191 protein-coding genes, 15 tRNA genes, 9 rRNA genes and 2 riboswitches (2 of these 217 cut by a window edge) are annotated in these 230,686 nt (G+C 54.2%); of the genes, 60 read left to right on the top strand and 155 right to left on the bottom strand.

What is annotated here, in order from left to right:
* The 6 genes from IP581_RS01595 to IP581_RS01575 form a co-directional block, all read right to left on the bottom strand.
* A protein-coding gene (locus tag IP581_RS01595; RefSeq protein WP_193821596.1) for a neuraminidase-like domain-containing protein crosses the window boundary here: on the bottom strand, positions 1 to 1,003 show its start. Its footprint begins 4,400 nt before the window's first position; 1,003 of the gene's 5,403 nt are visible here — the first part of the coding sequence; the start codon lies at positions 1,001 to 1,003; its stop codon lies off the left edge, out of view.
* Positions 1,004 to 2,163: 1,160 nt separating this feature from the next.
* Entirely contained in the window at positions 2,164 to 2,589 is a 426-nt protein-coding gene (locus IP581_RS01590) for an immunity 26/phosphotriesterase HocA family protein (protein WP_097401651.1), read from the bottom strand.
* Positions 2,586 to 6,728, bottom strand: a complete 4,143-nt coding sequence (locus IP581_RS01585; RefSeq protein ID WP_193821595.1) for an RHS repeat-associated core domain-containing protein — start codon at positions 6,726 to 6,728, stop codon at positions 2,586 to 2,588. Before IP581_RS01585 ends, IP581_RS01590 begins: the two co-directional genes overlap by 4 nt.
* Positions 6,729 to 6,738: 10 nt before the next feature.
* Entirely contained in the window at positions 6,739 to 6,867 is a 129-nt protein-coding gene (locus IP581_RS23970; protein WP_020456137.1) for a hypothetical protein, read from the bottom strand.
* Positions 6,864 to 8,417 (bottom strand): hypothetical protein, encoded by a 1,554-nt coding sequence (locus IP581_RS01580; protein WP_193821594.1) that lies wholly within the window; start codon positions 8,415 to 8,417, stop codon positions 6,864 to 6,866. The genes IP581_RS23970 and IP581_RS01580 overlap by 4 nt, the downstream gene beginning before the upstream one ends.
* Before the next feature lie 12 nt (positions 8,418 to 8,429).
* A complete protein-coding gene (locus IP581_RS01575; RefSeq protein ID WP_097401654.1) occupies positions 8,430 to 10,649 on the bottom strand; it encodes a type VI secretion system Vgr family protein in 2,220 nt (739 codons plus the stop codon).
* Positions 10,650 to 11,270: 621 nt separating this feature from the next.
* On the opposite strand from IP581_RS01575, the gene IP581_RS01570 reads away from it, so the two are divergent.
* From IP581_RS01570 to IP581_RS01560, 3 genes are read left to right on the top strand one after another with little or no spacing between them, the layout of a single operon-like run.
* Positions 11,271 to 11,966 carry an amino acid ABC transporter permease gene (locus IP581_RS01570; protein WP_193821593.1) on the top strand — a complete coding sequence of 232 codons (696 nt, stop codon included), beginning with the start codon at positions 11,271 to 11,273 and terminating at the stop codon, positions 11,964 to 11,966.
* On the top strand, positions 11,944 to 12,714 hold the full coding sequence (locus IP581_RS01565; RefSeq protein ID WP_193821592.1) for an amino acid ABC transporter ATP-binding protein: 771 nt from the start codon (positions 11,944 to 11,946) through the stop codon (positions 12,712 to 12,714). Before IP581_RS01570 ends, IP581_RS01565 begins: the two co-directional genes overlap by 23 nt.
* 22 nt (positions 12,715 to 12,736) lie before the next feature.
* Positions 12,737 to 13,510: an amino acid ABC transporter substrate-binding protein gene (locus tag IP581_RS01560; protein WP_086873927.1), complete on the top strand. Its 774-nt coding sequence runs from the start codon at positions 12,737 to 12,739 to the stop codon at positions 13,508 to 13,510.
* A gap of 331 nt (positions 13,511 to 13,841) precedes the next feature.
* Here IP581_RS01560 and ssb1 read toward each other — a convergent pair whose 3' ends face one another.
* On the bottom strand, positions 13,842 to 14,366 hold the full coding sequence (ssb1, locus tag IP581_RS01555) for a single-stranded DNA-binding protein SSB1 (protein WP_061498794.1): 525 nt from the start codon (positions 14,364 to 14,366) through the stop codon (positions 13,842 to 13,844).
* 261 nt (positions 14,367 to 14,627) lie between these two features.
* Between ssb1 and uvrA the strand changes: the two genes are divergently transcribed.
* A complete protein-coding gene (gene uvrA, locus IP581_RS01550; protein ID WP_086873926.1) occupies positions 14,628 to 17,453 on the top strand; it encodes an excinuclease ABC subunit UvrA in 2,826 nt (941 codons plus the stop codon).
* Here the strand turns inward: uvrA and IP581_RS01545 are convergent, their stop codons facing one another.
* The gene (locus IP581_RS01545; protein ID WP_086873925.1) at positions 17,454 to 17,807 is read right to left on the bottom strand and encodes an MmcQ/YjbR family DNA-binding protein; all 354 of its coding nucleotides are present in this window, start codon (positions 17,805 to 17,807) and stop codon (positions 17,454 to 17,456) included.
* Between the two features lie 234 nt (positions 17,808 to 18,041).
* On the opposite strand from IP581_RS01545, the gene IP581_RS01540 reads away from it, so the two are divergent.
* Positions 18,042 to 18,797 carry a response regulator gene (locus tag IP581_RS01540; RefSeq protein ID WP_228007801.1) on the top strand — a complete coding sequence of 252 codons (756 nt, stop codon included), beginning with the start codon at positions 18,042 to 18,044 and terminating at the stop codon, positions 18,795 to 18,797.
* Positions 18,798 to 18,847: 50 nt separating this feature from the next.
* Here IP581_RS01540 and IP581_RS01535 read toward each other — a convergent pair whose 3' ends face one another.
* The 8 genes from IP581_RS01535 to dnaB form a co-directional block, all read right to left on the bottom strand.
* Positions 18,848 to 19,738 (bottom strand): GNAT family protein, encoded by an 891-nt coding sequence (locus IP581_RS01535; protein WP_193821591.1) that lies wholly within the window; start codon positions 19,736 to 19,738, stop codon positions 18,848 to 18,850.
* A gap of 80 nt (positions 19,739 to 19,818) precedes the next feature.
* The gene (locus tag IP581_RS01530) at positions 19,819 to 20,235 is read right to left on the bottom strand and encodes a secondary thiamine-phosphate synthase enzyme YjbQ (protein WP_086873922.1); all 417 of its coding nucleotides are present in this window, start codon (positions 20,233 to 20,235) and stop codon (positions 19,819 to 19,821) included.
* 69 nt (positions 20,236 to 20,304) lie between these two features.
* The gene (gene aphA / locus IP581_RS01525) at positions 20,305 to 21,012 is read right to left on the bottom strand and encodes an acid phosphatase AphA (protein ID WP_193821590.1); all 708 of its coding nucleotides are present in this window, start codon (positions 21,010 to 21,012) and stop codon (positions 20,305 to 20,307) included.
* 188 nt (positions 21,013 to 21,200) lie between these two features.
* Complete coding sequence (gene tyrB / locus IP581_RS01520; RefSeq protein WP_086873920.1) at positions 21,201 to 22,394, bottom strand: aromatic amino acid transaminase; 1,194 nt, start codon at positions 22,392 to 22,394, stop codon at positions 21,201 to 21,203.
* 99 nt (positions 22,395 to 22,493) lie between these two features.
* On the bottom strand, positions 22,494 to 23,498 hold the full coding sequence (locus IP581_RS01515) for an AAA family ATPase (RefSeq protein WP_193822623.1): 1,005 nt from the start codon (positions 23,496 to 23,498) through the stop codon (positions 22,494 to 22,496).
* A complete protein-coding gene (pnuC, locus tag IP581_RS01510; RefSeq protein WP_193821589.1) occupies positions 23,495 to 24,052 on the bottom strand; it encodes a nicotinamide riboside transporter PnuC in 558 nt (185 codons plus the stop codon). Before pnuC ends, IP581_RS01515 begins: the two co-directional genes overlap by 4 nt.
* A 12-nt stretch (positions 24,053 to 24,064) precedes the next feature.
* Positions 24,065 to 25,144 (bottom strand): alanine racemase, encoded by a 1,080-nt coding sequence (gene alr / locus IP581_RS01505; protein WP_086873918.1) that lies wholly within the window; start codon positions 25,142 to 25,144, stop codon positions 24,065 to 24,067.
* Positions 25,145 to 25,286: 142 nt separating this feature from the next.
* Positions 25,287 to 26,693, bottom strand: a complete 1,407-nt coding sequence (gene dnaB, locus IP581_RS01500; protein ID WP_086873917.1) for a replicative DNA helicase — start codon at positions 26,691 to 26,693, stop codon at positions 25,287 to 25,289.
* 59 nt (positions 26,694 to 26,752) lie between these two features.
* Here dnaB and IP581_RS01495 point away from each other — a divergent pair, with 59 nt between their 5' ends.
* Complete coding sequence (locus IP581_RS01495) at positions 26,753 to 27,736, top strand: quinone oxidoreductase (RefSeq protein ID WP_193821588.1); 984 nt, start codon at positions 26,753 to 26,755, stop codon at positions 27,734 to 27,736.
* Between the two features lie 188 nt (positions 27,737 to 27,924).
* Here the strand turns inward: IP581_RS01495 and pspG are convergent, their stop codons facing one another.
* Together pspG and dusA are read right to left on the bottom strand one after the other, a co-directional pair.
* A complete protein-coding gene (pspG, locus tag IP581_RS01490) occupies positions 27,925 to 28,167 on the bottom strand; it encodes an envelope stress response protein PspG (protein WP_086873915.1) in 243 nt (80 codons plus the stop codon).
* Positions 28,168 to 28,302: 135 nt separating this feature from the next.
* The gene (gene dusA / locus IP581_RS01485; protein ID WP_086873914.1) at positions 28,303 to 29,340 is read right to left on the bottom strand and encodes a tRNA dihydrouridine(20/20a) synthase DusA; all 1,038 of its coding nucleotides are present in this window, start codon (positions 29,338 to 29,340) and stop codon (positions 28,303 to 28,305) included.
* Positions 29,341 to 29,609: 269 nt separating this feature from the next.
* On the opposite strand from dusA, the gene ycaC reads away from it, so the two are divergent.
* Entirely contained in the window at positions 29,610 to 30,233 is a 624-nt protein-coding gene (ycaC, locus tag IP581_RS01480; RefSeq protein ID WP_086873913.1) for an isochorismate family cysteine hydrolase YcaC, read from the top strand.
* A gap of 74 nt (positions 30,234 to 30,307) precedes the next feature.
* Here the strand turns inward: ycaC and traF are convergent, their stop codons facing one another.
* A complete protein-coding gene (gene traF / locus IP581_RS01475) occupies positions 30,308 to 31,624 on the bottom strand; it encodes a conjugal transfer protein TraF (RefSeq protein ID WP_086873912.1) in 1,317 nt (438 codons plus the stop codon).
* 280 nt (positions 31,625 to 31,904) lie between these two features.
* Between traF and zur the strand changes: the two genes are divergently transcribed.
* Positions 31,905 to 32,420, top strand: coding sequence for a zinc uptake transcriptional repressor Zur (gene zur, locus IP581_RS01470; protein ID WP_020456115.1), 516 nt, complete (start codon positions 31,905 to 31,907; stop codon positions 32,418 to 32,420).
* 310 nt (positions 32,421 to 32,730) lie between these two features.
* Here zur and IP581_RS01465 read toward each other — a convergent pair whose 3' ends face one another.
* The 4 genes from IP581_RS01465 to IP581_RS01450 all read right to left on the bottom strand — a co-directional run bounded on the left by IP581_RS01465 (position 32,731) and on the right by IP581_RS01450 (position 35,629).
* Positions 32,731 to 32,940, bottom strand: a complete 210-nt coding sequence (locus IP581_RS01465; protein WP_007372427.1) for a CsbD family protein — start codon at positions 32,938 to 32,940, stop codon at positions 32,731 to 32,733.
* A 178-nt stretch (positions 32,941 to 33,118) separates the two neighbouring features.
* Complete coding sequence (gene dinF, locus IP581_RS01460; protein WP_193821587.1) at positions 33,119 to 34,453, bottom strand: MATE family efflux transporter DinF; 1,335 nt, start codon at positions 34,451 to 34,453, stop codon at positions 33,119 to 33,121.
* An 81-nt stretch (positions 34,454 to 34,534) separates the two neighbouring features.
* Positions 34,535 to 35,152, bottom strand: a complete 618-nt coding sequence (lexA, locus tag IP581_RS01455) for a transcriptional repressor LexA (protein WP_017459437.1) — start codon at positions 35,150 to 35,152, stop codon at positions 34,535 to 34,537.
* 108 nt (positions 35,153 to 35,260) lie between these two features.
* Positions 35,261 to 35,629, bottom strand: coding sequence for a diacylglycerol kinase (locus IP581_RS01450; protein ID WP_097401665.1), 369 nt, complete (start codon positions 35,627 to 35,629; stop codon positions 35,261 to 35,263).
* 130 nt (positions 35,630 to 35,759) lie between these two features.
* On the opposite strand from IP581_RS01450, the gene plsB reads away from it, so the two are divergent.
* On the top strand, positions 35,760 to 38,183 hold the full coding sequence (gene plsB / locus IP581_RS01445) for a glycerol-3-phosphate 1-O-acyltransferase PlsB (RefSeq protein WP_193821586.1): 2,424 nt from the start codon (positions 35,760 to 35,762) through the stop codon (positions 38,181 to 38,183).
* Positions 38,184 to 38,223: 40 nt separating this feature from the next.
* Here the strand turns inward: plsB and ubiA are convergent, their stop codons facing one another.
* The 5 genes from ubiA to malK all read right to left on the bottom strand — a co-directional run bounded on the left by ubiA (position 38,224) and on the right by malK (position 43,453).
* Positions 38,224 to 39,099, bottom strand: a complete 876-nt coding sequence (ubiA, locus tag IP581_RS01440) for a 4-hydroxybenzoate octaprenyltransferase (protein WP_193821585.1) — start codon at positions 39,097 to 39,099, stop codon at positions 38,224 to 38,226.
* A 12-nt stretch (positions 39,100 to 39,111) separates the two neighbouring features.
* A complete protein-coding gene (gene ubiC / locus IP581_RS01435; RefSeq protein WP_086873908.1) occupies positions 39,112 to 39,609 on the bottom strand; it encodes a chorismate lyase in 498 nt (165 codons plus the stop codon).
* Positions 39,610 to 39,789: 180 nt separating this feature from the next.
* The gene (gene malM / locus IP581_RS01430; RefSeq protein WP_193821584.1) at positions 39,790 to 40,734 is read right to left on the bottom strand and encodes a maltose operon protein MalM; all 945 of its coding nucleotides are present in this window, start codon (positions 40,732 to 40,734) and stop codon (positions 39,790 to 39,792) included.
* Positions 40,735 to 40,842: 108 nt separating this feature from the next.
* The gene (locus tag IP581_RS01425; protein WP_193821583.1) at positions 40,843 to 42,168 is read right to left on the bottom strand and encodes a maltoporin; all 1,326 of its coding nucleotides are present in this window, start codon (positions 42,166 to 42,168) and stop codon (positions 40,843 to 40,845) included.
* A 175-nt stretch (positions 42,169 to 42,343) separates the two neighbouring features.
* Positions 42,344 to 43,453 carry a maltose/maltodextrin ABC transporter ATP-binding protein MalK gene (gene malK, locus IP581_RS01420; RefSeq protein ID WP_097401670.1) on the bottom strand — a complete coding sequence of 370 codons (1,110 nt, stop codon included), beginning with the start codon at positions 43,451 to 43,453 and terminating at the stop codon, positions 42,344 to 42,346.
* 370 nt (positions 43,454 to 43,823) lie between these two features.
* On the opposite strand from malK, the gene malE reads away from it, so the two are divergent.
* From malE to malG, 3 genes are all read left to right on the top strand, one after another.
* On the top strand, positions 43,824 to 45,014 hold the full coding sequence (malE, locus tag IP581_RS01415; protein ID WP_086873904.1) for a maltose/maltodextrin ABC transporter substrate-binding protein MalE: 1,191 nt from the start codon (positions 43,824 to 43,826) through the stop codon (positions 45,012 to 45,014).
* Positions 45,015 to 45,203: 189 nt separating this feature from the next.
* On the top strand, positions 45,204 to 46,748 hold the full coding sequence (malF, locus tag IP581_RS01410; protein ID WP_097401671.1) for a maltose ABC transporter permease MalF: 1,545 nt from the start codon (positions 45,204 to 45,206) through the stop codon (positions 46,746 to 46,748).
* Positions 46,749 to 46,762: 14 nt separating this feature from the next.
* Positions 46,763 to 47,653, top strand: a complete 891-nt coding sequence (gene malG, locus IP581_RS01405; protein ID WP_086873902.1) for a maltose ABC transporter permease MalG — start codon at positions 46,763 to 46,765, stop codon at positions 47,651 to 47,653.
* A 338-nt stretch (positions 47,654 to 47,991) separates the two neighbouring features.
* Here the strand turns inward: malG and psiE are convergent, their stop codons facing one another.
* Positions 47,992 to 48,402: a phosphate-starvation-inducible protein PsiE gene (psiE, locus tag IP581_RS01400; RefSeq protein WP_017459426.1), complete on the bottom strand. Its 411-nt coding sequence runs from the start codon at positions 48,400 to 48,402 to the stop codon at positions 47,992 to 47,994.
* 136 nt (positions 48,403 to 48,538) lie between these two features.
* Here psiE and IP581_RS01395 point away from each other — a divergent pair, with 136 nt between their 5' ends.
* Together IP581_RS01395 and IP581_RS01390 are read left to right on the top strand one after the other, a co-directional pair.
* Entirely contained in the window at positions 48,539 to 49,054 is a 516-nt protein-coding gene (locus tag IP581_RS01395) for a GNAT family N-acetyltransferase (protein ID WP_193821582.1), read from the top strand.
* A gap of 9 nt (positions 49,055 to 49,063) precedes the next feature.
* A complete protein-coding gene (locus IP581_RS01390) occupies positions 49,064 to 49,525 on the top strand; it encodes an acyltransferase (protein ID WP_193821581.1) in 462 nt (153 codons plus the stop codon).
* A gap of 221 nt (positions 49,526 to 49,746) precedes the next feature.
* Here IP581_RS01390 and IP581_RS01385 read toward each other — a convergent pair whose 3' ends face one another.
* The 5 genes from IP581_RS01385 to pgi all read right to left on the bottom strand — a co-directional run bounded on the left by IP581_RS01385 (position 49,747) and on the right by pgi (position 55,615).
* On the bottom strand, positions 49,747 to 51,843 hold the full coding sequence (locus IP581_RS01385) for a YjbH domain-containing protein (protein ID WP_097401674.1): 2,097 nt from the start codon (positions 51,841 to 51,843) through the stop codon (positions 49,747 to 49,749).
* Positions 51,844 to 51,845: 2 nt separating this feature from the next.
* Positions 51,846 to 52,583, bottom strand: coding sequence for a capsule biosynthesis GfcC family protein (locus IP581_RS01380; RefSeq protein WP_193821580.1), 738 nt, complete (start codon positions 52,581 to 52,583; stop codon positions 51,846 to 51,848).
* Positions 52,583 to 53,218, bottom strand: a complete 636-nt coding sequence (locus IP581_RS01375; RefSeq protein WP_228007800.1) for a YjbF family lipoprotein — start codon at positions 53,216 to 53,218, stop codon at positions 52,583 to 52,585. The genes IP581_RS01380 and IP581_RS01375 overlap by 1 nt, the downstream gene beginning before the upstream one ends.
* A 64-nt stretch (positions 53,219 to 53,282) precedes the next feature.
* On the bottom strand, positions 53,283 to 53,525 hold the full coding sequence (gene yjbE / locus IP581_RS01370) for an exopolysaccharide production protein YjbE (RefSeq protein WP_007372406.1): 243 nt from the start codon (positions 53,523 to 53,525) through the stop codon (positions 53,283 to 53,285).
* A 440-nt stretch (positions 53,526 to 53,965) separates the two neighbouring features.
* The gene (gene pgi / locus IP581_RS01365; RefSeq protein WP_086873896.1) at positions 53,966 to 55,615 is read right to left on the bottom strand and encodes a glucose-6-phosphate isomerase; all 1,650 of its coding nucleotides are present in this window, start codon (positions 55,613 to 55,615) and stop codon (positions 53,966 to 53,968) included.
* A 363-nt stretch (positions 55,616 to 55,978) separates the two neighbouring features.
* A riboswitch (Lysine riboswitch) is annotated at positions 55,979 to 56,204 on the top strand.
* 91 nt (positions 56,205 to 56,295) lie between these two features.
* Here pgi and lysC point away from each other — a divergent pair.
* On the top strand, positions 56,296 to 57,645 hold the full coding sequence (gene lysC / locus IP581_RS01360; RefSeq protein ID WP_017459419.1) for a lysine-sensitive aspartokinase 3: 1,350 nt from the start codon (positions 56,296 to 56,298) through the stop codon (positions 57,643 to 57,645).
* 53 nt (positions 57,646 to 57,698) lie between these two features.
* On the opposite strand, the gene IP581_RS01355 is transcribed toward lysC, so the two are convergent.
* The 3 genes from IP581_RS01355 to IP581_RS01345 are packed head-to-tail and all read right to left on the bottom strand — an operon-like array spanning position 57,699 to position 60,857.
* Positions 57,699 to 58,484: a nucleotidyltransferase domain-containing protein gene (locus tag IP581_RS01355; RefSeq protein ID WP_193821578.1), complete on the bottom strand. Its 786-nt coding sequence runs from the start codon at positions 58,482 to 58,484 to the stop codon at positions 57,699 to 57,701.
* Positions 58,485 to 58,498: 14 nt separating this feature from the next.
* Positions 58,499 to 59,725, bottom strand: a complete 1,227-nt coding sequence (locus IP581_RS01350; RefSeq protein ID WP_193822622.1) for an RtcB family protein — start codon at positions 59,723 to 59,725, stop codon at positions 58,499 to 58,501.
* The gene (locus IP581_RS01345) at positions 59,715 to 60,857 is read right to left on the bottom strand and encodes a slipin family protein (RefSeq protein ID WP_193821577.1); all 1,143 of its coding nucleotides are present in this window, start codon (positions 60,855 to 60,857) and stop codon (positions 59,715 to 59,717) included. Before IP581_RS01345 ends, IP581_RS01350 begins: the two co-directional genes overlap by 11 nt.
* A gap of 471 nt (positions 60,858 to 61,328) precedes the next feature.
* Here IP581_RS01345 and rtcR point away from each other — a divergent pair, with 471 nt between their 5' ends.
* Together rtcR and panS are read left to right on the top strand one after the other, a co-directional pair.
* A complete protein-coding gene (gene rtcR / locus IP581_RS01340) occupies positions 61,329 to 62,915 on the top strand; it encodes an RNA repair transcriptional activator RtcR (protein ID WP_193821576.1) in 1,587 nt (528 codons plus the stop codon).
* Between the two features lie 256 nt (positions 62,916 to 63,171).
* The gene (gene panS, locus IP581_RS01335) at positions 63,172 to 64,113 is read left to right on the top strand and encodes a ketopantoate/pantoate/pantothenate transporter PanS (protein WP_193821575.1); all 942 of its coding nucleotides are present in this window, start codon (positions 63,172 to 63,174) and stop codon (positions 64,111 to 64,113) included.
* 48 nt (positions 64,114 to 64,161) lie between these two features.
* Here the strand turns inward: panS and IP581_RS01330 are convergent, their stop codons facing one another.
* Together IP581_RS01330 and IP581_RS01325 are read right to left on the bottom strand one after the other, a co-directional pair.
* Positions 64,162 to 64,500, bottom strand: a complete 339-nt coding sequence (locus IP581_RS01330; protein WP_097401682.1) for a helix-turn-helix domain-containing protein — start codon at positions 64,498 to 64,500, stop codon at positions 64,162 to 64,164.
* Positions 64,497 to 64,853: a type II toxin-antitoxin system RelE/ParE family toxin gene (locus tag IP581_RS01325; RefSeq protein WP_086873888.1), complete on the bottom strand. Its 357-nt coding sequence runs from the start codon at positions 64,851 to 64,853 to the stop codon at positions 64,497 to 64,499. The genes IP581_RS01330 and IP581_RS01325 overlap by 4 nt, the downstream gene beginning before the upstream one ends.
* 177 nt (positions 64,854 to 65,030) lie before the next feature.
* Here IP581_RS01325 and IP581_RS01320 point away from each other — a divergent pair, with 177 nt between their 5' ends.
* Entirely contained in the window at positions 65,031 to 65,303 is a 273-nt protein-coding gene (locus IP581_RS01320; protein WP_086873887.1) for a DUF3811 domain-containing protein, read from the top strand.
* Here IP581_RS01320 and rluF read toward each other — a convergent pair whose 3' ends face one another.
* The 5 genes from rluF to metH form a co-directional block, all read right to left on the bottom strand.
* Entirely contained in the window at positions 65,304 to 66,167 is an 864-nt protein-coding gene (gene rluF, locus IP581_RS01315; RefSeq protein ID WP_097401684.1) for a 23S rRNA pseudouridine(2604) synthase RluF, read from the bottom strand.
* Positions 66,168 to 66,304: 137 nt separating this feature from the next.
* A complete protein-coding gene (locus tag IP581_RS01310) occupies positions 66,305 to 67,936 on the bottom strand; it encodes a Na/Pi cotransporter family protein (protein ID WP_086873885.1) in 1,632 nt (543 codons plus the stop codon).
* A 171-nt stretch (positions 67,937 to 68,107) separates the two neighbouring features.
* Positions 68,108 to 68,575: a hypothetical protein gene (locus tag IP581_RS01305; RefSeq protein ID WP_193821574.1), complete on the bottom strand. Its 468-nt coding sequence runs from the start codon at positions 68,573 to 68,575 to the stop codon at positions 68,108 to 68,110.
* The gene (locus tag IP581_RS01300) at positions 68,559 to 69,335 is read right to left on the bottom strand and encodes a hypothetical protein (RefSeq protein WP_097401687.1); all 777 of its coding nucleotides are present in this window, start codon (positions 69,333 to 69,335) and stop codon (positions 68,559 to 68,561) included. The genes IP581_RS01305 and IP581_RS01300 overlap by 17 nt, the downstream gene beginning before the upstream one ends.
* 262 nt (positions 69,336 to 69,597) lie before the next feature.
* The gene (gene metH, locus IP581_RS01295; RefSeq protein ID WP_193821573.1) at positions 69,598 to 73,284 is read right to left on the bottom strand and encodes a methionine synthase; all 3,687 of its coding nucleotides are present in this window, start codon (positions 73,282 to 73,284) and stop codon (positions 69,598 to 69,600) included.
* A gap of 243 nt (positions 73,285 to 73,527) precedes the next feature.
* Here metH and IP581_RS01290 point away from each other — a divergent pair, with 243 nt between their 5' ends.
* The 3 genes from IP581_RS01290 (at position 73,528) to IP581_RS01280 (ending at position 75,367) form a co-directional block, all read left to right on the top strand.
* The gene (locus IP581_RS01290) at positions 73,528 to 74,190 is read left to right on the top strand and encodes a hypothetical protein (RefSeq protein WP_193821572.1); all 663 of its coding nucleotides are present in this window, start codon (positions 73,528 to 73,530) and stop codon (positions 74,188 to 74,190) included.
* A 123-nt stretch (positions 74,191 to 74,313) separates the two neighbouring features.
* Entirely contained in the window at positions 74,314 to 75,138 is an 825-nt protein-coding gene (iclR, locus tag IP581_RS01285) for a glyoxylate bypass operon transcriptional repressor IclR (protein ID WP_086873880.1), read from the top strand.
* Between the two features lie 34 nt (positions 75,139 to 75,172).
* Positions 75,173 to 75,367, top strand: coding sequence for a phosphatidate cytidylyltransferase (locus IP581_RS01280; RefSeq protein ID WP_265580043.1), 195 nt, complete (start codon positions 75,173 to 75,175; stop codon positions 75,365 to 75,367).
* Between the two features lies 1 nt (position 75,368).
* On the opposite strand, the gene aceK is transcribed toward IP581_RS01280, so the two are convergent.
* The 9 genes from aceK to IP581_RS01235 form a co-directional block, all read right to left on the bottom strand.
* Entirely contained in the window at positions 75,369 to 77,117 is a 1,749-nt protein-coding gene (gene aceK / locus IP581_RS01275) for a bifunctional isocitrate dehydrogenase kinase/phosphatase (protein ID WP_097401693.1), read from the bottom strand.
* 51 nt (positions 77,118 to 77,168) lie between these two features.
* Positions 77,169 to 78,473, bottom strand: a complete 1,305-nt coding sequence (aceA, locus tag IP581_RS01270) for an isocitrate lyase (protein ID WP_193822621.1) — start codon at positions 78,471 to 78,473, stop codon at positions 77,169 to 77,171.
* A gap of 154 nt (positions 78,474 to 78,627) precedes the next feature.
* The gene (gene aceB, locus IP581_RS01265; RefSeq protein ID WP_193821571.1) at positions 78,628 to 80,229 is read right to left on the bottom strand and encodes a malate synthase A; all 1,602 of its coding nucleotides are present in this window, start codon (positions 80,227 to 80,229) and stop codon (positions 78,628 to 78,630) included.
* Between the two features lie 246 nt (positions 80,230 to 80,475).
* On the bottom strand, positions 80,476 to 81,405 hold the full coding sequence (metA, locus tag IP581_RS01260) for a homoserine O-acetyltransferase MetA (RefSeq protein ID WP_086873878.1): 930 nt from the start codon (positions 81,403 to 81,405) through the stop codon (positions 80,476 to 80,478).
* Between the two features lie 134 nt (positions 81,406 to 81,539).
* The gene (locus tag IP581_RS01255; RefSeq protein WP_086873877.1) at positions 81,540 to 81,968 is read right to left on the bottom strand and encodes a YjaA family stress response protein; all 429 of its coding nucleotides are present in this window, start codon (positions 81,966 to 81,968) and stop codon (positions 81,540 to 81,542) included.
* A gap of 337 nt (positions 81,969 to 82,305) precedes the next feature.
* A 5S ribosomal RNA gene (gene rrf / locus IP581_RS01250) occupies positions 82,306 to 82,421 on the bottom strand.
* A 97-nt stretch (positions 82,422 to 82,518) separates the two neighbouring features.
* Positions 82,519 to 85,426 (bottom strand): 23S ribosomal RNA (locus IP581_RS01245).
* A 205-nt stretch (positions 85,427 to 85,631) separates the two neighbouring features.
* Positions 85,632 to 85,707: transfer RNA gene (locus IP581_RS01240), tRNA-Glu, on the bottom strand.
* Between the two features lie 83 nt (positions 85,708 to 85,790).
* Positions 85,791 to 87,330 (bottom strand): 16S ribosomal RNA (locus tag IP581_RS01235).
* The 16S, 23S and 5S rRNA genes sit together here with 1 tRNA gene alongside, the layout of an rRNA operon.
* 592 nt (positions 87,331 to 87,922) lie before the next feature.
* Here IP581_RS01235 and purH point away from each other — a divergent pair.
* On the top strand, positions 87,923 to 89,512 hold the full coding sequence (purH, locus tag IP581_RS01230; RefSeq protein WP_193821570.1) for a bifunctional phosphoribosylaminoimidazolecarboxamide formyltransferase/IMP cyclohydrolase: 1,590 nt from the start codon (positions 87,923 to 87,925) through the stop codon (positions 89,510 to 89,512).
* A 15-nt stretch (positions 89,513 to 89,527) separates the two neighbouring features.
* The gene (gene purD / locus IP581_RS01225; RefSeq protein ID WP_193821569.1) at positions 89,528 to 90,820 is read left to right on the top strand and encodes a phosphoribosylamine--glycine ligase; all 1,293 of its coding nucleotides are present in this window, start codon (positions 89,528 to 89,530) and stop codon (positions 90,818 to 90,820) included.
* Between the two features lie 39 nt (positions 90,821 to 90,859).
* On the opposite strand, the gene IP581_RS01220 is transcribed toward purD, so the two are convergent.
* The 6 genes from IP581_RS01220 to nudC all read right to left on the bottom strand — a co-directional run bounded on the left by IP581_RS01220 (position 90,860) and on the right by nudC (position 95,218).
* A complete protein-coding gene (locus tag IP581_RS01220) occupies positions 90,860 to 91,555 on the bottom strand; it encodes a DUF1481 domain-containing protein (RefSeq protein WP_193822620.1) in 696 nt (231 codons plus the stop codon).
* A 12-nt stretch (positions 91,556 to 91,567) separates the two neighbouring features.
* A complete protein-coding gene (hupA, locus tag IP581_RS01215) occupies positions 91,568 to 91,840 on the bottom strand; it encodes a nucleoid-associated protein HU-alpha (RefSeq protein ID WP_017460010.1) in 273 nt (90 codons plus the stop codon).
* A 186-nt stretch (positions 91,841 to 92,026) separates the two neighbouring features.
* The gene (locus IP581_RS01210; protein WP_097402113.1) at positions 92,027 to 92,617 is read right to left on the bottom strand and encodes a YjaG family protein; all 591 of its coding nucleotides are present in this window, start codon (positions 92,615 to 92,617) and stop codon (positions 92,027 to 92,029) included.
* A 33-nt stretch (positions 92,618 to 92,650) separates the two neighbouring features.
* Positions 92,651 to 93,331 (bottom strand): deoxyribonuclease V, encoded by a 681-nt coding sequence (gene nfi / locus IP581_RS01205; RefSeq protein ID WP_193821568.1) that lies wholly within the window; start codon positions 93,329 to 93,331, stop codon positions 92,651 to 92,653.
* Positions 93,332 to 93,340: 9 nt separating this feature from the next.
* Positions 93,341 to 94,405: a uroporphyrinogen decarboxylase gene (hemE, locus tag IP581_RS01200; protein ID WP_193821567.1), complete on the bottom strand. Its 1,065-nt coding sequence runs from the start codon at positions 94,403 to 94,405 to the stop codon at positions 93,341 to 93,343.
* Between the two features lie 39 nt (positions 94,406 to 94,444).
* On the bottom strand, positions 94,445 to 95,218 hold the full coding sequence (nudC, locus tag IP581_RS01195) for an NAD(+) diphosphatase (RefSeq protein ID WP_193821566.1): 774 nt from the start codon (positions 95,216 to 95,218) through the stop codon (positions 94,445 to 94,447).
* 83 nt (positions 95,219 to 95,301) lie between these two features.
* On the opposite strand from nudC, the gene rsd reads away from it, so the two are divergent.
* The 10 genes from rsd (at position 95,302) to IP581_RS01145 (ending at position 104,065) form a co-directional block, all read left to right on the top strand.
* Positions 95,302 to 95,805, top strand: a complete 504-nt coding sequence (gene rsd, locus IP581_RS01190; RefSeq protein WP_086868581.1) for a sigma D regulator — start codon at positions 95,302 to 95,304, stop codon at positions 95,803 to 95,805.
* Positions 95,806 to 96,171: 366 nt separating this feature from the next.
* The gene (gene thiC, locus IP581_RS01185) at positions 96,172 to 98,064 is read left to right on the top strand and encodes a phosphomethylpyrimidine synthase ThiC (RefSeq protein WP_193821565.1); all 1,893 of its coding nucleotides are present in this window, start codon (positions 96,172 to 96,174) and stop codon (positions 98,062 to 98,064) included.
* Positions 98,064 to 98,699: a thiamine phosphate synthase gene (gene thiE / locus IP581_RS01180; protein ID WP_193821564.1), complete on the top strand. Its 636-nt coding sequence runs from the start codon at positions 98,064 to 98,066 to the stop codon at positions 98,697 to 98,699. The genes thiC and thiE overlap by 1 nt, the downstream gene beginning before the upstream one ends.
* The gene (locus IP581_RS01175; protein WP_193821563.1) at positions 98,692 to 99,450 is read left to right on the top strand and encodes a HesA/MoeB/ThiF family protein; all 759 of its coding nucleotides are present in this window, start codon (positions 98,692 to 98,694) and stop codon (positions 99,448 to 99,450) included. Before thiE ends, IP581_RS01175 begins: the two co-directional genes overlap by 8 nt.
* A complete protein-coding gene (gene thiS / locus IP581_RS01170) occupies positions 99,431 to 99,631 on the top strand; it encodes a sulfur carrier protein ThiS (RefSeq protein WP_065369819.1) in 201 nt (66 codons plus the stop codon). The genes IP581_RS01175 and thiS overlap by 20 nt, the downstream gene beginning before the upstream one ends.
* Position 99,632: 1 nt before the next feature.
* A complete protein-coding gene (thiG, locus tag IP581_RS01165) occupies positions 99,633 to 100,403 on the top strand; it encodes a thiazole synthase (protein WP_193821562.1) in 771 nt (256 codons plus the stop codon).
* The gene (thiH, locus tag IP581_RS01160) at positions 100,400 to 101,554 is read left to right on the top strand and encodes a 2-iminoacetate synthase ThiH (RefSeq protein WP_193821561.1); all 1,155 of its coding nucleotides are present in this window, start codon (positions 100,400 to 100,402) and stop codon (positions 101,552 to 101,554) included. The genes thiG and thiH overlap by 4 nt, the downstream gene beginning before the upstream one ends.
* Before the next feature lie 208 nt (positions 101,555 to 101,762).
* The gene (locus IP581_RS01155; RefSeq protein ID WP_097402123.1) at positions 101,763 to 103,292 is read left to right on the top strand and encodes a sensor domain-containing diguanylate cyclase; all 1,530 of its coding nucleotides are present in this window, start codon (positions 101,763 to 101,765) and stop codon (positions 103,290 to 103,292) included.
* Positions 103,293 to 103,437: 145 nt separating this feature from the next.
* On the top strand, positions 103,438 to 103,743 hold the full coding sequence (locus tag IP581_RS01150; protein ID WP_017460023.1) for a PTS sugar transporter subunit IIB: 306 nt from the start codon (positions 103,438 to 103,440) through the stop codon (positions 103,741 to 103,743).
* A gap of 4 nt (positions 103,744 to 103,747) precedes the next feature.
* Entirely contained in the window at positions 103,748 to 104,065 is a 318-nt protein-coding gene (locus tag IP581_RS01145) for a PTS lactose/cellobiose transporter subunit IIA (RefSeq protein WP_017460024.1), read from the top strand.
* A 233-nt stretch (positions 104,066 to 104,298) separates the two neighbouring features.
* Here IP581_RS01145 and rpoC read toward each other — a convergent pair whose 3' ends face one another.
* From rpoC to IP581_RS01080, 13 genes are all read right to left on the bottom strand, one after another.
* Positions 104,299 to 108,522 carry a DNA-directed RNA polymerase subunit beta' gene (gene rpoC / locus IP581_RS01140; protein WP_086868568.1) on the bottom strand — a complete coding sequence of 1,408 codons (4,224 nt, stop codon included), beginning with the start codon at positions 108,520 to 108,522 and terminating at the stop codon, positions 104,299 to 104,301.
* A 76-nt stretch (positions 108,523 to 108,598) separates the two neighbouring features.
* Entirely contained in the window at positions 108,599 to 112,627 is a 4,029-nt protein-coding gene (gene rpoB, locus IP581_RS01135; RefSeq protein ID WP_086868566.1) for a DNA-directed RNA polymerase subunit beta, read from the bottom strand.
* Positions 112,628 to 112,951: 324 nt separating this feature from the next.
* Positions 112,952 to 113,320, bottom strand: coding sequence for a 50S ribosomal protein L7/L12 (gene rplL / locus IP581_RS01130; RefSeq protein ID WP_014882064.1), 369 nt, complete (start codon positions 113,318 to 113,320; stop codon positions 112,952 to 112,954).
* A 66-nt stretch (positions 113,321 to 113,386) separates the two neighbouring features.
* Positions 113,387 to 113,884 carry a 50S ribosomal protein L10 gene (rplJ, locus tag IP581_RS01125; protein ID WP_038865708.1) on the bottom strand — a complete coding sequence of 166 codons (498 nt, stop codon included), beginning with the start codon at positions 113,882 to 113,884 and terminating at the stop codon, positions 113,387 to 113,389.
* A 300-nt stretch (positions 113,885 to 114,184) separates the two neighbouring features.
* Positions 114,185 to 114,889 (bottom strand): 50S ribosomal protein L1, encoded by a 705-nt coding sequence (gene rplA, locus IP581_RS01120; RefSeq protein WP_086868564.1) that lies wholly within the window; start codon positions 114,887 to 114,889, stop codon positions 114,185 to 114,187.
* Positions 114,890 to 114,892: 3 nt separating this feature from the next.
* Entirely contained in the window at positions 114,893 to 115,321 is a 429-nt protein-coding gene (gene rplK / locus IP581_RS01115) for a 50S ribosomal protein L11 (protein WP_002438627.1), read from the bottom strand.
* 141 nt (positions 115,322 to 115,462) lie between these two features.
* A complete protein-coding gene (gene nusG, locus IP581_RS01110) occupies positions 115,463 to 116,008 on the bottom strand; it encodes a transcription termination/antitermination protein NusG (protein WP_006816549.1) in 546 nt (181 codons plus the stop codon).
* 1 nt (position 116,009) lies between these two features.
* Positions 116,010 to 116,393: a preprotein translocase subunit SecE gene (gene secE, locus IP581_RS01105; protein WP_003033128.1), complete on the bottom strand. Its 384-nt coding sequence runs from the start codon at positions 116,391 to 116,393 to the stop codon at positions 116,010 to 116,012.
* 228 nt (positions 116,394 to 116,621) lie between these two features.
* Positions 116,622 to 117,806: an elongation factor Tu gene (gene tuf / locus IP581_RS01100; RefSeq protein ID WP_017460031.1), complete on the bottom strand. Its 1,185-nt coding sequence runs from the start codon at positions 117,804 to 117,806 to the stop codon at positions 116,622 to 116,624.
* Between the two features lie 113 nt (positions 117,807 to 117,919).
* Positions 117,920 to 117,995, bottom strand: a tRNA-Thr gene (locus IP581_RS01095).
* A 6-nt stretch (positions 117,996 to 118,001) separates the two neighbouring features.
* Positions 118,002 to 118,076: transfer RNA gene (locus IP581_RS01090), tRNA-Gly, on the bottom strand.
* Between the two features lie 112 nt (positions 118,077 to 118,188).
* Positions 118,189 to 118,273, bottom strand: a tRNA-Tyr gene (locus IP581_RS01085).
* Positions 118,274 to 118,281: 8 nt separating this feature from the next.
* Positions 118,282 to 118,357 (bottom strand) — tRNA-Thr (locus tag IP581_RS01080).
* Positions 118,358 to 118,691: 334 nt separating this feature from the next.
* Here IP581_RS01080 and IP581_RS01075 point away from each other — a divergent pair.
* The gene (locus tag IP581_RS01075) at positions 118,692 to 119,240 is read left to right on the top strand and encodes a GNAT family N-acetyltransferase (RefSeq protein WP_193821560.1); all 549 of its coding nucleotides are present in this window, start codon (positions 118,692 to 118,694) and stop codon (positions 119,238 to 119,240) included.
* 203 nt (positions 119,241 to 119,443) lie between these two features.
* Positions 119,444 to 120,394: a type I pantothenate kinase gene (coaA, locus tag IP581_RS01070; protein WP_017460033.1), complete on the top strand. Its 951-nt coding sequence runs from the start codon at positions 119,444 to 119,446 to the stop codon at positions 120,392 to 120,394.
* Positions 120,395 to 120,425: 31 nt separating this feature from the next.
* On the opposite strand, the gene birA is transcribed toward coaA, so the two are convergent.
* The 11 genes from birA to pepQ all read right to left on the bottom strand — a co-directional run bounded on the left by birA (position 120,426) and on the right by pepQ (position 132,080).
* Positions 120,426 to 121,388 carry a bifunctional biotin--[acetyl-CoA-carboxylase] ligase/biotin operon repressor BirA gene (gene birA, locus IP581_RS01065; RefSeq protein ID WP_086868029.1) on the bottom strand — a complete coding sequence of 321 codons (963 nt, stop codon included), beginning with the start codon at positions 121,386 to 121,388 and terminating at the stop codon, positions 120,426 to 120,428.
* A complete protein-coding gene (murB, locus tag IP581_RS01060; RefSeq protein WP_193821559.1) occupies positions 121,385 to 122,413 on the bottom strand; it encodes a UDP-N-acetylmuramate dehydrogenase in 1,029 nt (342 codons plus the stop codon). Before murB ends, birA begins: the two co-directional genes overlap by 4 nt.
* 124 nt (positions 122,414 to 122,537) lie before the next feature.
* Positions 122,538 to 122,653: ribosomal RNA gene (rrf, locus tag IP581_RS01055) — 5S ribosomal RNA — on the bottom strand.
* A gap of 97 nt (positions 122,654 to 122,750) precedes the next feature.
* Positions 122,751 to 125,658 (bottom strand): 23S ribosomal RNA (locus IP581_RS01050).
* Positions 125,659 to 125,837: 179 nt separating this feature from the next.
* Positions 125,838 to 125,913, bottom strand: a tRNA-Ala gene (locus tag IP581_RS01045).
* A 108-nt stretch (positions 125,914 to 126,021) separates the two neighbouring features.
* A tRNA-Ile gene (locus IP581_RS01040) sits at positions 126,022 to 126,098 on the bottom strand.
* Between the two features lie 71 nt (positions 126,099 to 126,169).
* A 16S ribosomal RNA gene (locus IP581_RS01035) occupies positions 126,170 to 127,709 on the bottom strand.
* Between the two features lie 378 nt (positions 127,710 to 128,087).
* A complete protein-coding gene (gene hemG / locus IP581_RS01030; protein WP_193821558.1) occupies positions 128,088 to 128,630 on the bottom strand; it encodes a menaquinone-dependent protoporphyrinogen IX dehydrogenase in 543 nt (180 codons plus the stop codon).
* Between the two features lie 11 nt (positions 128,631 to 128,641).
* Entirely contained in the window at positions 128,642 to 130,093 is a 1,452-nt protein-coding gene (trkH, locus tag IP581_RS01025) for a Trk system potassium transporter TrkH (RefSeq protein WP_020456050.1), read from the bottom strand.
* A gap of 41 nt (positions 130,094 to 130,134) precedes the next feature.
* Positions 130,135 to 130,749, bottom strand: coding sequence for an IMPACT family protein (locus tag IP581_RS01020; protein WP_193821557.1), 615 nt, complete (start codon positions 130,747 to 130,749; stop codon positions 130,135 to 130,137).
* Positions 130,749 to 132,080: a Xaa-Pro dipeptidase gene (gene pepQ, locus IP581_RS01015; protein WP_097401943.1), complete on the bottom strand. Its 1,332-nt coding sequence runs from the start codon at positions 132,078 to 132,080 to the stop codon at positions 130,749 to 130,751. The genes IP581_RS01020 and pepQ overlap by 1 nt, the downstream gene beginning before the upstream one ends.
* A 189-nt stretch (positions 132,081 to 132,269) precedes the next feature.
* Between pepQ and fadB the strand changes: the two genes are divergently transcribed.
* Together fadB and fadA are read left to right on the top strand one after the other, a co-directional pair.
* Positions 132,270 to 134,459 carry a fatty acid oxidation complex subunit alpha FadB gene (gene fadB, locus IP581_RS01010; protein ID WP_193821556.1) on the top strand — a complete coding sequence of 730 codons (2,190 nt, stop codon included), beginning with the start codon at positions 132,270 to 132,272 and terminating at the stop codon, positions 134,457 to 134,459.
* 9 nt (positions 134,460 to 134,468) lie between these two features.
* The gene (gene fadA, locus IP581_RS01005) at positions 134,469 to 135,632 is read left to right on the top strand and encodes an acetyl-CoA C-acyltransferase FadA (RefSeq protein ID WP_193821555.1); all 1,164 of its coding nucleotides are present in this window, start codon (positions 134,469 to 134,471) and stop codon (positions 135,630 to 135,632) included.
* A 352-nt stretch (positions 135,633 to 135,984) separates the two neighbouring features.
* Here the strand turns inward: fadA and fre are convergent, their stop codons facing one another.
* Together fre and ubiD are read right to left on the bottom strand one after the other, a co-directional pair.
* A complete protein-coding gene (gene fre / locus IP581_RS01000; protein WP_193821554.1) occupies positions 135,985 to 136,686 on the bottom strand; it encodes an NAD(P)H-flavin reductase in 702 nt (233 codons plus the stop codon).
* On the bottom strand, positions 136,683 to 138,191 hold the full coding sequence (gene ubiD / locus IP581_RS00995) for a 4-hydroxy-3-polyprenylbenzoate decarboxylase (RefSeq protein ID WP_193822619.1): 1,509 nt from the start codon (positions 138,189 to 138,191) through the stop codon (positions 136,683 to 136,685). Before ubiD ends, fre begins: the two co-directional genes overlap by 4 nt.
* A gap of 170 nt (positions 138,192 to 138,361) precedes the next feature.
* On the opposite strand from ubiD, the gene rfaH reads away from it, so the two are divergent.
* Complete coding sequence (rfaH, locus tag IP581_RS00990; protein WP_017459761.1) at positions 138,362 to 138,850, top strand: transcription/translation regulatory transformer protein RfaH; 489 nt, start codon at positions 138,362 to 138,364, stop codon at positions 138,848 to 138,850.
* Between the two features lie 8 nt (positions 138,851 to 138,858).
* On the opposite strand, the gene tatD is transcribed toward rfaH, so the two are convergent.
* From tatD to udp, 9 genes are all read right to left on the bottom strand, one after another.
* Positions 138,859 to 139,641 (bottom strand): 3'-5' ssDNA/RNA exonuclease TatD, encoded by a 783-nt coding sequence (gene tatD / locus IP581_RS00985; RefSeq protein ID WP_193821553.1) that lies wholly within the window; start codon positions 139,639 to 139,641, stop codon positions 138,859 to 138,861.
* Positions 139,642 to 139,683: 42 nt separating this feature from the next.
* The gene (tatC, locus tag IP581_RS00980) at positions 139,684 to 140,448 is read right to left on the bottom strand and encodes a Sec-independent protein translocase subunit TatC (RefSeq protein ID WP_065369802.1); all 765 of its coding nucleotides are present in this window, start codon (positions 140,446 to 140,448) and stop codon (positions 139,684 to 139,686) included.
* 2 nt (positions 140,449 to 140,450) lie between these two features.
* Positions 140,451 to 140,975, bottom strand: coding sequence for a Sec-independent protein translocase protein TatB (tatB, locus tag IP581_RS00975; protein ID WP_193821552.1), 525 nt, complete (start codon positions 140,973 to 140,975; stop codon positions 140,451 to 140,453).
* Between the two features lie 3 nt (positions 140,976 to 140,978).
* Positions 140,979 to 141,242: a Sec-independent protein translocase subunit TatA gene (tatA, locus tag IP581_RS00970; RefSeq protein ID WP_097401947.1), complete on the bottom strand. Its 264-nt coding sequence runs from the start codon at positions 141,240 to 141,242 to the stop codon at positions 140,979 to 140,981.
* Positions 141,243 to 141,358: 116 nt separating this feature from the next.
* A complete protein-coding gene (gene ubiB / locus IP581_RS00965; protein WP_086868501.1) occupies positions 141,359 to 142,999 on the bottom strand; it encodes a ubiquinone biosynthesis regulatory protein kinase UbiB in 1,641 nt (546 codons plus the stop codon).
* Positions 142,996 to 143,601: a ubiquinone biosynthesis protein UbiJ gene (gene ubiJ, locus IP581_RS00960; RefSeq protein ID WP_020456039.1), complete on the bottom strand. Its 606-nt coding sequence runs from the start codon at positions 143,599 to 143,601 to the stop codon at positions 142,996 to 142,998. Before ubiJ ends, ubiB begins: the two co-directional genes overlap by 4 nt.
* A gap of 11 nt (positions 143,602 to 143,612) precedes the next feature.
* Complete coding sequence (gene ubiE, locus IP581_RS00955) at positions 143,613 to 144,368, bottom strand: bifunctional demethylmenaquinone methyltransferase/2-methoxy-6-polyprenyl-1,4-benzoquinol methylase UbiE (RefSeq protein ID WP_017459754.1); 756 nt, start codon at positions 144,366 to 144,368, stop codon at positions 143,613 to 143,615.
* Positions 144,369 to 144,434: 66 nt separating this feature from the next.
* Positions 144,435 to 145,892: a DNA recombination protein RmuC gene (rmuC, locus tag IP581_RS00950; protein ID WP_193821551.1), complete on the bottom strand. Its 1,458-nt coding sequence runs from the start codon at positions 145,890 to 145,892 to the stop codon at positions 144,435 to 144,437.
* Positions 145,893 to 146,027: 135 nt separating this feature from the next.
* Positions 146,028 to 146,789 carry a uridine phosphorylase gene (gene udp, locus IP581_RS00945; protein ID WP_193821550.1) on the bottom strand — a complete coding sequence of 254 codons (762 nt, stop codon included), beginning with the start codon at positions 146,787 to 146,789 and terminating at the stop codon, positions 146,028 to 146,030.
* 259 nt (positions 146,790 to 147,048) lie between these two features.
* Here udp and IP581_RS00940 point away from each other — a divergent pair, with 259 nt between their 5' ends.
* Positions 147,049 to 147,855, top strand: a complete 807-nt coding sequence (locus tag IP581_RS00940) for a dienelactone hydrolase family protein (protein WP_086868495.1) — start codon at positions 147,049 to 147,051, stop codon at positions 147,853 to 147,855.
* 44 nt (positions 147,856 to 147,899) lie between these two features.
* Here the strand turns inward: IP581_RS00940 and metE are convergent, their stop codons facing one another.
* The gene (gene metE, locus IP581_RS00935; protein WP_193821549.1) at positions 147,900 to 150,161 is read right to left on the bottom strand and encodes a 5-methyltetrahydropteroyltriglutamate--homocysteine S-methyltransferase; all 2,262 of its coding nucleotides are present in this window, start codon (positions 150,159 to 150,161) and stop codon (positions 147,900 to 147,902) included.
* A gap of 235 nt (positions 150,162 to 150,396) precedes the next feature.
* Here metE and metR point away from each other — a divergent pair, with 235 nt between their 5' ends.
* A complete protein-coding gene (gene metR / locus IP581_RS00930; RefSeq protein ID WP_017459749.1) occupies positions 150,397 to 151,350 on the top strand; it encodes an HTH-type transcriptional regulator MetR in 954 nt (317 codons plus the stop codon).
* On the opposite strand, the gene IP581_RS00925 is transcribed toward metR, so the two are convergent.
* The 3 genes from IP581_RS00925 to pldB form a co-directional block, all read right to left on the bottom strand.
* Positions 151,238 to 152,137 (bottom strand): carboxylate/amino acid/amine transporter, encoded by a 900-nt coding sequence (locus IP581_RS00925; protein ID WP_193821548.1) that lies wholly within the window; start codon positions 152,135 to 152,137, stop codon positions 151,238 to 151,240. The genes metR and IP581_RS00925 overlap by 113 nt on opposite strands.
* A gap of 104 nt (positions 152,138 to 152,241) precedes the next feature.
* Positions 152,242 to 153,042 (bottom strand): sugar/pyridoxal phosphate phosphatase YigL, encoded by an 801-nt coding sequence (gene yigL / locus IP581_RS00920; protein WP_086868487.1) that lies wholly within the window; start codon positions 153,040 to 153,042, stop codon positions 152,242 to 152,244.
* Between the two features lie 25 nt (positions 153,043 to 153,067).
* Positions 153,068 to 154,060 carry a lysophospholipase L2 gene (gene pldB, locus IP581_RS00915; RefSeq protein ID WP_086868485.1) on the bottom strand — a complete coding sequence of 331 codons (993 nt, stop codon included), beginning with the start codon at positions 154,058 to 154,060 and terminating at the stop codon, positions 153,068 to 153,070.
* A gap of 109 nt (positions 154,061 to 154,169) precedes the next feature.
* Between pldB and rhtB the strand changes: the two genes are divergently transcribed.
* Positions 154,170 to 154,790: a homoserine/homoserine lactone efflux protein gene (gene rhtB, locus IP581_RS00910; protein WP_086868483.1), complete on the top strand. Its 621-nt coding sequence runs from the start codon at positions 154,170 to 154,172 to the stop codon at positions 154,788 to 154,790.
* A gap of 35 nt (positions 154,791 to 154,825) precedes the next feature.
* Here the strand turns inward: rhtB and rhtC are convergent, their stop codons facing one another.
* From rhtC to pldA, 3 genes are all read right to left on the bottom strand, one after another.
* Complete coding sequence (rhtC, locus tag IP581_RS00905; protein ID WP_193821547.1) at positions 154,826 to 155,446, bottom strand: threonine export protein RhtC; 621 nt, start codon at positions 155,444 to 155,446, stop codon at positions 154,826 to 154,828.
* A 61-nt stretch (positions 155,447 to 155,507) separates the two neighbouring features.
* The gene (recQ, locus tag IP581_RS00900; RefSeq protein WP_086868479.1) at positions 155,508 to 157,334 is read right to left on the bottom strand and encodes an ATP-dependent DNA helicase RecQ; all 1,827 of its coding nucleotides are present in this window, start codon (positions 157,332 to 157,334) and stop codon (positions 155,508 to 155,510) included.
* 67 nt (positions 157,335 to 157,401) lie between these two features.
* Positions 157,402 to 158,271 (bottom strand): phospholipase A, encoded by an 870-nt coding sequence (gene pldA / locus IP581_RS00895; protein WP_086868477.1) that lies wholly within the window; start codon positions 158,269 to 158,271, stop codon positions 157,402 to 157,404.
* 159 nt (positions 158,272 to 158,430) lie between these two features.
* On the opposite strand from pldA, the gene yigI reads away from it, so the two are divergent.
* From yigI to IP581_RS00875, 4 genes are read left to right on the top strand one after another with little or no spacing between them, the layout of a single operon-like run.
* A complete protein-coding gene (yigI, locus tag IP581_RS00890) occupies positions 158,431 to 158,898 on the top strand; it encodes an acyl-CoA thioesterase YigI (protein ID WP_017459741.1) in 468 nt (155 codons plus the stop codon).
* Between the two features lie 55 nt (positions 158,899 to 158,953).
* Positions 158,954 to 159,853: an EamA family transporter RarD gene (gene rarD, locus IP581_RS00885; RefSeq protein WP_086868475.1), complete on the top strand. Its 900-nt coding sequence runs from the start codon at positions 158,954 to 158,956 to the stop codon at positions 159,851 to 159,853.
* Positions 159,828 to 160,409: a hypothetical protein gene (locus IP581_RS00880; protein WP_228007799.1), complete on the top strand. Its 582-nt coding sequence runs from the start codon at positions 159,828 to 159,830 to the stop codon at positions 160,407 to 160,409. Before rarD ends, IP581_RS00880 begins: the two co-directional genes overlap by 26 nt.
* Positions 160,402 to 160,794, top strand: coding sequence for a DUF2628 domain-containing protein (locus tag IP581_RS00875; RefSeq protein ID WP_097401958.1), 393 nt, complete (start codon positions 160,402 to 160,404; stop codon positions 160,792 to 160,794). The genes IP581_RS00880 and IP581_RS00875 overlap by 8 nt, the downstream gene beginning before the upstream one ends.
* 36 nt (positions 160,795 to 160,830) lie before the next feature.
* Here the strand turns inward: IP581_RS00875 and corA are convergent, their stop codons facing one another.
* From corA to lptM, 8 genes are all read right to left on the bottom strand, one after another.
* Positions 160,831 to 161,781, bottom strand: a complete 951-nt coding sequence (gene corA / locus IP581_RS00870; protein WP_017459737.1) for a magnesium/cobalt transporter CorA — start codon at positions 161,779 to 161,781, stop codon at positions 160,831 to 160,833.
* Between the two features lie 153 nt (positions 161,782 to 161,934).
* A complete protein-coding gene (gene ysgD / locus IP581_RS24065; RefSeq protein WP_353609977.1) occupies positions 161,935 to 161,991 on the bottom strand; it encodes a YsgD/CorL family protein in 57 nt (18 codons plus the stop codon).
* Between the two features lie 148 nt (positions 161,992 to 162,139).
* Positions 162,140 to 164,302, bottom strand: a complete 2,163-nt coding sequence (uvrD, locus tag IP581_RS00865) for a DNA helicase II (RefSeq protein WP_097401959.1) — start codon at positions 164,300 to 164,302, stop codon at positions 162,140 to 162,142.
* A 49-nt stretch (positions 164,303 to 164,351) separates the two neighbouring features.
* Positions 164,352 to 165,068 (bottom strand): 5-amino-6-(5-phospho-D-ribitylamino)uracil phosphatase YigB, encoded by a 717-nt coding sequence (yigB, locus tag IP581_RS00860; RefSeq protein ID WP_086868471.1) that lies wholly within the window; start codon positions 165,066 to 165,068, stop codon positions 164,352 to 164,354.
* Positions 165,068 to 165,970, bottom strand: coding sequence for a tyrosine recombinase XerC (xerC, locus tag IP581_RS00855; RefSeq protein WP_086868469.1), 903 nt, complete (start codon positions 165,968 to 165,970; stop codon positions 165,068 to 165,070). Before xerC ends, yigB begins: the two co-directional genes overlap by 1 nt.
* A complete protein-coding gene (locus IP581_RS00850) occupies positions 165,967 to 166,674 on the bottom strand; it encodes a DUF484 domain-containing protein (RefSeq protein ID WP_097401961.1) in 708 nt (235 codons plus the stop codon). Before IP581_RS00850 ends, xerC begins: the two co-directional genes overlap by 4 nt.
* Positions 166,671 to 167,495 (bottom strand): diaminopimelate epimerase, encoded by an 825-nt coding sequence (gene dapF / locus IP581_RS00845; RefSeq protein WP_086868465.1) that lies wholly within the window; start codon positions 167,493 to 167,495, stop codon positions 166,671 to 166,673. Before dapF ends, IP581_RS00850 begins: the two co-directional genes overlap by 4 nt.
* Positions 167,496 to 167,531: 36 nt before the next feature.
* On the bottom strand, positions 167,532 to 167,735 hold the full coding sequence (gene lptM / locus IP581_RS00840; protein WP_020456014.1) for an LPS translocon maturation chaperone LptM: 204 nt from the start codon (positions 167,733 to 167,735) through the stop codon (positions 167,532 to 167,534).
* A gap of 137 nt (positions 167,736 to 167,872) precedes the next feature.
* On the opposite strand from lptM, the gene cyaY reads away from it, so the two are divergent.
* Positions 167,873 to 168,193: an iron donor protein CyaY gene (gene cyaY, locus IP581_RS00835; protein ID WP_017459730.1), complete on the top strand. Its 321-nt coding sequence runs from the start codon at positions 167,873 to 167,875 to the stop codon at positions 168,191 to 168,193.
* A 34-nt stretch (positions 168,194 to 168,227) separates the two neighbouring features.
* Here cyaY and cyaA read toward each other — a convergent pair whose 3' ends face one another.
* Positions 168,228 to 170,771, bottom strand: a complete 2,544-nt coding sequence (gene cyaA / locus IP581_RS00830) for a class I adenylate cyclase (RefSeq protein ID WP_193821546.1) — start codon at positions 170,769 to 170,771, stop codon at positions 168,228 to 168,230.
* A gap of 311 nt (positions 170,772 to 171,082) precedes the next feature.
* On the opposite strand from cyaA, the gene hemC reads away from it, so the two are divergent.
* Genes hemC through hemY form a run of 4 tightly spaced genes read left to right on the top strand, consistent with a single transcriptional unit; the run spans position 171,083 to position 175,148 of the window.
* Complete coding sequence (gene hemC / locus IP581_RS00825) at positions 171,083 to 172,024, top strand: hydroxymethylbilane synthase (RefSeq protein ID WP_193821545.1); 942 nt, start codon at positions 171,083 to 171,085, stop codon at positions 172,022 to 172,024.
* Positions 172,021 to 172,761 (top strand): uroporphyrinogen-III synthase, encoded by a 741-nt coding sequence (hemD, locus tag IP581_RS00820; protein ID WP_193821544.1) that lies wholly within the window; start codon positions 172,021 to 172,023, stop codon positions 172,759 to 172,761. Before hemC ends, hemD begins: the two co-directional genes overlap by 4 nt.
* Before the next feature lie 21 nt (positions 172,762 to 172,782).
* Positions 172,783 to 173,949 carry a uroporphyrinogen-III C-methyltransferase gene (gene hemX, locus IP581_RS00815; protein ID WP_193821543.1) on the top strand — a complete coding sequence of 389 codons (1,167 nt, stop codon included), beginning with the start codon at positions 172,783 to 172,785 and terminating at the stop codon, positions 173,947 to 173,949.
* Positions 173,950 to 173,951: 2 nt separating this feature from the next.
* The gene (gene hemY, locus IP581_RS00810) at positions 173,952 to 175,148 is read left to right on the top strand and encodes a protoheme IX biogenesis protein HemY (protein WP_065369785.1); all 1,197 of its coding nucleotides are present in this window, start codon (positions 173,952 to 173,954) and stop codon (positions 175,146 to 175,148) included.
* A gap of 608 nt (positions 175,149 to 175,756) precedes the next feature.
* On the opposite strand, the gene IP581_RS00805 is transcribed toward hemY, so the two are convergent.
* The 17 genes from IP581_RS00805 to trxA form a co-directional block, all read right to left on the bottom strand.
* Positions 175,757 to 175,833 (bottom strand) — tRNA-Pro (locus IP581_RS00805).
* Positions 175,834 to 175,871: 38 nt separating this feature from the next.
* A tRNA-Leu gene (locus IP581_RS00800) sits at positions 175,872 to 175,957 on the bottom strand.
* Positions 175,958 to 175,985: 28 nt separating this feature from the next.
* Positions 175,986 to 176,061, bottom strand: a tRNA-His gene (locus IP581_RS00795).
* Between the two features lie 69 nt (positions 176,062 to 176,130).
* Positions 176,131 to 176,207 (bottom strand) — tRNA-Arg (locus tag IP581_RS00790).
* Between the two features lie 102 nt (positions 176,208 to 176,309).
* Positions 176,310 to 177,695 carry a bifunctional threonine/serine APC transporter ThrP gene (gene thrP / locus IP581_RS00785; RefSeq protein WP_086868452.1) on the bottom strand — a complete coding sequence of 462 codons (1,386 nt, stop codon included), beginning with the start codon at positions 177,693 to 177,695 and terminating at the stop codon, positions 176,310 to 176,312.
* 258 nt (positions 177,696 to 177,953) lie between these two features.
* Positions 177,954 to 178,694, bottom strand: a complete 741-nt coding sequence (gene wecG / locus IP581_RS00780; protein WP_193821542.1) for a lipopolysaccharide N-acetylmannosaminouronosyltransferase — start codon at positions 178,692 to 178,694, stop codon at positions 177,954 to 177,956.
* Between the two features lie 12 nt (positions 178,695 to 178,706).
* A complete protein-coding gene (wzyE, locus tag IP581_RS00775) occupies positions 178,707 to 180,059 on the bottom strand; it encodes an ECA oligosaccharide polymerase (protein WP_097401967.1) in 1,353 nt (450 codons plus the stop codon).
* Positions 180,056 to 181,135, bottom strand: coding sequence for a TDP-N-acetylfucosamine:lipid II N-acetylfucosaminyltransferase (locus IP581_RS00770; RefSeq protein WP_097401968.1), 1,080 nt, complete (start codon positions 181,133 to 181,135; stop codon positions 180,056 to 180,058). The genes wzyE and IP581_RS00770 overlap by 4 nt, the downstream gene beginning before the upstream one ends.
* The gene (gene wzxE, locus IP581_RS00765; RefSeq protein WP_193821541.1) at positions 181,132 to 182,382 is read right to left on the bottom strand and encodes a lipid III flippase WzxE; all 1,251 of its coding nucleotides are present in this window, start codon (positions 182,380 to 182,382) and stop codon (positions 181,132 to 181,134) included. Before wzxE ends, IP581_RS00770 begins: the two co-directional genes overlap by 4 nt.
* 1 nt (position 182,383) lies before the next feature.
* Positions 182,384 to 183,514, bottom strand: coding sequence for a dTDP-4-amino-4,6-dideoxygalactose transaminase (rffA, locus tag IP581_RS00760; RefSeq protein ID WP_086868443.1), 1,131 nt, complete (start codon positions 183,512 to 183,514; stop codon positions 182,384 to 182,386).
* A gap of 4 nt (positions 183,515 to 183,518) precedes the next feature.
* Positions 183,519 to 184,196 (bottom strand): dTDP-4-amino-4,6-dideoxy-D-galactose acyltransferase, encoded by a 678-nt coding sequence (gene rffC / locus IP581_RS00755; protein WP_193821540.1) that lies wholly within the window; start codon positions 184,194 to 184,196, stop codon positions 183,519 to 183,521.
* Positions 184,197 to 184,216: 20 nt separating this feature from the next.
* Positions 184,217 to 185,479 (bottom strand): UDP-N-acetyl-D-mannosamine dehydrogenase, encoded by a 1,263-nt coding sequence (gene wecC / locus IP581_RS00750; RefSeq protein ID WP_193821539.1) that lies wholly within the window; start codon positions 185,477 to 185,479, stop codon positions 184,217 to 184,219.
* Positions 185,476 to 186,606, bottom strand: a complete 1,131-nt coding sequence (gene wecB, locus IP581_RS00745; protein WP_097401972.1) for a non-hydrolyzing UDP-N-acetylglucosamine 2-epimerase — start codon at positions 186,604 to 186,606, stop codon at positions 185,476 to 185,478. The genes wecC and wecB overlap by 4 nt, the downstream gene beginning before the upstream one ends.
* Before the next feature lie 55 nt (positions 186,607 to 186,661).
* Complete coding sequence (wzzE, locus tag IP581_RS00740) at positions 186,662 to 187,708, bottom strand: ECA polysaccharide chain length modulation protein (RefSeq protein ID WP_193821538.1); 1,047 nt, start codon at positions 187,706 to 187,708, stop codon at positions 186,662 to 186,664.
* A gap of 13 nt (positions 187,709 to 187,721) precedes the next feature.
* Positions 187,722 to 188,825, bottom strand: coding sequence for a UDP-N-acetylglucosamine--undecaprenyl-phosphate N-acetylglucosaminephosphotransferase (gene wecA / locus IP581_RS00735; RefSeq protein ID WP_193821537.1), 1,104 nt, complete (start codon positions 188,823 to 188,825; stop codon positions 187,722 to 187,724).
* A 244-nt stretch (positions 188,826 to 189,069) separates the two neighbouring features.
* Positions 189,070 to 190,329 carry a transcription termination factor Rho gene (gene rho, locus IP581_RS00730; RefSeq protein ID WP_004386383.1) on the bottom strand — a complete coding sequence of 420 codons (1,260 nt, stop codon included), beginning with the start codon at positions 190,327 to 190,329 and terminating at the stop codon, positions 189,070 to 189,072.
* A 344-nt stretch (positions 190,330 to 190,673) separates the two neighbouring features.
* Positions 190,674 to 191,003 (bottom strand): thioredoxin TrxA, encoded by a 330-nt coding sequence (trxA, locus tag IP581_RS00725; RefSeq protein WP_193821536.1) that lies wholly within the window; start codon positions 191,001 to 191,003, stop codon positions 190,674 to 190,676.
* Positions 191,004 to 191,147: 144 nt separating this feature from the next.
* Between trxA and rhlB the strand changes: the two genes are divergently transcribed.
* Together rhlB and gppA are read left to right on the top strand one after the other, a co-directional pair.
* Positions 191,148 to 192,416 (top strand): ATP-dependent RNA helicase RhlB, encoded by a 1,269-nt coding sequence (rhlB, locus tag IP581_RS00720; RefSeq protein ID WP_097401976.1) that lies wholly within the window; start codon positions 191,148 to 191,150, stop codon positions 192,414 to 192,416.
* A 4-nt stretch (positions 192,417 to 192,420) separates the two neighbouring features.
* Complete coding sequence (gene gppA, locus IP581_RS00715; RefSeq protein ID WP_193821535.1) at positions 192,421 to 193,905, top strand: guanosine-5'-triphosphate,3'-diphosphate diphosphatase; 1,485 nt, start codon at positions 192,421 to 192,423, stop codon at positions 193,903 to 193,905.
* 174 nt (positions 193,906 to 194,079) lie between these two features.
* On the opposite strand, the gene rep is transcribed toward gppA, so the two are convergent.
* On the bottom strand, positions 194,080 to 196,101 hold the full coding sequence (gene rep, locus IP581_RS00710; RefSeq protein WP_017459710.1) for a DNA helicase Rep: 2,022 nt from the start codon (positions 196,099 to 196,101) through the stop codon (positions 194,080 to 194,082).
* An 84-nt stretch (positions 196,102 to 196,185) separates the two neighbouring features.
* On the opposite strand from rep, the gene ppiC reads away from it, so the two are divergent.
* Complete coding sequence (gene ppiC, locus IP581_RS00705; protein ID WP_001140255.1) at positions 196,186 to 196,467, top strand: peptidylprolyl isomerase PpiC; 282 nt, start codon at positions 196,186 to 196,188, stop codon at positions 196,465 to 196,467.
* 31 nt (positions 196,468 to 196,498) lie between these two features.
* On the opposite strand, the gene IP581_RS00700 is transcribed toward ppiC, so the two are convergent.
* The 3 genes from IP581_RS00700 to ilvC form a co-directional block, all read right to left on the bottom strand.
* On the bottom strand, positions 196,499 to 196,864 hold the full coding sequence (locus IP581_RS00700; RefSeq protein WP_097401978.1) for a DUF1360 domain-containing protein: 366 nt from the start codon (positions 196,862 to 196,864) through the stop codon (positions 196,499 to 196,501).
* Complete coding sequence (locus tag IP581_RS00695; RefSeq protein WP_193821534.1) at positions 196,864 to 197,301, bottom strand: RrF2 family transcriptional regulator; 438 nt, start codon at positions 197,299 to 197,301, stop codon at positions 196,864 to 196,866. Before IP581_RS00695 ends, IP581_RS00700 begins: the two co-directional genes overlap by 1 nt.
* 157 nt (positions 197,302 to 197,458) lie before the next feature.
* Positions 197,459 to 198,934, bottom strand: a complete 1,476-nt coding sequence (gene ilvC / locus IP581_RS00690) for a ketol-acid reductoisomerase (RefSeq protein ID WP_097401979.1) — start codon at positions 198,932 to 198,934, stop codon at positions 197,459 to 197,461.
* A 216-nt stretch (positions 198,935 to 199,150) separates the two neighbouring features.
* Here ilvC and ilvY point away from each other — a divergent pair, with 216 nt between their 5' ends.
* Positions 199,151 to 200,041: an HTH-type transcriptional activator IlvY gene (ilvY, locus tag IP581_RS00685; protein WP_020455991.1), complete on the top strand. Its 891-nt coding sequence runs from the start codon at positions 199,151 to 199,153 to the stop codon at positions 200,039 to 200,041.
* On the opposite strand, the gene ilvA is transcribed toward ilvY, so the two are convergent.
* The 7 genes from ilvA to ilvL all read right to left on the bottom strand — a co-directional run bounded on the left by ilvA (position 200,038) and on the right by ilvL (position 206,719).
* Positions 200,038 to 201,582 (bottom strand): threonine ammonia-lyase, biosynthetic, encoded by a 1,545-nt coding sequence (gene ilvA, locus IP581_RS00680; RefSeq protein ID WP_086868527.1) that lies wholly within the window; start codon positions 201,580 to 201,582, stop codon positions 200,038 to 200,040. The two genes, ilvY and ilvA, sit on opposite strands and share 4 nt — an antisense overlap.
* Before the next feature lie 2 nt (positions 201,583 to 201,584).
* Positions 201,585 to 203,435 carry a dihydroxy-acid dehydratase gene (gene ilvD, locus IP581_RS00675; RefSeq protein ID WP_086868421.1) on the bottom strand — a complete coding sequence of 617 codons (1,851 nt, stop codon included), beginning with the start codon at positions 203,433 to 203,435 and terminating at the stop codon, positions 201,585 to 201,587.
* 186 nt (positions 203,436 to 203,621) lie between these two features.
* Positions 203,622 to 204,551 (bottom strand): branched-chain amino acid transaminase, encoded by a 930-nt coding sequence (locus IP581_RS00670; RefSeq protein WP_020455988.1) that lies wholly within the window; start codon positions 204,549 to 204,551, stop codon positions 203,622 to 203,624.
* Positions 204,552 to 204,568: 17 nt separating this feature from the next.
* Positions 204,569 to 204,838: an acetolactate synthase 2 small subunit gene (gene ilvM, locus IP581_RS00665; protein ID WP_017459702.1), complete on the bottom strand. Its 270-nt coding sequence runs from the start codon at positions 204,836 to 204,838 to the stop codon at positions 204,569 to 204,571.
* The gene (ilvG, locus tag IP581_RS00660; protein WP_193821533.1) at positions 204,835 to 206,481 is read right to left on the bottom strand and encodes an acetolactate synthase 2 catalytic subunit; all 1,647 of its coding nucleotides are present in this window, start codon (positions 206,479 to 206,481) and stop codon (positions 204,835 to 204,837) included. Before ilvG ends, ilvM begins: the two co-directional genes overlap by 4 nt.
* A gap of 2 nt (positions 206,482 to 206,483) precedes the next feature.
* Complete coding sequence (gene ilvX / locus IP581_RS24060) at positions 206,484 to 206,534, bottom strand: peptide IlvX (RefSeq protein WP_202819293.1); 51 nt, start codon at positions 206,532 to 206,534, stop codon at positions 206,484 to 206,486.
* Between the two features lie 86 nt (positions 206,535 to 206,620).
* Entirely contained in the window at positions 206,621 to 206,719 is a 99-nt protein-coding gene (ilvL, locus tag IP581_RS00655) for an ilv operon leader peptide (RefSeq protein WP_015966468.1), read from the bottom strand.
* A 318-nt stretch (positions 206,720 to 207,037) separates the two neighbouring features.
* Between ilvL and IP581_RS00650 the strand changes: the two genes are divergently transcribed.
* The gene (locus tag IP581_RS00650; protein WP_193821532.1) at positions 207,038 to 208,558 is read left to right on the top strand and encodes a YifB family Mg chelatase-like AAA ATPase; all 1,521 of its coding nucleotides are present in this window, start codon (positions 207,038 to 207,040) and stop codon (positions 208,556 to 208,558) included.
* A gap of 26 nt (positions 208,559 to 208,584) precedes the next feature.
* On the opposite strand, the gene IP581_RS00645 is transcribed toward IP581_RS00650, so the two are convergent.
* Positions 208,585 to 208,923, bottom strand: a complete 339-nt coding sequence (locus IP581_RS00645; protein ID WP_086871083.1) for a DUF413 domain-containing protein — start codon at positions 208,921 to 208,923, stop codon at positions 208,585 to 208,587.
* A gap of 106 nt (positions 208,924 to 209,029) precedes the next feature.
* On the opposite strand from IP581_RS00645, the gene hdfR reads away from it, so the two are divergent.
* On the top strand, positions 209,030 to 209,863 hold the full coding sequence (hdfR, locus tag IP581_RS00640) for an HTH-type transcriptional regulator HdfR (RefSeq protein WP_086871081.1): 834 nt from the start codon (positions 209,030 to 209,032) through the stop codon (positions 209,861 to 209,863).
* Positions 209,864 to 209,959: 96 nt separating this feature from the next.
* On the opposite strand, the gene IP581_RS00635 is transcribed toward hdfR, so the two are convergent.
* The 9 genes from IP581_RS00635 to btuB form a co-directional block, all read right to left on the bottom strand.
* Positions 209,960 to 210,035 (bottom strand) — tRNA-Trp (locus tag IP581_RS00635).
* An 8-nt stretch (positions 210,036 to 210,043) separates the two neighbouring features.
* A tRNA-Asp gene (locus IP581_RS00630) sits at positions 210,044 to 210,120 on the bottom strand.
* A gap of 55 nt (positions 210,121 to 210,175) precedes the next feature.
* A 5S ribosomal RNA gene (gene rrf / locus IP581_RS00625) occupies positions 210,176 to 210,291 on the bottom strand.
* A gap of 97 nt (positions 210,292 to 210,388) precedes the next feature.
* Positions 210,389 to 213,295, bottom strand: a 23S ribosomal RNA gene (locus tag IP581_RS00620).
* A gap of 179 nt (positions 213,296 to 213,474) precedes the next feature.
* Positions 213,475 to 213,550 (bottom strand) — tRNA-Ala (locus tag IP581_RS00615).
* A 108-nt stretch (positions 213,551 to 213,658) separates the two neighbouring features.
* Positions 213,659 to 213,735: transfer RNA gene (locus IP581_RS00610), tRNA-Ile, on the bottom strand.
* A 71-nt stretch (positions 213,736 to 213,806) separates the two neighbouring features.
* Positions 213,807 to 215,346 (bottom strand): 16S ribosomal RNA (locus tag IP581_RS00605).
* Between the two features lie 377 nt (positions 215,347 to 215,723).
* Entirely contained in the window at positions 215,724 to 216,575 is an 852-nt protein-coding gene (gene murI, locus IP581_RS00600; RefSeq protein WP_086873277.1) for a glutamate racemase, read from the bottom strand.
* Positions 216,520 to 218,370 (bottom strand): TonB-dependent vitamin B12 receptor BtuB, encoded by a 1,851-nt coding sequence (btuB, locus tag IP581_RS00595; RefSeq protein ID WP_097401939.1) that lies wholly within the window; start codon positions 218,368 to 218,370, stop codon positions 216,520 to 216,522. Before btuB ends, murI begins: the two co-directional genes overlap by 56 nt.
* A 66-nt stretch (positions 218,371 to 218,436) precedes the next feature.
* Positions 218,437 to 218,608, bottom strand: a riboswitch (cobalamin riboswitch).
* Between the two features lie 116 nt (positions 218,609 to 218,724).
* Between btuB and trmA the strand changes: the two genes are divergently transcribed.
* The gene (gene trmA, locus IP581_RS00590; protein ID WP_193822617.1) at positions 218,725 to 219,831 is read left to right on the top strand and encodes a tRNA (uridine(54)-C5)-methyltransferase TrmA; all 1,107 of its coding nucleotides are present in this window, start codon (positions 218,725 to 218,727) and stop codon (positions 219,829 to 219,831) included.
* Positions 219,832 to 220,106: 275 nt separating this feature from the next.
* Here the strand turns inward: trmA and IP581_RS00585 are convergent, their stop codons facing one another.
* The 3 genes from IP581_RS00585 to fabR form a co-directional block, all read right to left on the bottom strand.
* The gene (locus IP581_RS00585; protein WP_193821531.1) at positions 220,107 to 220,556 is read right to left on the bottom strand and encodes a cupin domain-containing protein; all 450 of its coding nucleotides are present in this window, start codon (positions 220,554 to 220,556) and stop codon (positions 220,107 to 220,109) included.
* Positions 220,557 to 220,789: 233 nt separating this feature from the next.
* Complete coding sequence (locus tag IP581_RS00580) at positions 220,790 to 221,149, bottom strand: YijD family membrane protein (protein WP_086873281.1); 360 nt, start codon at positions 221,147 to 221,149, stop codon at positions 220,790 to 220,792.
* Between the two features lie 3 nt (positions 221,150 to 221,152).
* Positions 221,153 to 221,797: an HTH-type transcriptional repressor FabR gene (fabR, locus tag IP581_RS00575; protein ID WP_017459617.1), complete on the bottom strand. Its 645-nt coding sequence runs from the start codon at positions 221,795 to 221,797 to the stop codon at positions 221,153 to 221,155.
* A 196-nt stretch (positions 221,798 to 221,993) separates the two neighbouring features.
* Between fabR and sthA the strand changes: the two genes are divergently transcribed.
* Positions 221,994 to 223,394, top strand: a complete 1,401-nt coding sequence (gene sthA / locus IP581_RS00570) for a Si-specific NAD(P)(+) transhydrogenase (protein WP_086873282.1) — start codon at positions 221,994 to 221,996, stop codon at positions 223,392 to 223,394.
* Here the strand turns inward: sthA and oxyR are convergent.
* The 4 genes from oxyR to argC all read right to left on the bottom strand — a co-directional run bounded on the left by oxyR (position 223,377) and on the right by argC (position 227,797).
* Complete coding sequence (oxyR, locus tag IP581_RS00565) at positions 223,377 to 224,294, bottom strand: DNA-binding transcriptional regulator OxyR (RefSeq protein WP_017459619.1); 918 nt, start codon at positions 224,292 to 224,294, stop codon at positions 223,377 to 223,379. The genes sthA and oxyR overlap by 18 nt on opposite strands.
* A gap of 260 nt (positions 224,295 to 224,554) precedes the next feature.
* Positions 224,555 to 225,928 (bottom strand): argininosuccinate lyase, encoded by a 1,374-nt coding sequence (gene argH / locus IP581_RS00560; RefSeq protein WP_045512284.1) that lies wholly within the window; start codon positions 225,926 to 225,928, stop codon positions 224,555 to 224,557.
* A 74-nt stretch (positions 225,929 to 226,002) separates the two neighbouring features.
* Entirely contained in the window at positions 226,003 to 226,779 is a 777-nt protein-coding gene (argB, locus tag IP581_RS00555; RefSeq protein WP_020455972.1) for an acetylglutamate kinase, read from the bottom strand.
* A 13-nt stretch (positions 226,780 to 226,792) separates the two neighbouring features.
* Entirely contained in the window at positions 226,793 to 227,797 is a 1,005-nt protein-coding gene (gene argC / locus IP581_RS00550) for an N-acetyl-gamma-glutamyl-phosphate reductase (protein ID WP_097401934.1), read from the bottom strand.
* Between the two features lie 169 nt (positions 227,798 to 227,966).
* Between argC and argE the strand changes: the two genes are divergently transcribed.
* On the top strand, positions 227,967 to 229,118 hold the full coding sequence (argE, locus tag IP581_RS00545; protein WP_086873285.1) for an acetylornithine deacetylase: 1,152 nt from the start codon (positions 227,967 to 227,969) through the stop codon (positions 229,116 to 229,118).
* Between the two features lie 261 nt (positions 229,119 to 229,379).
* A protein-coding gene (ppc, locus tag IP581_RS00540; protein ID WP_086873286.1) for a phosphoenolpyruvate carboxylase crosses the window boundary here: on the top strand, positions 229,380 to 230,686 show its 5' portion. The gene runs 1,345 nt beyond the window's last position; 1,307 of the gene's 2,652 nt are visible here — the first part of the coding sequence; the start codon lies at positions 229,380 to 229,382; its stop codon lies beyond the right edge, outside the window.

Here is a 230,686-nt window from a genome sequence, read left to right as displayed (position 1 = left end):
TTCCTTCATCACCCGCCACCAGTGTGGTCAGCATATTGTTGGCGTAGTACTGCACCGGCTCCGAAAAATCATGGTGCGTCAGCAGGCCGGTCAGCGATGTCAGTGCCTCCATGCTGGCATCGTAATAACCGGCCAGCATGTAGGTACCCATTAATGTATCGGGGGTGACGGTGCCAAAGTTTTTCGTGTACAGCTCGGCCGCATTGTCAGCCGTGACCGCTTCCGTCAGGATGCTGTACAGCTCCGGTGAGACATCCGCCACAATCGCCAGCAGCGATAACAGATCCACCTGCTGCGCAATCGCCGGGTTATTCACCAGGGCGTCCAGCATTGGATCCTGCAGCAGCACCGCCAGCCGCGCGCTTTCATACGGCAGGTGGTATGGCATGTTGCCGGAGAGGCGCCAGGTGGCAAGTTTTTCCATCACCGCGTCGCTGTCCGTCCCTTCACGGCTGGCAATCGTGCCCAGCACAATGTCGTTGGCAATCGACAGCGTGCTGACCTCCGCGTCCATATTGTCCTGGCTCAGCGCCAGACGGGTCAGATCCGGGCGGCGGTTGTCCAGATGGCGCGCATGATAGGAGCCATGCAGATCGCGGGCTTCACGGTACAGCTCCGCCAGATAACCGGCGGGCGAGAACATCGAGGCCACCGAGCCCGGCGAAACATACTGAGCCGCCCGGTTGCCGAAGATGTCTGTGTAATTCCGCAGGCTGCGGCTCTGATCAATCGCCAGCCTGACCGCGCGGGTCAGCTGCGGGTTGGCCCGGCTGAAAATACGCGCTTCGGTTTCAAGGTTTTTTTTCTGCGCGTCGCGGACTGACCGGCTGAGGTAGTTCGCCTCGCCCCAGGTTAACACGTCCTGATAGCCGGCCCAGATCTCGGCAAAGGAGTTGGGCATCAGTGAGGCGAGCAGGGAATTGGCGTCCAGCACCGTCGAGCGGGTACCGGAGGAATTAATTTTGCTTAAGATCGTCTCGATATCGTAATAGGAGTCGTACATAAAGGTATCCCCTCAACTTTTTAAATAGAGAAGTTGGTTTGAGACAGACGAAATTCTTTAAACAGCAGATAGCCGCACCATCATTAAAAAATGCTGGCGAAGTAAACCTCAGGAAAAACATGCTTTTTCACAACATGCCGGGAAAGACAGACGCGTTGTTTAACCGCTTTAACACTGGATTAGTTTCATTACCTCATAAATAAGGCGGGCAGCGAAACAGCCCGAAAGAGGAAGTTGAAATAGAGCGTAGAAGATCCTTTTACATCACTCCAGCCAGAAATTCTGCGGTGCGAAATAGGGAAAAAATGTAATAACAAAGGCGATTTCAAAAGGATACAGGAAGGAATAGCCAGAAATAAAAAGTTCCTTCAGAACTTTATTCTGGATTTATCAAATAAAAAAAGCGTTACAAACCGGATGTGAAATTTAAATTCCCATAATTATCTAGGATTCTTCATATATAGACAAAAAAGATAAATAAGATTAATCATGAAAAAATAAATTCCCAGGATTATTCATGATCTTTTTGTGCGTAGATATATCCTCGGAAGTTAAAAAAATTAAAACAATAAAAAGATGCGTGTGAAGCATATATCTTCTTCATGGGTTGAGGGCTATTTAGCGAAGCGCTGATGGATCTTTTCTTTACGGTAGATGGGATTGTCTTGATGGGGTAAAAGACCACTGGTGGCAGTGTGCCAGATGTCTACTATAGTTCCCTATCCTCGCCGGTTAAGTAGCAGAATTTAATATTTTTAGTGTCCTATGACCGGTTAAAACGCAACGGAATTGCCTCCAGAAATGCACAGTTCTTCAATGCTGCGATTTTTCTCATGGAAAGCGAAATCCCGTAGCGATTTACGCTTTTCACTACCAATCTTCTAATAACGCAATAATAAGAACCTCTTATTTACCACCCGCTTTTGTGATCTATAAAAGTTGCGATTTTTTGGTCACATTAAATTCAAGAATCATTTTTAAACAGAGTATGGTTATTTTTTAACTTCGCCATGGTGTAACGCGGTGAAAGATCGCCACCTTTCAGCGCCACATAAAAAAATATCCAAAGCGGCAATATAAATAAAAAGGGGTAAGACACGCCTGATGAGATACCGGAATAAAAAAAGAAGTGAAGCGCAACGTCTTCACTTCTTCAGGGATTAATGTTGCGCCAGATATTGCTGCACCAGTTCGTTACCGGCCACGCCCATCACATTGAATTGCTTGTATTCACTTTTATCAAGCACGCGAACGTATTCATCGCCATTGTATAAATGTCCGGCACTGTGGAATATTTGCAGCTCTTTTTTCCAGTCCGTCAGCGGGATATTACCGATAATTTCCCACTCACCACTTTTGAGGCTATCCACCGCCGCAAAGATCACCTTAGTGATGCCTCGTGAGTTTTTAAATTGCAGAAACTCATCGTGTTGCGGAATGCTTTTATCGGCCTGAATGCTTAGCACGCCAAATGCGAAAGCCTTTTTAAAACGCCCTTTTAACGCACAGACGATCTGACACACGGCAAACCGGCCATCGGCGGTTGGGATCAGAAAGATATCACCTTCCTGGTATTTTTGACTCATATGCTACCCCTTATGATAGACAGCGCGTCTTGTAAGATTTCTTTACCCCATGCTGAGCTATCGCCAGCGATTTTATAGGTGGGTGCATTTTTATTTCCGGGGCGGTAAGACCGGATATCGTTCAATAAATTCGTTAATGGATTCATCGATTTAGCACCACCATGCATACCTATAAGTTTTTCTTCCAGAAATTTAGCTTCAGCTTTGGTTAAGTTATTGTCAAAAATGATCAGCTGTTCCAGATGCGATTTACCCGGCGTTTTGGCATGGGCGTTTAAACGGGTTGGTGCATCACCGCGCCCAACGTAACGGATTTTGCCATTCTCATGCAGAATATATAACCCTTGCCCTTTGGCGCGGTTATATTTCTTCCTTGAGCCACCGGGCGGGCGCGTAGACGGCAGCCCAAGGCAGCGCTGCAAGCCGAGCGGATCGCTCCATGCCAGCGGATTTGGCGCGTACTGATACACGCTAACTCCCGCCACCATCCCCACGGGATCCTGGCTGATATAAGCCGCTATGTTCGGGTCGTAATAGCGGTAGCGGTTGTAGTGCAACCCGGTTTCCGCATCGTAATACTGCCCCTGAAAACGCAGCGGGTTATCAATGCGGCTGGCGTAAACCTGCCCTTTCTCGCCCCAGATGCCGCTTTTCTCCGACCAGACAATCTCCCCTTCTGGCGAGGTCAATCTTACCGGCGCGCCGTTGGGATCGCAGTGGTAGTGCCAGCTCTGTTTTACGCCTTCCTCTTGCGTCAGTAGCGCCAGCGGCCAGAAACTGTCCGGGTAGTAGATATATTCCCGCATCTCACTGAAAAGTTTGGCCTGCGCTTTCTGCCGTTTTAACCTGCCGCCGGTATCGAAAATACTGAGCGCGGCCAGGGGCTCCTGTCGCGCGGTGACTGTTTCACCCGCCAGCACCTCATCCTGCCAGTAGAACCAGCGTGTTTCGCTCGCCGTCTGCTTGAATACCCGTCGCCCCAGGCCGTCATAACCATAGCGCACCAGACTGTCGCCTTTACGCACAGCGATCAGTTGCCGGTTGTCATCCCAGACAAAATCCTCTTTTTCGCCTTCGCACTGGCTATCCCGCCGCTGGCGTAGCTCACCGGCGCGGTCAAACACATAGCGCACGCCGTGGTGAATGCCTTCGCGAAACCATCCCCCCGCGCTGTCATTCACCTCACGCGTTTGCGTCTGCAACTGATTACCGGCGGCATCCTGCACAAATTGACGGAGCGCGCCATCGGGTGCCGTATGCGCCATCAATCGTCCCACCGGATCGTAGCTGTAGCGATCGCTGCCCCACTGGCTATCTTCCCGTAACGTCAGATTCCCGGCGCGATCGTAAGCAAACCCGCAGGCGAAGAGCGGTAAATCCTGTTGCAGCACCTGCTGGGAACTTAGCCGCCCAAGCCTGTCGAAACTAAAGATACGCAGGACATCATTGGAGAGCTGTTCGCTCACGCATCGCCCGGCCTCGTCGTAGGTGAACAGAATGGGCGCATCGTCGTTAAGTTGTATCTGGCTCAGCCGTTCATGCGCATCGAGGTGATAACGCACCTGGTGACCACTGTCGCTTTCGCGTGTGATCAACACACCGCGTTCGTTGTAACCGTAACGCAGTTGAAAGCCATCCTGCTCTTCCAGCAGCACACGCCCGGCATCGTCATAGCGCCAGCTCAGCCGCCGCCACGGGTTTTCACACAGCACCATCCGCCCGCAGGGATCGTAATGGTATTTCACCTGTAACGTGTCGCCGCTGCGCCGCTCAGTCAGCCGTCCCCTCTTGTCATAGCCATAGCGCACTTCGCGACCCAGCGGATCCTCGCGACGTATCAACCGGCTGGCCTTATCCCAACCGTAACGCGTCACTTGCCCCCAATAATCATGCTCTTCCGTCACCCGCCCGAGCGCATCGCGCGTCAGTTGCCAGCGTTGACCATTTTGATTTTCCACCGTCACCAGCCGATCTTCCGCATCATAAAGGAAGCTCAGCGTCGCGCCGTCCGGGGTTTCGCACGACGTCAACATGCCGCTGCCGTTATAGCGAAGCTGCGTCGTTCGCCCCAGCTCATCGGTGTAACTAAGCGGGTCATCTTCGCGATCGTAGACAACACGTATTTCACCGCCGGCCGGATCGGTGGTCGCCACCAGACGGTCTTTCATATCCCAGTGAAAACGGGTCGTCCCCCCGCTTTCGTCAATACGCTCCAGCAGCGTTCCCCGTACCGAGTGGCGAAGCTGGATCGCGCCTGCGCCCGCCTGTTCAATGCGTTGCGGAAAGCCATACCGATCATAGAAATAGCGCGTGGGCGAAATGCCGGGCACATTCGCCGCGCAAAGCTGGCCAAAGGCGTCGTACTGATACGCCGTGGCGACACCGGTGGGATCGATTTCGCGGGTAAGATTGCCAGCCTCACTGTATTCCGATCGCCAGACCGCGCCTTTCTCATCGGTCAGCGCCAGTAATTGCCCGTCATCGTCATAAACCGCCTGAATCACGCCACCATCGGGCAGCTGTTCGGCGGTCATGCGCCCCTGTTCGTCATACTCCCAGCGATGGGTACTGCCATCCGGTTCGGTCACTTCCACCGTGCGGCCAAAATCGTCATAGCGGAACACGGTATTGCCGCCTAACGGATCGATTTCTGAGACGGGCAGGCCATTTTCGTCAAAGGTGATACGCGAAACAGCGCCCTGCGAGTCGGTGACTTCCACTTCGTTGAGCAGCGCGTGGTATACAAAATGATAATCCCAGACTCCGCCGTCACCCCAGGCGTGGATCACCTGCCAGGCCTCGTTGTACTGGTAGTGAAACCCCTGTCCGTTGCGATCAACATGGCTGACCATACGGCGCTGCTGATAAACAAAACGGCGCGGATGCGACAGCGCATCGATCTCGGCGCTCAACTGGCGGTGGGTGTCATACTCGTAGCGGGTAAGCGGTGTAATTTCGCCGTCCAGCGCATTATGCAGACGCAGCGTCTGCAGACGGTTTCGCTCCTGCGTGACGAGGATGTCGCGCCCGGTCATCCCCGCATGGGTGAACTCGCGAATTTGCCGTAGTTCGCCCGCTTCCCGCTCAAATCGCCAGCCGTTACCGCTACGATCGACAATCTCGCCAATCGGCAGGGCACCCTGTTTACCGTTAAAGTGCAGCAGTGGGCCACTTTCCTGGTCTACTCGCCACAGCACCTCGCCATCACGGGTTTCCCGCCACAAACGGCTGCCCTCAGGCAAACCGCTAATGGCATGTTCGCGCCCGTCGCTCTGCGGCAGTGCGGCAAACAGCGTCATCCCTTCCGGCTGCGTCAGCATCGCGACGCCCTCTTCCGCCAGCACATCCAGGCGGATATCGGCCGGCGTCGACCAGCCAAAGCCGCACAGCCCTTCAACCTCAATATCTGCCGAAGAATAGGTTCGCACCCACGCCAGCGGCAGACGGCCCGCTAACAGGAAATCCTGCTGTTCCAGGCTGACGCTGCCGTCGCGAATATCCACTGGTTCAGCGCGTAGCACGCGGCACTTGAGGAAGCCGGAGTCCATATTACGAAACAGCTTCTGGCGCAGCTTGCGAAAGCGGCGCATAAACAGCCGCCACTTCGGCGTTTTCTTCAGTTTCTTAAAGCCCTTGCCCAGCCCGCTTAATCCGGCGCGCATCAACAGCGCCATCAGGTTGATGGTCGGCGGGCCGCCAACGACGACGTTATTGGGAATGGCGAGGTTAAAGGTCAGCGGCAGGGTGAGAGAGAGCGGTTTTGGCTTGGCGGCGCGCTTGAGACGAAACGGCGGCACCAGACCAATAATGTTGCAGCTCAGCACCGGCATGCCGATGCGCGAGAACGGTTCGCCGTCCACCGAGACGGTTTTGCTGCCCATAAACAGCTCGTCTTCAATTTGTGGGCCGCCCGGCGCGCGCAGCGGCGGCACCCAGACGCCGCCGACCGGAATATGTACCGCGATGCCGCCCGTTCCTGCACTTGCACGCTTAATGCTGTTGACGTGCACCGTGGTGCCAATCAGCGGCAGATAATCGAACACGTCAAAAACAATGCCGATATGCGGCGTTGGCAGCGGCCACGGGTAGGTGTGAATATCCAGCCCGAGCTGCGGATCGAAGTGCGCGCCGGAGTGCATAAGTCTGGCCTCAGAACATGGCGCGCAACAGCGCGCGCAAGAACGTTCGAACCTCTGTCGCCAGTTCGCTATCAGACAGGCTTAAAAACAGCAGCGCGAGCAGCGTGACGACAACAATAATGATGATGCGATTTTTCATAGCGGGTTGCTTCCTGCAGTGTCAGATAACGATGCGTCATGGTTTCCCCACTCGGGCAGGGTTTGCCACTCGCCGGGGGGCGCATCAAAGGGGTGAGCGATCTCCGGCAGGCCATTCCAGTGCGGGTGTAATTTTTCCCGCGCCAGCCGGATAACGCGGCGAAAACTCTCATCGCCGCGACGAATCAGATTTTCCCGCTCCTCACGGATCACGGTAAACATTGCCTCAAGTTGTAACTGCAAGCGGCTTTCGGTCTGCTTAACTTGCGTAACGGTCGGCTCGGCGGGCAGCGCCGCTTCGGCCTGCTGGATCAGCCGCTGTTTTTCACGTTGCCAGCGCGCGGCGCAGGCTTCGAGCGCCTCGGTACGCCGCTTATCGTGCATACGCAATAAATCCTGAAACACCAGCGACAGCGTGGTCTGGCTGCGTTCTGGCAGCGGTACGCTTTCCGCCGCCTGAACGGCACGCGCGTACTCTTTCATCGCCGTCGGTCGATGCCCGGCGAGCCACAAACAAAAACCGGACATGCGCCAGCCTTCCATTTCAAATACCGGATGGGGAATGACCTGCGCTTCCAGCGCCGCCTGGCGATAGCCTTTCGCCGCTTGCAGGTGATCTTTTTTCGCGAACCACGCGCCCGCTTCACCGAAGGTGCTTTGCGTGCGCAACTGCCCTTTCAGCGCCGGATCCGGGATCTCGCCAGAGAGATGTTGTGCCTGCCGGTAGTGGGTAACGGCCTGCGCGTGATCGCCTCCTTTTAACCAGCCACCGGCTATCAGGTTGTGCATCATCGCTTGTTGATCCGCCCAGCCGCGCCGCTGCGCAATGCCCAGCGCCAGCTCGCCGCGCGCGGCGACTTGTGCGCTACTGCCTTTTTCCAACAGCAACATCGCGTCCGCCAGATAACGGCGAAACAGCAACCGGTCGGCATCGGGGTCCGTCTGCTGCTGCGCGGTCTGGTGCATCACCCGCATGCCATCCACCTCGTCGACAATGAGCTGCACCACGCGCGGATGCGCCTCATATAACGGCTGCCAGATCGGTTGTTCCAGCGTATCAATGAGCAGCACACGCGCAGCGTCCGCGCCCTGTTCCAGCCAGCCTTGCAACCAGCGCGTCAGCGCGCTTTCATCACTGACGCCGGAGGGTTTAAGCACCAGCACCAGGTAACGGAGATCCTCGGCAAACGCCTGCGCGAAGCTCTGCAACAACGTGTGCAGTTGCGCCGGGGAGTAACAGGGCAGCCAGGGTTCCGCGTCCCAGGCGGCGGCATTTTCGGTGGCTTCGTACTGTTCGACAAACTCGCGCCCCAGCGCCTCGCTGTAGCCATAACCGGTTTCGAAAGGGGTATTCAGCCCAAGAAACAGATCCGGCAGTGTGCGGCCTTCAGGATGTTGTTGCAGGGCAATAAAGGCATCCAGCAGTGATTCGCCGCCCGCCGGAACGCGCCAGATAAACAAGCGGGTACGCGCGGCGTTCTCGCTGGCGTCCAGCCAGCTTAGCTCCAGCTCGCTCATCACCTTCTCTGTGGGGTTCTTTGCCGCGCTCATTGCATGTCCTTATCAGGCGTTAAGCTCGATTTTCTTGCCGTTGACCATCACGCCTGCGGCGTTAATGGTGATGGTCGAGCCGCCCGCTGAAATCTCCACGCTGCCGTTGCTAATCAGAATGCCGCTTTCACCGACGTTGATCTGGAAGGTATCCGTTGCGCTGTCCGCCACGCTGCCCTGGGTAAAACGGGTGTCGCCGCCGGTAATGCTCAGCGTGCGCCCGGCACCGATATTCACCTCTTGCTTTTGCACCACCGTGCGCACTTCACTGCTGCTGACGGTGACATTGCGGTTGCCGGTCACTTCCAGCGTCTGGTCGCCGGTCACTTGTACGGTGCGGTTTTGCTGCACGCTCACCTTTTCGTTGCCCTGTACAGTGCGGGTTCGGTCCTGCACCACGGTCAGCGTCTGGTTGCCTTGCACGGTGCCTGTGTTGTTGCTCTTCACCGTGGTGGTGTGGTTGCCGGTAATGGTCTCGTCGCGGTTTTGCTCGACAGTGAGGGTTTCATTGCCTTTCACGCTTTCCGTGCGGTTCTGCTGCACGGTGGTGGTTTCGTTACCGTTGATGGTTTTGCTGCGATCCTGGCCAATGGTGACAGTCTCATTGCCGTCCACCGTGCGGGTGCGGTTCTGTTTGATATGGCTGGTTTCGTCTTTGCCAACGGTTTTGGTGCGGTTGCTGCCGACATCATGGGTTTCGTCGTTTTCGACTTCCGTATCCATGTTGCGCTCAGCATGCAGCCAGAGCTGCTCTTCTCCAGGTTTATCTTCAAAGCGCAGGGCGTTGGCGTTATCCGGCGAGCCATCTTTCGAACGGCTCATAAAGCCCATCTGCGTCGCCGCCGCCGGCAGCGCCCACGGCGGCATGCTGGCTTCGTTATAGACGCGGCCAATAATTATCGGTCTGTCCGGCTCACCGTTAATAAAATCGACCACCACCTCGTCGCCCACGCGCGGGATCTGCACACCGCCGTAGCCCTGGCCCGCCCACGCGCTGGAGACGCGCACCCAGCAAGAGCTGTTTTCATCGCCCTGGCTTTGCCGATCCCAGTGGAACTTCACCTTCACGCGGCCATATTTGTCCGTCCAGATCGACTCGCCTTGCGGCCCGACCACGCGCGCGGTTTGCGGGCCATAGGTTCGCGGCCAGTCGGTGACCATCGCCGGGCGGAAAGGCGTCGCCGCCGGGATAACCGTAAAGGCGATATTGTGCTGCGACGTGAATGAACCGCCGGAGGCGTACTGATTCTCTTCAAACGCATACTGTGCGCCAATCACCAGCCACTGGGCGTTATCGGCGAAGTTGGGCGCACTGGTAAGCCGAAAAAGATGGCCGGGCGCGATACCGGTCGCGGTGCCGGAACCTTGCATTTGCTGCTGCTCCGCCTGCCAGGCCTGCTGGCGAATACGCGCGTACGATTCACCGTCGCCATGCTCAACAAAACGGCCTGGCCAGTCATAGACATCAATTTTCCCCGGGCTTGGCGAAACGGGGTTTTGCAGGGTTTGCAACATCCAGGCGTGCGGTTTACGGAAATCGTAATCGTCGGTGCTGTAAAGACCCGGCGTAACAACATGACGCGCCAGTAACTGGCTGACGCCCTCTTCGTTGACCGCGCCGCCGCCGGTTTGCGCATGCCAGGGAATGGTGTCGTAACCGGGAAACGCCTCGGCCTGCGAGTAGTCGTCCATCAGCACCAGCGTGTGGCCCTCTTTGCTGTGGCGAAACAGGTAGCTGATGCCTTCCAGTTCCAGCAAACGGCTGATGAAGTGGAAGCTGCTTTCGCCATACTGCACGCTGTAATCCCACTGGCGGTAGCTGCGCGTCAGTTTGTCTTCAATTTTGACGTTGTATTCGGAAAACAGCGTTTTGGCGATATCCGGCACGCGCTGCTGCTGGAAAATGCGGAAGTTACGATCGCGCATCATCGGCCAGAAATCGGGTTCCAGCGTTGCCTGGTATGCCGCGTACTGCGTGCCGTCCAGCTCTTCGGTACGTACCGAAACAGCGGTCACTTTCCCGGAAAGATAGCGTTCGCTGCCCGGCATCTGGCACGGGATCACCACTGTCATCTCTTGGCCGAGCAGTTTTTGTCGGTCAAGGGTGAAGTCTTTACTCAGCAGGTCGACCTGAAAACGAAAAGGCGCGGAAAGATGCTCTTCGCCTGTCAATTTCCAGAACAGAAGTGAATCACTGCCAACGGATGACAGGACGGTTATCCGGTTAACCATACGTATTCCTTGGTAGCGGCGGCGGATATTTCGGGAGAAAACGATTTATACGAAATCATTCAAATGCAACTTATACGCGCGCGTATTATTTATTAACAGCCAATGCTTACGATTAATATTATCGTCAGTTCATAAAAACGACAGGCAAATACATCTCAGAATCGTCTTATTTTATAATTAAAATAATAACTTATTTAAAATCAAACCAATGCAAATTACCATAATAAAATAATGGACTTCAGGTTATTCGATTCAGCTAACAATAAATAACAACGCAGCATATATCCTCTTATTTTTGATAATATCTCCTTAAGTAAAATTAGCGTATTTCAAATTAAAAACAGCGTCAGTTAGCCTGCATTTTTATCCCCGGCGCGCACCATGGCATCCCCATTGGTGATTTCGCTTTCACAACACTGCACCTCGCCTCGCGCGGCCCGCTGTCCGGCAGCACAAGGCCTTTAGCACATTTGCGTATATTCTTATCCGGATATATTGGTTTTCGCCGCAGGCGCAACGCCTATAATCCGCTTGCATACGGTAGCAGAATGAAAAACTGAAATAGTAAGATAGCATTCTGCCAGCTTTTTCTGGCAATCAGCAATGTGCGGAAGGTGTGTAGTGCCGACATGGTTACCCTTAGCGATAGACTCATTTTTGCCAATGCTTTCCGCCGGGCTGAAATTTACCATTCCCTTAACGTTAAGCGCATTTATTCTTGGTTTGACGCTCGGTTTTATTGTGGCGTTATTGCGTTTATATGGCCCTGCATTTTTAAAACCGATAGTCAGATTTTACGTCTGGTTAATTCGCGGCACGCCGTTATTAGTACAGCTTTTTTTAATTTTTTACGCGTTACCCAGCGCAGGAATCACTATCGATGCATTTCCGGCGGCGGTGATTGGTTTTACGGTAAATATTGGTGCTTATACCTCGGAAGTCATCCGTGCCACGCTGCTCGCCGTGCCTAAAAGCCAGTGGGAAGCCGCGCATGCCATCAGCATGACCTGGGCACAGTCGCTACGGCGCATTATTCTGCCGCAGGCCGCGCGCATCGCCGTGCCACCGTTATCCAATACCTTTATCTCGCTGGTAAAAGACACCTCGCTGGCCTCGGTGATCACCGTACCGGAGATGTTTCTCGCCGCACAGCAAATTGCGGCGGTGACTTACGAGCCGTTAATTTTATATAGCGAGGCTGCGGTGATTTATCTCTTATTCAGTTCTGTCTTATCGCATTTACAAGAGAGGCTGGAGCGGAAATTAGCCGGCACCACCGTTAAGGAGCGATCCAATGATAACGCTCTCCAGCATTGAAAAAAGTTTCGATGGTCATCAGGTGTTGCGGGATATTCATTTAACGGTGGCAGAAGGCACCGTTACCGCCTTAATTGGCCCCTCCGGCAGCGGAAAAAGTACGTTATTACGCTGCATTAATTTGCTGGAAATTCCGCAGGCCGGGGAATTAATAATTGGCAAAGAGAAAATGTTATTTACACCGGGCGCACGCATTAACGGTGAGGATATTCGCCGGATGAGCCGCCAGACCGGAATGGTATTTCAAAACTTCGCGCTGTTTCCGCATATGACTGCCCTTGAGAACATTACTGAAGGGCTAATTACGGTGCATAAATGGAACCGCGATCGCGCCCGGCAACGCGGCGAAGCGCTGCTGGAGAAGGTTGGCATGCTGCATAAGCGTAACGCACTACCGAATACGCTTTCCGGCGGCCAGCAACAGCGTGTGGCGATTGCCCGCGCGCTGGCGCCTTCGCCTGCGGTGTTGCTGTGCGATGAGCCAACATCGGCGCTCGACCCGGAGCTTTCCGGCGAAGTGGTTTCCGTTCTTCGCCAGTTGGCGCATGAGGGCACCACCATGATTATGGCTACCCACGATCTGCGCTTAGCAGCCCATATCGCAAGCCAGGTGGTATTTCTCGAAGGCGGAGAGATTGTCGAAACAGGCAGCGCCAGCACCCTTTTTTCACAGGCGAAGAAACCGCGAACCACGGAATTCATCGCCTCTTTAAGCACAGCGTTTTCGGCTATCGAAGCGCACCAATAACAATATTTAAGGGGTAACGCAGATGAAAGCATTCGCAACACTGGTGATAGCTGGCGTGATGCAGCTGGGCTTTGCTCACGCGGCGCTGGCGCAGGATGATCTGGCAAAAATTCAATCCGCCGGAGTGTTAAAGATTGGCACCGAAGGGACTTATCCGCCGTTCACTTTTCATAATGCCTCCGGCAAGCTGGAAGGGTTTGATGTCGAAATCGGCCAGGAGATTGCCAAGCGCCTGAAAGTGAATGCCCAGTTTGTTGAAGGCAAATGGGATGGCCTGATCGCCGGTATTGATGCCAACCGCTACGATGCGGTAATAAATCAGGTGGGCATTACGCCGGAACGCCAGAAAAAATATGACTTCTCCGAGCCGTATATCGCCTCCAAAGCGGTGCTGATCGTTAACAGCAAAAACACGGCAATTACCCGTTTTGAAGATTTAAAAGGCAAAAAATCCGCCCATACGCTGACCAGCAACTATGCGCAGATCGCCCGTAAATATGGCGCGGAGATCGTTGCCACCGACGGCTTTAACCAGTCTGTCGATTTGGTGGTGCAGGGCCGCGCGGATGCGACCATCAATGACAACCTGTCATTCCTGGATTTCAAAAAACATAAACCAGACGCGCCGGTGAAAATCGTTGCCACGCAGTCGGACGCGGAGAAATCCGGCGTGTTGTTCCGCAAAGGCAACCCGCAATTGAAAGCCGCCATTGATAAAGCACTGGAAGAGATCAAAGCCGACGGCACTTATCAACGCATTTCGCAGAAATACTTCGGCGCGGATGTGTCGAAGTAATGCGTAACCGCTGAATGATAAGCCCCCGCAACGCGCGATTTTTTATGCCGCTGGTTGCTTGCGCACGGGCACCCGTTTTATTTGCGCGCGTGTTCGACAATATGTAAGTTCGACACTATGCAAATCCTGGGCGCTGCGTTTGTGCTGCTTGCCGCAGGCGGCGTTGCGCCCACTGTTGCGGTGTGACTACTGCATCAGTTCAGCGGACGCGGCGCATAATAATAGCTGGCTTAAAGTTGAAAGCTTTCCGGAACCCCGAACCTGGTTGCGGTTTTCTATAGACAAAAAAACCCCGCAAAGCGGGGTTTTTAAATTCGCGGCGTAACGCCAATCAGAACGGAATGTCGTCGTCGAAATCCATCGGCGGTTCGTTAGACGGTGCCGGTGCGGACTGCTGCTGCGGGCGAGACTGCGCGCCGCCGCTGAACTGATTGCCACCCTGCGGCTGCTGAGGCTGACCCCAACCGCCCTGCTGCTGACCGCCACCCGCCGGTGCGCCGCCACCCTGACGGCCACCCAGCATCTGCATGGTGCCGCCAACGTTAACAACGACTTCAGTGGTATATTTTTCCTGACCGGATTGATCGGTCCATTTGCGGGTACGCAGCTGGCCTTCGATGTAAACCTGAGAGCCTTTACGCAGGTATTCACCAGCGACTTCCGCCAGCTTGCCAAACAGCACCACGCGGTGCCATTCGGTCTGCTCTTTCATTTCGCCGGTCTGCTTGTCACGCCAGGATTCGGAAGTAGCCAGCGTAATGTTGGCAACTGCGCCACCACTCGGCATATAGCGTACTTCCGGGTCCTGGCCCAGATTACCGACGAGAATCACCTTGTTTACGCCTCTGCTGGCCATATTGTGTCTCCTGAAAACGTTGCTTGATTCTTAGTAGTGTAAACGCGCGATTGTAGCATTACAAAGCCACACTTAGATAGCTGCGAGGAGGATTCCAGATAATCGCCGCGCGCCATAGTTTGACATACCCGAAGCGAAGATGCATGCGAATACTGTATATTCATTCAGGTTAAATTGTGTCATAATTAGCCGTTTCTGACCGCTGGTTGTCCTTCAAACACACCAGGCAAAAAGTGTTCCTCCGGGTAAAAGGTGAATGGATTGGATAAGATAGAAGTACGGGGCGCCCGCACCCATAATCTCAAAAACATCAACCTCGTCATCCCCCGCGACAAACTGATTGTCGTTACCGGGCTGTCGGGTTCTGGTAAGTCCTCACTGGCTTTCGACACACTCTATGCCGAAGGGCAGCGTCGTTACGTTGAATCACTCTCCGCGTATGCGCGTCAGTTTCTGTCGCTGATGGAAAAACCGGACGTTGACCACATTGAAGGTTTATCGCCCGCCATTTCTATTGAACAAAAATCGACATCCCACAACCCGCGTTCCACCGTTGGTACGATCACGGAAATTCACGATTACCTGCGTCTGCTGTTCGCCCGCGTTGGCGAGCCGCGTTGCCCGGATCACGACGTTCCGCTGGCGGCGCAAACCGTGAGCCAGATGGTGGATAACGTGTTGTCGCAGCCAGAAGGCAAACGCCTGATGCTGCTGGCGCCGGTGATCAAAGAGCGCAAAGGCGAGCACACCAAAACGCTGGAAAACCTTGCAAGCCAGGGTTATATCCGTGCGCGTATTGATGGCGAAGTGTGCGATCTTTCCGATCCGCCGAAGCTCGAGCTACAAAAGAAACACACCATTGAAGTGGTGATTGATCGCTTTAAAGTCCGCGACGATCTCGCCCAGCGCCTGGCGGAATCCTTTGAAACCGCGCTGGAGCTTTCCGGCGGCACGGCCGTGGTTGCCGATATGGACGAGCCGACCGCCGAAGAGCTGCTGTTCTCCGCCAACTTCGCCTGTCCGATTTGTGGCTACAGCATGCGCGAGCTGGAACCGCGTCTGTTCTCATTCAACAACCCGGCTGGCGCCTGCCCGACCTGCGACGGTCTGGGCGTGCAGCAATATTTCGATCCGGATCGCGTGATCCAGAACCCGGAGCTGTCGCTGGCCGGTGGTGCGATCCGCGGTTGGGATCGCCGCAACTTCTACTATTTTCAGATGCTGAAATCGCTGGCGGAACACTACAAATTCGATGTGGAAGCGCCGTGGGAAAGCCTGAGCGCCAACGTGCAGAAAGTGGTGCTGTCTGGTTCCGGTAAAGAGTCGATTGAGTTCAAATACATGAACGATCGCGGCGATACTTCCGTGCGTCGTCACCCGTTTGAAGGCGTGCTGCATAATATGGAGCGCCGTTACAAAGAGACGGAATCCAGCGCGGTACGTGAAGAGCTGGCGAAATTTATCAGCAATCGCCCGTGCGCCTCCTGTGAAGGGACGCGTCTGCGTCGCGAAGCGCGCCACGTTTTTGTTGAAAACACCCCGCTGCCGACCATTTCCGATATGAGCATCGGCCATGCGATGGACTTCTTCAACAATCTGAAACTTTCCGGCCAGCGGGCAAAAATCGCCGAAAAAGTGCTTAAAGAGATTGGCGATCGCCTGAAGTTCCTGGTGAACGTCGGCCTGAACTACCTGACGCTCTCGCGCTCGGCGGAAACGCTCTCCGGCGGCGAAGCGCAGCGTATTCGTCTGGCAAGCCAGATTGGCGCGGGTCTGGTAGGTGTTATGTACGTGCTGGATGAGCCGTCAATCGGCCTGCATCAGCGCGATAACGAACGTCTGCTCGGCACGCTTATCCATCTGCGTAATCTCGGTAACACGGTGATTGTCGTTGAACACGACGAAGACGCCATTCGCGCCGCCGACCATGTAATCGACATCGGCCCTGGTGCGGGCGTACACGGCGGTCAGGTGGTGGCCGAAGGGACGCTGGATGCCATCATGGCGGTACCGGAATCCCTTACCGGGCAGTACATGAGCGGCAAACGTAAAATTGAGCTGCCGAAACAGCGCGTGAAAGCCGATCCAGAAAAAGTGCTGAAGCTGACCGGCGCGCGCGGTAACAACCTGAAAGATGTGACGTTGACGCTACCGGTGGGCCTGTTCACCTGTATCACCGGCGTTTCCGGTTCCGGTAAATCGACGCTGATCAACGATACGCTGTTCCCGATCGCCCAGCGTCAGTTGAACGGCGCGACCATCGCCGAACCGGCTCCGTATCGCGATGTGCAGGGGCTGGAGCATTTCGACAAAGTCATTGATATCGACCAGAGCCCGATTGGGCGCACGCCGCGCTCCAACCCGGCCACTTATACCGGCGTCTTTACGCCGGTACGCGAGCTGTTTGCCGGCGTGCCGGAGTCCCGCTCGCGCGGTTACACGCCGGGGCGCTTCAGCTTTAACGTACGCGGCGGTCGCTGTGAAGCGTGTCAGGGTGACGGCGTAATCAAGGTTGAGATGCACTTTCTGCCGGATATTTACGTGCCGTGCGACCAGTGCAAAGGCAAGCGCTACAACCGCGAAACGCTGGAGATCAAATACAAAGGCAAGACCATCCATGAAGTGCTGGATATGACTATCGAAGAAGCACGCGAGTTCTTCGATGCTGTTCCGGCGCTGGCGCGTAAGCTGCAAACGCTGATGGATGTTGGCCTGACCTATATTCGTCTTGGACAGTCGGCTACGACGCTTTCCGGCGGTGAGGCCCAGCGCGTGAAACTGGCGCGCGAGCTGTCGAAACGCGGCACCGGGCAGACGCTCTATATCCTCGACGAACCGACCACCGGCCTGCACTTTGCGGATATCCAGCAGTTGCTGGATGTGTTGCATCAGTTACGGGATCAGGGCAACACCATTGTGGTGATTGAGCACAACCTGGACGTGATTAAAACGGCGGACTGGATTGTCGACCTCGGCCCGGAAGGCGGTAGCGGCGGCGGCGAGATTCTGGTCTCCGGCACACCGGAAACGGTCGCCGAATGCGAAGCCTCTCACACGGCGCGCTTCCTCAAACCGATGCTGAAGTAATTACACGGAGAGTTGCTGCCGGACCTGTTCCGGCACCAACTCAATCGCCTGTTGATACGACGCATCCACCAGATAGTAAATCTGCGAATCCGGTAGCGAACCATCAAGATAAACGGTACTCCAGTGTGCTTTATTCAAATGGCGGCTGGGGCGCACATCTTCATGCTGCTGGCGCAGTAAATCCGTCAGTTCGGGGCTTGCTTTCAGCGACGCGGCCGGCCGCCCTTCTACCTCTTTCACCATCGCAAACAGCACATCCGCAACTTTGATTTGTGTTGCTTTCCAGTCGCTGTGCACGCTCTGTTCAGCGCCGGGCTTCGCCATGCAATATTGCAATAACTCGGAAATTGTCACTTTTGCTTCTCCTTGTCATGTCGTGGTGGGGATCGCGATCGGCATAAATACGTCATTAAAGCGTAGTGTATGGATAAAAAAATCGTGGGTCGTTACAAAACCTGACGATTAACACAACCTAAACAGAACAGAGAACGCTGGAACCTTTTGTGTTTTAGAGTGACAAATAGTTACAAGTAGAAAGTAACCGTTATTTTTTCATTTTTTTCAATAAGATAAAAACAGCACATTGATGTGCAATTGATTGCGGATAAAAGAGAAAACTCCCGGAGATGCCTGATGAGCATATTACATGGCGAGAAGAAAACCGTTCTTGTCGCTGAAGATGATAGTGATATTGCCGGTGTGATTATTGCTTACCTTGAACGCGACAAGTTCGCGGTGATTCATGCCGCTGATGGCGAAAAAGCAATCAGGATGGCAGAACAATATCAGCCTGATTTTATTATTCTGGATATCAAAATGCCGAAAAAGGATGGCTGGCAAGTGCTGATGGAGCTACGCCAGACCACCGATGTCCCGATTATGATGCTGACGGCGATGGACACCGACGCGGATAAGATCCAGGCCTTGAAAACGGGCGCTGATGATTTTCTGGTGAAACCGTTCAACCCGGAGGAATTAGTCGCCAGGGTGCATGTTATTTTAAAAAGAAGCCAGCAATATCATGCCCGGGAAAACCTGAAACTGTATAAAACCAGAAATATTGAAATTAATAAAATCACGCACCAGGTTTACGTTGGTTCGATGAAAATGGATTTATCTACAGACTTAACCTCAACAGAGTTTAAGATATTGATGCATTTAATTCGCTACCCGCAACGTGTCTTTACGCGCGAAGAGATTATGAATTCTTGCATGCCAGAGGGTAATGCCTGCGATCGTACTGTGGATAGCCATGTCAGCAAATTAAGAAAGAAGATCCAGCAGGCGGGTATTGTCAATGTGCCGGAGTGCGTTCGCGGCTTCGGCTATCGGCTGGGAGATTAATCTAACAAAACAGGCTTCTGGCGGGGGATAACCACCGCCGGAAGCCTCCATTAAAACAGCGTCCTGCCCAACGGCAGAATGTCGCACCACTGTTTTTTATAGTGCCAGTAATCTTTATAGACCCCGAGAGAAAATTTGAATTCTTTACCTTTAGCGGTACATAGTTCTTTCGCCTTGCAAATATTCACCCACAATAAAATACTGCCTAAATTAAATTCAGGGTAGTCTTGCGAATATCCACCATTAATATCATCGAAATAAAAATAGCCATCACATTCGGCCATAAAAATAATATCAAAGGCGCAGGGTCGACCATGGATAAATAATACTGCACCAAAGAGTAAATGCCGTAATGCGGCAAATGTTTTGATTAAGTCATCACGCGCAAAACAGTAAATTTTACCCTGCCAGCGCTGTTTGAACACGTCGATATAAATGTCAGCCAGCTCACTATCTGAAAAGTCATCAACCCAGCGAACCTCACCGCCACAGGCAAGAAACTTTTTCATTTCGCCGTTGCGCTTTTTCTGTGACGCTTTCGAGAGGCTCTCTTTGACGTAGCAGATCTTATTTTTTAAATAACAGCTGAATAAAACATTGAGAAAATTTGTTCGATGGTGCGGCGACAACCGTTTGGTAATAGCGGGTAAATACCCCACTTTTGTCGTTTGCAGCGGCAGTATGATGTCATCGAAAACAAAGGGGTAACGCCGATCCTGTAGCGATAACGCCCCATTTACTGCGTAACACGCGCCCACATAAACCTGCTTGCGACGAATAGCGTAAAAAGCCAGCGTCGCCCCCGTTTCAGCACTTAAAAATTGCAACACATCCGGATGTGTACAGACCGAACCGCCACGTTGTTGCCAGACCATTTTGTAGGTGGCGAAATCGCACGGTTCCCAACCGCACAGCCACGCGAAAACATTCCGTAAAACCATAACTACCCCGTGTTATCAGACGCACCCACATGTCTTTATGCAGGCTTATAACCGGGGTATATGGAGGTTTGATGGAGCGGTTACTCTCCTTGCAGCGTGGCGATGATTTTGCGCGACCCGCCGTGAATACGGTGTTCACCAAGCCAAATTCCCTGCCATGTGCCAAGCACCACGCGCCCTTTTTGCACGGGCAGCAGCAGCGAAACGCCAAGCGTAGAGGATTTAATGTGCGACGGCATATCATCCGGCCCTTCGTAATCATGCTCATACGGCGCGTTGTCCGGCACGGCCTGCAGAAAATGCTGCTCCATATCGTGGCGCACGGTGGGATCGCAATTCTCGTTCAGGGTGAGCGAAGCAGAGGTGTGCTGCAGCAATAAATGCAGCAAACCAACGTTAATGCGGGAAATATCGCGAAGTTGCCCAAGCACCTCGTCCGTCACCAGATGAAACCCGCGCGGCTTCGCGCCAAGCGTAAGCGTTTGTTGATACCACATGCACATCTCCTGTCAGCAAAATGAACTCTTGTCAGTGTGGCAGCAGGCGGCGAAACAGGAAAGCTCAGGCTAATACTCGGAGTTCACAATCACTTCCTCACCCAGTGCGCCCGCCTGCGGTAAAGGGCGATAGGTTGAATTTGAAGCGCGTAACACGCGAATTGGCCGGGCTTCGCTTTCACGCGCGGCGGAGATATCGCTGTCAGAATCGCCATAGAAAATGCGGATTTTATTCGCTTTCAGCCACTGGGTTTTGCTGTTCTGACCGGGCTTATCGCCGGCGAAAATCACCGGGTTCATATTGGCCGCAGGAATTAGAAAATCGTCCTGTAGCGTTTTACTCACCGTTTCAGTTTTTGTCGGGCTGCGTCCGGTGATGAAAAAGATGCTGTCACCGCGCTTTACATGCATCGCAATCAGACGGCGGGCCACTTCTTTCGGAATACTGAAGTCGTCCCAGCCGTTGTTCATCTTTTCCCAAAACGCCGGGTTTTGTAGATAGGCTTCGCTCTCCGGCGACCAGGTTCTTTTACCGCGCCAGAAACCGGGGCTGGAAAACAGCACCGTGTCGTCAATATCAAATCCGACCGCCATTGGTGGGCGTTCGATCAGAGAATTTTCAATTTGCGCCACAGAAACCCAGTGAACAGGCGCTTGTTCGGCCAGTTTGGCAACATTGGTGCCTTCAGATACCGGCGTGGGCGCCGAAGCGTAAACCGCGCTGCCAAACGTCATCCACAGGCAGACCGCGCCGAGCGCGCGTATGAACTTTCGCATATTTATCCCTAAATGATCAGTTCGTTATATTTTATTAATGGTGCGAATGGTCAAAATGTTACCAGACCATACCTTGTGAGGCCGATGAAAAAAAGGATTTTTTGCAGAATATTCAGAGAATAAGCGAATACTGAGGCATAAATAATCCCCTGCCAGAACGCAGGGGACAGGAAAAAGTAAGTGGATGCTTACATTACTGCGGCGAATGCTTTCGCCACGCGGTGCACATTGCGGCTATTCAGACCGGCGACGCACATCCGTCCGCTGGCGATGAGATAAACGCCAAACTCTTCACGCAGACGATCAACCTGCGCCGCGCTCAGGCCGGTATAACTGAACATTCCGCGCTGTTTAAGCAGATAATCGAAATTACCGCCCGGTACTGCCTCTTTCAGCACGGTGACCAGTTCCTGGCGCATCGCCAGAATGCGCGTACGCATGGCTTCCACTTCCGCCAGCCAGGAGGCTTTCAGGCCTGCGTCGCCAAGCACTGTCGCCACCAGCTGTGCGCCAAAATTCGGCGGGCTGGAGTAGTTACGGCGCACGGTGGCTTTGAGCTGCCCCAGCACACGGCTGGCAGCATCCGCATCGTCACACACCACGGAAAGCCCGCCCACGCGCTCGCCATACAGCGAGAAAATTTTCGAAAATGAGTTGCTGACCAGCGCAGGCAGCCCGGCATGGGCAACCGCGCGGATGGCATAAGCATCGTCTTCCATACCGGCACCAAAACCCTGGTAGGCGATGTCGAGGAATGGGATCAGGTTGCGCGCTTTCAACACCTCAACCACCTGGTCCCACTGCGCATGGGTAAGATCCGCGCCGGTCGGGTTATGGCAGCACGGATGCAGCAGCACAATGCTTTGCGCCGGAAGCGTATTCAGTTTTTCCAGAAAGGCAGCAAAACGCACGCCGTTAGTGGTGCTGTCGTACCAGGGGTAAGTACTCACTACAAACCCGGCGCCTTCAAATATCGCAATATGGTTTTCCCAAGTCGGGTCACTGACCCACACGCCGGAATCTGGAAAGTACCGTTTCAGAAAATCTGCGCCAACTTTCAGCGCACCGGAACCGCCTAATGTCTGGATGGTGGCAACGCGTTTTTGCGCCAGTACCGGGTGCTCTGCACCGAACAGCAGCGGAGCGATGGCGTTGCGATAGCTGTTTAGCCCTTCCATCGGCAGATAGATCGACGCACCGTGCGGCTGCGCGTTCAGGCGCGCTTCGGCCTCGGCTACCGCCTGCAAACGTGGGATGATCCCGTCTTCGTTGTAATACAGCCCGATACTGAGATTGACCTTGTCGCTGCGGGGATCCTCTTTAAAGCGCTCCATCAACGACAGGATAGGGTCGCCGGCGTAGGCGTCAACTTTCTGAAACACGCGTGTACTCTCCAGGTTTACAGTAGGCAAGAACACCACAATAAACCGGAAGCCGAGGAAGATCGAGAGCAGCAACAACGGTGATAAAAAATAAGCGAGTCAGTTACGCAGCGCGGCAAGGATTTGCGCCACACGCTCGCTTACCGAACCACGTACACGCAGAAAGGGAATGCCGCGTTGCGTCAGTTGTTCGCTGTACCAGGCCTGCTGGCGCTGACGGAAGGTTTCATTCTGGCGGGTGCCGTCCTGCACAAACGGGAAATCGTCCTCGCACAGCACCACGAGATGATAATGCCGCTGCGCCAGGGCATAGAGTTCGTCCGGCGCGCGGCCAAACATCGCCAGCGTATAGAACAGCGTTGTTAGCGGCGACGTGTCGCACACCAGCCACTGCCGGGCGTCGGCGGCATCTTCGCGCTGCACCTGTGTTTGCGCGATCGGCAGCATGTCGTCATAAACCAGTTCACCGCCCTTTTCATCCCAACGCTCACGGCCATATTCCGCCACATACGCCGTCTTCAGCGCCTGGGCCAGCGCGATGCTCAGCGTGCTTTTGCCGGTCGATTCTCCACCCAGCAGGCAGATGCGCTGCACGAAATCCCGGTAAACCACGGGCGCTAACATGTGCCGCCAGCGATGAACATCACGACGAATCAGCGTGCCGGAAGGCGCTTGATCACCTTGCTCACGCTGCAAACGCACATGTACGACGGGGCTGGCGAAGCGTTCACTGAGTACGCGGGCAAAGCCGTCGCCGTACTCTTCGGCGGTAAAAACCGCCTGCGGTTGGCAGTGCAGCACTTGCAAACAGATATCTGCCATGTAGTGCCGGTGCAGATCACCATCGGCGTCGTTATGCGGCGGTGTGCGCAACCCGGCGTCAGCAAGGCGCTTTGGTGTTAACACCAGAATGTCACACTGCGGGAAACGCGCACGCAGCCAGCGCTCGCGTTTTTCAGGCTCGCAGCCGGGCAACTCCGGACGGGAATAACTGACTATCCAGACACGCTCACACTGTTCCAGCGCGGCGTTGATCAATCGTTCGTGGCCGCAGTGCAGCGGCGCAAACTTTCCGACAACCAGCCCGCTGGCAAAACGCTTCATCGCGCGGCCATCGCTTTGCGCCACTGATACAGACCATGCCAGGCGTTACACCAGAAGACAAGGTACAACCCGGCGGTAAGCCAGAGGTCGCGCGCGGCATACAGCGGCACGGCGATGGTGTTGACCAGCAACCAGAAATACCAGCTTTCGAGCCTGCGCCCCATCAGCATAAATTGCGCGAGCACACTGAAAACCATAATGGCGGAGTCCAGCCACGGCGACCACGCGTTGGTAAAACGGTGCAACAGCCAGGCGTAACACCCGGCGACAATCAGCGCGCCCGCTAACATCAGCAACAAATGGTTAAGCGGCGTTTTGCGCACCGCCAGTTCGCTGCCGTGGTTGCCTTTCAGCCAGTTGATCCACCCGGCAATACTGCTGGCAATAAAGAACAGTTGCAGTGTGACATCGGCATAGAGCTGTACAGAATAGAACACCCAGCCATACAGCACACAGCCGATAATCCCCGTCCACCAGGTGTGCATATTATTGCGCGCGGCGAGCCACACAGAGAGGGCATAAGCCAGGCAAGCGGCGATTTCCATTGGCGACAAGGCGTAATCCTTTTAGTCGATGTATTTTAACGTCGCCCGCGAAGTCAGGCGTGTGATAAGTTCGTAAGCACTTACTTTTGTTGCTTCAGCAATGCGTTCAACAGGCAAACCTTCACCCCACAGCACCACTTCATCACCGGCTTTGTCTTGTGCATCCGGGCCGAGATCGACGCAAATCATATCCATCGCCACACGCCCGACTATCGGTACTTCGCGGCCATTAACCAGCACCGGTGTGCCGGAAGGTGCAGCGCGTGGATAGCCATCGCCGTAACCCATTGCCACTACGCCTAAACGCGTGTCGCGCGTGCTTTGCCACGTACCACCGTAACCGACCGCATCACCCGCTTTATGCTCGCGCACGGCGATCAGTTGCGAAGTGAGCGTCATGACGGGCTGAAAACCGAAATCCGCGCCCCACGGTTTATGATCGAGCGGCGAAACACCGTACAGAATAATGCCAGGGCGAACCCAGTCGAAGTGCGATTGTGGCCACAGCAGCGTACCACCGGAAGCGGCAATGGAACGCAGGCCGGGTTTGCCATCGGTAAACGTGGTGAAGAGATCAAGCTGGCGCTCTGTTGCGCCGCATTCGGGCTCGTCGGCGCGGGCAAAATGGCTGGCAACGTTGACCGGCTGGCGCACATTTTTGCACTGTGACAAACGCGCATAAAAAGCCTCCGCTTCATGCGGATGTACGCCAAGGCGGTGCATACCGGTATCGAGCTTCATCCACACGGTTACCGGCGATGTCAGCGTTGCCGTTTCCAGCGCTTCCAGTTGTTCAACGCTGTGAATAACCGTATGCAGCTGGTGTTCAGCGACCAGTGGCAGGTCACTGGCGGCGAAGAAACCTTCCAGTAGCAAAATCGGTTGTGTGATGCCGCCCGCGCGTAATTGCAGGGCTTCTTCAAGACGGGAGACACCGAAAGCATCGGCATCGGGGAGCGTTCGCGCGGTCTCGAGAAGACCGTGTCCATAGGCGTTCGCTTTCACGACCGCAACCACACGGCTGGCGGGAGCCAGTTCGCGCAGGCGTTGCAGATTGTGTCGCAGAGCGCGGCGGTTTACTACTACGGTTGCCGCTTGCATTTACATTACCCTTAAAGCAATCGTCAACATCATTCGACTACAGGTAGACGACAAGCCCGTGGCTCCCGGCGGTGCAGTAAACCAGACGGCCGGGATCAGCGAACGCCGTTAACGCTCCTGTAATGCGAAGGATGAAGAGGATTTATTCGTCGTCGTATTGTGGCCCGGCATAATTATCAAAGCGCGACCACTGCCCGTTAAATGTCAGACGCACGGTACCAATCGGCCCGTTACGCTGTTTACCAATAATGATTTCTGCAATGCCTTTTAAGTCACTGTTTTCGTGATAAACCTCGTCACGATAAATAAACATGATCAGGTCGGCGTCCTGCTCGATGGAACCAGATTCACGGAGATCCGAGTTCACCGGGCGCTTATCGGCGCGCTGCTCAAGGGAGCGGTTAAGCTGTGACAGCGCCACCACCGGCACCTGTAACTCTTTCGCCAGCGCTTTGAGCGAGCGGGAGATTTCAGCGATTTCCAGCGTACGGTTATCCGACAACGACGGTACACGCATCAGTTGCAGATAGTCGATCATGATAAGCCCAATGCCGCCATGTTCGCGGGCGATGCGCCGCGCACGGGAGCGAACTTCCGTCGGCGTCAGGCCGGAAGAGTCATCAATATAGATATTGCGTTTTTCCAGCAGGATGCCCATGGTGCCGGAGATGCGCGCCCAGTCTTCATCGTCCAGTTGGCCGGTACGAATGCGCGTCTGATCGACACGCGAAAGGGAGGCCAGCGAACGCATCATAATCTGTTCGGAGGGCATCTCAAGGCTGAAAATTAATACCGGTTTATCCTGTAACATCGCCGCATTTTCGACGAGGTTCATTGCAAATGTTGTTTTACCCATCGACGGACGCGCGGCGACGATAATCAAATCCGACGGCTGCAAACCGGCGGTTTTCTTGTTCAGATCGTCATAACCGGTGTTAACGCCGGTCACGCCATCATGCGGCTGCTGGAAAAGCTGTTCGATGCGCGAAACGGTCGCTTCAAGCACATCGGCGATGTTTTTCGGGCCTTCGTCTTTATTCGCGCGGCTTTCGGCAATTTTAAAAACGCGAGATTCGGCAAGGTCGAGCAGATCTTCGCTGGTGCGCCCCTGCGGATCAAAACCGGCGTTGGCGATTTCATTCGCGACAGAAATCATTTCGCGCACTACCGCGCGTTCGCGCACGATATCGGCATAAGCGCTGATATTTGCCGCACTTGGCGTATTTTTGGAGAGCTCCGCCAGATAAGCAAAACCGCCAACAATGTCCAGTTGCCCCTGGCGCTCCAGCGATTCCGCGAGCGTTATCAGGTCGATGGGTTTGCCCATCTCCTGCAAGCGGTGCATCTCGGTAAAAATGTGGCGGTGCGGACGGGTATAAAAATCATCCGCCACGACCCGTTCAGCGACATCATCCCAGCGCTCGTTATCCAGCATTAAACCGCCCAACACCGACTGCTCCGCTTCAATAGAATGCGGAGGCACTTTCATCCCCTCGAGCTGTACGTCGCGGGTTTCAGTCTGTTTGTTGAAGGGTTTATTTCCTGCCATAGTGAATGGAGCTATCCGGGTTATGAATGGGTTGAGAGATTATCACATCAGGAGGAAGCATGGCGACGAGAATAGAATTTCAAAAGCATGGTGGGCCTGAGGTGCTTAAAGCGGTTGAGTTCACCCCCGCTGCGCCAGCGGAAAACGAAGTGCAGGTAGAAAATAAAGCCATTGGCATCAACTATATCGATACCTATATCCGTAGCGGGTTATATCCACCGCCGGCATTACCAAGCGGGCTGGGCACCGAAGCGGCAGGCGTGGTAAGCAAGGTGGGCAGCGGCGTCACGCAGGTGAAAGTGGGCGATCGCGTGGTATATGCACAATCGGGTCTGGGCGCGTACAGCTCGGTACACAACATTCTGGCGGATAAAGTTGCGGTGTTGCCAAACGCTATCTCCTTTGAACAAGCGGCGGCGTCATTCCTGAAAGGGCTGACGGTGTTTTATCTGCTGCGTAAAACCTACGAAATCAAGCCAGATGAAATGTTCCTGTTCCATGCTGCCGCCGGTGGTGTCGGGCTGATTGCCTGCCAGTGGGCAAAAGCGCTCGGCGCGAAGCTGATTGGCACCGTGGGTTCCGCGCAAAAAGCGCAGCGCGCATTACAGGCGGGCGCCTGGCAGGTGATCAACTACAGCGAAGAGAATGTGGTTGAACGTGTCAAAGAACTCACCGGTGGGAAAAAGGTGGCGGTGGTGTACGACTCGGTAGGAAAAGACACCTGGGAAACGTCGCTTGATTGTCTGCGCCGTCGCGGATTAATGGTGAGTTTTGGCAACTCTTCCGGCCCGGTTACTGGTGTGAATCTGGGCATTCTTAACCAGAAAGGCTCGCTCTACGCCACACGTCCTTCCCTCAATGGCTATGTCACTAACCGGGAAGAGTTGCAGGAAGCCAGTAATGAGCTGTTTTCGCTGATTGCCAGTGGGGTTATCAAAGTGGATGTGGCCGACAGCCAGAAGTTCGCGCTGCAAGATGCGCAGCGGGCGCATGAAGTGCTGGAGAGCCGGGCGACGCAGGGCTCAAGCCTGCTGATCCCTTAAGCTAATTGCCTGAAAGAATTAGGGCTTCCCGTGGGAAGCCCTTTCTTTTTTAGTTCGGCTGCATTGTAGGGTACAGCGCGATGAATTCGTTAACGTCGCGATAGTGACAGATTTAATAAGTAAATCCTATTCGGTTCTAAGCAATGTTGCGGGAAAAGTCTTCGGTATGTGACGAACCACGCAATACTTTAGTAACGCCAACGGTTATTGCGTTGATAACGTGGAACCTTCGGTTCTTTTACGGCACGGATAATCCAGACAACGGCGACGGCCAGCAGCAGCCAGGGCAATAGCTTGATCATCAACGCGAAAAGCCCGCCGAGGAACATGACAGCCGTTGCCACCAGCAGCGCCGCGATGATGCCCAGCAGTGAAACACCGGTCACCAGCAACATAATAAAAAAGCCCACAATAAACAGTAATTCCAGCATGATGGATCTCCCAAAGAGGTAACTCCCGCTGTTATTACAAGAACCATGCCAGGGGAAAATTAGCTTATTTATCAATAAAAAAGCTCCGCGACAGAAGGCGGAGCTTAGTGAATTTGACTACCTTTTGGTGAAATTTTAACGCTTAGACGCCACCAGGTTGAGCGCGTGCTCCACCACCGCGATATCCGCTCCAGCTTTGTGCGCGTTTTCACTCAGATAACGACGCCACTGGCGCGCGCCAGGAACGCCCTGAAACAGCCCCAGCATATGGCGCGTGATATGTCCGAGATACGCGCCCTGGCTCAGTTCACGCTCAATGTAGGGATACATAGCGCGTACCACGGCGACCGGATCGGCATCCGCCACGTCTGCGCCAAAGATCTCCCGGTCAACAGACGCCAGAATACCTGGGTTCTGATACGCTTCGCGCCCGACCATCACGCCATCCACATGCTCCAGATGCGCTTTGGCTTCTTCCAGCGATTTGATCCCGCCGTTAATGGCCATTGTCAGGTGCGGAAAATCACGTTTTAACTGATAAACGCGCGGGTAATCCAGCGGTGGGATTTCCCGGTTCTCTTTCGGGCTTAACCCCGAAAGCCACGCTTTGCGCGCATGGATGATAAAACTTTCACACTCGCCTTTTCCGGCCACGGTGCCAATAAAGTCGCAGAGAAATTCGTAGCTGTCCTGATCGTCAATGCCAATACGCGTTTTGACCGTCACCGGAATCGACACCACATCACGCATCGCTTTGATGCAATCCGCCACCAGTTGCGCTTCGCCCATCAGGCACGCGCCGAAACGGCCATTCTGCACGCGATCGGACGGGCAGCCGACGTTGAGGTTAATTTCATCATACCCGCGCGCTTCGGCCAGCTTCGCACAATGGGCAAGCTGCGCCGGATCGCTACCGCCGAGCTGCAACGCTACCGGATGTTCTTCTTCGCTGTACGCCAGGTAATCGCCCTTGCCATGAATGATGGCACCGGTGGTGACCATTTCGGTGTAGAGCAACGTCTGGCGCGACAGCAGGCGCAAGAAGTAGCGGCAATGTCTGTCCGTCCAGTCGAGCATCGGCGCCACGCTAAACCGGCCATTCCAGTGTTGAGAGGAATGGAGCGGCATTGCGTTGGTTTGATGGGGGTTTGTCATTTCAGGGTTACCGTGCATTTTGGACAGTTTTAAATAGGTTTTCGTATCTGATTTCCGCTCAGGTCCGGCCATCGCCGACGCCTGAAATAGCGGGGGCATTATTCTAGCATAGAGAAAGTGCGTAAACCTGCTGAGACAACGTATGACCTACATTCCCTGTGGATATATGCCCGGGGTCGCCTTGCGCAAAACGGAACCACTACCTAACATTTTTGGTAGGCATAGGAAATGTTCATTAATAGCGAAAGCTATTTATCACCGTAATGGGTCAAAGGGAGTTCAAGGAAATGACTAAACCGTATGTACGTCTTGATAAAAACAATGCCGCTGTGTTGCTCGTCGATCACCAAACGGGCTTGCTGTCATTGGTCAGGGATATCGATCCAGATAAATTCAAAAATAACGTGCTGGCGCTGGCCGACCTCGCTACGTATTTTAAACTACCCACTATTCTGACCACCAGCTTCGAGACGGGCCCGAATGGCCCTCTTGTACCGGAGCTGAAAGCGCAGTTTCCCGATGCCCCCTATATTGCCCGCCCAGGTAATATCAACGCCTGGGATAACGAGGATTTTGTGAAGGCAGTAAAAGCAACGGGTAAGAAACAGTTGATTATTGCGGGAGTGGTGACGGAAGTTTGCGTGGCATTTCCGGCGTTATCCGCGCTGGAAGAGGGCTTCGAGGTGTTTGTTGTCACCGATGCGTCAGGTACATTTAATGAAATTACCCGCCATTCAGCATGGGACCGTATGTCGCAGGCCGGAGCGCAATTGATGACCTGGTTTGGTGTTGCCTGCGAATTACATCGCGACTGGCGTAACGACATTGAAGGATTGGGCAACCTGTTCTCTAACCACATCCCTGACTACCGCAATCTGATGACCAGCTTCAACAAGATGAGTAGCAAATAACCCCACCTGGCTTACTTGTCTGATTTATAAGCATAAAGGAGAACCGGAGGCATTAAGCCTCCGGTGAGAACATCTTAGAATGTGACGCTCAGCTGTGCGCCTGCGCCCCAGGTTTCATCTTCGCCGACCAGCCCCATCAAATCGACATGGACGCGGTTAAACGGTGCAAAACCGACACCGCCAGTGAATACGTTTTTATCGTCACCTTTCACATCCGCACGGTAACCGGCACGCACCGCCAGCCAGCTAAGCGGGCGAACTTCCGCACCGACGCCAACGTATTGTGAATTTTTCTCGCTCTTAAAGCCTTTGGTTTCGGTTAAATCCCCATCAGCGCTTAAGGTCACCAGATCATTGTGCCAGGCCGCACCAGCCGTCACTACCGGGCTAATCTGGTAAGTATCTTTGTAATTAGTGACGTTGCCGGTTCTACCGTTGCGAATACGCACATCCTGGGTATCAATATCGCGGGAGATCAGGTTGGTTCCGGTTAAGCCTACGGTAATGTTTTCGCCAAAGTCAGCTGCCGCACCAACATCAATGTTAAAGCCCGTGTCATCAGTGCGATAGCGGCTGCTATTCCAGTCGCTGCTCTTGTAGTCATAAATGGAGGCGGTGTAGTTGTAGACCCAGGTTTTTTGCAGTTTCGGCGTTACACCAAGGGAAAGCGGTATGCCGCCGACCTCAAACTGGCGCGCCATCGCGATACCAAAGTCAGAAACAATGGCCGCGCGGCCTGCGGCGGTGGAGTTAAGGTTTTTGGTGATCTCTTCACTGCCATTTGGCGAGACAACCGCCCGCAGCGCTTCGCCCAAAGCAATACCGTCGTTGTTCTGAATGCTACGCAGATAATCAATATCTTGTTGATCGACATTCGAACTTACGCGAGCGTGTGCATACGCTTTGGTAACAAAGGCCAGAGAAAGCACATCATTGGGAATGCTCACGGCAAGGCCGGCAGCGGCTTTGGCCTGTGCGGTTTTGCCTTTCAGGAACACCAGTTCGTCAGCCAGATCTTTCGCCGCTCCCTGGAACTGATTCAATGTACCAATCGGGTTAGCAATGACCTGTGCGGCGGTCAGGTTATCGATCACATCCTTGTAACCATCAATTTTGTCATTGATGTTATCGATTTCATCGCGAAGGTTATCTTTGTCGGTAATTTGCGCCTGCACGCTCGGCAGGATAATCGTGATGTCATCTTCCGGCTTGGCTTTTGCCAGCAGTGCCGGGTTGATTAATGCTCCACTGCCATAATTAGCTGATGCAACACCGGTTCCCCCCATTGCATCGTTACGTGCTTCTGCCCAGGTATTGGCTGCTCCTGCTTGATTTGCCGCAAAGAAGGAGACAGCGATAGCGACCACTGAAAGTTTACGTTTTTTATTCACAATATGTGTCTCGTAGCCAGATGAGTTTTTTAAGCCTGCTTATTTTGTAACAAACAGGAATTCACTATTGCTGCGAACAACGACCAAAAAGAAGCTAAATCAAGTGAACGTACAGGATATATGAACGCTATAGTTATTGAGGAAACTCTCACTATTTATAGAAGAGGATATTCATTTCGGGAAGGAAAGCGAGAAAAGGAGTTTACGGGCGGCGATCTCGGCGTTTTGGGCAGGACATGGTAAAGTGTGGCCTTCTATTCCCACTGATCAGAGAGCGCCAATGGATAAGACCACTTCGCAAGAGATGTTAGTGCAGGCTGAAAAGCTGTGCGCGCAGCGCAATGTGCGCCTGACTCCCCAGCGCCTTGAAGTATTGCGATTACTGAGCCTGCAACAAGGGGCGATCAGCGCATATGATTTGCTTGATCTGCTGCGCGAAAGCGAGCCGCAAGCAAAGCCGCCTACCGTTTATCGCGCGCTTGATTTCCTGCTGGAGCAAGGATTTGTCCACAAGGTTGAGTCCACGAACAGCTATGTGCTGTGTCATCTTTTTGATCAGCCGACTCATACTTCTGCGATGTTCATTTGCGACCGCTGTGGTTCGGTGAAAGAAGAGCAGGCCGAAGGTGTGGAAGATATTATGCATGCACTGGCGGCGAAAATGGGTTTTGCCCTACGCCATAATGTTATTGAAGCCCACGGCCTGTGCGCAGCCTGCGTCGAAGTGGAAGCCTGCCGCCATCACGATCACTGCCACCACGACCATAGCGTCCCGCTAAAGAAAAAACCGCGCTAGCGCTGTCCCGCTGTTATTGGTTATTCGATTCACGGCCCCAGCCAGGCGTCGTGTTTTAGTCTGGCGTTAGCCAAACAAATTCAGCAAGAACATAAATACACATGTGAGTTAACGCAGCCAGAAATAGCATGTGAAAGATGAAGTGATACTGCAAAACTTGTGTGCCGCAGGCAGAGGATGCAAACAGGTATACAACTAAGTGGGATACTGCTGGTGCTGAAAAGACGGGAAAAATACAGGGGTGGTACATCCTTGTACCATCGGGTAGGGTAGCCTTCAGAGGGTTAACACATTTGAGGGGATGTGTTGGCTACCAGCGGTAATCATTACGCGTTTCCCAGTCCGTCACTTCTTTTTCCGCCTGATCTTTCGCGTAACCGTAACGTTCCTGGATTTTACCCACCAACTGATCACGTTTACCTTCAATGATCGTCATATCGTCATCGGTGAGTTTGCCCCATTTCTCTTTCACAGTGCCTTTAAACTGTTTCCAGTTACCGCCGACTTCGTCTTTATTCATCATGGACTCCTTATCGTTCGGTTTAAAATGACGTTCTCGCTGTGCTGAACGTACTGATTATTGTAGTCAGGGATTCGGCATTATGAATTTTATTCGGAATCTTTAACCATCTAACAGGATAAAAACAGCGTAAACGAGGCGCAAAAATCGGAGCGCTAAATCAGGGAATAAAGCGCTATCAGGAAGGATCGCTGGCAGCAAACCAGCTATTGTTACGCCAGTGTCGACGCCAGATCAGCGCCAGCGTCAGCCCACGCAGAGCAAGGAACACCGCGAGCGACAACCACAAACCGTGGTTACCCAAAACAGGCACAGTGAGTAATGTAACGGCAAACCCGGCCGCCGCCACCGCCATACTGTTACGCATTTCGGCCGCACGCGTCGCACCAACAAACATACCGTCCAGCAGATAACACCACACTCCCACTAACGGTAAGATGACCTGCCAAATCAGATAATGCCCGGCAAGCTGTTGTAGCGCGGGGAGCGACGTTAACAACGCGATAATTTGCTGACCCGCCAGTGCATAGACAACGGCAAAGAACAGCGCTACCAGACCGGTCTGCCGGCAAGCAGCCCGCCAGATATGCATCAATTGGCTGCCATCTCTGGCACCGTAAGCCTGCCCGGAATGCGCTTCAACCGCATACGCGAAACCATCCAGCGCATAGGCGGTAAAGGTCAAAAACATCATCAGTACCGCGTTTGCCGCCACTGTCTCATCCCCGAGGCGGGCGCCAAACACCGTTATCGAACCAAAGCAGAGTTGCAGCAGCAGCGAACGCAACATGATATCGCGGTTCAGCGCCAGCAAACGCCGCACGCCGCCGCGCCAGGTATTTTTCAGCGTCAGCAATGAAATGCCGCGCATCACCAGTACGTGTCGCACCATCCATAAGCCAATGGCGAAAGTGGCATATTCCGCGATGACCGTGGCAAGTGCCGCGCCTTGCACATTCATATGCAGCCCCATGACCAACCACAGATCGAGCACGATATTGAGCAGATTCCCCACCACCAGCAATATCACCGGTGCGCGCGCATACTGTACGCCGAGCAGCCAACCGAGCAATACCAGATTGCCCAGCGAAGCGGGTGCACTCAACCAGCGAATATCAAGGAACCGCCGCGCCTGTTCCAGTACCGCCTCGCTACCGCCGGTGATATGCAGCGCCAGGTCGATAAGCGGCGTGCGCAGCAGCGCAATCAACACACCGGCCCCAAGCGCCAGCAGCAAAGGCTGGACTAACGCCCGCGCTAGCGCGGGCGCATTTTTCGCGCCGAATGCCTGAGCTGTCAGGCCGGTGGTGCTCATGCGCAAAAAGAGCAGCAGCATAAAGAGGAAACTGGTCGCCGTTGCGCCAATCGCCACACCGCCCAGGTAAACCGGGCTATCCAGATGCCCCACCACAGCCGTATCCACCAGACCCAGCAATGGGACGGTGATATTCGAGAAGATCATCGGCAGCGCAAGTCGCCAGAGCGCTTTATCGGACCCGGTTAGCAGTGGCATGGTATGCATGTAAAAGTGAGTGAGGGAAAAGAAGAGATCGCTGCGGAACCTGAATCAGCCCCGCAGCAAAACGAATGTGCGTTACAGCCACGCGCCATTACGAATGACACCGACCGCTAACCCTTCGATGGTGAAGTTTTGATCGCGCAGATCGACGACGATCGGAGAAAACTCGCTGTTTTCCGGCAACAGTTCGACGGTGTTACCCTGTTTTTTCAAACGCTTGACCGTTACTTCGTCTTCAATACGCGCAACAACAACCTGGCCGTTACGCACATCCTGCGTTTTGTGCACCGCCAGCAGATCGCCATCCATAATGCCAATGTCACGCATCGACATGCCGCTAACGCGCAACAGGAAATCTGCATGAGGTTTAAAGAGGCTCGGATCGACCTGGTAATGACCTTCGATATGCTGCTGCGCCAGCAGCGGCTCACCCGCAGCGACGCGACCAATCAGCGGTAAGCCAATATCGTCCTCTTCTTCTTCAAGCAGCAGGCGAAGGCCGCGTGATGCGCCCGAAACGATTTCGATAACCCCTTTGCGCGCCAGCGCTTTGAGGTGTTCTTCCGCCGCATTTGGGGAACGGAACCCCAATTGCTGTGCGATTTCCGCACGCGTTGGTGGCATACCGGTTTGAGTGATGCGATCGCGAATAAGATCGAACACCTCTTGCTGCCTGGCCGTTAATGCTTTCATCCCGCCCCCTGGGTGTATATACAGTTATGCTGTGAGTATATACAGCTAAAGGCGATTTTGGAACCAAATTTAAGCAAAAAACCAGGGCGTTATCGAATTCTGGAAGCGTTATCCAAAATGTGACCAGAGTAATGCGATCCAGGTAAAGAGCGCCAGCAGGATGGACATCAGCACCGCCGCCGACCCCATATCCTTCGCCCGCCCGGAAAGTTCATGGAATTCCGCACCAATACGGTCTACCACAGCTTCGATGGCGCTGTTCAGAATTTCGACAATCATCACCAGCGTCACAGAACCAATCAGCAGTACGCGCGTCATTGTGTCAATATCGAGCCAGCAAGCGATTATAATTGCCAGGATAACCGCAACGGATTCCTGACGAAATGCCGCTTCATTAATCCAGGCGGCGCGAACGCCTTTCCAGGAATATCCAGCGGCTTTAATGATCCGGGTGAAACCGGTGGTATTATTAGCCATTTAAAAGAACCTTTTTATTAAATTGGCGTCAATGTCTCAGCAAGCGCGCAGCGGTACAACAGAAATTATGTGCGCTTTCTGATATTCTTGCGGCGCAATGGCACTATTAACCAGAGGCTTTACATCCTTTATGTCCGGCTGGCCACGAATTTACTACAAATTACTGAATTTACCATTAAGCGTGCTGGTAAAAAGTAAATCGATTCCCGCAGAACCTGCACAGGAACTGGGTCTCGATACATCACGCCCCATCATGTATGTGCTGCCTTATAACTCAAAGGCAGATTTACTGACTTTACGCGCGCAGTGTCTGGCGCATGAGCTGCCCGATCCCCTGGAACCGCTGGAAATCGACGGCGCTTTGCTGCCGCGTTTCGTGTTTATCCACGGCGGCCCGCGTGTGTTCACGTATTACGCGCCGAAAGAAGAGTCGATCAAGCTGTTCCACGACTACCTGGATTTACATCGCAGCCATCCCGATTTGGATGTGCAAATGGTGCCGGTATCGGTGATGTTTGGTCGTTCGCCAGGGCGTGAAAAAGGCGAAATTAACCCGCCGCTGCGCATGCTGAATGGCATCCAGAAATTCTTTGCGGTTTCCTGGCTTGGCCGCGACAGCTTTGTGCGTTTTTCACCACCGGTTTCGCTGCGCCGGATGGCGACCGAGCACGGCACCGATAAAATTATCGCGCAGAAACTGGCGCGCGTGGCGCGTATGCACTTTGCCCGCCAGCGTCTGGCTGCGGTAGGCCCACGACTGCCGGCTCGCCAGGATTTGTTTAACAAATTACTCTCGTCCAAAGCGATTGCCCGCGCCGTTGAAGATGAAGCGCGCAGCAAAAAAATCTCCCATGATAAGGCGCAGCAAAACGCCATCGCGCTGATGGAAGAGATTGCCGCGAACTTCTCCTACGAGATGATTCGCCTGACCGACCGCATTCTGGGTTTTACCTGGAACCGTCTCTATCAGGGTATCAACGTGCATAATGCAGAGCGCGTACGCCAGCTGGCGCATGACGGCCACGAAATTGTCTATGTGCCCTGCCACCGTAGCCATATGGACTACCTGCTGCTCTCCTATGTGCTCTATCACCAGGGGCTGGTGCCGCCGCATATCGCTGCTGGTATCAACCTGAATTTCTGGCCCGCCGGACCGATTTTCCGCCGGCTGGGCGCTTTCTTCATTCGCCGCACCTTTAAAGGCAACAAGCTCTATTCCACCGTGTTCCGCGAATATCTGGGCGAGCTGTTCAGCCGTGGGTATTCCGTGGAGTACTTCGTTGAGGGCGGACGTTCGCGCACCGGGCGTTTGTTGGATCCGAAAACCGGTACGTTGTCGATGACCATCCAGGCGATGCTGCGCGGCGGTACGCGCCCAATCACGCTGGTGCCAATTTACATCGGGTATGAACACGTGATGGAAGTGGGCACTTACGCCAAAGAGCTGCGTGGCGCGACGAAAGAGAAAGAGAGCCTGTTGCAGATGGTGCGAGGTTTAAGCAAGCTGCGTAACCTCGGTCAGGGCTATGTGAACTTCGGCGAACCTATCCCGCTGATGAACTACCTGAACCACCATGTTCCGGAGTGGCGCGAAGCCATCGATCCCATTGAATCCATCCGTCCGGCGTGGTTAACACCAACGGTGAACGCCATTGCCGCTGACCTGATGGTGCGCATCAACAACGCGGGTGCGGCTAACGCCATGAACCTGTGCTGTACGGCGCTGCTGGCCTCCCGCCAGCGTTCACTGACGCGTGAGCAGCTGACCGAGCAGTTAAGCTGTTATCTCGAGTTGATGCGCAACGTGCCTTATTCGCCGGATTCGACCACACCTTCGGCCAGCGCCAGCGAGCTTATCGATCACGCGCTGCAGATGAATAAATTCGAAGTCGAGAAAGACACCATCGGCGATATCATCATTCTGCCGCGTGAGCAGGCGGTGTTGATGACCTACTACCGCAACAACATTGCGCATATGCTGATGCTGCCGTCGCTGCTGGCGGCCATTGTCACCCAGCACCGCGCGATCTCCCGTAGCGAGATCCTGCGCCACGTCGAATTACTCTACCCGATGCTGAAAGCCGAGCTATTCCTGCGCTGGGAAAAAGCAGAACTGTCGCACGTGCTGGAGAATCTGACGCAAGAACTGCTGCGCCAGAGCTTGTTGACGGTGAAAGACGATCGTCTGAGCATCAATCCGGCGCACTCCCGCACTTTGCAACTGCTGGCGGCAGGCGCGCGTGAAACCTTACAGCGTTACGCCATTACTTTCTGGCTGCTGAGCGCCAACCCGGCGATGAACCGCAGCACGCTGGAAAAAGAGAGCCGCACGCTGGCGCAGCGTCTGTCGGTGCTGCACGGCATTAACGCGCCGGAGTTCTTCGATAAAGCAGTATTCAGTACGCTGGTGCTGACGCTGCGCGATGAAGGTTATATCAGCGATACCGGCGATGCGGATCCGGCACGCACCTTAAACGTGTACCAGATGCTGGCGGACTTGATAACGTCGGATGTGCGTCTGACGATTGAGAGCGCGACGCAAGCGGAAGCGTGATAGTAAATTTTCCCCTCTCTTCCCGGAGAGGGGAAAAAACTCAAGGCAAATGCAGGTAACTCAACGCCAGCCCTAAAAACAGCACCAGCCCCACATAGTTATTATTCATAAACGCTTTAAAACAGGCATCCCGGTCGCGACCGGCAATCAATTTTTGCTGGTAAACAAACAGCGCACCGGCGATCAGCACTGTCCCGTAGTACATCCATCCCAGCCCATTCAGCCAGCCAACAGACGCCATCAGCGCCAGCACAGCCACCTGCAAAATCCCGATAATCAGCTTGTCGAAACGACCAAACAAAATCGCCGTCGACTTGATACCAATCTTCACATCGTCGTCACGATCAACCATCGCATACTGCGTGTCGTACGCCACCGCCCATAGGATATTGGCGAGGAACATAATCCAGCAGCTCAGCGGTACAGACTCACTCACGGCGGCAAACGCCATCGGAATCGACCAGCCGAACGCCGCGCCGAGCACCACCTGCGGCAGATGCGTATAGCGCTTCATAAACGGGTAAACCCACGCCAGCGCCAGCGCCGCGACGGAGAGCAGAATGGTCATCACATTCAGTGTCAGCACCAGCGCGAAGGCCAGCAGCACCAGCACCACAAACAGCACGCGCGCTTCATTTTCCGTCACCGCGCCGCTTGGCAACGGGCGATTCGCCGTGCGTTTAACATGACCATCAAATTTACGATCCGCATAGTCATTGACCACACAACCGGCAGCGCGCATCAGCCAGACACCTGCGACAAAAACCAGCAAAATCCACAGCGGCGGCACGCCCGGCGTTGCCACCCACAGCGCCCACAGCGTTGGCCACAGCAGCAGCAAAGCGCCAATTGGTTTGTCCGTACGCATAAGCCTGTGAAAGGCCAACAGCTTATTCTGCGTGAGACTCCACTCCATTTTCTTTTCCTCTTAGTACAGCGGCGATGCAGGCAAAAACAGTTCGGTCAGCATCAGCGGTTTTCCGCCCAGACGCAGACGGGAACGGCGTCCCCAGAGCTGCTCATGACGACCAATTTCAATAAAGTCACGCGTAAGCGTAGATGAGGTAAAGAGATATCGCCCAAGCGGCGTTTTACCCAGGGTTTGCAGCGCCAGTTCCGGGCCGCTCAGCGTTGATTCCGGCACCACGGTGCGTCCGGCGAGCCAGGGTTCCCCGTCGGCGCAGAGAATAATTTCCCGCAACCAGTAACGATCCTCCTTCGGCAGACTGTCGCGCTCTTCGGCGATCTCATCTTCCGTCACAAAGCCTTCCCGAATCAGCGTCACGCTGACCGTCTTGCCTTGTTGCTCAAAACGTTTGGTCATCGAATCTTCCAGCAACAGCCACTCGAGCAGTTGCGGGTCAAGCGCGGGGATTGCGTCTACGTAGCGCAGCGCACGCAGTTGCGTAAGCGCAGGGTGTGACATGCCTAACTCTCCGGTACATAACGTAGCGTTATTGTATCGCAGAACCGGCGCACGGGGCGGGGAAACTTCATTCAGTTTTCATCAGCGCAACAGATGCGCAACAGCGCGCATCTGCGCCGGAAAAAAAGGTGCGTCAGGCGACGCACCAGTTGCTGCAAATATCAGCATTGTGGGGAGAGATTACCCCTTGCCTTTTACACTGCTGATAAAAGTGGCACGGGCGGTTTTCGACCCGAGGCGTTCTGCTTCATTCAATAATTTCAGCGCTTTATCAATATCACCTTTCGCAGCGGCTTGTTTGATGGCCTGGTTAAAGTAGCTCTCTGTATCGTTGAGCATCGGCTCGCTTTTCACCACTGGAGCAGGAGCCGCAGCGGTCGCGGCGGCCGGAGCCGGTTGCGCGCTATAAGCCGGTGCGGCAGTATTGCCCACGGTAACGGAAGCCGGGCCGGAAGAACCAAACAGCGGGCCGACTAAGATACTGGAAGAGGAAGAGGTACTGGCTTTCAGCGCCAGTGAACCCGTTACGCCATGGCGGGCAATTGGATCGGGAATATCCGGTACAGCGTTACCGTTACCTTTGGCATAGGCTTTAGCCGGATCCACCATCTGCGTAGTTTTTTGCAGATCTTTTTGCGTGGTAAATACCAGCAGATAAAGTTTCTGCTGACCCAACGCCGGGGTCAGTTTCATCGTACCTTCTAAACGGTTATCCGACATCACACCCGGTTCCTGATAAGCGAAGAAACTGGACGGGAAAAATGCCGCAGGTGTGAAGTTCTGATCAAGTACCAGCACGTTCGGCGCATAAACGCTCTCGTTGTTCACTTTGCTGGTCAATGTTATGTTCAACTCGCCAATATTCGCCGGAACGCTATAGGCCATCACCGGGCCAGTAATATCTCCGGCGTTCAGCGTCTGCCCGGCGGCAGAAATATCACTGCTCAGCGTTTGTGAAGGTGACACCGGAGTCCAGTGCAGTTGTTGCAGCGTTGACGTTGGGATAGATGGCGCAGCAGAGATATCCTGCGGCACGATATTCACAGCAGCCAGGCTCACAGCGGGAGCCGCAGCCAGCAACCCTGCGGATAAGCAGAGTGCGACGAGACTTTTTTTCATTTTCATTATGATCACCTTGATTGCGTGGTGAGCGTTGGCCAGGCAATAGCGCGCGTCACCTAAGATTGAGGGGCTTGCGCCCCTCATTTGGTCATTACAGCGGGTGTTTAAGCCTTACCACCAGATTTCCATCTGGGCACCGAAGGTCCACTCGTCGTCGTTACCACGACTATTGGTGCCAAAGCCAAACGGTGTGGTGGCGCCATTGCTCGCAGCCAGGGAAGAGGTGTTGCCATCGGCGTCCGTTTTCACGTAACCCCATTTCTCATCCCACTTGGCGTAGGTAGCGAAAACGCGGATTGCCGGACGAGACCAGATGCTGTCGCCCGCCTGCCACTGTTGCGCCAGGGTGATTTTGTACTGGCTGTTGCGATCGCCCGTTTGCTGGGATTTGACATTGTCGTAGCCCACTTCCATCAACGTGCTCATGATCGGCGTCCATTTGTACATCGGACGGACACCCACGGTGTACCAGGTATTACCGCGCTTGTTATCGCGATCGGTGTCCTGATACATACCGACATACATCAAATCCCACTTCTCAGCGAGGTTGATAGCACCGTGATCCAGTACGCGGATCAGGTGACCGTCGTTATCCACAGCGCCGCCGCGAGCCTGGCCTTTACCCTGTGAGATCATCGCGTCGGTGGCGTACTGCACCACGAACTTGTTGTAGCCCTTCATCATGCTCTGAGTATGTTCAGCGGTGAACATCCAGCCATCTTTCGATGCGCCCGGCTCCAGGTAATAGTCGTCAGGAATGTTGGTGTGACCGTAGTCAACGCCCAGTTCCAGCACACCGTTCGGGTTGGTCGCCAACTGCGCTAAACGCACATCGAAGACATCGTTCGGCACGGCATGGTTGTAAGTGCGCAGACCGGTGGTCGAGTCGCGATCGCCAAAGGCAGAAGAACCACCCAGCTCAGAAGAACGCGTTGCGGCCAGAGAGAGTTTACCGATGCCAACGTCAATATTTTCAATACCTGCACCCGGGCCGGAAATATCCCAGTAGTAGAAGTCGATCATGTGTACGTCATGGCGCTGATAGAAACGCTTACCGGCCCAGATGTTGGCGCCTGGCAGGGAGTCGATCAGGTTTTTACCCACTACGTTAAATTCGCGAACCGCTGGTACGTTGTCGTTTTCCCAGTCGTTCAGCTGTGCGGTTTTATAGGCAATGTTGGAGTCGAAATAGAAGCTTTTATCCGCTTCTTTCCAGACTTCCTGGCCTAATTTAATTTCCGCATAGGTTTCGCATTCGTTACCGAGACGGTATTTGGCATCTGCACCGGTGGCCTGGAAGCATTGCTGCTCGCCGCCGCTGCCGGTCCAGCCAATCCCCGAACGGGCGTAACCTTTGAAGTCGACAGCACCCGCCTGTGCAGACAGTACGCCTGCCGCGATGGCGAGAGCCAGTGGAAGTTTGCGCAGAGCAATCATCGTTCTATCTCCTGAGCTTGCTTTTCTTTTTTTTACACATCCCCCTTCGCGCTATCTCTTTACTGGCAGCCTTCTTTCACTCCGGTCGCGTACCTGGGTACGAAACGGGAAGTTCAGTCAGTTGCCGCCTCGACATAATGCGAATGGCTTTGTGTAAACGCTTTGTGGGGTACGCTTAAACGCCCGGTTCTTTATGTAACCGGCGGCAGGCGCTGCCATCTTCACGGAACAGATGGCAACGCTCCGGCGGTAAGCCGATGGCGAATGTGGCACCCTCTTCTACCAGCACCACGTCAGTCTGGCGGTAGACCAGGTTCTGACGTATTGCAGGGATCTGGATATGAATTTGTGTTTCGTGACCAAGCTGTTCGACGACCTGAACTTCGCCCTCCAGCGTGACATCGGCGATGTCGCTGGGCAGCAGATGCTCCGGGCGGATGCCCAACGACATATTCGCGCCGACCTGCACATTGGCGCTGTCCACCGGCAGCCAGACGCGCTGGCGGTTGGGCAGCTCAACCTGTACTTGTTCAATAGCGGTAGCGGTCACTTTTACCGGCAGGAAGTTCATCTTCGGCGAGCCGATAAAACCGGCGACAAAGCGGTCTGCCGGGTAGTGATACAGCTCCAGCGGTTTACCCACCTGCGCTACGCGCCCGGCGTCGAGCACCACGATTTTGTCGGCGAGCGTCATCGCTTCCACCTGATCGTGAGTGACGTAAATCATCGTGCGGCCAAGGCGTTTGTGCAGACGGGAGATCTCAATACGCATCTGCACACGCAGGGCGGCATCAAGGTTGGAGAGAGGTTCATCAAGCAAGAAGACGCTGGGCTCAGCCACCAGGGTACGACCAATCGCCACGCGCTGGCGCTGGCCACCGGAGAGCGCTTTCGGTTTGCGATCCAGTAAATGCGCCAGTTGCAGCACTTCCGCTACCTGCGTGACGCGCGATTTGATCATCTCTTTTTTCGCGCCCGCGAGCTTCAGGCCGAAAGACATATTTTCCGCCACCGACAAATGCGGATAGAGCGCGTAGGACTGAAACACCATGCCAACGCCGCGTTCGGCGGGCGGAACCTCATTCATGCGGGTATCGCCAATCAGCAAATCCCCGCTGGTGATAGTTTCCAGCCCGGCAATCATGCGCAGCAGCGTCGACTTACCACAGCCTGACGGGCCGACAAACACCACGAATTCTCCTTCGTGGATGTCGAGACTGATGTCTTTCGACACCACCACATCGCCCCAGGCTTTCGTTACATTACGCAGCTGTACGCTCGCCATGCCCTTCTCCCTTCGTTACAACCTGTCACCAACAGAAACATTCAACGTGGGCTGACTATGGAGCATCGATTCAGCGGGCGAATCCTCCACCCCCCTGGTTTTTTGTGGGGGAGGAGGCGGGAGGATGAGAACAACGGCTCTGCCCCCTGGATGGGCGGGCTGCGGGCATTTTCGTGATGGGCTCTGCAAAAATCGGCGCTTTTTTATGTGCGCCAACACACATAATGCAAATCTCTGTAACAGAGATCACACAAATCGCCCCAGGGGCGTAGGGTTAAGGAGGATGAGAAGCGCTTGTCAAAAAAGGAGACTAATCCCGTCGAACTACCTTGAGCGTATCCACGAGCACATAACCTAAAGGACGGGATATATGAAAATCAAAACAGGCGCACGCATCCTCGCTTTGTCCGCAGTGGCGACGATGATGTTTTCCGCCTCTGCCCTCGCCAAAATCGAAGAAGGTAAGCTGGTCATTTGGATTAACGGCGACAAAGGCTATAACGGCCTGGCCGAAGTGGGTAAGAAATTTGAGAAAGACACCGGCATTAAAGTCACCGTAGAACACCCGGATAAGCTGGAAGAGAAATTCCCGCAGGTAGCCGCGACCGGCGATGGCCCGGACATTATTTTCTGGGCACACGATCGCTTTGGCGGCTATGCGCAATCCGGTCTGCTGGCAGAAGTCACCCCGGATAAAGCCTTCCAGGACAAGCTGTTCCCCTTCACCTGGGACGCCGTACGCTATAACGGTAAGCTGATTGCCTACCCGATTGCTGTCGAATCCTTATCGCTGATTTACAACAAAGATCTCGTGCCGAACCCGCCGAAAACCTGGGAAGAGATCCCGGCGCTGGATAAACAGCTGAAAGCGAAAGGTAAGAGCGCGCTGATGTTCAACCTGCAAGAGCCGTACTTCACCTGGCCGCTGATTGCCGCCGATGGCGGTTACGCCTTCAAGTTTGAAAACGGCAAATATGACGTGAAAGATGTCGGCGTCGACAACGCAGGCGCGAAAGCGGGTCTCGGCTTCCTCGTGAAGCTGATTAAAGACAAGCACATGAATGCCGACACGGATTACTCCATTGCGGAAGCGGCGTTCAACAAAGGTGAAACCGCGATGACTATCAATGGGCCGTGGGCATGGGCCAATATTGATAAGAGCAAAATCAACTACGGCGTCGCGCTGCTGCCAACCTTTAAAGGTAAGCCTTCTAAACCGTTCGTTGGCGTGCTGAGCGCAGGCATCAACGCCGCCAGCCCGAACAAAGAGCTGGCGAAAGAGTTCCTCGAAAACTACCTGCTGACCGATCAAGGCCTGGCAGACGTCAACAAGGACAAACCGCTGGGTGCGGTCGCGCTGAAATCTTACCAGGATGAACTGGCGAAAGATCCACGCATCGCCGCGACCATGGATAACGCGAAAACCGGCGAAATCATGCCGAACATCCCGCAAATGGCCGCCTTCTGGTACGCCACACGTACCGCGGTTATCAACGCCGTTAGCGATCGCCAGACCGTCGACGCCGCGCTGAAAGACGCCCAGGGTCGTATTACCAAGTAAAAATGTGAATGCCTTATCCCCGGACGGGGATAAGGCGAATTGGACATGTTGTATACGCGGCATCCTTCGCGCGCACCACGGCGGTAGCGTTGTGTATCCCGGAGCGCTTACAAAAGTAAGCATCAAGCGTGCGCAACCGCAACCAACAAAGCGGCTGCGTGAAGGGTGTCGAGTAGAGAGGAAATCCCCATGGATGTAAGAAGAAAACGCCACTGGTGGCAAAGCCCGCAGCTCGCATGGGCGGCCATCACCGTTGTTGGCCTGTTGGTGGCTTACCTTGTCGTTATGATGTATGCCCAGGGGGAATACCTTTTCGCCATTACCACGCTCGTGCTTAGTTCGGCGGGCCTCTATATCTTCGCCAACCGTAAAGCCTACGCCTGGCGCTATGTTTATCCCGGCGTGGCGGGCATGGGGCTGTTTGTCCTGTTCCCGCTGATTTGTACCATCGCCATCGCGTTTACCAACTACAGCAGCACTAACCAGCTCACCCAGGAGCGCGCGCAGCAGGTGCTGCTTGATCGTTCCTACCAGGCAGGTAAAGCGTATAACTTTGGGCTCTACCCGGAAGGTGACGCATGGCGACTGGCGCTGACCGACGGCGACAGCGGTAAAAACTACGTTTCCGATGCGTTCAAACCCGGCGGCGAGCAGCAACTGACGCTAAAAGAGGCTGATGCCCTGCCCGCTGGCGAGCGCGCCAATCTGCGCATCATTACGCAAAATCGCCAGGCGCTGAACCAACTCACCGCCCTCCTGCCGGATGGCAGCAAAGTGGCGATGAGTTCGCTGCGCCAGTTCTCCGGTACGCGCCCGCTGTATCAGCTTGAACAGGACGGTACGCTGACCAACAACCAGAGCGGCGTGAAATACCGGGCGAACAACGATATCGGCTACTTCCAGGCAATTAACGCCGACGGCAGTTGGGGTAGCGAAAGGCTCAGCCCCGGCTATACCGTGACCATCGGCTGGGATAACTTCACTCGCGTCTTTACCGATGAAGGCATTCAAAAACCGTTCATTGAGATCTTTATCTGGACGGTGGTGTTCTCGGTGCTAACCGTGGTGCTGACCGTTGCTGTCGGCATGGTGCTGGCCTGCGTGGTGCAGTGGGAATCGCTAAAAGGCAAAGCGATTTATCGCGTGCTGTTGATTCTGCCGTATGCGGTGCCGTCGTTTATCTCAATTTTGATCTTCAAGGGGCTGTTTAACCAGAGCTTTGGTGAGATCAACATGATGCTGAGCGCGCTGTTTGGCATTAAACCGGCGTGGTTTAGCGATCCCGCAACCGCGCGCTCGATGATCGTGATCGTCAACACCTGGCTCGGTTATCCGTACATGATGATCTTGTGCATGGGACTATTGAAAGCGATCCCTGACGATCTGTATGAGGCCTCGGCGATGGATGGTGCCGGGCCGCTGCAAAACTTTTTCCGTATCACCTTTCCGCTGCTGATCAAGCCGCTAACGCCGCTGATGATCGCCAGCTTCGCGTTTAACTTTAACAACTTCGTGCTGATCCAACTGCTGACCAACGGCGGGCCGGATCGCATTGGCACCACCACACCGGCCGGTTATACCGACCTGCTGGTGAGCTACACCTATCGCATCGCCTTTGAAGGCGGCGGTGGTCAGGACTTTGGGCTCGCCGCCGCCATCGCCACGCTGATTTTCCTGCTGGTGGGTGCGTTAGCTATCGTCAACCTGAAAGCTACGCGCATGAAATTCGATTAAGGAGGACGAAAATTATGGCTATGGTGCAGGCGAAATCGCAAAAGCTGCGGCTGTTTATCACCCATTTGTTATTGCTGGTGTTTATTGCCGCCATTATGTTCCCGCTGCTGATGGTGGTCGCCATTTCGCTGCGTGAAGGTAACTTCGCCACCGGCAGTTTGATTCCGGAAAACATTTCGTGGGAGCACTGGCGTCTCGCGCTGGGCTTTAGCGTCGAACACGCTGATGGCCGCGTCACACCGCCGCCGTTCCCGGTGCTGCTGTGGCTGTGGAACTCGGTAAAAATCGCCAGTATCACCGCTGTCGGCATTGTCGCGCTCTCCACGACGTGTGCGTATGCCTTTGCCCGTATGCGTTTTCGCGGCAAAGCGACATTGCTGAAAGGGATGCTGATTTTCCAGATGTTCCCGGCGGTATTGTCGCTGGTGGCGCTGTACGCGTTGTTTGACCGGCTCGGCCAGTACGTGCCGTTTATCGGTCTGAATACACACGGCGGGGTGATCTTCGCTTACATGGGCGGGATCGCGCTGCATGTATGGACGATCAAAGGTTATTTCGAAACGATCGACGGTTCGCTGGAAGAAGCGGCCTCGCTGGATGGCGCAACACCGTGGCAGGCGTTCCGTTTGGTGCTGCTGCCGTTGTCGGTGCCGATTCTGGCGGTAGTGTTTATTCTGTCGTTTATCGCCGCCATTACCGAAGTACCGGTTGCCTCGCTGCTGCTGCGCGATGTGAACAGTTACACGCTGGCGGTCGGGATGCAGCAATATCTCAACCCGCAAAACTACCTGTGGGGCGATTTTGCCGCGGCGGCGGTGCTGTCCGCGATCCCAATTACGGTTGTCTTCCTGCTTGCGCAGCGCTGGCTGGTTAACGGCCTGACCGCAGGCGGTGTGAAAGGTTAATTTTCATTGTTGTTATTACGCCTTAAATGTTTCGGGTTAACGCAAGGCGGCGACTGCACGAATCCCCGGGAGCTGGCTGAAGTCAGTGACCGGGGTGAGTAAAGGAAACCAACACAGCTATCACCCGAAAGATGACCGGCGTTGCCACTGCACCCTCAACTTGTATCACCCGAAACTCTCAATAATTCAGGTTGCAGGAAGGCGGCAAGTGAGATCATCCCCAGCAGCTTACATAAGTAAGTGGCTGGGGTGGACAAACGCAGCCAACGCCCCCTGCAGACTGAAGAATGACGAGTAACTTGTGAAGTCATTGGCGGCCCTCGAAGGCCGCCCTTTTTTTATTCGCGCCTCAGCCGTTGCGAGTTACACAACCACAGCGTGATCACCAGCAACAGGATCGCCGCCGAGTAGATCAACACATCCATTGGCGACTGGTGATCGACGATGATCAACCGCACAATCGCGGTAATACCAATGTAGATAAAGTAGCGCAGCGGGAAGTGAAACCCGGACTGAAAGTACTTCACAATCAGGGCGATAAATTCGAAATAGAGAAAATAAACCACCAGCCCTTCCACCAGCTCATATTTGCTGGTTTGCACTGGCGCGAACAGGACATCCGCCAGATGCAGTGTCTCTTTGCCCAGAAAGACAATCAGAATCAGACCGAGGCTCAACAGACCAAGATTCAGCACGGTCTGCAATATGGTCGAAATAAACTCAACGCGTGGACGAGTTAGCGATGTCATAGCGGCACCTCATTGCTGTGAACAACACTTTGTATATCGCAAAAATGTGATCTGGATCTACATTATTTGCTTATATTTTGTGACACCGCGTGATGACATGTTGCGCAGACATGTCCACGCAGGAGACAAAAAGAGCATGCTTATCGTACGTAAGGCTGAAATCGCGGACGCCGCGTTACTGAGTGAAATGGGCTACGCCAGTTATCGCCATCATTTTGCCCCTCTGTGGCGCGAACCGGCCGAACTGGAAGATTTTCTTACGCAGGAGTATTCCGTACCCGCGCTCCAGCAGAGCCTGCAAAGCGCAACGGGCAACTGGTTTATCGCCGAGGATGTTGCGCCTGTCGGCTTCGCCAAAGTTACCTGGCACCGCGCCGTTGATGAACAGGGCCCGGCGGGCACGCTACTGCATAAACTCTATCTGTTACCGGGCGAAACGCGTAAAGGCTACGGCGAGCAACTGCTGGCAGAAGTAGAACGCCTGGCGCAACTGCGTGGTGAGCGGTTTATCTGGCTGGAAGTGCTGGACGCCAACCCGAACGCGCAACGTTTTTATCTCCGCCAGGGATTCACGCATCTTAAAGACACCCAATTCAGTACCGCGTCGCAGCAAAGTACGCTGCATATTCTGGGCAAACCGCTTTCGCTTTAAGGAGGGATGATGACAAGCGCCTCTTTGCGCCAAACCGCCATACGCAATGTCACCTGCGGCGAAAATGTGGTGATTTATGAACCCGTCAATTTATACGGCTGCACGCTGGCGGACGATGTGTTTGTCGGCCCGTTTGTCGAAATCCAGGGGCATACGCAGGTCGGTAAAGGCTCGAAAATCCAGTCGCACAGCTTTATTTGCGAATATGTCACCATTGGTGAGCGCTGCTTTATCGGTCATGGCGTGATGTTCGCCAACGATATGTTTCGCGAGGGTAAACCGAACCCCGACCGGGAAAGCTGGGGGAGAATTGTGATTGGCAATGATGTGTCGATAGGCAGCGGCGCAACCATTCTGGCGGTGACCATTGCCGATGGCTGTGTGATAGGCGCGGGCAGCGTGGTGACCAAATCGCTCAGCGAGAAAGGGGTGTATGCCGGCAATCCGGCGCGGCTGTTGCGCCGGTTGTGAATGCCATTTTCTCTCCTGTGATGGGGAGAGAAATATGGCTGGCGATGGAGAAAGAGAGAGCTTGCGGCACTTCTCCCCTGACGGGGAGAGAAGTGTGGTTGGCAATGAAGAAAGGCAGAACTTGCCGCATTTCTCTCCCCTGGCGGGGAGAGAAGTGTGGTCGGCAATGAAGAAAGGCAGTGCTTGCCGCATTTCTCTCCCCGAACGGGGAGAGAACACGTTTACTGGAAGTTGACCGTCTTATCGTTGGTCATGTTGTAAAGCTCGAACTTACGACCCAGCATCTGACCACCGTCACGCGTCAGCGGCGTCCAGCCAATGCCAGCGCGGCTGCGGGTCGGGCCGGTGCTGAAGAGATCCAGCGGAACCGAAATGTAGACCCCTTTGGTGAAGTCCCCTTCCCCGTACTGCGCGGCTGAAACGTTGGTTTTGGTGGCATAGGCACCCACAACAATGCCGCTGTCGAAGTGCTTCGACACATCCAGCGTGACGCCTTTATCGCCTGCCAGATATTGACCGACGCTGGCTTTCACCAGCACATTTTCGGCAAACCACGGCGTCCAGTAAGCGGTGAAGTGGCCGGTTTTCACGCTGTAATCGGTGAACTTCATCATGTCCTGCGCACTGCGCCAGTCACGCTGTTTTACATAGTTGCCGTCAATACCAAACGCCCAATGGCTATCAACCGGCCGCCACAGCAGTTCGGCACCCGCACCGCCGTACATGGTTTCCAGATATCCGGCATATACCTGACCATAGAAGTTATTGCCCAGGTACTGGAAGTAGTTCGCCTGCATGTTGTTGATGTAAACATCGTTCTGCACATATTCACGCACGCGGGTACGCACACGCGGCAGCGCTGAATCTCTCGGCGGGTTGGTGTAGTTAAACTTGTCGTAGTTATTGGTCAGGTTGCCAAACAGACTACCGGTGGTCAGAAGGTGATCTGTTAACCACCAGTCGGCGGTGGCCATCACGCCAAGCTGGTACATGTAGAAAGCTTCCGGGCCGCCGAACGACTGGTTAAGCACCGGATCGATGTGGAAATCGAACGAGGATTTATCGATATACCAACCCTGCTCTGGTTTGTCCGGCACGATCGGCGTTTCGCGTTTTTGTACCAGTTCCGTATCCTGCCCCAGCGGTTCACCTTCGAGGTGGCGCTTCAGGCTGGCAACATCCGTCTCGGTGGTGACAACCGGCATGTTGAGGCGGTTTTCCGTCACGCGAATAGTGCGTATGCCATCCGGCAAGTCATTCATGATGATGCGATTCGCGCGCTCCACGCCTTCCTGGGTGTTGCGGTATTTCACCTGCTCGCCGGTGACATACAGCGTGTCACCTTTCACCTGAATTTGCGGATCGGTAAGCCCGGCGTTGTATTTCAGTAAGGTCAACTGATTCGCCACCACCGAATGCTGGAGGATCGCATCTTGCGGCTGCGGCTGATATTTCGGCCGGGCGTTGTCGATATAGGATGGGCGCAGGTTGTTGAAGTTGTTACGCAGGGTAAAGCCGAACATCCAGGTATTCCCGCGCTCATAGCTCAGGTTGATGTCCGCCCAGTCGGTGACGCGATAAATCGCGCCGACGTTGACCTTGCTGCGCTGCGGCAGTTTACCGGCAAAGTCCTGCTGGTAGTTATTTCCTTCATACTCCAGTTTTAAGCGCAGCGGGTTCCATGGCGTTTGGTACTCAACCCCGCCAAACAACGCGGTCGGCCCACGGAACATCTGGCTGGTATCCGTGGAGCCTGCGGCTTTGTAACGGGTGTCGCGCGTACAATATTTCTCGTCGTAAGAGCAGAGCGGGTTTTTGATGTTGCCGCTGGTGCCAAGGTAGCCCCAACCGAGACCCAGCGAGAAATCAAACGGCCCCCAGGCTTTGCTCGCCACCAGATATTCGCCATCGAACAGACCCGTACCACCAATATCGCGCGCGCCCACGGAAACTTCCGGCAGCCAGTAACCTTCTTGCCAGAGGCGCAGTTTCACATCGAAGGCTTTATCTTTGTAGGATTGATTGCCAGAGAAGGCTTCTACCGTACTGTATTTGCGCGTCCGCACATCGGTGTAGCGCAGCGTGGTTTCCAGCCACGGGAAGAGCTGCACCGAGCCGGAGTAGTAGCGATATTGATGGTTGTCGCGGTAGTTAAAACTCAATTCGCCTTCAGGCGCCATACGCGCTGTGGGCGTTTGCAGCAGACCGACGCCGCCGAAGTCCGACTGCGAGGGGCCAATCGGGTCCGGGTACGATTCTGCGTGACAGGCGGCGCTAATCCCCAGCGCCAACAGGCTAATGACAAACGATTTTTTCATTATTATTCCGGTATCCGATGCGTCAGGGACTGAAGAATGTCGGCATTCAGCTCGTCATACTCGTTACTCCACAAACCCGGTGCGAAACCGACAAAAATCACGCTGCCGGGCATCGGCTCCACGTGACGTCGGTTCCAGTAGCCCACCGGTACCTTTTGCGTTTTGCCGTTCGGGTACACCACCCAGGCGTAACTGCGATCCGCGCCGCTCAGCAGGCTCATCTCATCCAGATAGCTCACCACATCCCGTTCGGGCGTAAACACTTTTTTGCCCGGGCGGCTGATAAGCCCAACCACGGTGATGGTGGTTGGCTGCGAGCCAACCCATAAGGTGTATTGCCCCTGTAAAGGGCGGTTGGCGAGGCGATGGGTACGCAGGTAATCAGGATCCAGTTCGACAATTTGCCGCCCGGTCACTTTCATGGCCTGCAACTGCTGACGCAGCGCGTTAATGGCAGCGGCGCTGTCACCACTCTCGTCGGCGGCAAGGGCGCTAAGTCGCGCAAGCAGTGCCTGATGGCGCGCCTGCTCGGCAACTGTCGCCTGGCGTTCACTCACCACCGCTCCGGGCCACCAGCTATTCGCCAGACGCGGTTGCCCTACCAGATCCACCAGATACTCGGCGTTGGTGAGGGTTTTCGGTTTGCTGTCGCCTTCCATATAGACATCCACCGTGCCGACAGCGAACGCCAGCGGAGAAGCAAGGCAGGCTAACAGCGGAAGAAGAGCGCGTTTTTTCATTATTTCGCCGCCTTAATCAGGGTGGTTTTCACCGGGAACCAGTCCGCGCCAAGGTACTGCTCGGATTGCCGGATAACCCCTTGATCATCCAACCAATAGCGGTTTCGCCAGCGTTTCTGGTCGGTCGTTACCTCTTCTTCAAGAATGCGCACGGCCGTTACGTCGCTCGCCAGTTTCACCGTGTCGGTGCCATTCCAGTGGAAGACAGAACGGGCGGTGGCGTAGCGCACCTGCTTGTGTTCCGTCCAGCCCATTAAGCGTGTCCAGCTCGCGCCGTCAACAACCTGGTTCGGTTTCGCCAGCGGATCTGCCGCCAGGTTATTCACATCCAGCAGGTTGTCGCCAGGCAGATGCGTTTTCACGATGCGATAGTTTTGCGTGACGATCGTGGACTGATCCTGCGTCACCCATTTCTGCTGCCCGTTTTCGGCGAAAGCGAGCACCACAAACAGTTGTGGGCCGTTGTTGAGCTGCATGTACTGGCTGGCGTACGGCATATTGAGGATTTCTTCATCCGTGAGCTGTACGCCCGGCGTGCCAAATACGCTATTCCAGAGTGAATTCCCGAGACCCTTGATGGGGCCTGAACATGCCTGAAGGAGCAGGCAAATCAAGATGATACCAGGTCGCTTCACGACTCTTCTCCGAAAGGGGCGGAATAACCACACCGAAGTGTGGTTATAGTTAATGTACCCGCTATTACTGGGTACTTGTGGTCGTGGTGGTCGTGGTTCCCGTGTTGGAGCCATCACCGCCACCGGTTGCCGCCAGCGCGACACCCACCGCGGACCCTACGGTGCTAACACTCGTTGCTGCGGAGCTACCCGCAGAAACAGAGGTCGCTGCCGACCCTGCCGCTTCACCGATTTGCACCGGTGCCGCAAAAGCAGAAGTCGCCGCAAGCGCGGATATGGCAAAAATGCCATACAGGACTTTTTTCATATCAATTTCCCTTCATTGAATGAATGGAGATTTACCTGAAAGAATTCAGGCGATATCGAGTATACACAACTACAGCAGAGGGTTTACGCATCGGGAAATAGCGGGGAACGTTTTCGGAAAATTGGTATCGGGCATTTAAAAAAAGAAGAGCAAAAAATAAAATAGCAAAACTTTCAATCAGTTAAATAATGACAAAATATTGACACAATAAGGCTAGTCCTAAAATTTATAGCTATGGCTGGCAGGCTTGCTCCCTTTTTCAGATAAACCTGATCATCAATATACAAACGACACGCCAGGAATAATCCCCATAATTTAGCTTTAAAATATCGATATCGGAATTGCTTATATATATCGGGCGAAATCCTCGCGCAATATAACCATGCAGGGATAAATATAATCGGTAAAAAAAAGCGCCGCCGAAGCGACGCTTATGTGGCTTAACCGCGCCAGGATTTGTAGCGGTTGATCAGACCATTGGTTGAACTGTCGTGGCTGGAGATGGATTTGTCATCGCCCAGCTCAGGCAGAATGCGGTTCGCCAGTTGTTTACCCAGCTCCACACCCCACTGATCGAAAGTGAAGATATTGAGGATGGCACCCTGAGTGAAGATTTTGTGCTCGTACAGCGCAATCAGCGCACCCAGGCTAAACGGGGTGATTTCACGCAGCAGAATAGAGTTAGTCGGGCGGTTGCCTTCAAACACTTTGAACGGCACGACGTGATTGAGCGTTGCCGGATCTTTACCCTGATCGCGATATTCCTGCTCAACGACCTCGCGGGATTTACCGAACGCCAGCGCTTCGGTCTGCGCAAAGAAGTTGGACAGCAGTTTCTGGTGATGATCGGAAAGCGCGTTATGGGTAATAGCCGGCGCGATAAAGTCACACGGAACCATTTTGGTGCCCTGGTGAATCAGCTGATAGAACGCGTGCTGACCATTAGTGCCCGGCTCACCCCAGATGATCGGCCCAGTCTGGTAATCCACCGCGTTGCCGTTACGGTCAACGTATTTACCGTTGGACTCCATGTTGCCCTGCTGGAAGTAAGCGGCAAAACGGTGCATGTACTGGTCGTACGGCAGAATCGCTTCGGTTTCAGCGCCGAAGAAGTTGTTGTACCAGATACCAATCAGCGCCAGCAGCACCGGCAGGTTTTTATCAAGCTCAGTGGTGGAGAAGTGCTTGTCCATCGCGTGCGCGCCGGAGAGCAGCTCAACAAAGTTGTCGTATCCCACGGAGAGGATGATAGACAGACCAATCGCCGACCAGAGAGAGTAGCGACCACCGACCCAATCCCAGAATTCAAACATGTTAGCGGTGTCGATGCCAAACTCGCCAACCGCTTTCGCGTTGGTGGAGAGCGCCGCGAAGTGTTTCGCCACGTGTTTGTTGTCACCGGCGGTTTTCAGGAACCAGTCGCGCGCGCTGTGGGCGTTGGTCATGGTTTCCTGAGTGGTGAAGGTTTTAGACGCCACGAGGAACAGCGTGGTTTCCGGGTTCACTTTTTTCAGCACTTCGGCGATGTGCGTACCATCGACGTTGGAGACGAAATGCATGTTCAGATGGTTTTTGTACGGACGCAGCGCTTCGGTCACCATGAACGGGCCGAGGTCGGAACCGCCGATACCGATGTTCACCACGTCGGTGATCGGTTTGCCGGTGTAACCTTTCCAGCTACCTGAAATGATCGCTTCAGAGAAGGCTTTCATCTTCTCCAGCACCGCGTTGACTTCCGGCATCACATCTTTGCCATCTACCACAATCGGCGTATTGCTACGGTTACGCAGCGCGACATGCAGCACGGCGCGATCTTCGGTGCGGTTGATTTTCTCACCGGAGAACATGGATTTGATCGCACCCGCCAGATCGGTCTCTTTGGCCAGTGCCAGCAGCTTGTCCAGCGTCTCTTGCGTGATGCGGTTTTTGGAGAAATCCACCAGCATCAGGTCGTCAAAGGTTGCGGAGAATTTGCTAAAGCGGTCGCCCTCTTTCGCGAACAGTTCCGCGATGGTGACGTCCTTCATGTCAGCGTAGTGTTTCTGTAATGCCTGCCAGGCAGATGTCTGCGTTGGATTGATGTTTTTCATAGCAATACTCTTCTGATTTGAGAATTGTGACTGCCGTCGATTGTAGCGCCTGCCGGGGAAAATTGTGATGGTTTTTGTGCCGGCTCGCCATACACGCGGGCGAATAACGACCAAAAATCGCCGAATTTGAGCACAACATAAGTCATTTTACTGACGCCTCATGCAGCATGAAAAATCCGCATAATCCCGGCGTTGACAGCATGCCTGCTAACCCTTTATTTATAAACGCACAACCCGCGCATGCGCGGGTTTGCATTACCAGAACTTTTCGCGTTAGCACATCCCCGGGAGCTTACAAAAGTCAAGTGACCGGGGTAAGTGAAGGCGGCTAACGCCGCTGCGGCGTGAAAGGCGAAGGTAAACATTGCCAGAAGAGGCGCGTTACCCAGGCACACGGTGTTCGAAGCGCCAGGCTGATGAAAACACCTGAGGGGGAGTAACGCCGAGATAACAAAACGCCTGGCAGCGTGCGTTATCGGCTACAGGGGCTGAATCCCCTGGGTTGTCACCAGAAGCGTTCGCAGTCGAACGTTTCATGTCCGCAGACGTTACGGAAAGCGGGCAGACAAGGTGGAGCACTTCTGGGGAAATCGTAGCTGTTTATCGCTCTGCGCCCACCCCGTTTTTCGCTCTTTCCTTGTGCCATGGCTGAATAGAGAATCCCCTGACACGAGGTTGTTATGACTAGTTTCGTTGTCGCCAAATTTGGCGGCACCAGCGTTGCCGATTTTGATGCCATGAACCGCAGTGCGGACGTGGTGCTTTCCGACACCAGCGTTCGTCTGGTGGTGCTTTCCGCTTCCGCAGGCGTAACTAATCTGCTGGTGGCGCTGGCCGAAGGGCTGGAAGCCAGCGAGCGTTTCGTCAAGCTCGACGCTATCCGCAAAATTCAGTTCGATATTCTGGAACGCCTGGCGAACCCGGCGGTTATCCGCGAAGAGATTGAGCGCCTGCTGGAAAATATCACCACGCTTGCCGAAGCCGCATCGCTGGCGACATCCACCGCGCTGACCGACGAATTAGTCAGCCACGGCGAGCTGATGTCGACGCTGCTGTTTGTCGAAGTGCTGCGCGAACGCAGCGTACAGGCGCAGTGGTTTGATGTGCGCAAAGTGATGCGCACCAGCGACCGGTTTGGTCGCGCTGAGCCGGATGTCGCCGCCCTGGCGGAACTTGCCGGACAACAACTCGCACCGCGCCTGAATGAAGGGCTGGTGATCACCCAGGGCTTTATCGGTAGCGAAGCCAAAGGCCGCACCACCACGCTTGGCCGCGGCGGCAGCGATTATACCGCCGCGCTGTTAGGTGAAGCACTGCACGCCTCACGCGTGGATATCTGGACCGATGTCCCGGGCATTTACACCACCGACCCGCGCGTAGTGCCCGCCGCGAAACGCATTGATGAGATAGCCTTTGAAGAAGCGGCAGAGATGGCGACATTCGGTGCGAAAGTGCTGCACCCCGCCACGCTGTTGCCCGCCGTACGCAGCGACATTCCGGTTTTTGTCGGCTCCAGCAGAGATCCGAAAGCCGGTGGCACACTGGTATGCAATAACACCAGTAACCCGCCGCTGTTCCGCGCACTGGCGCTGCGCCGCAAGCAGACCCTGCTCACGCTGCACAGCCTGAATATGCTGCACTCACGCGGTTTTCTTGCGGAAGTGTTTGGCATCCTGGCGCGTCACAATATCTCGGTTGATTTGATCACCACCTCAGAAGTGAGCGTGGCGCTGACGCTGGACACCACCGGTTCAACGTCGACCGGCGACACCTTATTAACCCAGGCGCTGCTGACCGAGCTTTCTTCTCTGTGCCGGGTGGAAGTGGAAGAAGATTTAGCGCTGGTGGCGATTATCGGCAACGATTTGTCGAAAGCCTGTGGCGTGGGTAAAGAGGTGTTTGGCGTGCTGGACCCGTTTAATATCCGCATGATTTGTTATGGCGCATCCAGCCATAACCTCTGCTTCCTGGTACCGGGAAAAGAGGCCGAGCAGGTGGTGCAAAAACTGCATCACAACTTGTTTGAGTAACTCCTCCCGTGTGCGGATGAGAGCAAAAAGCCCGGTAAATTACCGGGCTTTTTTTATGCCATCACCGTCTGGTACAGCAACGCGTCGAGATCCCTGACTTTGCCGCTGCGGCTTTCCGGCAGTGCATCGGCGATTTCGCCGCGCGCCAGTTCGTCGTGGATAAATGCATGCAGCAGTGGGCGTCGCGCGCCGTACTGTGCTTCGCCTGCCCGCTGTTTTAACACCAGCAGTTCATCGATTTCTGCCCGTAATGGCGCGTCGAGGCAGCTACCTGCCAGCAACGTCGCGAAACGCATTGGCGGCATCCCTTTGCCCGCTTCTATCCAGCGCACCGCCAGCAGCGGACGCAGCACGTAAAAGTACTTTTTCAGCCGTACCTGTTCACTCTGCAAATAGCCGCGAAAGTTCTTTTTCGCCATCGAATAGTAGTGCCATCGCGCTCTGACCGGCGAAAACCAGTGCGGCACCTGCGCGCGCAACGCAGCGAGCGTGGCGTCATCCTGCTGGTAGACGATCGGCGAATCTAACCATTCGATTAAGGCCGGGTTAGCGCTTTTCAGCAACCCCAGCGCTTTGCGCCACTCCCACCCGCAAACGTCCAGCTCATCGTCTATTGGCAGTTCTATCACGTCACGCTGAGGCTCGACGCGCAGATACCAGTCCGGTTGATGCACATATAAAAAGCGCACATCGTAATCGCTGTCCGGTGAAGCAAAGCCCCAGCCGCGGCTGCCGGATTCACAGGCGTAGAGCACTTTCACGCCATAGGTGTGTTCCACATCGTGTAACACCTGCCGCACACGCCCGCGCATGGCGACATCAACGCCTAAAGGTTCCATTATTATTGTCCTTCTTATCCTTTCACACACACCACCTGCCGCAGGGTATGCACCACTTCGACCAGCGAGTCCTGCGCGGCCATCACCGCGTCGATATCTTTGTAAGCCATCGGGATCTCGTCGATCACCTCGCTGTCTTTACGGCACTCCACATGCGCGGTCGCGCGAATGTGATCTTCCACTGTAAAGCGTTTTTTTGCCGCCGTACGGCTCATGGTTCGCCCTGCTCCGTGGCTGCATGAACAGAAGCTCTCTTCATTTCCCAGCCCACGCACGATAAAACTTTTCGCGCCCATCGAGCCGGGAATAATCCCCATCTGCCCTTTTTGCGCGGAAACCGCACCTTTGCGCGTCACCAGCACCTCCTCACCAAAGTGCGTCTCTTTTTGCACATAGTTATGGTGGCAATTCACCGCTTCCTGCTGCGTGATAAACGGTTTGGTCACCATACGCGACAGCGCCGCCAGCACGCGCGACATCATCACTTCCCGGTTATGGCGGGCGAAATCCTGCGCCCATTCGACCGCTTCCAGATAGTCCTCGTAGTGCTTGCTCCCTTCCTGGAAATAGGCCAGGTTCCGGTCCGGCAAATTGGCGATATGCTGCTGCATATCCTGCTGCGCCAGGGTGATAAACACGTTACCGATGGCGTTACCCACTCCGCGCGACCCGCTGTGCAACATCACCCACACGCGCTGCTGCTCATCCAGGCATACTTCGATAAAGTGGTTGCCGGTTCCCAGCGTTCCCAAATGTTGATGGTTGTTGGTTTGCCGCAAGCGCGGGTATTTATCCGTCAGGCGCTTAAAGCGCGGCGCAAGCAACGCCCAGTGGCTATCCACCTCTTGCGGCGGTTTTTCCCACGCGCCTTTATCTCGTTTCGACCGGTTCACCGAACGTCCGTGCGGCACCGCCTGCTCAATGGCGCTGCGCAACCCGCCGAGGTTATCCGGCAGATCCGCCGCCAGCAGCGAGGTGCGCACGGCAATCATGCCGCAGCCGATGTCCACGCCAACCGCCGCCGGGATAATCGCCCCTTTGGTTGGGATCACGCTGCCGATGGTCGAGCCTTTTCCCAGGTGCACATCTGGCATCACGGCCAGATGTTTGAAGATAAACGGCATTTTTGCCGTATTGAGCAACTGCTCCCGCGCTTCGGGTTCCACCGGCACGCCGTGCGTCCACATTTTGACCGGCGCGCTGTTCTCCTGCGCCAGCAGTTGATAGTCGTTACGCTGCATCATGACTTCCTTTGATGTTAACAAGGCCGTGCAATACCTGGTCGAGGCCACCAAAGACCGAGATCTTATCGATGCGCTCCGCCACACGCTCCAGCGTTTCTAACTCTTTAAGCCGCAACGCCACCGGGTTGCTCTCCATCACTTTTGCCGTGTTCAGCAACGAACGGGTCGCGGCGGTCTCTTCCCGGCGGCGGATAACATTGGCCTGTGCCGATTTTTCCGCTTCCACTAAGCGCGACAGGATCGTTTTCATCTCACCCGGCAAAATGATGTCTTTCACCCCCAGCGACGCCACTTCAATACCAAACGCCGCCATGCGATTTGCCACCTGCGTACTCACTAACGCATCAATAACCTGCTTATCTTCCAGCAGCTCATCCAGCGTGCGCGTGCCCACCGCTTCGCGCAGCGCAAACTGCAACTCGCGATAGAGGTGCTCCAGCGGTTTGCTCAGTTGGGCAAAGGCGCTTAACACATCGGTGTAACGCCAGTTCGCCGCCAGGTTCAGCCGCAAGGTGACTTTATCTTTGGTCAGGATCTCCTGGCCGCTCACTTCCAGCACTTGCAGGCGCAAATCCACCACCTCGGCTTCCACCAGATGGTTTACTTTCCAGTAGCCGCTCAATCCCGCCGGTAACAGCGCCTGCGTCACGCCATCGACTTTTAAAACGCCCGCATGCCAGGCCGGAACCTGCACTGCCAGAATCGTGTCGCGGCCTTTTACCGCCACACCGCGTGCGGGTTGCGCCACGGCGGTAAGGATCTCCGTGGGAACCCGCACATCGCGAGTGTCCATGCGTACCAGTTTCAGCGCGTCATCCGCTTGCCAGTAAAGACGGCGCGTTGAAGGCGGCAGGATCTCCAGCAGCATGCCGTTGAGATAAAGCGCACCGGCTTCGTTATCTGACATATCGGCCACCAGACAGAAACGCTCCACCCACTCTGGCTGGAAACGGCGCAAATACTCCGCCAGACCCGCGGCCACTTCGCTGCCATCGGTATTCACCACCAGCACGTCGGGTTTGTTAAACCACGGCAGGCGGTGCTCACCGGTTTCCAGAACCTGGTAGTAGTCACCCTCTTTTGCCAGTAAACCTAATTGACCTTTACGTATTGTGATTTTGTTGGTCATCACGTTCTCCTTAAATCGTTAGCCTTAACGACCGCGAATGCAGGGGCGAAGCCGCAGGGGAAACAACGTTTTGCCTGTGGCCCGGCGCCGTTACCGGCGGTCGTTGGGGGTAATCGTCCAAAGCCCGACTACCGGGGTACTACCTGTTTATCTTCATAGATAAGGTGGCGAATCCGGGATTCGAACCCGAAAAAGAACCGACTTTTCGCAAATGTCTTTCCACTGACGGAACGCCCCCTGGAAAACGTCTCGTGCCGTTCCTGGTGCGCCGGCGGGGTGCGTAACCCCTGCTAACTCAGCGTGCTGACGTACTGGTTATTGCCAGAAGCGTGCCAGAATCAAGAACAAGCAAATAAAATTTTTACTTAATTGAAAAATAAGAGTTTTATTTTCATCCCGGTTTGATGATGTTGAAGTGAATAAGGTATTTTTTTATCTTTCAATATCGGTTTTTATCTTATGGGATAAACAATGAAGCGTCGGGTGGTTATTGGTGTACTGGGAACGGTGCTGGATAAACGGGGTAAACGGCAAAACCGCTTTCGTAAATGGCGGCCCACCGTGGGGTTGTGCCAGCAGCCGGATTTCGCTGTCGACCGGCTTGAACTGCTGCACCAGCCACGCGATGAAGGTCTGGCGCAACAGACGGCGGAAGATATTGCCCTCGTCTCACCGCATACCGAAGTGCGCAAACATGCGGTGATGATTAACGATCCGTGGGATTTTGAAGAGGTGTATGCCGCGTTTCTCGATTTCGCCACCCGTTACCCGTTCGATACGGAAAATGAAGAGTACCTGGTGCATATCACCACCGGGACGCACGTCGCGCAGATTTGCTGGTTCCTGCTGACCGAAGCCCGTTATTTGCCCGCCAGCCTGTTGCAGACCGGTCCGGCGGCGAAAGGCGCAACTGACGAGGCGATAGCCGCTGGTGTCTGTTCTGTTATCGATCTGGATTTAAGCCGTTACGCGACGTTGACCAGCCGTTTTCAGCGCGAACAGCAGCAGTCGGTGTCGTTTCTGAAATCCGGGATTGATACGCGTAATGCCACCTTTAACCGCTTAATCGAGCAAATCGAACGCGTATCGCTGCGCTCAACTGCGCCCATTCTGTTGACCGGGCCAACCGGTGCGGGGAAATCATTTCTGGCGAAACGCATCTTTCAGTTACGCCAGTCCCGCCATCTGGTACAGGGGCGACTGGTGGCGGTGAACTGCGCCACGCTGCGCGGCGATAATGCCATGTCGACGCTATTCGGCCATGTGAAAGGCGCGTTCACCGGCGCACAACAGGCGCGTACCGGGTTACTGCGCGAAGCCGATGGCGGCGTGCTGTTTTTGGATGAGATCGCCGAACTGGGGCTGGATGAGCAGGCGATGCTGCTGAAAGCGATTGAAGAGAAAACTTTTTTCCCCTTTGGTTCCGATAAAGAAGTGCACAGTGATTTTCAACTGATTGCGGGCACGCACCGGAATATGCAGCAGTGGGTGGCTGAAGGACGTTTCAGGGAAGATCTCTTTGCACGTATCAATATGTGGACGTTCGCACTGCCGGGCCTGGCGGAGCGGCGGGAAGATATCGCCCCGAACATCGAATATGAACTCCAGCGTTTTTCCCGGCAGCAGCAGACGCAAATCCGCTTTGATAAGGACGCACGTGAACGCTATCTGGCCTTCGCTTGTTCTCCTCACGCGGCGTGGCGCGGTAATTTTCGCGAACTGAGCACGTCAATCGCGCGAATGGCAACGCTGGCGGAACAGGGGCGCATTAACGACGCGTTAGTCGAGGAAGAGGTGCAGCGTTTAGCGCAGCACTGGCGTGGAGAATCAGCACTGCCGAATCTCCCCGTGGATATCAGCACGCTGGATCTGTTCGATCAACGCCAACTGGAAACGGTGATTGCCGTCTGTCGGCGCAGCCAGACGCTTTCAGAAGCGGGACGTGAATTGTTCGCCATTTCCCGGCAGAAAAAGGCCAATCCGAACGATGCGGATCGCCTGCGCAAATATCTGGCCCGCTTCGGGCTAAGCTGGAAAAGCGTTCGCGGCGCAACATAAACGATCTTCATCATAATTTGTTTGAATAATATTCCTAAGCACGATAAACAATACCAATGGTCGGGCTCGATCCCTTCCTTAAATACCCTCATTCATTCGGGTTGCAGAACCGTTGCGAACAACGCTCATCCCCGCGGTGAGACTGCCGGGTTACCGGCGCAGAAATTTCTGACGCTATTGGCTTCGTCAGCGCACCTGTAGCCTGAAGAGTGAAGGGTAATAAAAATACAACACAACAATCGCAAGGAATTCCCACATGCTCGCAACGTTCACGCGGCTGTTCCCGTTATGGGCACTGCTGCTCTCGGTATTTGCCTATTATTTTCCACCCACCTTTATCGCCATTGGCCCGTGGGTCACCACGCTACTGATGCTGATTATGTTTGGTATGGGCGTGCACTTAAAAATTGACGATTTCAAACGTGTCCTGTCGCGCCCGGCTCCGGTTGCCGCCGGCATTTTCCTGCACTACCTGGTGATGCCGCTGGCGGCATGGCTACTGGCGCTGATTTTTAAGATGCCGCCGGATCTCTCCGCCGGGATGGTACTGGTCGGCAGCGTCGCCAGTGGAACGGCATCAAACGTGATGATTTATCTGGCAAAAGGTGATGTCGCGCTATCGGTTACCATCTCCTCGGTTTCAACACTGGTGGGCGTTATCGCCACGCCGCTGCTGACGCGTCTGTATGTCGATGCGCATATTCAGGTAGATGTGATGGGCATGCTACTGAGCATCCTGCAGATTGTGGTGATCCCGATTGCATTAGGGCTTATTGTGCACCACTTGTTCCCGCGCGTGGTTAACGCGCTGGAACCTTATCTGCCGGCGTTTTCCATGGTCTGCATTCTGGCGATCATTAGCGCCGTAGTCGCCGGTTCCGCGAACTATATTGCCTCTGTTGGCCTGGTGGTGATTGTCGCGGTGATCCTGCATAACAGCATTGGCCTGCTCGGCGGTTACTGGGGCGGCCGTCTGTTCGGCTTTGATGAATCCACCTGCCGTACGCTGGCGATTGAAGTGGGGATGCAGAACTCCGGCCTTGCTGCGGCATTAGGTAAAATCTACTTCTCACCGCTCGCCGCGCTGCCTGGCGCGCTGTTCTCCGTGTGGCACAACCTTTCCGGCTCGCTACTGGCGGGCTACTGGTCGGGCAAACCGGTCGACAGACGTAAAACGGAAGCGGTGAAAGAGGGTTAGTCGATAGCGGCCGGATAACGTTATCAGCTATCCGGCCGTTTACAACGCTTAACCAATTGTAATGGTAACTGGCTTGCCGAGTTTAGCCAGCATGGTGACAAGTGCATCAATAGTGAATTTGCTGGCTTTTTGGTTGACCACATCGGAGACGCGAGGGCGAGAAATATTGAGTTTTGCCGCCGCCTCAGTCTGCTTGAGATGGTTTTCTGCTATCCAGCCAGAAATTTCCTGCATCAGTTGCCGTTTTATGTTCAACAGCTGGATCACTTCTCTTTCTGCATCCTGCGCAAGCGCGTTAGCCTCTTCGGCTTCAAAACCCAGTTCAGTAAAAATGTTGGCATCTGCTGGGGTTACATGGCCAATCAGGCCATCTTGTGTCGTTCTCATTTTTGGCTCCTGTGGTGCTCAACCAAAGCGCGATAACGCGTCCGGGCAATCGTTTTATCCTTAAATGGCGTGCGCTGTGACTTTTTATGAAAACAGTGCAAAACGTAGAGTGCATCTTCAAACCTGGCCAAATAAAAAATACGAAACGCTCCTGCGCGATCGCGAAGACGGATTTCTGCAACGCCTGCACCAATTTCCATCATCGGTTTCCAATCTGTAGCTTCCAGACCAGCTTGAATTTTATGTAGCTGATAACCAGCATCCTTGCGGACACATTCAGGGAAAGCGCGTAAGTCATCGTATGACGAGCCTATCCAGATGATGGGCTTTAAAGTAGGCCGTGAAGGGAGCATACCACATCCTTGTATAAAATTTTATACCGAAAATCCCTACCAGCTTAGACCAGCAGCAGATGAAGTCACCCGTCCCAAAATAGATCTGCGAAGCGCTTTCCAGGGTTTATGCATCACCACGCAGACATGCCCTCTTACATCGCGTAGACTCGATGCACTTCCCAAGGAGAACGCTTTATGGCCCTGACCAGACTGACGCAAAAAGAGATGACGGAGAGTGAACAGCGGGAGCTGAAAACGCTGCTGGATCGCGCCCGCATCGCACACGGACGCCCACTCAGCAACGCTGAAGCTAATCATGTGAAAAAGGAGTACATCGATAAACTGATGGCGCAGCGCGAAGCGGCAGCGAAGAAAGCCCGCCAGTTGAAGAAACAGCAGGCTTATAAACCCGATGAGAACGCCACATTTTCCTGGTCGGCAAACACCTCAACGCGCGGCAAGCGCTAACTAGCGCCCTTTCTTTTTCCTGCCCGGCTGGGTAAAGCGTTTTCCCGCCGGTTTCGCCCGGCTTTTCTCTTCGGGCTTCGCCACTTTCACTGCGGGCTTTTTCGCCGCCTGCGGTTTTGCTTTTGCTTTCGGCTTCGCTTCTGAGGATGAGTTCTCAATTAGCTTAAACAGCGCGATCAGCTCGTCATCCGTCAGGTCACGCCACTCTCCCGGCGGCAAGCCAGTGAGACTGACGTTCATAATGCGCGTGCGTTCAAGTTTGGTGACTTCATAACCAAAGTATTCGCACATACGGCGGATCTGGCGGTTCAGCCCCTGAACCAGGGTAATGCGGAAGGTAAACGGCGCTTCTTTTTTAACCTTACATTTTTTGGTTTTGGTGCCGAGGATCGGCACCCCCGCGCTCATCCCCTGCACGAATTCGTCGGTGACGGGCTTATTGACAGTCACCAGATACTCTTTCTCGTGATCGTTGCCCGCACGCAGGATTTTATTCACTAAATCGCCATGGTTAGTGAGAAAAATCAGCCCCTGCGAATCTTTGTCCAGACGGCCGATGGGGAAGATACGGCTGCTGTGGTTAACGAAATCAACAATATTGTCTTTTTCGCCGTCTTCAGTGGTACTGACAATACCAACGGGTTTATTCAACGCGATAAACACCAGATCTTCGTCGTTTCTCGGCTCGATAAGTTGACCGTTTACTTTCACAACGTCGCCGGCTACCACCTGATCGCCGATCCCGGCGCGCTTGCCGTTGATAAAGACATTGCCTTGCTCGATGTAACGGTCAGCCTCGCGGCGTGAGCAAATCCCGCTTTCGCTGATGTATTTGTTTAAACGTGTTGATTGGGTTGGCAGCATAAATTCTCCTGTAAAAGCGGAATATAACTGGCTTCGCCGGGAGATAAAACCGGATTTTCGCCGCGCCAAATCGAATTTGTGCAGTTACGCAGTAAAAGTGGGGGTTTTAGCTACCGTGCCCGCAGGCACGGTACGGGTTATGCATCGTCGCGCTCGTCGTCTTCATCCGGCTGTTCCAGCACGCTATAGGCCACCGAGCAGAACAGGGAGTTAAGACGCTTCATGTCGCCCAGCAAACCGAGGTGCAGGGAGCTGGTTTCAATACTTTGCACATTTTGTTGATGTAATCGATCAACGTGGGCATGTGAATAACGGCGGTTCATAATGCGAAAACGGTGTTTGCTGCGGCGTAAGCGCCGGGCGCTGGTTACATCGCTGGAGAAGAATACCGACATCGCCAGCTTCAGATTCCCCACCAGCCGTTCATGCAGCGCATCGAGTTCTTGCAAGCCTTCAACAGAGAAAGCGCGCCGTGCCGCCAGCGATTTATCGGCGATTTCGCTGCCCATGCGCTCGACAATATCGGAGGCTTGCTCAAGGTTCAGCGACATCTCGATAATTTCCGCCCAGCGTTTCGACTCCTCTTCCGCCAGCTCCTCTTTCGGCATCCGCGCCAGATAGAGCTTAATCGCCGTGTACAGCACATTGATGTCATCGGCTTGCTTGCGTAGCTCCTTCTCCTGGCGAGGCTGGCCGTGCATCACTTTATGCAGCCCTTCGAGCATCAGTTCCATCGCATCGCCCATGCGCAAGGTTTCCCGCGCCGCATTGGCTAGCGCCAGCGTTGGCGTATCCAGCGCGGAGCTGTCGAGATGTTTTGGCTTCAGGCGCGCATCCAGCTCGGGCTCTTCACGAATAATGCGCTTACAAAACGCCGCCATGGGCCCGGCGAACGGCACCATCGCCAGGCAGCGGATCAGGTTGTAGAACACATGGAAATAGATAACCAGTTCTGCTTCCGGCAACGGAAGTTTATGTAATGAATCGGCAAGCAGATGGACAAACGGCAGAATAATCAGGCTACCCACCAGCTTGAACAGCAAACTGCCAAGCGCCACGCGGCGGGCGGCAGCGTTAGCGGCGCTGTTATTAAGCATCGCCAGCAAGCCGGAACCGAGGTTGGCACCAATCACCAGACACAGCGCAACCGGGAAAGAGATAATCCCCGCCGTCACCAGCGTCGCCGTCAGCAGCACCGCCGCCAGGCTGGAGTAACTGATAATGGCGAATACCGCGCCAATCAGCGCATCGAGCATAATATCGCCGGTCAGCGAGGCGAAAATCACCTGCACGCCATTGGCCTGGGTGATCGGCGTAACCGCCTGCACAATCAGCTCCAGCGCCAGAAGAATCAACCCAAGACCGATGCTGACTCGCCCAAGCTGGCCTTCGCGCGTCTGTTTACGCCCAAGGAAGAAAATGACGCCAAGAAAAATCAGCAGCGGTGACAGCCAGGAGAGATCGAACGTCAAAATGCGCGCCATCAGTGCTGTCCCGACATCTGCGCCCAGCACAATCACCAACGCCGGGGTGAGCGCCACTAAATCCTGGGCGACAAACGAGGTCACCAGCATGGTGGTGGCGTTACTGCTCTGCACCAGTGCAGTCACGCCGATACCCGCGCAGAAGGCGAGTGGTTTCCTTTCGACGCTACGGCTAAGAACGGTACGCAAACGTGCGCCAAAAACACGCATCACTCCGGTACGTACAATGTGTGTGCCCCACACCAGCAGAGCCACGGCAGAAAGCAGATGAAGCAAAGTCAGCACAGAATCTGGTTCTCCTTATCGTTATGCGTTGCTCGTTACCGGGAAGATAACGTCAACATTATGAAGTAAGTATAAGGCGTCAATGCGAAGAAAAGCGCAGGGTGCCGGTTAAGCCCCCTGAGAGTTGTAAACAAAAATGACGGTTTTGTGACAGAAGCGAGGCTTTACCGGTTAGCGGGAAACGGCAGGCGCCGTTTGCGGGTTGCGCTGGCGTTTAGCCCACACCACCGAAGCAATTTTGAGCACTTCCGAGATGACAAACAGCAACATTGCCCCCCACGCAGCGGTAAAACCTGCAAAATGCATAAACAGCGGAATCAGCGCCACTGAGCACTTTAACGACAGCACGCGGGCTATTTCCTGCACGATAAAGAAAATAGTATGGATGTCTTTTTTAACGAAAAAAGACCAGGCAGAAAAAACCAGCGAGATAATCAGCGCGATATTAATAAAGAACATCGTCTGAATAATTACACCCATTAATCCATTCACACCCAGCTGTGAATAATTAGTATAAAAGCCGCTAATGTCGGAATAAAAAGGAACGTTACCGCCTTGCAGCGAAAAAAACAAATAGCTGGCCAGCGCCAGCACGTCCATAATACCCCAGAAAGCAAATATCTTATTTCTTAAATTCATAATCCTCATCCCTTACGCCTGGAATCCATTGCCATGATTTCCCCGATTGCGCCCAGGCATCATCACCCTCAAGGTATTTCTGATAAACGGTACGCTTTTCACCATAACGCCGGATCACCGAGCGATTATAGAGGATTTCTCGGGTATCAGATGAGACGCTTTCCGGTATTGGCGTCCACAGCTGAATTTTATCTCGCGAGGTGTTCATATAATCTTTGCCGTCAGAGCCAAATACGCGCCCTTGATCGCCCATACTGGTCGCCCGGTTGAGCATCATTACCGCGGCATTTTTGACGCCGTGAAAGTCTGTTTCGCTGGTTTTCCAGTAACCTGGGCCAAACTCAGGCGTCACCGGTACAAAGGTACTTCGGGTCGGGGCGGGTCGCCCATGCATAGCCACACTGTCTTTAAACCCGTTCAAAATGGTTCTGATAAACACCGCATTAAATGACAGGCCTTGCACGCAAAACAGTTCGGCGTTTTCCGCGATAAAGAACGGGTAATAGAAGCGGTTACGCGTACTGACATTCGGGCGAACGACCACCACCACGCCTTTATCCACCAGGCTATCAATATGTTTTTCTTTTTGATGACCAAGCGGATCGTGCGGTAAGCCATATTTAAAACCGTGGTGCTGCTTAATCGTATAACCATCGATACTGCCCAAAATATTATTCGGGCTATTCTCGATGAAATATTCCTTTTTGATAATATTCTTCGCGATATCTGGCGCCAGGATATTTTCGTAATCCTTCGGCAATAGATTTCTTTTTCTTATATCATAAATATCCATTTTATAATACCTAAGTTAAATTTATGACAATTAAATGAACCGCAAAAGAGTAAGCAATCTTGCCGTGTAGTCCGTCCCCATCATACGCATGAAGGGGAAGAAGGGTCTAAGAAAATATCCATTTTTAAGAATGTTCTTAGTTTCAATCGGTATTATGTTTGCTTCACGATAGTTTCGCGAAAATGAAATGGCGAAAAAACAGGGCATTTAAAAAAATGCCCTGTGGTTATTAATCTGCGTCGTAACCTAAATTAGACGCCAGCCAGCGCTCAACTTCCGCCACCGACATGCCTTTACGCCGCGCGTAATCTTCCACCTGGTCGCGCTGAATTTGCGCTACCGCGAAATATTTACTGTCCGGGTGGCTGAAATACCAGCCGGAAACGGATGCTCCTGGCCACATCGCATAGGATTCGGTCAGTTTCATCCCGGTATGTTTTTCAACGTCCAGCAACTGCCAGATGGTGCCTTTTTCCGTGTGTTCCGGGCAAGCCGGATAGCCCGGCGCCGGGCGAATGCCCTGATAATTTTCGCGGATCAATTCCTCGTTACTGAGGTTCTCGTTCGGCGCGTAGCCCCAGTACACTTTGCGTACCCGCTCATGCAGATATTCCGCAAAGGCTTCTGCCAGGCGGTCGGCCACCGCTTTCACCATGATTTTATTGTAATCATCGTGCGCGGCGTCATACGCTTGTGCTAACGCGTCTTCTTCAAGACCGCCAGTCACTGCGAATGCGCCAATATAGTCCGCTTTGCCGCTCTGTTTGGGGGCGACAAAATCCGCCAGGCAGTAGTTAGCAAAACCGACTTTTTCCGTTTGCTGGCGCAGATGGCAACCCACCGTCAGCACCTGCGTGCGGGTTTCGTCGCGGTAGATTTCCACATCATCGCCCACACGGTTAGCCGGGAAAAGCCCGACCACGCCGCGCGGGTTGAGCAGCTTTTCCGCGCTCAGTTTATCCAGCATCTCGTTAGCATCGGCAAACAGACGTTTCGCCTCCTCACCCACCACCTCATCTTCAAGGATGCGCGGATATTTCCCGGCCAGCGACCACGTCATAAAGAATGGCGTCCAGTCGATGTAATTGCGCAGCGTCTCAATGCTGGCGGTGACTTCCTGCACACCCAGCCGGTGTGCGACCGGCGGCGTATAACTTTCCCAGTCAAACGCGAGATCGTTTTCCCGTGCGGCTTGCAATGTGACTGGCGGCGTACGCGGTTTTTTCCGCGCGTGCTGGATGCGCACGGTTTCATACTCTTTGCGGGTACGGGCAACGAACTCATCGTGTTGCGTATCCGAAAGCAAAGCTGACACCACCCCCACGGTACGCGAGGCGTTTTGTACATACACCGTCGGCCCGCTGTAGTTCTGCTCGATTTTCACCGCCGTGTGCGCTTTCGATGTGGTTGCACCGCCAATCAGCAGCGGAATGGTGAACCCCTGGCGCTCCATCTCTTTCGCCACGTTGACCATTTCGTCGAGCGACGGCGTAATCAGCCCGGAAAGGCCAATCAAGTCAGCCTTCTCTTCGCGGGCGGTTTTCAGGATCTTGTCGGCGGGCACCATCACGCCGAGGTCGATAATTTCGTAGTTGTTACATTGCAGCACCACGCCCACGATATTTTTACCGATGTCGTGAACATCGCCTTTCACGGTGGCGATCACCATTTTGCCGTTGCTGCTGCCCTTCTCTTTGCTGGCTTCGATATAGGGTTCGAGATAGGCCACGGCCTGTTTCATCACGCGGGCGGATTTCACCACCTGCGGCAGGAACATTTTGCCCTCGCCGAACAGATCGCCCACCACGTTCATGCCGTCCATCAATGGCCCTTCGATCACCTCGATGGGGCGGTCGGCCTGCTGACGCGCCTCTTCGGTATCGAACTCGATAAATTCGGTGATACCTTTTACCAGCGAATATTCGAGACGTTTTTTCACATCCCAGTTGCGCCACTCCGCCTGCTGCGCGTTTGCCCCTTCATCGGCGGCTTTGCTGCCGCGGTACTTTTCCGCCAGATCCAGCATGCGCTCGGTCGCATCATCGCGGCGGTTAAGGATCACATCCTCAACGCCGTCGCGCAGCTCGGCAGGCAAATCATCGTAAATCGCCAGTTGCCCGGCGTTGACGATGCCCATATCCATGCCGTTACGAATAGCGTAATAGAGGAACACCGCGTGGATCGCCTCACGCACCGGGTCGTTGCCGCGAAACGAGAACGAAACGTTGGAAACACCGCCGGAAATCAGCGCATGCGGCAGTTCACGTTTGATATCTTCACACGCGCCGATAAAGTCCTGCGCATAGTTGTTGTGCTCTTCAATACCCGTTGCCACGGCGAAGATGTTCGGATCGAAGATAATGTCTTCCGGCGGGAAACCCACCTCTTCGGTGAGAATTTTATAGGCGCGACGGCAAATTTCGATTTTGCGCGCGCGCGTATCCGCCTGACCGATTTCGTCAAAGGCCATCACCACCACGGCGGCACCATACCGACGCACCAGTTTCGCGTGGTGAATAAATGGCTCAACGCCCTCTTTCATCGAAATCGAGTTAACGATGCCTTTGCCCTGGATACATTTCAGCCCTTTTTCGATCACCTCCCATTTTGAGGAGTCGATCATGATCGGCACGCGGGCAATGTCCGGCTCACCGGCAATCAGGTTGAGGAAACGCACCATCGCCGCTTCGGCATCCAGCATCCCTTCATCCATGTTGATATCGATGATCTGCGCGCCGCTTTCCACCTGCTGGCGCGCCACGTCCAGCGCTTCGGCGTACTTCTCTTCTTTGATCAGGCGTTTAAATTTGGCGGAACCGGTGACGTTAGTACGTTCGCCGACGTTCACAAACAGACTGTCGTCGCCAATATTGAGCGGCTCCAGGCCCGCGAGGCGGCAAGCAACTGGCACCTCCGGTAGCTGACGCGGCGGCACACCGTCGACCGCGCGGCTCATGGCGGCGATATGCTCTGGTGTGGTACCGCAGCAGCCGCCGACAATATTCAGGAAACCGGCCTGCGCCCATTCGCCGATTTGCACCGCCATCGTGTCGGCATCGAGATCATATTCGCCAAAAGCGTTAGGCAGACCAGCGTTCGGGTGGGCGGTAACATAGCATTCGGCGATTCGGGAAAGTTCCTGCACATACTGGCGCAGTTCATCCGGCCCCAGCGCGCAGTTCAGGCCGAAGGTGAGCGCATCGGCGTGGCGCAGGGAGTTGTAAAAGGCTTCGGTTGTCTGCCCCGAGAGCGTACGCCCGGAGGCGTCGGTAATGGTGCCGGAAATCATGATCGGCAGCTCAACGCCGAGCGCGTCAAACTCCGCTTTTACCGCAAAGATCGCGGCTTTAGCGTTCAGCGTATCGAACACGGTTTCGATCAGGATCAGATCAGATCCCCCTTCCACCAGCGCTTTGGTGGATTCACGATAAGCGGTAACCAACTGATCGAAGGAGATATTACGAAACGCCGGATCGTTAACGTCCGGTGAGATTGAGGCAGTGCGGTTGGTCGGGCCAAGCACCCCGGCGACATAACGCGGTTTATCCGGCGTTTGCGCCGTCCATTTGTCGGCGCTGGCACGCGCCAGTTTGGCTGCAGCGAAGTTGATTTCCGCCGACAGGGATTCCATCTGGTAATCTGCCATGGCGATTGTCGTTGAGTTAAAGGTATTGGTTTCGATGATATCCGCGCCCGCCGCGAAATAGGCGTCATGAATCGCGCTTATCACCTCTGGCTTGCTGAGCACCAGCAAGTCGTTGTTGCCTTTAAGATCGCAGGGCCAGTCGGCGAAGCGCTCGCCGCGAAAATCCTGCTCACTCAGACGATAGCTCTGGATCATGGTGCCCATGCCCCCATCCAGAACCAGAATTCTTTTGCTTAACTGCTGCTTCAGTTGCTCAACTTTGCTGCTCACACGTGCTCCCGACAATGCTCAACCAGGCCAAAAGGCCAGCAGGACATACTGGCATAAAGTGGCAGAGCGGAAAAGCGACGCGGGGTGAACATGAGAGATGCTCACGTAACGCCCGTAAACCTGAGTGTTGCGCCAGTCCGTTACCCTTTCAGTGCGATGACTTGTCAAGTTTTCAGGCCTGATTGCCGATGTATGTTCAAACCTTCTGCCCTCTGACAGGCACACCGACTTACGGAACGGATTATGTCTTTTTTGACGTCTCTTTTTGGCCATAAGAAACCTCGCCTCACCGACCTGCAACTCAACATTGCCGGGTGGCAACTGTATGAGAGCCGTGACACCAGCATGGCATGGTCCACGCCGGAACAGAGCGCGGTGCGCCTTCAGCTCCACGATCCGGTGCAGTGGCCCTTCGCCTTACACGATATTGCTGCCGCTACACGCTATTGGCAGCAAGAAACAGCAAAAATCGGCGGTGCGTTACTGGAGTTAACAGCGCTCAATATTCAGGATGTCGCCGCGTTGCAGGGCATATTTAAATATCGCGATCCGACACCGGGTTCACTCGGTATGTATTTTGTCGCGATTATCTGGCTCCCCGTTAAAAACGGGCTCTTTCAGATCAATGCGGAAGCGGTAGAAAAATGGAACACTGGCTTTCGCGAAGCGGTAGTGATGGATTTACAGCTTAAGCAGGGCAACATACCGCCCACTAACGACGAGCCAGAATTTATTGATTCTGCCGACGCGCTCTTCGCCAAATTGCAGGAAAGTGAACTGCGTTGCCTGCCGAGCGACGATCGTCAATATGATGAGATGTTTCCGGAGCATCCACTGAGCCAGGTAAGACGAACCATTACGCTTTGTGCGCAACATATTCAACTGGCGAAACACGTGCGGCAATAAATACCCTGTATCTGCCATTTTCGTGCTGTTTTGTGCGAACTCATCCGATCAGTCTGGCGGGGAGTTGCGTTATACTCAATTAAAACGAAAATGATTTCCACGATACAGAAAAAGGAGCCTGTCATGGCCACGTCCGTTCCCGCTAAACGAGGCAGAAAAGCTACCGCCCCGGCCGCTCCGGCGGGTGGGCAAGTTCAGTCATTGACCCGCGGCCTGAAACTGCTGGAATGGATTGCCGAGTCTCATGGCAGCGTCGCCCTCACCGAACTGGCGCAACAGGCCGGTTTGCCGAACTCAACCACCCACCGCTTACTCACGACCATGCAACAGCTCGGGTTTGTTCGCCAGGTGGGCGAGCTGGGGCACTGGTCGGTAGGCGCGCATGCGTTTATCGTTGGCAGCAGTTTTCTGCAAAGCCGTAACCTGATGGCGATTGTTCACCCGATCCTGCGCAACTTAATGGAAGCATCCGGCGAAACCGTGAATCTCGCGGTGCTGGATAAGAGCGACCATCAGGCGATTATTATCGATCAGGTGCAGTGTACGCAGTTGATGCGCATGTCCGCGCCGATTGGCGGCAAATTGCCGATGCATGCTTCCGGCGCGGGAAAAGCGTTTTTGTCGCGTCTGAGCGATGAGCAAGTGGGTAGCTTGCTGCACCGCCAGGGGCTGCATGCATACACCCATGCCACGCTGGTATCGCCGGTACACCTGAAAGAAGATCTCGCCCAGACGCGTAAACGCGGCTATTCCTTTGACGATGAAGAGCACGCGCTGGGTTTACGCTGCGTAGCGGCGTGCATTTTTGACGAGCACGGCGAACCCTTCGCCGCGATTTCCATCTCCGGGCCCATCTCTCGCATCACCGATGACCGCGTGACCGAACTGGGCGCGATGGTGATCCGTGGCGCGAAAGAAGTGACGCTGGCGTACGGGGGAATGCGTTAACTTCCAAAAGGTTACAGCATGAAAGTCCCTTTTTATTCACCTTATGGTGCCAGGGACATTCACGCGCGTGTCTTCTGGCGGTTTATGTATGTCGGCGATTAAACGCGATCGCGGCGTGAAGGATTTCGGCGCGATGCTCGAAGGGCACGGCGGCATGATGGACAGGATTGATTCTCTCTGCTTTGCCGCGCCCATCTTCTTTCATGTGGTGAGATATTACTTCACCTGATTTACCCCGCCTGCCGCAGCGCGCCTGCGCCAAAGCGTACGCTGAAACGCTGGCGTTTGCGGTAGGCATAAACATCTTCGACATGCCCTTCGCGGATGCGGGCCTGCAATCCGCGCCAGTAATCGGCACGCAGCAAATCGGCATGCATCTCTTCGAACAGCGGGCCGATTTCCGGGTCGGCGCACAACCAGTGGCGAAACTCTTGCGGAAAGACATCCCCTGGCGACACGCTGTACCACGGTTCGGCGCTCAGCTCATCTTCCGGGTAACGCGGCGCGGGAATGTCGCGGAAATTCACTTCGGTCATATAACAAATTTCGTCGTAATCATAGAACACCACGCGTCCGTGGCGGGTGACGCCGAAGTTTTTAAACAGCATGTCACCGGGGAAAATATTGGCGGCGGCAAGCTGGCGAATGGCGTTGCCATACTCTTCAACCGCGTCGCGCAGTTGCTGACCTTTGACCTGCTCAAACCACAGATTGAGCGGCACCATACGCCGCTCAATATAGAGATGGCTGATGGCGATGCGATCGCCGAGATCGGTGATTTTGCCAGGCGCTTGTTCCAGCAAAAGCGCCATCAACGCCGGGGAAATCTGCCGTTTTTCCAGCACAAAGTTTTCAAACTCTTGTGTGTCGGCCATGCGTCCCACACGGTCATGCTCTTTAACCAGTTGATAGCACGCCCGCACGTGCGCAGCACTCATCTCTTTTTGCGGGGGAAAAACGTCTTTGATCACCTTAAATACCCGATCAAAGCCGGGCAGCGTGAACACCAGCATCACCATGCCGCGAATGCCAGGCGCTTCAATAAACTGCTCGTCGCTGGCGTTGATGTAATTTAAATACTCGCGGTAGCTTTCTGTTTTGCCATGTTTCTGGCAACCAATTGCCATATAGAGTTCGGCGGTGGTTTTACCGGGCAGGATCTCGCGCAACCACTCAACGGTGGCGGCGGGTAGCGGGGCGTAAACCATAAAATAGGAGCGGGCAAAACCAAACACGATGCTGGCTTCCGCCGATGTGGTCAGACAGGTATCGACAAACAGCTCGCCTTCATCGGTGCGGTGGATCGGCAACAAGAACGGCAGCGTAGCCGACGGGGTAATGAGCTTACCCACCAGCCAGGCGGCTTTATTGCGGTAAAACAGCTCGTTCGCCACCTGCAAGTGAGAGTGAGCAAGGGTTTCGCTGCCAAACGCCTCTTGCAGATGCGCGGTGATATAGCCCACATCACGCGCTTTATCCTGCCACGGCAGGCGCAGCGGCAAATCCGACAGCACTTTGGTCAGCAGCGCTTCCCAGCCGCGTTCCGGCCAGAACGCTTTGGCTAACGGGCGCGGGATGGTGCGAAAGCGGCGTTCCGGCTGGGAGCTAAAGATAAACAACCGTTCGGGCGTGAGAGAGCGGTGATCGAATAGCCGACAATAGACTGAATTAAAGAAGCTTTCGGCGATTTCAAAGCGGGGATAATCCGGCAACAGTTGCGTGTAGTGCTCTTTAACACGCAGCAAAAACGCGGCGTCCGGGCTTTGGCTGTCGGTGATGCAACGCAGTTGCTCGACGACCAGGCCAACATGGTGATCATAAAGATGAATGCGCTGCTTCATCGCCTGCTGAACGGCGTGCCAGTCGGCTTGTTCAAAGCGCTGTTGTGCGCCGGACGTTACTTCCAGAAAACGGCCATACTGGGCATCAAAGCCTTGCAGGATGGTTTGGGCAATGAGCAGTTCCAGACCACGCGACATCGTATTCCCCAGGCATTAGCCCGGCAGGCTTGCTACCGGGCAGATTGACGATTAGAACTGTGCTTCTTCCGTTGAACCCGTCAACGCCGTTACCGACGAGGTGCCGCCCTGAATGATGGTGGTGACTTTATCGAAGTAACCGGTCCCCACTTCCTGCTGGTGAGAAACGAAGGTGTAGCCCTCTTTGCCTGCGGCGAACTCTGGCTGCTGCACTTTTTCGACGTAGTGCTTCATCCCTTCGCCCTGGGCGTACGCGTGGGCTAAATCGAACATGTTGAACCACATGCTGTGAATGCCCGCGAGGGTGATGAACTGGAACTTGTACCCCATATCTGACAACTCCTGCTGGAAGCGGGAGATGGTGTTGTCGTCGAGATTCTTTTTCCAGTTAAACGACGGCGAGCAGTTGTACGCCAGCAGCTTGCCTGGGTATTTGGCGTGGATCGCGTCGGCGAAACGGCGCGCCAGGTTGAGGTCTGGCGTGGAGGTTTCACACCACACCAGATCGGCATACGGCGCGTAAGCCAGACCGCGGCTGATCGCCTGCTCAATGCCCGCATGGGTGCGGTAGAACCCTTCGCTGGTGCGCTCACCGGTGATAAACGCGCTGTCATACGGGTCGCAATCTGAGGTAATCAGATCGGCGGCATCGGCATCGGTGCGCGCCACCAACAGCGTCGGAACGCCCAGCACATCCGCCGCCAGACGCGCCGCCACCAGTTTCTGCACCGCTTCTTGCGTTGGCACTAACACTTTGCCGCCCATATGGCCGCATTTTTTCACCGACGCGAGCTGATCTTCGAAATGTACTGCCGCCGCACCGGCTTCAATCATCGATTTCATCAGCTCAAATGCGTTCAGCACGCCACCGAAACCCGCTTCGGCATCTGCGACGATCGGCAGGAAATAGTCGACAAAGCGCGGGTCGCCCGGCTCAATACCGGAAGACCACTGAATTTGATCGGCGCGACGGAATGTATTATTGATGCGCTCAACCACCGACGGCACGGAGTTTGCCGGGTAGAGCGACTGATCCGGGTACATGCTGGCGGCGAGGTTAGCATCCGCCGCCACCTGCCAGCCGGAAAGATACACCGCTTCAATTCCCGCTTTCGCCTGTTGCAGCGCCTGCCCGCCCGTCAGCGCGCCAAGGCTGTTGATGTACCCTTTTTTCGATTCGCCATGCAGCAAGCGCCACATTTTCGCCGCGCCCAGTTGCGCCAGCGTGCATTCCGGGTTGACCGAGCCGCGTAACTTCACCACGTCTTCCGCGCTATAAGGGCGGCGAATGCCTTCCCAGCGCGGCTGTGTCCACTCTTTTTGTAATTCTTCGATTTGTTGGGTACGGGTTTTCATATTCAGATGCTCCATATTCTTCTCCTGGCTCGCCAGGCGTTATTGGTGAAGGCAGTTTGGTCATGGCCAATGAGCAAAACCGCAACGCACTTGTAGAACATGAGGTCTTGCGCACTGGCTGGAGCCAAATTGGCGAACAAAATAGCCCGGGCGATTACGCCAGCAGGCGGTAGCCAGGCAACGTTAAGAAGTCGATCAGCTCATCAGAAGTGGTGATCTGCTCCATCAGGCGCGCGGCATCGTTAAAACGCCCGCTGCTGAAACGGTGCTCACCCAGCTCTTCCTGAATAACCAGCATCTCTTCGGCCAGCATCTGGCGGAACAGCGCTTTGGTAACCGGCTTGCCGTTGCTCAACGTTTTTTCGTGATGGATCCATTGCCAGATTGAAGTACGGGAAATCTCCGCCGTCGCGGCATCTTCCATTAGCCCGTAGATCGGTACGCAGCCGTTGCCGGAGATCCACGCTTCGATGTACTGCACCGCGACGCGGATATTGGCGCGCATGCCCTCTTCGGTGCGCTCACCTTCACAAGGTGCCAGCAGATCTTCTGCGGTGATCGGCGCATCGTCCTCACGGCTGACAAAAAGTTGGTTTTTGTGTTCGCCCAGCGCCGCGTTGAACACCTCCATCACCGTGTCGCCAAGCCCGGGATGTGCAATCCAGGTGCCATCGTGACCGTTATTCGCTTCGAGCTGTTTATCGGCTTTTACTTTGTTCAGCACCCAGTTGTTACGCTCGGTGTCTTTGCTGGGGATGAACGCCGCCATACCGCCCATCGCGAAAGCGCCACGACGATGGCAGGTTTTGATCAGCAGACGCGAATAGGCACTAAGGAACGGTTTATCCATCGTCACCACCTGCCGGTCAGGCAGCACACGATCCGGGTAGTTTTTCAGCGTCTTGATGTAGCTGAAGATGTAATCCCAGCGCCCGCAGTTCAGACCAACAATGTGGTCGCGCAGCGCGTGCAGGATCTCATCCATCTGGAATACCGCAGGCAAGGTTTCAATCAGCAGCGTGGCTTTGATGGTGCCGCGTGGCAGATTGAAACGATCTTCGGTAAAGCTGAAGACCTCGCTCCACCATGCCGCTTCTTGCCACGACTGCGTTTTCGGCAGGTAGAAATAGGGGCCGCTACCTTTGGCGAGCAGATTTTTGTGGTTATGGAAGAAGTAGAGCGCGAAATCGAACAGGCTGCCCGGAATGGCCTCTTCGCGCCAGGTGACGTGTTTTTCCGGCAGGTGTAAACCACGTACACGACAAACCAGTACCGCCGGGTTGGGTTTCAGTTGGTAGATTTTACCCGCTTCATTGGTGTAGCTGATGGTGCCGTTGACCGCATCGCGCAGGTTGATCTGCCCGTCGATCACTTTGTCCCAGTTTGGTGCCAGTGAATCTTCAAAATCCGCCATGAACACCTTCACATTGGCATTCAGCGCGTTGATCACCATTTTGCGCTCAACCGGCCCGGTGATTTCAACGCGGCGGTCCAGCAGATCGTCGGGAATCCCCCGGATCGTCCAGTCACTTTCACGAATGGAAGCTGTTTCCGAAATAAAATCAGGCAACGTACCGGCATCGATCTGTTGCTGCTGATGCACACGCGCGGCCAGCAATTGGTTGCGCTTTGGCGTAAAGCGTGTGACCAGCTCGCTCAGGAATTCCACGGCTGCCGGGGTGAGAATCTGCTTCTCTTGTTCACCGTGCGGTCGCATAAAGGCTAATTCATCGGTTGTTGTTGCCTGTTGTGTCATGGTGCGATTCCTCTTTTTTGCAGCAAAGACATTTCCCAATGCCAACGAAGATCGGGTGTGCAGTTTTCGTTCAGCAGGATCAATCCTGGCTAATAAATTTTCCAAAATCAAAAACAATTTCCATTTTTAAATTAAAATGGAAATAACCGATTGATAACAAAGAGGTTATAGTTTTATTGTGTTGAGAAGTGATTTTCGCAAATAAAAAAGGCACCCGAAGGTGCCTGTAATAAGGGGCTGAAACGCTTAATCCAGCGTGGGATTCATATGACGCAGGTCGTATGGCGTGATCTGGTAGACGTAGTAGTTAAGCCAATTGATGAACAGCAAATTGCCATGGCTACGCCAGGATGCACGCGGTTTATTCTGCGGATCGTCATGGGGAAAATAGTTGTGCGGTAGCGCCGGACTTAGCCCGGCATCCACATCGCGGAAAAACTCGTCCGCCAGTGTGTTGGCATCATATTCAGGATGGCCGGTGACAAAGGCGATACGTTTGTCTTTGCTGGCGAACAGGTAGGCGTCACCCTCTTCCGTTTGGGCAAGGATCTCTAAATCGGTGTAGTCGCGGATCAATGCAGCCGGGAAATCGGCGTAACGCGAGTGCGGCGCCAGAAAAACATCATCAAAACCACGCGTCAGCAACGCGTGAGGATGAAGGATATGGTGTTCGTATACGCCGGAGAGCTTTTCGGTGCGGGTCTGTTTGGGGATGCCATAAAGGATGTTTAACGCGGCTTGTACCGCCCAACAGACAAACAGGGTTGAGGTGACATGATCTTTGGCCCACTCCAGAACCTGCTCGATCTGCGGCCAGTAGGCCACGTCGTTAAATTCAACTAAGCCTAATGGCGCACCAGTGACGATCAAACCATCGTAGTTTTCATCACGGATTTCATCGAAATTACAGTAAAAGGTATTGAGGTGCTCGGCCGGTGTGTTGCGTGATTCACGCGAGTCGATACGCAGCAGGCGCACATCAACTTGTAGCGGTGAGTTTGACAGCAAGCGCAGGAACTGGTTTTCCGTCTCAATCTTCTTTGGCATCAGATTGAGGATCAGCACCTTCAGCGGGCGGATTTCCTGCACTGTTGCGCGCGATGTCGTCATCACAAAGACATTCTCATCACGCAAGAAATTGACGGCTGGCAGCTCGTCCTGCACCCGAATCGGCATATCTTATATCCTCACTGCATACGTTTAAACGTTTAGACATCCAGATAGCCGAAGATACCCAGGAATCGGCAAAATGTCGAGTACGCAAGTGAAAGGTGAGAAAGTTTCACGTCGCGGCCTGTGTAGCATTGATATTAGCTAATGATTTTCGGTTTGTTATCGCGCGAAGAGGGAGGCATTTTCGATTGGCTCAGTGTCGCCAGCACGTGTTGATCGCTTAGCGGTGTCTGGCTGGCAACGACCTGCGGGTAACGGCATCGGCCTTGTGAAGCGCCGAAGGTCATTTCAAGGATGGCGCGCTCTTCGACAGGCGATAAGCCACCTTCATTCATCTCCAGCGCATGCGCGAGGATCGCCAGACGCCCCATGCCCGGAAGGGCGTGCCAGAATGCGCGTGGTGCCACTTGCAGAATCAAATCGCGTAACAGCTTTTCCGCCGGGAAAAAGTCTGCGATGAGTATTCGCTGGTTGCTGAAGGTTTGGCTACCCGAAACCTGCTGCTGAGTCTGGAGGTTACGCACAACCATGCGGTTTTTATAAAGCTGGGCGTAGAGAACGATCATGGAGATGTCCTTTAGCGATAAATGGAGCAGAAACAATAGCAAAAAAGCGCGGGCATACGGGAGAAATGAGGCATACAGGACGGAACCTCACAGGATGTGCGCGGGAAAACAGCCTCCACACGGTGATGTGATCTCCGGCCAGCAGTGGACTTTGAGCAACAGGCTGGCATCTGAGGGGTCCGGCATCCCGGAGGGGAGATGCTGTGGTGTCTGCAGGGGCAAGCAGTAAAATCCGACAGGAGTGACGTACCACCAGGATAAGTGCCTGCTTGTGCTGTTTCGCTGCATAAAAACGTAAAAAGGCCATCCGTCAGGATGGCCTCTTCACTTAATTGATGCCTGGCAGTTCCCTACTCTCGCATGGGGAGACCCCACACTACCATCGGCGCTACGGCGTTTCACTTCTGAGTTCGGCATGGGGTCAGGTGGGACCACCGCGCTGTTGCCGCCAGGCAAATTCTGTCTGTCAGAACGTTCTCACACTCTGACGTAATCTGTATCACGCTGAAAATCTTTTCTGTCTCTCACGCCAAAACACCTTCGGCGTTGTAAGGTTAAGCCTCACGGTTCATTAGTACCGGTTAGCTCAACGCATCGCTGCGCTTACACACCCGGCCTATCAACGTCGTCGTCTTCAACGTTCCTTCAGGAGACTCAAAGTCTCAGGGAGAACTCATCTCGGGGCAAGTTTCGTGCTTAGATGCTTTCAGCACTTATCTCTTCCGCATTTAGCTACCGGGCAGTGCCATTGGCATGACAACCCGAACACCAGTGATGCGTCCACTCCGGTCCTCTCGTACTAGGAGCAGCCCCCCTCAATTCTCCAGCGCCCACGGCAGATAGGGACCGAACTGTCTCACGACGTTCTAAACCCAGCTCGCGTACCACTTTAAATGGCGAACAGCCATACCCTTGGGACCTACTTCAGCCCCAGGATGTGATGAGCCGACATCGAGGTGCCAAACACCGCCGTCGATATGAACTCTTGGGCGGTATCAGCCTGTTATCCCCGGAGTACCTTTTATCCGTTGAGCGATGGCCCTTCCATTCAGAACCACCGGATCACTATGACCTGCTTTCGCACCTGCTCGCGCCGTCACGCTCGCAGTCAAGCCAGCTTATGCCATTGCACTAACCTCCTGATGTCCGACCAGGATTAGCTGACCTTCGTGCTCCTCCGTTACGCTTTAGGAGGAGACCGCCCCAGTCAAACTACCCACCAGACACTGTCCGCAACCCGGGTAACGGGTCCACGTTAGAACACCAGCCATTAAAGGGTGGTATTTCAAGGACGGCTCCACGCAGACTGGCGTCCACGCTTCAAAGCCTCCCACCTATCCTACACATCAAGGACCAGTGTTCAGTGTCAAGCTATAGTAAAGGTTCACGGGGTCTTTCCGTCTTGCCGCGGGTACACTGCATCTTCACAGCGAGTTCAATTTCACTGAGTCTCGGGTGGAGACAGCCTGGCCATCATTACGCCATTCGTGCAGGTCGGAACTTACCCGACAAGGAATTTCGCTACCTTAGGACCGTTATAGTTACGGCCGCCGTTTACCGGGGCTTCGATCAAGAGCTTCTCCTTACGGATGACCCCATCAATTAACCTTCCGGCACCGGGCAGGCGTCACACCGTATACGTCCACTTTCGTGTTTGCACAGTGCTGTGTTTTTAATAAACAGTTGCAGCCAGCTGGTATCTTCGACTGGTTTCAGCTCCATGAGCAAGTCACTTCACCTACGCACCAGCGTGCCTTCTCCCGAAGTTACGGCACCATTTTGCCTAGTTCCTTCACCCGAGTTCTCTCAAGCGCCTTGGTATTCTCTACCTGACCACCTGTGTCGGTTTGGGGTACGATTTCGTGTTACCTGGAGCTTAGAGGCTTTTCCTGGAAGCAGGGCATTTGTTACTTCAGCACCGTAGTGCCTCGTCATCACGCCTCAGTGTTAAAGCACTCCGGATTTGCCTGGAGCACACACCTTCACGCTTAAACCGGGACAACCGTCGCCCGGCCAACATAGCCTTCTCCGTCCCCCCTTCGCAGTAACACCAAGTACAGGAATATTAACCTGTTTCCCATCGACTACGCCTTTCGGCCTCGCCTTAGGGGTCGACTCACCCTGCCCCGATTAACGTTGGACAGGAACCCTTGGTCTTCCGGCGAGCGGGCTTTTCACCCGCTTTATCGTTACTTATGTCAGCATTCGCACTTCTGATACCTCCAGCAACCCTCACAGGCCACCTTCGCAGGCTTACAGAACGCTCCCCTACCCAACAACACATAAGTGTTGCTGCCGCAGCTTCGGTGCATGGTTTAGCCCCGTTACATCTTCCGCGCAGGCCGACTCGACCAGTGAGCTATTACGCTTTCTTTAAATGATGGCTGCTTCTAAGCCAACATCCTGGCTGTCTGGGCCTTCCCACATCGTTTCCCACTTAACCATGACTTTGGGACCTTAGCTGGCGGTCTGGGTTGTTTCCCTCTTCACGACGGACGTTAGCACCCGCCGTGTGTCTCCCGTGATAACATTCTCCGGTATTCGTAGTTTGCATCGGGTTGGTAAGCCGGGATGGCCCCCTAGCCGAAACAGTGCTCTACCCCCGGAGATGAATTCACGAGGCGCTACCTAAATAGCTTTCGGGGAGAACCAGCTATCTCCCGGTTTGATTGGCCTTTCACCCCCAGCCACAGGTCATCCGCTAATTTTTCAACATTAGTCGGTTCGGTCCTCCAGTTAGTGTTACCCAACCTTCAACCTGCCCATGGCTAGATCACCGGGTTTCGGGTCTATACCCTGCAACTTAACGCCCAGTTAAGACTCGGTTTCCCTTCGGCTCCCCTATTCGGTTAACCTTGCTACAGAATATAAGTCGCTGACCCATTATACAAAAGGTACGCAGTCACACCCCGAAGGATGCTCCCACTGCTTGTACGTACACGGTTTCAGGTTCTTTTTCACTCCCCTCGCCGGGGTTCTTTTCGCCTTTCCCTCACGGTACTGGTTCACTATCGGTCAGTCAGGAGTATTTAGCCTTGGAGGATGGTCCCCCCATATTCAGACAGGATACCACGTGTCCCGCCCTACTCATCGAGCTCACAGCCTGTGTGCTTTTGTGTACGGGGCTGTCACCCTGTATCGCGCGACTTTCCAGACGCTTCCACTAACACACAAGCTGATTCAGGCTCTGGGCTCCTCCCCGTTCGCTCGCCGCTACTGGGGGAATCTCGGTTGATTTCTTTTCCTCGGGGTACTTAGATGTTTCAGTTCCCCCGGTTCGCCTCATTAACCTATGGATTCAGTTAATGATAGTGTGACGAGTCACACTGGGTTTCCCCATTCGGACATCGCCGGCTATAACGGTTCATATCACCTTACCGGCGCTTTTCGCAGATTAGCACGTCCTTCATCGCCTCTGACTGCCAGGGCATCCACCGTGTACGCTTAGTCGCTTAACCTCACAACCCGAAGATGTTTCGTGAAACATCCGCGTGTCGCGAAAATTTGAGAGACTCACAGAACAGTTCACACTGTTCTGTGTTTCAATTTTCAGCTTGATCCAGATTTTTAAAGAGCAAATATCTCAAACATGACTCGCTGTTCACACAACGGAATCAGTTTTGAGATACATCGGCAGGTGACTTTCACTCACAAACCAGCAAGTGGCGTCCCCTAGGGGATTCGAACCCCTGTTACCGCCGTGAAAGGGCGGTGTCCTGGGCCTCTAGACGAAGGGGACGTAAAGTCTCGCTCGCAAGACGCCTTGCTTTTACTTTTCATCAGACAATCTGTGTGGACACTGCAGAGAACGGTTCTTTAAGGTAAGGAGGTGATCCAACCGCAGGTTCCCCTACGGTTACCTTGTTACGACTTCACCCCAGTCATGAATCACAAAGTGGTAAGCGCCCTCCCGGAGGTTAAGCTACCTACTTCTTTTGCAACCCACTCCCATGGTGTGACGGGCGGTGTGTACAAGGCCCGGGAACGTATTCACCGTGGCATTCTGATCCACGATTACTAGCGATTCCGACTTCATGGAGTCGAGTTGCAGACTCCAATCCGGACTACGACGCACTTTATGAGGTCCGCTTGCTCTCGCGAGGTCGCTTCTCTTTGTATGCGCCATTGTAGCACGTGTGTAGCCCTGGTCGTAAGGGCCATGATGACTTGACGTCATCCCCACCTTCCTCCAGTTTATCACTGGCAGTCTCCTTTGAGTTCCCGGCCTAACCGCTGGCAACAAAGGATAAGGGTTGCGCTCGTTGCGGGACTTAACCCAACATTTCACAACACGAGCTGACGACAGCCATGCAGCACCTGTCTCACAGTTCCCGAAGGCACCAAAGCATCTCTGCTAAGTTCTGTGGATGTCAAGACCAGGTAAGGTTCTTCGCGTTGCATCGAATTAAACCACATGCTCCACCGCTTGTGCGGGCCCCCGTCAATTCATTTGAGTTTTAACCTTGCGGCCGTACTCCCCAGGCGGTCTATTTAACGCGTTAGCTCCGGAAGCCACGCCTCAAGGGCACAACCTCCAAATAGACATCGTTTACGGCGTGGACTACCAGGGTATCTAATCCTGTTTGCTCCCCACGCTTTCGCACCTGAGCGTCAGTCTTCGTCCAGGAGGCCGCCTTCGCCACCGGTATTCCTCCAGATCTCTACGCATTTCACCGCTACACCTGGAATTCTACCTCCCTCTACGAGACTCAAGCCTGCCAGTTTCGGATGCAGTTCCCAGGTTGAGCCCGGGGATTTCACATCCGACTTGACAGACCGCCTGCGTGCGCTTTACGCCCAGTAATTCCGATTAACGCTTGCACCCTCCGTATTACCGCGGCTGCTGGCACGGAGTTAGCCGGTGCTTCTTCTGCGGGTAACGTCAATGAATAAGGTTATTAACCTTATCCCCTTCCTCCCCGCTGAAAGTACTTTACAACCCGAAGGCCTTCTTCATACACGCGGCATGGCTGCATCAGGCTTGCGCCCATTGTGCAATATTCCCCACTGCTGCCTCCCGTAGGAGTCTGGACCGTGTCTCAGTTCCAGTGTGGCTGGTCATCCTCTCAGACCAGCTAGGGATCGTCGCCTAGGTGAGCCGTTACCCCACCTACTAGCTAATCCCATCTGGGCACATCTGATGGCAAGAGGCCCGAAGGTCCCCCTCTTTGGTCTTGCGACGTTATGCGGTATTAGCTACCGTTTCCAGTAGTTATCCCCCTCCATCAGGCAGTTTCCCAGACATTACTCACCCGTCCGCCACTCGTCACCCGAGAGCAAGCTCTCTGTGCTACCGTTCGACTTGCATGTGTTAGGCCTGCCGCCAGCGTTCAATCTGAGCCATGATCAAACTCTTCAATTTAAAAGTTTGATGCTCAATGTTTCTTTATTTCTAAAGAAAAGAACTTCGTAATGAATTACGTGTTCACTCACTGAGACTTGGTATTCATTTTTCGTCTTGCGACGTTCAAGAATCCAGTCACCCTGAGTGCCCACACAGATTGTCTGATAAATTGTTAAAGAGCAGGTGCGACGCGCTTCAGCGCTCTGTCGCGAGGTGGCGTATATTACGCTTTCCTCTTTCAGAGTCAACCCTGATTTTCAGGATTTTTTCTCTTCAACCGGACCGGCTGTTTGTGTGAAGTGATTCACATCCGCCGTGTCGATGGAGGCGCATTATAGGGAGTTCTCCGCCCCCCGCAATAGAAAAATGACATAAAAATGACTGACTGCTGCATTCCACAGCAAAACCCGCCTTTATACCCATTTACGCACAGACTTATCCACAATCCGGCAAAAGTACAAAAATTCGCGAGCGCTACGCAAACGTTTTCGTTACAATGCCCGCGCAAAAATCAGCAGCCCTCGCTGGGCCGTTAGCTAAATTTGCGGATCAAAAAGATCCTACTATTTAGCTAACGCTCTCTGTTAAAGCCAAATCCAGGGGATTTACCATGCAACAACGTCGTCCAGTCCGCCGCGCTTTGCTCAGTGTTTCTGACAAGGCCGGTATTGTCGAATTCGCACAGGCGCTCTCTCAGCGTGGCGTAGAACTGCTCTCTACCGGCGGCACCGCGCGTTTGCTGGCAGAAAAAGGTCTGCCAGTGACTGAAGTCTCCGACTACACCGGTTTTCCGGAAATGATGGATGGACGCGTGAAAACCCTGCATCCGAAAGTCCATGGCGGCATTTTGGGTCGTCGCGGTCAGGATGACGCGATCATGGCGCAACACGCTATCGCGCCGATCGATATGGTGGTCGTTAACCTTTATCCGTTCGCCGAAACCGTTGCGCGTGAAGGTTGCTCACTGGAAGATGCGGTAGAAAATATTGATATCGGTGGTCCGACGATGGTGCGCTCCGCCGCGAAGAACCATAAAGATGTCGCGATCGTTGTAAAGAGCAGCGACTACACCGCCATTATTAATGAAATGGATGCCAACGAAGGTTCACTTCTGCTTGCTACCCGTTTTGACCTGGCGATTAAAGCGTTTGAACACACTGCGGCGTACGACAGCATGATAGCCAACTACTTCGGCAGCCTGGTTCCGGCCTATCACGGCGAAAGCAAAGAACCCGCCGGCCGCTTCCCGCGTACCCTGAACCTGAACTTCATTAAGAAGCAGGATATGCGCTACGGCGAAAACAGCCACCAGCAAGCCGCCTTCTATATAGAAGAAGAGATCAAAGAAGCCTCTGTTGCTACCGCGCAGCAGCTGCAAGGCAAAGCGCTCTCCTATAACAATATTGCCGATACCGATGCGGCGCTGGAGTGCGTGAAAGAGTTCAGCGAACCCGCGTGTGTGATTGTGAAGCACGCCAACCCGTGTGGTGTCGCTGTTGGTGGTTCGATTCTGGATGCTTACGATCGCGCTTATAAGACCGATCCGACCTCCGCATTTGGCGGCATCATCGCTTTTAACCGCGAGCTGGACGCTGAAACCGCGCAGGCCATCATCTCTCGCCAGTTTGTTGAAGTGATCATCGCCCCGTCCGCCAGCGAAGAGGCACTGAAAATTACCGCCGCTAAGCAGAATGTCCGCGTACTGACATGCGGCGAATGGGCGCAGCGTGTGCCTGGCCTCGATTTCAAACGCGTGAATGGCGGCCTGCTGGTTCAGGACAGAGATCTCGGCATGGTAAGCGCGAGTGAACTCCGCGTGGTCAGCAAACGCCAGCCGACCGAGCAGGAGCTGCGTGATGCGCTGTTCTGCTGGAAAGTGGCGAAATTCGTCAAATCCAACGCCATTGTCTACGCGAAAGAGAATATGACCATCGGCATCGGTGCAGGCCAGATGAGCCGCGTCTACTCAGCGAAGATCGCCGGGATCAAAGCGGGTGACGAAGGGCTGGAAGTAAAAGGTTCCGCCATGGCTTCCGACGCCTTCTTCCCGTTCCGCGATGGTATTGATGCCGCTGCCGCGGTTGGCGTGACCTGCGTTATTCAGCCTGGCGGTTCCATCCGCGATGACGAAGTTATTGCCGCCGCCGACGAACACGGCATTGCGATGATCTTCACCGACATGCGTCACTTCCGCCATTAATCCACGGAGCAGACAATGAAAGTATTAGTAATTGGCAACGGCGGGCGCGAACACGCGCTGGCGTGGAAAGCCGCACAGTCACCGCTGGTTGATACTGTTTTTGTCGCACCGGGCAACGCCGGTACGGCACTGGAACCGACGCTGCAAAACGTCGCGATTGGCGCAACCGACATTCCGGCGCTGCTGAGCTTTGCGCAGAATGAGAAGATCGATCTGACTATCGTTGGCCCGGAAGCACCGCTGGTGATCGGCGTGGTCGATGCGTTTCGTGCGGCCGGTCTGAAGATTTTTGGCCCAACACAGGGCGCCGCGCAGCTGGAAGGCTCCAAAGCATTCACCAAAGACTTCCTCGCGCGCCACAATATCCCGACTGCCGAGTACCAGAATTTTACCGACATCAAGCCTGCGCTGGCTTACTTGCGTGAGAAAGGCGCGCCTATCGTGATCAAGGCCGATGGTCTGGCGGCGGGCAAAGGCGTGATCGTCGCCATGACGCTCGAAGAAGCCGAAGCAGCGGTTCACGATATGCTGGCAGGCAACGCGTTTGGCGACGCGGGTCACCGCATTGTGATTGAAGAGTTTCTCGATGGTGAAGAAGCCAGCTTTATCGTGATGGTTGATGGCGAGCACGTGCTGCCAATGGCCACCAGCCAGGATCACAAACGCGTCGGGGATGGCGATACCGGCCCGAATACCGGCGGTATGGGCGCTTACTCGCCTGCGCCAGTGGTGACGGATGAAGTCCATCAGCGCACCATGGAACGTGTCATATGGCCAACCGTGCGCGGTATGGCGGCGGAAGGGAATACCTACACCGGTTTCCTGTATGCCGGGCTGATGATCGATAAGCAGGGCAACCCGAAAGTTATCGAGTTTAACTGCCGCTTTGGCGACCCGGAAACGCAGCCAATTATGCTGCGCATGCAGTCTGACCTGGTGGAGCTGTGCCTGGCCGCGTGTGAAGGCAAGCTGGATGAGAAAACGTCAAAGTGGGATAACCGCGCATCGCTGGGCGTGGTGGTAGCAGCAGGTGGATATCCGGGCAACTACCGCAATGGCGATGTCATCCACGGTTTACCACTGGAAGAAGTGGCAGACGGCAAAGTGTTCCACGCGGGCACCAAACTCTCTGCCGACGACCAGGTGCTGACCAACGGCGGACGCGTACTGTGCGTCACCGCGCTGGGTAACACGGTCGCCGAAGCGCAGCAGCGCGCGTATGCGTTAATGACCGATATTCACTGGGATGGCAGCTTCAGCCGCCGGGATATTGGTTACCGCGCGATTGCGCGCGAGCAAGGCAAGTAACTCCTGCCCTTTCACCCTCTCTCCGCCGGAGAGAGGGTTTCAGAAACTCTTTTCCGTCGGCTGCCAGTGGCAAAAATCTTCATTCGCCACCAGCAATAGCTGCGCCCCTTCCGGCGCTTCCAGCCATGCGACGCTTACCGCAACCGCAGAGCGATTCTGACGCTGCTCAATACGGTTTAAGGCGTAATCATCCAGATCGGGTTTCACGGTCTGCCCTTCACAGGTCTGTACCGTATGATTAGGCTGCCAGCGCCCCTGACGCAGGATCACCCGCCCCTGACGCAGCGCGTCACTGGTCTGGCGGATCTGCTCTGCCCGGTAACGATACAACGCGACCTGGTCGCTGGAAAGCTGCTGTTTCTGCCCGTCGACCTCACGCTGCATAAAACTCAGCTCGCCGCGATCGTCAAAACGGACGCGAATATGCTCCGGCGGTTTACCGTAAACATTGAGCTCAATGAGGGTTAACGCATCGCCCTGCCAGCGGTATTCACTAAGCGATGTATTCCCGTGGTGCCACGGGCTAAACGCGGCGAGCAAGTGCGTCTCACCGCCTGAATCTTTGCGCCAGATCCGCACCGCGCCCTGATCGCCGGCAAACCCGCTGGCGGTAAAAGGCGGCAAGGAAGAATCATGGCTACAGGCTGTCAGCAACAGTGCTGCGCCCGCTAACAACAGCGGGCGACGCCAGAATGACAAAAGGGGCGAAACCGCCCCTTCGACAAAACTGTTCACTGCCACGCGGTCTTACTTAACTGCGTCTTTCAGTGCTTTACCAGAAACAAATGCCGGCACGTTAGCTGCGGCGATTTTGATTTCTTTACCGGTCTGCGGGTTGCGGCCAGTACGCTCAGCGCGGTGGTTCACTTTGAAGGTACCGAAACCAACCAGTTGTACCGCATCACCTGCTTTCAGAGACTCAGTAACGGCAGCCAGGGTGGATTCCAGTGCAGCTTTCGCTTGCGCTTTAGACAGATCAGCCTTGTCTGCAATTACATCAATCAGTTGAGTCTTGTTCATAAGTTATCCTTTCAATGTGTTTATCGCTTGCTAAGCATCGAGTGCGACGGAAATGCCTCAAAAGCACTCTCCTGCATACACGCACCGATAGCCACTTATTTTCGCCCCCCAAATGTAGACCAGACGGGGGTATTAAGGGAAGCCTTCAGGCACGACAAAACAGGCGTTAAATCACGTTTTATTGTCTCATTGCTGCAAATTTATACCGATATTGCTCTCGCCGACCTCGCGCAGGTCTGCGCGCAGCCCTTTAATCAGTTCAATATCGCGTTCTTCGCAGGCAGCCAGAAGGCGGAAAATCTCCCACTGAATATCCCATTCTTGCTCAACAGCCGGGTTTTCCCGCAGCTCTTCGTCGGTCATCTCACGTCCCTGCTGGGTCATTTCCAGCATCGCAACGGTAGTGATCGACGTTTTACTGACCTCGATAGCATGCTCCAGCGTTTCGCCGCTCAGGCGCGAATGAATCAGTTCACTGAGTGCCACGCAGGCATCAATAGCCGGGTAGACACCGTACAGATCGTAGTCGTCCGCCACCGGAATCGCCTCTTCCAGTTTCTCCAGCTGGCTGTCGAAGTTCACTTTCGCGTCTTTGACGATCTGCGTTTCCCACACCAGGTCAAGGATCCGGCGGTAAAGCTGCGCATCGCCAAACTCTGTCTGTCTGCAGAACATGGCGTAATTGGGGTACATACGCTCGCACAGGCAAGCCATAAAGACGACGTGCTGCCAGCTTTCCAGCTTTTCCAGACGCAGGTGAATTGGGTTTTGTAACATGATCGTTTCTCAAAATCGGTAATGCGCGGCAGTTTACCTGATATCACGCTGAATTGCCTGCCAACGCGTAAACGCGGGCCGTCCGGATGCTACCGCGTCCGCCCAGCGAGTCGGTTCCGGTAACCGGTAACCTTTCATGCAACGCTGCACCCACGCGAGCGCGCTATCCTGGCTGACACGATGCCCGGTGGTGACAAACAGCGGGTTACAGCGCGCCTTACTGCGCCACACCCAGGCGAGCTTCTCACCTTTATCCATCAACGGGGAGAGCGCACCCGGCTCGTCCGCCAGCGGCTCGAACTTGCCACACAGCCGCTTTTTCGCCACGCCGATAGTGGGCACATCGACCAGCAAGCCAAAATGGCTGGCAACGCCAAGACGGCGCGGATGGGAAATACCGTGGCCATCGACAAACAGCAAATCGGGTTTTTGCGACAGCTGTTCCCACGCCGCCAGCAGCGCCGGGTATTCACGAAAAGAAAGGAAACCAGGGATATAAGGCATGGTGGTGGCGATACGCGCCACCTGATATTCCATCAGCTCCAGCGAGGGCCAGGAGAGCAGCACCATCGCCGCTCGCGTCACTTCTCCACCCTGCTCAAAACCGACATCGGCCCCGCCGATCAATGTGGGCGGATCTTTATCCAGCCGATCCTCGCGGATCACGGATGAAGCCAGTTCAAGCTGTTGTGCGCGTAGTGACGCGAGATCCATACTCTCTCCTTACTGATGCCAGGAGGCCGAAAGACGGTGCACCGCCTCGACAAATACTCCTGCATGTTCCGGCGGGACATCCTGATGAATGCCGTGACCGAGGTTAAACACATGACCTTCGCCTTTGCCAAAGCCCGCGAGAATCGTCGCGACCTCTTCTTCAATGCGCGCAGGCGGCGCGTAAAGCATAGACGGGTCCATATTGCCTTGCAGCGCAACTTTATGACCAACGCGACGGCGCGCATCGGCGATATCGGTCGTCCAGTCGAGGCCCAGCGCATCACAGCCTGTTTCTGCCATCGCTTCCAGCCACTGCCCGCCGCCTTTGGTGAATAACGTCACCGGCACGCGTCGACCTTCATTTTCACGCAGCAGACCATCGACAATTTTGTGCATGTAATAGAGCGAAAATTGCTGATAATCGCGCCCGGTCAGCACGCCGCCCCAGGTATCGAAAATCATCACGGATTGCGCGCCCGCGCGGATCTGCGCGTTCAGGTACAGCGTGACGCTCTGCGCCAGCTTATCCAGCAGCGCATGCAGGGTGTGCTGCTCGGCGTACATCATCTTTTTAATCACGGTAAAGGCTTTGCTACTGCCGCCTTCCACCATATAGGTTGCCAGCGTCCACGGGCTGCCGGAAAAGCCGATCAGCGGCACTTCCCCTTTCAGCTCACGGCGAATGGTGCGCACCGCGTTCATCACGTAGCCCAGTTCGTTTTCCGGGTCTGGCACCGGCAGCTTATCAACATCGGCCTTGCAGGTGATGGGCGAGGTAAAACGCGGCCCTTCCCCGGCTTCGAAATAGAGCCCCAGCCCCATCGCATCCGGCACGGTAAGAATGTCGGAGAAAAGGATCGCCGCATCAAGCGGGTAGCGGCGCAGCGGCTGTAGCGTCACTTCGCAGGCCAGCTCGGCGTTTTTGCACAGCGACATAAAATCGCCCGCTTGTGCGCGGGTCGCTTTATATTCCGGTAAATAACGGCCTGCCTGGCGCATCATCCACACCGGGGTCATATCTACTGGCTGGCGCTGGAGCGCGCGCAGGTAACGATCGTTTTTCAGTTCGGTCATTGTCAGTTCCTCAAGCGTCAGGCCGCCAGTATATACACCTTATTCGTCGTCTGCCCGACACATCGCCACCGTATCCTCGATGAGGCGGCGCGCAACCGTACCCGGCGGCGGTAACAGCGGCAGGTTGTCATAGCGATACCAGCCCGCGTCCAGCAGCTCTTTCGGGTCAATGTGGATTTCGCCGCTGTCATATTCCGCCATAAACGCGGTCATCAGCGATTGCGGGAATGGCCACGGTTGCGAAGTGACATAGCGCAAATTTTTCACTTTGATACCGCTCTCTTCCATCACTTCACGCGCCACCGCCTGTTCAAGGGTTTCCCCCACTTCGACGAAACCAGCGAGCACCGTGTAAATGCCATTGCGATGGCGCGTGTGCTGCGCCAGCAAAATAGTGTCATCACGGCGAATGGCGACAATGATGCAAGGCGCGATTTGCGGGTAATAGCGCTCGCGGCAGTGATCGCACAGCATTGCCCACTCGGTTTTACTGGGGTGCATTGTGTGCCCGCAGTAACCGCAAAACTGGTGTGAACGATAAAACTCCGCCAGTTGCACGCCGCGCCCCGCGAGTTGAAACAGCCCCACGTCTTGATCGATGAGCAGACGTACGGATCCCATATCCTGCCGACGATTCTGGCGGATCATCCATACCGCTTCACCCTGCCACTCGCCAATGTGAAGCGCGCTCTGCCCCACAAGATCGAAATTTCCTGCCTTGCCATGTGGTAATTCCCCGCCGGGCATCCATAATTTTTGTTCATGGCTGACGATCCACCAGCCCTGATCGTGTGCTTCAATAATACGTACCATTTGGTGAACTACCTTCGCTTTACTGGCATGTTATTAACATTATTATTACATTGTTTTGATCTTACATATTTGCGGAGCCATTTATGCTAAACCAGTTAGAAAGCCTGACAGAGCGCGTTGGAGGAAGTAACAAACTTGTCGACCATTGGCTGCAAGCGCGTAAGCAACTGCTTGTTTCTTATTACAATCTGGTTGGCATTAAGCCTGGTAAAGGATCCTACATGCAGCTTAACGAAAAAGCGCTGGACGACTTTTGCCACAACCTGGTGGAATACCTTTCCGCTGGCCACTTCAATATTTATGAACGCATCATCAGCGAATTGGAAGGGAGCAGCCCACTTTTAGCGGCGACGCAGCTTTACCCAATGCTTGAAGCGAATACAGTAGAAATCATGAACTATTACGACTCCAGCCTGGAAAACGCCATCGATGACGATAACTGTCTGGAGTTCCAGCAAGCGCTCTCCGATATCGGCGAAGCGCTGGCCGCCCGCTTTACCCTTGAAGACAAGTTAATCGTGCTGGCCTTTGATAACAACCTCAAAGAGAGCGCCAACGATGAAAGCGGCATCGCGCGACCCGCTTGAGTTCTTAAACATTAACGCGTAATTTAAAAAGCAGTCCCCCGTCTTCGGACGGGGTTTTTCTTGTCGGAGTGCCTATATTTCCACGGCATCATTCGCGATGCGTCGAGGCGGCAAGTTCGTGAATCCCTGGAGCTTACATTAAGTAAGTGACTGGGGTGAGCGAACGCAGCTAACACAGACACCATGCGAAAGATGACGTGTAAAAGGCTGAGACCGTTCATTCGGGATCCGCGGAACCTGATCAGGTTAAAACCTGCGAAGGGAACAAGAGTAATCCATTCACATCAACCACCCTCACGGGCGGTTTGCTGCCATTACTCCATCCGTCGTCTGACAAGCCATATCCTTTACATTCTGGAATGAGCTATGTCTGCAAAACTTACACGCCGTGAACAACGCGCCCAGGCGCAACACTTCATCGACACGCTGGAAGGCACCGCTTTCCCCAACTCACGCCGCATCTACATCACCGGTTCGCAACCCGATATCCGCATCCCGATGCGCGAAATCCAGTTAAGCCCAACGCTTACCGGCGGCACAAAAGAACACCCGCAGTTTGAAGAAAATGAAGCGGTGCCGGTGTACGACACCTCGGGTCCGTATGGCGATCCGGATATTGCGATTGATGTCCAGCAAGGGCTGGCGAAACTGCGCGCACCGTGGATTATCGCCCGTGACGACAGCGAAACGCTGGAACAACGCAGCTCTGCCTATACCAACGAACGGCTGGCCGATGACGGCCTCGACGAACTGCGTTTTCGCGGTTTACTGACGCCGCGCCGCGCGAAAGCTGGCCAGCGCGTCACGCAGTTGCACTATGCCCGCAAAGGGATCGTCACGCCGGAGATGGAGTTCATCGCCATTCGCGAAAACATGGGCCGCGAGCGCATTCGCAGCGAAGTGCTGCGCAGGCAGCATCCGGGCGAGGGTTTTGGCGCCAGGCTGCCGGAAAACATCACCCCGGAATTCGTGCGTGATGAAGTCGCCGCCGGGCGCGCGATTATCCCTGCGAATATCAACCACCCGGAATCGGAACCGATGATCATTGGCCGCAACTTCCTGGTGAAGGTAAACGCCAATATCGGCAACTCGGCGGTCACGTCTTCGATCGAAGAAGAGGTGGAAAAACTGGTCTGGTCGACGCGCTGGGGCGCGGACACGGTCATGGATTTATCCACCGGCCGTTATATCCATGAAACCCGCGAATGGATCCTGCGTAATAGCCCGGTGCCGATCGGCACAGTGCCGATCTACCAGGCACTGGAGAAGGTTAACGGGATCGCCGAGGATCTCACCTGGGAAGCATTTCGCGACACCTTGCTGGAGCAGGCGGAGCAAGGGGTGGATTACTTCACCATCCATGCGGGCGTGCTGCTGCGCTATGTGCCGATGACCGCGCAGCGCCTGACCGGCATTGTCTCGCGCGGCGGCTCGATCATGGCGAAATGGTGCCTCTCCCATCATCAGGAAAACTTCCTCTATACCCACTTTCGCGAGATCTGTGAAATCTGCGCCGCCTATGACGTTTCGCTGTCGCTTGGCGATGGCTTACGCCCAGGCTCCATTCAGGACGCCAACGACGAAGCGCAGTTTGCCGAACTGCACACGCTTGGCGAGCTGACCAAAATCGCCTGGGAGTATGACGTCCAGGTAATGATTGAAGGCCCGGGACATGTGCCGATGCAGATGATCCGCCGCAACATGACCGAAGAGCTGGAACATTGCCACGAAGCGCCGTTCTACACGCTGGGGCCGCTGACTACCGATATCGCGCCGGGTTATGACCATTTCACCTCCGGCATTGGCGCGGCGATGATTGGCTGGTTTGGTTGCGCCATGCTCTGTTATGTCACGCCGAAAGAGCACCTTGGCCTGCCGAACAAAGAGGACGTCAAACAGGGGCTCATCACCTACAAGATCGCCGCTCACGCTGCCGACCTGGCCAAAGGCCACCCTGGCGCGCAGATCCGTGACAACGCCATGTCGAAAGCGCGTTTTGAGTTCCGCTGGGAAGATCAGTTTAACCTCGCGCTCGACCCGTTCACCGCGCGCGCCTACCACGATGAAACGCTGCCGCAGGAATCCGGCAAAGTCGCGCACTTCTGCTCCATGTGCGGGCCGAAATTCTGCTCAATGAAAATCTCGCAAGAGGTGCGTGACTACGCAGCAGCCCAGGCGATTGAAGTCGGCATGGCGGATAAATCCAGCGACTTCCGCGCACGCGGCGGCGAGATCTACCTGAAAAAGGAGGAAGCCTGATGTATCAGCCCGATTTCCCGCAGGTGCCTTTTCGCCTCGGGCTTTACCCGGTGGTCGACAGTGTTGCGTGGATTGCCCGTTTACTGGAGGCGGGCGTGCGCACCCTGCAACTGCGCATCAAAGATAAACGTGACGAAGAGGTTGAAGCGGATGTGGTGGCAGCCATCTCGCTAGGCCGCCGCTATCACGCGCGGCTGTTTATCAACGATTACTGGCAACTGGCGATCAAACACCAGGCTTACGGTGTGCATCTTGGTCAGGAAGATCTGGAAACGACCGATTTAAACGCCATTCGCGCAGCGGGTTTGCGCCTTGGCGTCTCCACGCATGACGATATGGAAATCGACGTGGCGCTGGCGGCGCGCCCCTCTTACATCGCGCTGGGGCATGTCTTTCCCACGCAAACCAAACAGATGCCTTCTGCCCCGCAGGGGCTGGAACAACTGGCGCGTCACATTGCGCGGCTGAAAGATTATCCAACCGTCGCCATTGGCGGCATTAGCCTTGCGCGGGCTTCGGACGTGCTGGCAACCGGCGTGGGCAGCATTGCGGTGATCAGCGCCATTACCCAGGCGGATGACTGGCAACAGGCAACCTATCAATTGCTGCAGCTGGCGGGGGTGGGCGATGAATGATCGCGATTTTATGCGCTACAGCCGCCAGATCCTGCTGGAGGATATCGCGGTTACCGGCCAGCAAAAATTGCTCGCCAGCCGGGTACTCATTATCGGCCTCGGAGGGCTTGGCGCACCGGCGGCGGTCTATCTTGCTGGTGCGGGGATTGGCACGCTGGTGCTGGCAGATGATGACGCCGTACACCTGAGCAACTTACAGCGGCAAATCCTGTTTACTACCGATGATATCAACCAGCCGAAAACCCAGGTCACTGCGCAGCGCCTGCACAGGTTAAACCCGGATATTGAGCTGATTACGCTCCAGCAGCGCTTAAGCGGCGAGGCTCTGCGCGAGCAGGTTCAGCAGGCCGATGTAGTGCTCGACTGTAGCGACAACATACTGACGCGCCAGGCGATCAACGCCGCCTGCGTGGCACTGGAGACCCCGCTTATCACCGCCAGCGCGGTCGGTTTTGGTGGTCAGTTGATGGTACTGACACCGCCCTGGCAGCAGGGCTGCTACCGCTGTTTATGGCCGGACGACAGCGAGCCAGAACGCAACTGTCGCACCGCCGGTATTGTCGGCCCGGTGGTCGGCATTATGGGCGCCATGCAGGCGCTGGAAGCCATCAAATTGCTGAACGGCCTGCACACCACCAGCGGCGAGTTGCGCCTGTTTGATGCGCGTACCAATCTTTGGCGCACGCTGGCGTTGCACGCTTCCCGCCAGTGCCCGGTTTGTGGAGGGCGACATGCAGATACGCTTCAATGACGAGTCGATGAACTGCGTCGCAGGGCTTTCTGTCGCGACCCTGCTTGAGCAACTCAACCAGCTCAAACCCGGTGTCGCGCTGGCCGTTAATCAACAGATCCTGCCGCGCGAGCAGTGGGAAAACCACCTTGTGCAGGAAGGCGATCACATCCTGCTTTTTCAGGTTATCGCAGGGGGCTGAGATGTTACGTATTGCAGAAAAAGAGTTCACTTCACGGCTATTTACCGGTACCGGCAAATTCGCCACACCACAACTGATGGTCGGGGCAATTCACGCGTCGGGCAGCGAACTGGTGACACTGGCGATGAAGCGTGTCGACCTGCGCCAGCGCACCGATATGCTGTTGCAACCCTTGCTGGATGCGGGTGTGACGTTGCTGCCTAACACCTCCGGAGCGAAAAACGCCGAAGAGGCCATTTTCGCCGCCCAACTGGCGCGCGAAGCACTCGGCACGCACTGGCTAAAACTGGAAATTCATCCGGATGCCCGCTGGCTGCTACCCGATCCCATTGAAACCTTGCGCGCAGCGGAAAAACTGGTGCAGATGGGTTTTGTCGTTCTGCCTTATTGCGGTGCCGATCCGGTGCTGTGCAAGCGGCTTGAAGAAGTGGGCTGCGCGGCGGTCATGCCGCTGGGCGCACCGATCGGTTCCAACCAGGGGCTGGAAACCCGCGCCATGCTGGAGATTATTATCGAGCAGGCGAATGTGCCGGTGGTGGTCGATGCCGGGATCGGCGCCCCCAGCCACGCGGCGCAGGCGCTGGAGATGGGCGCGGATGCGGTGCTGGTCAATACCGCGATCGCGGTCGCCGACGACCCGGTTAACATGGCGCGCGCTTTTCGCCTGGCGGTTGAGGCCGGAACACTGGCCCGCCAGGCCGTACCGGGCGCCCGTCAGCGTTACGCGCAGGCCACCAGCCCGCTCACCGGTTTCCTGGAGGAAACATTATGAGCACCTTCACTGACCGCTGGCGGCAATTGAACTGGGATGATATCCGCCTGCGCATCCACAGCAAAACCGCCGTCGATGTCGAGCGCGCCCTCAATGCCCGGCAGCTCACGCGCGACGATATGATGGCGCTGCTCTCCCCCGCCGCCGCCGGTTTTCTGGAACCGATGGCACAGCAAGCGCAGCGGCTCACGCGCCAGCGTTTTGGCAACACTGTCAGCTTCTATGTTCCGCTTTATCTCTCTAACCTTTGCGCCAACGACTGCACCTATTGCGGGTTTTCGATGAGCAATCACCTGAAGCGCAAAACACTGGATGAGCAGGAGATTGCGCGTGAATGCGCGGCGATACGCGAACTGGGGTTTGAGCATCTGTTGCTGGTCACTGGCGAACATCAGGGCAAAGTCGGGATGGACTACTTTCGCCGCCATATGCCGGCGATCCGTCGCCAGTTCGCCTCGCTGCAAATGGAAGTGCAGCCGCTTTACGAAGCGGAGTACGCCGAGCTGAAAACCCTTGGTCTTGATGGCGTAATGGTCTACCAGGAGACGTACCACGAAGGCCAGTACGCACGTCACCATCTGCGCGGTAAAAAACAGGATTTCTTCTGGCGGCTGGAGACGCCGGACAGGCTGGGCCGCGCGGGTATCGACAAGATTGGACTCGGCGCGTTAATGGGCCTGTCCGACAGCTGGCGGGTGGATTGCTATATGGTTGCCGAGCATTTGCTGTGGCTGCAACAGCGCTACTGGAAAAGCCGTTATTCCATCTCTTTCCCTCGCTTGCGCCCTTGCGCAGGCGGCGTGGAACCGGCGTCGGTGATGGATGAGCGGCAACTGGTGCAAACCATTTGCGCGTTTCGCCTGCTGGCACCGGATACGGAGCTGTCGCTATCCACGCGCGAATCACCACACTTTCGCGATCACGTTATTCCGCTGGCGATTAATAACGTGAGCGCGTTTTCCAAAACGCAGCCGGGCGGCTATGCCGATAATCACCCGGAACTGGAGCAGTTCTCGCCCCATGATGGACGCCGCCCGCAGGAAGTTGCCGATGCGCTGATCGCCCGTGGGCTACAACCGGTGTGGAAAGACTGGGATAGCTGGCTGGGACGTGTGCCGCAAAAAAGCGGCAACGCGCAGATAACGGGTTAACACGTTTTCGGCCTGTTACGTAAAAGCAACATCGGGCGATAGCGGCTTGTCGCCCGAACCGTCATGCTTGCGCTGTCAGGTTATGAGACTGACCGGAGCGGGCGCTCTTCCTCTCTTCCGCTCCGCCTTACTCACTTCAGGTACGCTATCTCTTGCGCAGCCCCTATACTGTTAACAGTTCCTCTTTTGCATGTTCAAGGACAAGAAAATGCATATCAAACAACTATCCTTTACAAGACCAATTCTGGTGAGCCTTGCCGGCATCCTCCTCAGTTTTGTGATCATCGCGATAATGATTATCGTCGGTATGCGCAAAGAGACGCTGGAGGAGTACCACGATGTGAATCGTAACTTCGCGCATAACCTGGCGGTGAATTACACCCAGTCGATCCTGCGCGAAAACGACTATGTTCTCAATCGCGCCGCCGCATTCTTCGCCCATGACGATCAGTTATACGCCACCGTGAACGGCGATCGGGACAAGGGGCTGAAATTACTGATGCAGTTGCTGGCGCTAATGCCCTCGGTATCGTCGATTTCTCTCGCCGACTCGCGCGGCACTTATTTGCGTGCGCCACAGGTGATGGGCAGCGGTGAGCGTTTCAACGCCAGTACGCGCCCGTGGTTTATGCACCAGGCGGAAGCCAGCATGTTTAACCACTATACCCACACCTATATGGATTTTTTTACCCATAACCCGACAGTGAGCATCTATAAACCGGTGATAGCGCCAGACGGTAAATTAAAAGGAACGCTGGCTTTTCATCTTGATCTGGCCTCAATGGGTTACACCCTGCGCACCATGCAACCACCGATGCCTGGTGAATTCTTCGTTATCGACGGCGAAGGCAAAGCGATGCTGCACCCGGACACTGGCGCGCTATACAAGACCCTTATCAGCCCGGCAATACTCGCGGCGATGACCAGTGCTGAAAGCGCGCTTTACGATGAAAAAAATGCGTGCTGGTATTACTACTATGCTTTCACCAACCCGGAATGGTTTGTCATCTATAAAGTGTCCGCCAGCACACTTGATAAACGCGTTCGCCATCAAATGCAGCTTGTCGGTTGGGGGTTAACCACGGCGGCAGTGTTTATCATTCTGTTTGGCCTCTATTTACGCCACAGCGCGCGCACGGTGCTGATCAACATCATTGATGCGATAAAAACCGGTGATGTAACCCGCGCACCACGGCTCGAAGCGATGCTGAGTAACGCCATTGAAAGCAGTAAAAAGCGCGAGCAAACATGGGTACGACAGGCGACCATGGATGCGCTGACCAATTGTAAGAATCGCCGCGCCTTTGATGCCGATATTACCGCGCTGATGAACGATCATCAGCCGTTCGCGCTGGCGTTAGTGGATATCGATAATTTCAAATCGATTAACGATACCTGGGGCCATTTGAATGGCGATATCGTGCTGCGCAACGTGGCGCGCGAAGGTATTCAGATCCTGCAGCCGCAGGGGATTTCGCTCTATCGCTACGGTGGCGAAGAGTTTGCGGTGATTTTCCCGCATGCGCATATCGATAATTCGCTGGCGCTACTGGAGCAGTGGCGTGTGAAAGTGGAGAACCGAACCTGGCGTGAAAAAGAGCTGTCGGTCACCTTTAGCGCTGGTTTGGGCGAGTGGCACATGGAACCGCTGAACCAGTTGGTCGGCCGTGTGGATGAAGCGCTTTATAAAGCGAAGCAGCAAGGTAAAAACCGGATTCTACTGGTGAATCACCCGTAACCAGGCGGCGCTTCGCAAGGTTGCAACCGGTTTCATGTTATGCAGGGATTCTTTGTGATGCCCTACACACAATCGCGGTAAAGCGGTTGTTGAACCCAACAGTGCGGGATAATTATCACCTATCCCATCAACACCGAGGCTGACTATGAAAAACATCGTTTTATGCTGTGCAGCGGGTATGTCCACCAGCATGTTGGTGCAACGCATGAAAGACGCGGCGCAGAAAAAAGGCGTCGAGGTCACTATCAAAGCGGTTCCTGTTGCGGAATTTAAAGATGAAATTGCAACAGCGGATATCGTGTTGCTGGGGCCGCAGGTGAAATACGAGCAGGCAAAATTGCAGGCGCAGGCGGATCCGCTGGGTAAGAAAGTGGCGGTTATCGACATGATGGATTACGGCATGATGAAAGGCGATGTCGTTCTGGAAAAAGCCCTTAAGCTACTGGAGTGAAGGCGTGGAAGATTTAGAAACCATCATTATGGAGTTGTTGGTTAACGCGGGCGCGGCGCGTAGCCAGGCATTAACCGCGTTACAGATGGCGCGTAAAGGCGACTTTGCAGAAGCAGAAAAAGCGATGGAGGAGTCGCGCGAATTCGTTAAAGCCGCGCATAAAATTCAAACTCAGCTTATCGGGCTCGATGAAGGCACCGGTAAGCTGCCGGTGAATTTGATCACCGTTCATTCACAGGATCACCTGATGAACGCGATGGTGATTCAGGATCTGGCAACCGACATGATCGAGCTTTACCGCCGCATCCCACCGCGTGATTAACACATCGCTTTAATACGACCACTATGCCCGCTCTGGCGGGCTTTTTTTCGCGCAGCCAAAAACCATGACGTATTTTCCCTACGTAAATGCACCACATGGCAATTCGGAATGGTGCGGTGGAATGCTACTCCCGGTGCATATACAACGCGTCCTGCAGCGCGAGAACAGACTTAACGCGCGGATTTCAGGCGAAAAAAAACCCGCCGAAGCGGGTTTTTTATTACGCGAAACGATTACTCGTTGTCGGAACCACCCAGACCTGCGTTCAGCAGTTCTGCCAGGCTCGCGGACGCGTCTTCTGCAGTCACCTGCGGTGCTGCCGGCAGTTCGCCAGCGGCACGACGGCGCATACGATCCTGATGGTACGCATAACCGGTACCAGCCGGGATCAGACGACCCACGATAACGTTCTCTTTCAGACCACGCAGTTCGTCGCGTTTGCCCGCAACGGCTGCTTCGGTAAGCACACGAGTGGTCTCCTGGAACGATGCCGCGGAGATGAAGGACTCGGTTGCCAGAGACGCTTTGGTGATACCCAGCAGATCGCGTGCATAGGTTGCACCGATTTTGCCGTTCGCTTCGAGTTCGCGGTTAGCGATCTTGACGCGAGAGTATTCAACCTGCTCACCTTCCAGGAAGTCGGAGCTTCCTGCGTTAACGATGGTGGCTTTACGCAGCATCTGACGAACGATAACTTCGATGTGCTTATCGTTGATCTTAACGCCCTGCAGACGGTAAACGTCCTGTACTTCGTTGGTGATATAACGCGTTACCGCGTGTACGCCACGAAGACGCAGAATGTCGTGCGGCGCTTCCGGACCGTCGGAAACCACGTCACCACGTTCTACACGTTCACCTTCAAACACGTTGAGCTGACGCCATTTCGGAATCATCTCTTCGTACGGTTCGCTACCGTCAACCGGTGTGATCACCAGACGACGTTTACCTTTGGTCTCTTTACCGAAGGAGATGATACCGCTGATTTCCGCCAGGATTGCCGGTTCTTTCGGACGACGTGCTTCGAACAGATCCGCAACGCGCGGCAGACCACCGGTAATATCCTTGGTACCGCCGGATTCCTGCGGAATACGCGCTAGGGTGTCACCGGAGCTGATCTGTACGCCATCTTCCAGCTGAACAATCGCTTTACCCGGCAGGAAGTACTGGGCAGGCATATCGGTGCCCGGGATCAGTACGTCGTTGCCATTGGCGTCAACGATTTTCAGTGCCGGACGCAGGTCTTTACCGCCAGAGGTACGCTCTGCGGAGTCCAGAACCACCAGCGAAGAGAGACCGGTCAGTTCGTCGGTCTGACGCGTAATCGTCTGACCATCGATCATATCGGTGAAGCGGATGAAACCAGCCACTTCAGTGATAACCGGCATGGTGTGCGGATCCCAGTTTGCAACGGTTTCACCGCCAGCAACCTGCTCGCCATCACCTTTCGCCATGACCGCACCGTAAGGCACTTTATAGCTTTCTTTGGTACGACCGAATTCGTCGATCAGTTTCAGCTCAGTGTTACGGGAGGTGATAACCAGTTTGCCACTGGAATTCACAACCGTCTTCGCATTGCTCAGGCGGATGCTACCTTTGTTTTTCACCTGGATGCTGGATTCAGCAGCCGCACGAGATGCCGCACCACCGATGTGGAACGTACGCATCGTCAGCTGTGTACCCGGCTCACCGATGGACTGTGCCGCGATAACGCCGATGGCTTCACCTTTGTTGATGATGTGACCACGCGCCAGGTCACGGCCATAGCAGTGGGCGCACACACCAAAGTCGGTGTCACACGATACAACGGAACGCACTTTCACGGAGTCAACAGAGTTCGCTTCCAGCAGGTCACACCACTGTTCGTGCAGCAGCGTGTTGCGCGGAACCAGAATATCTGCGGTACCCGGCTTCAGAATGTCTTCTGCAGTTACACGACCCAGAACGCGATCGCGCAGCGGCTCTTTAACATCACCACCTTCGATAACCGGCGTCATGGTGATGCCTTCCAGCGTGCCACAATCGTCTTCGGTTACGACCAGATCCTGCGCTACGTCAACCAGACGACGGGTCAGGTAACCGGAGTTCGCGGTTTTCAGTGCGGTATCCGCCAGACCTTTACGCGCACCGTGCGTGGAGATGAAGTACTGGAGTACGTTCAGACCTTCACGGAAGTTCGCGGTGATCGGCGTTTCGATGATGGAGCCATCCGGCTTCGCCATCAGACCACGCATACCAGCAAGCTGACGAATCTGGGCTGCAGAACCACGCGCACCGGAGTCGGCCATCATGTAGATGCTGTTAAAGGAAACCTGCTGCTCTTCAACGCCGTCACGGTTAATAACGGTTTCGGTTTGCAGGTTATCCATCATCGCTTTGGATACGCGATCGTTCGCCGCGGCCCAAATATCGATAACTTTGTTGTAGCGTTCGCCAGCGGTCACCAGACCAGACTGGAACTGCTCCTGGATCTCAGCAACTTCGGCTTCTGCCTCAGAGATGATCTCGTGTTTTTTCGCCGGGATGACCATGTCATCGATACCAACGGATGCACCTGAACGCGCTGCATAAGCAAAGCCGGTGTACATCGTCTGGTCAGCAAAAATAACGGTCGGTTTCAGGCCCAGAATGCGGTAACAGGTGTTAAGCATTTTGGAGATCGCTTTCTTGCCCAGCGCCTGGTTGACGATGGAGAAAGGCAGACCTTTCGGAACGATCATCCACAGAATCGCACGGCCAACGGTCGTGTCTTTCAGGCTGGTTTTCGCTACGAATTCGCCGTTAGCGTCTTTTTCGTACTCGGTGATACGCACTTTAACGCGCGCATGCAGAGAGGCCAGGCCAGCGCGGTAAATACGCTCAGCTTCTTTCGGGCCAGTCAGCACCATGCCTTCGCCTTTGGCGTTAACACAGTCACGGGTCATGTAGTACAGACCCAGTACAACGTCCTGAGACGGAACGATGATAGGTTCGCCGTTCGCCGGAGACAGAATGTTGTTGGTGGACATCATCAGCGCACGCGCTTCCAGCTGGGCTTCCAGCGTCAGCGGTACGTGAACAGCCATCTGGTCACCATCGAAGTCGGCGTTGTATGCCGCACAAACCAGCGGGTGCAGCTGAATAGCTTTACCTTCGATCAGTACCGGTTCAAACGCCTGGATACCCAGACGGTGCAGTGTTGGTGCACGGTTCAGCAGTACCGGGTGTTCGCGGATAACTTCGTCCAGGATATCCCAAACAACAGCTTCTTCGCGCTCAACCATTTTCTTCGCGGCTTTGATAGTGGTGGCGAGGCCACGCAGTTCCAGCTTGCCGTAGATGAACGGTTTGAACAGCTCCAGTGCCATTTTCTTCGGCAGACCGCACTGATGCAGACGCAGGTATGGACCTACGGTGATCACAGAACGACCGGAGTAGTCAACACGTTTACCGAGCAGGTTCTGACGGAAACGACCCTGCTTACCTTTGATCATATCGGCCAAAGATTTCAGCGGACGTTTGTTGGAACCGGTGATCGCACGACCGCGACGGCCGTTATCCAGCAGGGCGTCAACCGCTTCCTGCAGCATACGTTTTTCGTTGCGTACGATAATGTCCGGCGCCGCCAGATCCAGCAGGCGTTTCAGACGGTTGTTACGGTTGATCACGCGACGGTACAGATCGTTCAGATCCGACGTTGCGAAACGACCACCATCCAGCGGAACCAGCGGACGCAGATCCGGCGGCAGCACTGGCAGAACGGTCAGGATCATCCACTCCGGTTTGTTACCAGACTGTACGAACGCTTCCAGCAGTTTGATACGCTTGGTCAGTTTCTTACGTTTGGTTTCGGAGTTGGTTTCGTTCAGCTCTTCGCGCAGCTGTTCGCACTCTTGCTCCAGATCCATGCTTTTCAGCAGGGCCTGAATAGCTTCGGCGCCCATTTTCGCGTCGAATTCGTCACCGAACTCTTCCAGCGCGTCCAGGTACTGTTCTTCGGTCAGGATCTGGTTACGTTCCAGATTGGTCATACCGCCTTCGATAACCACATAGGATTCGAAGTACAGAACACGTTCGATATCGCGCAGCGGCATATCCAGCAGCAGGCCGATACGGGACGGCAGAGATTTCAGGAACCAAATGTGGGCGGTCGGAGATGCCAGCTCGATGTGGCCCATGCGCTCACGACGCACTTTGGTCTGGGTCACTTCAACGCCGCACTTCTCACAGATCACACCACGGTGTTTCAGGCGCTTGTACTTACCGCACAGGCACTCGTAATCTTTTACTGGCCCGAAAATACGCGCACAGAAAAGGCCGTCACGCTCAGGTTTGAACGTACGGTAGTTGATGGTTTCCGGCTTCTTAACTTCACCAAAAGACCATGAACGGATCATGTCTGGCGAGGCCAGAGCAATTTTGATCGCATCAAACTCTTCGGTTTTAGTTTGCGCTTTCAGAAACTTTAATAAGTCTTTCACGGATTTGCTCCCGTCGGAGTTAGCACAATCTGGCGCCGGGTTTTACCCCGACACCAGTGACCTGTTTGAGCGAGAGTTACTCGTCTTCCAGCTCGATGTTGATACCCAGCGAACGAATCTCTTTCAACAGTACGTTGAAGGACTCAGGCATACCCGGTTCCATCTGATGGTTGCCGTCCACGATGTTTTTATACATCTTGGTACGACCGTTCACGTCATCAGACTTAACGGTGAGCATTTCCTGCAGGGTGTATGCCGCGCCGTATGCTTCCAGCGCCCACACTTCCATCTCCCCGAAGCGCTGACCACCGAACTGCGCCTTACCACCCAGCGGCTGCTGAGTAACCAGGCTGTAAGAACCGGTAGAACGCGCATGCATCTTGTCATCAACCAGGTGGTTCAGTTTCAGCATGTACATGTAGCCAACGGTAACCTGGCGCTCGAATTGCTCACCGGTACGACCGTCGAACAGTGTGATCTGACCGGAAGTCGGCAGGCCACCCAGCTGTAACAGTTCCTTGATTTCAGACTCTTTCGCACCGTCAAATACCGGCGTTGCGATCGGCATACCTTTACGCAGGTTTTCCGCCAGACGCAGAACCTCATCATCGCTGAAGGTGCTCAGGTCGACTTTCTGACGAACGTCAGCGCCCAGATCGTATGCACGCTGGATGAATTCGCGCAGTTTCGCGACTTCTTGCTGCTGTTTCAGCATGGCGTTGATCTTATCGCCGATACCTTTCGCAGCCATACCCAGGTGGGTTTCAAGGATCTGACCGATGTTCATACGCGACGGTACGCCCAGCGGGTTCAGTACGATATCAACCGGCGTGCCGTTTTCATCGTATGGCATATCTTCGATCGGGTTGATCTTAGAGATAACACCCTTGTTACCGTGACGACCTGCCATTTTATCACCAGGCTGGATCTGACGTTTAACAGCCAGATAAACCTTAACGATTTTCAGCACGCCCGGTGCCAGATCATCGCCCTGAGTGATTTTGCGGCGTTTCGCTTCGAGTTTTTTCTCGAACTCGTGTTTCAGTTCGTCATACTGCTCAGCCAGCTGTTCCAGCTGATTTTGTTTCGCTTCGTCGGTCAGGCCGAGTTCCAGCCAGCGGTCACGCGGCAGTTTGTCGAGCTTCTCAGCTTCAACGCCGCCGGAAACCAGCACGGTGTGGATACGGCTAAACAGGCCAGCTTCGAGGATCTGCAGTTCTTCAGACAGGTCTTTCTTCGCCTGTTTGAGCTGCATTTCTTCGATTTCCAGCGCACGTTTGTCTTTTTCCACGCCATCGCGGGTAAAGACCTGAACGTCGATAACGGTACCGGAAACACCGTTCGGTACACGCAGAGAAGAGTCTTTAACGTCAGACGCTTTCTCACCGAAGATCGCGCGCAGCAGTTTCTCTTCTGGCGTCAGCTGGGTTTCACCTTTCGGCGTTACCTTACCAACCAGAATGTCGCCGCCGGTCACTTCCGCACCGATGTAAACGATACCGGATTCATCCAGTTTGGAGAGCGCAGCTTCACCCACGTTCGGGATGTCTGCGGTGATCTCTTCTGGCCCCAGCTTGGTGTCACGAGACACGCACGCCAGTTCCTGGATGTGAATAGTGGTGAAACGATCTTCCTGAACCACACGCTCGGAGACAAGGATGGAGTCTTCGAAGTTGTAACCGTTCCACGGCATGAACGCTACGCGCATGTTCTGACCGAGCGCCAGTTCACCGAGGTCGGTGGACGGGCCGTCTGCCAGCACATCGCCGCGCTCAATTGGCTCACCCAGATAAACACACGGCATCTGGTTGATACAGGTGTTCTGGTTAGAACGGGTGTATTTGGTCAGGTTATAGATGTCGATACCTGCTTCGCCCGGGTACATCTCATCTTCGTTAACTTTGATAACGATACGAGAGGCATCCACGTACTGAACAGTACCGCCACGTTTAGCAACCGCGGTTACACCGGAGTCAACGGCAACAGCACGTTCCATACCGGTACCAACCAGCGGCTTGTCAGCGCGCAGAGTCGGAACCGCCTGACGTTGCATGTTCGCACCCATCAATGCACGGTTGGCGTCATCGTGTTCCAGGAACGGGATCAGGGACGCACCGACAGAAACCACCTGTTGGGTGGAAACGTCCATGTAGTCAACCTGGTCTGCGCTGAAGAGGCTGGATTCGCCTTTGCTGCGGCAGGTTACCAAATCGTCTACGAAACGACCTTCTTCCGTCAGGTTGGTGTTCGCCTGAGCGATAACGTAGTTACCTTCTTCGATAGCAGAAAGGTAATGGATCTCGTCAGTCACCACGCCGTCGGTCACTTTACGGTACGGCGTTTCGAGGAAGCCGTATTCGTTAGTCTGTGCGTACACGGACAAGGAGTTGATCAGACCGATGTTCGGACCTTCAGGCGTTTCGATCGGACATACGCGACCGTAGTGGGTCGGGTGTACGTCTCGAACTTCAAAGCCCGCACGCTCACGGGTCAGACCGCCTGGGCCGAGTGCAGAGATACGACGTTTGTGCGTAATCTCGGACAGCGGGTTGTTCTGGTCCATAAACTGTGACAGCTGGCTGGAACCGAAAAACTCTTTAACGGCTGCAGAGATAGGCTTCGCGTTGATCATGTCCTGCGGCATCAGGGTATCCAGATCGCCCAGAGACAGACGCTCTTTCACCGCACGTTCTACACGAACCAGGCCAACGCGGAATTGGTTTTCCGCCATCTCGCCGACGGAACGGATACGACGGTTGCCGAGGTGGTCGATATCATCCACTTCACCGATGCCGTTACGGATACCGATGAGCTTTTTCATCACTTCGATGATGTCTTCTTTGCTCAGGATACCGGAACCTTCGATGCTGTCGCGCAGCAGAGAACGGTTGAACTTCATACGGCCAACCGCAGAAAGATCGTAGCGGTCTTCGGAGAAGAACAGGTTCTCGAACAGGCTTTCCGCGGCTTCGCGAGTCGGCGGCTCACCAGGGCGCATCATGCGGTAGATTTCTACCAGCGCGCTCAGACGATCGTTGGTCGGGTCGACACGTACAGTCTCAGAGATGTACGGACCGTGATCCAGATCGTTGGTGAACAGGGTTTCGATACGTTTGTGACCAGACTGGCTCAGCTTCGCCAGCAGATCGAGCGACAGCTCCATGTTTGCCGGGCAGATCAGCTCGCCAGTAGATTCGTCAACGTAGTCTTTAGCCGCAACTTTGCCTGCGATGTACTCAACCGGTACTTCAATGTGTTGAATTTCGTCTTTTTCCAGCTGACGAATATGGCGCGCGGTAATACGGCGGCCTTTTTCAACATACATTTTGCCGTTTGCTTCGATATCGAAGGATGCAGTTTCGCCACGCAGACGTTCCGGCACCAGTTCCATCTGCAACTTGTTGTCGCGGATTTCAAAGACAACTTTTTCAAAGAACAGATCAAGAATCTGCTCAGTGGTGTAGTTCAGCGCGCGCAGAATAATGGTCGCCGGCAGTTTGCGGCGGCGGTCGATACGCACGAAGAGGTTATCTTTCGGGTCGAACTCGAAGTCCAGCCATGACCCACGGTAAGGAATAATACGTGCGTTATAAAGCACCTTACCAGATGAGTGGGTTTTACCCTTATCGCTGTCGAAGAAGACGCCAGGACTACGGTGCAGCTGAGAAACGATAACACGCTCAGTACCGTTGATAACAAAGGTACCGTTGTCAGTCATGAGCGGAATTTCGCCCATGTAGACTTCTTGTTCTTTAATGTCTTTAACGGTGCCTTCCGGCGCTTCGCGCTCGTAGATCACCAGACGCAGTTTTACGCGCAGCGGAGCGGAATACGTTACGCCACGGATCTGACATTCTTTAACATCAAAAACAGGTTCGCCAAGACGGTAGCTGACGTATTGCAGTTCCGAATTGCCGCTGTAGCTCTTAATCGGGAACACGGAGCGGAAAGCCGCTTCCAGACCGTACTGCCCTTCAGGATCTTGCTCGATAAACTTCTGGAACGAGTCAAGCTGGATAGAAAGGAGATATGGGACATCCAGTACTTGTGGACGTTTACCAAAATCCTTACGAATACGTTTTTTCTCGGTATAGGAGTAAACCATAGGGTTCCTCAGCTCGCTGACAAGTCGACCCACTCTGTCCGTCGAAAGGGACAGTTTATGCAACACTATTTTTTTAGACCGGAAAGTGGAGCACTTTCCGCAATGCTTGTTGCTATCACGCTTAAATCATTTCATTGCGATTTACACAGAAAGGATTTTCTGTCGCAGTATATTAAGTCGTCGATAGAAACAAGCATTGTAAAGGCTACTGGCAGTCAAACAGTGTGAAACGCTACCGGTACCTTCTACAGCGCAAAAAGGCTGGTGACCAAAAAGTCACCAGCCATCAGCCTAATTTCTCAGGCTGCAACCGGAAGGGTTGGCTTATTTAACTTCAACTTCAGCGCCAGCTTCTTCCAGAGATTTTTTCAGAGCTTCAGCGTCATCTTTGCTCACGCCTTCTTTCAGAGCGGCCGGAGCAGATTCTACCAGGTCTTTAGCTTCTTTCAGACCCAGGCCAGTTGCGCCACGTACTGCTTTGATAACAGCAACTTTGTTAGCGCCAGCGGCTTTCAGAATTACGTCGAACTCAGTTTTTTCTTCAGCAGCATCAGCAGCCGGGCCAGCAGCAACAGCTACAGCAGCAGCAGCAGAAACACCGAATTTTTCTTCCATTGCAGAGATCAGTTCTACAACGTCCATTACGGACATAGCGGCAACTGCTTCAATGATTTGATCTTTAGTGATAGACATTTAAATTGTTCCTGAATATCAGAATAAGTTTATACGTAAGCAAATGCTTTATAAAGAAAACTGCGATTAAGCAGCTTCTTTCGCATCGCGTACAGCAGCCAGAGTACGAACCAGTTTGCCAGCAGAGGCTTCTTTCATGGTTGCCATCAGGCGTGCAATTGCTTCTTCGTAGGTCGGCAGGGTTGCCAGGCGATCGATCTGGGACGCCGGGATCAACTCACCTTCAAAGGCAGCGGCTTTGACCTCAAATTTTGCATTCGCTTTCGCGAACTCTTTGAACAGACGAGCAGCAGCGCCCGGGTGTTCCATAGAGTATGCAATCAGGGTCGGACCAACGAACGCGTCTTTCAGGCACTCAAAAGCAGTACCTTCAACAGCACGGCGCAGCAGGGTGTTACGAACAACACGCATGTAAACGCCAGCTTCGCGACCTGCTTTACGCAGTTCGGTCATTTTATCTACGGTAACGCCACGGGAATCCGCAACAACCGCAGACAGCGCGCCTTTGGCTACTTCGCTGACTTCAGCAACAATCGCTTGTTTGTCTTGAAGATTTAAAGCCATTAGCTTTGCTCCTGGATGTTTGCCAGGGCTCATGCCCTGGAACTCACTTCACTCTTCTCAATGAAAAGAGCGTCTTAATACGGTGAGCAGAAACAAGCCAAAGAGTACTTTAAAAATAATCTTTAGGTTCTGTCACCGTCTACGCAGGGAATTAAGCTTCTTACGAAACACCTGCGGTCTTCGACGGAGGCCTGGATTAGGCCAGGCTCCAACGAACAAATCTGTTTGTTTGCTAACTTACGCTAGCAAAACGTGGGGGGAAGATTGTAGACAAATCCACCACCCACGTAAAGGCGAATATTAGTTCGCTACTGCGTTCAGACCAGCCTGGTCTACCGCAACACCCGCACCCATGGTGGTGGAGATGCTAATTTTCTTGATGTACACGCCTTTCGCCTGAGACGGTTTTGCTTTTTTCAGCGCTACCAGCAGAGATTCCAGGTTTTCTTTCAATTTGTCAGCGTCAAAATCCACTTTACCGATGGTGGTATGGATGATGCCGTTTTTGTCGTTACGGTAACGAATCTGACCCGCTTTAGCGTTTTTAACCGCTTCAGCAACGTTCGGCGTTACGGTACCAACTTTCGGGTTTGGCATCAGGCCACGCGGACCCAGAACCTGGCCCAGCTGGCCAACAACGCGCATTGCATCCGGAGAAGCAATAACTACGTCGAAGTTCATTTCGCCTTTTTTGATCTGCTCAGCCAGATCTTCCATACCTACCAGCTCAGCGCCAGCTGCTTTAGCAGCTTCAGCGTTCGGGCCCTGGGTAAATACGGCTACGCGAACAGAACGGCCAGTACCATGCGGCAGTACAGTTGCACCACGTACGTTCTGGTCAGATTTACGCGCGTCGATACCGAGGTTAACGGCAACGTCTACGCTTTCTACGAATTTAGCAGTGGCCAGCTCTTTCAGCAGAGCAATGGCTTCGTTGATGTCATACTGTTTGGTCGCATCAACTTTGTCACGGATCACGCGCATGCGCTTGGTCAGTTTAGCCATTTCTTAATCCTCCACTACCAGGCCCATGGAACGCGCAGTACCTTCGATTGAGCGAGTCATCGCTTCAATGTCGGCACCGGTCATGTCCGCGGCTTTAGTCTGAGCAATTTCCTGCACCTGAGCGCGGGTTACTTTGCCCACTTTGTCTTTGTTCGGCTTGCCGGAACCAGACTTGATACCAGCCGCTTTCTTCAGCAGAACTGCTGCCGGAGGCGTTTTGGTAACGAAAGTGAAGGAGCGGTCAGCGTAAACGGTAATAACAACCGGAATTGGCAGACCTTTTTCGATGGAATCAGTTTTGGCGTTAAACGCTTTGCAGAATTCCATGATGTTAACACCCTGCTGACCCAGAGCCGGACCAACCGGTGGGCTCGGGTTTGCCATGCCAGCTGCAACCTGCAGTTTGACGTAGGCCTGGACTTTCTTAGCCATTAAAATTTCCTCGTTTGGGTATAGCGCCCCGAAAGGCTCCCCGTGTTTGAATACGTTTTACGGATACGAGACCCATAAAAACAAAAGGCGCGAAATTGTATGTCAATTTCGCGCCCTGTGCAACGTTTGATCGCCGAATATTTAGGCTTTTTCGACCTGGCTGAAATCCAGCTCTACCGGGGTCGCACGACCAAAGATAGAAACGGACACTTTCAGGCGAGACTTCTCGTAGTCCACCTCTTCAACCACACCGTTAAAGTCGGCGAACGGGCCGTCGCTAACGCGGACCATTTCACCCGGTTCAAACAGCGTTTTCGGACGCGGCTTATCACCAACCTGCTGCAGGCGGTTCATAATCGCATCCACTTCTTTATCGCTAATCGGCGCCGGACGATCGGACGTGCCGCCGATGAAGCCCATTACGCGCGGAACGCTGCGTACCAGGTGCCAGCTGGCGTCATTCATCACCATCTGGACAAGGACGTAGCCCGGGAAGAATTTGCGTTCGCTTTTGCGACGCTGACCGCCACGGATTTCGACCACTTCTTCGGTCGGCACCATGACTTCGCCAAACAACTCTTCCATATTGTGTAATTTGATATGCTCGCGCAGCGAAGTGGCTACGCGGCCTTCAAAACCGGAAAACGCCTGAACGACGTACCAGCGCTTTTTAGGAGCTTCAGACATCTCAGAACCTCAGGCCAGTGATAAAGGAAACCAGGCGGACCAGAATACCATCCAGTCCCCACAGGATCAGTGACATGACTGCAGTTACGGCAGCCACGATCAATGTGGTGTGCAATGTTTCCTGACGAGTGGGCCAAATCACTTTACGTACTTCGGTTCTCGCTTCACGGGCAAAAGCGACGGTCGCTTTACCCTTCGTCGTCAACAGCGCGACACCACCTGCTGCAGCAATCAGAATAACAACTGCCAGCGCGCGGAGCGGCAGCATCATGTCACGATAAAGATAGTTGCCAACGATAGCCACGAGCAGCAGTACTGCAACAACAACCCACTTCATCGCTTCCAGGCCGCGCCCGCTCCCTTGAGCTTCGGTATTCGCACTCATAAACCAACCTGTCACAAGAATTCAGACAAACATTTTTGCCCCGCATAAGCGAGGCAACCAAACCGAAATGCTCTGGCGAGATTCGGACTAACGCCCTCTTCAGAGCCTGTCTCAGCAATGATTATGACAAATAAAATCACTGATGAGCCAGGTTCTGGTTCGAAAGCGTACAAAAAGGGCATCAAATGATGCCCTCTTCTTGCGCATTGCGTCAAATGTTATCAGCGATTAGCTGAGAACTTTTGCTACAACGCCCGCGCCAACGGTACGGCCGCCTTCACGGATTGCGAAACGCAGACCATCGTCCATCGCAATCGGGTGAATCAGGGTAACAACCATTTTGATGTTGTCGCCCGGCATTACCATCTCTACGCCTTCCGGCAGTTCGATGGTGCCAGTCACGTCGGTTGTACGGAAGTAGAACTGCGGACGGTAGCCTTTGAAGAACGGAGTATGACGGCCGCCTTCATCTTTGGACAGAATGTACACTTCAGATTCGAATTTGGTGTGCGGCTTGATGGAACCCGGCTTAGCCAGTACCTGACCACGTTCGATTTCTTCACGTTTGATACCACGCAGCAGAACACCTACGTTCTCACCAGCACGGCCTTCGTCCAGCAGTTTGCGGAACATTTCAACGCCGGTACAGGTGGATTTCGCGGTGTCTTTGATACCAACGATTTCAACTTCTTCACCCACTTTGATGATACCGCGCTCTACACGACCGGTAACAACGGTACCACGACCGGAGATGGAGAATACGTCTTCGATCGGCAGCAGGAACGGCTTGTCAATCGCACGCTCTGGTTCCGGAATGTAGGAATCCAGGAAGCCAGCCAGTTCGATGATTTTCGCTTCCCACTCTGCTTCGCCTTCCAGCGCTTTCAGAGCAGAACCACGAACGATCGGCGTGTCGTCGCCCGGGAAATCGTACTGAGACAGCAGTTCACGAACTTCCATCTCTACCAGTTCCAGCAGCTCTTCGTCATCAACCATGTCACATTTGTTCAGGAACACGATGATGTACGGAACGCCTACCTGACGACCCAGCAGGATGTGCTCACGGGTCTGCGGCATCGGGCCGTCAGTCGCAGCAACAACCAGGATCGCGCCGTCCATCTGCGCAGCACCGGTGATCATGTTTTTAACATAGTCGGCGTGGCCCGGGCAGTCTACGTGTGCGTAGTGGCGAGTCGGGGTGTCATATTCAACGTGAGATGTGTTGATGGTGATACCACGAGCTTTTTCTTCCGGCGCGTTATCGATCTGGTCGAATGCGCGAGCAGAACCACCGTAGGTTTTTGCCAGAACGGTAGTGATTGCAGCAGTCAGCGTTGTTTTACCATGGTCAACGTGGCCGATAGTACCGACGTTAACGTGCGGTTTTGTACGTTCAAACTTTTCTTTAGACATCGATTGTCCCTCTAAGACACGGATAAATCGGTGATATCACCACATCAACCAGGCAACATGCCCGACTCGTTGAATGCTAATAACAGAAGAGAAACCAGGGAGGAGAAGTGAAGTGGTGCTGATACCCAGAGTCGAACTGGGGACCTCACCCTTACCAAGGGTGCGCTCTACCAACTGAGCCATATCAGCACGTCTTGGAGCGGGCAGCGGGAATCGAACCCGCATCATCAGCTTGGAAGGCTGAGGTAATAGCCATTATACGATGCCCGCATCCTGAAACTCGGCTACCCAGTACTTTCTGTATTATCGGGAGAAGACACTCTCCCAAAGAGCTGATTCACTACTGACACCAACTCAGGTTACGTTTTAGCGTAACCGAAAATGGTGGTGGGGGAAGGATTCGAACCTTCGAAGTCTGTGACGGCAGATTTACAGTCTGCTCCCTTTGGCCGCTCGGGAACCCCACCGGACTTGATGGTGCCGACTACCGGAATCGAACTGGTGACCTACTGATTACAAGTCAGTTGCTCTACCTACTGAGCTAAGTCGGCATCAAGTAGCGCGCATTCTAGGGAGACAGAGGGATTGATGCAACTAAAAAATTGCACAAAACGTTCTATCGCTCACATTTTGCGCGACAAGCCGAAGAAATGCTGTAATTTCATGCAACACCGTGGAAAAAACCACCATTTCTCTTGATTCATTCCTATCTATTCTCTCTACATCCACCCTCTGCTCAATACCTGTGTGGTCCCTTGCCAGTGCAATTGCATTATCGTGGTGCAAATCCATAGCCGCTTAAGCCGATTCCTCAGCGCTAAGGCGGGATTGTGAAATGGATCACTAATTGCATCTCCACTATTACACCCCAGCGGAGGCGTCATCATGAAGATTGTCTTGTTAAATGCAGCCACCTTGCCGGTCTATTGCCCGGAGCTTGCTCAATTGCTACTGGATGCATTGCACAGCGGCGCATCCGTGGCGTATCAACGTTCAATGAGCCAACAGGAAGCTGAAAGCAGTTTTTATCGCTTACGCAGTGAACTGGAAAAAGGCGAGCGACTCATCTGGATCGCGCGGGATGAACAGGGCGTTTCGGGCAGCGTCAGTCTGCAACTCAACATGCAACCTGAAGCCCTTAACCGGGGAACTATCAAACTTCTGCTGGTACATCGCCGCGCCCGACGCACAGGTGTTGGCAAGAAGCTCATAGCTGAGCTCGAGAAAGCAGCGTGTGCACGTCAGAGAGGTTTGCTATCACTTGAAGTGCTGGCAGGTTCTGCCGGAGAAGCGTTCTATCGCTCGCAAGGATATCGTTGTCTCGGTGAAGTGCCAGATTTTCTCTGCTCTGCGGACGGCTATTACCACCCGGCCGCCATATATTTTAAACGCTTATTTGCTGTAAATCAGATGGTTCGTTCTATTGCCAGCTAAAGTGAAGTGCGTGATGCTTTCTACGGAAAGCATCACCTCGACGCGATTTTTCATATTATTCCCTGTCATCTGGTGTTAACCTCCTGCCCATTGATCCCACTTATTTCAATAACGTCGTGCCATAGCATTATCTTTAGAGTCTCTCTCTTACTGCGCGCAGGAAGCCAACGCAGTGAGTGATAATGGCAGGCTAATAAAAGCTTATGAGTAAAAAAGAGCAAACGTTAATGACGCCTTACTTACAGTTTAATCGCAGCCAGTGGGCTGCGCTTCGCGATTCTGTCCCTATGACCTTAACTGAAGGCGAGATCGCGAGATTAAAAGGCATTAATGAAGACCTTTCTTTGGAAGAAGTTGCGGAAATATATCTTCCACTTTCCCGTTTACTCAATTTCTACATCAGTTCGAACTTACGCCGTCAGGCCGTTCTTGAACAATTTCTCGGCACTAACGGGCAGCGTATTCCTTATATCATCAGCATTGCCGGTAGCGTTGCTGTGGGCAAAAGCACCACCGCTCGCGTCTTGCAGGCACTGCTGAGCCGCTGGCCAGAGCATCGCCGCGTAGAACTCATCACGACCGATGGCTTTTTGCACCCAAACCAGGTGCTGAAGGATCGCGGTTTAATGAAGAAAAAAGGGTTTCCGCAATCGTATGATATGCACCGCCTTGTGCAGTTTGTTTCAGATATTAAATCGGGCGTGACTAATATCACCGCGCCGGTTTATTCGCATCTTATTTATGATGTGATCCCGGATGGGGATAAAACGATCTCGCAACCGGATATTTTAATTCTCGAAGGGTTAAATGTTTTACAAAGTGGGATGGATTACCCACACGATCCACATCATGTATTTGTTTCCGACTTTGTTGATTTCTCGATTTATGTAGATGCACCAGAAGACCTTTTGCAAACCTGGTATATCAACCGTTTCCTGAAGTTCCGCGAAGGGGCATTTACCAATCCTGATTCTTATTTCCACAACTACGCCAAATTGTCGGAAGCCGAAGCGATTGAGATTGCTATGTCATTGTGGAAAGAAATTAACGGGTTAAATCTTAAAGAAAACATCCTGCCAACCCGTGAGCGCGCTAGCCTGATTATGACAAAAAGCGCCAACCATGCAGTGGAGCAAGTTCGACTACGGAAATAAATAAAAAGGGAGCATTCATGCTCCCTTTTTATTATTCCGCGCTGCGAAGCGATATTTCTCCACCCACCCAAGGTTTAATAACGCCGTCTTGCTCAAGTAACAAAGCTCCCTGTGAATCAATCCCGCGGGAAATGCCAAAGATCTCTTTTTCACCAATAATCAACTTAACCGGGCGATTAATGAAATTATCCAGCGCTTCCCAGCGAGAGAGGAAAGGCGTTAGTCCCTCCTGCTCAAAGCGTTGCAAGGCGGTGCGAAGTTCAATGATCAAACGTGAAGCCAGTTGGTTGCGATCAATACGCACGCCAGCTTCCTGCAGATTAATCCAGCTCTGACTAATATCTTCTGCCTGTGTTTTACGCATCACAAGATTGACGCCAGCACCAATAACAATTTGTGCTGCATCGCCGGTTTTTCCCGTTAATTCGACGAGGATCCCTGCAAGTTTACGATCCTGTAGATAGAGATCATTTGGCCATTTGACCCGTACCTGCTCAGCGCCTAAATCGCGCAACACCTCGGCCATAACGATACCAATGACCAGGCTCAGACCAATAGCCGCTGCCGGCCCCTGCTCAAGCCGCCAGTACATGGAAATATAGAGGTTGGCACCAAACGGAGATACCCATTTGCGCCCGCGCCGCCCACGGCCAGCCTGCTGATATTCGGCAACACAGGCGTCACCGGAGCGCAAATCACTTAGGCGATCCAACAGATACTGGTTGGTTGAATCGATCACCGGAAGTACAGCAACAGAACCCTGCACGACCTGGCTACTGATAAAGGCTTCATCCAGTAGCTGAATGGGTTCTGGCAAGCTGTAGCCTTTTCCCGGCACGGTGAAGACATCTACGCCCCAGTCACGCAGCGTCTGGATATGTTTGTTGATGGCTGCGCGGCTCATGCCCAAACGCTCACCAAGCTGTTCGCCAGAATGGAACTCGCCGTCCGCCAGAATCGAAATCAGCGTTAATGGAACGGTATTGTCTTTCACGCAATAGCCTCCACCGCATTCACCTCGCCAGAACATCCTATAAAGCGCACTTCCGGTTCCAGCCAGATATCAAATTTATCGCCTACGCTCTGCCGGACAAAATGTGCGAGACGCACTACATCCTCGCTCGCTGCGTGGCCGGTGTTAATCAGTACTAAAGCTTGTAAGTGATGGACAGCAGCCCCCCCTAATGAGGTTCCTTTCAACTGGCATTGATCGATCAACCAGCCTGCTGCCAGCTTCACTGAACCATCTTCCTGTGGGTAATGCGGAGCATGAGGGAAACTTGCGAGCAGGGTGCGGGCTTGCTCAGCCGTGATCACCGGGTTTTTGAAGAAACTACCTGCGTTTCCGTTCACTTTAGGATCCGGCAACTTGCTGGTACGCATCTGGCAAACGGAATCGAAAACTTGTTGAGGCGTTACAGTTGCGGGATCCAGACGGGTTAAATCGCCGTAGGTCAACACCGGTTGCCAGGATTTTGCCAACCGCAATCCAACAGCAGTAATGGCATAACGATCCTGATACTCATGTTTAAAGATGCTATCACGGTAGCCAAAACGGCAGGCGTCTGCAGATAAACGCTGCGGCTTGCCGCTACTGAGCTCCATACAATCTACATAGCTGCAGACACGCTGTAACTCAACGCCGTAGGCACCAATGTTTTGGATAGGAGAGGAACCCACACAGCCTGGAATTAACGCCAGATTTTCCAGTCCCGGCATGCCTTTCTCGAGTGTCAATCGCACAAGGTTATGCCAGTTCTCTCCCGCACCGACATGCAAAAGCCATGCGTCCGCTTCTTCGTGAACGTCAATGCCTTTAATACGATTGATAATGACTGTTCCGGCAAAATCTTCCAGAAACAATACGTTGCTTCCTTCGCCAAGGATCAATACAGGCTGCTGGCTTTGTACTGCAGTCTGCCACGCATTGAGCAGTTGCTGCGTATTTTCGACACAAACAATGTGGTGAGCCTGGCGATCAATACCAAAGGTATTCCAGGGCTTAAGGGAGAGATTCATTAGCGCTATCCTGATGCAAAAACACGGCTAGTTTACCGCATCCGCAGGGTGAGTGCTTGTGCTGTTTCGCTGCATAAAAACGTAAAAAGGCCATCCGTCAGGATGGCCTCTTCACTTAATTGATGCCTGGCAGTTCCCTACTCTCGCATGGGGAGACCCCACACTACCATCGGCGCTACGGCGTTTCACTTCTGAGTTCGGCATGGGGTCAGGTGGGACCACCGCGCTGTTGCCGCCAGGCAAATTCTGTCTGTCAGAACGTTCTCACACTCTGACGTAATCTGTATCACGCTGAAAATCTTTTCTGTCTCTCACGCCAAAACACCTTCGGCGTTGTAAGGTTAAGCCTCACGGTTCATTAGTACCGGTTAGCTCAACGCATCGCTGCGCTTACACACCCGGCCTATCAACGTCGTCGTCTTCAACGTTCCTTCAGGAGCCTTAAAGGCTCAGGGAGAACTCATCTCGGGGCAAGTTTCGTGCTTAGATGCTTTCAGCACTTATCTCTTCCGCATTTAGCTACCGGGCAGTGCCATTGGCATGACAACCCGAACACCAGTGATGCGTCCACTCCGGTCCTCTCGTACTAGGAGCAGCCCCCCTCAATTCTCCAGCGCCCACGGCAGATAGGGACCGAACTGTCTCACGACGTTCTAAACCCAGCTCGCGTACCACTTTAAATGGCGAACAGCCATACCCTTGGGACCTACTTCAGCCCCAGGATGTGATGAGCCGACATCGAGGTGCCAAACACCGCCGTCGATATGAACTCTTGGGCGGTATCAGCCTGTTATCCCCGGAGTACCTTTTATCCGTTGAGCGATGGCCCTTCCATTCAGAACCACCGGATCACTATGACCTGCTTTCGCACCTGCTCGCGCCGTCACGCTCGCAGTCAAGCCAGCTTATGCCATTGCACTAACCTCCTGATGTCCGACCAGGATTAGCTGACCTTCGTGCTCCTCCGTTACGCTTTAGGAGGAGACCGCCCCAGTCAAACTACCCACCAGACACTGTCCGCAACCCGGATTACGGGTCCACGTTAGAACACCAGCCATTAAAGGGTGGTATTTCAAGGACGGCTCCACGCAGACTGGCGTCCACGCTTCAAAGCCTCCCACCTATCCTACACATCAAGGACCAGTGTTCAGTGTCAAGCTATAGTAAAGGTTCACGGGGTCTTTCCGTCTTGCCGCGGGTACACTGCATCTTCACAGCGAGTTCAATTTCACTGAGTCTCGGGTGGAGACAGCCTGGCCATCATTACGCCATTCGTGCAGGTCGGAACTTACCCGACAAGGAATTTCGCTACCTTAGGACCGTTATAGTTACGGCCGCCGTTTACCGGGGCTTCGATCAAGAGCTTCTCCTTACGGATGACCCCATCAATTAACCTTCCGGCACCGGGCAGGCGTCACACCGTATACGTCCACTTTCGTGTTTGCACAGTGCTGTGTTTTTAATAAACAGTTGCAGCCAGCTGGTATCTTCGACTGGTTTCAGCTCCATGAGCAAGTCACTTCACCTACGCACCAGCGTGCCTTCTCCCGAAGTTACGGCACCATTTTGCCTAGTTCCTTCACCCGAGTTCTCTCAAGCGCCTTGGTATTCTCTACCTGACCACCTGTGTCGGTTTGGGGTACGATTTCGTGTTACCTGGAGCTTAGAGGCTTTTCCTGGAAGCAGGGCATTTGTTACTTCAGCACCGTAGTGCCTCGTCATCACGCCTCAGTGTTAAAGCACTCCGGATTTGCCTGGAGCACACACCTTCACGCTTAAACCGGGACAACCGTCGCCCGGCCAACATAGCCTTCTCCGTCCCCCCTTCGCAGTAACACCAAGTACAGGAATATTAACCTGTTTCCCATCGACTACGCCTTTCGGCCTCGCCTTAGGGGTCGACTCACCCTGCCCCGATTAACGTTGGACAGGAACCCTTGGTCTTCCGGCGAGCGGGCTTTTCACCCGCTTTATCGTTACTTATGTCAGCATTCGCACTTCTGATACCTCCAGCAACCCTCACAGGCCACCTTCGCAGGCTTACAGAACGCTCCCCTACCCAACAACACATAAGTGTTGCTGCCGCAGCTTCGGTGCATGGTTTAGCCCCGTTACATCTTCCGCGCAGGCCGACTCGACCAGTGAGCTATTACGCTTTCTTTAAATGATGGCTGCTTCTAAGCCAACATCCTGGCTGTCTGGGCCTTCCCACATCGTTTCCCACTTAACCATGACTTTGGGACCTTAGCTGGCGGTCTGGGTTGTTTCCCTCTTCACGACGGACGTTAGCACCCGCCGTGTGTCTCCCGTGATAACATTCTCCGGTATTCGTAGTTTGCATCGGGTTGGTAAGCCGGGATGGCCCCCTAGCCGAAACAGTGCTCTACCCCCGGAGATGAATTCACGAGGCGCTACCTAAATAGCTTTCGGGGAGAACCAGCTATCTCCCGGTTTGATTGGCCTTTCACCCCCAGCCACAGGTCATCCGCTAATTTTTCAACATTAGTCGGTTCGGTCCTCCAGTTAGTGTTACCCAACCTTCAACCTGCCCATGGCTAGATCACCGGGTTTCGGGTCTATACCCTGCAACTTAACGCCCAGTTAAGACTCGGTTTCCCTTCGGCTCCCCTATTCGGTTAACCTTGCTACAGAATATAAGTCGCTGACCCATTATACAAAAGGTACGCAGTCACACCCCGAAGGATGCTCCCACTGCTTGTACGTACACGGTTTCAGGTTCTTTTTCACTCCCCTCGCCGGGGTTCTTTTCGCCTTTCCCTCACGGTACTGGTTCACTATCGGTCAGTCAGGAGTATTTAGCCTTGGAGGATGGTCCCCCCATATTCAGACAGGATACCACGTGTCCCGCCCTACTCATCGAGCTCACAGCCTGTGTGCTTTTGTGTACGGGGCTGTCACCCTGTATCGCGCGACTTTCCAGACGCTTCCACTAACACACAAGCTGATTCAGGCTCTGGGCTCCTCCCCGTTCGCTCGCCGCTACTGGGGGAATCTCGGTTGATTTCTTTTCCTCGGGGTACTTAGATGTTTCAGTTCCCCCGGTTCGCCTCATTAACCTATGGATTCAGTTAATGATAGTGTGACGAGTCACACTGGGTTTCCCCATTCGGACATCGCCGGTTATAACGGTTCATATCACCTTACCGGCGCTTTTCGCAGATTAGCACGTCCTTCATCGCCTCTGACTGCCAGGGCATCCACCGTGTACGCTTAGTCGCTTAACCTCACAACCCGAAGATGTTTCGTGAAACATCCGCGTGTCGCAAAAATTTGAGAGACTCACAGAACAGTTCGCACTGTTCAGTGTTTCAATTTTCAGCTTGATCCAGATTTTTAAAGAGCAAAACTTCGCAGCACACACAGAATGTGTACTCTGAAGTTTTCTTGGTTTCTGCAGTAAAGATGGTGGAGCTATGCGGGATCGAACCGCAGACCTCCTGCGTGCAAAGCAGGCGCTCTCCCAGCTGAGCTATAGCCCCATCGTAGTTAAATCCCGTATACCCGTAATTCATTCTGAGACAAGGCGGGGTGACGCGAAGCATACATCAGTATGTGAGCGTTGCCACAACGCAGTATCAGCATGAATTTGGTAGGCCTGAGTGGACTTGAACCACCGACCTCACCCTTATCAGGGGTGCGCTCTAACCACCTGAGCTACAAGCCTGCAGAGATTTTTACTGCTCGTTATTTCATCAGACAATCTGTGTGGACACTGCAGAGAACGGTTCTTTAAGGTAAGGAGGTGATCCAACCGCAGGTTCCCCTACGGTTACCTTGTTACGACTTCACCCCAGTCATGAATCACAAAGTGGTAAGCGCCCTCCCGGAGGTTAAGCTACCTACTTCTTTTGCAACCCACTCCCATGGTGTGACGGGCGGTGTGTACAAGGCCCGGGAACGTATTCACCGTGGCATTCTGATCCACGATTACTAGCGATTCCGACTTCATGGAGTCGAGTTGCAGACTCCAATCCGGACTACGACGCACTTTATGAGGTCCGCTTGCTCTCGCGAGGTCGCTTCTCTTTGTATGCGCCATTGTAGCACGTGTGTAGCCCTGGTCGTAAGGGCCATGATGACTTGACGTCATCCCCACCTTCCTCCAGTTTATCACTGGCAGTCTCCTTTGAGTTCCCGGCCGGACCGCTGGCAACAAAGGATAAGGGTTGCGCTCGTTGCGGGACTTAACCCAACATTTCACAACACGAGCTGACGACAGCCATGCAGCACCTGTCTCACAGTTCCCGAAGGCACCAAGCCATCTCTGGCAAGTTCTGTGGATGTCAAGACCAGGTAAGGTTCTTCGCGTTGCATCGAATTAAACCACATGCTCCACCGCTTGTGCGGGCCCCCGTCAATTCATTTGAGTTTTAACCTTGCGGCCGTACTCCCCAGGCGGTCTATTTAACGCGTTAGCTCCGGAAGCCACGCCTCAAGGGCACAACCTCCAAATAGACATCGTTTACGGCGTGGACTACCAGGGTATCTAATCCTGTTTGCTCCCCACGCTTTCGCACCTGAGCGTCAGTCTTCGTCCAGGAGGCCGCCTTCGCCACCGGTATTCCTCCAGATCTCTACGCATTTCACCGCTACACCTGGAATTCTACCTCCCTCTACGAGACTCAAGCCTGCCAGTTTCGGATGCAGTTCCCAGGTTGAGCCCGGGGATTTCACATCCGACTTGACAGACCGCCTGCGTGCGCTTTACGCCCAGTAATTCCGATTAACGCTTGCACCCTCCGTATTACCGCGGCTGCTGGCACGGAGTTAGCCGGTGCTTCTTCTGCGGGTAACGTCAATCAACACGGTTATTAACCGTATCGCCTTCCTCCCCGCTGAAAGTACTTTACAACCCGAAGGCCTTCTTCATACACGCGGCATGGCTGCATCAGGCTTGCGCCCATTGTGCAATATTCCCCACTGCTGCCTCCCGTAGGAGTCTGGACCGTGTCTCAGTTCCAGTGTGGCTGGTCATCCTCTCAGACCAGCTAGGGATCGTCGCCTAGGTGAGCCGTTACCCCACCTACTAGCTAATCCCATCTGGGCACATCTGATGGCAAGAGGCCCGAAGGTCCCCCTCTTTGGTCTTGCGACATTATGCGGTATTAGCTACCGTTTCCAGTAGTTATCCCCCTCCATCAGGCAGTTTCCCAGACATTACTCACCCGTCCGCCACTCGTCACCCGAGAGCAAGCTCTCTGTGCTACCGTTCGACTTGCATGTGTTAGGCCTGCCGCCAGCGTTCAATCTGAGCCATGATCAAACTCTTCAATTTAAAAGTTTGATGCTCAATGTTTCTTTATTTCTAAAGAAAAGAACTTCGTAATGAATTACGTGTTCACTCACTGAGACTTGGTATTCATTTTTCGTCTTGCGACGTTCAAGAATCCAGTCACCCTGAGTGCCCACACAGATTGTCTGATAAATTGTTAAAGAGCAGTGTCGCTTCGCTTTTTGCTGCGGCGCGGGTTGCGTATACTACGCTTTCCCGCCGTGAAGTCAACTGTTTATTTTCAGATTTCTTCACCTGACAGGCCGGTGTATTTGCCGTTGTGCCGTGTCAGTGGTGGCGCATTATAGGGCGTTAATTCCCGCTGACAAGCATAAATTTAAAAAAAGTTTTCGTTCGCTTAATTTTCAGTCGCAACGGCTGCTAATCGGCCGATTTGCACTTTAATTGAGCGATTTCGCGGGCAAAATTCGCCACATGCTGCCAGTCGGTATAGACAACTTCCTTAGTAGGATCCGTTTCGCCACCGGTCATCTTCATAATCAGTTGAATCATCAAGCGGTCATACCAACGATAATGGGGATAACGCAGCGCACCGGCAAATACCGCGCATTGATCTGGCTGCCACGGCGAAGAGAATAAAAATTTGCGCGTATAGCTATTAGTTTGCGGAGAACTTTTCTCAGGCTTACGCGCAACAAGGTTAACGGAGTAGAACGCGCTCGGTAGCGCATTCAACTGCTGCAGATGCTTTTTCACGAAGCTCGCCAGCGCCGGGTGGAAATGGCCGTAACGGATAGACGCGCCAATTACCACGCGCTCATAGTTATCCCATTCAATCTCTGGCGTACGGTTCAGGTTCACCACATCCGCATAAATACCGAGCTCTTTCAGCTCGGACGCCAGATAAGAGGCGATTTCCCTTGTTTGCCCATCCCGGGTCGAAAATAGAATCAATGTTTTCACGTCACACTCCCTTATTCGCGCCAGAAAGTTGGGGTAAACAGTACCAGCAATGTGAAGACTTCAAGGCGACCAAACAGCATATTCGCGATGAGGATCCACTTCGCCACCGGGTTCATACTCGCGAAGTTATCAGCAACGACGCCCAACCCCGGCCCCAGGTTATTCAGCGTGGCGACAACAGAAGCAAAAGCAGAAAAGTCATCCACGCCCGTGGCGATAATCGCCAGCATGCTGACAATAAACACCAGCGCATAGGCAGAGAAAAACCCCCATACCGCTTCAAGAATACGTTCCGGCAATGCGCGATTCCCAAGCTTGATGCTGTAAACCGCATTCGGGTGCACCAGACGTTTCAGCTCACGGTTACCCTGTTTGAACAGCAGCAATATGCGGATCACTTTCAAACCACCACCGGTAGAACCCGCACAGCCACCAATAAACGCCGAACACAATAGCAGCACCGGCAAGAACAGCGGCCAACGCGCAATACTGTCGGTAGTAAACCCGGCAGTGGTGGCCATCGATACCACCTGGAAGAAGGCCTGGTTCACCGTCGTCACCGCAGAGCTGTAAACGTCGTGGAACCACAGCACCACGGTGCAGATCACCACCAGCGTCAGTTGCACGCCAATAAACATTCTGAATTCAGGATCGCGCCAGTAAACTTTCAGGCTGCGCCCACTCAGTAAAGAGAAGTGCAGGCCGTAGTTACAGCCGGAGATCAATAAGAAAATAGCAATGATGGTGTTAATAGTTGGGCTATTGAAGTAACCCACGCTGGCATCATGTGTCGAGAAGCCGCCAATGGCGATGGTCGCGAAGCTATGCCCGATGGCGTCAAACGCGGGCATCCCGGCAAACCACAGCGCCAGCGCGCAAGCCACGGTCAGCAATACATAGATAAGCCACAGCGTTTTCGCCGTTTCGGCAATACGCGGACGCATTTTGTTATCTTTCAGCGGCCCGGGCATCTCCGCGCGGTAGAGCTGCATCCCCCCCACGCCCAGAATCGGCAGTATCGCGACCGCCAGGACAATGATCCCCATCCCGCCGAACCATTGCAGCATCTGACGGTAGAAAAGAATGGCATGCGGCAACGAGTCCAGCCCCACCAGCGTGGTCGCCCCCGTGGTCGTCAGGCCAGAGAAGGATTCAAAAAAGGCGTCGGTCACCGTCAGGTTCGGGCTTTCCGAGAAAATAAACGGCAGCGCACCCACACTTCCCAGCACGGTCCAGAACAGCACGACGATCAAAAATCCTTCGCGGGATTTCAGCTCCTTTTTCTCCCGACGGTTTGGCCACCACAGGATGGAGCCAATCACCAGCGCAGCGAAAAAGGTCTGGGTAAATGCACGACCCGCACCATCGCGGTAAATAAGGGCTACCAGACCGGGTAAGATCATCGTTCCGGAAAAGAGGATAACCAGCAGTCCAACGATTCGGGTTATGGCGCGAAATTGCATCTCTGCCGCTTCCTTAGGTGTTCAGAAAATCAGGTGGGGGATTATTCTTCAGTTTTTAACAATTGCAATGCGCCACGACTAAAATCAGCAAGCCTTGCTGAAAATGCGTCCAGTCTGCTGTGAGGAAGCGCCACTCGCAGATGTACGGAAGCCTGATACTCGCTTGCGACAATTTTCCCCTCAAATTGCCCAAGCAGCGTTTCAACTCCGGCGAGCTGTGCGTAATCGCACCACAAAGTATATTCGGTTAATGGCATTTTGCGGACGGTGGTTAACAGGCTTAACGCCTGCTGCACACCGCCACCGTAAGCTTTCACCAGACCACCGGTTCCCAGCAGCACGCCGCCATAATAACGGACCACTACGGCGGTAATTTCGCCGATACCGCTGCCCATTAACTGCGAGAGTATCGGTTTACCCGCCGTGCCCGCCGGTTCGCCATCATCAGAAAAGCCTAACTGCTGCGAATCATCCGGCGCGCCTGCGACCCACGCTACACAGTGGTGACGCGCGTCCGGATGTTCCGCCCGAACGGCGTCGACAAACGCTTTTGCCGCATCAACACCCTCTGTATGCGCCAGCAGCGTAATAAAGCGGCTCTTTTTGATCTCCTCGCTAAAGGTGACCGGTGCCGCCGGGATCAGCCAGCTCTCCATTACGCCAGCTTCTGGTCCCGCGTCATGTTTTCAATGCCGTTTTCGTGGATAACCACGTTATCTTCAATACGAATGCCGCCAAACGGTTTCAGCGCATCAATTTTTTGCCAGTTGAAGTGCTTGCTGAGCGGGCCATCGCGCCACGGCGCTAACAGCGACTCAATAAAGTAGATACCCGGCTCGATGGTCAGCACCATGCGCGGTTCCATCACACGCGTGCAACGCAAATAGGGGTATTTTGATGGCGCAGCCAGATGCGTACCGCTGTCATCTTGCATAAAACCGGCGACGTCATGCACTTGCAAGCCCAGCGGGTGACCAATACCGTGCGGCATAAACGGCCCGGTAATATCCTCCTCAACCATAGCTTCTTCACTGATATCGGTGATGATTTGGTGGCGACGTAATAGCTTCGCGATACGCTGATGGAACTGCACATGGTACTCCACGTAATTGACACCCGCTTTCATGGTGGCAATCAGCGCCAGTTGCTCATCATTAACGTCTTTCACCAGTTGCGCGTAATCGGTATCGCTGTTCGCCGCCCAGGTACGCGTCAGATCAGCGGCATAGCCGTTGTACTCCGCGCCAGCATCCAGCAAGAAACTGCGCATTTCCGCCGGTGCGCGGTGATCAAGCTTCGTATAATGCAGCACAGCGGCGTGTTCGTTCAGCGCCACAATGTTGCCATAAGGTACGTCTGTATCGCGATGGCCGGTGGCAGTCAGATAGGCGAGGTTGATGTCGAACTCGCTCATGCCAGACTGGAAGGCTTCATGCGCTGCGCGATGACCAATCACCGCCGTCTTCTGCGCTTCACGCATACACGCCAGTTCATAATCGGTTTTATACGCGCGGTAATAATGCAGATAATCGATCACCCCTTTCGGGTTGATATTGTTTGCCGCGATATCAAGGCTCAACGCACGTTCCGCAACAGGTCCAATATAAGCGATGTTGCCGCGCGCGGCTGGCAGTTGGCTGCCAATGCCGTCCGCTTTCGGCAATGCAATGACGTCAATTTCTTCGGTCCAGAAACTGGTCGGCAACGGTTCCACGTTATGCCAGTAGTCAACCGGCATGTAAAACCACAACTTCGGTTTATTCACGCCATCCACCAGCAGCCAACAGTTCGGCACCTGTGTTACCGGTACCCAGGCCTTAAATTGCGGGTTCACTTTAAACGGATAAGGATGGTCATCAAGAAAGACGTTAAACAACTCGCCGGAGTGAATAAGTAACGCGTCGAGTTTAAACCGCGCCAGCACATCACGCGTGCGTTCCTGCAAAGTAACAATATGATTTTTATAAAGTTCAGCCAGTGAGTCCATCGTTTTTCCTTCTGTTTCTTGTGACCTCAAGTTTTCGCATCTTAGCACACCTGCCCGCAACTGAGTGATTTCCGCCGAGCGTGATCGGCGCTGCATTTTTTTAATGAGTTATTTGCATTTTATTAACATAAAAACCACACTCCGCTTCATCTGGTACGACCAGATCACCGCTGGATTCAGGAGACTGACATGCTCTACAAAGGCAATAACCTGTACCTCGACTGGCTGGAAGACGGCATCGCAGAACTGGTGTTCGATGCGCCTGGCTCAGTTAACAAGCTTGATACCGCCACAGTCGCCAGCCTTGGCGAAGCGCTGGGCGTGCTGGAAAAGCAACCAGATTTAAAAGGGCTGCTGCTGCGTTCAGAAAAAGCGGCCTTTATTGTTGGCGCCGATATCACCGAATTCCTCTCTCTGTTCCTGGTGCCAGAAGAACAGTTGAGCCAATGGCTGCACTTTGCTAACAGCGTCTTTAATCGTCTGGAAGATCTGCCCGTTCCGACGATCTCCGCCGTGAATGGCTATGCCCTCGGCGGCGGCTGCGAATGTGTACTGGCGACAGACTACCGCTTAGCCACACCAGATCTGCGCATTGGCCTGCCGGAAACCAAACTCGGCATCATGCCGGGCTTTGGCGGCTCGGTGCGTATGCCACGTTTGCTGGGTGCCGATAGCGCACTGGAGATCATTGCCGCCGGGAAAGATGTCAGCGCGGAACAAGCGCTGAAAATCGGCCTGGTTGATGGCATCGTCAAACCGGAGAAACTGCGCGACGGCGCGGTGGCGATTCTGCGCCAGGCGATCAATGGCGATCTCGACTGGAAAGCCAAACGCCAGCCGAAGCTGGAGCCATTGAAGCTCAGTAAAATTGAAGCCGCCATGAGCTTTACCATCGCCAAAGGCATGGTGATGCAAACGGCCGGAAAACACTATCCGGCACCGATCACGGCGGTAAAAACCATTGAAGCCGCCGCCCGATTTGGCCGCGAGGAAGCGCTGAAGCTGGAAAACCAGAGCTTTGTTCCGCTCGCGCATACCAATGAAGCCCGCGCGCTGGTCGGGATTTTCCTGAATGACCAGTATGTGAAAGGCAAAGCGAAGAAACTCACCAAAGAGACTGAAACGCCAAAACATGCCGCTGTGCTGGGCGCGGGCATTATGGGCGGCGGTATCGCTTACCAGTCGGCCTGGAAAGGCGTGCCGGTATTAATGAAAGATATCAATGAGAAATCTCTCGCGCTTGGCATTAATGAAGCGGGCAAGTTACTGAATAAGCAGCTTGAACGCGGCAAGATTGATGGTCTGAAGCTGGCGAGCGTGATTGCAACTATTCAGCCGACGCTGGAATACGCTGGTTTTGAGCGTGTCGATGTGGTGGTGGAAGCGGTCGTTGAAAACCCGAAAGTGAAAAAAGCGGTACTGGCAGAAACAGAAGACAAGGTTCGCGCCGATACCGTGTTGGCCTCTAACACCTCGACGATTCCTATCAGCGAACTGGCAAGCGTGCTGAAGCGTCCGGAGAATTTCTGCGGTATGCACTTCTTTAACCCGGTACACCGGATGCCGCTGGTTGAAGTGATCCGTGGCGAGAAAACCTCCGATGAGACCATCGCGAAAGTGGTGGCCTGGGCGAGCAAAATGGGCAAAACGCCGATTGTGGTCAATGACTGCCCCGGCTTCTTTGTAAACCGCGTGCTGTTCCCCTATTTCGCCGGTTTTAGCCAGTTACTGCGCGATGGCGCGGATTTCCGCAAAGTCGACAAAGTGATGGAAAAACAGTTTGGCTGGCCGATGGGCCCGGCTTATCTGCTCGATGTCGTCGGCATTGACACCGCGCATCATGCGCAGGCCGTGATGGCGGCTGGATTCCCGCAGCGGATGCAGAAAGATTATCGCGATGCGATTGACGCCCTGTTTGATGCAAATCGCTTTGGGCAGAAAAACGGCCTCGGTTTCTGGCGCTATAAAGAAGACAGCAAAGGCAAACCGAAGAAAGAAGAAGACAGCGCCGTGGACGCCATGCTGGCGGAAGTCAGCAAAGGCAAACAGGATTTCAGCGACGATGAAATTATCGCCCGTATGATGATCCCGATGGTCAACGAAGTGGTGCGTTGCCTTGAGGAAGGCATTATCGCCAGCCCTGCAGAAGCGGATATGGCGCTGGTTTACGGCCTGGGCTTCTCTCCGTTCCACGGCGGCGCGTTCCGCTGGCTGGATACACTCGGCAGCGCGAAATACCTCGATATGGCGCAGCATTATCAACATCTTGGCCCGCTGTATGAAGTCCCGGCCGGGCTGCGTGAAAAAGCGCGTCACAACGAACCTTACTATCCTGCGGTTGAACCTGCGCGCCCGGTGGGCGATTTGAAAACGGCTTAAGGAGTCACAATGGAACACGTTGTCATTGTCGATGCGATTCGCACCCCGATGGGCCGTTCAAAAGGCGGCGCATTTCGCAATGTTCGGGCAGAAGATCTTTCCGCTCACCTGATGCGCAGCCTGCTGGCGCGTAACCCGGCGCTGGACGCGAGCGCTATCGACGACATTTACTGGGGCTGTGTACAGCAGACGCTGGAGCAGGGTTTTAACATTGCCCGTAACGCCGCGCTGCTGGCTGAGATCCCACATTCTGTACCCGCCGTAACGGTTAACCGTCTGTGCGGCTCCTCAATGCAGGCGTTGCACGACGCGGCACGCATGATCATGACCGGCGATGCGCAGGTCTGTATGGTCGGCGGCGTAGAACATATGGGTCATGTACCGATGAGCCACGGCGTGGATTTCCATCCGGGTATGAGCCGTAACGTCGCAAAAGCGGCGGGAATGATGGGGCTGACCGCTGAAATGTTATCGCGCATGCACGGCATCAGCCGTGAAATGCAGGATGCCTTCGCCGCTCGCTCCCATGCTCGCGCCTGGGCCGCGACGCAATCCGGTGCCTTCAAAGCCGAGATCATCCCTACCGGCGGTCATGATGCGGACGGCGTACTGAAACAGTTTACCTATGACGAAGTGATCCGCCCGGAAACCACGGTTGAAGCGCTATCAACGCTGCGCCCGGCCTTTGATCCGGTCAGTGGCACCGTTACCGCTGGCACCTCTTCGGCGCTGTCAGACGGCGCATCGGCAATGCTGGTGATGAGCGAGAGCCGCGCCCGTGAGCTGGGTCTGAAGCCGCGCGCGCGTATTCGTTCGATGGCGGTTGTTGGCTGCGATCCGTCGATCATGGGCTATGGCCCGGTTCCGGCTTCTCAACTGGCGCTGAAAAAAGCCGGATTGACCGCCAGTGATATCGATCTGTTTGAGATGAATGAAGCCTTTGCCGCCCAGATCCTGCCGTGTATTAAAGATCTGGGCCTTATGGAGCAGATCGATGAGAAGATCAACCTCAACGGCGGCGCGATCGCTCTCGGCCACCCACTGGGCTGCTCCGGGACACGTATCAGCACCACGCTGCTGAACCTGATGGAACGCAAAGACGCACAATTTGGTCTGGCGACCATGTGCATCGGGTTAGGTCAGGGGATCGCCACGGTGTTTGAACGCGTTTAGCGCTTCAGGCAGGAAAAGGATCAGCCCCGAAACGATGGGTGCCAGAGTAAGCTGGCTGTTGAGTAAATCCCCGCAAGCATAGCCAACTGTGTGACCGGGGTGCACACAAGCCGCTAATTCCGCTATGGCACCAGGGGCAAAGAAAAAGTTTAGTTGCCGTTCTTCCCGCCTGTCAGGGGCGGGTTTTTTATTTCTGTTATTCGGCAGGCAGCCACGGCAGAGAGAGCGATAGCAAAGACGCTGGTGACAATTCAAGACGGCAATAAATCAATCCCCGGCAGCATAGCGAACTATGTGACCGGGGAGAATGAAGCCAACCAACGCGGCTAGAGTGACAAAAGCGAAGACAGACTTAGATAAACGCAAATGCATCGCCAAACAGACGATCTTCACGCGCACCGCGCTCATTACAGAACAGATCGCGGGCGATTTTCGCCATCTCGAAACGGCCTGCAATATAGATGTCGTGCTCGGCCAGCGAACCGAAATCCTGCAACACCGCAGCCAGCACGGTGCCTGAGCGGCCGCGCCAGTCCGCTTCCGGCTGCTCAACGACGGGTACCACACGCAGATTCGGATGATCCACCGACAACGCTTCCAGCTCGCTTAAATCGTAGAGGTGCTTCTCTTCACGACCACCCCAGTAAATCGTGATGTCACGATTCGGGTTTTGCGCCAGAGAGGTCAGCAAAATAGAGCGGACATAGGAGAAGCCGGTACCACCAGCAATCAGCACCATCGGACGCTCTTCATCGTCACGAAGCCAGGCGTCGCCGTGCGGAATATCGATAACGATTTCCCGGTCTTTCAGAATGCGATCCATCACCGCCATGGCGTAGAGATTCAGCTCAGACGCGCCAATATGCAGTTCGATAAAATCATGCTGATCCGGCGTCGAGGCCATAGAGAACGGGCGTTTGTCTCGCTCATCCATCACCACCATCAGATACTGGCCCGCGCGGAACGAAAAAGCCGCCTCCGGCACTAAACGGACACGATATACGGTATCAGTGATGGCCTCTACCGAGGTCACTTTACAGCTTAAGGTTGTCATGCGCTCTCTCTGTCGGGTCTATTTTGGTCGTTCAGTATGGCCAGTTCATCCCAGATGGCGTCGATTCTTGCCGTCACTTCCGGGTCTTTCTTGATGGGGCGGCCCCATTCACGCTGGGTCTCACCCGGCCATTTATTGGTGGCATCCAGTCCCATTTTGGAGCCCAGTCCGGAAACCGGCGAGGCAAAATCCAGATAATCAATCGGCGTGTTTTCCACCAGAACCGTATCCCTCGCAGGATCCATTCGGGTGGTAATCGCCCAAATAACGTCATTCCAGTCGCGGGCATTCACATCGTCATCGCACACGATCACAAATTTGGTGTACATAAACTGACGCAGGAAAGACCAGACGCCCATCATTACGCGCTTGGCGTGACCGGGATACTGTTTCTTCATGGTGACTACCGCCAGGCGATAAGAGCACCCTTCCGGCGGCAGGTAAAAATCAACGATTTCCGGGAACTGCTTTTGCAGGATCGGCACGAACACTTCGTTTAGCGCCACGCCCAGCACTGCCGGCTCATCTGGCGGACGGCCAGTATAAGTAGAGTGGTAAATCGCATCTTCGCGCTGCGTAATATGGGTAACCGTAAACACCGGGAAATGATCAACTTCATTGTAATAACCGGTGTGATCGCCATACGGCCCTTCCGGCGCCATCTCACCGGGCTCAATATAGCCTTCCAGCACGATTTCTGCACTGGCCGGAACTTCCAGATCGCTTGATACGCACTTCACCACTTCGGTTTTTGTACCGCGCAATAACCCGGCGAAGGCATATTCTGAAAGCGTATCCGGCACTGGCGTTACCGCGCCGAGAATGGTTGCCGGATCGGCACCCAGCGCCACAGCAACCGGGAAACGCTCGCCAGGATGCGCCGCCTGCCACTCCTGAAAATCGAGCGCACCACCGCGATGGGAGAGCCAGCGCATGATTAATTTGTTTTTACCGATCAGCTGTTGGCGATAAATACCCAGGTTCTGCCGCTCTTTATGCGGGCCACGCGTCACCGTCAGCCCCCAGGTGATCAGCGGCGCGGCGTCTTCCGGCCAGCACTGCATAATCGGAATGTTGCGCAGATCGACGTCATCACCCTGCATCACTTTTTGCTGGCAAGGAGCTCCGCGCAGGCGTTTTGTCGGCATGTTCAGCACTTGCTTAAATTGCGGCAGTTTATCGAACAGATCGCGGAAACCTTTTGGTGGCTCCGGCTCTTTGAGAAACGCCAGCAATTTGCCCACGTCCCGCAACGCGCTGACATCTTCTTGCCCCATGCCCAGCGCCACGCGGCGCGGCGTGCCAAATAAGTTGCACAACACCGGCATGGTGTAACCTTTGGGATTTTCAAATAACAACGCCGGGCCACCCGCACGCAACGTGCGATCGGCTATTTCCGTCATTTCCAGATAGGGGTCAACCGGAAGAGTGATGCGTTTCAGCTCGCCCTGCTGCTCAAGCAGCGTCAGGAAGTCGCGTAGGTCGTTGTATTTCATGCGGTCTATTATCGCCTCCAGGTAAGGGGCTTATTATACGGTGTTCGCCCGGCGGTTGCTGTATTTTTGTTAAATCTGCGTGAATTACAACGACATCTTTAGGCGCAGGTTATAATCAACTTAGCCATCATGCTGCGGTTTTGATATTCTTGCGCCCGAACTTACGGAAAAGAGTCATTATGCGATCCTGGTATCTACTTTACTGCAAACGTGGCCAGCTCCAGCGCGCCCAGGAACACTTAGAACGCCAGGCGGTCAGCTGTCTGACGCCTATGATTGCACTGGAAAAAATGGTGCGCGGCAAACGCACAACAGTGAACGAACCTCTTTTCCCGAACTATTTGTTTGTGGAGTTTGATCCTGAGGTGATTCATACCACCACGATCAACGCCACGCGCGGCGTCAGCCATTTCGTCCGCTTTGGCATGCACCCGGCAACCGTTCCGCAATCCGTCATTCAGCAGCTTTCGCTCTATCAGCCAGAAGGGATTACCGACCCTGACACGCCTTATCCAGGCGATGATGTGGTGATCACCGAGGGCGCACTTGAGGGGTTGCAGGCAATCTTTAAAGAGCCGGACGGCGAAGCGCGCTCCATGCTCTTACTCCACCTGCTTAACAAGCAGGTACTGCAAAGCGTCAAGAACACCGATTTTCGCAAGGCGTGAGCGGCGCGTTAAAAATCCACGCCGAATAACCGCCGCACGTTCTGATCCGTTACCGAACCCAGCCACTGAGCCTCTTCCCCACGAAGCCCGGCAACTGTGGCAAGAATATTCCCTAACAGGGCCGGTTCATTACGCCGCGACGCAGGCTTTGGTTTGATATCGCGCGGCAGTAAGTACGGCGCATCGGTTTCAATCAATAGCCGCTCGGCGGGGATCAGTGGAACCACCTCACGTAACTCCAGCCCGCGACGTTCATCGCATACCCAGCCAGTAATGCCTAAGTAGATACCGCGATCGAGACAATCTCGCGCTTCCTGCGCTGAACCGGTGAAACAGTGCAGCACCGCACCAGGCAACTTATCCAGCCACGGATCCAGCAGCGTCAGAAAGCGCTCATGCGCATCGCGGCAATGCAAAAACACCGGCATGTTGAGCTCGGCGGCCAGCGCCAATTGCGCGTCGAAAGCGTACTCCTGCTCCTGCGGCGTCGAAAAATTGCGGTTGAAATCCAGCCCGCATTCACCCACGGCAACGACTTCCGCTGTAGCAGCCAGCGCGCGGATCGCCTCTGCGGTTTCATCATCCCAGCAACTGCTGTCATGCGGATGCACGCCGGCAGTGGACCAGCAATGACGATAGCGTTGAGCGAGTTGCTGTGCCTGCTGGCTTTCATGCGGATTGGTTCCGGTAATGAGCATACCTGTCACGCCCGCCGCTTGCGCACGCGCCACGGTGTCATCCCGGTCTTTAGCAAACTGGCTGTTGGTTAAATTCACACCGATATCAAACATACTTTATTCCATACAACAACCGCCCTGACGGGCGGCTGGTAGTTACTCTTCGCTGGTTTCGGTTTCGTTCTCTTCGTCCGGAATACGGCGCTTGCCGACGTAGAAGCGAGCAAAAAAGACGCCGACTTCGAACAGGCAATACATCGGTATTGCCAGTAAGGTCTGAGAGAAGACATCCGGTGGCGTTAGCAACATACCGACAACGAATGCGCCAACCAAAACGTACGGGCGCTTTTGCCGCAGATCGGCTGGTGTGGTCACCCCCATCCAGCACAGCAGTACAATGGCAACCGGCACTTCAAACGAAACGCCAAAAGCCATAAATAGCGCCATCACGAAGCTAAGGTAACTGGCGATATCGGTGGAAACCTGCACGCCTTCCGGCGCCGTGTGCGTCAGAAAACCGAAGGCCAGCGGGAACACCACGAAATAGGCAAACGCCATGCCGATGTAAAACAGCAGCGAACTGGAAATCAGCAGCGGTACCACCAGACGACGTTCATGCTTGTATAACGCCGGCGCGACAAACGCCCAGACCTGATACAGAATGACCGGCGCAGAAAGGATCAGCGACACCATGAAGGTCAGCTTGATCGGCGTAAAAAAGGGTGAGGCCACGTCGGTGGCGATCATCGTCGCGCCCAATGGCATCTGCTTGATGAGCGGTGCGGAAACCAGTTGATAGATATCATTCGCGAAGTAAACCAGCGCGAGGAAAATCACGATAACGGCGATAATGCAGTTCAGCAGACGCTTACGCAGCTCAATAAGGTGTGCGATCAGCGGTTGGGTATCGTCTACAGCCATGTTCAGGATTTATCACTTGAAGAAGGTGTGGAGTCGGAAACCGGCGAGGCCGCTTGCACCGTAGACGTCATCTGCGGCGCTTTTTTCGTTTCTGCAGCGTCAGGGACTTGCTGCGGCGAACTGGCCTGGTTTTCAGCGGCGGCAGGCGTAACACCTTCATGCTGCGCTTCGTTATCTTTTACCACCGGGTTATGGATGGTATGTGCTTCATCGCTGGCTTTTTCGGCATCGTTAGCGCTGTAGGAGCGCTTCATCGATTCCGCCGCCTGGCGCAGCTCATCCATCGACTGCTTTAACTCTGGCGTCAGGTTTTCCAGGCTCGCTTTTTCCACCTTTTTCAGGCTGTCCTGGAACTCTTGCAGCTTCAGTTCCTGCGTCAGTTCATTCTGCACTGTCGTGGCCAGCGCGCGCAGCGCGCGGACCCAGCCCGCCACAGTGCGCACAGCCACGGGTAGCCGTTGCGGCCCTAATACCACGAGGCCAATGATGAAAACGAGTAACAGTTCGCCAAAACCTATATCGAACACGAATTACACCTGCTCTTTGTCGTGACGTTTTTCGTCTTTTTTAGCGTCGTCGGATGTCTTATTGTCGGAAAGAGACTTTGCCGTAAAATCCGCATCTTGCGCCGATTTATCCTGCTTTTCCTCTTTATCGTCATCGCTCATGGCTTTTTTGAAGCCTTTAATGGATGCACCAAGGTCTGAACCAATCGAGCCGAGCTTTTTAGTGCCAAACAGCAGCACAACGATGACCGCAATAATCAACAACTGCCAAATGCTGATACCACCCATACATAGTCCTCTGTAACAGATGATGTTAAAAACAGGCCCCAGTATACACTTTATCCATTAAGCTGCCTCTTTGTTGGCAGCTTCTGTGCACCAGGCCCACCCGGGCGGCGTTTCGCTTAACGTGTTTTATACCAACCCACACACCAGGTCAGAACGCCACCGACCATTAGCCACCCCGGCGTTAAACCCCACTCTGGGCGGTTAATCAGTAGCAGCGTACCGCTCAATAACAGTGTCGCGCCAATACCAAACAGATAGCGTGATTGCCCCTGCCGCACATGGTTTGCCTGTAATTCACTGGCAATCTTATCCACGCTTTGCTGCAAATGCTTGCCTTGCTGCAATCCGTTGTAGATCAGTTCAGGAATTTCCGGCATTTTTTCGATCCAGAAGGGGCCTTTTTCTTTCAGCGCTCTGACCAGCGCCGGAATACCCACCTGATCTTTGATCCACGTTTCAAGGAAAGGTTTCGCGGTTTTCCATAAATCCAGTTGCGGATAGAGCTGACGGCCGACACCTTCGATATAGAGCAACGTTTTCTGCAACAGCACCAGTTGCGGCTGCACTTCCATATTAAAGCGACGTGCCGTATTGAAGAGGTTGAGCAGCACATGCCCAAAGGAGATTTCCGCCAGCGGCTTTTCAAAGATCGGCTCACAAACGGTGCGAATGGCAAACTCGAACTCTTCAACATTGGTATCCGGCGGAACCCAGCCTGAATCCACATGCAGCTCCGCCACTTTGCGATAGTCGCGGTTAAAGAAGGCGATAAAGTTTTCCGCCAGGTAACGCTTATCTTCTTTGTTCAGCGAACCGACAATACCGCAGTCAATGCCGATATATTGCGGATCTTCCGGATGGTCGTAGCTAACAAAAATATTACCCGGATGCATGTCTGCATGGAAAAAGCTGTCGCGGAATACCTGGGTGAAAAAGACCTGCACACCACGTTCGGCCAGCAGTTTCAAATTGGTGCCGTTCTTCTCCAGCGCAGCAACATCGGAAACCGGAATGCCATAAATACGTTCCATCACCAGCATGTTTTGGCTGCAATAATCCGAATAGATTTCCGGCACATACAGCATTGGGCTGTTTTCGAAGTTGCGGCGCAACTGGATCGCGTTAGCGGCTTCACGCAGCAGATCCAGTTCATCAATCAGCGTCTTCTCATATTCGCGCACCACTTCACGCGGGCGCAGGCGGCGACCATCCGGCAACAGGCGAGGAACCCAGCCCGCCAGGCGGTAGATCAGTTTCAGATCCGCTTTGATCACCGGCAGGATGTCCGGGCGAATGACCTTAATCACCACTTCTTTGCCACTCTCTTTCAACCGTGCTGTATGCACCTGCGCAATGGATGCAGAGGCCAGCGGTTCAATGGCAAAGTCATCAAACCAGGTTTCAACTGGCAGATCACCCATCGCTTTTTCAATCTGCTTTTTGGCGAGATGACCATCAAAAGGCGCAACGCGGTCCTGCAACATTGCCAGCTGATCGGCAATCAGCGGCGGAAATAAATCACGGCGAGTAGACAACATTTGCCCGAATTTAATCCATACCGGCCCCAGTTCCTGCAAGGCAAGACGCAGGCGTTCCCCAAGCATTTTTTCTTTGTGCCGGTTTGGCATCCAGAAGAGCGTCCGCCGCCATAACCGCAGCGGCAGGGTGATACGCATTTTGGGAATGAGCTCATCAAGCCCGTAACTTAAAAAGGTTTGGATGATGAAATAGAGGCGCCGTAATTCTCCAGGCGTCATTTGCCCTCCAGTTTATCCAGGCGTTTGGCTAAGGCATCCGCAGCCCTTTCCACAGCAGCCGTTTCTTCAGCAAACCAGGCAACTTCCAGTGCGCCTGGCGCAAGGCGCCACTCTTCCGTTAGCACTTCAGCGACATAGCGTTGCTGGCGTTGAAAACCGTGTTGCAGAAAGCGAGCACCGCCGCGCAGGAATTTACTGATCCCCTCAGCGGCGATATCGCCAGTCCATGGCGCGAGGATCTCGGCAGGATCGAATTCCGCCAAATCCATCAGCGAAACCAGGTTTTGCACCACCTGAATATCGCCCTGCACTTCCAGCTCGCCGCTGCGAATAAGCGCAGTCAGTTGCTGGCGGTCACGCAACTTAGGCAGCACCCGCAGTTGCGTAATCACGGAACAGTCAGCTTCCCCTTCCCACTCGCCTAATACATCAATCTGGCGCTCACTGAACACCAGTACAAAGGGGGAAGAGAACTCTTGCAGCACTACGCGCAACACCTTGCCATGCAAACGCTGGCGCGCAGGTTTCAGCGCGCCTTCACGGTATAAAAACGTATTCAGTACACGTTCAATTCCGGCGGCAACCATCGGCTTAAAAGGCATACGCACTCCTGTCAGAATTTGTAGCCACGATGCAGAGCAACGATACCGGCCGTCATGTTGTAGTAATCGACGTTTTCGAAACCGGCGTCCTGCATCATCGCTTTCAGGGTCTCCTGATCGGGGTGCATACGGATAGATTCAGCAAGATAGCGATAGCTTTCCGCGTCGTTTGCCACCAGTTGACCAATACGCGGCAGGACGTGGAAAGAGTACGCATCATAAGCTTTGCTCAGCGGTTCAATAATGGGCTTGGAAAATTCGAGCACCAGCAGGCGGCCGCCCGGTTTCAAAACGCGGAACATGGAGCGCAGCGCTTTCTCTTTTTCCGTCACGTTACGCAGACCAAACGAGATAGTGATGCAGTCGAAAGTATTGTCCGGGAACGGCAAGGCTTCAGCATTTGCCTGCACATATTCGACGTTACCGATCACACCGAGGTTGCGCAGTTTTTCGCGCCCCATTTTCAGCATCGAATCGTTAATATCTGCCAGTACAACCTGGCCGGTTTCGCCCACCAGGCGGGAGAATTTCGCCGTCAGATCGCCCGTACCACCGGCCAGATCGAGAACTTTCTGCCCACGACGCACGCCGCTGCAATCAATGGTAAAGCGCTTCCATAAACGGTGAATGCCCATCGACATCAGATCGTTCATAACGTCATATTTTGACGCGACCGAATGGAAGACATGCGCCACCATGTCGGCTTTGTTTTCTTTGGCGACGGTCTGAAAACCAAAGTGTGTTGTCTCTTTTGAATCTTCCGCCATCTTAGTGCCTGCTATTCAAGAAATTGTTTGTGAAGTGTATCAGATTGGAGGCGATTGCCCTACGATTCAACCACCCGAAGACGCCTTCGATTCAGGATCATCGCCCGCGGCCATGCTATCTAATGCATTGTCTTCAAAGCAATCGAGGGAGTCGTTTTGCCCGGAACGCAAACGGAACTCTTCGTCCTGTTCCTGTGCTTGCGCCGCTAATTCCGGATTAATCTCGCGTTTGATTTCGACGCCGAGCCCGCGAAATGCCTCTGCCTGAGCCAGCAGATTGCCGCGCCCGGAACTCAGTTTTTTCATCGCCTGGCGGTAATTTTCCTGGGCTTTATCCAGGCTCTGACCAATGGATGACATGTCGTCAACGAACAGGCGCATTTTGTCATACAGGCGGCTCGCCCGCTCCGCGATCTGCTGCGCATTGCGGCTTTGATGTTCATAACGCCACAGGTTGGCGATAGTTCGCAGCGCCACCAGCAATGTCGTCGGGCTGACCAGCATGATGTTATTTTTCAGCGCTTCGGTGATCAGTTCAGGCTGTCTGTCCAGCGCAATCAAAAAGGCCGGCTCCACCGGAATAAACATCAAGACATAATCCAGGCTACGCAGCCCCGGCAGTTGCTGATAATCCTTACGACCAAGCAGGCGAATATGGTTTCGTACCGAGGCGATATGTTCCTGTAGCGCTCCTTCGCGCGTAAAGTCGTCGTCGGCATTGAAATAACGTTCGTAAGCGACCAGCGTCATTTTGGCGTCGATCACCACATCTTTGCCCTGCGGCAGACGCACGATCACATCCGGTTGCATCCGCGCGCGATGGTCATTTTCAATACTGACCTGGGTTTCGTATTCATAACCTTCACGTAAACCAGAGGCTTCCAGCACGCGGGTCAGCACCACTTCCCCCCAGTTACCCTGGGTTTTGTTATCGCCTTTCAGCGCCCGTGTCAGGTTTATCGCTTCCTGCGCCATCTGGGCATTCAGCTGTTGCAGGTTGCGAATTTCATGTGCCAGCGTGTGGCGTTCACGCGCTTCCTGACCAAAACTCTCCTGCACCTGACGGCGAAAACCATCAAGTTGCTCGCGCAGCGGCGTTAGCAGACCGTTCAGGCTTTGCCGGTTTTGTTCATCCACGCGGCGATTGCTCTGCTCGAAGATACGATTAGCAAGATTTTCAAACTGTTCGCTCAACCGCTGCTCGCTGCTGTGCATCTGGCGTAGCTTCTCTTCAGCATGCAACTGAGTAGATTCAAGCCGGGTCGTCACTTCGCGTAAATCCGCTTCCAGCGAGCTATTGATATGTTGCAGGCTACGCAGCTCGTTATTGAGCAACCCGCACTCTTCGCGCCAGTGTTCGTTTTGGGTTATCTGCTGCCGGGCGGCGCTCAGTTCGCTAAAGACATCACGCTGCTCCGCGAGCAGATCCGCCTGCTGCTGCGCCCCTCGCCAGCTTGCTGCCAGCCAGCCGACCAGTAAACCCGCCAGCGCAACGGCTGCCATGACGATGATTGAAGTGTCCACCACGTCCCCTTAGTGATAACGCCTGTAGCGGAGGATTGTGCTGTATAAACGTCCAGTTTGGAAGGGGTTTTCCTGCGAAGCAGTACGCAAAAAGAAAAGGCCGAACGCATCGGCCTTTGCAAAAGGGAAGGCGAATTACAGAAGACGACGCGCCGCTTCCACCACGATTTTCACCGCGTGGCTTTCGGTCTGCTTCATGGTTTCCGCATTCGGGATCTCTTGCTGGGTGCGGTTTACAATCACACCGGCAACCATGCCTGCACGCAGCCCCTGGCTTGCGCACATGGTCAGCAGCGTGGCGGATTCCATTTCATAGTTCATCACGCCCATGGACTGCCACTCTTCCATGGAACCTTTAAAGCGGTTCACCACGCGACCAGAGAAGGTGTCGTAACGCTCCTGGCCTGGGTAGAAGGTGTCGGAAGAGGCGGTAACGCCGATATGTTTCGTTGCGCCAATCGCATCCGCTGCGGCAACCAGCGCGGTAGTGCACTCAAAATCCGCCACCGCCGGGTACTCCATCGGTGCAAAGTGCAGGCTCGCGCCGTCAAGGCGCACGGACGCGGTGGTGATCAACACGTCGCCAACATTAATGTGCGGCTGAATCGCACCGGTGGTGCCCACACGCAGGAAAGTGCGGATGCCAAGCTGCGCCAGTTCTTCAACGGCGATAGAGGTTGACGGGCCGCCGATGCCGGTGGAACAAACGATAACCGGTTTGCCATCCAGCTCTGCGCGCCAGCTGGTAAATTCGCGGTGAGATGCCAGTTTGACCGGCTTATCCATCAGCGCGGCGATCTTTTCCACACGCTCCGGATCGCCAGGGACGATGGCCAGCGTAGCCCCTTGTAAATCGTTTTTGGTGAGGCCGAGATGAAAAACATCAGACTTGGACATAACAGACTCCTCTGTGGTCGGTTTTATCAGTAGAGGCAAAAAGATACTTTACAGAAGGCACGGATATAATTTCGTGACTGATATCACCATGAATAAAACTGATTGCATTTCATTTCCATAAATTAGTGATTTACATCACATTAACACGACACATCCCACAACTCAGCAGCAAAGATAGTCTACGGCACGGTGATTTGCGCGCGCGGCAGGCCTTCCCGTCTATAGTTATTGAAGCGCTAAAAAAGGTATGGAGAATGCCATGACAACCAACAACACACCAGGCTTTGCACCTGCGGCTTCACCTCTCGCTTCAACCGTTGTTCACACGCCGGAAGACGCCTTAATCGCAGGCGAAACGTCTATTCCGACACAGGGCGAAAATATGCCCGCTTTTCACGCCCGACCGAAAAATGCCGAAGGCCCATTGCCGATTGTCATTGTGGTGCAGGAAATTTTCGGCGTGCATGAGCATATTCGCGATCTGTGCCGCCGTCTGGCACTGGAAGGCTATCTCGCCATCGCGCCGGAGCTCTATTTCCGTCAGGGCGATCCAAATGATTTCGCCGATATTCAAACCCTGCTAAGCGGCCTGGTAAGCAAAGTACCGGACGCGCAAGTGCTCGCCGACCTGGATCATGTCGCCAGTTGGGCAGCGCGCAACGGCGGGAACGCGCATCAGCTGTTAGTGACCGGTTTTTGCTGGGGCGGACGCATCGCCTGGCTGTATGCCGCGCACAATCCGCAGTTGAAAGCCGCCGTCGCCTGGTATGGCAAGCTGGTGGGGGAGAAATCGCTCAATTCTCCGCGTCACCCGGTGGATATCGCCACTGAACTTACCGCGCCAGTGCTCGGTTTATATGGCGCACAGGATACCGGTATTCCGCTGGAGAGTGTGGAAACCATGCGCCAGGCGCTCAGAGCCGCGAACGCCAAGGCTGAAATCATCGTCTACCCCGAAGCGGGTCACGCGTTTAATGCGGACTACCGCCCAAGCTATCACGCAGAATCCGCCGCCGATGGCTGGCAGCGGATGCTGGCATGGTTTGCGCAGTACGTTAAAAAATAAGTTTTTTTGCGCCGCCGGCTTCACACCGGACGGCGCGGTAAGGCTTACTGCTGACGCAGGTTCTGCGCGGCTTTCACCATATTTGCCAGCGCGCTACGGGTTTCCGGCCAGCCGCGGGTTTTCAGGCCGCAGTCCGGGTTCACCCACAAGCGTTGTGCGGGGATGCGCTGCGCCGCTTTTTGCAGCAGCGCTTCGATCCACTCAACGCTCGGGACATTCGGCGAGTGAATGTCATACACGCCTGGACCGATTTCGTTCGGGTACTCAAACTCTTCAAACGACTCCAGCAATTCCATATCCGAACGCGAGGTTTCAATAGTGATCACATCGGCATCCAGCGCGGCAATGGAATCCATGATGTCGTTGAACTCGCAGTAACACATATGGGTGTGGATCTGCGTGTCATCTTTCGCTACCGCCGCGTTAATGCGGAAGGCTTCCACACCCCACGCCAGATAGGCATCCCAGTCGCTGCGACGCAGCGGCAAGCCTTCGCGCAGTGCTGGTTCATCAATCTGGATAATACCAATCCCCGCCGCTTCCAGATCTGCCACTTCATCACGCAATGCCAGCGCGATTTGTTTGGCGATGGTTTCGCGGCTTACATCTTCGCGCGGGAATGACCAGCAAAGAATGGTCACCGGGCCGGTCAGCATGCCTTTCACCGGTTTGTCAGTCAGCGACTGCGCATACTTCGCCCACTCCACGGTAATCGCTTCCGGGCGACTGACGTCGCCGATAACCACCGGCGGTTTCACGCAGCGGGAGCCGTAGCTCTGCACCCAGCCGTTTTGCGTAAAGACGAAGCCGTCGAGGTTTTCACCAAAGTACTCCACCATGTCATTACGTTCGGCTTCGCCATGCACCAGCACGTCTAAGCCCAGACGTTCCTGCTCGGCAATCGCCTGTTTGATATGTTCAGCGATACCGGTGCGGTAGTTGCCCGCGTCGAGATGGCCTTTTTTGAAATCCAGGCGCAGGCCGCGAATTTCCGTGGTCTGCGGGAAGGAACCGATAGTGGTGGTCGGCCAGGCGGGCAGATTAAAGCGCTTGCGCTGGGCTTTTGCGCGCTCGGCGTATGGGCTGTTGCGCTGGCTGTCCTGCGCGGTGATCGCCGCCAGACGCTGCGCTACCGCCGTGTTGTGAACACGCGTAGAGTGGCGACGCGCCTGAATCGGAGCGCTCCATTCCGCCAGTTTTTCCGTATTACCGCTGTTCAGCGCATCGCGCAGCAGCGCCAGTTCCTGGCATTTTTGCAGGGCGAAGGCGAACCAGCTCTTCACTTCCGCATCCAGACGCGTTTCAACACTCAGATCGATCGGGCTGTGCAGTAAAGAACAAGAAGAGGCAACCCACAGCGGACGTTGACCAACCACCTCGTTGATCTGCGCATATTTCTCGGTGAGATCGGCACGCCAGACGTTACGGCCATTCACCAGACCGGCAGAGAGCAGCCAGTCGGCAGGCAGACGCGAGTGCAACTCGGCCACGTTGTCCTTGCCGTGTACCAAATCAACGTGCAGCCCCTGAACCGGCAGCGCGGTGATCACATCAAGGTTCGGCGTCACGCCTTCAAAATAGGTGGTTAGCAGCAATTTCAGTTGGCCGGAAAGCGCGTCATAAGCCGGTTTAAACGCATCCAGCCAGGCTTGCGGCAGCTCCAGCACCAGCGCCGGTTCGTCGATTTGCACCCACTCGATACCGCGTTTTGCCAGCTCGCCCAGCACCTGCTGGTAAACCGGCAGGATGTCGTTCAGCAGGCTTAGACGATCAAACTGTTCCCCTTTCACTTTGCCCAGCCACAGGTAAGTGACCGGGCCAAGCAGCACCGGTTTCACCTTGTGGCCGAGCGCCAGCGCTTCGTCTACTTCGTCCAGCAACTGGGTCCAGGTGAGTTTGAACTGCTGGCCTTTGCTGAACTCCGGCACCATGTAGTGGTAGTTGGTGTTGAACCATTTGGTCATTTCCGCGGCTGCCGCCGGTTCGCCAGTGGGCGCACGACCACGACCAATGCGGAACAGGGTGTCGATATCCACGGAGCCGTCGTTGTTCTGATGACGAGCCGGCACATTGCCCAGCAGCAGGCTGGTGGTCAGAACATGGTCGTACCAGGCGAAATCGCCCACCGGCAGCAGATCAATTCCTGCCGCTTTTTGCTGCTCCCAGTGGCGGGCGCGCAGCTCGCGCCCTACCGCCAGCAGCTCTTCACGGGTGGCGTTACCCGCCCAGTAGCTCTCTTGCGCTTTTTTCAACTCGCGGCGCAGGCCAACGCGAGGGAAACCGAGGGTGTGATTAAGAATTGTCATTTTGAGCCTCTTCAATTGGGTTAATCCAAAGGATTTCGGATTAAGGGAAGGCGGCAAGTTCATGAATCCCCAGGAGCTTACCGAAGTAAGTGACTGGGGTGAATGAGCGCAGCCAACGCACCATTAATTCGAAAGACGCAGGTTTTTTAGACGTCCAGATGTTTACACATCCATATTGTGTAGGTACTGTATATTCCTCAAGCGCAAAATGTTCATGCCGGAGTGAAGGACTTTCATGATCGAAATTAAACACCTGAAAACGCTACAGGCGTTACGAAACAGCGGGTCGCTGGCGGCGGCGGCGGCAACGCTGCATCAAACGCAGTCCGCGCTTTCCCACCAGTTCAGCGATCTGGAACAGCGCCTTGGCTTTCGTCTGTTTGTGCGCAAAAGCCAGCCGCTGCGCTTTACGCCGCAGGGTGAAATTCTGCTGCAACTGGCGAATCAGGTGCTGCCGCAGATTAGCCGCGCGCTGCAGGCCTGCAATGAGCCGCAGCAAGCCACGCTGCGCATCGCTATTGAGTGTCATAGCTGTATTCAGTGGCTGACGCCTGCGCTTGAGAACTTCCGCCAGAACTGGCCGCAAGTGGAGATGGATTTCAAATCCGGCGTCACGTTTGATCCGCAACCCGCGCTGCAACAGGGCGAGCTGGATCTGGTGATGACCTCCGACATTCTGCCGCGCAGCGGTCTGCACTATTCACCGATGTTTGATTTTGAGGTGCGGCTGGTGCTGGCGCCGGATCATCCGCTGGCGGCGAAAGCGCGTATCACGCCGGACGATATCGCCAGCGAAACGCTGCTGATTTACCCGGTGCAGCGCAGTCGCCTGGATATCTGGCGTCACTTCCTGCAACCGGCGGGCGTGAGTCCGTCGCTGAAAAGTGTGGATAACACGCTGCTGCTGATTCAGATGGTTGCCGCGCGGATGGGCATTGCGGCACTGCCGCACTGGGTGGTGGAGAGCTTTGAGCGCCAGGGCCTGGTGGTGACCAAAACCCTGGGCGAAGGATTGTGGAGCCGGCTGTACGCCGCCGTGCGCGACGGCGAGCAGCGTCAGCCGGTAACGGAAGCGTTTATTCGCTCAGCGCGGAACCACGCTTGCGACCATCTGCCGTTTGTACGGAGCGCGGAGCGACCCAACGGCGATGCACCCACAGCGAGGCCATTATCACCGCACCACCAATAATAAAGCTCGGCCAGTGCGGTTGTTCCTGCCAAATCGCGAGGTTAACCAGTAACCCGGCGGGAACGTGCACATTGTTCATGATGCCGAGCGTCCCGGCGTCCACCTGCGTGGCGCCATAGTTCCACATAAAATAACCCAGCCCGGATGCCACTACGCCAAGCCATACCAGCACGCCCCACTGCAGCGTCGTGGTCGGCAGCTTCTGCGGGTTACCCATCACAAACCACGCCACCACGGCGACCACGAATGCGCCAAGATAAAACCAGGCGAACGCGTTGTGTTGCGGCATTGGGCGCGTCTCCATCAGGCGTTTATAGCCGACCATACCGATAGCAAAGCTGATATTCGCCAGTTGCACCAGAATCAGGCCAATCCAGAAGTGATCGCTCACTTTGTCGTAGCGAATAATCGCCGCGCCAATCACCGCCAGCCCGGCGCTTAGCGCGTAGCTCCAGCGCAGCCCGCGCTTGCTGAGCAGATCGTAAATCAGGGTGACATACAGCGGTGTGAAAACGGTAAACAGCAGGAATTCCGACACCGTCAGGTAGAGATACGCCTGGAAGCTGAACAGATACATAATGCCCAGTTGCAGCGCGCCCACCAGCATGTACAGGCCAATGGTCTTGAGGTTATGCCCACGCGTGCGCAGAAAAGGTAAAAAGACCAGCGCCGCCAGCCCCACGCGCATCAGCACGGAGAAGTAGCTGTCGACATGACCCGCAAGGTATTCGCCAATCAGGCTAAAAGAGAAAGCCCACAAAATAGTGGTGATGATGAGTAACGCCACAATGAATGTCTCTCCGATGAGTGGACAGGCATTGTAGCGAACTCAGTTGCGCAAGGTTTGAGTATTTAGTTGACGAGTGGTTAATTTAAAACCACTCGTCAATCTTATTCGAGGAACAGCTTACGCAGGTAATGCGGTACGGCGTTATCGGCGTTGGTGCCAATCACTTCCAGCTCCGGGTGCAGTTCTTTCAGACGCTGGTGAGCGTTGCCCATAATGCAACCTTTACCCGCCATCGACAGCATTTCCGCGTCGTTCATGCCGTCACCAAAGGCGATGCACTCTTTCAGGCTATAACCCAGCGCGCCCGCGACCGCTTCCAGCGCATGCCCTTTCGACACGCCGCCCGCCATCACTTCCAGGCAGGTTAAAGTCGAGAAACTGACGTTCACGCGATCGCCCCAGCGAGCGTTGATGGCCTGCTCCAGCGGCAGCAGTTTTTCATGGCTTTCGCAGCTGAAGAAGACTTTGCTGATCCCTTCCGGCTCAAGCAAACCCGGTTCATACAGCGAATACTGGAACACCGCTTCTTTAAAAAACCGCATCTCATCCGGGCGGTGGCGGTTCATGAACCACTCATCGTTGCGGTAGACGTTGGTAATGATATCCGGCTCGTTATGCACCACGCCGAAAAGATCGGTGGCGATATCGCGATCCAGGTTATGGGTGAACACCAGATTGCCATCGGTGTCGTGTACCCGCGCACCGTTGGAGGTGATCATGTAGGCTTTAATGCCCAGATTGTCACGGATTTGCCCGACATCCACATGGTGGCGGCCGGTGGCGAAGACGAAGTTGACGCCGCGCGCGGTAAGCAGTTTTAACGTTTCTTTGGCAAAGGACGACAGTGTGTGGTCGGGGGAGAGCAATGTGCCATCTAAATCAGATGCAACAACCTGGTACATAAGAAAATTTAACCTCAATAATTCATCAGTTATGCCGATCGAAGAATTCGACGATGGCGTTGAGCGCGACCGAGCGCATAGCGTCCTTTTCAAAAAGGATCTCATGGTACGCGCCTTGTATGACCAGCGGTTTCCCCCCTTCACAAGGGTGACCCGCTGCGGCGCGTCGTTCACAGAAGCGTTGATGCATGCGGTTATCGACCACGTGCTCCTCTTCTGCCTGAATAATCAATGTCGGCGTGGCGTCTTTTTCCGCCCCCGCCAGCGCGTGTTCGCCAGCAAGGATCCCTTCACGAACCCAGTGCCAGGTGGGTCCGCCAACGCGAAGCTGCGGTTCATCGGCATAAAAACGCAAATTACGGCGATAGCGCTCGCGGCTGTGGGTTAACACGTTTATCGCGAACGGCAACGGGCGCCAGCTCCCGGTGCCAATGGCATAACCGTCACGAAGACTCGGGTAGCTTTCGGCCCAGTCCAGCAACGGACGCACCATCCATTCCGGCAGGCGAATGATAATGCCAAACATGGGCGCGCACAGGGCAATCGCGTCGCAGGCCTGCGGATAGCGCTGCAAGAACAAAGTGGAAATCGCGCCGCCCATCGAATGAGCAAGAATATAGCGTTTGCGCCACGGCCCGCTGGCCACTTCCTGATCCCAGAATGCCGCCAGATCGTCGACATAATCACTGAAATTGACCACATGACCACGATGCGTGTCCGGCAACATGCGCCCGGAACGCCCCTGGCCGCGATGATCGATAATGAGCACGTCATAACCGAGGTGGAACAGGTCATACGCCAGCTCTGCGTATTTTACGTAGCTTTCAATGCGGCCGGGGCAAATCACAATCACGCGATCGTTACTTTGCGCGCGAAAACGGACAAAACTGACCGGCACATTGTCCACGCCGGTAAAGACCGCTTCTTCCCGCGAACGCCAGAAATCCATCAGCGGTCCCATGGTAAAAGCCGCGAACGCTTTTTCTCTGGTTTCCCATGCCATTTTTTGCCGAAACATTGGGATTTCGCCCCTTTTAGCCATGTAAAATCGTTTTTTTGTGACCAATAGCAAATTCCACTGACAATAGCGTATTGTGGCATAAAAACAGACATCCAGGGAGATTCTCATGACCTTCGAATGGTGGTTCGCTTACCTGCTGACATCCTTAATTCTGAGCCTTTCCCCCGGCTCCGGCGCGATTAACACCATGTCCACTTCCATCAGCCACGGTTATCGCGGCGCGGCAGCGTCCATTGCCGGGCTACAAACCGGCTTAGGCATTCACATCGTGCTGGTTGGTGTCGGTTTGGGCACGTTATTTTCGCGTTCGGTACTGGCCTTTGAAGTGCTGAAATGGGCAGGCGCGGCTTACCTGATTTGGCTTGGCATCCAGCAGTGGCGCGCCGCAGGCGCTATCGATCTCAATACGCTGGCAAAAACCCAATCGCGCGGGCGTTTGTTTAAACGCGCCGTCTTCGTCAACCTGACCAACCCGAAGAGCATTGTGTTTCTCGCCGCCCTCTTCCCGCAGTTTATCGTGCCGCATCAACCGCAAGTGATGCAGTACGTGGTGCTCGGCGTAACCACTATTGTGGTGGATATCATTGTGATGATTGGCTACGCCACGCTGGCGCAGCGCATTGCGACATGGATTAAAGGCCCGCATCAGATGAAAGCGCTGAACAAAGTGTTTGGTTCGTTGTTTATGCTGGTTGGCGCGCTGCTGGCATCGGCAAGACACGCCTGAGAAGAGAGCCGGATAGCGACTCCGGCTTTTATCGTTTAGCGGGAAATAATCAGGTGAATACCAAAACCGGCGAACAGCGCGCCTGCAAAACCATCAATCCACTTCGCCAGACGCTGATAACCCCGGCGGATTTGCGGTAAGGCAAACAGGCTCGCGACCACGGTAAACCAGGCGAACGTTTCCACCGCAATCAGCATAAAAATCCCCCAGCGCGCGCCAGCGCCCACGCTATCGCCAACAAACAGCGAGAAAACAGAACCGAAGTAGATAATCGCTTTCGGGTTGGCGAGATTAGTCAGTAACCCTTTGATAAAGCTGCGCCCGCTGGCGGCCAGCTCAACCTGCGGCGCGTCGCCGTTTTGCGGATCTTTTTTCAGCGCACCGCGCAGCATCTGGTAACCCATCCAGCATAAATAGAGACCACCGCCGACCATAATGATGTTATGCAGCCACGCCATTTTCGCGAGGATCAGGTTCAGGCCGAACAGCGCCACGCCTGCCCAAATCATGACACCCGTGGTGATACCGAGCACGCCCATCATCGCTTCTTTGCGCGAGCGGCTGACAGCGGTTTGTGAAACGAAGAAGAAATCGGGGCCGGGGCTCATCAGTGCGACGATATGCACCAGCGCCACGGTGAGAAATAACATCAACATAGATAACTCGCGGGAAAATAGTTCAGGGGGAAACCATCCTCCCATTTTTTTCGCAGGCTGACTACTCTTCTTCGCCGTCGACATGCGCGCGGATCAGCGCCATAAACTCCTGGCCGAAGCGCTCAAGTTTGCGCGTCCCCACACCGTTGACGCTGAGCATTTCGCCGGGAGAGAGCGGCATCTGTTCGGCCATTTCAATCAGCGTCGCATCGTTAAACACCACGTAAGGCGGAATATTCTCTTCATCGGCAATCGCTTTACGCAACTTGCGCAGCTTGGCGAACAGCTTGCGGTCGTAATTGCCGACCGCCGCTTTCTGCATCACTTTCGGTTTCAGCGCCACCATACGCGGCACCGCCAGCATCAGCGGGACTTCACCGCGCAGTAGCGGGCGCGCCGCTTCGGTGAGCTGCAACGCCGAGTGCTGAGCAATGTTTTGCGTGGCGAAACCTAAGTGAATCAACTGGCGGATCACGCTTACCCAATGTTCGTGGCTTTGCTCGCGACCAATGCCATATACCGGTAATTTGTCGTGGCCAAACTCGCGGATACGCTGGTTGTTCGCCCCGCGCAGCACTTCCACCACATAGCCCATACCGAAACGCTGATTGACGCGGTAGATAGCCGACAACGCTTTTTGCGCGTCCTGCAAACCATCGTACTGGCGCGGCGGATCGAGGCAAATATCGCAGTTACCGCAGGGCTCCTGGCGACCTTCGCCAAAGTAGTTCAGCAGCACCAGACGGCGGCAGGTTTGCGCTTCGGCAAACGCGCCCATCGCATTGAGCTTGTGCCGCTCGATATCCTGCAGCGGCCCGGCGGGCTTCTCTTCCAGGCAGCGGCGCAGCCACGCCATATCCGCCGGATCGTAAAACAGCATCGCTTCCGCAGGCAGGCCGTCACGCCCGGCGCGACCAGTCTCCTGATAATACGATTCGATATTGCGCGGAATGTCGAAATGCACCACGAAACGCACGTTAGGCTTGTTGATGCCCATACCAAACGCCACCGTCGCCACGACAATTTGGAGATCGTCGCGCTGGAACTGTTCCTGCACCCGCGCCCGCACCTCATTTTCCAGCCCGGCATGGTAGGCCGCCGCGCTAAAACCGCGGCTTTGCAAACGGGCAGCGGTGTCTTCCACTTTCGCCCGACTGTTGCAATACACGATGCCGCACTTGCCGCGCTGCTCCTGCACATAACGCAGGAGCTGATCGAGCGGCTTAAATTTTTCCATCAGCATGTAGCGGATGTTCGGGCGGTCGAAGCTGCTGACCTGAATCAGCGGATCGTTAAGCCCCAGCAAACGTTCGATGTCGCGGCGGGTGGTGTCATCAGCGGTGGCGGTCAGCGCCATAAACGGCACGGAAGGCAGCATCTGGCGCAACTGGCCCAGCGCGGCGTATTCCGGACGGAAATCATGACCCCACTGAGAAATACAGTGCGCTTCGTCCACGGCTAACAACACCGGATTCCACAGGCGCAGTTGATCGAGGAAGTTGTCGAGCATCAGGCGCTCGGGGGCGATATAGAGCAACCGAATCTGGCCGTTGCGACAGCCGTTGATCACCTCAAACTGCTGTTCGCGGCTCTGGGTAGAGTTCAGGCACGCCGCTGCGACACCGTTTGCCAGCAGTTGGTCGACCTGATCTTTCATCAGCGAAATGAGCGGTGAAACCACCACCGTCAGGCCATCTAATACCAGCGCCGGAATTTGGTAGCACAGGGATTTCCCGCCGCCGGTTGGCATCACCACCAGACAGTCGCGGCCACTGAGCACGGTGTCGATAATGTCCTGCTGGCCCGGGCGGAATTGCTGGTAGCCGAAGGTCTCTTGCAGAACCTGTTTCGCCAGCGATTCCTGATTCAATACTTCCGCCTGTGCCACTCTGACCCCATTTGCCTGAAATAAAAACAGGCGCTATTTTCAGCGCCTGAGAGAGAAACTGCAATGCTTAAAACAGATCGTTAAGCATCACACCCACGCCGACACGTGTCTGATTGAAATTGTAGTCAATCAATGATTCGCCGTACCCGCTGTAGACCTGCGTATAAAGACGTACGTGTTTTGTCACTGGGTAGCTTAGCCCGAGTTCCGCGCCGCCGTAGCCGGTATTCCAGTTATATTGTCCTTTTGCGCTGAGGATCGCATCGCCAATCTGGTAGCCGATTTTCAACTGGTAATAACCCATATATTTGGTGATATCCGGGTTGTCATCAACCGATCCCACCACATACCACGGTTTCACCTCCACCAGCCAGTTACCGCTTTGCGCCATTAAGCGCGTATACGCGCGGTTCCAGCTGCGCGAAGTCGGATCGGAACGCCCGTTCGAATCGTGATTAAAACCAAACTCCACGTCGCGCAGCGTCCAGCCAGCAAACTCGTAATCGGTGGCAAACCCGAGGAACAGTTGCGGTTCGTAGTTGGTTTCACGGAACGGAGAAGACTCGCCGCTGTTTGACAGCTGCCACCAGGATTTTTGTGTGTAGGAACCACCGAACACCGAGTTTGGCCCCAAAATCCCGCGCCAGAACGGAAACGCCAGGCTGAGCTGGAACTTCACTTCGTCTTTACGCGCATTGTCCGCCCAGTTATAGGAGCGAATCGCTTCTTTATTCAGATCGCTGGTATCGGTGTAGATAACGTAGTTGGATTCATAAGGATAGAGCGTGAACGGATTGTCGTGCTCCTGTAATAAGTTGGCGATGACGCTGCCGCGCACGGCTGGCGCATCATGAACTTCTTTTACCGTCGCTTCTTGTGCGTAAGCCATAAACGGCAGTGCAAGCACTGCGAAAAACCAACCCAGAGAGGTCCGCATCGGTTTGCTGCTCCAAATCATATTGTTGAATTGACGAATTTCCCCGCAGGTATTCTACATATTTATTGAGTCACTGCTCATGTATCGGTTCCGAAAGTGGAAATCAACAATCGATAAGCATAAAATCAACATTTCATTAACTCATCGGATCAGATAGCCATGTCAGTTGTTCTCACAGCGGAAGAAGTCCTGAAAACGGTCGGCGAGATATTCGTTTACCACATGCCGTTTAATCGTGCGTTAGGGCTGGAGCTGGAGCGTTATGAGAAAGAGTACGCGCAGCTGAGTTTCAATAACCAACCTATGATGGTCGGCAACTGGGCGCAAAGCATTTTGCACGGCGGTGTGATTGCCTCTGCGCTGGATGTCGCCGCAGGTCTGGTTTGTGTGGGCAGCACATTAACCCGCCATGAAACGATTAGCGAAGAGGAGCTGCGCCAGCGTTTAGCACGCATGGGCACGATCGATTTACGCGTCGATTACCTGCGACCGGGTCGCGGCACGCGCTTTACCGCCAGTAGCAGCTTGCTGCGCGCGGGTAATAAAGTTGCCGTCGCGCGCGTAGAGCTGCACAACGAAGAACAGCTCTATATTGCCAGCGCGACCGCCACCTATATGGTGGGGTGAGCCGGGCATAAAAATCGGGTACCATGAGGATTCCTTTCAGCTAAGAGCTTTCCCGATGGATGCAAAACAGACGCGGCTGGGCGTGCTTCTTGCCCTGGCCGCTTATTTTATTTGGGGCATTGCCCCGGCTTACTTCAAAACGATCTGGTTCGTTCCGGCCGACGAAATTCTGACGCATCGCGTGATCTGGTCTTTCTTCTTTATGCTGGCGTTGATTAGCGTGAGCCGCCAGTGGAGCAGCGTGAAAGCCCTGCTGCAAACGCCGAAAAAGATCCTGCTGCTGGCGCTCTCTGCCGTGCTGGTGGGGGGCAACTGGTTACTGTTTATCTGGGCGGTAAACCATAACCATATGCTGGAAGCCAGCCTGGGCTACTTTATTAACCCGCTGGTGAATATTCTGTTGGGGATGCTGTTTCTGGGCGAACGCTTTCGCCGCATGCAGTGGCTGGCGGTGCTGCTGGCAGCGATCGGGGTGCTGGTACAATTGTGGACATTCGGCTCGCTGCCGATAATCGCGCTGGGTCTGGCCTTCAGCTTTGCGTTTTACGGCCTGCTACGCAAAAAGATTGCCGTCGAAGCGCAAACCGGGATGTTGATAGAAACGCTGTGGCTGCTGCCGGTTGCCGCAGTGTGGTTGTTCGGCATTACCGATAGCCCGACCAGCCATATGGGGCAAAACAGCCTGTCGCTTAATCTGCTGTTAATGGCCGCAGGTGTCGTAACCACCGTGCCGCTGCTCTGTTTTACCGGTGCGGCAACGCGTCTTCGCCTGTCGACGCTCGGCTTTTTCCAGTACATTGGCCCGACGTTGATGTTCGTGCTGGCGGTGCTTTTTTACGGCGAACATCCCGGTGCGGATAAAATGGTGACCTTCGGCTTTATCTGGGTTGCGCTGGCTATTTTTGTGCTCGACGCGGTGTATACACAGCGTGGTTTACGCAAAAAACCTGATTAAACTCATAGGCGGAATAGCCGCCCAATACCTACAAAAATTCAGAGGTAAGGATTTACTCAATCGCGTAATGCGCAATGGAATGCTATGTTTGCCCCTTCGTCATTACGTTATTCAGGATGAATCAGCGATGATCCGCAGGATTTTTTTGCCGTCGGGCAAAACGTGCCTCGCGCGTGGGCCGTATATCCTTATCTTTTTACTTCTGCATATTCTCTTTTTAATTGTTGCTTTTAATGTAGCCGAACTGCCTGTTCTGCCGCTGGTGTGCTTTCTGCTTTACACCTATTTAAAGCTCAATATTAACGCGCAACGCTGCAGGGATAGCGGCGCAAGAGGCCGCTATGTGGTCATTTTTTCACTGCTGGTCTACCTGGCATCGCTGGCCGTTGCCGCCACCGGTGTTGCCAGCGACGTAGAGTGCGTGAGCTTAGGTATCAGAATCTATTTCGGCTACGACGTGCTGGTATTTTTCGTCTTTATGCTCGCACCGACGCAGTTACAACAACAAATTAATTCGACGGACCATGTGTCTATTTCAGGAGGGGAAAATGAGTAACATCAACACTTATGATTATAAAAGCGACCATTCATTAAGCGACAAATGGAAGTATCGTTTCGCATTCTATGAGAAGAACGGCTACCCATCTTTTTGGGGGATGAGCCCGGCATGGAAAAATGCCTATAAAGAGATGACCTTTGGCCAGAAGATAAAAGTCTCTTTCAATTTCTTCGCCTGGTTTTTTTCTATTATCTATCTGCTGATCCTTGGCTTATGGAAAAAAGCCCTGTTAGTTTTAGTTATCAACGTTGTCGTTATCGTGTTTGCGGTTATTTTTAACCTTGGCTTCCTGGGTTATATGGTAAACGCCCTCATCGCCTGTCGGGCCAACATTTGGTATTACGATCTAAAAGTGAAGGGCAAACAGGACTGGAGCCTGTAATAAAAAAGGTTCAGCGCTATGCTGAACCTTTTTGTTTTACAGCCAGTTACGGCGTTTGAAATAGAGATACGGCGCGAGCCCGGCGAGGATCATAAAGATGATTGCGCCAGGGTAGCCAAAGCTCCAGTGCAGTTCGGGCATAAATTCAAAGTTCATGCCGTAGCTGGAAGCCACCAGCGTCGGCGGCAGGAACACGACCGATACCACCGAGAAGATCTTGATGATGCGGTTCTGCTCGATATTGATAAAACCCATCGCCGCCTGCATCAGGAAGTTCACTTTCTGGAACAATGATTCGTTGTGCGGCAGCAGGGATTCGATATCGCGCAGGATCTCGCGCGCCTGCTCAAGCTGACCGGCCGGTAAACGCGCCTTACGCACCAGGAAGTTCAACGCGCGCTGGGTATCCATCAGACACAGGCGCACCTTCCAGCCGATATCTTCCTGTTCCGCCAGCGTCGAGAGCGCGTCGTCATATTCGTCGCCCTGCTGGCCTTCCATAATGACGCGGCTCAGCTTTTCCAGATCGCTGTAAATGTTCTCGATTTCATCCGCCAGCTGCTCAATTTTGGTTTCGAACAGATCCAGCAGCAGCTCATAAGCGTTGCCGTCGACCATCTCCTGACTACGGGCACGCATACGATACAGGCGAAACGCGGGCAGCTCGCGTTCACGCAGAGTGAACAGGCGACCTTCGCGGATGGTAAATGCTACGGTTGAGTTTCCTGCGTGATCTTCAGCATCTTCAAAAAAGAAGAAGGAGTGGATGTGCAGGCCGTCTTCGTCTTCAAAAAAACGCGCCGACGCCTCAATGTCTTCCAGTTCAGGTCGGGTGGCCAGGTTCTGGCCCAATTCCGTTTGCACGCGGGTACGTTCTTCATCGTCCGGCTCGACCAAATCAACCCAAACAGAGCTGGCGAGGTGCTTGATTTCGTCAGCCTCAAGGCGGGTTAAACGATTGTTTTCCAGTTGAAATGCGCTCAGCATAGCCGGGACTCCCAATGCAAAAAATATCGGACAGTTCGGTGGGCACACAGAGAAACAAATTGGGTTTCAGACCATTAAACAGCCTGACTCAGCGCGACGGGAATACAGCGGGTCGCTGACAACCTCTAAGGCCATCAGCATGAGGAGATAGCCTTAGGAGTTGTTCCTGAAAACCAGGAAATTGAGCCAGTATCTACTGGGTGTGTCCAAGGCGAATGTCCTCTTAGCGTGATCGTGCGCGCATGTTACGCCAGCACTCAGAAGGCGTCAACACGCAACGAAACGCTAAAGAGCAATATTTGCCCTTCAGCGTATAAGGCTAGCAGAATATTACAAAATAATGATATTTTTCTGAAAGTTACACGGTTTCGAGCCTGGCGTAAGCCGCCACCAGCCACTTGATACCCTGCCCCTGGAAAGCCACCTGCAAACGGCTGTGCTCGCCACTGCCTTCCATGTTCACCACCGTGCCCTCACCAAATTTGGCATGGCGTACGCGCTGGCCGAGTTTATACCCCGTGTCGCTTTGCGCCACCGGCGTACCCATGCGCTGGTGGCTAACCGGGCGGCTGATGCTGGCACGCAGACGCACCTCTTCCACACACGCTTCCGGCAGTTCGCCGATAAAGCGCGACGGGCGGTGATACACTTCTTTGCCGTACAGACGGCGGGTTTCCGCGTAGGTCAGCGTCAGCTTTTGCATCGCGCGCGTCACGCCGACATACGCCAGACGGCGCTCCTCTTCCAGCCGACCACCTTCATCCAGCGACATCTGGCTGGGGAACATGCCCTCTTCCATGCCGACAATAAACACCTGCGGGAACTCCAGCCCTTTCGCCGAGTGCAGCGTCATTAACTGCACCGCATCCTGCCAGGTATCCGCCTGCCCTTCGCCCGCTTCCAGTGCGGCGTGGGAGAGAAACGCCTGCAGCGGCATTAAATCTTCGTCTTCTTCGTTGTAGCTGAACTGGCGCGTCGCGGTGACCAGTTCCTCTAAGTTCTCGATACGCGTCTGGCCTTTTTCGCCTTTTTCCTGCTCGTACATCATGCGCAGGCCGGAATCGCTGATCACCCGGTCGGTTTGCACATGCAGCGGCATATCCGCCGTTTCCTGCGCCAGCGCGTCAATCAGTTCCAGGAAACGTTGCAGCGCGCTCGCCGCGCGGCCCGCCAGCGCTTTCTCTTGTAACAGTTCCCGCGTTGCCTGCCACAAGGTTAACTGGCGATCGCGCGAGGTTTGGCGCACCACGTCCAGCGTGCGATCGCCGATGCCGCGCGTTGGCGTATTCACCACACGTTCAAAGGCAGCGTCATCGTTACGATTGGCGATCAGGCGCAGGTAAGAGAGCGCATCTTTAATTTCCTGACGTTCGAAGAAGCGCATACCGCCATAAATCCGGTATGGCATGCTGGCTTGCAGCAGCGCCTCTTCCAGCACGCGCGACTGGGCGTTACTACGATAGAGAATGGCGCACTGCGAGAGCTGCCCGCCGTTATCCTGCCAGGCTTTAATGCGATTGACGACATAACGCGCTTCATCCAGCTCGTTAAAGGCGCAGTAAAGCGAAATCAGCTCGCCATCGACGCCATCGGTCCACAGTTTTTTACCCAGACGCCCGTTGTTGTTTTCAATCAGGGCGTTCGCCGCGCTCAGGATATTGCTGGTCGAACGGTAGTTCTGCTCCAGGCGGATAGTCTGCGCGCCGGGGAAGTCTTTCAGGAAGCGCTGGATGTTTTCCACCTGCGCACCGCGCCAACCGTAGATGGACTGATCATCGTCGCCGACAATCATCACTTTGCCGGTATCGCCCGCCAGCAGACGGATCCACGCGTACTGAATGTTGTTGGTATCCTGGAACTCGTCCACCAGGATATTGGTAAAGCGTTCGCGGTAATGCTGCAAAATATGCGGCTTGTTGAGCCACAGCTCATGGGCGCGCAGCAGCAGTTCGGCGAAATCCACCAGCCCGGCGCGATCGCAGGCTTCCTGATAGGCCTGGTAAACTTTCTGCCAGGTTTGTTCCACCGGGTTACCGAAACTTTGAATATGGTGCGGACGAATGCCTTCGTCTTTCTGGCCGTTGATGTACCACATCGCCTGGCGCGGCGGCCACTGCTTCTCGTCGAGGTTCATCGCTTTGATCAGGCGTTTGAGCAAACGCAGCTGATCTTCGCTGTCCAGAATCTGGAAATCCTGCGGCAGGTTGGCGTCCATATGGTGCGCGCGCAGCAAACGGTGCGCGAGGCCGTGGAACGTGCCAACCCACATCCCGCCCTGCGACGTACCCATCAACTGACCGATACGGTGACGCATCTCCGCCGCCGCTTTGTTGGTGAAAGTCACCGCCATAATGGAGTATGGCGAGCAGTTTTCCACGGTCATCAGCCAGGCAATACGGTGTACCAGCACGCGCGTCTTACCGCTCCCCGCCCCTGCCAGCACCAGCATATTGCTGCGCTCGGCGGCTACGGCGTCGCGCTGTTTGTCATTGAGGCTGTCGAGCAGATAAGAAACGTCCATTGGCACCGCCGCGAAATATTACTGGAAATTTATACAGAACAGCTGGTGATTATATCAGCGTAGTGAGGGATGCCAACCGCGAAATTTCCACATGCGGTAGTAACCGGCTGTCGCTGGCTTGCAGCAGATCTGCGCCTTCCGGCTTGATCCAACAAGCCTGCATGCCGCAGCGCACCGCCCCGGCAACGTCGGTGGTCAAATCATCGCCAACATGCAGGATATCACCAATCGCCACGCCGAGACGCTCAGCCGCCAGGTGGTACATATCGCTAAACGGTTTTGAGCGACCATCCGGTCCGGCACGCAGCACGAATTCAAAGTAGTCGCCCAGGCCGAACAACTCCGGCTGCGCGTTACCGTTGGTGATCGCCACCAGCGGCCACTTTTTGCCGAGCTTCCTCAGCGTGTCGTGCGTTTCCTCTGGCACATCAATACGGCTGCGCCATTTGGCAAAATTGACCATCGCGGCATTTGCACCGGCAGCGGCTTCTTCCGCGGTCAGACCGGCGTCCAGCATCGCGCGTTCAACGGCACGCCGACGCCACTCGGTGACATCGTGATAAATATCCGGTTCGGTTTCCCGCAGCGACTGGCGCAAGCGGTGGAATTCTGTGTTTTCCAGGTTGCTTAACGCCGGGTGATAACGCTGCACAAACGCCAGCGCTTCCTGTTCTGTGCGCTGGATAACCAACCGGTTGTCGTAAAGGGTGTCGTCCAGGTCGAAGGTGATCGCTGAGATCTGACCTAATGGGCGGTAAAAACGCATTATTTCCCCCGTTTGGCGCGCGGGTGCGCCGCATCGTATACCGAAGCAAGATGTTGAAAATCAAGATGAGTATATATCTGAGTGGTGGACAGATTGGCGTGACCAAGCAGTTCCTGCACACCGCGCAGATCGCCGCTTGATTCGAGCATATGGGTGGCGAAAGAGTGGCGCAGCTTATGTGGATGCACGTGGCTGTTCAATCCTTGCTTAATGCCCCATTCAGCGAAGCGCTTTTGTACATTGCGCGCCGAGATGCGTTTGCCGAGCTTCGACAAAAACAGCGCATCGTCCTCGGCACCGAACAGGCCACGCAGATCAAGCCAGTGTTCAATCCAGGCGACCGCGTTGCGGCCAATCGGCAAGCGGCGCTCTTTGCTGCCCTTACCAAGCACCCACACTTCACCGCTTTCCAGATCCAGATGCTTAATATCCAGATTCACCAGTTCAGACAAACGCAGACCCGCGCCATACATCACTTCAAGCATCGCGCGATCGCGTACGGCTAACGGATCGTTAAGATCGATATCCAGCAGGCGGTTAATATCATCAACGTCAATATTTTTCGGCAGATGGCGCGGCGCTTTTGGCGCGGAAATGCCTTTTGCCGGATTGGCGGGCAACTCGCCCTGGCTGACCATCCAGTCAAAGAAACTGCGCAGCGCCGAGAGCCGCAGCGCCAGGCTCGCCGCGCCCAGCCCTTTGCGTCGGCTACGCACGGCAATGGTACGCACCATCGCAGCATCACATTGTTGCCAGCTTTTCAGACCCGTTTCTTCGGTCAAAGCAATAATGGCATCAAGCTGACGCTGATAATTTAAAAGCGTGATCGGGCTGAGCTGGCGTTCAACGCTAAGGTAGCGCAGAAAACGGGTGACGAACGAAAACAGCGGAGAATCGGTCATACGCGCTCAATCCAGCGCTCCAGCAGATCCGGCAGCATCTGCGCGATCTCTTCCAGCAACTGAGTGCCTTGTCCCTGTTGATAATGGTGAACGTCGCGACTGCTGAACAACACAACGCCCAGCGCGCCATCCGGCCCCATCAGCGACATCGCGACGGAACCAATCGCTTTCGCATCCGGCAACAGCAGCAGTAACTCCGGCCCGTTTAACGGCCCAAGATAGTGATGCTGCTGGCCAAGACGCTGAATGCGCAGCGGTTCAAATGCCTGTCTTGAGAGCGCAAGATGGGTAAACTTCGACGGCGCACCAAGACGCCAGCGATCGGGAAAAAGACGGATAGTGGCGCCCGCCAGCCCTAAATCGCGTGCCCAGCGATGGAAACGGTTGAGCAACTCGTCGAGGCTCGGCGCGGACGCCAGCCGCCCTTGCAGACGCAACAAACGGTAGAACAAACCTTCATTCGCACTGGCCTGCTCCATCAACAGCGTCATGTTCTCTTCCAGCACATTGATGTGATTGCGCGAGCGCGCCATGTGCCATTCCACCAGCGAAACGGTGTCGCGCACCGCATGTGGTACACGCATCTGTTCCACCAGCCGTGCATTGCGGATAAAGAAATCAGGGTTACGCAGCAGATAATCGATGACCTCACGGTCATCCAGCTGTGTAAAGGTATCCTGTAGTTCTTCCCCTGGCTGCTTCATAACTGAATAAACCCGTCGTAGACATGTGCCGCCGGGCCAGTCATATACAGTGGTTGGCCCGGGCCTTTCCATGCGATATCAAGTCGACCGCCTGGTAACTCCACGCGAACATTTTCCGCCAGCAAACCCTGCGAGATGCCGACAGCGACAGCCGCGCAAGCACCGCTGCCGCAGGCCTGGGTTTCCCCGGCGCCGCGCTCATAAACGCGCAGGCGAATGTTGTCCGGTTTAACGACTTGCATAAAGCCGATGTTCGCACGCTCAGGAAAACGTTCGTGGCTTTCCAGAACCGGCCCCAGCGTTTCGACGGGGGCGGTGTTGACGTCGTCCACCTGAATCACGCAGTGCGGGTTGCCCATCGAGACAACGCCGCACAATACTGTGTGCTCTGCCGCGCGCATAATATAGGTCTTTTCCGCTTTGTTCGCGCGAAACGGCACCTGCGACGGTTCGAAGTTCGGCTCGCCCATATTCACGCGCACTAACTCATCTTCCGTTACGCTCAATACCATACGACCGTTCGCCGTACTGACGCGGATATCACGTTTATTGGTCAATCCTTTCAGGCGAACAAAACGAGCGAAGCAGCGCGCGCCATTGCCGCACTGCGACACTTCGCTACCATCGGCATTAAAAATTCGATAGTGAAAATCAAGTTCAGGATCGTAAGGAGGCTCAACCACCAGCAACTGGTCGAACCCTACGCCAAGATGGCGATCCGCCAGACGACGGATCAGCTCCGGGGAAAAAAAGACATTCTGCGTTACCGCGTCGACGACCATAAAATCGTTGCCAAGGCCATGCATTTTTGAGAACTGCATCATCTACTCCATTTGCGCGGATACAGAACGGTAACGTCAGTAATTCACCTGCGTCGGCGAGCCGTCATCACCACGATCGTTTTTATCCGGCGTGGCTGGCTGAATCGTGCTGGTTTGCGTTTTGGTTGGCGGCGGCGCGTTTTTATCGGCGGGCGGGAAGTAGAGTGGGCCTTTCAGACCACAGCCCGTCAGGCTAAACAGAGTCAGCAGTACGGCCAGCGTGCGAAACACATCTTTCATTATAAGTTGCCTGTAAGTTCGTTCTTTCTGCTTTCTATCATCGCAGGAGAAGACACAAAAGCAAGAGTTTGCGCGTTTAGGGCATCGGGAAATGTTTCGCGTTATACTGCTGCCATCATAAAAAACGGGATAAGAGAATGAACGACAGTGAATTTCATCGCCTCGCAGACGGCCTGTGGCTGACCATTGAAGAACGCCTGGATGACTGGGACGGCGACAGTGATATCGACTGCGAGATCAACGGCGGCGTGCTGACTATCAGCTTTGAAAACGGCAGCAAAATCATTATTAACCGCCAGGAACCGCTACACCAGGTCTGGCTGGCGACCAAACAAGGCGGCTACCATTTTGACCTGAAAGGCGACGAATGGGTGTGCGACCGCAGCGGTGAGACGTTCTGGGATCTGCTGGAACAGGCGGCGAGCCAACAAGCAGGAGAAACGGTCAGCTTCCGCTGACTTTCATTGCCCGGTGGAACGCCGGGCAAATCGATTAAGAGAAGTACTGCTGAAGCAACGGCGCGTCGTTATCCTGATTTGCCGGCGTCGCGGTGCTAATTGCCTGATTACGGAACGGAATCACCTGCGCGCGCCCTTCAACGTTCACAATCTGGTAGAACTGCGGCAAGTTAAAGTTGATAAAGCTCGAACCGTACGTAAAGCGATCATGAGATGAAGAATAGAAACGGCTGACATCGCGCACCAGCTCTTCTTTGCTGCCTTCGCAGTGGTGATAGACTTCCGCGCGGTTGCTCTCATCCAGGATATAGATGTTAAAGCCCTCTTCGCCGGTCTCCTCAAAGAAGAACTGAATAATCCCTTCGCTGGCAAAACCATCCACCACCGCAGGTAATTCCACGTGATTGGTTTCCACCTGCACCGAAAGGCCATGCAGCTTGTTATGAGAAATCGCGCCGTAAAACTCAATCGCGTTTTCCAGTTTCTGCACCGAGACATTGAGACGTTCAAAGAACAGCCCCCAGGTTTGCCCGGCAACACGCAACGCTTTGAAACGTCCGGTTTCCTGGCGCGTGCTGGAGAGACGCAGCTCAATACATTCTGAAACCAGTTGCTGTACACGTGTGCGAATAAGGCCACGTAAATGCTGGCTGTAGCAGAACACTTCTACGCTATCCGGCGGCGCGGCATCCTGATGCATTTTACCCAGAATGGTTTTCAGCGCTTCGATCATCGCCTGCTCGCCGTTGAAATGCAGGGTTCGCACTTCATTCCACGAGTTGCGATAGAGCAAATCTACGCTACCAACGAGGCAATTTTGCTGCTCGCCGAAGCTGAACACATCAAGTTTACGGAAATCAAAATGCACCACCTGGTTACGGAACGCCGCGGTTGGGTCGTACTCCAGGTTAACGATGATCGCCAGGTGACGGATTTCGCAAGGGCTGTAGAGCGCTTTTGGCGTCGGCGCAGGCAGCCGCAGCGGGAAGTGATGTGAAACATCCGCTACCATCTCCTGCAATTTCGGCAAATCAACAATGCCGTTGCCTTTAATAAACAGGTGTGTACGCGAAGTCAGCAGACCGTTAAACCACGCCCAGGCGACCAGCTTATTAAGGTAGCGGTTATATTCCAGCGGCTGATGGCTAACGATCGAATCCATATTTGGCGCGCGGTTGTAAAGATACCAACCCGTACGGTTGGCACGGCCCGGCGGCACATGGATAAAGGTTAAATTCGGTTCGGAGAGATCCGGTGAAATTTGCGGGTTCACCAGCGTCACTTTACCCGGTAGCGCTTCAAACGCCGCGTACAGCTTACGGGTTAATACGCCGATATCCTGCGGGCTGGCGGAAACGCTCAGATTGTTACGGCGGGCAAAGCGAATCAAGTTGCGGTAGCTCTGCATCATCGCGTCGAGCAGTTCGTTGTGCGCTTCGCGAACCTGATCGATTTTCCAGTTTGCGCGGTTATCCAGCATCGCTACACGCGCGTCATCCCAGCCCCACTCTTTCACCAGTTGCGAAATCACTTCACGGCGCCAGCCAACGCAGGCGCGCTCGCGACTCAGTTTCTCGCACACTTTTAAATAGAAACATCGACGAGCAAGGTCGAGACGCGCGGTGTCTTCAATGGCGATCAGGTATGCCGTCACGCGCTCCAGCATCATGCAGTAGTGATCGAGACCAAACGAGACAATCTCGCCATCATGCAAACGCTGTTTGATATCTTTCGCCAACAAGCGCGTGTTGGGGTATTCCCAGGAATAAGCTTCCAGCAGCAGCGTTTTCAACACCGCTTTGTACGGCGAATCAATACTTTTATAGAGCTGCCACAGGCTGGCACCGAAGTACTCTTCCGCCGAAAGCGAGCTCAGGCCACCCAGATCGAGCCATTCGTTCGGCGTTAACACGCCCTGCGCATAGAGCGTCATGACATAATCGTCGTAATGCTCTTCTTCGTCTCCCGGCACCATATTCCACAGGATACGTTTACCGGCCAGCCGCACGGCGGTGCGGTAAAATTCGTCAAGCAACAAAATATGCTGCGTGGAACCGCAGTCTTCGCCACCGAGGCTGCCGCTTTCATTATGGCGGAAACGGTTTTCATCAATCAGGAAGAAGCTTACTTCAACGCCGAGCGAGGCCGCCCAGCTTTCCAGCAGGCTGCATTTACGCTGCAACAACTGGCGCTCTTCATTATCGAGCCAGGATTGATGGCAGACCCAGATATCCAGATCCGAGGAACAGCTTTGCCCAACCGATGAGGTACTGCCCATAGAATAGACGCCGGTAATCGGCAGTTCGCCTTTCGGCGAAGCCTGCGGCGGCATGCCACGGTGCAGTTCAAGTTCGTTCAGGTAGTGAAGTTGGTTTTCATCAGGCGTGTAAAAGCAAATGCCCTGGGGAACGTTACCTTCAAGGTAGCCCGGCATCAGCGGATGGTGGTAATGCAACAATGTTGGCAGCAGACTGTAAACCTGCTGGAAAGCAGGTCCCATGGCAGCAAGCGCGCGATCCACACGCAATTGATTGATGGCATCCAGTCTCTGTTTCAGAGTCTCAATATAGAGGTACAAGACATATCGCCTGATGTTTACAGAAAATCCAAAATAGCCGTCACCTTTTTTCGCCCTTATCTTTATAGGGGGAGCGACGAAAAAATGGTCTAAAACGTGATCAATTTAACACCTTGCTCATTGACCGTAAAGAAAGATGCGCTACAAACCAGTGTAGCAGCAAACGCTCTCTGTAAAGTCCGAATTACAGCCCGGTTGCGCCTGCATTGCAGCGCTGTCGCCTTCTCGCAGCCATGCAATCTACCGCGAGCACTGACACCCTAATGCAACAATGTTAGGATGGTCAACGGACGATAAGGACGGTAACAAGCATGTTAGACAATGTTTTAAGAATTGCCACACGGCAAAGCCCTCTTGCGCTCTGGCAGGCACAATACGTTAAGGAACGTCTTGAGGCGTGCCATCCAGGATTAACAGTTGAACTGGTGCCGATGGTCACGCGCGGAGATGTGATCCTCGATACACCGCTGGCAAAAGTGGGCGGCAAGGGCCTGTTTGTCAAAGAACTCGAACTGGCGCTGCTTGAAAACCGTGCCGATATCGCCGTGCATTCCATGAAGGATGTACCAGTCGATTTCCCGCAAGGGCTTGGCCTGGTGACCATCTGTGAGCGCGACGATCCCCGCGACGCTTTTGTATCAAATCGCTATCACTCGCTGGATGAATTGCCCGCTGGCAGCATTGTCGGCACCTCCAGCCTGCGTCGCCAGTGTCAACTGGCGGAGCATCGCCCGGACCTGGTGATCCGCTCGCTGCGCGGGAATGTCGGTACGCGCCTGAGCAAGCTGGATAACGGTGAATATGACGCGATTATTCTCGCCGTTGCCGGTCTTAATCGCCTTGGACTGGGTTCCCGCGTACGCACCGCGCTGTCGCCGGAAACCTCGCTGCCAGCTGTCGGCCAGGGTGCGGTAGGTGTCGAGTGTCGCCTGGACGATACGCGCACGCGCGCCCTGCTCGCACCGCTGAATCATGACGACACCGCCGTGCGCGTGAAAGCCGAACGCGCTATGAATACGCGTCTTGAAGGCGGCTGCCAGGTGCCAATTGGCAGCTATGCTGAACTGATTGATGGCGGGATCTGGCTGCGCGGGCTGGTTGGCGCGCCAGACGGTTCCATTATGGTACGCGGCGAACGTCGCGGCCGCCTGGAGGATGCCGAGCAGCTTGGTATCTCGCTGGCGGAAGAGTTACTCGATAATGGCGCACGCGCCATTCTGGCCGAAATTTACAACGGAGACGCCCCCGCATGAGCATTCTGGTCACCCGCCCGTCCCCCGCAGGGGAAGAATTAGTGAGCCGACTGCGCACACTGGGGCTGGTGGCCTGGAGCTTTCCGCTGATCGAATTTACGCCGGGCCGTGAGCTGAGTTCGCTCCCCGCCCGGCTTGCCGCGTTAACCGCTGATGACATGGTGTTTGCGCTATCGCAACATGCCGTTTCATTCGCCCACGCGCACCTGCAACAAAAAGGGCTACGTTTTCCCAACGAACCGCACTATTTCGCAATAGGTCGCACCACCGCGCTGGCGTTACACACCGTTAGCGGGATTGACGTGCGCTATCCCCTCGATCGGGAAATCAGCGAAGTGTTGCTACAATTACCTGAATTGCAAAGTGTTCAGGGCAAGCATGCGCTAATCTTACGAGGCAATGGCGGGCGCGAAGTGCTGGCAGAAACGCTGGCGGCGCGCGGCGCTGAAGTTGAGTTTTGCGAGTGCTATCAACGCAGCGCGAAATGCTATGACGGCGCGGAAGAAGCGATGCGCTGGCACACACGCGGTGTGACCACGCTTGTGGTCACCAGCGGCGAAATGATGCAACAACTGTATTCACTTATTCCTCCCTGGTATCGGGAGAACTGGTTACTTCGCTGCCGCCTGGTGGTGGTAAGCGAACGTCTGGCGCACCTCGCCCGGGATCTGGGCTGGCAGGATATTCAGGTCGCTGACAATGCCGACAACGATGCGCTGCTTCGCGCATTACAATAACTCTCATAATGGGAAGCCATAATGACGGAACAACAACACTCCTCCGCTGAGGTTGAAGAGACCAAAGCGGCTGACGGCGCAACGCCGCCGCCGGAGAAAGCAGAGAAAAATGCACGCGCTAACAGGACCAGCCTTGCACTCAGCGCGATCGCCATCGCGATTGCACTGGCATCTGGCGCAGGGCTTTATGGCTGGGTGAAACAGCAGACGGCAACCCTGAACAACAACAATGGCGAACTCGCCGATCAGGTGATTGCCCTACAACAATCGCAGGATAAGCAGCGTGCGGAACTGGAAGGCGTAATCAAGCAGCAATCCAGCGAGCTTGCCGCGGCCAAACACCAGAACGACGTGCTGGCAAAAGAGCTGAATGACGTACAGCAGAAAGTGGCGACCATTTCCGGCTCCGACGCCAAAACCTGGCAGCTGGCCCAGGCTGATTTCCTGGTGAAACTGGCCGGTCGCAAACTGTGGAGCGATCAGGATGTCACCACCGCGGCGGCACTGCTGAAAAGCGCCGATGCCAGCCTCGCGGATATGAACGATCCGAGCCTTATCACCGCCCGCCGCGCAATTACTGACGATATCGCCACTCTTTCCGCTATCACTCAGGTGGATTACGACGGTGCCATTCTGAAGTTAAATCAGCTTTCCAACCAGATTGATAACCTGCGTCTGGCGGACAATAACGATGATGACTCCCCGATGGACGCTGATAACGGCGAGCTTTCCGGTTCCCTGAGCGAATGGCGAGTTAATCTGCAAAAAAGCTGGCAGAACTTTATGGACAGTTTTATTACCATTCGTCGCCGTGATGAGACAGCCGTACCGCTGCTCGCGCCGAACCAGGATGTTTACCTGCGCGAAAATATCCGCTCGCGCCTGCTGGTTGCCGCGCAAGCCGTTCCGCGCCACCAGGAAGAGACCTATAAGCAAGCGCTGGATAATGTCTCCACCTGGGTACGGGCCTACTACGATACCGATGACGCTGCGACTAAAGCGTTTCTCGAAGAAGTGGACAAGCTGAGTCAACAAACCATTGCCATGGATTTGCCGGAATCACTGCAAAGCCAGCCGATTCTGGAAAAACTCATGCAGACACGCGTACGCAATCTGATGGCCCAGCCAGCCGTAGCCGCTGAACAGGCACCCGCAGCCGCAGCACCCGACGCAGCCCAGGGAGAGTAACTATGTTGAAAGTGTTATTACTCTTTGCACTGCTGATCGCCGGGATCGTTCTCGGACCAATGCTCGCCGGACATCAAGGCTATGTGCTGATCCAGACCGATAACTACAACATCGAAACCAGCGTCACCGGGTTGGTCATTATTCTGGTGCTGGCATTAGTGGTTATCTTTGCTCTCGAGTGGGTGCTGCGCCGCATTTTCCGTACTGGCTCGCATACGCGTGGCTGGTTTGTCGGCCGCAAACGCCGTCGCGCCCGTAAACAGACTGAGCAGGCGCTGCTGAAACTGGCGGAAGGCGATTATCAGCAGGTTGAAAAGCTGATGTCGAAGAATGCCGATCACGCTGAGCAACCGGTGGTTAACTACCTGCTGGCGGCAGAAGCGGCGCAGCAGCGCGGCGATGAAGTCCGCGCGAATCAGCATCTGGAACGCGCCGCAGAGCTGGCAGAGAACGATCCGATTCCGGTAGAAATCACGCGTGTGCGTCTGCAACTGGCGCGCAACGAAAACCATGCTGCGCGTCATGGTGTGGATAAGTTACTGGAAATCACACCTCGCCACCCCGAAGTGCTGCGTCTGGCAGAGCAGGCTTATATTCGCACCGGTGCGTGGACGTCGCTGGTAGATATCATCCCGTCGATGGCAAAAGCCAACGTTGGCGACGATGAACACCGCGATCTTCTGCAGCAGCAGGCGTGGATCGGCATGATGGATCAAGCTCGTGCCGATCAAGGCAGCGAGGGGCTGAAAACCTGGTGGAAAAACCAGAGCCGCAAAACCCGTCAGCAGGTGGTGTTGCAGGTGGCCATGGCCGAGCACTTAATTGAGTGCGACGATCACGATACCGCACAGGAGATCGTGCTTGATGGCCTGAAGCGCCAGTACGACGATCGCCTGGTACTGGTCATCCCTCGCCTGAAAACCAACAACCCGGAGCAGATCGAAAAAGTCCTGCGCCAGCAAATCAAAACGCAGGGAGATCGCCCACTGCTGTGGAGTACGCTGGGGCAATCGTTGATGAAGCACGGTGAATGGCAGGAAGCCTGCCTTGCGTTTCGCGCCGCGCTGAAACAGCGTGCTGACGCGTTTGATTATGCCTGGCTCGCAGACTGTCTCGATCGCCTGCATCAACCGGAAGAAGCCGCCACCATGCGCCGTGACGGTTTGTTACTGACGCTGCAAAACAACCCGCCTCACTAACACCCATTGATACGGGTTGCAGGAAAGCCAAAGCGCCTGCAATCCGAAGATGGAGTGTTACGACATAAAAAAACGCCTGCCGGAATACTCAGGCAGGCGTTAAAACAGGTCTTTGACAACTAAATGGGTGCTTCACTCAACGTTATGTCCATGGTGTTTGATGAGGCCGAAGCGACATCTGTCTGTGGACGATAAGCACCGTAAACGGCTCTGCATCATTCCTGAGTTTATGAGGCCTGAAGGCGAACATAAGAGATGGAATGAGCATCTACGGGTATATTATTGCACATACCGTGCCATAACTGCATTAACAAATGTTACACCGCGCAAACTTTTAAAATATCAGCAAATTCAGCGTTTCTTGCCCATCGACCACGCCTTCACCGCCTTTGCCAAATGCCAATGTGTCGCTCCGGAACGACAAATAGCAGGCTAATCATCAAGTCCATTTAAAATCAGTGAGTTAAATGTCGCCACAGAGCGACACCGTAAGGGCAGATTGTCGTCCACGAGCAACACAGGCAAAAAGGATGATGGAAACGTGCAAAAGAAGAGAAGAAGGAAAGGAAGATAAAAACAAAAAACCCCGCTTACGCGGGGTTCAAAATTGGTCGGCGAGAGAGGATTCGAACCTCCGACCCACTGGTCCCAAACCAGTTGCGCTACCAAGCTGCGCTACTCGCCGTTTTACTGCTTTTTGAATTTTTTGTTCAATCTAAGTTGTGGTGCGAGGGGGGGGACTCGAACCCCCACATCCTAAGGACACTAACACCTGAAGCTAGCGCGTCTACCAATTCCGCCACCTTCGCATTCCACGAAACTTCTACTGCAAAATAATGGGGTGGCTAATGGGACTCGAACCCACGACAACTGGAATCACAATCCAGGGCTCTACCAACTGAGCTATAGCCACCACTGTAAATCTGTTCACGCGGTATCGTGATATTTCACGAACCACCGCAGCTCAAGCGCCGGGTTTAAATGGCGCGCCCGACAGGATTCGAACCTGAGACCTCTGCCTCCGGAGGGCAGCGCTCTATCCAGCTGAGCTACGGGCGCGTAGCGCCGTTGCGGGGGTGGATAGTACGGACTTCGGGCGCGGCTGTCTAGTGCTTTTTTGAAGAAAATGCGCGTTTGGTTATGCTTTGCGCATTTTGCCTCTTATTCACCCACACGTTGCGTAACAGCATGCCGATGGAAGCCAAATACCTTATACGCCACCGTTACCGCAGCGAGGAAGATAATGCCGACAAACAGCGACATACGCGTATCGTCGTTGAAGCCCATCCCCACCAGCACGCAAATCAGAAATGCCATGGTTAACCAGTTTGCCCACGGGAACAGCATCGAGCGGAACGGATGGCTGGCAATCGCTTTTTTATGTGCCTTACGAAAACGCAGTTGGCTTATCAAAATCACGAACCACGGCACCATGCCGGGCAATACGCTGGCGCTATATACGTAAACAAATACGCGCTGTGGGTTGGGAATGATGTAGTTCAGGCAAGAGCCGACCAGCAGAATAATGATGGAAATGGTCACGCCCATCGCCGGAACGCCGCTTTTGGACACTTTTGCCACCACCGCCGGCAGCTGGCGGTTCTTCGCCAATGCGTAAAGCATACGACCACAGCTATACATGCCGCTGTTACAACCGGACAGCGCCGCTGTCAGCACCACAAAGTTAATGATGCCTGCCGCCGCCGTGATACCGATTTTGGCGAAGGTGAGCACAAACGGGCTGCCATTGGTGCCAATTTCGTTCCACGGGAAGATGGTGACGATAACAAAGATGGCACCCACATAGAAAATCAGAATGCGCCACAGCACTTTACTTACCGCGCTACGCAGCGTCACTTGCGGGTTTTTCGCTTCACCTGCGGTGATACCAATCAACTCGACGCCCTGGTAAGAGGCAACAACGATACAGAGCGCGGTTAAAAAGCCTTTCCAGCCACCGGCAAAGAAACCGCCATGTTCGGTCAGATTACCAAAACCGATAGAGTGACCGCCGTTACCAAAGCCGAAGAAAATCACCCCCAGGCCCACGACAATCATCACGATAATGGTGGTGACTTTGATCATCGCAAACCAGAATTCAATTTCACCATACAAACGCACCGCGGCCAGGTTGGCCAGGGCGACCAGCCCCACCGCAATCAGCGCGGGTATCCACTGCGCAAGATCCGGGAACCAGAACTGGACATACACGCCAATCGCGGTGATTTCCGAGATGCCAACCGCCATCCACATAAACCAATAGGACCAGGCGGTGAGATAGCCAAAGAACGGGCTCATATAACGATGCGCATAAACCGCGAAGGAACCGGCGACCGGCTCCAGAAACAGCATCTCGCCCATTGAGCGCATAATAAAGAAGACGAAAATCCCGGCGATAATATACGCCAGCAATACCGACGGGCCTGCCCATTTCAGCGTACTTGCAGCTCCCATAAACAGGCCTACGCCTATGGTGCCCCCGAGGGCAATTAATTCGATGTGACGAGACTCCAGACCACGCTGAAGCTCTGGTTTGTTTTCGGCCATAAATCCTCTGTTGTGTTTGCGTCTACCTTTGCCCGCTCAGCGGGTTATTGTTATGAGTTTTTCCTCAGCTCATAACAGGCCATGCTGCACCGACCCGGAAATGGTTGGCGCAAAAAACACCACGGCACTGCAATGAGCGAGCGAATGGTTTCTTAAAATGAGGGAAATGGCAAACGATGTATAAAAAAAACAGGCGTAATGCACAATAAAACAACAACCGAAAGGAAAAAGGCAGCGCATTACGCCGCCGGGAGAGCGTCAGAGTTTTCCGCTGTAGTGCCAGCGCAGATAACGCAGCAAGCGTAACTGGCGTTTCAGCCGCGTCGGCTGTGACAATAAGCGATACAGCCACTCCAGCCCTAATTTTTGCCAGAATTTCGGCGCGCGCTTCACATGGCCGGTAAAGACATCGTAAGTGCCGCCCACCCCCATATACAGTGCATCCGGCCAGACAGCACGGCAGTCGCGCATGAAAATTTCTTGCTTCGGCGAACCCATTGCCACGGTGACGATTTTCGCCCCGCTATCGCGGATCCGCTCAAACAGTGCCTGCCGCTGTTCCGGGCTGAAATAACCATCCTGGCTCCCGATGACATTAACCTGCCACTGCGCACGCAGTTTCTGCTCTGTTTGCGTCAACACTTCAGGCTTTCCACCGACCAGAAACACCGGCGTGCCCGTTTTTCCTGCCCGCGCCATCAGTTGTTCCCAGAGATCGGCCCCCGCCACGCGAGAAACCTGCGCCTGCGGGAATTTCTTGCGCAACGATCGAACGACACTGATGCCATCGGCGTACTTATATTCCGCCGCCTCAATCAACGCCCGAACGTGCGCGTCATCTTCCAGCGTCAGCATTTTCTCGGCATTGATCGCCACCAGCGTACCCTGCTTGATTTGCCCGTCCGCACAGAGAAAATCCAGCGCGTGTTGCATATCGCGCCAGCCAACCAGTTTCAGACCGCGCAGGTCATACAGCGGCGCTGCCGTCTTTTCCGTCATGTTAAATCCTTTTCACACCTGGGAGAGGGGTTTCACTACGCGCGTATCGCGATGATGTATAAGCCCTGCACTGTCAAACAGCCAGTACAGTAGTTTCGCCATCAGCAAGCAGAAGCCGAAAATGGCAAGGAAGAACACGACACGCGAGGCAAACGCATCCAGCCCTTCACGCGCCAGCACAATCATGTTGAAAATCGCACCAAAGCAGAAGCTATGAAGGATCGCGGCTTTATAGCGGTTGGTTTCCTGGTTTCCTAAAGTATATAACCAGTCGAACCATTTAATGATCAGGCCCACGACCACCGCACCCAGCGAGATGAACCACGCACCGCCCATCACCACTAACGAACCAATCAGCGTGGGCGAAATTGCCAGCCCGGAGTGATTGTTGAGCACTTCCCAGGTGAAGTAGTTCGCCGTGTTGAGCACAATGCCAGGCCGCGAAGGCCATAACCAGGAAGGGATAAACACGTAGAAGTCGCGCACAATTGGTGCCAGCCCCTGAAAATCAATCTTGTCGTAGTTTTGCAACAGCAGCGACAAGTTTTCCCACGGCGAGAAGGTATCACGCGTCAGGTATAAAAAGGTATAAAACGCCTCGTCACCGCTGACATTTAAGCCATAGCGTTTCAGCGCCAGCCAGAACATACCGACAATCCCCAGCACGCCCGCAGCGGCCAGCATCCAGAGCGAAATCCAGCCGCGAATAATACCGATAAACAGGAAAATCGCGAACGCAATGATGATATTGGCGCGCGTACCGCCAACAATCATATAGGTCAGCAGGCCAAACGCTACGGTGCTGACCAGAAAGAACAGCCACGCCTGCGCACTCTGACGCAGGAAGTAGACCACCAGCATCGCCGGAATAAAGAAGTAGAAGAAACGCTTTAACGCGACACCGGACACTTCGCTGGAGAAGATCTGGCTATAAGAGTGCAAGCGGAATAGCAAAAAGCCGTTGTGCATGAAGAAGATCCCCACGCTCACCAGCGCGATGATCATCAGCATCACCCATGTCAGATGCGCTTCCACCCGGTTAATGGAGAACAGAGGGCGACGTGTCGCCTGTTCAGCTTTCGCCCGCAGCCGCGTTTTGTACGTGACGTAATAGATGCCATAGAAACACGCCGCTGCCAGCAATGACTGCATCATAATTCCCGGCGGTGCCACGGCGACGTTAAAACGGAACACCAGCACGCAGGTCAGCGGAAAACCGAAGAAAAAAGTCAGCAGAAACAGCAGCGAAAAGAAAACGTTAAAGTTAAAACGCACACGGCGGAATTCAAACCAGGTTAGCGTGGCGATAAAAAGCGCCGCCAGCAGCCAGATGATAAACAGTCCGCAAAATTCCAGTGGGCTCATCCGACGATCCCCGCAGCCATACGCAGCGTTTTATGCCAAAGCGTAATGTAATTGGGGCTAAAGAACGTAATGGCATTCTTATCCACTGCCACCAGTTGCCGCCGTGCTTCGCGGATCACCGCCTCATTTAGCGCGTCGCTGGTAAACAACACCGGAATATCTTCTGCCACCATATCGCGCCAGAAAGGATTCTCCCGGTTCAGTACGCAGGGAACGCCGGCCTGAATCAGTAAGCAAAGCGTGCCAATCCCCTGCTGACGAGCGAAAATAAAGTAGCCTAAATCGCATTGCGCCAGCAGTGCCAGATAAGCGTCAAAGTCCATTTTTTCGCTCAGAATACGCACGTTATCTGCGCTAAATAGCGCCAGACCGGCGTTGCGTACCGCGGTGATATAGCTGTCGTTATTTGCCGGGTAACCCATCGGCACAATGATATTAACCGTATCGCCAAACTGGCGGTGAATCGCTCGCAATGCAGCAATATGCTCGTTGCTCGGGTCGCCGGAGTTACCCACCAGAATCGTCAGTTTGCCTTCCCGTTGTAATTCGTGCGCCATGGTATTCAGCGCCGGATCCATCCGCGTAGGGAAATAGAGCAGTTCGCCGCGCACGGCAGGGTTACGTTGCCCAAACCAGGCCAGATCGCCACGGGTAGCAAAAATGCAGCCCACCCGGCGTTGCGCTAACCGACGCAGCGGATAAAAAAGACGGAATTTGAGGCTGCGCGACACTTCATACAGATCGGCGCCCCAGGCATGCCAGTAGAACTGTTCGCGCTGGATGGCACCGCGCAAAAGCGCCAGCCACAGGCCGAAGTTGAACTGACCGTGAAAGAAGAAGCGTTGCTGACGATCGGCTTTTGCGCGCGCGACAACGGCTTTTGCCAGCGCTTTTTTATCGGCATAGAAGTGCAGCGTTAATTCCGGATACGCCGCGCTTTGCCCTTCGTCGCAGCCAACTACCATAAATTCACGGGCATACGCGCCCGAGGCCGCAAGGTTTTCATTAAAAAACCGCAGAACAGTCTGGTTATGGTGTGGGATATCCGATCCCAATACGTGAATCAGTGCAGTCATGCCTTCTTACGCCAAATCAAAAAAGCGCCGCAGCACGCGGCAAAATAAACAATGTAGGTCGCCATATAGGCCTGCGCCGCGCCGATAGCGCCATGCGCCGGGATAAGCACGCGCGAAAACAGGGTTAACAGCGCGAACTGGCTCACTTCCGCCAGAATATAAAAGCGCAGCGACGCTTTGGCGATAACCAAATAGCCAAATACGTAAGCACCCACTTTCAATACATCCCCGACCAGCTGCCAAGCGAACAGATCGCGCATCGCAGTGAACTTGTCGGAAAACAGCAGCCAAATCGCCACATCGCGCAGCAACCAGACGCAAAGGCTCACTGCCGCTACCGCCGGTAACACAAAACGCAGCGATTTAACAATTTCGCGCGAAATCTCTGCTTTTGTCGCCAATCTGGACAATGTCGGTAACAGATAAACGCTGAACGAAGCGGTAATAAACTGCAGATAAGCGTCGGAGATACTGCTGACCCCTTGCCAGATCCCCACGTCATCCCAGCTGTAGTGCGCCGCCAGCTGATTTCGCATCATCACATAGGCCAGCGGCAGGGTTGCCGAGGTGATCAGCGCCATTAACGTAAATTTGCTTAACTGCCCCGCTAATCCGTTGTCCCATCTCGGCGCAAAGTACGCCAGCGGAACACTGCCACGTCGCATCAGCATGAACATTGCCGGAACCACCACCAGCGCGGGCACCAGCGCCATCCCCAGCAACGCCCCCTGATAGCCACCCAGTTTGAAACAGAGAAACCAGGCCAGCACGCCAATCACGCTACCGATAATCAACGACAGCGCGTTACTCGCAGCATCGCGAAAACCTTTCATTACCGCCAGCAGCAGGTTGGCCCATGCAATGCCCATCTGTACCAGCGCCACTAAGCGCACCAGCCCCTGATAATGAGTGTGGCCAAATAACCCCTGGCTAATCGGTGCCGCCGCCAGCAGGAAAATCAGCGCCAGCAGCGTCGAAAAGCCCAGTACCATAGCAGACGACGTGCCGACAGCAATACGCAAGTGAGCAGGATCATCATGATATTGCGCGACAAATTTCGTTACGCCATTAAAAATCCCGGCACCTGCCAGCACACCCAACACAGTGATAAGCTGGCGAAAATTCCCCGCCTGCCCGACACCTGACGGCCCAAACGCCACCGCAAGCAATTTGACCACCAGCAAGCCCGCGCCAATCTTGACCAGCGTGCTGGCGGCCGTCCATATCGATGCTTTTGCCAGCGACATGTCAGTTGAAGTAGCTCAGAAGCGTACTGATAACGGTGCGCTGATTAACCGGTGCCAGGTTATAGAACAGCGGCAGACGAAGCAAACGCTCACTTTCTTGTGTGGTGTAACGATCTTCGCCGTGAAATTCGCCGAATTTTTCACCAGCTGGTGAGGCATGCAGCGGGATATAATGGAACACCGCGAGGATTTCCGCTTCTTTCAGGAAGGCAATCAACGCACTACGGTCGGCTTCATCGCGCAGCTTGATATAAAACATATGTGCATTGTGGCTACATTCCGCAGGGATCGAGGGCAGCTCAATGCGACCCGCGCGCGCCAGCGGCTTTAAGGCATCGTAATAGGTTTGCCACAGCGCCAGGCGCTGCTGGTTAATACGTTCTGCCGCTTCCAGTTGCGCCCATAAATAGGCCGCCTGGAGATCTGCCATCAGATAGCTGGAACCGATATCGCGCCAGGTGTATTTATCCACCTGCCCACGGAAAAACTGGCTGCGGTTGGTGCCTTTCTCACGAATGATCTCTGCCCGTTCCACCAGCGCGCGATCGTTAATCAGCGTCGCACCGCCTTCGCCGCCCGCGGTGTAGTTTTTGGTTTCATGGAAACTAAAGCAACCAATATGGCCGATCGTGCCCAGCGCCCGCCCTTTATAGGTCGACATCACGCCCTGTGCCGCATCTTCCACCACATACAAATTATGGTGTTTGGCAATCGCCATAATGGTGTCCATTTCGCAGGCGACTCCCGCGTAATGCACCGGCACAATGGCGCGGGTATTTTCGGTGATGGCGGCTTCGATCAGCGTTTCATCAATGTTCATGGTATCCGGGCGGATATCGACAAAGACGATTTTCGCACCGCGCAGTACAAACGCGTTGGCGGTCGACACGAAGGTGTAGCTCGGCATGATCACTTCATCGCCAGGCTGGATATCCAGTAACAGCGCAGCCATCTCCAGCGACGCCGTGCAGGAGGGTGTTAGTAAGACTTTCGCGCTGCGAAAACGTTGCTCCATCCACTGCTGACAGCGGCGGGTAAAACCGCCATCGCCGCATAACTTACCGCTGCCCATCGCCGACTGCATGTAGTCGAGTTCCGTTCCCACCACCGGTGGGGCGTTAAAGGGGATCATAGAGTCACCTGTATAGCCACAAAGCGGTGCTTTCAATATTCGCCCCGCTTTGAATATAGCGTTTAAGTGCGGCAGTGTTCCCTAGCTGAGTCGCTACCCGCACACGTTTTAGCCCGCGCTGACGCGCCCAGTGGCACGCCGCCTGCATTAATTTTTCGCCCATACCGCGCCCGGCCAACAGGCCAATGCGCGCTTCCTGTTCGTTGAGCTGGCGCAGCGAAACAAAGCCAGCGATAGCGCCATCTGCGTTACGAAAGACCAGGCATTGATGGTCAAATTCACCTTTTACGGCGTTTTCGATCCATTGCGCATAAAAACGCCCGCTCGCCTCTGCTGGATACCAGGGGGCGCGGAATCGGCTCTGCACAAAGATTTCAGCTGCCAGCTGGCGTAGCACAGGGATATCCGCAAGCGTCGCCACATCAGCAACCGGATCAACGCCCTGCTCCTCTAGCGCCAGCGAAAGGTCGATCTCGCCTTCAACCAGTTGAAAACCGAGCTGCTGCAACGCATCCAACATGCCGGGCTGCGATGCCGGCAGTTTTACCTGCACACGCTCCCAGTTTGCGAAATCAGTGCTGGTTAACGCAGGTGCCGAGGGTTGCAGGCGAACTATCGCGCTACGCAAGCTAAAAAAACGGCTTTCCCATGCCAGTTCTTCTACCGTGCCGTGAATGGTCATGCTGTTTCCTTTACGCTCGCTTAGCGCCAGACACCTTTGGTATCGACAACGAATTGCTGGTCAATGCTGGCGCTCTCCACCGCTTTAAACTCGTTATGATCAACCAGCATCACCAGCACATCGGCCTGCGCCAGCGCATCATGGGTATTTACCAGCGTGGCGTGTCCGGCGAATTTAGCCGGCAGTTGATGAATATTCGGTTCCACTACCAGTGTTTCACCGCTGTGCCACTGGGCGATGTCGAGGGCAATTTCCATTGCCGGACTTTCACGTAAATCATCAATATTGGGCTTAAAGGCCAGCCCGAAACAGGCGATTTTGATTTCACTGGCACGTTTGCCGCTGGCCGTCAGACAATCGGCAACCATCGCTTTGACCTGATTCAACACCCAGTGCGGCTTAAAGTCGTTAACTTCACGCGCGGTGCGGATAAGCCGCGACTGCTGCGGGTTCTGCGCGACAATAAACCACGGATCAACGGCGATACAGTGCCCGCCAACGCCAGGACCAGGCTGCAGAATATTGACGCGCGGATGGCGGTTCGCCAGACGAATCAACTCCCAAACGTTGATCCCCTGATCGGCGCAAATCAGCGACAGTTCGTTGGCAAAGGCAATGTTGACATCGCGGAAACTGTTTTCGGTAAGTTTGCACATTTCAGCGGTACGCGAGTTGGTGATCACGCATTCGCCTTCGAGGAAAATTTTGTACAGCTCACTGGCCCGCGCCGAACAAACCGGCGTCATCCCGCCAATCACACGGTCATTTTTAATCAGCTCAACCATGACTTGCCCCGGCAGCACGCGCTCCGGACAGTAGGCGATATTGATATCGGCGTTTTCACCCGCCTGCTGCGGGAAAGTGAGATCCGGGCGCGCGTCGGCAAGCCACTGAGCCATCTGTTCTGTTGCCCCTACCGGCGAGGTCGACTCAAGGATCACCAACGCGCCTTTGCCAAGCACTGGCGCGATGGATTTCGCTGCCGCCTCAACATAGGCCATATCCGGCTCGTGCTCGCCTTTAAATGGCGTTGGCACGGCGATCAAGTAAGCATCTGCGACGACAGGCGTGGTGCTCGCGCGAAGATAGCCGCCGTTTACCGCCGCTTTCACTACACTTCCCAGTTCCGGCTCGACAATATGGATTTCGCCACGGTTAATGGTTTCCACCGCATCGGCGTTGATATCGACGCCAACAACCTGCTTCTGCCGTGACGCAAACGCCGCTGCGGTAGGCAGACCAATATAGCCCAGGCCAATAACGGAAATGGTTTTAAAGCTCATAGTGTTACCCGATTATTTTTAAGTGCGTGCAAAATGCGGCCGCAGGCCAGCCCGTCACCATAAGGGTTGTGCGCGCGGCTCATCGCCTGCCAGGCATCGTTGTCATGAAGCAAGTGCGAGACCTCTTCCACGATGCGCTGGCGATCCGTGCCAACCAGTTTAACCGTGCCCGCATCCACGGCTTCCGGGCGTTCGGTGGTATCACGCATCACCAGCACCGGCTTGCCGAGCGAAGGGGCTTCTTCCTGTATGCCGCCCGAATCCGTCAGGATCAGCCAGGCATGATTCATCAACCACAAAAACGGCAGGTAATCCTGAGGTTCTATTAGCGTAACGTTCTCAACGTGACTAAGAATCCGGTTTACGGGCTCGCTGACATTGGGGTTCAGATGGACCGGATAGACAATTTGCACATCATCATGTTGCGCGGCGATATCCGCTAACGCATGGCAAATCTGTTCAAAACCACGACCAAAACTCTCGCGGCGATGGCCGGTAACAAGGATCAGTTTTTTATCTCTGCTGAGGAACGGATAACGCGCCGCCAGCTCCTCGTAACGCGAAGGGTTATTCATCACGCTGTCGCGAACCCAGAAAAGCGCATCAATGACGGTGTTGCCAGTGACAAAAATGCGGTTATCCGCAACATTCTCACGGCGTAAATTGAGGCGGGAGTTTTCCGTCGGCGCAAAGTGATACATCGCCAGGTGGCCGGTCAACGTGCGGTTTGCCTCTTCAGGCCATGGCGAAGAGAGATCGCCAGTACGCAGACCCGCTTCAACATGCCCGACAGGAATACGCTGATAAAATGCGGCAAGGCTCGCCGCAATCGTCGTTGTCGTGTCGCCATGCACCAGCACCACATCCGGGCGGAAGGATTCCAGGATGGGTTTTAACCCTTCAAGAATGCCACAGGTTATCTCTGTAAGCCCTTGTCCTGGCCGCATAATGTTTAAATCGTAATCCGGAACAATAGAGAAGAGCGTTAGCACCTGATCAAGCATCTCCCGATGCTGCGCAGTGACGCAAACTCTTGCTTCAAAGTCTGGATCCTTTGCCAGCGCATGTACCAGCGGAGCCATTTTGATAGCTTCTGGCCTCGTGCCAAATACGGTAAGTACTTTCACAACGATTCTCTTCGATTAGAAGATGAAGGCACGGAGCCTTTATCTCAGACGGCGTTTAATTCGAACGGCGGCGTGTTAATGCAATTCCGGAGCCGATTAACGCACCAACAATTCCCCACATAATCATCAGGAAAGCACGACGCGGGCTGTCGCGTTTTACCGGTTCTTCCGGCGTACGCAAATAACGATATGTCTGAAAACGGGGATCAAGTGTCGGACCGACGTTAAGCGTATTCAGCATTGCCCGATTTTGATCATAGTCCAGATCAAATTGTGGCCCCACTGCCCGCAGGTTTTCCAGCCGCGCTTGCAGCATTGGACGGCCCAGCATAAACAGTTCTGAATCCGGCAGCTCGTCCGGTGGAACCTCGGTTTCGTTACGAGAGATATTGTGCTGCTCAGCGACTTTGAGCGCTTGCTCAACACTGTGTTGACGACGGTTAAAAATCGCCTTAGCGACTTCTTCCTGGCGTTTAACCTGTGCTTTCATCTGGATGGTTCGCGCGGCCCAGGCACCTTTCAGTTCATCGTTAAGATGACTGGCGGCACGCTGGCTGGCAAAGGCGACATACTGACGCAGCAGGTTGTTAGCATCTGGCGCGGTTTCAGCAATCAACTTAACGTTATCGTTAAGGTTGCGGACAACATCTCCAGGCGTGTACTGGATATTATTGATGAGCTCATCAAGCATCGCCGCATCCGCTTTGCTGTTACCGACCAGGCGCTGTTTGTAGTAATCCGTTTGCGACCAGAAATCGCGGCGCGTATCCCATGAGGCGAGTTGCATAATGAACTCTTTATATGCCTCATCCATGACCGATACCTGATCGGTTGGCGTCTGGTTAGCTTTGTCGTCCAGGTTACGCAGGAACTGCTGCTGGGAATAATAACCTCCCAGCATATTAACCGTGGGGCGGTCGGTAACGGCGGTCGCACTCCACTCCTGGGTAGCAAAGAAGGTCCAGACTAAGGCGAGCAAAGCAAACAACAATGCTATTCCCGCGATCCATAATTTTCCTACCCATAAAGTACGGAACAAGCCCCGGATATCCAGTTCATTTTCCGTCCCCATCGAAGGTGTTCCTGACGCTGGTTGAATCATCGCTTTCCCGGATTTACTTGGTTAGTGTTGATTTAGAAAGGCTATTACGGCGCATTCTGCGTTTAATTCGCTTGATAAAGCGCGCCACTTTCCATGCGCGCTTAATACAGTAGCCATACAAAAAGAAGCATAGCAAAAATAATGCCAACATCACCCATTCAGGAATAAAACGGAGATACTCCGTGACGACCCCAATACTGGCCAGCAGGGAAGCCGCGAGAGTTATCAGCACGAAGGCCTGACGGGAAGTAAACCCTGCGCGCATGATGAGATGATGAATATGCTGGCGATCTGGTGAAAATGGGCTCATTCCTTTACGTAGTCGACGGAACATTATCGCTACCATATCCATCAGCGGAATGGCAATGATCCATAACGCGGTGACCGGGCTAATTGAGTGGATAGGGCCTTGCGTTGTTTGCAGTAAAATCCAGATGATCGTAAAACCAATCAACGTACTGCCCGCATCTCCCATAAAGACTTTGTAACGTCGTCCCAACGCGCCCAGATTCAACAGAACATATGGCAAAATAGCCGCAATCATGGCAAAGCACCACATTGCGAGGCTAAACTGACCATCCAACAATAAAATCACACCGATAGCAGCAAAAGAGACGCAGGAAAGCCCACCCAGCAGACCATCAATGCCATCAACCATATTGAACGCGTTAATTGCCGCCCAGACTGCAAAGAGGGTAAGTAAGTAGCCAAAAGGCCCCAGCACCATCTCCCATGAACCAAAAATGTAGCCGAGACTGCTGAGGTAAAGCTTGCCGACAGCCATCATCACTACGGCAATAGTCGCCTGGACAGCAGCACGAATTTTTACACTAATATCGAATCGATCGTCCAGCGCGCCTATAAAAACCAAAACACCAGCACAGCAGAGGTAGAGGGCAGCGTGAGGAATGTAATAATCCGTGATACCAAACGTAAAACAAACCCCTGCGAATACTGAGATTCCCCCAACAAGAGGGATCAATCCCTGATGCCGTTTACGATAGTTGGGTTTGTCCACCAGTCCGACATGTCTTGCCATTTTACGAGCAACAAACAAAAAGACGGTTGTGAACAAGAAAATACTGAATAATTCAGTAAACGCAGTGAGTAAATTCACAGTGGATGCTCTCAGCGAATGTTAATCCTGGCAGTATAACGACGTTGCCATGCCTCATAAAATGAGAAAGCAGGTCGTTTACAAGCTTTATTGTCTGTTTTTCAACCGAACGAGATATTCAACAGATTTATCTATCACTCTTGAGCGGCCAGCATCGGACAGTGCCTGTCCCGGTGCATATAGCGTATAGCCCGTAAATAAAAAACGCCACGTAAAAACGTGGCGTTTCCGAGGTTTATTTATATTAAGAGCGCTTCATCATGTCGAAGAACTCATCATTCGTCTTCGTCATTGCCAGCTTGTTAATGAGGAACTCCATGGCGTCAATCTCACCCATTGGGTGAATGATTTTGCGCAGGATCCACATTTTCTGCAGTTCTTCCTGAGTGGTGAGCAACTCTTCTTTACGCGTACCGGAACGGTTGTAATCAATCGCCGGGAAGACACGTTTTTCAGCGATTTTACGCGAGAGGTGCAGTTCCATGTTACCGGTGCCTTTAAACTCTTCGTAAATCACTTCGTCCATTTTCGAACCGGTATCAATCAGCGCGGTCGCGATAATGGTCAGGCTACCGCCCTCTTCCACGTTACGCGCGGCACCGAAGAAGCGTTTCGGGCGATGCAGGGCGTTCGCGTCGACACCACCGGTCAGCACTTTGCCGGACGCCGGAACAACGGTGTTGTAAGCGCGGGCCAGACGGGTGATGGAGTCCAGCAGAATGATAACGTCTTTCTTGTGCTCGACCAGGCGCTTGGCCTTCTCGATAACCATTTCTGCAACCTGCACGTGGCGGGAAGCCGGTTCGTCAAAGGTGGAAGCAACCACTTCGCCTTTAACCAGACGTTGCATCTCGGTCACTTCTTCCGGACGTTCGTCAATCAACAGCACCATCAGCACACAATCTGGGTGGTTGTAAGCAATGCTCTGCGCGATGTTCTGCAGCAGCATGGTTTTACCGGCTTTTGGTGGTGCGACAATCAGACCACGCTGACCACGACCGATCGGCGACGCCAGATCCAGTACGCGCGCGGTTAAGTCTTCCGTCGAGCCATTACCACGTTCCATACGCAGGCGAGAGTTCGCGTGCAGCGGCGTTAAGTTTTCAAACAGAATCTTATTACGCGCGTTTTCCGGCTTATCGAAGTTCACCTCGTTAACTTTGAGCAATGCAAAGTAACGTTCACCTTCTTTAGGCGGGCGAATCTTACCTGAAATGGTGTCACCAGTGCGGAGGTTGAAACGGCGGATTTGGCTGGGGGATACGTAGATGTCGTCAGGGCCGGCGAGGTAGGAGCTGTCTGCGGAGCGGAGGAAACCAAATCCATCCTGCAGAATCTCCAGCACGCCATCGCCAAAGATATCTTCGCCACTCTTCGCGTGCTGCTTCAGGATGGCGAAAATGATGTCCTGTTTGCGCATACGGGCCAGGTTTTCCAGCCCCATATTTTCGCCGAGAGTGATCAGCTCAGAAACCGGCGTATTCTTTAATTCGGTAAGATTCATAATGGTGTGGGTTCTTAAACTCGGGGTAGATCTCGAACTTAATGTTGTGAATGGTATGGCAGGGTCATCCATGCCTGTTAACGGCCATCAACTTATGTCTGATCGGTGCCTGGTCACAGGAAAGTACGCAGAACTGAAACGATAAGACGGAATAAGTGATAAGCCCGGAATCTGTCGACTTCTCTCGCGATGGTGTTGCTCTGCGGGAAGTATCGGGGTAATGCAAGATTCAAACAACTAAAGGTATGTTCAAAACGAAGTCAAAACTAAATTAGCACGGCTGAAGCCGGGCGTCCAGCGATCCAAAAAAATTAGGACTGCTGGCACGCCGGCGGAGTCTGGGGTTACGCCGGGTTGGCGTCCAGGAACTCTTTCAGTTGGCCTTTAGACAAAGCGCCAACTTTGGTTGCTACAACTTCACCGTCTTTAAACAGCAGTAGGGTCGGGATACCACGGATGCCGTATTTCGGCGCGGTACCTGGATTGTTGTCGATGTTCAGTTTCGCAATGGTTAGCTTGCCTTCGTACTCATCAGCGACCTCATCCAGAATCGGGGCGATCATTTTACACGGTCCACACCACTCTGCCCAGAAATCAACGAGCACAAGCCCGTCCGCTTTGAGTACATCCGTGTCAAAACTATCGTCAGTCAGGTGAATAATTTTATCGCTCATATCTAACTCCACAGGAATAAGCCTGGCATGTTGGTGTAGCATAAAACAGCAACGTGTTGATGCCACAATAACCAACTAAAGGTTGACTTTATTTCACCGGATACGCTTTCGTAAAGCAATAGTAAGCTGATATTCTACCACACTATGAGCAAAACACATTTAACAGAACAGAAGTTTTCCGACTTCGCCCTGCACCCAAAAGTGATCGAAGCCCTTGAAAAAAAAGGGTTTCATAATTGCACGCCTATTCAGGCTCTGGCTCTTCCGCTGACGCTGGCGGGCCGTGATGTTGCAGGTCAGGCGCAAACCGGTACCGGCAAAACGATGGCGTTTTTAACGTCAACGTTTCATTACCTTCTCTCTCACCCGGCAATCGAAGACCGTAAAGTGAACCAACCGCGCGCGATTATTATGGCGCCGACACGTGAACTCGCGGTACAAATTCACGCCGATGCAGAACCACTGGCGCAAGCGACTGGCCTGAAACTGGGCCTGGCTTACGGCGGTGACGGCTATGACAAACAGCTGAAAGTGCTTGAAAGCGGCGTCGATATTTTAATCGGCACCACGGGTCGATTAATTGATTATACAAAGCAGAACCATATTAACCTGGGCGCGATCCAGGTCGTGGTGCTGGACGAAGCAGATCGTATGTACGATCTGGGCTTTATCAAAGATATCCGCTGGCTGTTCCGCCGTATGCCACCAGTGACGTCACGTTTGAACATGCTCTTCTCCGCCACATTGTCTTACCGGGTGCGTGAGCTGGCGTTTGAGCAGATGAATAACGCTGAGTACGTGGAAGTGGAGCCGGAACAAAAAACGGGCCACCGTATTAAAGAAGAGCTTTTCTACCCGTCCAACGACGAGAAAATGCGCCTGCTGCAGACGCTGATCGAAGAAGAGTGGCCGGATCGCGCCATTATCTTCGCCAATACCAAACACCGCTGTGAAGATATCTGGGGCAGCCTGGCCGCAGATGGTCATCGTGTTGGTTTGCTGACCGGCGATGTCGCGCAGAAAAAGCGCCTGCGTATTCTTGATGAGTTCACGCGTGGCGATCTCGACATTCTGGTGGCGACTGACGTTGCCGCACGTGGTCTGCATATTCCTGCGGTCACGCACGTTTTTAACTACGATCTGCCGGACGATTGTGAAGATTACGTTCACCGTATCGGTCGTACCGGTCGCGCTGGTGCCAGCGGTCACTCAATCAGCCTCGCTTGTGAAGAGTACGCCCTGAACCTGCCGGCGATTGAGACCTATATCGGGCATTCTATCCCGGTCAGCAAATACGATCCGGATGCCCTGCTCACCGAGCTGCCGCCGCCAAAACGCCTGACGCGTTCACGCTCTGGCAACGGCCCGCGCCGCAGCGGTGGCGCCCCACGTAATCGTCGTCGTTCAGGTTAAAAATATGCTCGGTTCCGCCTCGCTCTATGCCGCTATTGATCTTGGATCCAACAGTTTTCATATGCTGGTTGTGCGCGAGGTGGCGGGAAGCATTCAGACGCTTTCTCGCATCAAACGTAAAGTTCGCCTGGCTGCAGGGTTAAGCCCCGACAATCGTCTTTCTCAGGAAGCGATGGAGCGAGGGTGGCAGTGCCTGCGGCTATTTTCCGAACGTCTGCAGGATATTCCCCAGGAGCAAATCCGCGTCGTAGCAACGGCCACGTTGCGCCTGGCGGTTAACGCGCAGGAATTTATCGACAAAGCGCAAGAAATCCTCGGCTGCCCGGTGCAAGTCATTAGCGGCGAGGAAGAAGCGCGGCTGATTTATCAGGGCGTTGCGCACACGACGGGTGGCGCGGATCAGCGTCTGGTGGTTGATATTGGCGGCGCCAGCACGGAGCTGGTGACCGGCACCGGGGCACAAACGACCTCCCTTTTCAGCCTGTCGATGGGCTGCGTCACCTGGCTTGAGCGCTTTTTCACCGATCGAAATCTCGGGCAGGAAAACTTCGCCGCCGCCGAACAGGCCGCGCGTGAGGTGCTGCGCCCGGTTGCCGATGAGCTTCGCCGCCATGGCTGGAAAGTGTGTGTCGGGGCATCGGGTACGGTTCAGGCGTTGCAAGAAATCATGATGGCGCAGGGCATGGATGAGCGCATCACCCTCGCTAAATTGCAGCAGCTTAAACAGCGCGCCATACAGTGCGGGCGACTCGAAGAGCTGGAAATCGAAGGCCTGACGCTGGAACGCGCGTTGGTGTTCCCGAGCGGTCTGGCCATCCTTATCGCTATCTTCACCGAAATGAATATTGAAAGCATGACGCTGGCCGGTGGCGCATTACGCGAAGGTCTGGTCTACGGCATGTTGCACCTGGCGGTAGATGAAGACATTCGTAGCCGCACGCTGCGCAATATTCAACGCCGTTTTATTATCGATACCGATCAATCCCGGCGCGTGACAACGCTGGCCGGGCGTTTTGCGCAAAGCGTCGCTAAAGAGTGGGAATTAGACACCTATAGCATCGAAATTCTGAAAGTTGCCTGCGAACTGCATGAAATTGGTTTGAGTATTGAGTTTAAGCAAGCGCCGTTACATGCGGCATGGCTGGTACGTAATCTTGATCTACCCGGGTTTACCCCCGCGCAAAAGAAACTGCTCGCGACATTGCTGCTTAATCAGACGAACGCGGTCGATCTCTCATCCTTGCATCAACAAAACGCCGTACCGCCGCGCGTCGCCGAGCATCTTTGTCGTCTGCTTCGTCTTGCCATTATTTTCGCCAGCCGTCGTCGCGATGATCTGCTGCCGGAAATAGCGGTCACCGCGCAGGGCGAGAAGCTGGTGCTGACGCTGCCGCAAGGGTGGCTGGCAAGTCACCCGCTTGGCGCAGAACTGATTGATCAGGAAAGCCAGTGGCAAAGTTACGTGCACTGGTCACTGGAAATCCAGTAATCCCCATTCGGAATATGGCCCGCTCGCTGCGGGCTTTCTTATTGCTTGCTGAAAAACACAGTCCAGCAGCTCTGCCGGGTTGCAACCTTACCGAGCGGGCGGGCGCTTATTTTTAAGATTTCAGCCCGCTCTTTAAGAGCCGTAATCTTCGCGGCTCTCGATAAAGGTGAATTTTTATTTGTCCTTCGCTTTCGCCAGCATCGCGCGTATGTTCGCCACGTTAGCCTGACCTTTGTGCATGCGCTCTTCGGCGCTGACCACTTTGCGTTCCTGCTCCCAAATCAGATCGTCTTGCGGTAATTCCAGCAGAAAGCGGCTCGGTTCCGGGCGAACTAACTCACCATACTGACGGCGCTCTTTGCAGAGGGTGAAAATCAGCTCTTTCTGCGCGCGGGTGATGCCCACATAGGCCAGACGCCGCTCTTCATCGACGTTGTCTTCATCGATACTGCTCTGGTGCGGCAATAACCCCTCTTCCATACCCACCAGGAAAACATAGGGAAATTCAAGGCCCTTAGAAGCATGCAGCGTCATCAACTGCACCTGATCGGATTCGTCGTCGCTCTCGCCACGCTCCATCATGTCGCGCAGGGTGAAGCGTGTCACCACTTCCGCCAGCGTCATCGGTTCATCCAGTTCGCTGCCTTCCAGCATCTCCGTCATCCAGCCGAATAGCGTATTGACGTTTTTCATACGCATCTCCGCCGCTTTCGGGCTGGCGGAGGTTTCGAACAACCACGATTCATAATCGATGCCGTGAATTAAATCGCGCACCGCTGCGATAGGCTCGCGCTCCGACAAACGTTGTACCTCACCGAGCCAGTGAGTAAAACGCGTCAGCGCGTCATAACCGCGTCCGGTCAGCGTCTGGTTCAGGCCAACGTCGAAGCTGGCGGCAAACAGGCTCTTATTACGCAACATCGCCCATTCCCCCAGCTTTTGTAGCGTTGCCGAACCAATTTCACGCTTTGGCGTATTCACAATCCGCAAAAACGCACTGTCATCATCCGTATTGGTCAGCACCCGCAAATAGGCCAGCAGATCTTTGATTTCCGGGCGCGAAAAGAACGAGGTACCGCCGGAAATCTTGTACGGGATGCGGTTCTGCATCAGGAATTTTTCGAATACGCGCGACTGGTGGTTACCGCGATAGAGGATCGCATAATCCTTGTATTCGGTCTTATTCACGAAGTGGTGAGCAATCAGCTCGCCGGTCACACGCTCGGCTTCATGTTCTTCATGGTTGGCGCTGAGCACTTTCAGCTCCGCACCATAACCCAGCTCGGAAAAGAGCCGCTTTTCAAACACGTGTGGGTTGTTGGCGATGAGGATATTCGCCGCTTTCAGGATGCGCCCGGAAGAGCGGTAGTTTTGCTCCAGCTTAATCACCTGCAATGCCGGAAAATCCTGGCTCAGCAGCACCAGGTTTTGCGGCCGCGCCCCGCGCCACGAATAAATCGACTGGTCATCGTCACCCACGACGGTAAAGCGCGCGCGCTGGCCCACTAACAGCTTTACCAGTTCATACTGGCTGGTGTTGGTGTCCTGATATTCATCCACCAGCAGATAACGGATCTTGTTCTGCCAGCGTTCGCGCACCTCTTCGTTTCGCTGTAATAACAGCGTTGGCAACAGGATCAGGTCGTCGAAATCGAGTACGTTACACGCCTTCATATGGGCGTCGTACAGACCATAGCAGTGGGCAAAAATACGATCGCGTTCACCGTTTGCGCGCGCCGCAGCTTGCGGCGGGGTCAGCAGATCGTTTTTCCAGTTTGAGATCGTAGAGATCAGCTGTTGCAGCACCACTTTGTCATCGTCGATCAGCCCTTCGGTCAGATCTTTTAACAGTGCGACCTGATCGGTGTCGTCAAACAGGGAAAAGTTAGATTTCATCCCCAACGCGGCGAACTCACGTTTGATGATATTCAGCCCCAGCGTGTGGAACGTAGAGATCATCAACCCGCGCGCCTCTTTGCGCCCCAGCGTCTGCGCAACGCGTTCTTTCATCTCGCGCGCCGCTTTGTTGGTAAAGGTTACCGCCGCGATATGTTTCGCCTGGTAGCCGCAGCCACGGATCAAATGGGCGATTTTATTGGTGATCACGCGTGTTTTACCGGATCCCGCTCCCGCCAGCACCAGGCATGGTCCGGTGACGAATTCAACGGCTTGTTGTTGTCCGGGATTTAAACGCATAAAAGATCACTCAATGAAAAGTCTGGAGGGAAGAAAACGCGTGGTAGTATAGCCAGCCTCAACAACCTCACTCAAGGCACGATCATGGCAAAAACCGCAGCAGCACTGCATATCCTTGTTAAAGAAGAGAAACTGGCGCTGGATCTTCTGGAACAGATCAAAAACGGCGGCGATTTCGAAAAGCTGGCGAAGAAACACTCTATCTGCCCGTCAGGCAAAAAAGGCGGACATTTGGGCGAATTCCGTCAGGGCCAGATGGTTCCCGCGTTCGATAAAGTGGTGTTTTCCTGCCCGGTACTGGAGCCAACCGGCCCGCTGCACACCCAGTTCGGTTACCACATCATCAAAGTGCTGTACCGCAACTAATGGTTGAGCCTCTCATCACAGAGAGGCTTTTTTATTTGTGCGATTGCAGCTTCTGCTGCGCGTCATGCTTCATCACATGCATATTGATTGCCGCCTGGAATACTTTGAACATCAGGCCATTAATCAATGTCGCCAGGGTAATGGTAATGAACGCTGTCATTACCCAGTCAATCACTGCGATACCGCTATGCAACAGCGCAGGACGGTACACCAGCATGCCGCCAAACACCGCCCAGTGACTCAGACAATAGAAACACTGAAACAAGTGCCCTATCATCGCGTTCTTTTTCACCGTCCATTCACGAAAAGCCGCAAATAGCTCCGTTTGTGTCACCGTTATTGAAATGCTGCTGGCAGCCAGCGCAATCATCAGGCAGGTGGTTAAATCGGCAATCATCAGTGGTGCCCCTTCTCGTTGAAGTAACGAATAAATTCTGCGCCGACATCGTGTAGTGTCAGGTTTTTAAAACGTTCGAGGATCAGCGATTGTGCGTCGGCAAGCGTTGATGACATCACCCGGTTCACCCCTTGTTCAACCAGACACTCAGGGTTTTCATTACGATTGCCCAACGCGAACAACGCAGGCGATCCCAGTGCGATGTAGATGTCGTAGAGTGTGACCAGGCCGACGGAGCGGCAAAGTCGCCAGCCGCCGTGGTGCCCTTTGGTCGCGCAGACAATCTGCTGCTCCCGTAATCCGGCGAGCAGTTTGCGAATAAACGCCGGGTTACCGTCGATGTATTCAGCCATCTGTTCCGAAGTCATCGGTTTATCAGCCTGTTCCATGTGGAGCAGGATGTGCAATGTCGCGGAGAAGGAGTTATTTATTTTCATGTAACTTACGATATTACATAAAAACAAATTCAACAAGACAGACGGCAAAAAAAGATCGCGTCCATTGTCACTCATAAAAAAGCCCGGAAGCGCTAACGCCTCCGGGCTTAAACTTTTCTATGAAATTCGGCTTATCGCTACCGAAAGACGATGGGAATTAGCTCGCGACGGCGATACGTTTCATATCCGTCATATAACCGCGCAATTTCTGACCCACTTTCTCAATGGCGTGGCTGCGAATTGCCTCATTCACATCGCGCAGTTGCGCGTTATCTACCGCACCTTCGGCAATCGCTTTACCCAGGTCGCCCGTTTGCAGCGTGGTCATGAACTCTTTCAGCAGCGGTACGCAAGCATAAGAGAACAGATAGTTGCCGTACTCTGCGGTATCGGAAATGACCACGTTCATCTCATACAGACGCTTACGCGCGATGGTGTTGGCAATCAGCGGCAGTTCGTGCAGCGATTCATAGTAAGCGGACTCTTCGATAATGCCGGACGCCACCATGGTTTCGAACGCCAGTTCAACACCCGCTTTCACCATCGCAATCATCAGCACGCCTTTATCAAAGTACTCCTGCTCGCTGATTTTGCCTTCATACTGCGGTGCGGTTTCGAACGCGGTTTTACCGGTTTCTTCACGCCAGGTCAGCAGTTTCTTATCGTCATTGGCCCAGTCAGCCATCATGCCGGAAGAGAACTCGCCGGAGATGATATCGTCCATATGTTTCTGGAACAGCGGCGCCATAATGCCTTTCAGCTGTTCTGACAGCGCGTAAGCACGCAGTTTCGCCGGATTGGACAAGCGATCCATCATCAGCGTAATACCACCCTGTTTCAGCGCTTCGGTGATGGTTTCCCAGCCGAACTGAATCAGTTTTTCTGCGTAAGCCGGGTCAGTACCTTCCGCCACCAGCTTGTCGAAACACAGCAGGGAACCCGCCTGCAGCATGCCGCAGAGGATGGTCTGCTCGCCCATCAGGTCAGATTTCACTTCCGCAACGAAAGAGGACTCCAGAACGCCCGCACGGTGACCACCGGTTGCCGCAGCCCAGGCTTTAGCAATCGCCATCCCTTCGCCTTTCGGGTCGTTTTCCGGGTGGACAGCGATCAGGGTCGGAACACCGAAACCACGTTTGTACTCTTCACGAACTTCCGTGCCAGGACACTTCGGTGCCACCATCACGACAGTGATGTCTTTACGGATCTGCTCACCCACTTCCACGATGTTGAAACCGTGAGAGTAGCCCAGCGCCGCGCCGTCTTTCATCAGCGGCTGCACGGCACGCACGACGTCAGAGTGCTGTTTGTCCGGCGTCAGGTTCACGACCAGGTCCGCCTGCGGGATCAGCTCTTCATAAGTGCCGACTTTAAAACCGTTTTCGGTCGCTTTGCGCCAGGACGCGCGTTTCTCCGCAATGGCTTCTTTACGCAGCGCGTAAGCGATATCCAGACCGGAGTCGCGCATGTTCAGGCCCTGGTTCAGCCCCTGGGCGCCGCAGCCGACGATGACCACTTTTTTACCCTGAAGGTAGCTTGCGCCATCGGCAAATTCGTCACGCGCCATGAAGCGGCATTTGCCCAGCTGCGCCAGCTGCTGGCGCAGGTTCAGTGTATTAAAGTAGTTAGCCATTTGAGACCTCGTCGTGTGATGTTGTGTTGTGCCGTTCTTTTTTGCGCTAACGCTTTAGGTTTTCTGTTGCGCAAATTATTCAGGGCAATATTTATTGTTCAGTTCGCTGATAAGCGAGATTGAACCCACTATATGACAGGAAATGCGTTGCTTAAATTGATATATTAACAATGTCACATTGCAATTTTTGCAATGTAAATTTGTGGAGTCTGTCTCATGGATTTACGCGATCTGAAAACGTTCCTGCATCTGGCCGAAAGCCGCCATTTTGGCCGCAGCGCGCGCGCCATGCATGTCAGTCCTTCCACGCTTTCACGGCAAATCCAACGGCTGGAAGAAGACCTCGGACAGCCGCTGTTTGTGCGCGATAACCGTACCGTCACGCTGACAGAAGCGGGTGAAGAGCTGCGTGTTTTCGCGCAACAAACGTTATTGCAGTATCAGCAATTGCGCCACACCATCGACCAGCAAGGCCCGTCGCTCTCCGGCGAGCTGCATCTTTTCTGTTCCGTTACTGCGGCTTATAGCCACTTGCCGCCGATTCTCGATCGTTTTCGCGCGGAACATCCGTCGGTAGAGATCAAACTCACCACCGGCGATGCCGCCGATGCGATGGAAAAAGTGGTCACCGGCGAAGCGGATCTGGCCATTGCCGGGAAACCGGAAACGCTGCCCGGCGCGGTAGCGTTTTCGATGCTGGAAAACCTGGCCGTGGTGCTGATAGCACCTGCGCTTCCCTGCCCGGTGCGTAACCAGGTTTCGCAGCCCGAACCAGACTGGTCCACCGTGCCGTTTATCATGGCCGATCAGGGCCCGGTGCGCCGCCGTATCGAGCTATGGTTCCGCCGTCATAAAATCAGCAATCCGTCAATTTACGCCACCGTCGGCGGCCACGAAGCGATGGTGTCGATGGTCGCGCTCGGTTGCGGCGTGGCGCTCATCCCGGAAGTGGTGCTGGAAAACAGCCCGGAGCCGGTGCGCAACCGCGTGATGATCCTTGAACGCAGTGATGAGAAAACGCCATTTGAGCTTGGCGTCTGTGTACAAAAAAAGCGGCTCTATGAGCCGCTTATTGATGCGTTCTGGAAAATCCTGCCAAACAACTAACCGGCAAGGAAAAAGCGGAACGCCGGGTTATGCGTTTCGTCGTGGCATTCGTAACCCAGCTCGTTGAGCCGGGTTTCGAAATCCGGTTCATGCTCGCCCAGTTCGAACGCCGCCAGAACGCGCCCATAATCGGTGCCGTGGCTGCGGTAATGGAACAATGAAATATTCCAGTGTGTACCGAGCGTATGCAGGAACTTCAGCAGCGCACCCGGCGATTCCGGGAACTCAAAACTGTACAGACGTTCACGCAGCGGTTTCGACGGTCGTCCCCCCACCATGTAACGCACATGCAGTTTCGCCATCTCGTCATCGGAAAGATCCACCACGCTGTAACCGCCTTCGTGCAGCAGATCGAGGATCTCTTTACGCTCCTCCAGCCCGCGGCTTAACCGCACACCGACAAAAATGCAGGCATCTTTGGCATCGGCAAAGCGATAGTTAAACTCGGTCACAGAGCGCCCGCCCAACAACTGGCAAAACTTCAGGAAGCTACCTTTCTCTTCCGGAATGGTCACCGCCAGCAGCGCTTCACGCTGCTCGCCCAACTCGCAACGCTCAGAAACATAACGCAAGCCGTGGAAATTGACGTTTGCGCCAGAAAGCACATGCGCCAGCCGCTCGCCGCGAATGTTATGTTTGGCGATATATTTTTTCATTCCTGCCAGCGCCAGCGCGCCAGACGGTTCCGCGACGGCGCGAACATCTTCGAATAGATCTTTCATCGCCGCGCAAATCGCATCGCTATCCACGGTGATGATATCGTCGAGATACTCTTTGCACAGACGGAAGGTTTCGTTACCGATACGTTTTACCGCCACGCCTTCGGCAAACAAGCCCACGCGCGGTAACTCGACCGGATGACCTGCATCCAGTGCCGCTTTCAGGCAGGCGGAGTCTTCCGCTTCAACGGCGATTACTTTGATTTGCGGCATCAGTTGTTTAATCAACACCGCCACGCCCGCCGCTAAACCGCCGCCGCCGACCGGCACAAAAACGCGATCAATGTGTGCGTCCTGTTGCAGCAATTCCAGCGCCAGCGTACCTTGCCCGGCGATCACCATCGGGTGATCAAACGGCGGCACAAAGGTGAAACCTTGTTGTTCGGCCAGTTCAATGGCTTTCGCTTTCGCTTCGTCAAAGTTGGCGCCATGCAACAGCACTTCGCCACCAAAGCCGCGCACCGCATCCACTTTGATATCCGCCGTGGCGACAGGCATTACAATCAGCGATTTGATACCCAGACGCGTCGATGACATTGCCACGCCCTGCGCATGATTGCCCGCAGAAGCCGTAATCACACCATGCGCTTTTTGCTCAGGCGTCAGCCCGGCAATCATCGCGTACGCGCCACGCAGCTTAAAGCTGTGCACCGGCTGGCGATCTTCGCGCTTCACCAGGATCACATTGTCGAGACGCGAAGAGAGCTTCTCCATTTTTTGCAGCGGCGTTACCTGCGCCGCTTCGTAAACCGGCGCACGCAGCACCGCTCTCAGATATTCCGCTCCTTCGGGAGCGGCTGAGAGGGGTTGGGATTCGGCCATCATTAACCCCCAAGTTTGGATTTATCGCGAACCGCGCCTTTATCCGCACTGGTCGCGAGACTGGCATAAGCGCGCAGCGCGAAGGAGACCTGACGTTCACGGTCAACCGGCGTCCAGGCTTTATCGCCGCGGGCTTCCTGCGCTTCACGACGTGCCGCCAGCTCGCGATCGCTCAGTTGCAGTTGAATGCTACGGCTCGGGATATCGATAGCGATGATATCGCCATCTTCAATCAGGCCAATATTGCCGCCGCTTGCCGCTTCCGGGGAAACGTGACCGATAGATAAACCCGATGTGCCGCCGGAGAAACGCCCGTCGGTGATCAGCGCACACGCTTTGCCGAGCCCCATTGATTTCAGGAAGCTGGTTGGGTAGAGCATTTCCTGCATCCCCGGCCCGCCTTTCGGCCCTTCGTAACGAATCACCACCACGTCCCCTGCGACAACTTTGCCGCCGAGAATAGCGTCCACCGCTGCGTCCTGGCTTTCGTACACTTTCGCCGGACCGGTGAATGTCAGGTTGCTGTCATCAACGCCTGCGGTTTTGACGATACAGCCGTTTTCCGCAAAGTTGCCGTACAGTACGGCCAGACCGCCGTCCTGGCTGTAGGCATGCTCCAGCGAACGGATGCAGCCTTCAGCGCGATCGTCATCCAGCGTGTCCCAACGGCAGTTTTGTGAGAACGCTTGCGTGGTGCGGATGCCTGCCGGGCCTGCGCGGAACATGGTTTTCACCGCGTCGTCTTTGGTCAGCATCACGTCGTACTGCTCAAGGGTTTGCGGCAGCGTCAGACCGAGTACGTTTTTCACATCCCGGTTCAACAAATTAGCGCGATCCAGCTCACCAAGAATGCCCAACACGCCACCGGCGCGGTGTACATCCTCCATATGGTATTTCTGCGTACTCGGCGCGACTTTACACAGCTGCGGAACTTTGCGGGACAGTTTATCGATGTCACTCATGGTGAAATCAATCTCCGCTTCCTGCGCGGCAGCCAGCAAGTGCAGAACGGTGTTAGTAGAGCCACCCATGGCGATATCCAGCGTCATGGCGTTCTCAAACGCCGCTTTACTGGCGATGGAACGCGGCAGTGCGCTGGTATCATCCTGCTCGTAATAGCGTTTGGTCAGCTCAACAATACGTTTGCCCGCGTTGATAAACAGCTCTTTGCGGTCAGCGTGCGTCGCCAGCAGCGAGCCGTTACCCGGCTGCGACAGCCCCAGCGCTTCGGTCAGACAGTTCATCGAGTTGGCGGTGAACATGCCGGAGCAGGAGCCGCAAGTTGGGCAGGCGGAGCGCTCTACCTGTTCGCTCTGATCGTCAGAGACTTTCGGGTCTGCGCCCTGAATCATGGCATCCACCAGATCGAGTTTGATTATCTGGTTGGAAAGTTTGGTTTTCCCGGCTTCCATCGGGCCGCCGGAGACGAAAATCACCGGAATATTCAACCGCAGAGAAGCCATCAGCATCCCCGGGGTAATTTTGTCGCAGTTGGAAATACACACCATCGCATCAGCGCAGTGGGCATTGACCATGTATTCAACGGAATCGGCAATCAGCTCGCGGGAAGGCAGTGAGTAAAGCATGCCGCCGTGGCCCATGGCGATGCCATCATCAACGGCGATGGTGTTGAACTCTTTCGCCACGCCGCCTGCGGCTTCGATTTGCTCCGCAACCAGCTTACCGAGATCGCGCAGGTGAACGTGGCCCGGCACGAACTGGGTAAACGAGTTCACGACAGCGATAATCGGCTTGCCGAAATCGGCGTCGGTCATCCCGGTTGCGCGCCACAGCGCGCGGGCACCCGCCATATTGCGCCCGTGGGTGGTGGTGGCGGAACGGTACTTAGGCATGCTCTTTTACTCCCGTCTATCTTGTCGATGGGGTGGTGCGTGCCATCCCATATTTATTTGCGATACCCTAAAAATTCGGGTTGTAGGGAGGCGGCAAGCGAGCGAATCCCCGGGAGCTTACCTAAGTAAGTGACGGGGATGAACGATTGCGGCCAACACACCTACAACCTGAAGTATGACGGGTATTTATGGATTAACTTGATCCAACCAGCCCCACTTATCTTCCGTTTCACCGGTAAAGAGGCCAAAGAATGCTTGCTGAATACGTTTGGTGACCGGGCCGCAACGACCTTCGCCCACCTGAATGCCGTCGACACTGCGCACCGGCGTGATTTCCGCTGCGGTACCGGACATAAATACTTCATCCGCCAGATACAGCGATTCACGGGACAGCACCTGCTCACGAACTTCGATGTTCAGCTCTTTCGCCAGCTTGATGATCGCATCGCGGGTGATACCCGGCAGGGCAGAGGAGGTAAACGGCGGCGTGAACAGGATGCCATCTTTTACTTCAAACAGGTTTTCGCCCGCACCTTCAGAGATGTAGCCGTTCACGTCCAGCGCGATCCCTTCCTGGTAGCCATGGCGGCGGGCTTCGCTGCCCACAAGCAGGGAAGAGAGGTAGTTACCGCCCGCTTTTGCGGCTGTCGGGATGGTGTTCGGCGCAACGCGGTTCCAGGAAGAAACCATCGCGTCGATCCCTTGATCCAGCGCTTCCGCACCGAGGTAAGCGCCCCACGGGAACGCGGCGATGATCACATCAGTGGTGTAGCCCGCCGGAGGGTTAACGCCCATGCCAACATCGCCCACAAACACCAGCGGACGAATATAGGCGCTGGTCAGATTGTTTTTGCGGATCACTGCGCGGCAGGCTTCCATCAGCTCATCAACGCTCTGAGATACCGGGAAACGATAGATTTTGGCGGAATCGCGCAGACGCTGCATATGTTCACGATGGCGGAAGACTACCGGACCTTTGTGCGAGTCATAGCAACGGATACCTTCAAACACGGAAGTACCGTAATGCAGCGCGTGGGACATCACGTGGACTTTTGCATCTTCCCAACGAACCATCTCGCCATTAGACCAAATGTAGTCTGCTTTTTTCGTCGTCATTATTCTTCCTTTTGCGCTTACGCGCGGATTTGTTGTGATTGTGATGATGTGGCACGCTGGCGGATATCAACCCGGGCAACGTCAACAAGTTTGCTTAACTGGCTAAACAGTAATTCGACAGGCCGCGGGCTGGCAACGGTCAATTCGATATTTATATTCCGCGCATCACTGGCGGTTTCCATATTCATCGCACATACCTGAAAGCCACGGTGACGCACCACGCGCAGCACGCGTTCTAACGTTTCAGGGTTGAAGCGGGCCTCAACGGCGACCTGATGTTGCATCATGATAATTTCTCCAGCATTTGTGAGTTACTGGCGCCGGGCGGCACCAACGGCCAGACATTCTCAAGTTCATCAATTGAGACATGAAGCAGGTATGGCCCTGGGCTCGTGAGCATCGTGTCGAGTGCCGCTTCAACCTGGTCTTTTCGGGTGATGTGCTGGCCGGGGATGCCGAAAGCGCTGGCCAGCGTGAGGAAATCGGGGTTATCAGTCAGGGTGGTTTCGCTATAACGCTCGTTGAAGAATAACTGCTGCCACTGGCGAACCATCCCTAAACGCTGGTTGTCCAGTAAGACAATCTTCAGCGGTAATTGCTTACGTTTAACGGTGCCGAGCTCCTGAACATTCATCATGAAGGAGCCGTCACCGGAGATACAGATTACCGTATCGTCCGGGCGGGCAACCTGCGCGCCAACGGCGGCGGGCAGACCGAAGCCCATCGTACCTAATCCACTGGACGTGATGAAATTTTCCGGGCGACTGAAACACAAATGTTGCGCCGCCCACATTTGATGCTGACCCACGTCGGTAGTGACCACGCTGTTTTCCGGCTTGCGATCGGAGAGCTGTTTTAATAACAGCGGCGCATAAATAGCCTCACCCGGATGATCGTAACGCCAAGCGTGTTCGCGACGCAGGTCCGCGCTGTATTGACGCCACGCATCAATTGCCAGCGGCTGTTGCAGCGCAGGCAGCAGCGCATTTAAATCGCCCTGCAACGCAACGTTCGCCTGGCGCAGTTTGCTCATTTCCGCCGGATCGATATCCATATGGATCACTTTGGCGTTCGGGGCGAAGGTATTCAGCTTACCGGTCACGCGATCGTCAAAGCGGGCACCAACGGCAATCAGCAAGTCACACTCCTGCACGGCGAAATTCGCGGCTTTCGTACCGTGCATCCCCAGCATGCCGAGATAGTAAGCATAATCAGCTTCCACCGCGCCCAGCCCTTTCAGCGTGCAAGTGACCGGCATTTGCGTCACGCTCAGAAACGCACGCAACGCCGGAACCGCCTGCGCCATGCCCACACCGCCGCCAACGTACAGCATCGGTTTTGTTGCCTGCGAAAGCATCTGCACGGCCTGTTTAACTTCAGCCTGCGGGAAAGAGTGCTCATCGTCAACGGTCGCTAACCAGGGTTCCAGTTCGCCTTCAGCCAGCTGGATGTCTTTCGGAATATCCACCAGAACCGGACCTGGGCGACCGGAATTCGCCACGTAGAACGCCTCAGCCATGACTCGCGGTAACTCTTCCAGCGATTCAACCAGGAAGCTGTGCTTGGTGCAGGCCAGGGATAAACCGAGTACGTCTACTTCCTGAAACGCGTCGGTACCGATAAGCGGGGCAGCAACCTGGCCGGTGATGGCAACAACCGGGACGGAATCTAATAACGCATCAGCAAGACCGGTGATCAGGTTCGTCGCGCCCGGGCCGGAAGTGGCGATGCAAACGCCGGTTTTACCGGTAGCGCGAGCATAGCCAATAGCGGCCATCGCCGCGCCCTGCTCGTGCCGGCAAAGTAGGTGTTCCACGCCGCCGTCATACAATGCATCGTAAACCGGCATAATTGCGCCGCCCGGATAGCCGAAGACGATATCGACTTTCTGCGCTCGCAACGCATGTACTACCCACTGTGCCCCATTCATAGTCAGTTCCCCGCCGGATATCGGGAGAAACAGAATTTTGTGCTACTACTCATTCTCTGCTCCTCGTTTATGTTTTTAGGTCATAAAAAAACCCCCGGACCTTTCGGTGCGGGGGTCTTAGTTCGTTAAGGCTTGTTTTTTAAGCCTTTCCTCGTCCAAGTGCAGCCCCGCACGGTGGGATAATAATCACCACCACGCTAATCACAACCAGGCTAATCACTCGTAGAAGGGCTTTCATTTGTGTTCGTTCTTGCTTCATGTTCGAAGGAATGCCTAAAGAGGTAACACAGATTTAAGACAAGAAACAAGAAAAATTTATGACGCAATTTGCGGTTGCCCCGACAAAATGACAAAAAATGTTTGTTTTTTATAGAGAAAAGCCTTGGTGAAAATTTCTCACGTTTTGTAGGCGTAATACAACGCTGCGATCACCATTCCAACACAATGAAAAAAGCGACTAATTGCAGTGAAATTCAGGAAATGTGCGCGCAAAAACAATGTTTCGATAATGAAAAGCGATAACCAAAACAGATAATGTCTGCGAAAAGGAGAGCCTATGGCATTGTCTGTAATTTTTACGCGAGCGGCGTTAGGCGTGACGGCCCCCCTGGTCACCGTTGAAGTGCATATCAGTAATGGGCTACCGGGGCTGACTATTGTTGGGCTACCGGAAACCACCGTTAAAGAAGCACGCGATCGTGTTCGTAGCGCCATTATCAATAGCGGGTATGAATTCCCGGCAAAAAGGATCACGATCAACCTGGCACCCGCGGATCTGCCCAAAGAAGGTGGACGATACGATTTACCCATCGCTATCGCGCTTCTGTCCGCTTCTGAGCAGCTAACAGCATCAGAACTGAGTCGTTATGAGTTTGTCGGCGAACTTGCCCTTACAGGCGCATTACGTGGGGTTCCCGGTGCCATCTCTTCTGTCATTGAAGCAGTCAAAGCCAACAGACGCATCGTTATTGCCAGAGAAAACGAAGCTGAAGCAAGCCTTACGGAAACGCAGGAGTGTCTGGTCGCCGACCATTTACAGGAAGTATGCGCGTTTCTGGAAGGAAAACAGGCATTACCTTCGCCTGCCCCCTTTTGTAGCAACCAGGAGGCCTACAGCGAGGATTTAAGCGATGTTATTGGACAAGAACAAGGGAAGCGCGCACTGGAAATCACAGCGGCAGGTGGACATAACTTGTTGTTAATCGGACCACCGGGCACGGGCAAGACCATGCTGGCCAGTCGGCTGGGGGGATTGCTGCCGCCATTGAACAACCAGGAGGCACTGGAAAGCGCGGCCATTATGAGCGTGGTAAATTCAGCGGTACTCTCTCGCCACTGGCGCAGACGCCCATTCAGAGCGCCGCATCACAGTGCTTCACTAGCGGCGCTGGTTGGCGGCGGCTCCATACCAGCCCCGGGCGAGATTTCGCTGGCGCATAATGGCGTTCTGTTTCTGGATGAATTACCGGAATTTGAACGCCGCGTGCTGGATGCACTCCGCGAACCTATCGAATCAGGACAAATCCATCTCTCGCGGGCAAGGGCGAAAGTTACTTATCCCGCACGTTTCCAGTTAATCGCTGCCATGAACCCGAGTCCGACAGGCCATTACCAGGGAAATCATAACCGCTCGACACCGGAGCAAACGCTGCGCTATTTGGGAAAGTTATCAGGCCCTTTTCTCGATCGCTTCGATCTGTCGCTCGAGATCCCCCTGCTTGCACCGGGGTCGATGAGCCAGCCACAGCATAAAGGTGAAAGCAGTGAAACTGTGCGCTTACGGGTTATTCAGGCCCAGGCACGGCAATATCAACGGCAGAATAAACTTAACGCGCGTCTGGACAGCAGCGAAACGAAACAGCTTTGTATACTGACCAGAGAAGATGGGGCCTGGCTGGAAGAGACGTTAACACGTCTGGGATTGTCGGTACGTGCCTGGCAACGCCTGCTGAGAGTTGCACGAACGATAGCCGATCTCGAAGAAGAGCCATCGATCCAGCGTGCGCACCTGCAGGAAGCATTAAGCTATCGCGCAATCGACAGGTTACTGATTCATTTACAAAAGATGCTGATGTAAAAAAAGGGGCCTTAGCCCCTTTTCTCTTAATCTTCGGAATCCGTATAGTCTTCCGCACCTTCCATCTGTGGTTTCCCACCCGAAAGAGTGTGAAAGCGCTTCGGACGCTTAATGCGCGCCATATACTTGATCCAGACGCGTTCTGCTTCGGTGTCTGGTTCACGCTCTCCACGGCATACTGCAACGAATTGCATTTCTTCTGCAGTCACTGGTTCACGCTTACCGAGTTCCAGTTCGTTAAAAGCATAACCATAGCGCTCAAGCAGTTGCGCCTCTTTGATGGTGAAGTCACCGTGGCGAGAGAACCCGCGCGGATAATTCTTATTGTCGAAAAAACGATTCGTCGTCGTAAAGCTTTCCGCCATCCTGCACGCTCCTAATTCTTTGGCCGAGCTATTTATGGCGCGGAGTATTAGTTACGCTTGACAGAGTGTAAAACAAAACATTTAAATCATTACGACAAATATTTTTGTGGAGAAAACTGTGGATACGGAATTACTAAAAACTTTCCTCGAAGTTAGCAGGACTCGTCACTTCGGTCGTGCAGCCGAAGCACTCTATCTGACCCAGTCCGCGGTGAGTTTTCGTATTCGCCAGTTAGAGAACCAACTTGGGGTTAATCTCTTTACACGCCATCGCAACAATATTCGCCTGACAGCAGCGGGCGAGAAGCTGCTGCCGTATGCGGAAACATTGATGAGCACGTGGCAGGCAGCAAGAAAGGAAGTGGCACATACATCGCGACACCACCAATTTTCTATTGGAGCCAGCGCATCGCTCTGGGAATGCATGCTTAGCGATTGGTTAACCCGGCTGTATAACCTGCAAGGGAACCTTCAGTTCGAAGCACGAATTGCACAACGACAATCACTGGTTAAACAGTTACATGAGCGGCAACTGGATCTGTTGATCACCACAGAAACGCCAAAGATGGATGAATTTAGCAGCCAGTTACTTGGCCATTTCACACTTGCGCTTTATTGCGCAGTCCCGGAAAAGAGCAAGTCAGAATTGAATTATCTGCGCCTCGAATGGGGTCCGGATTTTCAACAGCATGAGTCGGAGTTAATCGCCAGTGATGATGTGCCAACTTTGACGACCAGTTCAGCAGAAGTGGCCCATCAACAATTACCGCAGCTCAATGGTTGCACCTGGCTGCCTGTCTCATGGGCAGAGCAAAAAGAGAAGTTATATCCAGTTGCTGACACAGCGATGCTTTCTCGCCCACTTTATGCAATTTGGCTGCAGAACAGCGATAAACAGAATCAGATCCGCGATCTTTTGAAAATCAAAGTGATCGATTGAGCATTTCTGGCAAGGATGCCATGTGAGAGATGATTTGTGGCATGGATGCTGAAAAAGAAGCAAAAAAAATCCTTAGCAGATGCTAAGGATTATTTCTGGCAGGGGCGGAGGGACTCGAACCCCCAACACCCGGTTTTGGAGACCGGTGCTCTACCAATTGAACTACGCCCCTAATTAGGGTGGCGGAACGGACGGGACTCGAACCCGCGACCCCCTGCGTGACAGGCAGGTATTCTAACCGACTGAACTACCGCTCCACCGAATTTCTTTACAACCACCGGTTTGTTGCCCCGGTTTCACTGCTAATTTGATGCCTGGCAGTTCCCTACTCTCGCATGGGGAGACCCCACACTACCATCGGCGCTACGGCGTTTCACTTCTGAGTTCGGCATGGGGTCAGGTGGGACCACCGCGCTGTTGCCGCCAGGCAAATTCTGTCTGTCAGAACGTTCTCACACTCTGACGTAATCTGTATCACGCTGAAAATCTTTTCTGTCTCTCACGCCAAAACACCTTCGGCGTTGTAAGGTTAAGCCTCACGGTTCATTAGTACCGGTTAGCTCAACGCATCGCTGCGCTTACACACCCGGCCTATCAACGTCGTCGTCTTCAACGTTCCTTCAGGAGCCTTAAAGGCTCAGGGAGAACTCATCTCGGGGCAAGTTTCGTGCTTAGATGCTTTCAGCACTTATCTCTTCCGCATTTAGCTACCGGGCAGTGCCATTGGCATGACAACCCGAACACCAGTGATGCGTCCACTCCGGTCCTCTCGTACTAGGAGCAGCCCCCCTCAATTCTCCAGCGCCCACGGCAGATAGGGACCGAACTGTCTCACGACGTTCTAAACCCAGCTCGCGTACCACTTTAAATGGCGAACAGCCATACCCTTGGGACCTACTTCAGCCCCAGGATGTGATGAGCCGACATCGAGGTGCCAAACACCGCCGTCGATATGAACTCTTGGGCGGTATCAGCCTGTTATCCCCGGAGTACCTTTTATCCGTTGAGCGATGGCCCTTCCATTCAGAACCACCGGATCACTATGACCTGCTTTCGCACCTGCTCGCGCCGTCACGCTCGCAGTCAAGCCAGCTTATGCCATTGCACTAACCTCCTGATGTCCGACCAGGATTAGCTGACCTTCGTGCTCCTCCGTTACGCTTTAGGAGGAGACCGCCCCAGTCAAACTACCCACCAGACACTGTCCGCAACCCGGGTAACGGGTCCACGTTAGAACACCAGCCATTAAAGGGTGGTATTTCAAGGACGGCTCCACGCAGACTGGCGTCCACGCTTCAAAGCCTCCCACCTATCCTACACATCAAGGACCAGTGTTCAGTGTCAAGCTATAGTAAAGGTTCACGGGGTCTTTCCGTCTTGCCGCGGGTACACTGCATCTTCACAGCGAGTTCAATTTCACTGAGTCTCGGGTGGAGACAGCCTGGCCATCATTACGCCATTCGTGCAGGTCGGAACTTACCCGACAAGGAATTTCGCTACCTTAGGACCGTTATAGTTACGGCCGCCGTTTACCGGGGCTTCGATCAAGAGCTTCTCCTTACGGATGACCCCATCAATTAACCTTCCGGCACCGGGCAGGCGTCACACCGTATACGTCCACTTTCGTGTTTGCACAGTGCTGTGTTTTTAATAAACAGTTGCAGCCAGCTGGTATCTTCGACTGGTTTCAGCTCCATGAGCAAGTCACTTCACCTACGCACCAGCGTGCCTTCTCCCGAAGTTACGGCACCATTTTGCCTAGTTCCTTCACCCGAGTTCTCTCAAGCGCCTTGGTATTCTCTACCTGACCACCTGTGTCGGTTTGGGGTACGATTTCGTGTTACCTGGAGCTTAGAGGCTTTTCCTGGAAGCAGGGCATTTGTTACTTCAGCACCGTAGTGCCTCGTCATCACGCCTCAGTGTTAAAGCACTCCGGATTTGCCTGGAGCACACACCTTCACGCTTAAACCGGGACAACCGTCGCCCGGCTAACATAGCCTTCTCCGTCCCCCCTTCGCAGTAACACCAAGTACAGGAATATTAACCTGTTTCCCATCGACTACGCCTTTCGGCCTCGCCTTAGGGGTCGACTCACCCTGCCCCGATTAACGTTGGACAGGAACCCTTGGTCTTCCGGCGAGCGGGCTTTTCACCCGCTTTATCGTTACTTATGTCAGCATTCGCACTTCTGATACCTCCAGCATGCCTCACAGCACACCTTCGCAGGCTTACAGAACGCTCCCCTACCCAACAACACATAGTGTCGCTGCCGCAGCTTCGGTGCATGGTTTAGCCCCGTTACATCTTCCGCGCAGGCCGACTCGACCAGTGAGCTATTACGCTTTCTTTAAATGATGGCTGCTTCTAAGCCAACATCCTGGCTGTCTGGGCCTTCCCACATCGTTTCCCACTTAACCATGACTTTGGGACCTTAGCTGGCGGTCTGGGTTGTTTCCCTCTTCACGACGGACGTTAGCACCCGCCGTGTGTCTCCCGTGATAACATTCTCCGGTATTCGTAGTTTGCATCGGGTTGGTAAGCCGGGATGGCCCCCTAGCCGAAACAGTGCTCTACCCCCGGAGATGAATTCACGAGGCGCTACCTAAATAGCTTTCGGGGAGAACCAGCTATCTCCCGGTTTGATTGGCCTTTCACCCCCAGCCACAGGTCATCCGCTAATTTTTCAACATTAGTCGGTTCGGTCCTCCAGTTAGTGTTACCCAACCTTCAACCTGCCCATGGCTAGATCACCGGGTTTCGGGTCTATACCCTGCAACTTAACGCCCAGTTAAGACTCGGTTTCCCTTCGGCTCCCCTATTCGGTTAACCTTGCTACAGAATATAAGTCGCTGACCCATTATACAAAAGGTACGCAGTCACACCCCGAAGGATGCTCCCACTGCTTGTACGTACACGGTTTCAGGTTCTTTTTCACTCCCCTCGCCGGGGTTCTTTTCGCCTTTCCCTCACGGTACTGGTTCACTATCGGTCAGTCAGGAGTATTTAGCCTTGGAGGATGGTCCCCCCATATTCAGACAGGATACCACGTGTCCCGCCCTACTCATCGAGCTCACAGCCTGTGTGCTTTTGTGTACGGGGCTGTCACCCTGTATCGCGCGACTTTCCAGACGCTTCCACTAACACACAAGCTGATTCAGGCTCTGGGCTCCTCCCCGTTCGCTCGCCGCTACTGGGGGAATCTCGGTTGATTTCTTTTCCTCGGGGTACTTAGATGTTTCAGTTCCCCCGGTTCGCCTCATTAACCTATGGATTCAGTTAATGATAGTGTGACGAGTCACACTGGGTTTCCCCATTCGGACATCGCCGGTTATAACGGTTCATATCACCTTACCGGCGCTTTTCGCAGATTAGCACGTCCTTCATCGCCTCTGACTGCCAGGGCATCCACCGTGTACGCTTAGTCGCTTAACCTCACAACCCGAAGATGTTTCGTGAAACATCCGCGTGTCGCAAAAATTTGAGAGACTCACAGAACAGTTCGCACTGTTCAGTGTTTCAATTTTCAGCTTGATCCAGATTTTTAAAGAGCAAAACTTCGCAGCACACACAGAATGTGTACTCTGAAGTTTTCTTGATTTCTGCAGTAAAGATGGTGGAGCTATGCGGGATCGAACCGCAGACCTCCTGCGTGCAAAGCAGGCGCTCTCCCAGCTGAGCTATAGCCCCATCGTAGTTAAATCCCGTATACCCGTAATTCATTCTGACACAAGGCCGGGTGACGCGAAGCATACATCTGTATGTGAGCGTTGCCACAACGCAGTATCAGCATGAATTTGGTAGGCCTGAGTGGACTTGAACCACCGACCTCACCCTTATCAGGGGTGCGCTCTAACCACCTGAGCTACAAGCCTGCAGAGATTTTTACTGCTCGTTATTTCATCAGACAATCTGTGTGGACACTGCAGGGAACGGTTCTTTAAGGTAAGGAGGTGATCCAACCGCAGGTTCCCCTACGGTTACCTTGTTACGACTTCACCCCAGTCATGAATCACAAAGTGGTAAGCGCCCTCCCGGAGGTTAAGCTACCTACTTCTTTTGCAACCCACTCCCATGGTGTGACGGGCGGTGTGTACAAGGCCCGGGAACGTATTCACCGTGGCATTCTGATCCACGATTACTAGCGATTCCGACTTCATGGAGTCGAGTTGCAGACTCCAATCCGGACTACGACGCACTTTATGAGGTCCGCTTGCTCTCGCGAGGTCGCTTCTCTTTGTATGCGCCATTGTAGCACGTGTGTAGCCCTGGTCGTAAGGGCCATGATGACTTGACGTCATCCCCACCTTCCTCCAGTTTATCACTGGCAGTCTCCTTTGAGTTCCCGGCCGGACCGCTGGCAACAAAGGATAAGGGTTGCGCTCGTTGCGGGACTTAACCCAACATTTCACAACACGAGCTGACGACAGCCATGCAGCACCTGTCTCACAGTTCCCGAAGGCACCAAAGCATCTCTGCTAAGTTCTGTGGATGTCAAGACCAGGTAAGGTTCTTCGCGTTGCATCGAATTAAACCACATGCTCCACCGCTTGTGCGGGCCCCCGTCAATTCATTTGAGTTTTAACCTTGCGGCCGTACTCCCCAGGCGGTCTATTTAACGCGTTAGCTCCGGAAGCCACGCCTCAAGGGCACAACCTCCAAATAGACATCGTTTACGGCGTGGACTACCAGGGTATCTAATCCTGTTTGCTCCCCACGCTTTCGCACCTGAGCGTCAGTCTTCGTCCAGGAGGCCGCCTTCGCCACCGGTATTCCTCCAGATCTCTACGCATTTCACCGCTACACCTGGAATTCTACCTCCCTCTACGAGACTCAAGCCTGCCAGTTTCGGATGCAGTTCCCAGGTTGAGCCCGGGGATTTCACATCCGACTTGACAGACCGCCTGCGTGCGCTTTACGCCCAGTAATTCCGATTAACGCTTGCACCCTCCGTATTACCGCGGCTGCTGGCACGGAGTTAGCCGGTGCTTCTTCTGCGGGTAACGTCAATCAACACGGTTATTAACCGTATCGCCTTCCTCCCCGCTGAAAGTACTTTACAACCCGAAGGCCTTCTTCATACACGCGGCATGGCTGCATCAGGCTTGCGCCCATTGTGCAATATTCCCCACTGCTGCCTCCCGTAGGAGTCTGGACCGTGTCTCAGTTCCAGTGTGGCTGGTCATCCTCTCAGACCAGCTAGGGATCGTCGCCTAGGTGAGCCGTTACCCCACCTACTAGCTAATCCCATCTGGGCACATCTGATGGCAAGAGGCCCGAAGGTCCCCCTCTTTGGTCTTGCGACATTATGCGGTATTAGCTACCGTTTCCAGTAGTTATCCCCCTCCATCAGGCAGTTTCCCAGACATTACTCACCCGTCCGCCACTCGTCACCCGAGAGCAAGCTCTCTGTGCTACCGTTCGACTTGCATGTGTTAGGCCTGCCGCCAGCGTTCAATCTGAGCCATGATCAAACTCTTCAATTTAAAAGTTTGATGCTCAATGTTTCTTTATTTCTAAAGAAAAGAACTTCGTAATGAATTACGTGTTCACTCACTGAGACTTGGTATTCATTTTTCGTCTTGCGACGTTCAAGAATCCAGTCACCCTGAGTGCCCACACAGATTGTCTGATAAATTGTTAAAGAGCAGTGTCGCTTCGCTTTTTGCTGCGGCGCGGGTTGCGTATACTACGCTTTCCCGCCGTGAAGTCAACTGTTTATTTTCAGATTTCTTCACCTGACAGGCCGGTGTATTTGCCGTTGTGCCGTGTCAGTGGTGGCGCATTATAGGGCGTTAATTCCCGCTGACAACCCCTAATTTCAAAAAACTTTTCAACCGTCTCTTTTTTGCGCAAAACTGCGCTAAAGCGCCAGTTTTTCGAGCTTTTTGAATCCATAGCGTTGCAAAACGGGCAATAATTGTGCGGTCTCTGGCGTTAAGGCCATGCAATAGGCAATATTCTCATCGGAAGATTTCGCATCCGGCGCTTCGTGTTCAAGCAGCCAGGCAGTACGTCGCGCAATTGCCGCACCTGAATCAATCAAACGCGTCCCTTCCGGTAACACTTGCAGCAATTCATCTTGCAGTAAAGGAAAGTGCGTACATCCCAGCACCACCGTATCCGGTGGCTCTTTCATGCGTAGCCATGGGCGAAGGATATGTCGCAGCTCATCCAGCGAGACCGTTTCACCATGCAGTTTCGCTTCCGCCAGCACCACTAATTCCGCCGAACCCAGCATCTCAATCCGGCACTCATTCGCGAAACGCGAAATCAGTTCGTGTGTATAAGGGCGCTTCACCGTCCCCCGCGTTGCCAGCAGCCCTACCACGCCGTTCGCCGTTAGGCGCGCTGCGGGTTTGATGGCAGGCACAACACCGACGACAGGGAAGGAAAACTTCTCCCGCAACGCAGGTAACGATACGGTGCTCGCCGTGTTACAGGCGATAACAGCCAGTGCGAGGGGGTATTGGGCCTGAACGGCAGTGACGATTTCGACAACGCGCTCAACGATGAACGCTTCGCTCTTCTCGCCATAGGGGAAAGCGACATTGTCAAATGTGTAGATGTAATGCAGATCCGGCAGGAGATGCCGGATCTCATCATAAACGGATAACCCACCGACGCCGGAGTCAAACACCAGCACGGTAGGACGTGCGTCAGAAGGTGTAGCTGCCAGACAAGGTGTATTCCCGTCCTGCAGTTTGGTAGCCATATGCTGTCTCGTACTCTTTATCGAACAGGTTGGCGATTTTACCACGAACTGTCAGATGAGAGGTCACAGGATATGAGGCAGAAAAATCAACCGTACTATAACTTGGCAAAATACGTTGCTCAGGATTATAGGTCGAAGTGCGGTTGTCATAGCGCTTACCGAAGTACTCCCAGGCCAGATCCATATCGACATTCAATACGGACCAGTCAAGCTGATACTTCGCCTGGCGCTTCGCACGACGCGGCAGCACTTCATGGGTTTCATCATCACGCGGGTCAATATATTGCAGCGTCACGCGATGCGAGAAAATGCCGGTATCGACGCTGCCCGTCCATTCAACGCCTTTAATGGTGGCAGAGTTGATGTTGTAGTAAGCCGTATCGCTATAGGTGATCAGGTTTTCAATCTCATAGCGATAGGCAGACAAACGCCAGTCCAGCGGGCCGGTTAAGCCTTCAACGCCAGCCTCCCACTGTCTGGACTCTTCCGGTTTCAGATTCGGATTGGAAGCAATACCAAAGCGCTTCGCACCAAACTGTTGGCCTAAAGAAGGTGCCAGGAAACCTGTGCCGTAAGAAACGGTCAGACGGTAATTCTCCACGAACTCCCAGCCAGCCGCGGTCTGCCAGGTGCCGTGCCAGCCGAATTCGTCATCTTTATCTTCACGGCCCGACGCTTCCAGCGTGACATCGCCAAACTGCTGCATCCCGTTCAGATATAAGCCCGTGTTTTCACGGTCGTAAGCGTCGCGCGTCGTGCTATTGGAAGAAACCAGACGCTCCTGTTTCCAGTCGACACCGGCGCCGACAGAACCTTTGCCCACATTAACGTTGTTGCCCCACTGGATATAGCGCTGCTCCATATCATCCAGTGTGGTGCCGTCGTTATAGCGGCCATAAATACTGCTGTAGTTGTAGTCTTTGCTTTTCTGGTAGCTGGCCAACAGTTGGGATGAGTAGATCCCCTGGGCGAAATTCAGCCCGGTATCCCACCCTTGCACATAAAGCTGACGCTCATCGGCACTATAGTCTGGCGCGAACGGCGGGCTGCCAAGATCGTAATCCACGTTGTTGCTAAAGTTGTAGCCGCGAAAGAAGCCGTCAAAGTTATCGTTGAATTTGTGCTGCAGGCTGCCCCAGAACGTTTTGTTGCGATAGCCGTCGCGATCATCATCATGATCCCAGGTTGAACCGGGCTGCACGTTAAAACCGCGCGTGCTGGTATAAGAACCCGCCGCCGTTGCCACCGTGTCGCCAAATCGCTGACGCAGCGTACCGTCATACGTCTGATAGCCCTTCGAACCAACCCCGGCATTGATTTGTGATTTCTCATTGCCGGTCATGGTAATGACGTTAACCACGCCGCCAATTGCCCCGGAGCCATACACGGCAGAGCGCGGCCCGCGAATATATTCAACGCGTTGCACTAAAGAGAGCGGGATTTGGTTCAGTTCGGGATCGTTGGAAATCCCGGAGCGCGCGACCGGTACGCCATCAATCAACAGCAGCAGGTGTTTCGCTTCCGTGCCCCGCACATAAACCGAGGCGGTTTGGCCTAATCCGCCGTTTTGCGCAATATCAACACCAGGCAGGCGACGCAACACATCAACCAGTGAGCGAGACTGCCAGCGATCGATGTCCTCACGCGTCACCACTTCCGTTGGTGCAAGCACCGTCTTAGCCGGTTGTTGAAAACGATTTGCTGTCACCACCAAATTGTCTGAACTGCTATCTTGCGCCCAGCCGGAAAAAGCTGTGACGGAGAGCGCCGTCAGCAGCGAAGCTTTTTTAATCATTGTGAAAGCATCCACATAAGAGTAAGGATGCCGCAGGTTCCATCAATAGCACGCGATGATGTCAACCAGATGCGACGTAAACCGGCAGGTCTTCGGGCTTGGAGGTACATCAAGAAAGCGACTTCCCACCCAACAGGCAGTGTCTGCTCTCTCACCTTGATCCTTACCGCTGCGCGTCAGCCCCAGATTCTCACTGGATTCCCTTTTAACTCACAGGACCGGAACAGGGATGCTACATTCTGTAACATATGGATGTCCAGACTGCTAACTGACTATTTAGCTCGCATCCGGGCTGGACATCGTCTGAGCAATGCCTACAATCCCCGCGTTATTCTTAATCACTCAGGAAGCATGATGACCCCCGAACACCTGCCGACAGATCAGTACGAAGCCCAACTGGCCGAAAAAGTCGTGCGTCTGCAATCAATGATGACGCCTTTTTCCGCGCCGCTTCCGGAGGTGTTCCGCTCACCGGTCAGCCATTACCGTATGCGCGCCGAATTCCGCATCTGGCATGACGGCAATGATCTCTACCACATCATTTTCGATCAGCAGACCAAATCACGTATCCGGGTGGATAGCTTCCCGGCGGCAAGCGAGCTGATTAACCAATTAATGACGGTCATGATCGAGGCGGTACGCGGAAATAAAACCCTGCGTCATAAGCTGTTCCAGATTGACTACCTGAGTACCATCAGCAACCAGGCGATTGTCACCCTGCTCTACCACAAAAAGCTGGATGATGAATGGCAAACAGAAGCAGCGCGCCTGCGTGACGCGCTGCGCGCGCAGAATCTGAATGTGCAGCTGATTGGCCGTGCGACGAAAACCAAAATCGAGCTGGATCAGGATTTTGTCGACGAGCGTCTGCCGGTCGGCGGCAGAGAGATGATCTACCGCCAGGTGGAGAACAGCTTTACGCAGCCTAACGCGGCGATGAACATTCAGATGCTGGAGTGGGCGCTGGATGTTACGCGTCATTCTACGGGTGATCTGCTGGAGTTGTACTGCGGAAACGGCAACTTCTCGCTGGCGCTGGCGCGCAATTTCGATCGTGTACTGGCCACCGAAATCGCCAAACCGTCCGTGGCGGCAGCGCAATACAATATCGCGGCTAACCACATCGATAATGTGCAGATTATCCGCATGTCCGCCGAAGAGTTTACCCAGGCGATGAATGGCGTACGCGCCTTTAACCGTTTACAAGGAATCGATCTGACGAGCTACCAGTGCGAAACGATTTTCGTCGATCCCCCGCGTAGCGGGCTGGACGCGGAAACCGAGAAAATGGTGCAGGCCTATCCGCGTATTCTGTATATCTCCTGCAATCCGGAAACACTGTGTAAGAACCTGGAAATATTGAGCCAGACGCACAACGTTTCACGTCTGGCGCTGTTCGATCAATTCCCGTATACGCACCACATGGAGTGCGGCGTACTGCTTACGCGTAAAGACAAATAGCGCTATTCAGGCTGTATAAAATACGCCAATTCCATTTAACGGCTGGCCTGTCAAACAGGCCAGCCGAATAATAGTGGTGAGAGGAAAATAACTGCTGCACGTAACTATTTATTTATCAGAATAATGACGATTGCGGAACGTGATCGCGCTAACGTTATTTTATAATAATTTGTGAATGTTCTGACACGGTATTTATATTACCAGAGATATTTAATCCTGTTATTAAGCAATCAGCCCTGCACGAAACAGGGCTGAGAAGTAATGTCTTTTAAGGGTTATTTATCGGCAATAAAGTGATCATCATCGCCTACCGGAATATAAACACGAACCCACTCTTTACCGTCGACAATATCCCAACTGTGACCTTCTCCCGCCGTGTCTGCCGCAAGCAAAATGGTGCCGGGTTCGATGATAAAGGTTGAGCCATCGCTGACCCTGAACTTCAACTTACCTTTCATCGTCACCACGTATTGCTTCTTCGGTGCCGGATGCACACCTTTTTGCCACTCTTCGAAGGTATTGCTGAAGTAGAGATTTTGCGAAGAGAGCTTCGCCAGCGAGGGAACAGAACCTTTAATAAACGCAGAGTGGTTATCCTGCGTATTAATGAGCTTTATCGCCGGAATACGATGTTCGCTCACGTTCGTTTTGGTTGTATCCGCGGATCCGGTGATCGAAATAACTAAACCTGCAGTGGCTAATAGAAGTTGTGTTATTTTTTTCATGAGGATGTCCAGAGTTAATTTTTACCTGCAACCTGAAAGCATCAGGCAACCGAATAAAATGCCGCTCCAGTACAACAAAGAAAGGGAATTACATCGTAGATTTTTTTAATTAATAAATTATTAATTCATTAAGGCTGGAAACTATTTCGGAGGATAAAAAAGAAAGAGATAATTGTCGGCGCTCACTTATTCACGAATATAAACCCCTCTCCCGCAGGGAGAGGGGTTAACGCTTATTCAGAGGCTTCGTGTTTGCGACCGCGCAGACGAAAACCAATCCAGAAAACCAGCACCACCGACAATACGGCAGGCAGGAAGTTAGAACCGATATCCGGGTACTCCGCGCGTACCACCGTACTGTAAATCAGCACTCCGAGGATAAAACACGCGGCGGCAAGGCCTGGCAGCCCCACCGGCATCGTGCGATTTTGATAGCGCTGATGCAGACAGTACACCGTCAGCACCAGCGAAATAATCGGGAATATGGAAAACGGTACAATAGAGCTGAACACGGCGGAGAACGTACCGTTAATCGATAAGCCAGCGATGAGCGCCAGCAGCAACGTACCTTTATCTTGACCAGACTGTTTCATTACTCATCCTTCACTCGTCGGTTGATGCGCCAGTTTTTCCTGTTCACGGCGATACCAGTAATACGCGCCTTTTGAAATCATGCGCAATTGTAGTACCAGTCGCTCTTCTAATTGCCTGCGTTGTTCCGCCCCCACATCCAGCGCCTCAGCACCGGCGTTGAAGACAATCGTCACCATCGCTTCGGCTTGCGCTTCGGTGAACGCGCGCGGCATATGGTTTTCGAGTTCAAGGTAGTCGGCAAGTTCCGCAATAAAATGTTGGATCTCACGCGCTACCGCCGCACGAAAGGCGGCGGACGTTCCGGAGCGTTCCCGCAACAGGAGCTGAAAAGCATTGGGGTTATTGCCGATAAATTCCATAAATGTGGAAACCGACGTGCGGATCACGCTACCGCCTTTCGCAATACGTTGACGCGCCTGGCGCATCAACTGGCGCAGCATTAACCCGCTTTCGTCCACCATGGTCAGACCGAGTTCATCCACATCACGGAAATGACGATAAAAAGACGTTGGCGCAATGCCTGCCTCACGGGCGACTTCCCGCAGGCTCAGGCTGGCGAAGCTGCGCTCCGCGCTGAGTTGGCTAAATGCGGCTTCGATCAGCGAACGCCGGGTTCTCTCTTTTTGTTGCGCTCTTACACCCATCACGATGTTTGAATCCTTCCAGGGGCCCGCTGGCACTATACCAGAGAATAAATCCGATCCGATTGTACTGGATTGTGACTGATTGTTTACGCGCAGTTTCTTCTTTTTCGTGGCAAAAGAGCACAACGATAATTGGGTTACCGCCGCTTTGATGTTAGTATTATGTTGCTTTTATGTATAAGAACAGGTAAGCCTTACCATGCCACATTCCTACGATTATGATGCAATAGTAATAGGCTCCGGCCCCGGCGGCGAAGGCGCAGCCATGGGCCTGGTTAAACAAGGAGCACGGGTCGCGGTTATTGAGCGTTACCACAATGTCGGCGGCGGCTGTACGCATTGGGGCACCATCCCCTCAAAAGCGTTGCGTCACGCCGTTAGCCGTATTATCGAATTCAACCAAAACCCGCTCTACAGTGACCACACCCGCCTTCTCCGCTCCTCTTTCGCCGATATCCTGAACCATGCTGAAAGCGTGATTAATCAGCAAACGCGCATGCGTCAGGGCTTTTATGAGCGTAACCGCTGTGAAATTTTAGAAGGCAACGCCCATTTTATTGATGACCACACACTGGCGCTGGAGTGTCACGACGGCACTGTCGAAACCATCACTGCCGAAAAGTTTGTTATCGCCTGCGGCTCACGACCCTACCGTCCTGCCGATGTCGATTTCGCCCATCCGCGCGTTTACGACAGCGACTCGATCCTCGATATGCACCACGAACCCCGCCATGTGATCATCTATGGTGCGGGGGTGATCGGTTGCGAATACGCGTCGATCTTCCGCGGTATGAACGTCAAAGTGGATCTGATCAACACGCGCGATCGCCTGCTGGCGTTCCTTGATCAGGAGATGTCAGACTCACTCTCTTATCACTTCTGGAATAGCGGCGTCGTTATCCGCCATAACGAAGAGTATGAGCGCATTGAACCGCTGGATGACGGGGTGATTATGCACCTGAAATCCGGCAAAAAACTGAAAGCCGACTGCCTGCTCTACGCCAACGGCCGTACCGGGAACACCGACAGCCTGCAGCTGGCGAATATTGGCCTTGAAGCCGATGGCCGTGGTCAGTTGAAGGTTAACAGCATGTATCAGACCGCGCTGCCGCACGTCTATGCGGTGGGCGATGTGATTGGTTACCCAAGCCTGGCATCAGCGGCTTACGATCAGGGGCGCATTGCCGCGCAGGCGATGATCAAAGGTGAAGCCACCGCCCATCTGATTGAAGATATTCCGACCGGGATTTATACCATTCCGGAGATCAGTTCCGTGGGCAAAACCGAACAGCAGCTCACGGCCATGAAAGTGCCGTATGAAGTGGGTCGCGCGCAGTTTAAACACCTGGCGCGGGCGCAGATTGTCGGCATGAATGTCGGTACGCTGAAGATCCTGTTTCACCGCGAAACGAAAGAGATTTTGGGGATTCACTGCTTTGGCGAGCGCGCGGCCGAAATTATTCATATCGGCCAGGCGATTATGGAGCAGAAAGGTGGCGGTAACACCATCGAGTACTTTGTTAACACCACCTTTAACTACCCGACCATGGCGGAAGCCTACCGGGTAGCGGCGCTAAACGGCTTAAACCGCCTGTTTTAACGCCGTGTCGAAATGGCCATCCATCGCACCACGGATGGCCTCTGCCAGCTGCTCATAGCGGCTGCGCAGCGGCGAACCCGGGCGATACACCAGCCCAACCGTGCGTTTCGGTTCAGGTTTGATGCACGGCAGATACACCACGCCATCGCGTTTACGCTCGCGCGGAACGGAAAGCGCAGGCAGCAACGTGATACCGCTCCCGGCGGCGACCATATTGCGCAGCGTTTCCAGGCTGGTTGCGCGGAAATGCGTATCTTCATCCGCACCCGCTTCAAAGCAGAAGCCCATCGCCTGGTCGCGCAGGCAGTGCCCATCTTCCAGCATCAGCAGCTTTTCGCCCGCCAGGTCAGCCATCGGCACACATTCGCGGTTCGCCCACGGGTGATCTTCATAAATCGCCAGCATCATCGGCTCATCGTACAGCGGCACCTCAATAAAGGCTTCGCTCTCTTTCACCAGCGCGAGGATCGCGCAGTCGAGCTTGCCGCTGTCCAGCTGCGCCAGCAGTTGATGCGTCTGCGCTTCATGCAGATACATTTCCAGTTTCGGGAAAGTCTGGTGCAGCAGCGGAATGATATGAGGCAACAGGTAAGGTCCAACGGTTGGGATCAGGCCAATATGCAGCGGGCCGGACATCGTTTCCCCCTGCTGGCTTGCCATTTCCTTCAGCACTTTGACCTCGCGCAGCACAGTGCGCGCCTGATCTACCAGCAACAAACCCGCCTGGGTGAACAGCACTTTGCGGCTGGTACGCTCCAGCAGCATTACGCCAAGTTCATCTTCCAGTTTACGGATCTGCCCGCTCAGCGTGGGCTGGCTGACGTGGCAAGAGTCGGCTGCACGGCGAAAATGGCGGTGTTCGGCTAACGCCACCAGGTACTCAAGATCACGAATATTCATTATTCATCCTCCGTCGCCACGATAGTTCATGGCGATAGATAGCATAGCAACGAACGATTATCCCTATCAAGCATTCTGTTCAATAATTAGCACCAGAAACGAAGCGGTACCTCTGTTTGACCCGTGATGAGGCCACTACCCCTGTTTCTCTCTGAACAACTAAAGCCAACGTGAACGTTTTGCGGACCTGAGAGTCCGCTTTTTTTTGCATAAAAAAGCCCGGCGTCACGCCAGGCTCCTGTTTGCAAACCACGCCGCGCTTACACCAGCCGCGCCTTCGCATCCGCAATCGCCTGTGCAACCTGCACCGGTGACACGCCGCCTTTCGCCGCGCGTTTATCCAGGCAGGATTGCAGTGACAGAATGGGATAAACATCGTCGCCAATCACATCGCTGAATTTTTGCAAATCGGCAAGCGGCAGATCTTCCAGCGGTTTGCCCTGGCGAATCGCTTCTACCACCGCTTCACCAACAATGTGGTGCGCTTCGCGGAACGGTACGCCTTTCGCAACCAGATAATCCGCCAGTTCGGTGGCGTTAGCGTACCCCTGCTGCGCCGCTTCCTGGCAGCGCGGGCGTTTCACCTGAATACCGTCCAGCACCAGCGCCGCCATGTGCAGGCAGTCAAGCCAGGTGTCGAGCGCATCGAACAGCCCTTCTTTGTCTTCCTGCATATCTTTGTTGTACGCCAGCGGCAGGCCTTTTAGCGTCATCATCATGCCGGTTAACGCGCCCTGCACACGGCCGCACTTACCACGGATCAGCTCCAGCGCATCCGGGTTTTTCTTTTGCGGCATCAGCGAAGAACCAGAGGTTACGCGGTCAGAAAGCTCAACAAACGCCGCTTCGCCGGAGTTAAAGAAAATCAGATCTTCGGCAAAGCGCGACAGATGCACCATGCCAATTGACGCATCAGAAAGCAGCTCCAGCACGTGATCGCGGTCGGAAACGCTATCCAGGCTATTGCGGGTTGCCGAGGCAAAACCCAGCCAGCCCGCTAACTGCTCACGGTCGATTTCATACGCCGTTCCTGCCAGTGCGCCGCTGCCCAGCGGGCTGACATCCAGGCGTTTCAGCGTATCCTGCAAACGGCTTTCATCACGCGCCAGCATCTCAACATAGGCCAGCGACCAGTGCGCGAACGTCACTGGCTGCGCACGTTGCAGGTGCGTATAACCCGGCATGACGGCGTCCTGGTTATTTTCCGCCGTCACCACCAGCGCGCTCTGCAACTGTCGATTCGCCAGCAGCAATTCACTGATGGTGTCTTTGCACCACAGCTTCAGATCGGTCGCGACCTGGTCATTACGACTGCGTCCGGTGTGCAGTTTTTTGCCCAGTTGGCCAACCTTATCAATGAGCTTACCTTCCACCCAACTGTGAATATCTTCTGCATCGCTTTGCAAAATCTGCTGCGGGTTAGCCCGCACTTCTTCCAGCAAATTATTCAGCGCTTCTTCCAGTTGCTGCTGCTCAGCCGCTGTCAACACGCCAACGGTTACCAGCGCTTTAGACCAGGCCACAGAGCCAACGATATCCTGCTCCGCCAGGCGATAGTCAAAGCGCAAAGAGTCATTGAACTGTTTGAACCGTTGATCCGCTGCCTGAGTAAAACGCCCGCCCCAAAGTGCCATAGTGTGGTTCCTTCTCTTTATCCGTTTTGCCGGACGGCGCTGCGCCTGCCCGGCCAACATAAATTGTTGTGTCGTTACGCCAGAATACGGGTGCCGATCGGCGTGCCGTTAAACAGCGCGGGTAACTGCTCGGCATGACGCCAGGAAGCGATATCCACCGGGCGACCCAGCGTGCGCGCCGCATCCAGCGCCGCATTCACTTTGACGATCATGCCATCGGTAATGATGCCCTGGGCAATCAATTGTTCCGCTTTCGCTGCTGTCATCTCGGCAATGCGCTGGCCTTTACCGTCCAGAATGCCACTTACATCAGACAGCAGGATCAAATCCGCACCCAATGTTGCAGCCAGCGCGGTTGCCGCCTGGTCGGCGTTGACGTTCATCAACTCACCTTCATCGGTGACGCCAATGGAGCTGATCACCGGCAAGAAACCGCCATCGAGCAGCGCGTTAATCAGTTTCGGTGAACCCGGTTGCGCCAGGCCCACATGCCCCAGCTCTTCATCCAGTTGTGTCACTTTCACGCTGTCGCCATCGCCGAGGAACAGGCCGACAGAGGCGATATGGTGTTTCTTCGCCCACGCCAGCAGGGTTTTGTTGGCCGTACCGGCCAGCGCACCGGTGATGATGTCAATCTGATCCGCCGGGGTCACGCGCAGGCCATTTTTCTTTTTCACCGGCAGGTTGAGTTGTTTCATTAACTCATCCACCACGCAGCCGCCGCCGTGGACAATCACTAACGGGCGCTGATGAGATTCACGATAGTGCACCAGTGCCGTAAACAAACGCTCCAGCGCTTCCTCGCTATCCAGCAGTACGCCACCGAGCTTAATAATTAATGGATTCATCATCACGCCTGTTCAATTAAATAAGTGACTGAGTTTCAGCATAGCCAAAACGAATATTCGCGCACTGTACTGCCTGCGCCGCCGCGCCTTTCAGCAAGTTATCTTCCGTGGCGACGACAATCAGGTGCTCATCCTGTACCGCAAAACCGATATCGCAGAACGGCAGGCCAACCACGTTTTTCAACGCCGGCACGCCTTTGTCGTATAAACGTACCAGCGGTTTATCGCCATACGCCTGTTTGAACACATCCGCCACCTGCGCGTGGGTAACGCCCGGTTGCAAACGGCAGGTAATGGTTTCGAGGATCCCACGCGGGAAGCTCGCCAGGTGCGGGGTGAAAATCACCTGCGCACCAAGGTGAGTAGCGATTTCCGGATGGTGGCGATGGTTGAAAACGCCGTAAGGTTGCAGGCTCACTTCACAGAAACTGTTCGAAAGCGCCGCCTTACGTCCCGCACCGCTTACCCCGCTGGTGGCGTTGATCACCGGCCACTGGTTCAGATCCAGCAGCCCGGCATCGATCAGCGGTTTTAACGACAGCTGCGCCGCTGTCGGGTAGCAACCCGGTACGGCAATTAATTGCGCTTCTTTCAGTTTGTCATGGTTCCACTCCGCCAGGCCATAAACCGCCTGCGCCAGCAGATCGGCGTGCTGATGGGTGAAACCGTAGAATTTTTCATAAAATGCAGGATCGTTAACGCGGTAAGCCCCGGAGAGATCGAACACTACACATCCCGCCGCCAGGCAGGTTGGCACCAGATCGTGGCTCACTTCATGGGCGGTGGCGAGAAAAACAACATCCACGCCGTCCAGGAAATCGCCAATATCGGACATCGGCTGTAACGGGAGATCAACCATACCTTTCAACTGCGGATGTAAATCAGAGATACATTTTCCTGCATCATTACTTTGCGCAGAAACCGTCAAAGCGGTTATGTTCATATGAGGATGGCGATTTACATAGGTCACTAGCTCTGCACCAGCATAACCGCTGGCACCCACAATTAATGTGTTCAACATTGGGGCGGTTTACCTTCTTACGTCATGTGTGCCAGGGAAAGACTCGGCATCAATCCCGCGTCGCTGAGCGAAGTCGCCGCATGGGTTCCTTTACGCTCAACATTAATGTATTTTTATTCACATTTAGTGCATGAATATTGATACTATCACGAACTCAGGTATGTCAACAATGAAAATGAATTTGCCACCATTTATCGAGATCTACCGCGCCCTGATAGCCACGCCGTCGATCAGCGCGACGGAAGAAGCGCTGGATCAGAGTAATGCGTCTTTAATCAATTTGCTGGCAGGATGGTTTGGCGACCTCGGTTTCACGGTTGAAGTGCAGCCGGTTCCCGGCACCCGCAATAAATTCAACATGCTCGCTAGTGCCGGAACCGGCGCGGGCGGTCTGTTGCTGACCGGCCACACCGACACAGTGCCGTTTGATGACGGGCGCTGGACGCGCGACCCGTTTACGCTCACCGAACATGACAACAAGCTCTACGGTCTGGGCACTGCCGACATGAAAGGCTTTTTCGCCTTTATTCTTGATGCGCTGCGTGACGTCGATGTGACAAAACTGAGCAAGCCGCTGTATGTGCTCGCCACCGCCGATGAAGAGACCAGCATGGCGGGTGCGCGCTATTTCTCCGAGAACACGCAGCTGCGCCCGGACTGCGCCATCATTGGCGAACCGACCTCGTTGCAGCCGGTACGTGCGCACAAAGGCCATATCTCTAATGCGATTCGCATTCTTGGTCAGTCCGGCCACTCCAGCGATCCGGCGCGCGGCGTCAACGCCATCGAACTGATGCATGATGCCATCGGCCATATTCTGCAACTGCGCGACAGCCTGAAAGAACGTTATCACTATGACGCATTCACCGTGCCGTATCCGACGCTGAATCTCGGGCATATTCACGGTGGTGATGCGGCAAACCGTATCTGCGCCTGTTGCGAACTGCACATGGATATCCGTCCACTTCCAGGCATGACGCTTAACGATCTCAATGGGCTGTTAAACGATGCACTGGAACCAGTAAGTTCTCGTTGGCCGGGCCGTTTGACCATTTCTGAACTGCACCCGCCGATTCCGGGATACGAATGCCCGCCGGATCACCACCTGGTCGAAGTGGTAGAAAAACTGCTCGGCGTCGAAACGGAGGTCGTGAACTACTGCACCGAAGCGCCCTTTATTCAGACGCTTTGCCCGACGCTGGTGCTGGGGCCTGGGTCTATCAACCAGGCGCACCAGCCGGATGAATACCTGGAAACCCGCTTTATTAAACCAACGCGCGAACTCATCACCCAGGTTGTGCATCATTTCTGCTGGCACTGATTCTGTTTTTGCTCTTAATCCCCCTCATCCGAGGGGGTTTTGTCTGTGAAAAAGAGTGACAAATGTCACTTTTTCATAAGCAATACTTATTGGACACGATGCGAATTAAATTTCGTAAATTGTCGGCATTTATTCGTTTGCTGAAGCGATTTCGCAACAATTGACGCGATGGGTTTTACGTGGCTTTATAAAAGACGGTGTCTTATATCTGCTCAACGACAGATATAACAAAATAAAATGAGATGGGGTGTCTGGGGTAACATGAACGAACAATATTCCGCTTTGCGTAGTAATGTCAGTATGCTCGGCAAACTGCTGGGAGATACCATCAAGGATGCACTCGGCGAGAACATTCTCGACCGGGTAGAAACAATCCGTAAGCTGTCCAAATCTTCTCGCGCCGGGAATGAAGCCAACCGTCAGGAACTGCTCACCACGTTGCAGAATCTGTCCAATGACGAGCTGCTGCCGGTAGCACGCGCGTTTAGCCAGTTCCTGAACCTTGCCAACACTGCTGAGCAATACCACAGCATTTCAGCGAAAGGCGAAGCGGCCAGCAACCCGGAAGTGATTGCCCAGACCATCAGAAAGCTGAAAGACCAACCCAATCTCAACGAAGCCACGATTATCAAAGCGATTGAATCACTGTCGCTGGAGCTGGTGCTGACTGCGCACCCAACCGAAATCACTCGCCGTACGCTGATCCACAAAATGGTGGAAGTGAATAACTGCTTAAAGCAGTTAGATAACAGCGACATCGCCGATTATGAACGCCACCAGCTGATGCGCCGCCTGCGCCAGTTGATTGCTCAGTCCTGGCATACCGATGAAATCCGCAGAAACCGCCCAAGCCCGGTAGATGAAGCCAAATGGGGCTTTGCGGTGGTGGAAAACAGCCTGTGGGAAGGTGTGCCAAACTACCTGCGCGAGCTGAACGAACAACTCGAAGAGAACCTCAATTACAAACTGCCGGTGGATTTTGTTCCGGTGCGCTTTACCTCGTGGATGGGTGGCGACCGTGACGGTAACCCGAACGTGACCGCCGATATCACCCGCCATGTCTTGCTGCTCAGCCGCTGGAAAGCGACCGACCTGTTCCTGAAAGATATTCAGTTGCTGATTTCCGAACTGTCGATGGTGGAGTGTACCGACGAGCTGCGCGAACTGGCGGGCGCAGAAGGCGCGCGTGAACCGTATCGCTACCTGATGAAGAAGCTGCGCGGCGATCTGATGGCCACCCAGGCCTGGCTGGAAGCGCGCCTGAAAGGCCAGAAATTACCGAAACCTGCCGGGCTGCTGACGCAAAACGAGCAACTGTGGGAACCGCTCTACGCCTGTTATAAATCGTTGCAGGCCTGCGGCATGGGCATTATCGCCAATGGCGAGCTGCTTGATACATTACGCCGGGTGAAGAGTTTTGGCGTGCCGCTGGTGCGCATCGACATTCGCCAGGAGAGCACCCGTCATACGGAAGCGCTGGGCGAATTAACGCGCTATTTGGGCATTGGCGACTACGAAAGCTGGTCGGAAGCGGACAAACAGGCATTCCTGATCCGTGAACTGAACTC

The organism is Kosakonia pseudosacchari (assembly GCF_015167415.1).
Taxonomy (GTDB): Bacteria; Pseudomonadota; Gammaproteobacteria; order Enterobacterales; family Enterobacteriaceae; genus Kosakonia; species Kosakonia pseudosacchari.
Note: the sequence above shows the minus strand (reverse complement) of the source record. Positions and strands in the feature narration are given on the sequence as shown.

Excerpts from the sequence above, each read along its gene's own strand:
- nusG (WP_006816549.1), bottom strand. The coding sequence starts at position 116,008 with ATGTCTGAAGCTCCTAAAAAGCGCTGGTACGTCGTTCAGGCGTTTTCC.
- ubiE (WP_017459754.1), bottom strand. The coding sequence starts at position 144,368 with ATGGCGGAAGATTCAAAAGAGACAACACACTTTGGTTTTCAGACCGTC.
- IP581_RS01155 (WP_097402123.1), top strand. The coding sequence starts at position 101,763 with ATGCATATCAAACAACTATCCTTTACAAGACCAATTCTGGTGAGCCTT.
- rho (WP_004386383.1), bottom strand. The coding sequence starts at position 190,329 with ATGAATCTTACCGAATTAAAGAATACGCCGGTTTCTGAGCTGATCACT.
- fre (WP_193821554.1), bottom strand. The coding sequence starts at position 136,686 with ATGACAACCTTAAGCTGTAAAGTGACCTCGGTAGAGGCCATCACTGAT.
- rsd (WP_086868581.1), top strand. The coding sequence starts at position 95,302 with ATGCTAAACCAGTTAGAAAGCCTGACAGAGCGCGTTGGAGGAAGTAAC.
- malK (WP_097401670.1), bottom strand. The coding sequence starts at position 43,453 with ATGGCGAGCGTACAGCTGCGTAATGTAACGAAAGCCTGGGGCGATGTG.
- IP581_RS00670 (WP_020455988.1), bottom strand. The coding sequence starts at position 204,551 with ATGACGACGAAAAAAGCAGACTACATTTGGTCTAATGGCGAGATGGTT.
- murB (WP_193821559.1), bottom strand. The coding sequence starts at position 122,413 with ATGAATCTCTCCCTTAAGCCCTGGAATACCTTTGGTATTGATCGCCAG.
- IP581_RS01305 (WP_193821574.1), bottom strand. The coding sequence starts at position 68,575 with ATGAATTTAAGAAATAAGATATTTGCTTTCTGGGGTATTATGGACGTG.
- tuf (WP_017460031.1), bottom strand. The coding sequence starts at position 117,806 with ATGTCTAAAGAAAAGTTTGAACGTACAAAACCGCACGTTAACGTCGGT.
- oxyR (WP_017459619.1), bottom strand. The coding sequence starts at position 224,294 with ATGAATATTCGTGATCTTGAGTACCTGGTGGCGTTAGCCGAACACCGC.
- lysC (WP_017459419.1), top strand. The coding sequence starts at position 56,296 with ATGACTAGTTTCGTTGTCGCCAAATTTGGCGGCACCAGCGTTGCCGAT.
- IP581_RS01255 (WP_086873877.1), bottom strand. The coding sequence starts at position 81,968 with ATGATCGTTCTCTACGCCCAGCTTTATAAAAACCGCATGGTTGTGCGT.
- pldB (WP_086868485.1), bottom strand. The coding sequence starts at position 154,060 with ATGTTTCGGCAAAAAATGGCATGGGAAACCAGAGAAAAAGCGTTCGCG.
- psiE (WP_017459426.1), bottom strand. The coding sequence starts at position 48,402 with ATGACATCGCTAACTCGTCCACGCGTTGAGTTTATTTCGACCATATTG.
- IP581_RS23970 (WP_020456137.1), bottom strand. The coding sequence starts at position 6,867 with ATGAAAAATCGCATCATCATTATTGTTGTCGTCACGCTGCTCGCGCTG.
- argC (WP_097401934.1), bottom strand. The coding sequence starts at position 227,797 with ATGTTGAACACATTAATTGTGGGTGCCAGCGGTTATGCTGGTGCAGAG.
- thiS (WP_065369819.1), top strand. The coding sequence starts at position 99,431 with ATGCAGATACGCTTCAATGACGAGTCGATGAACTGCGTCGCAGGGCTT.
- pspG (WP_086873915.1), bottom strand. The coding sequence starts at position 28,167 with ATGCTGGAATTACTGTTTATTGTGGGCTTTTTTATTATGTTGCTGGTG.
- ubiA (WP_193821585.1), bottom strand. The coding sequence starts at position 39,099 with ATGGAGTGGAGTCTCACGCAGAATAAGCTGTTGGCCTTTCACAGGCTT.
- ilvG (WP_193821533.1), bottom strand. The coding sequence starts at position 206,481 with ATGAATGGGGCACAGTGGGTAGTACATGCGTTGCGAGCGCAGAAAGTC.
- lptM (WP_020456014.1), bottom strand. The coding sequence starts at position 167,735 with ATGAAAGATGTGTTTCGCACGCTGGCCGTACTGCTGACTCTGTTTAGC.
- trmA (WP_193822617.1), top strand. The coding sequence starts at position 218,725 with ATGACCCCCGAACACCTGCCGACAGATCAGTACGAAGCCCAACTGGCC.
- thiE (WP_193821564.1), top strand. The coding sequence starts at position 98,064 with ATGTATCAGCCCGATTTCCCGCAGGTGCCTTTTCGCCTCGGGCTTTAC.
- iclR (WP_086873880.1), top strand. The coding sequence starts at position 74,314 with ATGGCCACGTCCGTTCCCGCTAAACGAGGCAGAAAAGCTACCGCCCCG.
- argH (WP_045512284.1), bottom strand. The coding sequence starts at position 225,928 with ATGGCACTTTGGGGCGGGCGTTTTACTCAGGCAGCGGATCAACGGTTC.
- lexA (WP_017459437.1), bottom strand. The coding sequence starts at position 35,152 with ATGAAAGCATTAACGGCCAGGCAGCAAGAGGTGTTCGATCTTATTCGC.
- trxA (WP_193821536.1), bottom strand. The coding sequence starts at position 191,003 with ATGAGCGATAAAATTATTCACCTGACTGACGATAGTTTTGACACGGAT.
- IP581_RS01530 (WP_086873922.1), bottom strand. The coding sequence starts at position 20,235 with ATGTGGTATCAACAAACGCTTACGCTTGGCGCGAAGCCGCGCGGGTTT.
- tatC (WP_065369802.1), bottom strand. The coding sequence starts at position 140,448 with ATGGCTGTAGACGATACCCAACCGCTGATCGCACACCTTATTGAGCTG.
- dapF (WP_086868465.1), bottom strand. The coding sequence starts at position 167,495 with ATGCAGTTCTCAAAAATGCATGGCCTTGGCAACGATTTTATGGTCGTC.
- alr (WP_086873918.1), bottom strand. The coding sequence starts at position 25,144 with ATGCAAGCGGCAACCGTAGTAGTAAACCGCCGCGCTCTGCGACACAAT.
- thiH (WP_193821561.1), top strand. The coding sequence starts at position 100,400 with ATGAGCACCTTCACTGACCGCTGGCGGCAATTGAACTGGGATGATATC.
- IP581_RS01210 (WP_097402113.1), bottom strand. The coding sequence starts at position 92,617 with ATGTTACAAAACCCAATTCACCTGCGTCTGGAAAAGCTGGAAAGCTGG.
- IP581_RS01020 (WP_193821557.1), bottom strand. The coding sequence starts at position 130,749 with ATGGAGAGCTGGCTGATCCCGGCGGCACCGGTCACCTTTAGCGAGGAG.
- sthA (WP_086873282.1), top strand. The coding sequence starts at position 221,994 with ATGCCACATTCCTACGATTATGATGCAATAGTAATAGGCTCCGGCCCC.
- IP581_RS01425 (WP_193821583.1), bottom strand. The coding sequence starts at position 42,168 with ATGATTGCTCTGCGCAAACTTCCACTGGCTCTCGCCATCGCGGCAGGC.
- hemE (WP_193821567.1), bottom strand. The coding sequence starts at position 94,405 with ATGACCGAACTGAAAAACGATCGTTACCTGCGCGCGCTCCAGCGCCAG.
- rplL (WP_014882064.1), bottom strand. The coding sequence starts at position 113,320 with ATGTCTATCACTAAAGATCAAATCATTGAAGCAGTTGCCGCTATGTCC.
- cyaY (WP_017459730.1), top strand. The coding sequence starts at position 167,873 with ATGAACGACAGTGAATTTCATCGCCTCGCAGACGGCCTGTGGCTGACC.
- purH (WP_193821570.1), top strand. The coding sequence starts at position 87,923 with ATGCAACAACGTCGTCCAGTCCGCCGCGCTTTGCTCAGTGTTTCTGAC.
- IP581_RS00645 (WP_086871083.1), bottom strand. The coding sequence starts at position 208,923 with ATGGCGGAAAGCTTTACGACGACGAATCGTTTTTTCGACAATAAGAAT.
- nudC (WP_193821566.1), bottom strand. The coding sequence starts at position 95,218 with ATGGTACGTATTATTGAAGCACACGATCAGGGCTGGTGGATCGTCAGC.
- IP581_RS01390 (WP_193821581.1), top strand. The coding sequence starts at position 49,064 with ATGACAAGCGCCTCTTTGCGCCAAACCGCCATACGCAATGTCACCTGC.
- uvrD (WP_097401959.1), bottom strand. The coding sequence starts at position 164,302 with ATGGACGTTTCTTATCTGCTCGACAGCCTCAATGACAAACAGCGCGAC.
- corA (WP_017459737.1), bottom strand. The coding sequence starts at position 161,781 with ATGCTGAGCGCATTTCAACTGGAAAACAATCGTTTAACCCGCCTTGAG.
- zur (WP_020456115.1), top strand. The coding sequence starts at position 31,905 with ATGGATAAGACCACTTCGCAAGAGATGTTAGTGCAGGCTGAAAAGCTG.
- IP581_RS01355 (WP_193821578.1), bottom strand. The coding sequence starts at position 58,484 with ATGGAACCTTTAGGCGTTGATGTCGCCATGCGCGGGCGTGTGCGGCAG.
- IP581_RS01325 (WP_086873888.1), bottom strand. The coding sequence starts at position 64,853 with ATGCTCCCTTCACGGCCTACTTTAAAGCCCATCATCTGGATAGGCTCG.
- rplJ (WP_038865708.1), bottom strand. The coding sequence starts at position 113,884 with ATGGCTTTAAATCTTCAAGACAAACAAGCGATTGTTGCTGAAGTCAGC.
- hemC (WP_193821545.1), top strand. The coding sequence starts at position 171,083 with ATGTTAGACAATGTTTTAAGAATTGCCACACGGCAAAGCCCTCTTGCG.
- hemY (WP_065369785.1), top strand. The coding sequence starts at position 173,952 with ATGTTGAAAGTGTTATTACTCTTTGCACTGCTGATCGCCGGGATCGTT.
- coaA (WP_017460033.1), top strand. The coding sequence starts at position 119,444 with ATGAGTAAAAAAGAGCAAACGTTAATGACGCCTTACTTACAGTTTAAT.
- yigI (WP_017459741.1), top strand. The coding sequence starts at position 158,431 with ATGTCAGTTGTTCTCACAGCGGAAGAAGTCCTGAAAACGGTCGGCGAG.
- IP581_RS00940 (WP_086868495.1), top strand. The coding sequence starts at position 147,049 with ATGACAACCAACAACACACCAGGCTTTGCACCTGCGGCTTCACCTCTC.
- wzzE (WP_193821538.1), bottom strand. The coding sequence starts at position 187,708 with ATGATTCAACCAGCGTCAGGAACACCTTCGATGGGGACGGAAAATGAA.
- dusA (WP_086873914.1), bottom strand. The coding sequence starts at position 29,340 with ATGCACGGTAACCCTGAAATGACAAACCCCCATCAAACCAACGCAATG.
- IP581_RS01350 (WP_193822622.1), bottom strand. The coding sequence starts at position 59,725 with ATGCAGCGTAACGACTATCAACTGCTGGCGCAGGAGAACAGCGCGCCG.
- IP581_RS01395 (WP_193821582.1), top strand. The coding sequence starts at position 48,539 with ATGCTTATCGTACGTAAGGCTGAAATCGCGGACGCCGCGTTACTGAGT.
- ubiC (WP_086873908.1), bottom strand. The coding sequence starts at position 39,609 with ATGTCACACCCTGCGCTTACGCAACTGCGTGCGCTGCGCTACGTAGAC.
- rplA (WP_086868564.1), bottom strand. The coding sequence starts at position 114,889 with ATGGCTAAACTGACCAAGCGCATGCGCGTGATCCGTGACAAAGTTGAT.
- wzxE (WP_193821541.1), bottom strand. The coding sequence starts at position 182,382 with ATGTCGCTGGCAAAAGCATCGATATGGACGGCCGCCAGCACGCTGGTC.
- purD (WP_193821569.1), top strand. The coding sequence starts at position 89,528 with ATGAAAGTATTAGTAATTGGCAACGGCGGGCGCGAACACGCGCTGGCG.
- IP581_RS01345 (WP_193821577.1), bottom strand. The coding sequence starts at position 60,857 with ATGACCAACAAAATCACAATACGTAAAGGTCAATTAGGTTTACTGGCA.
- ssb1 (WP_061498794.1), bottom strand. The coding sequence starts at position 14,366 with ATGGCCAGCAGAGGCGTAAACAAGGTGATTCTCGTCGGTAATCTGGGC.
- IP581_RS00585 (WP_193821531.1), bottom strand. The coding sequence starts at position 220,556 with ATGAAAAAAATAACACAACTTCTATTAGCCACTGCAGGTTTAGTTATT.
- ilvC (WP_097401979.1), bottom strand. The coding sequence starts at position 198,934 with ATGGCTAACTACTTTAATACACTGAACCTGCGCCAGCAGCTGGCGCAG.
- rhlB (WP_097401976.1), top strand. The coding sequence starts at position 191,148 with ATGAGCAAAACACATTTAACAGAACAGAAGTTTTCCGACTTCGCCCTG.
- IP581_RS00770 (WP_097401968.1), bottom strand. The coding sequence starts at position 181,135 with ATGACTGCACTGATTCACGTATTGGGATCGGATATCCCACACCATAAC.
- hemX (WP_193821543.1), top strand. The coding sequence starts at position 172,783 with ATGACGGAACAACAACACTCCTCCGCTGAGGTTGAAGAGACCAAAGCG.
- tatD (WP_193821553.1), bottom strand. The coding sequence starts at position 139,641 with ATGTTTGATATCGGTGTGAATTTAACCAACAGCCAGTTTGCTAAAGAC.
- rpoB (WP_086868566.1), bottom strand. The coding sequence starts at position 112,627 with ATGGTTTACTCCTATACCGAGAAAAAACGTATTCGTAAGGATTTTGGT.
- IP581_RS00850 (WP_097401961.1), bottom strand. The coding sequence starts at position 166,674 with ATGAAGCAGCCAGGGGAAGAACTACAGGATACCTTTACACAGCTGGAT.
- aceA (WP_193822621.1), bottom strand. The coding sequence starts at position 78,473 with ATGAAAACCCGTACCCAACAAATCGAAGAATTACAAAAAGAGTGGACA.
- hupA (WP_017460010.1), bottom strand. The coding sequence starts at position 91,840 with ATGAACAAGACTCAACTGATTGATGTAATTGCAGACAAGGCTGATCTG.
- IP581_RS01465 (WP_007372427.1), bottom strand. The coding sequence starts at position 32,940 with ATGAATAAAGACGAAGTCGGCGGTAACTGGAAACAGTTTAAAGGCACT.
- malE (WP_086873904.1), top strand. The coding sequence starts at position 43,824 with ATGAAAATCAAAACAGGCGCACGCATCCTCGCTTTGTCCGCAGTGGCG.
- IP581_RS01535 (WP_193821591.1), bottom strand. The coding sequence starts at position 19,738 with ATGGTTTTACGGAATGTTTTCGCGTGGCTGTGCGGTTGGGAACCGTGC.
- IP581_RS01590 (WP_097401651.1), bottom strand. The coding sequence starts at position 2,589 with ATGAGTCAAAAATACCAGGAAGGTGATATCTTTCTGATCCCAACCGCC.
- udp (WP_193821550.1), bottom strand. The coding sequence starts at position 146,789 with ATGTCCAAGTCTGATGTTTTTCATCTCGGCCTCACCAAAAACGATTTA.
- thrP (WP_086868452.1), bottom strand. The coding sequence starts at position 177,695 with ATGGCCGAAAACAAACCAGAGCTTCAGCGTGGTCTGGAGTCTCGTCAC.
- pgi (WP_086873896.1), bottom strand. The coding sequence starts at position 55,615 with ATGAAAAACATCAATCCAACGCAGACATCTGCCTGGCAGGCATTACAG.
- IP581_RS01380 (WP_193821580.1), bottom strand. The coding sequence starts at position 52,583 with ATGAAAAAACGCGCTCTTCTTCCGCTGTTAGCCTGCCTTGCTTCTCCG.
- btuB (WP_097401939.1), bottom strand. The coding sequence starts at position 218,370 with ATGATTAAAAAAGCTTCGCTGCTGACGGCGCTCTCCGTCACAGCTTTT.
- IP581_RS01565 (WP_193821592.1), top strand. The coding sequence starts at position 11,944 with ATGATAACGCTCTCCAGCATTGAAAAAAGTTTCGATGGTCATCAGGTG.
- rhtC (WP_193821547.1), bottom strand. The coding sequence starts at position 155,446 with ATGTTGATGTTATTTCTCACCGTGGCGCTGGTGCATATCGTCGCACTG.
- IP581_RS01575 (WP_097401654.1), bottom strand. The coding sequence starts at position 10,649 with ATGGTTAACCGGATAACCGTCCTGTCATCCGTTGGCAGTGATTCACTT.
- ilvL (WP_015966468.1), bottom strand. The coding sequence starts at position 206,719 with ATGAAAGCCCTTCTACGAGTGATTAGCCTGGTTGTGATTAGCGTGGTG.
- ilvY (WP_020455991.1), top strand. The coding sequence starts at position 199,151 with ATGGATTTACGCGATCTGAAAACGTTCCTGCATCTGGCCGAAAGCCGC.
- nfi (WP_193821568.1), bottom strand. The coding sequence starts at position 93,331 with ATGGATCTCGCGTCACTACGCGCACAACAGCTTGAACTGGCTTCATCC.
- IP581_RS01330 (WP_097401682.1), bottom strand. The coding sequence starts at position 64,500 with ATGAGAACGACACAAGATGGCCTGATTGGCCATGTAACCCCAGCAGAT.
- metE (WP_193821549.1), bottom strand. The coding sequence starts at position 150,161 with ATGACAATTCTTAATCACACCCTCGGTTTCCCTCGCGTTGGCCTGCGC.
- tatA (WP_097401947.1), bottom strand. The coding sequence starts at position 141,242 with ATGGGTGGTATCAGCATTTGGCAGTTGTTGATTATTGCGGTCATCGTT.
- fadA (WP_193821555.1), top strand. The coding sequence starts at position 134,469 with ATGGAACACGTTGTCATTGTCGATGCGATTCGCACCCCGATGGGCCGT.
- ubiB (WP_086868501.1), bottom strand. The coding sequence starts at position 142,999 with ATGACGCCTGGAGAATTACGGCGCCTCTATTTCATCATCCAAACCTTT.
- wecG (WP_193821542.1), bottom strand. The coding sequence starts at position 178,694 with ATGACGGAAAAGACGGCAGCGCCGCTGTATGACCTGCGCGGTCTGAAA.
- metA (WP_086873878.1), bottom strand. The coding sequence starts at position 81,405 with ATGCCGATTCGGGTGCAGGACGAGCTGCCAGCCGTCAATTTCTTGCGT.
- IP581_RS01175 (WP_193821563.1), top strand. The coding sequence starts at position 98,692 with ATGAATGATCGCGATTTTATGCGCTACAGCCGCCAGATCCTGCTGGAG.
- argE (WP_086873285.1), top strand. The coding sequence starts at position 227,967 with ATGAAAATGAATTTGCCACCATTTATCGAGATCTACCGCGCCCTGATA.
- aceB (WP_193821571.1), bottom strand. The coding sequence starts at position 80,229 with ATGACACAACAGGCAACAACAACCGATGAATTAGCCTTTATGCGACCG.
- IP581_RS01150 (WP_017460023.1), top strand. The coding sequence starts at position 103,438 with ATGAAAAACATCGTTTTATGCTGTGCAGCGGGTATGTCCACCAGCATG.
- IP581_RS01385 (WP_097401674.1), bottom strand. The coding sequence starts at position 51,843 with ATGAAAAAATCGTTTGTCATTAGCCTGTTGGCGCTGGGGATTAGCGCC.
- plsB (WP_193821586.1), top strand. The coding sequence starts at position 35,760 with ATGTCCGGCTGGCCACGAATTTACTACAAATTACTGAATTTACCATTA.
- ilvD (WP_086868421.1), bottom strand. The coding sequence starts at position 203,435 with ATGCCTAAGTACCGTTCCGCCACCACCACCCACGGGCGCAATATGGCG.
- trkH (WP_020456050.1), bottom strand. The coding sequence starts at position 130,093 with ATGCAATTTCGCGCCATAACCCGAATCGTTGGACTGCTGGTTATCCTC.
- ubiJ (WP_020456039.1), bottom strand. The coding sequence starts at position 143,601 with ATGCCTTTTAAGCCGATGGTTGCCGCCGGAATTGAACGTGTACTGAAT.
- yigL (WP_086868487.1), bottom strand. The coding sequence starts at position 153,042 with ATGTACCAGGTTGTTGCATCTGATTTAGATGGCACATTGCTCTCCCCC.
- IP581_RS00580 (WP_086873281.1), bottom strand. The coding sequence starts at position 221,149 with ATGAAACAGTCTGGTCAAGATAAAGGTACGTTGCTGCTGGCGCTCATC.
- rluF (WP_097401684.1), bottom strand. The coding sequence starts at position 66,167 with ATGCTGCCAACCCAATCAACACGTTTAAACAAATACATCAGCGAAAGC.
- IP581_RS00695 (WP_193821534.1), bottom strand. The coding sequence starts at position 197,301 with ATGAAAATAAATAACTCCTTCTCCGCGACATTGCACATCCTGCTCCAC.
- IP581_RS01320 (WP_086873887.1), top strand. The coding sequence starts at position 65,031 with ATGGCCCTGACCAGACTGACGCAAAAAGAGATGACGGAGAGTGAACAG.
- rplK (WP_002438627.1), bottom strand. The coding sequence starts at position 115,321 with ATGGCTAAGAAAGTCCAGGCCTACGTCAAACTGCAGGTTGCAGCTGGC.
- dinF (WP_193821587.1), bottom strand. The coding sequence starts at position 34,453 with ATGCCACTGCTAACCGGGTCCGATAAAGCGCTCTGGCGACTTGCGCTG.
- ppiC (WP_001140255.1), top strand. The coding sequence starts at position 196,186 with ATGGCAAAAACCGCAGCAGCACTGCATATCCTTGTTAAAGAAGAGAAA.
- rarD (WP_086868475.1), top strand. The coding sequence starts at position 158,954 with ATGGATGCAAAACAGACGCGGCTGGGCGTGCTTCTTGCCCTGGCCGCT.
- IP581_RS01290 (WP_193821572.1), top strand. The coding sequence starts at position 73,528 with ATGTCTTTTTTGACGTCTCTTTTTGGCCATAAGAAACCTCGCCTCACC.
- aphA (WP_193821590.1), bottom strand. The coding sequence starts at position 21,012 with ATGCGAAAGTTCATACGCGCGCTCGGCGCGGTCTGCCTGTGGATGACG.
- pldA (WP_086868477.1), bottom strand. The coding sequence starts at position 158,271 with ATGCGGACCTCTCTGGGTTGGTTTTTCGCAGTGCTTGCACTGCCGTTT.
- thiC (WP_193821565.1), top strand. The coding sequence starts at position 96,172 with ATGTCTGCAAAACTTACACGCCGTGAACAACGCGCCCAGGCGCAACAC.
- thiG (WP_193821562.1), top strand. The coding sequence starts at position 99,633 with ATGTTACGTATTGCAGAAAAAGAGTTCACTTCACGGCTATTTACCGGT.
- yigB (WP_086868471.1), bottom strand. The coding sequence starts at position 165,068 with ATGCGTTTTTACCGCCCATTAGGTCAGATCTCAGCGATCACCTTCGAC.
- ycaC (WP_086873913.1), top strand. The coding sequence starts at position 29,610 with ATGACTAAACCGTATGTACGTCTTGATAAAAACAATGCCGCTGTGTTG.
- IP581_RS01585 (WP_193821595.1), bottom strand. The coding sequence starts at position 6,728 with ATGCACTCCGGCGCGCACTTCGATCCGCAGCTCGGGCTGGATATTCAC.
- rep (WP_017459710.1), bottom strand. The coding sequence starts at position 196,101 with ATGCGTTTAAATCCCGGACAACAACAAGCCGTTGAATTCGTCACCGGA.
- malG (WP_086873902.1), top strand. The coding sequence starts at position 46,763 with ATGGCTATGGTGCAGGCGAAATCGCAAAAGCTGCGGCTGTTTATCACC.
- ilvM (WP_017459702.1), bottom strand. The coding sequence starts at position 204,838 with ATGATGCAACATCAGGTCGCCGTTGAGGCCCGCTTCAACCCTGAAACG.
- wecC (WP_193821539.1), bottom strand. The coding sequence starts at position 185,479 with ATGAGCTTTAAAACCATTTCCGTTATTGGCCTGGGCTATATTGGTCTG.
- xerC (WP_086868469.1), bottom strand. The coding sequence starts at position 165,970 with ATGACCGATTCTCCGCTGTTTTCGTTCGTCACCCGTTTTCTGCGCTAC.
- IP581_RS00650 (WP_193821532.1), top strand. The coding sequence starts at position 207,038 with ATGGCATTGTCTGTAATTTTTACGCGAGCGGCGTTAGGCGTGACGGCC.
- gppA (WP_193821535.1), top strand. The coding sequence starts at position 192,421 with ATGCTCGGTTCCGCCTCGCTCTATGCCGCTATTGATCTTGGATCCAAC.
- yjbE (WP_007372406.1), bottom strand. The coding sequence starts at position 53,525 with ATGAAAAAAGTCCTGTATGGCATTTTTGCCATATCCGCGCTTGCGGCG.
- IP581_RS01560 (WP_086873927.1), top strand. The coding sequence starts at position 12,737 with ATGAAAGCATTCGCAACACTGGTGATAGCTGGCGTGATGCAGCTGGGC.
- IP581_RS01515 (WP_193822623.1), bottom strand. The coding sequence starts at position 23,498 with ATGAAGCGTTTTGCCAGCGGGCTGGTTGTCGGAAAGTTTGCGCCGCTG.
- IP581_RS01075 (WP_193821560.1), top strand. The coding sequence starts at position 118,692 with ATGAAGATTGTCTTGTTAAATGCAGCCACCTTGCCGGTCTATTGCCCG.
- pepQ (WP_097401943.1), bottom strand. The coding sequence starts at position 132,080 with ATGGACTCACTGGCTGAACTTTATAAAAATCATATTGTTACTTTGCAG.
- IP581_RS00875 (WP_097401958.1), top strand. The coding sequence starts at position 160,402 with ATGAGTAACATCAACACTTATGATTATAAAAGCGACCATTCATTAAGC.
- IP581_RS01495 (WP_193821588.1), top strand. The coding sequence starts at position 26,753 with ATGGCGACGAGAATAGAATTTCAAAAGCATGGTGGGCCTGAGGTGCTT.
- aceK (WP_097401693.1), bottom strand. The coding sequence starts at position 77,117 with ATGTCGCGTGGTCTGGAACTGCTCATTGCCCAAACCATCCTGCAAGGC.
- rfaH (WP_017459761.1), top strand. The coding sequence starts at position 138,362 with ATGCGATCCTGGTATCTACTTTACTGCAAACGTGGCCAGCTCCAGCGC.
- IP581_RS01580 (WP_193821594.1), bottom strand. The coding sequence starts at position 8,417 with ATGAGCGCGGCAAAGAACCCCACAGAGAAGGTGATGAGCGAGCTGGAG.
- malF (WP_097401671.1), top strand. The coding sequence starts at position 45,204 with ATGGATGTAAGAAGAAAACGCCACTGGTGGCAAAGCCCGCAGCTCGCA.
- IP581_RS00700 (WP_097401978.1), bottom strand. The coding sequence starts at position 196,864 with ATGATTGCCGATTTAACCACCTGCCTGATGATTGCGCTGGCTGCCAGC.
- dnaB (WP_086873917.1), bottom strand. The coding sequence starts at position 26,693 with ATGGCAGGAAATAAACCCTTCAACAAACAGACTGAAACCCGCGACGTA.
- rffC (WP_193821540.1), bottom strand. The coding sequence starts at position 184,196 with ATGACCATTCACGGCACGGTAGAAGAACTGGCATGGGAAAGCCGTTTT.
- panS (WP_193821575.1), top strand. The coding sequence starts at position 63,172 with ATGCTCGCAACGTTCACGCGGCTGTTCCCGTTATGGGCACTGCTGCTC.
- wzyE (WP_097401967.1), bottom strand. The coding sequence starts at position 180,059 with ATGAGCCCACTGGAATTTTGCGGACTGTTTATCATCTGGCTGCTGGCG.
- murI (WP_086873277.1), bottom strand. The coding sequence starts at position 216,575 with ATGGCTACCAAACTGCAGGACGGGAATACACCTTGTCTGGCAGCTACA.
- metR (WP_017459749.1), top strand. The coding sequence starts at position 150,397 with ATGATCGAAATTAAACACCTGAAAACGCTACAGGCGTTACGAAACAGC.
- hemD (WP_193821544.1), top strand. The coding sequence starts at position 172,021 with ATGAGCATTCTGGTCACCCGCCCGTCCCCCGCAGGGGAAGAATTAGTG.
- argB (WP_020455972.1), bottom strand. The coding sequence starts at position 226,779 with ATGATGAATCCATTAATTATTAAGCTCGGTGGCGTACTGCTGGATAGC.
- IP581_RS01450 (WP_097401665.1), bottom strand. The coding sequence starts at position 35,629 with ATGGCTAATAATACCACCGGTTTCACCCGGATCATTAAAGCCGCTGGA.
- secE (WP_003033128.1), bottom strand. The coding sequence starts at position 116,393 with ATGAGTGCGAATACCGAAGCTCAAGGGAGCGGGCGCGGCCTGGAAGCG.
- rhtB (WP_086868483.1), top strand. The coding sequence starts at position 154,170 with ATGACCTTCGAATGGTGGTTCGCTTACCTGCTGACATCCTTAATTCTG.
- fadB (WP_193821556.1), top strand. The coding sequence starts at position 132,270 with ATGCTCTACAAAGGCAATAACCTGTACCTCGACTGGCTGGAAGACGGC.
- malM (WP_193821584.1), bottom strand. The coding sequence starts at position 40,734 with ATGAAAATGAAAAAAAGTCTCGTCGCACTCTGCTTATCCGCAGGGTTG.
- rffA (WP_086868443.1), bottom strand. The coding sequence starts at position 183,514 with ATGATCCCCTTTAACGCCCCACCGGTGGTGGGAACGGAACTCGACTAC.
- rtcR (WP_193821576.1), top strand. The coding sequence starts at position 61,329 with ATGAAGCGTCGGGTGGTTATTGGTGTACTGGGAACGGTGCTGGATAAA.
- ilvA (WP_086868527.1), bottom strand. The coding sequence starts at position 201,582 with ATGGCCGAATCCCAACCCCTCTCAGCCGCTCCCGAAGGAGCGGAATAT.